We start from the raw sequence: 220,492 nt of genomic DNA, 5'->3' as shown, positions 1-220,492 counted from the left end.
CGGGCCGCTGCTGGCGGCCTCGCCCGCCGCGTCGCGCGTCGGCTTCCGGCTCGACCACCTCTGGCCCGGGTCCGAGTTGCCCGCCGCGCTGGTGCCGCTGGCGCTGAACGCGGCGCTGCTGGGGGCGGAGGGCTTGCCGCGCGGCGGCTCGGTGACGCTCGCCGGATCGCCGGCGGAGGGGCTGGTGGTCGGCCTCGAGGGTCGCGACGCCGCCTGGCCGGCGAGCCTGCTAGCCTTGCTCGGCGGCGGCACGGCCGAGGCCGCGCTGCGCGAAGGGCCGCGCCGGGTGCTGGCGCCGCTGCTGCTGGCCCTGGCGACGGAAGCCGGCTGGGCGGTTTCCCTGGCCCAGGGAACGGACCCGGGTTCGCCGCTCCTGCTGCTGGGTCCCGGCTGAGGCGCCGCGCGCCGCTTTACCGAATCTTCGTCCCCACCCCGGCATCCTGGCGCGACACCCTGCGCCGATCCGGGCGCCCCAGCGGGGAACGAGAATGGACGACCTGCTCGCCGACTTCCTGACCGAGACATCCGAGGGGCTGGTCGCGCTCGACGCCGCATTGGTGCGGCTGGAACGCGTGCCGGAGGATGCCGCGACCCTCTCCGAGGTGTTCCGGATCGTGCATACCATCAAGGGGACCTGCGGGTTCCTCGGCCTGCCGCGGCTGGAGCACGTGGCCCATGCGGCGGAGAACGTGCTCGGCCGCTATCGCGACGGCACCCGCCCGGTTACCCAGCAGGGCATCTCGCTCATCCTCGCCGCGCTCGACCGGATCCGCGCCATCGTCACCGGCCTGGAGACCACCGGCGCCGAGCCGGCGGGCGACGACGCGCCGCTGACCGCGCGACTGGACGCCGAAGCCGAGGGCCACGCCGCGCCGCCGCCCGCCGCTCGACCGCCCGCCGCACCGGCATCCGTCGCACAGGCCCATGCAGCCGTCGCCGAGCCCGAGGCCGAGCTGCCTGTCGGCAGCCCTGGGGGCGAACCGGGCGCCGACCCCGGCGGCGCAGCAACCGGCGGCAACGCGCCGCCACAGACCATCCGTGTCTCGGTCGACGTGCTCGAAGACCTGATGATGCTGGTCTCCGAACTGGTGCTGACTCGCAACCAGCTGCTGCAGCTCGCCCGCAGCCAGGGAGACAATGCCTTCGCCGTGCCGCTGCAGCGGCTGTCGCACATCACCACCGACCTGCAGGAGGGGGTGATGAAGACCCGCATGCAGCCGATCGGCAATGCCTGGGCCAAGCTGCCGCGGCTGGTGCGGGACCTCGGCGTCGAACTGGGCAAGAAGATCACCCTCGAGATGCGCGGCGCAGACACCGAACTCGACCGCCAGGTGCTCGAGCTGATCAAGGACCCGCTGACCCACATGGTCCGCAATTCCGGCGACCATGGGCTGGAACGGCCAGCGGACCGGGTTGCCGCAGGCAAGCCGGAGGCCGGCCGCATCCTGCTGAACGCGCGGCACGAGGGCGGGCATATCCTGATCGAGATCGGTGACGACGGCCGCGGGCTGAGCGTCGAGAAGATCCGCCAGAAGGTCCTGGCGCAGGGCTTGGCGACCGAGGCCGAGCTGGCCGGCATGCCGGAGCGGGACATCCACCGCTTCATCTTCCGCCCGGGCTTCTCCACCGCCGCCGCGGTCACTGCGGTCTCCGGCCGCGGGGTCGGTATGGACGTGGTGAAGACCAATATGGAACGCATCGGCGGGACCATCGACATCCGCTCGCGCGAAGGCCACGGCACGACCTTCATCATCAAGATTCCTCTGACGCTGGCCATCGTCTCTGCTCTGATCGTCGAGGCTGGCGGCGAGCGCTTCGCCATCCCGCAGATCGGCGTGGTCGAGCTGGTGCGCGTCGGCGGCGAGGGCACGGCGCAGATCGAGCGCATCAAGGATGCGGCGGTGCTGCGGCTGCGCGACCGGTTGCTGCCGCTGGTCAACCTGGCCGGGGTGCTGCAGCTGGACAGCAAGGCAGCGGATGGCAGCGGCTTCGTCGTGGTCACCCAGGTCGGCGGCCATATCTTCGGCATCATCGTCGACCGCGTGTTCGACACCGAGGAGATCGTGGTGAAGCCGGTCGCGCCGATCCTGCGCCACGTGACCATGTTCGGCGGCAATACCATCCTCGGCGACGGCAGCGTCATCATGATCCTCGACGCCAACGGCATCGCCCGCGCCTGCGGCCTCGGCGCCGAGGCGGGGGAGGCGGAGCCGGAACGCGATGCCGGCCGGCCGGCGCACCTGCTGCGCTCCGACGCCACCACCGCGCTGCTGCTGTTCCACGCCGGGGAGGGCGCGCCGAAGGCGGTGCCGCTCGGCCTCGTCGCCCGGCTCGAGGACGTCGAGCGCGAGCGCATCGAGGTCGCCGGCGGCCGGCCGCTGGTGCAGTACCGCGGACAGCTGATGCCGCTGGTGCCGCTGTCCGGCCACTGGGACGCCGATTCCATGCCGGCACGGCAGCCGGTGCTGGTGTTCAGCGACGGCGACCGCGCCATGGGCCTGATGGTCGACAGCATCCTCGACGTGGTCGAGGAGCGCCTGGTGGTGGACGGCGCCGGGGAACGGGCGGGCTATCTCGGCAGCATCGTCGTCGCCGGCAAGGTGACCGAGCTGCTCGACACCGCCTGGTGGCTGCGCCAGGCCGGGGAGGACTGGTTCGGCCCGGCCGCCTCGAAGCCGGTCGGCGAGGCACGCCGCGTCCTGCTGGTCGAGGACAGCGCCTTCTTCCGCAACCTGGTCGTCCCGGCGCTGGGCGCCGCCGGTTATGTCGTCACCGCGGTCGCCGATGCCGCCGAGGCGCTGCGGCTGCGCGATGCCGGCGCCGGATTCGATGCGATCCTGTCCGACATCACCATGCCAGGGATGGACGGCTTCGCTTTGGCGCGCGCGCTGCGGGCGGAGGGCTCCTGGCGCGACCTGCCGCTGGTCGCGCTGACCGGCCGGGCGGGTCCGGAGGATGTCGAGCGCGGCCGCGAGGCCGGCTTCACCGACTACGTGCCGAAATTCGACCGCGCCGCGCTGCTCGACAGCCTGGCGCAATGCCTCGGCGTGCCGGTCGGCAGCTGAGCGGGAAGGAGCAGTCCGATGCAGCAGGCCATGACCGCGGCAAAGCAGACGCCGCTGGCGCCCGTCCCCCGCCGCGAGGAGGCGGAGGAGGTATTCCTCACCCTGACCGTCGCCGGCCAGCTTTGCGGCGTGCCGGTGCGTGCCGTGCGTGACGTGCTGGGAGCGCAGGCGATCACCCGCATCCCCCTGGCGCCACAGGAGGTGGCGGGCAGCCTCAACCTGCGCGGCCGGATCGTCACCGCGATCGACCTGCGCCGCCGCCTCGGCCTGCCGCCGCGGGAAGCCGGCGGGGCGATCGGCGCCGGGGCGATGAGCGTGGTGGTCGAGCGCGATGGCGAGCTCTATTCGCTGCTCGCCGATGCGGTGGGGGACGTGCTGCCGCTGCCGCCGGGCGACCGTGCGCCCAACCCGCCGACGCTCGACCTGCTGTGGCGTGACGTCTCGCGCGGCGTCCACCGGCTGGGCGAGCAATTGCTGATCCTGCTCGATGTCGAGCAGGTGCTGGCGATCGGCGCATGAACGGGGGCCGGGAAGGTGCGGCGGATTGCCTGGTGGTCGATGACAGCCGGGTGGTGCGCAAGGCGGCGCGGCGGATCCTCGAGCATCTCAACTTCGCGGTGCGGGAGGCGGCGGACGGCGCCGAGGCGCTGGCCGCCTGCCGCGAGGCGATGCCCAGGGTCGTGCTGCTCGACTGGAACATGCCGGTGATGGACGGCATCAGCTTCCTCCGCGCCGCGCGGGCCGAATTCGGCCCGGACCGGCCCGTGGTGGTGCTCTGCACGACCGAGGCAGCGCTCGAGCGCATCGTCGAGGCGCTGGATGCCGGGGCGCAGGAATACATCATGAAGCCCTTCGACGCGGCGCTGCTGCAGGACAAGTTCGTCCAGGTCGGACTGCTGCCGGATCAGGCCGCATGACGGCGCCGGACAGCACGGTGCGGGTGATGCTGTGCGACGACAGCGCCACGGTGCGCGCCGCCATGGCCCGCGTCCTCGAAGCCGATCCGGGGATCCGCATTGTCGCCCGCGTGGCGAACGGGCAGGAGGCGGTGGCAGCCTTGGAACGGATGCCACCGGCGCTGCGGCCGCAGGTGGTGCTGCTAGACCTCGAGATGCCGGTGATGGACGGCATGACGGCGCTGCCCCTTCTGCTGCGGGAAGCGCCACGGCCGGTGGTGATCGTCGCCAGCGCGCTGACCCAGCGCGGCGCGGCGGCAGCCATGGCGGCGCTGCGGGCGGGTGCTGCCGATTATGTCCCGAAGCCCGGCGCCGCCGGCGGCGGGCTGAACGATCCCGCCTTCCGGGCGGAGGTCCTGGCCAAGGTGAAGGGTTGGGCCCGCATGGGCGCCGGCCCGGCGCCGCGCGCCGCCACCCCGCCGCGGCCGGCGCCGATGCCGCCGCTGCGCGGGCTGAGGGCGATCGGCCTCGGCTGCTCGACCGGCGGGCCACAGGCGCTGGCCGGCTTCGTCCAGGGCTTGGTCCGGCCGCTGCCGGTGCCGCTGCTGGTGGTGCAGCACATGCCGGCCGGCTTCACCGCCATGCTGGCGGACCACCTGCACCGGCTCGGCCGGCTGCCGGTCGCCGAGGCGCGGGACGGCGAGGCGCTGCGGGCCGGCCGGCTCTACCTCGCCCGCGGCGACCGGCATTTGGTGGTGGAAGGCGGGGCGGGGGGGCTGGTGGCGCGGCTGTCGGATGCGCCGCCCGAGAACTTCTGCCGCCCCGCGGTCGATCCGCTGTTCCGCAGCTTGGCGGCCACTTGCGGCGGGGCGGTGCTGGCGCTGATCCTGACCGGCATGGGTCAGGATGGGCTGGCGGGCTGCCGCGCAATCGCCGCCGCCGGCGGCGCGGTGCTGGCGCAGGACGAGGCGAGCTCGGTGGTCTGGGGCATGCCCGGCGCGGTGGCCAAGGCCGGCCTCGCTCGGGCGCTGCTGCCGCCGGCGGGGCTGGCGGAACAGGTACTGGCCGCCTGCGCCGGTCGTGCGGGAGCGGTCGCATGAACCGGGACAGCTTCGCCTTCATCGCCGGGCTGGTGAAGGATCGCTCCGGCCTCGTCCTCACCACGGACCAGGGCTACATGCTGGAGACCCGGCTCGGCCCGCTGCTGAAGCGGGAAGGCTTGGCGGATATCGACGCACTGGCGTTGCGGCTGAAAGACCCGCGCATGGCGGGCCTGGCCGCGGCGGTGACCGAGGCGCTGACCACCAACGAGAGCAGCTTCTTCCGCGACGGCAAGCCCTTCGAGCACCTGCGCCGCGTGCTGCCGGGCCTAGCCGCGACGCGGGCGCCGGGTGTCCCGCTGCGGATCTGGTCGGCCGCCTGCTCAACAGGTCAGGAGGCTTACTCGATCGGCATGATCCTGACGGAATTGCCGCTCGGCGGACGGCGGGCGGAGATTCTCGGCACCGATATCGCACAGGAGGTGCTGGCCCGCGCCCGTCACGGCAGCTTCACCCAATTCGAGGTGCAGCGCGGCCTGCCGGCGCGGCTGCTGGTGAAGCATTTCCGCCAGGAGGAGGGACGCTGGCGCGCGACGCCCGAGTTGCGGGCCATGGCGCGGTTCGAGCATGTCAACCTGCTGTCCGACCTACGCCCGCTGGGCCGCTTCGACGTGATCTTCTGCCGCAACGTGCTGATCTACTTCGACACCCAGACCAAGGCCCGGGTGCTCGACGCCATGGCGGCGCAGCTGGCGCCCGATGGCGTGCTCTATCTCGGCGGCGCGGAGACGGTGCTCGGCCTGACCGGGCGGCTGGTGCCGGTCCCCGGTGAGCGGGGCGTCTATGCGAAAGCCAAGGCCGGCGTCGTCGCGCTGGCCGGTTGACCCCGGCGTGCCGCCCGCGGCTCCCGTTCGGGAGGGCGGGCGGCGGCACCGGGTTCAGGCTGCCTGCGCCGCGAGTTCCGTCGCCAGCGGCGCCCTTGCCGCGGCCGGGTTCGGCTCCCGCAGCACGTAGCCGCGGCCCCAGACGGTGGCGATCAGGTTGTCGGCGCCGGCCTGGGCCAGCTTCTTCCGCAGCTTGCAGATGACGACGTCGATGATCTTCACCTCCGGCTCGTCCATCCCGCCGTAGAGGTGGTTGAGGAAGGCCTCCTTGGTCATCACCACGCCCTTGCGCAGCGTGAGCAGCTCGAGGATCGCGTATTCCTTGCCGGTCAGGTGCACCGAGGTGCCGGCCACCGTCACCTCGCGCGAGCCGAGGTTCAGCACCAGCGGCCCGACCACCAGGCTCTGCTGGGCGAAGCCCTTGGTGCGGCGGACCACCGCCTGGATCCGGGCGATCAGCTCCTCCCGATCGAAGGGCTTGGTAATGAAGTCGTCGGCGCCCATGCCGAAGCCCTTTACCTTGGCCTGCGGCCGGGCCAGGCCCGAGAGGATGAGGATCGGGGTTTCCACCCGCGCGGCACGCAGCCGGCGGACCACCTCGTAGCCCTCCATGTCCGGCAAGACGAGGTCGAGGACGACCACGTCGTAGTCGTAGAGCCGCGCCAACTCGAGCGCTTCCTCGCCGGTGTCGACGGCGTCGACGATCATCGCGGCGGATTTGAGCATCGCCACGATGCCGCGGGATGCAGTCAGGTCGTCTTCAACCAGAAGAGCACGCATTCTGGGGTCCTCCACACGTATTGCGTGCAAAAACTAGCACCTCAGCGCGCTGTGTGAAGAAGAAATTCACGCGTTGCGTGTATCGTTTTCCGAGACCGATCGCTTAGGAAAGATGAACGATCTCACCTCATTCATACGATGCGAGGGAAATCAGGTGGTTGCGCGCTTCCGGACCGCGGCTGCGGCAATGGGCCGCATCCCCAGGATCGAACTGCACGGAAAGGTTGTATCAGCCGCAAGCGTCTCATTCTCCATCGAAGGTCTCGCACCCTGGTTCCGCCTCGGGGCGCGACTGGAACTGCAAGGACCCGGTGATGCGCCGGTGGCGGGGGAGGTCGTGGCGCTGCGGGACGGCCTCGCCACCGCGCTCGCCTTCGCCCCGCTGGAAGGGATCGGCGCCGGCACGGTGGCGCGGCTCGCCCCGCCCGCCGCGCTCGGGGTCGATGCGTCCTGGCTCGGCCGGGTGGTCGACCCGCTGGGCCGGCCGCTGGATGGGCTCGGCCCCCTGCGGCCCGGCGCCGATCCGCGCCCGCTGCGTGCCGCACCGCCGCCGGCCGGTCAAAGGGCGCGGCTCGGGCCGCGGCTCGACCTCGGCGTCCGGGTGCTGGACGCCTTCGCCACCTGCCGGCGCGGCCAGCGGCTCGGCCTGTTTGCCGCCTCGGGCGTCGGCAAGTCCACGCTGCTGGCGATGCTCGCCGCCAATGCGGATTGCGACGTCGTCGTGCTGGGCCTGGTGGGGGAGAGGGGGCGGGAACTGCGCGAATTCCTCGAGGACGACCTTGGCCCCGCGGGTCTGGCGCGCTCGGTGGTCATATGCGCCACCTCGGACAGCCCGGCGCTGCTGCGGCGGGAAGCCGCCTATGCCGCCATGGCGGTCGCCGAGCATTTCGCCGAGACCGGGCAGCGGGTGCTGCTGCTGATGGACAGCGTCACGCGCTTCGCCATGGCGCTGCGCGAGATCGGCCTGGCGGCGGGGGAGCCGCCGGCGACCCGCGGCTATACCCCCGGCGTCTTCGCCGAGCTGCCACGGCTGCTGGAACGTGCCGGGCCGCGGGCGGAGGGCAATCCGGGCAGCATCACCGGCCTTTTCACCGTGCTGGTCGAGGGCGACGACCATGACGAGCCGGTTGCCGACGCGGTGCGCGGCATCCTCGATGGCCATGTCGTGCTGGACCGGCGGATCGGCGAGGCCGGGCGATACCCGGCGGTCGACGTGCTGCGCAGCCTCTCGCGCACCGTGCCGGGCTGCCTCTCGCCCGAGGAACGCGCCTTGATGCTGCGGGCACGGCGCATCCTGTCACTGCATGCCGAGATGGCCGACCTCGTCCGCCTCGGCGCCTATCGCGCCGGCACCGACCCGGCGGTCGACGAGGCGATCCTCCTCGCGCCGCGGATCGAGGCGATGCTGGCCCAGGGCAAGGGCGAGCCCGGGACGGTGGAGGCGGCTTTCGCTGCCCTGGCCGAGGCGCTCGATGGCGCGTGACCCGATCGCCGCCCTGGCGCGGCTGCGCTGGCTGGAGACGGCCGAGGCCAAGCGCCGGCTGGCGGTGCAGGTGGGGCAGGAGACGGCGGCCGCCGAACGTCACGCGGCGGCCGCGGCGGCGCTGCCGGCCGAGCATGCGGTCGGCGATGCCGCCTGGCGGCTCTGGCTGCCGCGCGGCTTGGCGTCGCGGGACCGGGCGGCGCTGGCGCAGGATCAGGCCGCCACCCGCCGGCGGGATGCCCAGGCGGTGGTGGCGGAATGCCGCGCGGCAGAACGCGCCGTCGAACTGTTGCGGGAGCGCCGGGCAGCCGAGGCGCGACGCCGAGCGCTGCGCCAGGCCCAGGCGCTGCTGGACGAGGCGGCGCGGCGCCGCCGCCCGGCCGAATGATGTCATCATGGCACAACCGGCAGGTGTCGCGCGTTATCCTCGGCAGGAGCGAGGAGGCGGCGGCGATGCGCGGCACTGGATGGGCAATCGTGGCGGCGACGCTGCTCGGCCCCGTGGCCTTGGCGCAACGCGCCGAGCCGACGGCGCCGCCGGAGCGCATCGGCCCGGTCTGGGATTACCGCACCCACCAGCCGAACCCGAGCGAGGTCGAGGCACGCGAGCGCGCCCTCGGCATGCCGCAGGCAGGCCAGTCCGGGGAAGCCAAGGAGGTGGACCAGCTCTACCGCGAGCTCACCGGCAGCGACCCGAAAGCGATGCCGCGGCCCAATCCGCGCGACGCCGACCGCCGCTGAAGCGGATCGCGCCAAAGTGCGAAGGCCCGGACGCGTCGATCAACGCCGGAACATGCGGGCTCGGGAGGTTTGCGCTCGCTGTTGAACGCAAGCCCCCGCGGCCCTATTGCGCCGCCAGCACGCCGCGGCGGATCTGGTCGAGTTCGATGCTCTCGAAGAGGGCACGGAAATTGCCCTCGCCGAAGCCCTGGTCGCCCTTCCGCTGGATCAGCTCGAAGAAGATCGGGCCGATGACGGTACCGGTGAAGATCTGCAGCAGCCGGCCGCCTTCCGGCGTCGGCGCGCCATCGGTCAGGATGCGGTTCTTCGCCAGCCGCGCGATCTCTTCGGCGGCGAGGTCCGGCATGCGCTTTGGCAGCAGTTCGTAGTAGGTGTCGGGCGTGTCCATGAACTCAACGCCGGCCGCCCGCATGCCCTCGACGCTGGCGAAGATGTCGGTGGTGCCGAGGGCGATGTGCTGGATGCCCTCGCCGCCATAGGCGCGCAGGTACTCCTCGATCTGCGACTTGTCGTCGCTGCTCTCGTTGATCGGGATGCGGATCTGGCCGCAGGGGGAGGTGAGGGCGCGCGACTTGAGCCCGGTCAGCTTGCCCTCGATGTCGAAATAGCGGATCTCGCGGAAGTTGAAGAGTTTCGCGTAGAAATCCCACCAGACATCCATGCGCCCGCGGTGCACGTTGTGGGTCAGGTGGTCGATGACCGTCAGGCCTTTGCCCTGCGGCCTGGCGTCGATGCCCTCCACCCAGCGGAAATCGACGTCGTAGATGCTGCCTCGCGGGCCGTAGCGGTCGACGAAGTAGAGCAGGCTGCCGCCGATGCCCTCGATGGCTGGGATGTTCAGCTCCATCGGCCCGACCCGGCCGAGCACCGGCTTGGCGCCCAGTTCGATCGCCCGCCTGTAGGCCGCGGCGGCATCCGCCACGCGGAAGGCCATGGCGCAGGCGCAGGGGCCGTGCACGCGCTGGAAAGCCTGGGCGAAGCTCTCGGGCTCGGCGTTCAGGATGAAGTTCACGTCGCCCTGGCGCCAGAGTGTCACCTGCTTGCTGCGGTGATGCGCCACGGCCCGGAAGCCGAGCCGGGTGAACAGCGCCTCCAGCGCCGGCAGGTCGGGGCCGGTGAACTCGACGAACTCGAAGCCGTCGGTGCCCATCGGGTTGGCCTCGGAGATGACGCCGGCCAGCGGTGTGCGATCAGGTGGGATGTCCATGGATGTCTCCTCAGGAACTATGGTGGTCGCCCGGCGCGGCGGCACCCGGCGGGATGGGCTCGGCATCGCGCGCCTCGGCCAGCAGCGCCGGCAGACCGCGCATCGCGCCGAACAGTTCGGCATAGTCGTCGATGACGAAGTAGGTCGGCTGCAGGTGGTCGATGCAGTAGTCGCTGCGCAGCACGCGGCGGGCATCGAAGCGCAGCCGGCGCGCCGCCGTGCCCTCGGTCGCGTGCAGCGTCTCGGCGGAGGAGGAGAGGATGCCGGCGCCATAGGCGCGGATCGCGCCGCCCTCGCGCACCAGGCCGAATTCGACCATGTGCCAGTAGAGTCGCGCCAATGGCTTCAGCGCGCCGATCCGTGCGGCGGTCTCGCCGAGCCGGCCATAGGCTTCGAGGAAGCGGGCGAAATCCGGCTGGGTCAGCAGCGGCACATGGCCGAAGGCGTCGTGGAAGATGTCGGGCTCGACGATGTAGTCCAGCTCCTCCGGCCGGCGGATCCAGCGGGTCGCGGGGAAGCGGCGGGCGGCGAGATGGGCGAAGAAGGCGTCATCGGGCAGCAGCCCGGGCACCGCCACCAGCGACCATCCGGTTGCCGCGCGCAGCCGGGTGGAGGCCGCGGCGAAATCCGGCACGCCGGTGGTGAAGTCCAGCCGCGCCAGCCCCTCGCGGAAGGCCGCCGCGGCATGGCGCGGCAGCAGCGCCGCCTGGCGGGCATAGAGCGTGCGCCAGGTCGCGTGGTCGGCCGACGTGTAGGTGGCCCAGCCCTGCGGCAGGGTGAAGTCCGCCCCGGCGGCGGCATAATCGCCGCGCAGACCGGTCGGCAAGTCGCAGAGGCTTCCTTCCATCGCGGCCGCTCCCATCCTTGCTGCTAGAATGCCCGAGCAGGGGGAGGGGTTTTCGGCGAAGATGCCTCTCCCCTTCGCCACGATTGGCGGATTCCACTGCTTCGGGGTTTCTCCATGGCGAAAGCCACCATCGATCTGGATGCCATCGACCGCCGCATCCTGCGCGCCCTGCAGCGCGACGGCCGGTTGCCGGTGGTGGCGCTGGCCGAGCAGGTCGGGCTTTCCGCCACGCCCTGCCAGCGCCGGGTCAAGCGGCTGGAGGAGGCCGGGGTGATCGCCCGCTATGCCGCGGTGCTGGACCCTGGCCGGCTCGGCCTGCCGCTGCAGGCCTTCGTCATGGTGGCGCTCGAGAGCCATGCCGAGGAGGTGGTGGAACGCTTCCACAAGGCCCTGGCCGCGCGGCCGGAGGTGCTGGCCGCCTATGCGATGAGCGGCGAGATGGATTACCTGCTGCACGTCCTGGCCGCGGATTTCGAGGCCTATGCGGAGTTTGCCCTGAAGGCGCTGCTGCGGATGCCCGGGGTCAAGGAGACGCGGAGTTCCTTCGTGCTCACCGCGCTGAAGCCGCCGGGCGACGTGCCGGTGTGAGGTGGCCCTTGGAGCCCGGCCGGTGCGATCAGAACCCGCCGCCGGTCTTGAACGCCCCGCTGCCCGAGCCGCTGTCCATGCTCCCTCCGGTGCGGAAGCCGCCGCCACCGAAGCCGCCCGAGGGCGCGCCCCAGCCACCGCCGCCAGAGGGAGCCCCCCAGCCGCCGCCCCAGGGCCCGCCGCCACCGCCGCCGCCCGACCAAGGACCGCCGGCGCCGCCGGCGCCCCAGGGGTCCTGGTGCGGCACCCGCTGGCGTTCCAGCCGGTCCCAGAACCCGTCGCGCGACAGCGTGCCGCGCAACAGGTCGCCGATCAGCACGCCGACGAGGGCGCCGTCGTTGAACCCCCAATGGTCGCGGCGGACGCCGCGGCTCCGCATCTCCTCGCGGATCGCCGCGACCTCCTGCGCCCGGCGCCGCGCCTCGGTCGCCTGGGCCTCGGCGCTGGCCAGCGCGCGGTCGAGCCGCGCCGCCCCGGCCGCCGCGGCTTCCAGCCGGGCGACCACCTCGTCGTCGTCCCGCATGGGGGTCCGCAGGGCGGCGGAGCGCAGCGATTGCAGGCTCTCGGCCGCGAGCGCCGCCTCCATCCGCGCGGTCGCCTCGCGCAAGGCCGCGGCCTCCTGCCCGGCCAGCGCCGCACGGGCCTCCTCGGCCCGGTGGGCGGCTGCTTCCAGCGCCGCCTCGGCCATGTCGAGCGCCTCGCGCGGCGCGGCCAGGTCGTCGCCCTCCGGCAGGCCGGCCGAGCTGCGCAGGCGGGCAGCGAGTGCCGCCTCGGTCGCCGCCGCCTGCTCGCGCATCCGCGCCGCGTGGCCGGCGAGGCCGGCTGGCAGCGATTCCAGCAGGGCGTAGTTGCGCCGCGCCGGCTCGTACCGCGCCACCCGGGCGACCCAGCCATCCAGCAGCCGGACCAGCGGCCCGGCGCGATAGGCGGCGGTGCCCCAGCCCCGCCGCCAGAGATAGGCGAAGAGCGGATCGTCGAGATAGGGCTTGCCCTTGGTGGCCAGGTCGTCGCGCGCGAAGGCGGCCTTCTCCGCGGCGTGCTGGGCTATCCGCGCGGCCTCCTCGGCACCCGCGCGCAGCCGCTGGAATTCGGGATCTGCCTCGGCCCGTGCCCGGGCTGCGTCGAGTGCCTGGTGCTGCGCCGCCTCGGCCGCCTGCAGCGCCGCGGCGCGCCGATCGCGCTCGGCCTGGGCGGCGTCCAGTGCGGCGCGGCGTTCGGCCACCACGGCATCCGCCGCAGCCGCCGCCTCGCCGCGCGCCTGCAGCAGGGCGCGCACCTCTTCCTCGGCGGCGTCGAGCTGGCCGAGCGCGGCGCCGCCGTCGCGCAGCGACTGGGCCCGCAGCCGTGCCAGGGTCCGCAGAGCCTCGGCCTGGGCGGCGCGCACCGCCGCCCGCCGCTGCTGCAGGTTGGCCGCCTCGGCCTCGGCCGATTGCGCCTCCTGCTCGGCCCGGCGCAGCCGGTCGTCGACGCTGTCGAGGAGCTGGAAGCCGCTCAGCATGGCCGGGTCACCACTTCAGGATTGCCCCGCCGGTGACGGGGACGGACCAGCGCGGTTCCAACTCTCCGGCGCGTTTCTGGCCGACGACGGGGTCGCCGATCAGGCCGCTGCGCATCTTCTCCTGCCGCACCCGCTCGAACTCTGCTTCCGGCACGTGCAGGCCCCATTTGGCGACGCGTGCCGTGGTGCCGTCCTCCTCCGAGGTCACGGGCACCTCGACGGGGCGGCCGTCGCGGTCCAGCGCCTCGACGATCAGGTAGAAGTTGCGCGCACGGGGATTGGCCTGCGGCACGCGCCAGACTCCGGATTGCTCGCCGGGGCGGGAGACGATGCGGATCTGGTATTCCTGGACGAGGTTGCGCTGCAGTTCCTGCAGCCCGGCCAGCCGCGCGCGGGCATCACCGAGCGCCCCGGCGCCGGCCGCAGCGCGGCCTTCCGCCAGCAGCCGGGCGGCGCGGTCGCGCGGGCCCTGCAGGGTGGTCGCGGCGAGCACGCGGTCGTGTTCCGCCTGCAGTGCGCGTGGCAGCCCTTCCTTCAGCTCCTGCTGCTCGGCGATCCGCGTGCGCTCCGCCGGGACATGCACGCCGAACCACCAGCCGCCGCCGGCCAGCACAAGCGCCGCCAGCGCGAAGCCGACGACGCGGCCCCAGCGCGCCCGCGTCACCCAGAGCGTGGCCAGGCTGCGGCCCAGGGAGGGCGGGCTCGGCGTGTAGGTGAAGCGGTGCTGCTCCAGCGCCGCCACGCCCTGGTCGAGGATCGTCTCCGGCACCGCGATACCCTGGCCGGAATAGATCTCCCGCAGCCGCTGCTTCAACGCGGCGCGGCGGGCATCGCCTTCCAGCTCGCGCTCCACCAGCCGGTCGGCATGGCGGAGCGTGTCCACCACGTCCATCGCCAGCATGGTCTCGTCCAGCGCCGGGGCCGGCGCGGGACGCACCGCCAGGGTCGTGTCAGCCATGCGGCGGCAGGCTGAGCGCTGCGCCCTGCTGCGCAAGGCGCGTCATGCGCTGCTTCGCCTCCTCGACCGAGCGGCGGATCTCCTCGGCATTGCGGGTCGAGGCCTCGCGCATCTCGGCGATGATCTCGCGCGAGCGGTCCTGGTAGTTGACCACGCTGTCGACCAGCTTCTGCACCGCGGCGGCCGAGACGGTCGGGCCGTAGCCGGCGCGCAGCGCTTCCTCCTGCACCCTGCCGCCGATATCGGCCAGCACCTCGAGCGACTGGTCCACGCCCTGCTTCATGGCGTTCAGCGTTTGCGTGCTCTCGTGCAGCCCGTGCAGCCCGGCGAAGGAGGCGGAGAGGGCGGTCAGCACCGCCTCGTTGGTCGAGAAGAAGCTGACGGATTGCTGGTAGACGCGCTCCTTCGCGCTGGTGGTCTGCACCAGCCGGGCCATGATGACCTCGGAGGTGTTGTAGGAGACGACCATGTTGTCGGCCAGATCCTTGCAGATCTGGTAGCGGCCGTCCTCGTCCTGCAGAGCGCGCAGCGCCTCGTCGCGCGTCATCTCGAGCTGGGCGCGCTGCGCCGGCTCGACGCTGCCCGCGGCATCCACCGCGGCGCCAGCCTGCTCGACCGCCGCCTTGGCCGCGGCCAGCTTGCCCTCGGCGGTCTTCAGCAGCTCGAGCGTCAGCACCTCGGCCTGCTTCATGGCGCCGCGGAAGTCGCGATAGGCCTCGAGGATCGCCCGTTCGCGGTCGATGTTCACCTTGGTGTCCCTCGAGACATCCAGGTAGGTGTCGCGGATCTTCTGGAAGCGGGAGGAGATGTCGCCGCGCGTGGCGTTCATCCACATGTTGCGCAGCTTCTCGCAGGTTGAGATGCGGCCGTCCGAGAGCTGGTTCACCATCTCCTTCGCGTCGTCGCGGATGGAGTTGAAGCTGTTGGTGACGACCTCGTAGCGCTGGGCGATCTCCATGGCGCGGATCTGCTCCCGCACCACCTCGTTGAACACCGTCGCCTGGTTCAGGACGCGGGCGATCAGCGTGACGCGGTCCGGGTCGAGGTCGCCGAGCTGCGACAAAAGGCCCGTGATCGGCGTTGCCTCCACCGCCGGCGGGGGCAGCGGCAGGCCGAGGTCGCGCAGCGCACCCATGGCCTTGTCGAGGTAGCGCATGGGCTGCGCGACCATGGTCTGGGGCTGTTCCATCGATCCCTCCGCGTCTCGCGCCCTGGCGATAGCGGCTTGCGTTCGAAGGTGAACGCTGCACCGCTATAGCTCCTTGTTTTCAGGGCAGATTCAGGCGCCCGGGCGTCCACGCCCTCCGGCCATCTGCTCTAGCACGGGGCGCGCATCCGGCCCCTGCGGTGAATCAAGGGATCGCATCGCCCACGTTCAATCCCGCGCCAGGCATCGCCTCAGCCGGCAGCCGGCACGGACCAGCTCTCGCGCCGGTTCAGCGTCTCAGGATCGAAGCCGGCCAGTCGCTTGTAGCCCATGACGGTCGCCTCCAGCTCGGCGCGGGGAACCACTTCCTCCAGCCGCTCGAAGCCCAGCGGTGCCCTGGCGTGGACAATATCCATCACCCGGTCCGGCCCGTCGCCGCGGTTCGCCTCCACCACCGCGGCCGTCGCCGGCCGGCGCGCCGCCTCGTAGGCCGCCAGCGCCGCCTCGGCATTCGGCCGGGTTGCCAGCTGCAGCGCCAGCCAGCGGGCGTCGAGGATGGCCTGGGAGGCGCCGTTCGAGCCGATAGGGTACATCGGATGCGCCGCATCGCCGAGCAGCGTGACGCGCCCGCGGGTCCACCAGGGCAGCGGGTCGCGGTCCACCATGGGGAATTCATAGACCGCATCGGCCGCGCGGATCAGCGCCGGGACGTCCAGCCAGCCGAAATTCCAGTCGGCGAAGATCGGCAGGAAATCTTCGATGCGGCCCGGCCTGTTCCAGTCCTCGCGCGACCAGGGGGTGTCGGTCGGGAAGCGCTGCTCGGCGATCCAGTTGACGATGCTGCGGCCGTCCGGCGCTGACCCTATGGGGTAGCAGACGAATTTCGTGTCGCGGTGCCCGGCCTGCACCATCGAGGCGCCGGTGAGGAAGGGCGGCGCCAGGCTGGTCGCGCGCCAGAGCAGCGCGCCGTTCCATTTCGGCGCGCCCTCGCCGGGAAAGAAGCCGGCGCGCACCGCGGAATGGATGCCGTCGGCGGCGATCAGCACGTCGCCCTGCGCCGACGTGTCATCGGCGAAGCGGGCGGTGACGCCGGCGGCATCCTGCGTGACATCCACCAGCCGCTTGCCCGCCTGCACCCGCGCCGCGCCGAGGCGCGCCTCCGCCGCCCGCCACAGCAGCACCTGCAGCCGGCCGCGATGGATGGAGTATTGCGGCCATCTGTAGCCGGCGGCCAGGCCGCGCGGCTCGGCCCAGATCGTCTGGCCGAAGCGGTTGGCGTAGCGGAATTCCTGCGTCGCCAGGCCGGTCGCCGCCAGCGCCTCGCCGAGCCCGAGTTCGGTCAGTTCCCGCACCGCATGCGGCTGCAGGTTGATCCCGACGCCGAGCGGGCGGACCTCGGCGGCGCTCTCGAAGACTTCGGCCTCGATGCCCGCGGCCTGCAGCGCCAGCGCCGCGGTCAGGCCGCCGATGCCGCCGCCGATGATGATCGCCCGCATCCGCCCGTCTCCCCGCGCCCGCCTCAGGCCAGCGATTGGCGCACGGCGCCGAGGAAGTCCACCACCGCCTGCCGGTGCGCCCGCTCCTGCTCCAGCGGGACATGCGGCGGCTGCGGGAAAGCGCCGAGCGTGACCATCGCCAGCCTTTCGCCGCGCAGGATGTCGATCCGCTGGCCGGCGAAGCCGACCGCCGACATCAGCTCCTCCCCCAGCCACCAGCAATAGCCGTAATGCCCGATGCCGGGCGGACAGGGCTGCGGTACGGCGAAGCGCGGGCTCGCCATGGCCTCCACCCAGCCCTCCGGCAGCACCCGCTGCCCGGCGATGACGCCGTCGTCCAGCACCAGCTGCGCCAGCCGGCCGAAGTCGCGCAGCGCCATGCCGGCGCGGCTGCCGCCGATCTCCTGCCCGCCCTCCGATTCCAGCGTGTAGAAGGCGTCGAATTCCATCCCCGCGGGCTGCCAGATCCGGGCCGAAAGGTAGTCCGCCAGCGGCCGCCCCACTGCCCGGGTGACGCAGGCGCCGAGCAGGAAGGTGTCGCCCGAATTGTAGAGGAAGCCGGCCCCCGGCGCCTGCGCCCGCGGCAGCGCCGCCATCATCCGCAGCACCCCGCCCGGCACCTTGTCCGCGAGCGAGCGGCTGTAGCGGTTCACGTCGCAGTCGGGGTCCGAATAGACCTCGGTCCAGGCGGTGCCGGAGGACATGGTCATCAGGTGTTCCAGCGTCACGCCGTCATAGGCCGTGCCGCGCAGCTCCGGCAGGAAGCCGGTCACCGCCGCCCGCACCCCGTCGATGGCGCCGTCCCGGATCGCCGCGCCGACCAGCACCGCGGTCAGCGACTTCACCGTGGACATGGTGGTCCAGCGGTCCGGCGGCTGCAGACCGAGACCGTAGCGTTCCAGCCGGATGGCGCCGTCCTTGATGACCAGCAGGCCGGCGAGGAAGTTCCGCTCCATGAAGCCGTCCGCGTCGAGGCCTCCGAGCTCCGCCCCGCGCGGCCACGGCCGCGGCGTGCCGCGCGGCACCACCCGGTGGGCAAAGAGTTGGTCGACGATGCGATAGCCCCAGGGCTGGATGGTCGGCGGGTAGAGCAGGAAGTCGCCGGCGCGCGGGAGATGCGCGGCGGGCCGTGCCAAGGCCGGGTCCATGTCGTCCTCCTCCGTCGCTGTCATGAAAGCGCGCATGCGCCCGCCGCGCCATGGGGGCAGGATGGCGGAGAGGGAACCGCAGCCATGGACAGCACCGCCCGCCACGTCCTTGACCTGCACCGCCGCGGCCTGTTGCGCGGAGCGCTCGGCCTGGCCGCGCTGGCCGCGGCGCAGCCCGCCCGGGCCCAGCCGGTCTTCGGCCGCTACCCCTTCCGGCTCGGCGTCGCCAGCGGCGATCCCTGGCCGGATGGCGTGGTGCTCTGGACGCGCCTCGCGCCCGATCCGCTGGCGCCGCGACGACCAGCCCGGCTGGGGCCCGCCGCAGCCGGTCCGCACCCATGCCGGGGAGGAAGTGCAGACGCTGGAGGACTATCGCCGCCGCTATGTGGAGTACCACATGGACCCCGACCTGATGTCGGCGCATGCGGCGCATCCCTTCGTCTGCAGCTTCGACGACCATGAGGTGGACAACAATTGGGCCGGCGCTGCCAGCGAGGGGGACGGCCGCAGCGCCCGGCATCCCGTGCTGGTTCCGCCCGAGGTCTTCGCCCTGCGGAAGGCTGCCGCCTTCCAGGCCTGGTACGAGGCCATGCCGGTGCGCGCCGCGCTGCTGCCGCGCGGGCCGGAGATCATCGCCTTCCGCCGCCTGCGCTTCGGCCGCCTGCTCGACCTGCACGTGCTCGATACCCGCAGCCACCGCGACGACCAGCCCTGCGGCGACGTCACCGGCCCGCCCTGCGCGGCGGTGGCCCGGCTGGAGGCGCAGGTGCTGGGCGCCGCCCAGGAAGGCTGGCTGCTGGAGGGTCTGGGGCAGGCGATCTGGCAGGTCCTGGCGCAGCAGGTGATGCTGATGCGGCGGGAATTTCCCCGCGGCGCCATCTCGATGGGCAAGTGGGACGCCTATCCCGCCGCCCGCACCCGGCTGCTACGGGGCCTTCACGATCGGTGCGCGGCGAATGCGGTGGTGCTCTCGGGTGACGTCCACAATGCCTGGGCCGGCAGCCTGCGGCTCGAGCCGCTCGACGAGCGCAGCCCCGTGGTCGCCACCGAATTCACCGGCACCAGCATCACCAGCGAGGGCGACGGCTCGGAGGTGCTCGCGGGCACGGCCGAGGTGCTGCGCCGCAACCCGCACATCGCCCATTTCAACAGCCGCCGCGGCTATACGCTGCACGAGGCGACGGCGGCGCGGCTGGAGGTGACCTTCCGCGCGGTGCGCTTCGTCACCCGCCCGGATGCGCCGCGCGAGGACCGCGGCCGCTTCGTGGTTGAGGCGGGGAAGCCCGGGGTGACGCCGGGCTGAGGCTTGCCTACCCTGCGGCCGACCAAGGGGAGAGAGACAGATGGCACGCATCGGCTTCGTCGGGCTCGGCAACATGGGCGGGCCGATGGCGCGCAACCTGCTGAAGGCCGGCCACCAGGTTGCCGGCTACGACCTCGTGCCCGCGGCACTCGAGGCCTTCGCCGCCGGTGGCGGCACCGCCGCGGCCAGCGCCGCCGCGGCCGCCGCCGGGGCCGACTTCGTCGTCACCATGCTGCCCGCCGGGAAGCACGTCCGCGACGCCTGGCTCGGCGCCGGCGGCATGGCCGCGGCCGCGGCGCCCGCCGCCATCCTGATCGACTGCTCGACCATCGACGTCGACACCGCCCGTGCGGTGGCCGCCGAAGCGGGTCGGCCGATGCTCGACGCCCCGGTCTCCGGCGGCACCATGGGGGCCGAGGCCGGCACGCTGACCTTCATGGTGGGCGGGCCGGACGGCGCCTTCGCCAGCGCCCAGCCGATCCTCGCCGCCATGGGCCGCACCATCGTCCATTGCGGCACCGCCGGCGCGGGGCAGGCGGCCAAGGTCTGCAACAACATGATGCTGGCCGCCAACATGATCATCGCCTCCGAGGCGCTGGTGCTGGCGGAGAAGCTCGGCTTGTCGCACCGGGCGCTGTTCGACGTGGTCAGCAAGTCCTCCGGCCAGTCCTGGGCGATGACCACCTATTGCCCTGTGCCGGACCTGGTCCCGACCAGCCCCGCCAACCGCGACTACAGGCCGGGATTTGCCGGCGCGCTGATGCTGAAGGACCTGCGGCTGAGCCAGGAGGCGGCGAAGAGCGCGGGCGCGGCGACGCCGCTCGGTGCCGAGGCGCTGGCGCTGTTCGAGCGCTTCGTCGCCGAGGGCGGCGGGGAGACCGACTTCTCCGGTATCATCCGTATGTTGCGGGGCGGCTGAAGCGGGTAGGGCGGGTGACGGCGGGCGACCCAAGTCCCGGGCCAATAGTCGCGTGATACTTGGGCCGCCACGGAGACGAATTATCACACTTTTTTGATGAAACCTTTGGTGCGGTGTCCGGCATCCTGCGCGTGTCTACCGGTCGCCACTCCACTTCCCTGCGTCCTGCCGGGGCCGCCCGGCGTCGCCCGCCTGTTCTTTCCCTCGCCGCCCGGTCCCGCATTGACGCAGTCTTTCCTTCGCCCGTCCCCGAGCGCCGCTGCCGTCGCCGGCATTCTCGACATCATCCCCGTGGCGGCCGTCATCCTGGACCGTCCGGCCCTCGGCGTCCTGGCCGGCAATGCCGAGGCGGCCGGCCTGCTCGGCTGCCGGCCCGAACGCCTGCCGGAGGCCTGGGGCGCGGCGCTGGACGGTCGCGCCGGCCAGGAGCTTCGCCGCCGGCTGGCTGGCGTCACCAGCCGCGACCGGCCTGAGGTCTTCGACGCCCGGCTGCAGCTGCCCGACCGCGCGCCGAAGGCCATGCTGGTCCGCGCCCGATGCGTCGAGCTGGAAGGCTGGCAAGTCGTCTCCGCCGTGCTGGTCGACATCACCCGCCGCACCCGGGCCGAGGCGCGGCTGGCCACCGCGCATCGCCGGCTGGAGGTCGCGCTGGCCGGGGCGGAGCTTGGTGCCTGGCAGCGCGACCTGCGGACCGACCTGCTGGAGGTCACCGCGCGCTGGTGCGAGATGCTCGGCCTGCCGCCGATGAAGACCGTGCCGGTGACCGTCTGGCGGACCCTGGTTCATCCGGAGGATCAGGAGGTCCTGCGCAACCTAGCGCAGGCCCAGGATGCCGGCCTGGACGGCCGCATCGAGGTACTGCTGCGGCTGCGCCATGCCGATGGCCGCTGGATCCCCGTGCTGTCGCGCGGCGAGGTGATCGAGCGCGATGCCGAGGGCCGGGCCGTGGTGCTGAGCGGCACGCATTACGACCTCTCGGCCCGGCATGCCGCCGAGGCGGCACGGCGGCAGAGCGAGGCCGAGGCGCGCCGCCGGCTGGCGGATCTCGAGACGCTCTACCGCTCGGCGCCGCTCGGCTTGGCACAGTTCGACCGCGCCATGCGCTTCGTCCGGGTGAACGAGGCGCTGGCCGAGATCAACGGCTTCCCCGTGGAGGCGCATCTGGGCCGGCTGGCCTGGGACCTCGTGCCGGACCTGCAGGCGGCGGCCGAGCCGCTGTTCCGTCGGGTGCTGGACCAGGGCGAGACCATCACCGGCATCGAGTTCACCGGCCAGACCGCCAGGGCACCCGGCGTGCAGCGCGACTGGGTCGAGCAATTCTACCCGGTCCGCGACCCCGAGACGCAGGAAATCCTGGGTGTCGGCATCGTCTGCGAGGAAGTCACCGAACGGAAGCGGGCGGAGCGGACGCGCGAGCTGCTGCTGCGCGAGCTGGACCACCGGGTGAAGAACCTCTTCGCCATCGTCAGCGGTCTGGTCAGCTACAGCGCCCGCGGCGCGGCCACGCCGCAGGCGATGCGCAACGCGCTGCTCGGCCGCGTCGGTGCCCTGGCGCGGGCGCATGACCTGGTCCGGCCGGCGATCGCCGGCCTGGGGGCCGACCTGCCCGGCACGACGCTGGAGGCGCTGCTGCGCGCGTTGCTGGAGCCCTTCGGCGGTGACGACGGCATGCCGGAGCGGCTTCGCCTGCAGGGGCCGACCTTGCCGCTCGGCCCGACCGCGGCGCCGGCGATCGCGCTGGCGGTGCACGAGATGGCGACCAATGCGGCGAAGTACGGCGCGCTGTCGCGCGAGGGCGGGACGGTCACGGTCGACTGGACGGCCGACGGGGCAGGCCTCCGCCTGCGCTGGACGGAGCAGGGCGGGCCGGCGGTGGCGACGCCGGCGCATCGCGGCTTCGGCCACCGGCTGGTGAACCAGAGCGCCGCCCAGCTCGGCGGCACGGCCGGCTTCGACTGGGCGACGGATGGCCTGGCGGTCGAGCTGCTGCTGCCGCTCGGCCGCGTGGCGGGCTGATCCTATTTCGGCAGGCGGCCGGCGTCGCGCCGTTGTTCATAGGCCTTGGCGTGCAGGTATGCGGCCTCGTGCACCTCGTGCGGCACGCCGGCGGCGCGGGCCTGGTCGAGCAGGAAGCCGAGGATGTGGTCGGCCTCGATCCGCCCGCTGGCCTCGAGGTCGCGCAGCATGGAGGTTGCGTAGCCGCCCTTGGTATCGGCGAAGAGCGCGCGGAACTCCGCCATGAAGCTGTCCGGCATCGGGTGGCCATTGGCGGCGGCGATCGCCGCGTTGCGTTCCAGCACCCGGTGCATGAAGGCAATGCCGCCCGGGCTGCGGGCGATCTCCCCGGTATTGGCTCGCATCAGCACCGTGCCGACCGCGCTGGTGCCGAGATGGGTCAGCTTCTCCCACATCCGTTGCAGGATGTCCGGGACGGCGGTGGCGACCATCCCCTCGGCGCGGCCGGCGAGCGCGGCGAAGGCCTCGACGCGGGGGCTCATGCGCCCGTCCAGCTCGCCGAAGGTCAGCCAGCGCCAGTCGTTGAGCTGCCTCACCACGCCATCGGCGCCCATGGTCGCCTGGATCTTGGCCAAGCCGCCGAGCACCGCACCGGCGCCGAAGGCGTCCTGCAGGGTGGCGACATGCGACAGGCCGTTCAGCACCGGCAGGATGGCGGTGCCGGCATCGACCGCGGGGCGGATCGTGGCGATGGCATCGGCCAGGTCATAGGCCTTGCAGGTCAGCAGGATCAGGTCCCAGCCGGGCTTCGCCTCGGCGGCCGCGATGGTGCGGGCGAGGAGGCGGGCGGCGCCGAAGGGACTCTCGATCACCAGCCCGTCCTGCGCCAGCTGCGCCTGGCGGCGCGGCCGCACGAGGTAGGCGACCTCCGCCCCCGCCTGCTGCAGCCGCCCGCCGAAATAGCCGCCGAGCGCGCCGGCGCCGAGGACGAGGATGCGCATGATTCTTGGTCTCCCTTGGTGAGCCTGGAGGAAGCAAGGCCGGGGAGAAGGTATTCTCCCCGGACCCCTCATCTATTTCCCTGAGTCTGCGCGCGTCGCGTGGAGGGTGCCAGCCTCCCAAGAAGGAAGGCCAAGGGAAACGCGCCTTCCCGCGCTATCGCCAGCGGCGGTGCATCCACAGCCACTGCCCCGGATGCTCGCGCACCCAGCCCTCGACGATGCGGTTCATCAGCGCGGTCGCCGCCGCGACATCGATGCGGCCCTTGGCGTCGCGCGGCAGCTCCACCGCCTCGGTGAGCTCCAGCCGGAATCCGCCGTCGGCCTCGCGGATCGCCCGCGCGCCGTGCACCGGGCAGTCGAAGCGGCGCGCCAGGTGCGCCACCAGCGGGTTGGAAAAGGCCGGCCGGCCGAGGAAGGGCACCTGCGGGCCGCGGCCGAAGCGCTGGTCTATCAGCATGCCCACGTGCAGGCCCTGGTCCAGCGCCTCCATCATGCGGATCGGCGCCTCGATCCCGGCCGGGATCAGCCGGCCCATGCTCTCGGTGCGCAGCGCCATGATGTCGCGCGCCACATGCGGGTTGTTCGGCGTGCGGTAGAGCACCGCGGCCGGCAGCCCGTGCTTCGCCGCGGCGATCGCCGGCAGTTCCCAATTCGCCAGGTGCGCGGCGAAGAACAGCGCCGGCTTGCCGTCGTCGCGCAGCCCCAGGAAGCGCTCGACCACGTCGGGCGCGATGCGAATGCGGCCCTGCCGTGGCGCTTCCGGGTCGAAATCCCAGAGACGGTCGAGGTGGACGTATTCCGACGCGGTGCGGCCGAGATTGTCCCAGGCCTCCCGCGCGATCCGCGCATGCTCGGCGGGGGGAAGCTCCGGGAAGGCATGGCGGATGTTGTCGAGCGTGGTGCGCTGCACCGGCAGCAGCGGCCCGATGCTGCGCGCCAGGAATGCACCCAGCGTCGCCGCCCGGTCCGGCCCGAGCAGCCGCACCATGCCGAACAGCCCGCGCACCAGGGCCGCGACGGCGCGGTCCGCCGCCCGTCGCAGCGGGGCCCGCATGGCTAGAGCGTGACGACCAGCTTGCCGAAGACCTGCCGGCTCTCCAGCCGCTTCAGCGCATCGGCGAAGCCGTCGAGCGGCGTCACCGTGTCCAGCACCGGCGTCAGCCCGCCGGCCATCTTGGCCAGCCCGTCGGCGATGTTCCGCATAGAGGCACCGAAGCTGCCGAAGATGTGGAGCTGGCGCTGGAAGATCATCATCAGGTTGGTCTCGGCCGAGACGCCGGAGGTGGATCCGCAGGTCACCAGCCGCCCGCCCATCCGCAGCGACAGCAGGCTGCCGGCCCAGGTCGCCGCGCCGACATGCTCGAAGACCACGTCGACGCCGCGCTTCTTCGTCACCTTGCGCGCCACGCTCTCGAAGCGGTCGTCGGTGTAGTTGACCACGTGGTCGGCCCCCAGCGCGCGGGCCCGGGCGCATTTCTCGTCCGACCCGGCCGTCGCGATCACCGTGCAGCCCATGGCCTTGGCCATCTTCACCGCGACAGTGCCGATCCCCGACCCTGCGGCCTGGACCAGGATGGTCTCGCCCGGCTGCAGCTTCGCGTTGTCGAACAGCATGTGCTCGACGGTGGAGAAGGTGATGGCGGCGCAGGCGGCGTCGTTGACCGCGACGCCGTCGGGCACCGGCACCAGCAGCCGCGCATCCTGGTTCATCAGCTCCTGCGCGAAGCCGTCGACATGGAAGCCCTTCACCCCCGCGACGTTCTCGCAGAGGTTGTCGCGGCCTTCCCGGCAGGCCCGGCAATGGCCGCAGGTCAGCGCGCCGTAGGGCACCGCGAGCTGGCCGATGCGCCAGCCGGTGACGCCCGCGCCGAGCGCGACGACCTCGCCCACCGCCTCGGCGCCCACCGTCAGCGGCAGGGCGCGCTTGGCGAAGGCCATGCCGCGCCAGCCCCAGACGTCGATGTGGTTGAGTGCGACGGCGCGCATGCGCAGCCGTACCTCGCCGGGGGCGGGCGGCGGCGGTTCGGGGACCTCAACCAGGCGCGTGTCGCGGTCGCCGAAAAGCTGCAGGGCGCGCATCAGGTCTGTGACTCGCCGGAAGAAGAATGGAAGGCTGGGGAGAAGGTATTCTCCCCAGACCCCTCATCGATGTCTGTGGGTCGGCACTCGCCGCGCGGCGCGACCCGACCCACAGACAGGAAGGGAGGAGTCCGGGGAGGGAATGCATTTTCCTCCCCGGCCTTTTTCCCGCTCACGGCGCCGCCCCGATCACCAGGCACACATTCTGCCCGCCAAAGCCGAAGCTGTTCGACAGCACGCGCGACACCTTCGCCGCGCGCGCCACGTTCGGCACCACGTCGAGCCCGACCGCCGGGTCCGGTGTCTCGTGGTTGATGGTCGGCGGCAGCATCCCGTCGCGGATGGTCAGCAGGCTGAACACCGCCTCGATGGCGCCTGCGGCCGAGAGCGTGTGGCCGATCATCGACTTGTTGGAGGAGATCGGCGGCGGGCTCTCGCCGAAGACGGCGCGCATGCCGAGCGTCTCCATCTTGTCGTTCTCCGGCGTGCCGGTGCCGTGGCCGTTGACGTAGTCGATGTCGCCCGGCTCCAGCCCGGCATCGGCGATCGCCGCCCGCATGGCGCCGATGATCGCCGCGCCGTCCGGGTTGGACCGGGTGCGGTGGAAGCTGTCGGCGCGCTCCCCGGCGCCGAGCAGCAGGCCGAGCACCTTGGCGCCGCGCGCTTCTGCGCTTTCGAGGCTCTCCAGCACCAGCGCCGCGGCGCCCTCGCTCATCACGAAACCCTCGCGGGTCTTCTCGAAAGGACGCGAGGCCTTGGCCGGGTCCTCGTTGCGCGTGGACAGGGCCGAGAGCAGGGAGAAGCGGATCAGCGCCTCCGGCTGCACGCTGCCCTCGGCGCCGATGCAAAGGGCAGCGGTGCTCTCGCCGCGCTGGATCGCCTCGATGCCGAGCTGGATGGAGGAGGCGCCGGTGGCGCAGGCGGTGGTCAGCGAGATCGGCGCGCCCTGGGTGCCGAAGCGGTCGGCCAGCCGCTCGCCGACGCCGCCGAACAGCGCGCCCTCGAACAGGTCGACCCGGCCGGTCGCGGCCGCGATCATCTCCGGGTACTTGCCGCTCCCGGCGCCGTTGCCGCGGCGGGCGAGGTCGAGCCGCTGCGGCCATTCCACCTCGACCGGCGGCATGCCCATGAAGAGCGGGCCCGGGAAGTGCCCGTCGGTGCCGAGCCCGGCCGCGGCGATCGCCTCGGCCCCGGCGAGTGCGCCCATGCGCTCGACCCGGGCAGGGGAGGTGAGGGAACTGCCGCCGGCTTCCTCCGGCAGGTCGACCTGGCCGGCGATGGTGGTGCGCAGGTGGTCGGTCGGGAAGCGGGTGATCCGACTGATCCCCGAACGGCCGGCCAGCAGCCCGGCCCAGCTCTCGGCGACGCCGATGCCGAGCGGGGTGACCAGGCCGATGCCGGTGACGGCCACGACATGGCGGCCGAGATGGTCGCGCGTCTTCATCTCAGGGGGCCTCCACCAGGGCCAGCGCCTCGCCGCGCCAGACGCCGAAGCCGGTGACGAGCGCCTGCGGCGCCGCGCCGCCGGCGACGGCCAGGGCGCCGAGGGCGATGTCGGCCGGGAAGGCCGCCTCCACCGGGTGGCCGATCAGGTCGGCGCTCTGCACCACCTTTCCCTGCACCGGGCCGCTGTCGCGCAGCCCTGCCAGGAAGGCGGCCTCGGCCGCGGTCGGGACCGCGGCGCCGGTCGCGCCGGACACCACGGCATAGCCGGGCGCCAGCGGCAGGCCGGCGGCGAGGCGCGTGGCCGCCGCCTCGGCGGTATCGGCGCCACGGCGGCGGGCGGCGGCGCTGCGCACCGCGGTCAGCCGGGCGATGCCGCGTGCGCCGCGGGCCTTCGCGTGGCTCTCGGTCTCCAGCACCAGGAAGGCCGCGGCGGTGCCGGTGACCAGCCCGCCGCCGGCATCCTGGCGCTGCGCCAGCGGCACCCAGTCGCCGCGCCGGAGCTGGCCGGAGGCACTGTAGAGCAGCAGCATGTCCCAGCGCCCGGCGACATAGGCGCCGCCGACCAGGGCGATCCCGCCGCGGCCCTCCCCGAGCCGGGCGGCCGCGATCCGCACGGCATCGGCCGCCGCGCTCTCCTCGCCCATGAAGGTGCGGGAGGAGCCGGTGACCCCATGGACGATGGAGATGTTGCCGGCCAGCAGGTTGGAGAGCTGCGCCAGGAACAGCGTCGGCCGCAGGCCGGAGGCGAGCCGCTCGTTCAGCAGCTTCGCGCCCTCCTCGGGCGGCAACCGGGCGATCTCGGCGCAGACCGCCTCGTCCAGCGCCACGTCGCGTTCGCCGCCGCCGGCGGCGACGATCAGGTGCATGTCGCGCACCAGGTCGCGCGCGCCGGCATGGTCGATGGCAAGGCCCGCGGCATAGGTGCCGAGGCGCTGCCAGGGCTCCATCTGCCGCTGGTCGCCCTTCTTCGGGATCTGCCGGTCGAGATCGAGGGCGGGCAGCGGGTGCACCGGATAGGGCGCGAAGGTGTCCGCATCGACCACCGGCGCGGCGCCGCCCAGCGCGGCCTGGTGGACCTCCGTCCCCTCGCCGAGCGAGGAGACCAGGCCGATGCCGGTGATCCAGATGGTCTCGGTCATGGTGCGTTGGGTCCAGCCAGTGTCGGGCGGGCCGATGGACGGCTAGGGGCCATGCGGCCCTCCACCGGTCGGGCCACCAAGCCCGATCCGCTCCGCCTGAGCGCGCATCGCGGCCTCGAGCTCCGGCGCGGGAAAGGGCAGGGTGCGGAAGACCAGCTCGGCATCGCAGATGCGCTTGCCGGCGACCGCGATGGCGGCCCTGGTGACGGCATAGCCGGAGCCGTCGTGCTCGAGCTTCGCGGTGACCTCCAGCCGCGTCTCCGGCGTGACGAAGCTGCGGAACTTGGCTTCCTTCACCGTCGACAGGAAGGGCATGCGGGCGAAGCCCGAGCGGTGCAGCAGCAGGTAGCCCGAGGCCTGGGCCATGGTCTCGACCAGCAGGACGCCTGGCACCAGCGGATGGCCGGGAAAATGCCCCTCGAAGACCGGGCTCGCGGCCGGGACGATTGCCTCGGCGGCGATGCCCTCGGGATCGACCGCCGTGACGCGGTCGATCATCTGGAAGTACTCGAGGCGCACGGCCTTGCCTTCAGGCCCCGCCGGAGGGTCCTGGAACCTTCGCGGCCACCAGTTCCTCGATCCGCGTCGCTAGGTTCTTCATGACGAAGTACTGCTCGGCCGGGGCCGTGCCGGCATTGACCTCCTGGGTCCAGGCCTCGACCGGGACCTTGATGCCAAAAGCCTTGTCGATGGCGAAGACGATGTCGAGAAAGTCGAGGCTGTCGATGCCGAGATCATTGATCACATGGCTATCGGGCGTGATCTTCTCGCGGGGGACGTCGGACGTCTCCGCGATGATGTCGGCGATGCGGTCGAGCGCCGAAGCCATGGCGAATCTCCGGGTGGTCTGTGAAGGGACCGGTCTTTCGCGCGATCCGGCGCGCTTGTCCAGCGCCGGCGCCAACGCCGCCGTGAAGGATCGTTCCGGTCCGGTCGTGCAGTCCGTGCCGGGCATGGTGCCAAGCTTGGTGCCCCCGGGGAGATTCGAACTCCCACACCCTTTCGGGCGAGCGATTTTGAGTCGCCTGCGTCTACCGTTCCGCCACAGGGGCCGCCGCCCGCCATCTAGCCCGCGGCCCCGCGCCGGTCCAGCGCCAAGCCTTATTCGCCTGAATGGGTCTCGAATTCCGCCGGCGCGGTGATCTCGATCAGTTCGAGGTCGTTGGAATGCTCGATCTCCCGGTGTCGCACCCGCGGCGCCTGGTAGACGCAGTCGCCGGGACGCAGCAGCACCTCCCCGGCATCCTCGTACTCGAACCGCACCCAGCCCTTCAGGATATAGACCATTTGGAAGGTCACCTCGTGCCAGTGCCAATGCGGCGCGGCATGGGTGCCCGGCACCGCGCGGACAACGTTGGCGCCGATGCTGCCGCCCGAGGCCTCCCGCATGCCGAGGTCGCGGTAGGTGAAGAAGGCGCGAAGCCCAGCATCGAATTCGGCGCCCTCGGCGTGGCGGACCAGGGTGCGGCCGCCGGCGGCGGTCCCAGGTGCACCCGCTGGGGCATGGCTCGGGGCAACGTCGGGCATGAGTTCGCTCCCTTTTTCGTGTGCATTCTTCACGGATGCGTGTAGTATTCGCGCGTGGACGCCATTCGGGGCGGCCGCCTCGCCAGCTTGAAGGGAAGCCGCGCATGCGGGAAGCCTCCCGACCGCAGGCGCGCGCCGAGCAGCGCGCCCTGGCCGTCGCCGTCGTCTGGATGCTGGCTGTGCAGCTGGGCTGCGTCGTCCTCTGGGATGCCGGCTGGCTGGCCCGCCAGGCCGCGCTGATCCACTGGCTGATCGTCGGCGTGTTGCCCCCGGCGCTGGCCCTCTGGGGCATGCGCCAGCCCGACCCCGAGGTCGTCCGCCGCCCACGCTAGGACACCGTCGCGGCGTTTTCGGCCTGCCTCGCGGCCTCGCGACGCAACCGCAACGCCGCCCTGGCCTTGTCCAGGCTGATGGCTGGACCTTTCTTCCTGCCGCCGCCACCAGGCGTGCCCGGATTGGGCCCCATCGGACGCGCGGCGCTGCTCCTCGATTTCGATGGCACTCTGGTGGAGATCGCCGCCAGGCCTGATGCCATTCGTGTCCCACCCGAGCTCCCCGGCCTGCTGCGCCGGCTGGCGGAGGAACTGTCCGGCGCGCTGGCCGTGGTCAGCGGCCGGCCGCTGCGCGACCTCGACCACTTCCTGCCGGTGCCGATCGCCATGGCCGGCGACCACGGTGCGACGCTCCGCCCCGATCCGTACCAGCCGCCGATCGGCAACGGGCTGCCGCATGCGCCCGCCGCCTGGCGCGCCCGCGCGGCCGAATGGCTCAGGCGGCATCCCGCGGCGCTGATCGAGGACAAGGAGCACGGCTTCGTCATCCACTACCGCCAGGCCCCCGAGGCCGGGCCGGAAGCGGAGGCGCTGCTCGCCTCCCTGGTCGCCGAGGACCCGGCGGGCTTTACCCTGCTCGAGGCCCGCATGGCCTGGGAGGTTCGCCCGCGCGGCGCCTCCAAGGGCACCGCGGTGAACGCGCTGATGTCCCGCCCGCCCTTCGCCGGCCGCGTCCCGGTCTTCATCGGCGACGACGTGACGGACGAGGAGGGGATGGAGGTCGCCCGCCGCTTCGGCGGTCAGGGCTGGCGGCTGCAGGATGCCTTCGGCAGCCCGGCCGCGCTGCGCGATTGGCTGGCGCTGGCTGCCGCCCCGCCCGGACCGTCCGGCACCTCTCCGTGAACCGCCTGGTGATCGTCGCCAACCGCGTCCCCAACCCCCGGGAACGCGGCGCCACGGCGGGTGGCCTGGCCGTCGCGCTGAAGGATGCGCTGACCCGGCGGGAGGCGCTGTGGTTCGGCTGGTCCGGCCAGATCGCCGAGGCGACCGCCGCGGAACCGACCGAGCTCAGGGTCGGCCGCATCACCTATGCGACGCTCGACCTGGGGCGGGAGGACTACCGCCGCTTCTACCAGGGCTTCGCCAACGGCTCGCTCTGGCCGACGCTGCACTACCGGCTCGGCCTTGCGCATTTCTCGCGCGAGGACCATGCCGGCTACCGCAAGGTGAATGCCGCCTTCGCCGCGGCGCTGGCGCCGATGCTGCGGCCCGACGACACGGTCTGGGCGCACGACTTCCACCTCTTTCCCTTCGCCGCCGAGCTGCGCCGCCTGGGCGGGCGGCAGCGGATCGGCTTCTTCCTGCACGTGCCCTTCCCGCCGGGCGGCCTGTTCTGCGCCCTGCCGCGGGCCGAGGAACTGCTCGCCGACCTCGCCGCCTACGACGTCATCGGAGTGCAGACCGAGGACGATGCCGGCAACCTGCGCGAGGCGCTGGCGGGGGCGGGGCAGGCCGAGGCCGCGGCCCGCGTCCATGCCTTTCCCATCGGGATCGAGGCCGAGCCCTTCACCGCGCTGGCCGAGAAGGCCATGGCCAAGCGGGAAACCGAGCGCTTCCGCCAGTCCCTGGTCGACCGCGCGCTGATCATCGGGGTGGATCGCCTCGACTACACCAAGGGGCTGCCGCAGCGCTTCTGCGGCTACGGCCAGCTGCTGGCGCGCTTCAAGGGCCACCGCTCCAGGGTCACCTACCTGCAGGTCGCCCCGGTCTCCCGCGGCGACGTGGCGCAGTACCGCGCGCTGCGGCGGGAGCTCGACGAATGGGTCGGCCGCATCAACGGCGCCTATGCCGAGCCGGACTGGGCGCCGCTGCGCTACATGACCCGCGCCGTCGCCCGCCCGGTGCTGGCCGGCTTCATGCGCATGGCCCGTGTCGGGCTGGTCACGCCGCTCCGCGACGGCATGAACCTGGTCGCCAAGGAATACGTCGCGGCGCAGGACCCGGACGACCCCGGCGTGCTGGTGCTGTCCCGCTTCGCCGGTGCCGTCGCGCAGCTGCCCGGCGCGCTGCTGGTCAACCCGCTTGACCCCGACGAGATCGCCGAAGCGCTCGACCAGGCGCTGAGCATGAACCGCGCGGAACGCCGGGCCCGCTTCGACGACTGCGCCGTCTCGGTCCGCCAGGACGGCGCCAGGGCCTGGTGCCGGGCCTTCCTCGGCGTGCTCGAGGGCGCCAACGACGCCTGACCCGCCGCCGCGGTCAATGCCGGGCCAGCCCCGCATCCGCGAGGCCGGGATGCGTTCCGCCGCAGCCCGGCCGGCGCGGCCCGGGGGTCAGCACCTGGTCGATCACCCGCGCCAGCTCCTCCTGCCGATAGGGCTTGGTCAGCCGCGGCAGGTCGGCCGGTGCCGAGCCGTTCGCCAGGTCGACGAAGCCGCTCGCCAGCACGACCTGCAGCCCGGGGCGCAGCCGCTGCGCCGCCAGCGCGACCTCGAGCCCGGTCATCCCCGGCATGGCATAGTCGGTCACCAGCAGGTCCACCGTCGCGCCGTCCGCCAGCAGCGCCAGGGCCTTAGCGCCGGACTCCGCTTCCAGCACGGTATGGCCCAGGTCCTCCAGCATGTCGGCGGTGCTGCGGATGATCAGCGGGTCGTCGTCGACCAGCAGGACGCGCGAGGGCGGCGCCGCCGTCGCCGGGCCCGGCACGGCCGCGGCCTCGGCCGCCGCCTCGGCGCCCGGCCCGGCGACCGCGGCGGGCAGCAGCAGCTCGGCCGTGGTGCCCTCGCCGGGGGTGCTGCTCAGCCGCAGGTCGCCGCCGAGCTGCCGCGCCACGCCATGCGCCATCGAGAGCCCGAGGCCGGTGCCCTGGCCGACCGGCTTGGTCGAGAAGAAGGGCTCCACGGCGCGGGCCAGCGTCGCCGCGTCCATCCCGGTCCCGGTATCCGCGACCCGCAGCCGCAGGTAGCAGGCCGCGGTGCCGGCCAGGCTCGGGACCGCATCCGGCGCCACGGCATCGAGCCGGATGGTCAGCCGCCCGCCCTCCGGCATCGCGTCCCGCGCATTGACCGCGAGGTTCAGCAGCGCGAGCTCGAGCTGGTTGGGATCCGCCATCGCCTTGGGCAGCCCCGCCGCGGCCTCGACCGCCAGCTCGACCCGCGGCCCGAGCGAGCGCCGCAGCAGGTCGCCCATCCCCTCGACCAGCGCGGCGAGGTCCACCGGCTCGGGCCGCAGGTCCTGGCGGCGCGCGAAGGCCAGCAGCCGCTGGGTCAGTGCCGCGCCGCGCTGGGCGCCCTGCACCGCGCCCTCGATCAGCCGATGGCTGCGCGCGTCATCCGGCGGCAGCCGCTTGCGCAGCAGCGACAGGTTGCCGAGCACCGCCATCAGCAGGTTGTTGAAGTCGTGCGCGACGCCGCCGGTGAGCTGGCCGATCGCCTCCACCTTCTGCGACTGCCGGAGCTGCGCCTCGACCCGCTCGCGCTCGGCCATCTGCACGGTCAGCAGGTCGTAGGCCTCGCTGAGCGCGCGGGTCCGCTCGGCGACGCGTTCCTCCAGCATGGCATTGGCGCGCTGCAGCGCCTCCTCGCCGCGGCGGACCTCCTCCAGCCGGGCGCGCGCCTCGTATTGCCGGTGGCGGCCGCGCAGCGCGGCGCGGACCACGCTGACCAGCGTGGTCGGGTGGAAGGGCCGCTCGAGGAAGGAGACGTTGCCCAGCACGCCCCAGAGCCGCACCGCCGCCGGATTGCGCTCCGGCCCGCCGCCGCGGCCGGTCAGCAGCACGAAGGGGAAGTCGGACCAGGGCGGCTGCTCCGCGAGCAGCGCCGCCAGCGGGGCGAGGTCGACATCGCGGAAGGCCTCCTCGGCCACCACCGCCAGGCCGGCGCCGCCCTGCATCGCCGCCAGCAGCGCCGACACGCCGCCAACGGGCTCGGCGGCGATCCCAGCCTCCTGCAGCAGCGCCGCGGCGAGCGGCGCGTCGCGGCCGCGCGGCGCCAGGACCAGCGCCCGTTCGGCCTGGGCATCGGCCGGCGCTGCGCCGTTGGCCGGGGGCAGGGCCTGGAAGGGCGTGGGCGCCGTCACGCCGGCAGGTCGTCGAGCAGCGGGCCGCTGGTGCCGATATAGACCGGCACCCCGCGCAGCACGCCCTGGAAGCTGTCGAGCGGCGCGCCGATGGTGATCCCCCGCCCGTCGATGCGGAATTCGCGGATCGTGTCTTCATGCGCGCCGCCGCGCTTCTTGATCACCGAGATGGCGCGGCGCACCCGGCCCACCGCCTCGAAGTAGCGCAGCAGGACGACGGTATCCGCGAGGTAGGTGACGTCGACAGGTGCCTTCATGTCGCCGACCAACCCATGCTGAGCGATCGGCAGGAATGTCGTGGTGCCCTGCCGGTTCAGGTATTGCAGCAATTCGTGGATGTGCAGGATGAGGTCGCGTTCGTCCGGCATGGCGGCCTGGTAGCCGTTCAGGCTGTCGATGACGACCGTGCGGATGCCGGCGGAGTTCACGCTGTGCCGGACCCGGTGGGCGAATTCGCCGGGCGACAGCTCGGCCGCATCCACCTGTTCCAGCAGCAGTCCCCCGGCGTTCCGCATCGCCGCGAGGTCGAGGCCCATCGCCTTCGCCCGGTCGGTCAGCAAGCCGACTTCCTCGTCGAAGACGAAGAGCGCCGCCTTCTCGCCGCGCGCCACGGTGGCGGCGATGAACTGCAGGGTGAGCAGCGACTTGCCCGACCCGGCCGGGCCGAGCAGCAGCGTGCTCGAGCCGCGCTCCACCCCGCCACCGAGGATCTGGTCCAGTTCGACGATGCCGCTGCCCTGCCGGCTGCGGGTGAAGGCGACGCGGTGCTCGGCGGCGACCAGGCGGGGAAAGACCCGCACCCCGCCGGTCTCGATGGCGAAGTCGTGGAAGCCGCCGCGATAGGCCTGGCCGCGGTACTTGATGACCCGCAGCCGCCGGCGCTCGGCGCCGTAGGAGGGCGCCAGCTCCTCCAGCCGGATCACGCCATGCGCCACGCTGTGCACGGTCTTGTCCTGGGCATCGGTGGTGAGGTCGTCGAGCATCAGCACGGTGGCGCCGTGCCGGGCGAAGTAGTGCTTCATCGCCAGGATCTGCCGGCGGTAGCGGAGCGAGCTCTGCGCCAGCAGGCGGATCTCGGAGAGGCTGTCGAGCACGACGCGGGACGGCCGGTTGCGCTCCACCGCCTCGAAGACCAGCCGCGTGGTCTCGCCGAGCTCGAGGTCGGAGGAATAGAGCAGGCTTTGCTGCTGGTCGGCATCGAGCAGGCTCTCGGGCGGCACCAGCTCGAAGACGCTGATCTCCGGCCGCAGCGACCAGCCATGCGAGGCGGCGCCGTCGCGCAGTTCGGCCTCCGATTCGGACAAGGTCACATAGAGCCCGCGCTCGCCGCGCGCGGCACCTTCCTGCAGGAATTGCAGGGCAATGGTGGTCTTGCCGGTGCCGGGATTGCCCTCCAGCAGATAGACCCGGCCCGGTGCCAGGCCGCCGGCCAGGACGTCGTCGAGCCCGGCGACGCCGAAGCGCGCCTTGCTGCGGGGAGGACCGGGGTCGGGGGTCATCGCGGCATCCCTCGGGCAAGCGCCGCATCCGGCGCCATGCGGGAGCAGCAGGTGTTCTGGCGGTACGGCGGCTGGACGCCGATGGCGGCATAACCTTTCCGAAGGATAACTGCAGGCGCCGCCGGATCCTGCCAACCGACTGCCGGGGTAAACTGTTCGCTCCGCGACATCCCGAGCGCGCGGCTGCCGCCGGGGTTGCCGCGGCACCCGGCCGGCACCGCGAGGCCGCCGGCCGGCCCGGGATTCGCGTTTTCGGACAAAGTCCCGCGAGGCATCATGGCGCCGCTGCGGCGGGCCACCCCGCCGAAGGCCGCGGCGCCGCGCTGCATCCCGGGTCCGGCGCGGCGCGGGATCGGCGGTTTCGGACAAAGCCCGAGGCGCGGACGGGCAGGCCGGCGCGGCTGTGCGGGGATGCGGATCCTATCATGCGCCGGCCTCCGAACCACAACGCGGCAGGATAAAAGGAATATAGTCCTCAGAACAAGCTGAAACCGCGGCCCGCGCCGGGGCAAGGCTTCGCCGCTCAGGTCAGCGGCACCGCCACGTGCTTCCGGTAGGCCGGCCGGTCCAGCAGCCGCTCGTACCAGCCGCGCAGCCGCGGCAGCCCGGCCCGCTCGATCGGCAGGGCGTACCAGCGGTGCAGGAAGCCGCCGAGCGCCATGTCGGCGATGCTGAAGTCGCCGGCGATGAAGTCGCGCCCCGCGAGTTGCGCCTCGGCGATCCGCCACAGTCGCTCGGCCGCGTCGCGCGCCCGCGCCACCGCGGCCATGTCGCGCTCGGCCTCCGGGGTGCGGACCAGGGCCCAGAAGACCACCCGCATCGGCTCGTTCATCGAGGCCAGCGTCCAGTCCATCCAGCGCTCGACGTCCGCCCGCGCTTCGGGCGCCTCGCAGTAGAAGGCATTGCCGCCGGGCTGGGTGCGGCAAAGGTAGCGCAGGATCGAATGGCTCTCCCACAGCGAGTAGCCGTGCGGCATCACCAGGGTCGGCACCGTCGCATTGGGGTTCATCGCGGCATAGTCGGGGTCGCGGGTGCGGCCGAAGGCGCCCCCGGCCTCGATCCGGTCGAAGGGGATGGCCAGCTCGTCCAGCAGCCAGAGCACCTTCATGACGTTGACCGAGCTGGCCCGGCCCCAGACGGTGAGCAGCTGCGCCATCTCAGCTCATCTCCACGGCGACGTGCGCGGCGAAGCCCGGATGCTGCGCGCGGAGCCGGGCATAGAGGCCTTCGAGGTTCGGCATCGGCGCCCGCTCGACCGGCAGGGCGAACCAGCGGTGCAGGTAGGGGCCGAGCGCGATCTCGGCCAGCGAGAAGCCGCCCGCGACGTAGTCCCGCCCCTGCAGCTGCCGGTCGACGATGTGCCAGAGCGCCTCGGCCTCGTCGCGCGCCCGGGCGGCGGCGGCCATGTCGCGCTGCGCCTCGGGGGTGCGGACAAAGGTGAAGAAGATCGTGGTCATCGGCCCCGAGAGCGTCGCCAGCTGCCAGTCCATCCAGCGCTCGACCTCGCCGCGGAGCTTGGGCGCGGTCGGGTGGACCGGGTCGCCCGGCTTCCGCGAGGCGACGAGGTAGCGGAGGATCGAGTTGCTCTCCCAGAGCGAATAGCCGTCCGGCTCCTCGATGGTCGGCACCCGGCTGTTCGGGTTCATCGCGAGGTAGAAGGGCTCCGTGGTGCGGCCGAAGGCGCCGCCGGCATCGATCCGCTCGCAGGGGATCGACAGCTCCTCGCAGAGCCAGAGCACCTTCATCACGTTGCTCGAGCTCGCCCGGCCCCAGATCTTCAGCATGGCGCATTCCCCGTCCCTGTTCGCGCCAGCCTAGCATCGGCCGGCGCCGCGTCCCAAGCCGCGCCGGGTTGCGCCGCCGCCGGGGGCAGGGGAGAAAGGCGGCATGCTGCCGATGCTGCTTTTCGCGGGGCTCGCCGCCGCCGCGCCGCTCTTCGCCCGGGCCAGCGAGGGGATCTGGGGCATCGCACCCTGCGAGCTCTGCATGTGGCAGCGCTGGCCCTATTGGGTCGCGGCGGTCCTGGCCCTGGCGGCGGCGGCCGTCCCGCGCGCCCGGCGGCTGCTGGCCGGCGCCGCGATCCTCGCCGTGCTGGCCTCGGGCGCGGTGGCGGCCTTCCATGTCGGCGTCGAGCAGGGCTGGTGGCCCTCGCCCCTGCCGGGCTGCCAGGCGCCGCGGGCGACGCTCGGCGGCAGCGTGGACGACATGCTGAAGTCGCTCTCGGCGGCGCCGTCCAAGCCCTGCGACGCGCCGACCTACCTGGTCGCCGGCCTGCCGGTCTCGATGGCGGCGATGAACCTGCTCTATGCGCTTGGCCTTTCGGGGCTCGGCCTCATCTTCTGGCGGAGAGGAGCCATACCATGACCCGCAAGACCGCCGAGGGCCGCCTGCCCGGCGACCTGACCGCCCGCCAGTATGTCGAGCGGGTGATCCGCGTCGACCATGCCGGCGAGTACGGCGCCAAGCGCATCTACCAGGGCCAGCTGGCGGTGCTGCGCGGCACGAAATGGGAGCCGATCATCCGCCACATGCAGGCGCAGGAGCAGGAGCACCTCGACACCTTCACCGGGCTGATCTCCAGGCGCCGGGTGCGGCCGACCGCGCTGCTGCCGGTCTGGCACGTGGCCGGCTTCGCGCTCGGCGCGGCGACGGCGCTGCTCGGCCACCGCGCGGCGATGGCCTGCACCGTCGCGGTGGAGGAGGCGATCGACGAGCACTACCAGGCACAGGAGGCCGCGCTCGGCGAGGACGAGGCGGAGCTGCGCGGCAAGGTGGAGCAGTTCCGCGCCGAGGAGCTGGAGCACCGCGACACCGGCCTCGAGCACGAGGCCGAGCTGACGCCGGGCTACCGGGTGCTGAGCGCGGCGATCAAGGCCGGCTGCAAGCTGGCGATCAAGGTCAGCGAGCGGGTCTGATGCCGAACCTTCCCCTGCCGGAGGCCGATGCGGCGACGACGGCCGCCATCAAGGACTGGCTCGCCCGTTTCGCCGCCTGCGTGCGGGAGGTGGACTACGCCTCGGCCTATCCCTTCTGGCACGACGCCATCGTCATCTTCGGCACCTTCCAGGAGCTGGTCCGCAGCCGGCAGGCCTGGACCGACACGCAATGGGACAATGTCTGGCCGCGCACCGCGGACTTCGCCTTCGACCTGGCGAATACCGAGGTGCTGGCCTCGCCCGACGGCGCCATGGCGGTGGCGGTCACGCCCTGGACCAGCACCGGCTTCCACCCGGACGGCACGGCCTTCCCGCGGCCGGGCCGGGCGACCATCGTGATGGCGCGGCAGCCGGACGGGCGCTGGGTCGGGGTGCACAGCCACATGTCGCTCGGCAAGGGCGTGCCGCAGGACAGCCACGGGCGCCGGCCGGTCAAGGCGCGGTAGTTGTCGCCCGGCGCTGCCTGCGCCACGCTCCCGCCGAAGCCTTGGGAGAGACGACCATGCCGGTGGACCCGCAGATCCAGGCGCTGCTCGACGCCGGGCGCCACCTGCCGCGCACCGAGACCCTGAGCCCCGAGGCCGCGCGGGCGCAGTACGAGGCGCGCATCGCCGCCATGGCGCCGCCGGCCGAGGTGGCGCGGGTGGAGGAGCGGGAGATCGCCGGGCCGTCGGGCGCGCCCTTGAGGCTGCGGATCTACACGCCGCGGGGGCAGGGGCCCTTCCCGCTGCTCGTCTTCTTCCACGGCAGCGGCTTCGTGCTCTGCAGCCTCGACACCCACGACGGCATCTGCCGCAACCTTTGCACCGGCGCGGGCTGCGTCGTCGCCTCGGTCGACTACCGGCTGGCGCCGGAACACCCTTTCCCCGCGGCGCCGGAGGACTGCCTGGCCGCCACCCGCTGGTGCGCCGGGCATGCCGCCGAACTCGGCGCCGATCCGGCCCGGCTGGTGGTCGGCGGCGACAGCGCCGGGGGCAACCTGGCGGCGGTGGTCGCGCTGCGGCTGCGCGACGAGGGCGGGCCGCGGCCCATCGGCCAGCTGCTGCTCTACCCCGTCACCGACTGGCACACGCCCGGCTGGCCCTCCTATGCCGAGAATGCCGAGGGCTACGGCCTGACGCGCGCCACCATGGAGTGGTTCTGGGGCCACTACCTCGCCGACCCGGCGCGCGACTCCGCCCATCCTCATGCCGCGCCGATCAAGGCGGCGACCCTCGCCGGCCTGCCGCCCGCCCTGGTCACCACCGCCGAGTACGACCCGCTGCGCGACGAGGGCGAGGCCTATGCGGCGAAGCTGGCCGCGGCCGGGGTGACGGTCGCCTGCACCCGCTGGCTCGGGCTGAACCACGGCTTCTATTTCTGGGCCGGCAAGGTGGACCGCTGCACGACGGCGACGGCGGAGGCGGCGGGCTGGCTGCGGGAGGTCTTCGCCGGCCGGGCGCCCGCCTGGTCGGTGGTGCATCGCTGAGGACCCGTCCGGGGAGACGGCATTCTCCTGACGGGAGGCACGCCGCCAACCCCTCGTCCACTTCTTCAGTCCGGCACGCGCCGCGCGGCGAATGCCAAGCCCACAAAAGGGAAGGGAGGGGTTCGGGGAGGGAAAACCCGTTTCCCTCCCCGGCCTTGCCTCAGCTCTCCAGCTCGGAATCCCAGTACAGGTAGTCCCGCCAGCTTTCGTGCAGGTAGTTCGGCGGGAAGGCCCGGCCGTTCTCCTGCAGTTCCCAGCTGGTCGGCTGGCGCGGGGTCTGGCGCGGCAGCATGTTGCACTCGCGCGGCAGCCTGTTGCCCTTGCGCAGGTTGCAGGGGCCGCAGGCGGTGCAGACATTCTCCCAGGTGGTGCGGCCGCCGCGGCTGCGCGGGATCACGTGGTCGAAGGTCAGGTCATGCGTCGGCCGGTGGTCGCCGCAATACTGGCAGGCGAAGTGGTCGCGCAGGAAGACGTTGAACCGGGTGAAGGCCGGCCGCCGTGCTGAGGGGATGTATTCCTTCAGCGCGATCACGCTCGGCAACCGCATCGAAACGGTCGGCGAATGCACCTCCGCCTCGTATTCGTTCAGCACCGAGACGCGGTCGAGGAAGACCGCCTTGACCGCGTCCTGCCAGGACCAGATCGACAGAGGGAAATAGGAGAGCGGGCGGAAATCCGCGTTCAGCACGAGCGCCGGGAAGGACTGGCCACCGATGAAGCTACCGCCGTCAGGCAAGTGCCGCTCCTTTGCAGGGCGGGGTCAGCTACAGATGGGGGCCTGATACTGCGTCTGGGCCCCAAATGCTGTGGCACCGCCGAGTCTCCCGGCATTCTTGCCAGTGCGTGGACGAGTCTGCAAGCCGCCACGCCCCGCCGGCCAGGGCTTTCATGCTTTCGTCACGCCCCGGTTCCGGGTTCAGGCCGGGTGCCGAAGGCGGCCTCAAGCCAGCGCCGGCCGGCCGCCAGCCCGGCCTCATCGATGCCATGCGCGAGGCCCGGGCGGTACAGCGCCTCCACCGGCACCCCCGCCCGGCGCAGCGCCGCCTCGGCCGTGCGGGTCGCCGCGACCGGGACGATGTCGTCCGCCTCGCCATGCACCAGAAGCACCGGCGGGCGGCCGGTGATCTCCGCCGCCAGGGCCTCCGGCGCCAGCAGCGCGCCGGAATAGCCGAGGATCGCGGCCGGCGGCACCGCCCGGCGCAGCCCGGCGTACAATGCCATCATGCAGCCCTGGCTGAACCCGGCCAGCGCCAGGGCCGAGCCCGGCAGGCCAAGCCGCCCCAGCTCGGCATCGAGGAAGCGGTCCAGCGGCAGGCGCGCCGCCATGGCGCCGGCCGCGATCACCGCGGGGCGGCGGTCCTGCGCGCTGAACCATTGCCGGCCATAGGGGGCCATGTCGCAGGCCTCCGGCGCGTCGGGCGCGACGAAGGCGGCCTCGGGCAGGGCCTGGCCCCAACCGGCGGCGAGGTCGATCAGGTCCCGGCCATCGGCACCGAGCCCGTGCAGCAGCACCACCAGCTGCTTCGCCGGGCCGCCCGAGGCGGGACCGATGCGGGGGCCATCGAGTTGGGCCATGGTCTTGCTCCTCTCGCGCATCTCCCGCTACGCGCAAGCGCCGATGCCAGCAACCGCAAGCCTCCGTCATCTGCTGCCCGACCCGCCGCCCGGGGCGGTGACGCGCTTCGCGCCGAGCCCGACCGGCCTCCTGCATCTCGGCCATGCCCATGCGGCCTGCTTCGCCGCGGCGCTGGCCGAGGCGGCCGGCGGTCGCTTCCTGCTGCGGCTCGAGGACATCGACCCGACCCGCTGCCGGCCGGAATTCGCCGCGGCGGCCGAGGCCGACCTCGCCTGGCTCGGCCTGCGCTGGGACGGCCCGGTGCGGGTGCAGTCGCGCCACCTGCCCGACTACCGCGCGGCGCTGGACCGGCTGGCGGCGCGCGGCCTGGTCTATCCCTGCTTCTGCACCCGCGGCGCGATCCAGCGGGAGATCGCCGCCTCGGGCCATGCGCCGCATGGTCCCGATGGCCCGCTCTATCCCGGCACCTGCCGGCGGCTGCCGCCCGCTGAGCGCGCGGCGCGGATCGCCGCCGGGGAGCCGCATGCGCTGCGGCTCGACATGGCGGCCGCGCTGGCCGTCGCGCCGCCCGACCTTTCCTTCCACGAGCTCGGCGAGGGGCGGCTGCGCTGCGACCCCGCGCAGTTTGGCGACGCGGTGCTGGCGCGGAAGGAGGTGCCGGCCAGCTACCACCTCTGCGTCACCCATGACGACGCGCTGCAGGGCGTGACGCTCGTGACGCGCGGGGCGGACCTGAAGCCGGCGACGCACCTGCACCGGCTGTTGCAGGCGCTGCTCGGCTGGCCGGAGCCGGCTTATGCGCATCATGGGCTGCTGCTCGGCCCAAACGGCCGGCGGCTGGCCAAGCGCGACCGCGCGCCGACGCTGCGGGCGCTGCGGGAGGCGGGCCGCAGCCCCGCGGAGGTGCGGGACTTCGCCGGCTGGTAGCGGCGGCCACCGGGGCAGCGACTTCGCCGCGCCGCGCCGGGCCGCGGCGTCAGCGGTTCGCGGTGACCCGCCAGACCGTGTTCGACACGTCGTCGGCGACGATCAGGGCGCCCCGCGGATCGACCGAAACCCCGACCGGCCGTCCCCGCGTCTTGCCGTCGCCGGTCAGGAATCCGGTCACGACGTCGACCGGGTCGCCGGCCGGCTTGCCGTCGCGGAACGGCACGAAGACCACCCGGTAGCCGACCGGCTTGTTGCGGTTCCAGCTGCCATGCTCGCCGACGAAGGCGCCCGAAGCGAAATCCCCGCCCATCGCCGGGGCCGAGAAGGCCAGCCCCAGCGCCGCCACATGCGCGCCGAGCGCATAGTCCGGCGGGATCGCCGCGGCGACCTTCTGCGGGTCCTGCGGCCGCACGCGGTCGTCCACGTGCTGGCCCCAGTAGCTGTAGGGCCAGCCGTAGAAGGCGCCCTCCTTCACCGAGGTCAGGTAGTCCGGCACCAGGTTGGGGCCGATCTCGTCGCGCTCGTTCGCCACCGCCCAGAGCTGGTCGGTGCCCGGCTGGATGGCGAGCGAGGTCGGGTTGCGGATCCCCGTGGCATAGGGCCGGTGCGCGCCGGTCTGCGCGTCGATCTGCCAGACCCGCGCGCGGTCGGCCTCCACCTCCATCCCGCGCTCGGTGATGTTGCTGTTGGAGCCGATGCCGACATAGAGGAAGCGGCCGTCCGGGCTGGCGGCGAGCGACTTCGTCCAATGATGGTTGATGGCCGAGGGCAGCAAGGTGACCAGCGCCGGCGGCCCGCTCGCCGCGGTCTGGCCCTCGCGGTAGTCGAAGCGCACCAGCGAATCCTGGTTGGCGACGTAGATGGCGCCATTGGCGAAGGCGAGGCCATAGGGCCCGTTGAGGTGCTCGGCGAAGACGCTCCGCGCCTCGTAGCTGCCGTCGCCATCGGCGTCGCGCAGCAGCGTCAGCCGGTTGCCGCCGGGCACCGGGGTCTTGCCCTTGGCCTTGATCCAGGTGGCGATGAAGTCCTTCGGGCGGTACGGCTGTTCGTTGCCGCCGGTGCCCTCGGCCACCAGGATGTCGCCGTTGGGCAGCACCAGGGTCTGGCGCGGGATCCGCAGGTCCGTGGCGATGGCGGCGATCCGGTAGCCCTGCGGCACCGTCGGGCGCGCCTCGCCCCAGGCCGCCGGCTTCGGGATGACCATGTCGGGCAGCAGGCCGCGCTGCGGGTCCGGCAGCTGCGGGCTGGACCCGTGCTGCTCGGGGCCGGGGTCGCCGTCGCAGGCGGAGAGGGCCAGCGCCGCGGCGCCGATCAGCAGGGCTGCGCGCTTCATGCCGCCTCTCCTGCCACGGTTGCGGGCCGGACGCCGGAATAGCCCAGCCAGGAAGCGACGAGCGCGAGCAGCGCCACGACCGCCGAGAGGTAGAGCGCTTCCGGCATGATCGCATAGGCATCCTTGCCATGGACGAAGGCGCCGACCAGGCCGAGCACCCACATCGCGGCCAGCGCGGCGAAGTAGAGGCCGGCATGCCCGCGGCGCGCCCGGCCGGCACGGACCAGGTCGATCAGCGCCCAGAGCACGGCGAAGCCGCCGAAGAGCAGGGCGCCGGCATTCAGCCAGGCGGCGAAATTCGCCCACTGCACCTCGAAGCTCTCGGCATAAGCGACGTCGCTGAGCAGCGCGCCGAGGAACAAGGGCAGCGGGAAGGCAAGCAGGATCGCGTGCAACGGGTGCAGCGGCCTGGCAGGCACGGATGTGGCAACCACGGGATGTCCTCTCGTTCCTCGGCCCGGCCGCCCGATCGGCGGAACGCCGGACCCGCGTCCATCGGGGACGCCAGCCGGCAACGGAGCAGGGGTCGGAGGGTTGCTGCCGCCGGGCCGCGCGGCGGCGGGCGTCAGGCCGCGATGTTGTCCAACAGCCGCACGCTGCCGAGCCGCGCCGCGACGATCAGCCGCCCGGGCAGCGCCGCCGTCTCGCGCAGCGTCTCCGGCTCGACCAGCGCCAGGTAGTCCAGCACGAAGCCCTCGGCCGCCAGCCCGGCCCGCGCATCACCGAGCGCCGCGGCGGCCGGGCGGCCGGCCGCCATTCCCTGCGCCGCGTCCCGCAGCGCGGCATGCACCCGCGGCGCCAGCGCGCGCTCCGCCGGCGCCAGGAAGCGGTTGCGCGACGACATCGCCAGCCCGTCCGCCTCCCGCACCGTCGGGCAGCCGATGATGCGGGTGGGGATGTCGAGGTCGGCGACCATCCGCCGCACCACCTGCAGCTGCTGCCAGTCCTTCTCGCCGAACAGCGCGACCCGGGCCCCGGTCTGCAGGAAGAGCTTGGCGCAGACCGTGGCGACGCCGCGGAAATGCCCGGGGCGGGCGGCGCCTTCCCAGCCCGCGGAGGGGCCTTCGACCTCGATCGCGGTGGCGCGGTCGGGCGGGTACATCGCCTCCACCCCCGGCAGCCAGGCCAGGTCGCAGCCCGCCGCCTCCAGCGCCGCCAGGTCGCCGGCCTCGTCGCGGGGGTAGCGCGACAGGTCCTCGTTCGGGCCGAATTGCAGCGGGTTGACGAAGATCGAGGCGGCGACCGCGCCGCGCATCGCCGCCGCCTCCCGCCGCGCCGCGGCGACCAGCGAGATGTGGCCGGCATGCAGCGCCCCCATGGTTGGGACGAGGGCGATCGGGCCGAGCTTCGCGGCCTCGGCGCGCAGGGTGGGCAGGTCACGGGCGATACGCATGCGGGTGCATGTGGACCGGCCGCCGGCGCGGGGCAAGCCTGGGGTCCCGGCCCGCGCATTGCGCCCCGCGGCGCTCCGCCCTATCGCCGCCGCATGACCGAGAGCTCCGCCCCGCACCCGCTCCTCCGCCTGCTGCCGCGCCACGACCAGCGGGTGAAGGCCGGCCATCCCTGGGCCTTCTCGAACGAGATCGCCATGACCGCGGCGGCGAAGGCGCTGCCGCCCGGCACGCCGGTGCGGCTGGAGGGCGACGACGGCTGGCACCACGGCACCTGGAGCTTCAACCCGCACAGCCTGATCGCCGCCCGGCGGCTGGACCGGGACCCCGGCGCCAGGATCGACCTCGACTGGGCCAGGCGCCGGCTCAACGCGGCGCTGGCGCTGCGCCAGAGGCTCTACGACACGCCCTACTACCGCCTGGTCCATGCCGAGGCCGACGGCCTGCCCGGCCTGGTGATCGACCGCTACGGCGACGCCCTGGCGCTGCAGGCCAATACGGCTGCCATGGAGGCGCTGACGCCGCTGCTGGTCCAGGCGCTGCGCGACCTCGTCTCGCCCCGCCTGATCATCGGCCGCAACGACGCCGCGGTGCGGACGCTGGAAGGGCTGGCCGAGAACGTCGCGCCGCTGTTCGGCGAGGAGACCACGGCGCGGGTCGAGGAAGGGGGACTCGGCTTCTCCGTCGACCTGCTGGGCGGGCAGAAGACCGGCTGGTTCTACGACCAGCGGGAGAACCGCGACCGCGTGGCGCGCCTTGCCCGCGGCGCCACGGTGCTGGACGCCTTCTGCCATACCGGCGGCTTCGGCCTGCGCTGCGCCGCGGCGGGGGCGGCGCGGGTGACGCTGCTCGACCGCAGCGCGCATGCCCTCGATCTCGCCATGCAGACGGCGGCGGCGAACAATCTCGCCGAACGCGTCGAGGCGCAGAAGGCCGAGGCGCTGGAGGCGCTGGAGAAAATGGGCGCCGCCGGCACGCGCTTCGACATCGTCGTCGCCGACCCGCCGGCCTTCGCCAAGGCGCGCAAGGACCAGCCGCAGGCGCTGCGCGGCTACGGCAAGCTGGCGCGGCTGGCAGCCGGGCTGGTGGCGCCGGGCGGGTTCCTGTTCATCGCGTCCTGCTCGCACCATGTCGCGCCGGGCGACTTCGCCGATGCGGTGATCTGGGGCCTGGGCCGTGCGCGCCGCGACGCCAAGCTGCTGTTCCAGGGCGGCGCCGGGCCGGACCACCCGGTGCACCCGGCGCTGCCCGAGAGCGCCTACCTCAAGGGATTGCTGTTCCAGTTGGCATGAGCGCGCGGCTGCACGCAGCTTATCACCGCAGCGACTACGAGGCCGCCGGTGCCGTTGCGCGCATTGGCCGGCGCAGCGGCGCGGTGGATGCCTGGCTCGCCCGGCACGGCGTCCGGCAGGGCGGCTTCGTCGGTGCCTGGAACCCCTTCAGCCGGCGCATGCCGCGCGGCTGGAACGACCGCATGCTGGCCCGGCTGCGCGCCGCCGCGCGGCGGCTGCCGCAGGCCGAAGGCAGCGGCGGCGACGGGCCCTGGCGCGAGCGGCATCTGCTGCTGGCCGGCGACCCGCGCCGCCTTGCCGTGCTGGCTCGCCGCTTCCGGCAGGCCGCGATCGTCACGGTCAGCCGCGGCGCGCCCGCCCGGCTGATGCTGCTGCGCCAGCCCTGAACCGCGGCGCGCGCGTCGTGCGCCACCACATACCGGCCGGCATCGCGGCTGCGGCAGTCTTCCGTGCGGTGCGCAGCGCACCGCAGGAGACATTCCATGAACCAGATTTTGAGTGCCTCGCCCATCGCAGCCAGCGCCACGATGCCCGCCGCCGCGGTCGCCGCCTTGGCGGAGGACATGAAGCAGTGGATGTTCGGCGCCGGCCGGTCCGAGCCGATGCGCACCAAGCCGAAATTCGATGGCCAGCCGGAGCGCAACTACAACCTCAAGGGCATGAAGACCGGCAAATTCCTGCAGCACGAGGAGCAGCGCTTCGGCATCAACCTCGGCTGGACCGACGACGCCTCGGCGCAGACCGCGGCCAAGGTCTCCCGGTGGTTCCTGGCGCGCCAGGCGGGCGACGACATGCCGCTCCGCTACGCCGAGATGGTGGCGCTGGCCAATGGCGGCGACCCGTCCTTCGTCCGCTACGAGGAGCGCACCGTCGGCGTCAATCTCGGCTGGTCGAAGACGCCGGTCTTCGAGTGGAAGGTGCTCGGCGGCACGCCCGGCACGCCGGTGCAGACCGGGCAGCGGGTCGCGCTGTTCAACGTGAAGGCCAACGAGTGCCTGATCTACTTCGACCGCAATGCCGGCGGCGATATCGGCTGGCCAACCAGCAAGCGCTGGGAGGACCAGCTGGAGGCGCTGGCGGTCAAGGTGGGCAAGGAAGCGGCGAAGAAGGCGGTGCTCGCGGCGCTTGGCGCCTGATCCCGTCGGCCTGGCCCGCGCAGGGCGTGGGCCAGGCCACCAAGCTGGCGCCCGTCCCGGCGCGGCAAGCCGGAAGGGGCCTGCCCCGCCGCGAGATCCGCCCTACTCTTCCCGTCCGAGGGAAGGGGGAACGCGCCATGCCGAAGCTCGACCGCATTGAGGCCGGCCATTACCGCATCCCGCTGCCGGAGGTGCTGACCGACAGCACCCATGGCGCGATGGCGGATTTCGAACTCATCACCTGCCGCGTCGCCGATGCCGATGGGGCCGAGGGTACCGGCTATACCTATACCGTCGGCCGCAACGGCGGCGCGGTGCATCACATCCTGGCGCGGGAGATCGCCGAGCTCGCCGCCGGGCACGACGCTGACCGGATCGAGGCGCTCTGGCAGCATGTCTGGTGGGGCCTGCACTATGGCGGCCGCGGCGGGCCGGCGGTCCTCGCGCAATCCGCTTTCGACATCGCCCTCTGGGACCTCAAGGCGAGGCGGGCCGGCACCGCGCTGTGGCGGCTGCTCGGCGGGCATGACCCGCGCGTGCCCTGCTATGCCGGGGGCATCGACCTCGAACTCTCGGCGGCCGAGCTCATCGCGCAGACCGAGGGCAACCTCGCCCGCGGCTTCCGCGCCATCAAGATGAAGGTCGGCCGTCCCAGGCTGTCGGAGGACGTCGCCAAGCTCGCCGCCATGCGGGCGCATCTCGGCGACGGCTTCCCGCTGATGGTCGACGCCAACATGCGTTGGACCGCCGATGCCGCGATCCGCGCCGCCCGCGCCTTCGCCCCGCACGACCCCACCTGGCTGGAGGAGCCGGTGCAGCCCGAGGACGTCGCCGGACACGCCCGCGTGCTGCGCGAGGGCGGCGTGCCGGTCGCCTCCGGCGAGAACCTCCGCAGCCTCTGGGATTTCCAGGCGCTGATCGCCGCCGGCGGGGTCTCCTTCCCCGAGCCCGACGTGACCAATTGCGGCGGCGTCACCGCCTTCATGAAGGTCGCCCACCTGGCCGAGGCCTTCCACCTGCCGGTCACCAGCCACGGCGCGCACGACGTGACGGTGCAGCTGCTGGCCGCCTGCCCGAACCGGTCCTACCTCGAGGCGCACGGCTTCGGCCTCGACCGCTACATCGCCGACCCCCTGCGGATCGAGGAGGGGATGGCCGTCGCGCCGGACCGGCCGGGGCATGGCATCGGCTTCGACTGGGCGGGGCTGGAGAAGCACCGCGCCTGACGCATACTGGCGCCTCGCCCGGGGAGCACCGCATGTCCGACGACCTGATCCGCCTGACCGCGACCGAGGCCGTCGCGCGCCTCGCGCGCCGCGAGGTCTCGCCGCTCGAGCTGGTGGAGGCCGCCGCCGCGCGGATCGCCGCGGTCGAGCCGGCGGTGAACGCGCTGCCGACCCTCTGCCTCGACCGCGCGCGCGACCATGCGCGGCGGATCATGGCCGGGGAGGGCGCGGAGCGGGCCGGCGAGCCGGGCTGGCTCGGCGGCCTGCCGGTCTCGATCAAGGACCTGACCGACGTCGCCGGGGTGCGGACCACCTATGGCTCGCCGATCTTCAGGGACCACGTGCCCGATGCCTCGCACCCCGTGGTGCGGCGGATCGAGGCGCTCGGCGGCATCGTCATCGGCAAGTCGAACACCCCGGAATTCGGCGCCGGCGGATCGACTTTCAACGAGGTCTTCGGCCGCACCCGCAATCCCTGGAACACGTCGCTGACCTGCGGCGGCAGCACCGGCGGCGGCGCGGTCAGCCTGGCGACCGGCGAGGCTTGGCTGGCCCAGGGCACCGACCATGCCGGCAGCCTGCGCCGGCCCGGCACCTATTGCAGCGTGGTGGGCATCCGGCCGAGCCCCGGGCGCGTCACGCGGGGGACGGTGAACAACCTCTTCTCGCCGCTTTCGGTGCAGGGGCCGATGGCGCGCAACATCCCCGACCTCGCGCTCTTCCTCGACACCATGGCGGGCTGGGACCCCGCCGACCCGCTGACCTACGACGCGCCGGCGCTGCCCTATGTCGAGGCGGTCCGCGGCATCGGCACCTGGCGCCCGCGCGTCGCCTTCACCCTCGACTATGGCGGCGCGCTGGCAGTGGACCGCGAGATGCGGGCGATCTGCGAGGCCGCCATCCGCCGCTTCGCCGGCCTCGGCTGCGTGGTCGAGGAGGTCTCGCCGGACCTCGGCGAGCTGGCCGAGGCGCTGCTGGTGCTGCGCAGCCAGCATTTCGTCGTCGATCGCGAAATCCAATTGCGCGAGAAACGCGACCTGCTGAAACCCGACATCGTCTGGAACACCGAGCGAGGGCTGAATGCCACGCCGAGCCAGCTCGCCTGGGCCGACCGCGAGCGCGCCCGCTTCTACCGCGAGATGGCGCGGATCTTCGGCCGGTACGACGTCTTTGTCACGCCTTCCGCGCCGACGCCCGCCTTCGACGTCATGCTGCGCGCGCCGGAGAGCATCGCCGGCCGCAAGCTCGACAACTACATGGGCGGGTCGATGCTGAACGCGACGATGACGTTGGCCGGCAGCCCGGCGGTCGCCGTCCCTTGCGGCTTCGACCAGCACGGCCGCCCGGTCGGGCTGCAGGTCGCGGCGCCGCCGCGGCGGGAGGATGTGGCGCTGCGCGCCGCGGCGCTGTTCGAGCAGGCGAGCGGCCTCGACCGGCTGCTGCCGATCGACCCGCGCCCTGGGGCGGTGCCGCCGCCGGAGGCGTGAAGCCGCCCCCCGGTGCAAGCCGGGCCGCCGGCGCCAATATGGGCGGCGCAAGCGGAAGGGACTGCGGCATGACCAGGATCCATTACAGGATCGTCCAGCACGACGGCGGCTGGGCCTACAAGCTCGGCGACGTCTTCTCCGAGGCCTTCGCCACGCGCTCGGCGGCGCTCGCCGCGGCGCACCGCGTGGCGCGGGAACAGCACGTGCCCGGCAATGCGGCCTATATCGAGTTCCAGGACGAGACCGGGGCCTGGCACACCGAATTCTCGGCCGGCGACGACCGGCCGGAGGCGGACGTGGAAAGCTGAGCCGCCGCCCGCCTCACGCCGCCTTCAGGTGCTCCTTCAGCCGCGGCATCAGCTCCACCAGGTTGCAGGGGCGGTGCCGCGCATCGAGCTGGTAGAGCAGGATGTCGTCCCAGGCATCCTTGCAGGCGCCGGTGCTGCCCGGCAGCGCGAACAGGTAGGTGCCGTCAGCGACGCCGCCCAGCGCCCGGCTCTGCATCGTGCTGGTGCCGATCTTCTGGTAGCTCAGCATCCGGAACAGCTCGCCGAAGCCCTCGATCTCCTTCTCCAGCACCCGCTGGAAAGCCTCCGGCGTTACGTCGCGGCCGGTGATGCCGGTCCCGCCCGTGGTGATGCCGCAATCGATCGCCGGATCGGCGATCCAGCGCCGCAGCACCGCCTCGATCGCATCGGCCTCGTCGCGGACGATCTCCCGCGCGACGCAGCGATGCCCGGCCGCCTCGATCCGGTCCTGCAGCGTCTGGCCGGAGCGGTCGGAAGCGAGGTCGCGGGTGTCGGAAACGGTCAGCACGGCGATGTTGACCGGGACGAAGGGCAGGCTCGGATCGATCGGCATCTCGTGGCTCCCGCGGCGAGGTCCCTATGTCGCCCCTCCGGCCGGCGGAATCCACCCCTCCCGGCACCACACCTAAGACTGCCCATCGGACCCATATATCCTCTACAATGGCGTTAGCAGCGCGGGGTGGGGGGTTGATGGTTGACGCGGTGGATCCCGCCCTGGGCGAGGCCTTGCCCGCGACCCCGGTCGAGGCCGCCGGCCCGCCGGGCGTGCTGGAAGGGCATATCCTCACCCTGCGGGAAGCGCTCGCCACCGCCACGGCGGCGACCGCCGAGGCGCGGCGGCTGGCCGAGCAGCGGGGCGAGACGCTGGAGGCGCAGGCGCTGGCCCATGAGGCCGCCCTGGCGGAGCGGGACTCGATGCTGGCCGCGGGCGCCACGGCGCTGCGCGACTCCCGGGCGGCGCTGCTGGCGCTCGCCAACCGGCGGAGCTGGGAGATCGTCGCCCATGCGGCGCAGCTGAGCGAGGCGACCCGGGTGACCCAGGCGGCGCGGGCGGAGCTGGCGGCGGCGAGCCTGCGCTTCCAGACCGCATCCCAGGCGATCGTCGCGGCGACCGAGGCCGAGGCGGCGGCATTGCGCCAGCAGGTCGCGGCGGCCGAGCGGGACCGCGATGCGGCGCGGCAGGCGCTGGCGCATTGGCGGCGCGGCGGCCGGCTGGCCCGCATGCTGCGGGCCTTCATCGGCTGAGGCGGATCGCCGGAGGACCGAGTCAGGCGCGGGACGGCCCGCCAGGGAGGCCTCAGTGCAGCGCGCGGCCCCGCTGGCGCAGCATCGCCACGACATCGGCCGGCTCGCTGAAGCGCGGGAAGCCGCCGGCCGCGAGCTGGTCGAGGCTCGGCGCCGGCAGGCCGAGGCGGGAGGCATAGATCCAGGAATAGGTCAGCACCTGCTGCACGAAGCCCCGCGTCTCGTCGAAGGGGATCGCCTCGACGAAGAGGAAGGGGTCGTCGCGGTGGCCATGCGCCGGCAGCCATTTCAGCAGGTTGCCCGGCCCGGCATTGTAGGCGGCCAGCAGCCGGACCAGGTTGCCGCCGACGCCGTCATGCCGCGCGAGGTAGTGCAGGTAGCGCTGGCCGAGCTCGAGCGAATAGGCCGGGTCATGCAGCCGCTGCGCGCCCTCCGCCTGCAGCGAGGGATCACGCGACAGGTAGCTGGCGGTCGCCGGCATGATCTGCATCAGCCCGCGCGCCCCGGCGGGGGAGACGGCGCCGGCGTCGAAGCGGCTCTCCTGCAGCGCCAGGGCATAGAGCAGCGCCGGGTCGACCCGGTAGCCGCCCTGCGGCACCAGCTTCGGCACGGGGAAGCGGGCGAAGTCGCGCGGCCTGCCGTCCTCGGCCTGGGAGGCGGCGGCGAGCTGCGCCGTCAGTCCCGGGAGGCTGGCCTGGGAGGCGACCACGAGCATGGCCCTGACCAGCCCGGGATTGCGCTTCGCCTTGGCCCAGAGCTGGCGCAGCTCGGCCTCGGCCCGCGCCGGCTGGCCGACCTGCAGCAGGGCCAGCGCCCGCCAGCCGCCGGCGGTCTCGGCGACCGCGGCAGCCTCGGCCTCCCCGGCCAGCTCGCCTTCCCAGGCAAAGCCGGCGCCGAGGCCAAGGCTGCGGCGGGCGACCAGGCCGTAGAAGGTCCGCGGCTCCTGCGCCGCCTGCATCATCCAGGCGACATAGAGCTGCGGCTTGCGCGCCCGGACCGCGGCGCGGGCGGTCCAGAAGGCGGCCGCCGCGCGCAGCGCGGGCGCCGCCTGGTCGTTGCGGGCGGCCCGCTCGAAATAGGGCAGGGCGGCCTCGTACCGGCCAAGCCCCCAGGCCGAGAGGCCGGCGGCGAAGGCGGCGAGGCCGCTCGGCTCGCCGGCCCGGACGGCCTCGGCGGCGATCCGCAGCGCCTCCTCGTCCTGCCCGGCGCGGAAGAGGCCGATGGCGAGGTCGGCGCGCAGCAGCCCGGCATAGGCCGGGCTCAGCCCCTTGGTCCGACCGATGAGCCCAAGGGCGGCGCCGGCATTGCCCTCCCGCGCCCGGTCGCGCACGGCTCGGTCGAGGCCGGGATTGCGGGCGACGCTGGCGAGGCTCGGCGCGCGCTCCTCCGGCGCCAGGGCGGCCTCGGGCGAGAGCGGCTCGGGCGGCGCCGGCGGGGCGGGGAGGGCGGCGCCGCGCGGCAGCAGGCGGCCGAGCAGGTCGTGCAGCCGCATCGCCTCGGGGTGATCGGAATACTGCGCCAGCCAGGACTGCACCTCGGGCGCCGAGGCCGATGCCCCCGCCCGCAGGTAACGGTCGGCCAGGACATGGCCCATGAGCCGGCGATCGTCCAGGCGATCGGCCTCGCGCGCCGCGGCGGCGGGATCGCCGCGCGACTGCAGGTCGAAGACGCGTCTCAGCCGGGTGGCGTCGGACGGGGCCAACACCTGGGGCAGGCCGGGAACCCCGCCGGAGGCGGCGGGCCGGGGGACGCTCATGGCGGTCTGGTCAGTGGCCCTCTGCGCCGTGGCGGGCTTCGGCAGCCCGGTCATCAGCGCCGCTCCCCACAGGACCCCGGCAAGCAGGGGGCGAAGGGAACTGCGGGCCATGGGGCCGACGGCGGGCATGGCCCGCTTCCGTTAGCGGCGATCACGGAGGCGGTGCAACCCGGAAAATCCAGACCGTTGCAGAAAGAACCCGTGTGGTGTTCAATGCCAACAGCTTACGGTTTGTTGATGAACAGAGGAACTGGCCGCCCGCTGGCTATTGCGGGGTCAGGCTCCGCTGCAGCAACAGGAGATCGGCCCAGGCGTCCCGCTTCGCCGCGGGGTTTCGCAACAGGTAGGCTGGATGCAGGGTGGCGAGCGCCGGCAATGACTGGTTGTCATCGATCGTTACTTGATGCCAACGGCCACGCAGGCGGGTGATCCCCTCCTTCGACCGCAGCAGCGCCTTAGCCGCGACGCCGCCCAGCAGCACCAGTTGCCGCGGCTTCGCCAGCACGATGTGGCGCAGCACGAAGGGCAGGAAGAGCGCGATCTCCGCATCGGTCGGCGTGCGGTTCCCCGGCGGGCGGAAGGGCAGGATGTTGGTGATGTAGAAGCCGCTCTCCCGGTGCAGCCCGATCGAGCCCAGCATGCGGTCCAGCAGCTGGCCGGAGACGCCGACGAAGGGCCGGCCGAGGCGGTCCTCGTCGCCGCCCGGCGCCTCGCCGATCAGCATCAGGCCGCTCTCGGGCACACCGTCGGCGAAGACCAGGTTGGTCGCGGTCTCGCGCAGCGGGCTGGTGTCGAACTCGGCCATCGCGGCGCGCAGGGCCGCCAGGCTGTCGGCCTGCGCCGCCAGCGCTGCGGCCCGGGTCGCGCCGGGCGGCGGGGCAAGCCGGGCGGGCAGGGCCCGGGGCTGCGCCTCCCGCCCTCCCTTGGCCGGCATGCCCGGAAGGATCGAGGCGACCGCCTCGGCCGGGGCCGCGACGCGCGGGACCGTGCGATCGATCGGCGCCGCCTCCAGCGCCTCCTCCGCCCCCCAGTCGATCTGCAGCCGGAGGGCCGCCAGCAGCGCCTCCTGCGTCATGGCCTCCGTCATGCTGCCCGCCTTTCCTCACCCCCGTATCGGCTGGGCGCGGGGTTCCGCGCAAGCAGGAGCGACGCTACATGCGGGGCAGACAAGGAGGAGCCAGGCATGTCCGGCGCTGAAGAACGTGAGGCGATGGAATTCGATGTGCTCATCGTCGGGGGCGGCCCGGCCGGGCTCGCCGCCGCGATCCGCCTCAAACAGGTCGCGCCGGATGCCACGGTCTGCCTGGTGGAGAAGGGCAGCGAGATCGGCGCCCATATCCTCTCGGGCGCGGTGCTCGAGCCGCGCGCGCTCGACGAGCTGATCCCCGACTGGCGCGACGACCCGCCGGCGCTGGCGACGCCGGCGACCGACGACAAGTTCATGCTGCTGACGGCGACGCGGGCCATCAAGCTGCCGACGCCGCCGCAGATGAACAACCACGGCAACTACATCGTCAGCCTTGGCAATGTCTGCCGCTGGCTCGGCGCCAAGGCCGAGGCGCTCGGGGTCGAGATCTACCCCGGCTTCGCGGCCTCCGAGACCATCGTCGAGGACGGCCAGGTGAAAGGCGTCGTCGCCGGCGTCGCCGGGATCCTGAAGGACGGCAGCAAGGGCCCGAACTACGAGCCGGGCATGGAGCTGCGTGCCACCTACACGCTCTTTGCCGAGGGTTGCCGCGGCTCGCTGACCAAGAAGCTGCAGGAACGCTACGGGCTGCGCGAGGGCGTCGCGCCGCAGACCTATGCGCTCGGCATGAAGGAGCTCTGGGAGATCCCGAAGGCGAACCACAAGCCCGGCCTGGTCTGGCATTCCACCGGCTGGCCGGTGCCGTCGGACACCTATGGCGGGTCCTGGCTCTACATGCTGGGCGAGAACCTCGTCAGCATAGGCTTCGTCGTCGGCCTCGACTATCCGAACCCCTGGCTCTCGCCCTTCGACGAATTCCAGCGCTTCAAGACCCACCCCGAGGTGGCGAAGATGCTGGAGGGCGGCAAGCGCATCGCCTACGGCGCCCGCGCGCTGAACGAGGGCGGCATCCAGGCGGTCCCGAAGCTGGTCTTCCCGGGCGGCATGCTGATCGGCGACACCGCCGGCTTCCTCAACGTGCCGAAGATCAAGGGCACCCATACCAGCATGAAGTCCGGCATGGTGGCGGCCGATGCCGTTGCCGCCGCGCTGGCCGGGGAGGACCGCCCCGCGGTGCTCGAGAGCTACCCGGCGGCGCTGAAGGCGAGCTGGGTCTGGAGCGAGCTTGCCGCCGTCCGCAACATCCGCCCGGGCTTCGCCAAGTTCGGGCTCTGGGGCGGGCTGATCAATGCCGGCCTCGACACCTTCGTCTTCCGCGGCAAGGCGCCATGGACCTGGGGCCACCACCAGGACCACGAGACGCTGAAGAAGGCCTCGGAGTCGAAGCGCATCGAATACCCGAAGCCCGACGGGAAGCTGAGCTTCGACCGGCTCTCCTCGGTCTTCCTGTCGAACACCAACCATGAGGAGGACCAGCCGGCCCACCTCAAGCTGAAGGATCCGGGTGCCTGGAAGGGCGTGAACTGGGACCAGTTCCGCAGCCCGGAAAGCCGCTACTGCCCGGCCGCGGTCTACGAGGCGGTGGGGCCGGACGCGGAGCGCGAGCTGAAGGGCACGCCGGATGCGGAGGCGACCGAAGGGGCGACCGGCGGGGGCGCCGCGGTCGAGGCCGGCGATGCCGGCGCGCGGCTGGTGATCAACGCGCAGAATTGCGTGCACTGCAAGACCTGCGACATCAAGGATCCCGGCCAGAACATCGACTGGACCACGCCGCAGGGCGGCGGCGGGCCGAACTACATCGGCGGGATGTAATCGCCGGCGTGGCGCACTCCGGGTGCGCCACGCATCGCTCTTTTTTGCTTGAGCAATACAGTCACGCTTGGTTAACGGATTCGTGTTGCTTGATTACCTTTTCGTGGAAGGACTGAACGGACCTTTCTCGTCATTTCTTCCCCGACCGGCGCGCCGCCAGTGCTGCGGCCTGCGCCCCGGGGAGACCAGTCGACGTGAATCTGAACATCCTGCTGCGTGGGCAATCGAACTCCATCATTCTTGGCCAGTTGGCGGGCGCCGACGCGGTCGCGGCCGAAGTGCAGAAGCTGCTCGGCTTCGACGGCGTCAACGACACGGTCACGCTGCTCTTCAAGGAATTCGACGGAAGCGGCAGTTCCACCGCCGCTTCCGGCACGTCGCTGATCGGCGATTGGCTGACGCCAACCTCAGTGAACGGCCAGACGAGCTGGACGCCGAACACGTATGAGCAGGGGCTGATCAACTACGTCAGCGGGCTTTCGACGACGGCGAAGGCGGATCCGACTGTCGTGCTTTGGCTGCACAACGAATACGACAGCGCCGATTCCACGCTGACCGCCGGCACATGGACGAGCGCGGTGCGCTACGACGCCGCCCAGCTGCGGGCTGCCTTCACCGCCCCCGTTTCCTATGTCTTCGTCGAGCCCATCCCGCTCGACGCCGGTAAGGATGCGGGCGCTCAGGCGATCCGGACGGGCATGGAGCAGCTGGTTGCCGAGAGCGGCTTCAATGCCCGCCTGACGGCATCAAGCGACGACCTCGTCATGAATGGCGTCTTTCGCGGGGCCGCCGGCCACATGAGTGACGCGGACGCCGCGCTGATCGCCGATCGCGCGGCGCGCAGCATTGCCGAAGTCTTCGCCGCCTTCGCCAAGCCGGGCTCGGCGCTCGCCTCGGGCAACATCGACGATACCGGGCCGATCGCGGTGCAGGCGCAGCAGACCGGGGCACGCGAGGTGTCCGTGTCCCTCCTGTTCGATGGTGCGACCACCCTGCAGGCGCTCGACACCGATGCCGCCGCCGGCATCGGCTGGAAGGCGATCGCGGGATCGACGGTGCTGGAGGCAACGGGCGTCGCGCTCGGCGCCAACAATACTCTGGTCGTCGGCTTCGGCGTCGACCTGCCGGCCGACGCCCGGCTCTATTACGGATATGGCGACAGCCATCTCCTCGGGGCGACGGGCAGTGCCAGCGGCAACGCGATCTACGATAACCAAGGCATGCCGCTGCGCTCCCCCGCGGTCGGGCTGGTCATCGGCGCCGCGGCGGTGCAGCCCGGCGCGACCCAGGCGGGAACGGACGGCACCGACGTCATGTCGGCCGGGCCGAACGGCGACACGCTGATCGGCGGCAAGGGCGACGATTACATGGTCGGCGGCACTGGCGCCGACACCTTCGCCTTCGGTCTTGGCGACGGGACTGACTGGGTCGATGGCTTCACGCCGGGCAAGGATCACATCAGGTTCGCCGTCGGCATCACCGCTGCGGACGTCCTCGTCACGCCGCTGCAACTCAGCGCCGGCGATGCGGGACCGGTCAGCGGACTGGGCGTGATCTACGGCTCGGGCGGGGATGGCATCTTCCTCGCCGGCGTCACCGCATTGCAGGCCGGCGACATCGTCTATGCCGTGCCGCCGGTGCAGCCGGGCCAGATCATCCTCGGCAGCCAGAACGACGACGGGCTCGGCGCCGGCAATGGCGGCGACACCATCATCGGCGGCCCCGGCAACGACTACATGCGCGGCGGCGCCGGCAAGGACGTCTTCGGCTTCAACCTTGGCGACGGGCCGGACTGGGTGGCCAATTTCGCCTCGGGCACCGACAAGCTGCTGTTCGGCGGCGGGCTGACCCTGGCCAACATCACCATGGCGCCGATGACGCTGGCCGGCGTCAGCGGCCTCGGCGTGCAATACGGCCCGGGCGTGACGGACGTCGTCTTCCTCGAGGCCATCACCGCGCTCGCGGCGGACGACATCACCTTCGGCACGGTGCCGACGGTGAAAGCCGACGCGCCGATGTTCCTGACCGGCACCGCCGGGCCGGATGCGCTCACCGGCGGCGAGGCCAGCGACACGCTGCTCGGCCTCGGCGGCCACGACACGCTGACCGGCGGCGGCGGCGACGACGTGATCTATGCCTATGCCAATGACAGCATCAACGGCGGCGCCGGCCGCGACGTGCTCTACATGGTGGACGACACGCCGGCCTTCCTGGCGATCGACGTCAACAAGATCGAGTTCGTCGCCGCGGGCTTCGGCAACGACACCATCATCGGCGCCGGCCAGACCCGGACGGTCGAGATCTACGCCAGCGCCGGCGATGACAGCGCCTCCGGCGGCAGCGGCGACGACTGGCTCTGGGGCAGCCTCGGCAACGATACGCTGGTCGGCAATGCCGGCGACGACGTCATCGTCGGCGATGTCGGCGCCGACAGCCTCTCGGGCGGCGCCGGCAACGACCGGATGTACATCGACGCCCAGGACAGCTTCGATGGCGGCGACGGCTTCGACGCCGCCTACGTCATCGGCGGCACCGGGATCGCAATCAACCTGGCCGCGACCCACATGGAATGGGTGACCGACTTCGTCGACGGCAACGACACGCTCGATGCCTCCGGCACGACCACCGGCGTCGAGTTCTATGCCGGCGGCGGCAACGACCTGCTGACCGGCGGCAGCGGCGGCGACCTGGTCTTCGCCGGCGAGGGCGCCGACACGCTGATCGGCGGCGCGGGCGACGACGGGCTGATCGGCGAGGGCGGCGCCGACTCGATCAGCGGCGGCGACGGCAACGACCGGATCTACGCCGATGCCAGCGACACGATCGATGGCGGCGACGGCTACGACATCATGTACATGGTGACCGACGCGCCCTATGCGGTCGACCTCGGCGCGATCCATGTGGAATGGCTCTTCGCCGGCGCCGGCAACGACAGCGTCGCCTCCTCCACCGCCACGCCGATTCAGGTCTATGCCAACGCCGGCAACGACACCGTCTCGGGCGGCGGCGGCAACGACACGCTCTGGGGCGGGGATGGCGACGACAACCTCGTCGGCAATGCCGGCAGCGACACGCTGGTTGGCGAGGCCGGCAACGACACGCTGGCCGGCGGCGCCGGGGATGACGGGCTCTATGGCGGCAACGGCGCGGACGTCTTCGTGCTCGGCGCCGGCTGGGGCAACGACACGATCTTCGACTGGCAGGACGGCAGCGACCTGATCGATGCGCGCGCCCTGGCTTCGCTCGGCGTGACCACCATCGGCAGCTTCACCATCGCGGCGAACGGGACCAACGCGCTGGTCGGCTATGCCGGCAACACGCTGACCATCATCGGCGCGGCGGGGAAGATCGACGCGGCGGACTTCCTCTTCGCCTGAGACCGAAACGGCCGGGGAGAGCTGTTCTCCCCGGCTCCCTTTCATCCAAGTCCCCGGGCCGGCGGGCGGCGCGCGGCGACGGCGAGCGCGGGGAGGGAACGCCTTTCCTTCCCCGCGCTCGCTATTCCACCGTGGCGCCGGAGATTCGCACCAGCTCCGCCGTCCGGGTGATCTCCGACTGCTGGAAGGTGGAGAATTCCTCCGCCGTGCTGCCCACCGCGTCGTAGCCCAGCTCCGCCATGCGGTCCCGCATCGACGGGACCCGCATCGCGGCCTGGATCGCCTCCGACAGCCTCGCCACCGCCGGCGCCGGCGTGCCGGCCGGGGCGAAGACGCCGAGCCAGCTGGTGAAGACGAAGCCCGGCACCTGCTCGGTGATCGCCGGGACCTCGGCAAGCTGCGGTGCGCGTTCGCGGCGGGTGATGCCGAGCGGCCGGACCTGGCCGGCGCGGACCTGCTGGATGCTCTCGACCACCGGGGCGAAGATCAGGTCGACGCGGCCGGAGACGAGGTCCGCCATGGCCGGCGCGCCGCCGCGGTAATGCACCTGGGTGAAGCGCACGCCGGTCTCGTGCTCGAACAGCACCGCGGCGAAATGCTGCGAGCTGCCGAGCCCGCCGGTGCCGGCATTGAGCCCGCCCGGCCTCGCCCGGGCGAGCGCGACCAGCTCCGTGACGCTGCGCGCGGGCACCGAGGGATGCACCACCAGCAGGCCGTGGCTCAGCGCCACCAGCGAGACCGCCGAGAAGTCCTTCGCCACGTGGAAGGGCAGCGTCCGGTACAGCGACTGGTTCACCGCATGGGTGCCCATCGAGGCCATGACCAGCGTATAGCCGTCCGGCGCGGCGCGGGCTGCCGCCTCGGTTGCCACGTTGCCGCCGGCGCCGGTGCGGTTCTCCACCAGCACCTGCTGGCCGAGCGCCGGGGTGATCGCCTGCGCCACGATGCGGGCGGTGGTGTCGGTGCTGCCACCGGCAGCGAAGCCGACCAGCATGCGGATAGGCCGGTCGGGGTTCCAGGCCTGGGCGCGGGCGGCGCGCGGCAGCAGCGGCAGTGCGGCCAGGCCGGGAAGCAAGGTTCTGCGGTGCATCTCGTCTCCTCCGGGCGGGGTCTTGCCGCCCCGCCTGCCGCAGCCTAGCCGAGTCCCCGGCGGCATTTCGCCCCTTGTCCTGCGCCGCGCCCGCCCGGATGGTGCGGCCTTGCACGCCAGGGCTGCGGAAGGAACGAGGATGACTGACGAAGCTGCGTTCGAGGCGGCGCTCCGCGCCGACGGGTTCCAGGAGGTGGTGCGCCGCGCCGCGTCGCCGGGCCAGTCGCTGCCCGACCACGACCATGGCTGGGATGTCCGCGGCCTGGTGCTCGCCGGCCGCTTCACCGTCTCGGCCGAGGGCAAGGTGCAGGATTGCGGTCCGGGCGAGGTCTTCACCCTGGCCGCCGGCTGCCGCCACACCGAGGCCGCGGGGCCGGACGGCGCCGAGCTGCTGGTCGGCCGCCGCCACGAGGCGCCCTGAATGACCGAGGCTGCGGCACTGATCGAGGCGGCGCGGGCGCTGGATGCGCTCGGCTTCATGCCGTCGAAGTCCGGCAACCTTTCGGTCCGCACCGCGCGCGGCTTCCTGATCACCCCGGCGGCGCTGCCCTATGCCGAGACCGTCGAGGCCGACCTGGTCGAGCTGGATCCCGCGGGCCGGGTCCTCGCCGGGCATCGCCGCCCCTCCTCGGAATGGCGGCTGCACGCGGCGATCTATGCGGCGCGGCCCGAGGCCGGCGCCGTGGTGCATACCCACAGCCCCTTCGCCACCGCGCTGTCCTGCGCCCGGCAGGGCCTGCCGCCCTTCCACTACATGATCGCGCTTGGCGGCGGCGGCGACATCCGCTGCTCCGGCTACGCCACCTTCGGGACGGAGGAACTTGCCCAGGCCTGCATCGCAGCGCTGGACGGGCGGAAGGCGGCGCTGCTGGCTAACCACGGCGCGGTCGCCTTCGGCCGCACGCTCGCCGGCGCCCGCACCCTGGCGACGGAGGTAGAGAACCTCGCCCGGCAATACTTGGCGTTGCGCGCCGCGGGGCTGGCGCCGGTCCTGCTGGACACGGCGGAGCTCGAGGCGGTCTTCGCGCAATTCAGCGGCTATGGGCGGCTCGGCTGAGGTGCCGGCGCCGATCCGCGACCGGCACGTTGCGTTTTGCCACACTGTGGCGGGAAAGCCCCGCCTGACCGTGGCGCGCCGGCATGGCGGCTGCTAGCCTGCGCCGATGCGATTTCCGGGATCCTCGCCGCGGCTTGCCCTTCTCGCGGCCGCGCTTCTGTCCGCCTGCGCCGCCGGCGGGGCGCCCAGGGAGCGTGGGCCGCACAGCGGCACCGGCATTCCTGTCACCGGGGCCTTCGGCGCCTACCTGACCGGCCGCTTCGCTGCGGCCGAAACGGATACTGCGACCGCCGCCGACGCCATGCTGGCAGCGCTGAAGGCCGATCCCGACCAGCCGGAGGTACTGCACCGGGCTTTCCTCGCCGCCCTGCTGGACGGCCGGCCGGATGCCCAGCGCCTGGCCCGCCGGCTGCCCGACAACCCCGCCGCCAACATGCTGCTGGCCGGCACCGACGTGCAGGCCGGGCGCTGGGACAAGGCGGAGCAGCGGGTCCGCGCGCTCGCCCGAGGCGGCCCGGTGCAGGTGCTGCAGCCGACGCTCCTGGCCTGGGTCCAGCTCGGCCGCGGCCAGCCGGACCAGGCGCTGGCAACCCTGCGGCCGCTGGCCGAGCAGAACCGGCTGCGGGCGCTGAACGCGCTGCATGCCGCGCTGATCGCCGACATCGCCAACCGCCCGCGGGAGGCCGAGCGCTTCGCCCGCATGGCCCTCGCCGACCAGCCGCAGCCCTCCTGGCGGCTGGCGGTGCTCTCGGCCGGCATCCTGCAGCGCGCCGGCAAGCCGCCGGAGGCGCAGCGGCTGCTGGAGCAGATGCTGGAAACCGGCGACGACGCCGCGCTGGCCGCCACCCCGTCGAACCGCCGCACGCTGCTGGCCAGCCGCGGCGTCGCGTCCCCGGCCGATGGCTGGGCGGAAGCCTATATCGCCCTGGCCTCGGCGTTGCGGGCCCAGGGCTCGACCGATTTCGCCCTGGTCCTCGCCCAGCTCTCGCTCCGCCTGCGGCCGGGCTTTGCCCCGGCCCTGGTGCTGACCGCCGACGCGCTGGCCGACCAGGGCCATGACGACGAGGCGCTGGCGATGCTCGGCCGTGTCGGGTCGGACGATCCGCTGGCACCGGTGATCGGCCTGCGCCGCGCCGTGCTGCTCGACAAGCTCGACCGGACGGATGAGGCGGTGGCCCAGCTGCGCCAGCTGGCCGAGGCCTATCCCTCGATGCCGCAGGCCTCCACCCGGCTGGGCGACCTGCTGCGCCGGCGCAACCGTTTCGTCGAGGCCGCCACCGCCTACGACCAGGCGGCGGCCCGGACCGGGACGCCGCCGGGCACGCTCGGTCCGCGCGACTGGCCGCTGCTCTATGCAAGGGGCATCGCCCGCGAACGCTCCGGCGACGGGACACGGGCAGAGGCGGATCTCCTCCGCGCGCTCGAGCTCTCGCCCGAGGAGCCCTATGTGCTGAACTATCTCGGCTATACCTGGGCCGAGCAGGGCAAGAACCTCGACCGCGCCAAGGCCATGCTGTTGCGGGCAACGGAGCTCCGCCCGCAGGACGGCAACATCGCCGACAGCCTCGGCTGGGTGCTGTTCCGCCTGGGCGACCTGCCCGGCGCCGTCACCTGGCTGGAAAAGGCGGTCGAGCTCGAATCGCGCAACAGCGTGGTGAACGACCATCTCGGCGATGCCTATTGGGCGATCGGCCGGCAGCGGGAGGCGCAGTTCCAGTGGCGCCGTGCCGCGACGCTGGAGCCGGAGCCGGCGGAGCTGGTGAAAATCGAGGCCAAGCTGCGGGACGGCCTGCCCGGCTACCCCGCCAGCACCGCCCAGCGCTAGGGAGCCTGTTCGCATGCTCCGCGAGGCGGCGCCCGCCAAGGTCAACCTATACCTGCACGTCACCGGGCGGCGGGCGGATGGCTACCACCTGCTCGACAGTCTGGCGGTCTTCGGCCCGGCCGCCGATGGGCTGGCCCTGGCGCCGGCGGACGACCTCTCCCTGACGCTCGAGGGGCCATTCGGCGCGGCGCTGGATGCCGAGTTGGACAACCTGGTGCTGCGCGCCGCGCGTGCCCTGGCGGAGGCCGCCGGCATGCCGGCGCGGGCGGCGCTGCGCCTCGACAAGCGGCTGCCGGTCGCCTCCGGCATCGGCGGCGGTTCGGCCGATGCCGCCGCCGCGCTGCGCGGGCTGGGCCGGCTTTGGGGACTGGGGCTGGGCGAGGCACGGCTGGCGGCGATCGCCGCGCCGCTCGGGGCCGATATCCCGGTCTGCGTCGCCTCGCGCCCCGCCCGGATGCAGGGCGTGGGGGAGGTGCTCTCGGCCGCCCCGGCGATCCCCGGCTGCGGCCTGCTGCTGGTCAATCCCGGCGTGGCGCTGGCGACCCCGGCGGTCTTCAAGGCCCGCGCCGGCGGTTTCACCCCGCCGGCCGCGCTGCCTGCCGCCTGGCCGGATGCGGCCGCCATGGCGGCCTGTCTGGCAAGTCTTCGCAACGATCTGGAGGCGCCGGCGATCGCGCTCTGCCCCATGGTCGCCGAGGTGCTGGCGGCGCTGCGCGCGCTGCCGGGTTGCCTGCTGGCGCGGATGAGCGGGTCGGGCGCGACCTGCTTCGGCCTCTTCGCCGATGCCGCCGCGGCGCGGGCGGCGGCGATGCGGCTACCCGGAGAATGGTGGCGCGACGCGGGGGGGCTTTACGGCGGGGCCACATGACCCCTATTCACCGGTCCCGCGACGGATGGGGCGTCGCCAAGTGGTAAGGCAGCGGTTTTTGGTACCGCCATTCCCAGGTTCGAATCCTGGCGCCCCAGCCAATCTCTTCCGGACCCGCTCCCGTCAGGCCGGCTTGCCGAGCCGCCGGCGACCGCCGACCCAGGCTTCCTGAGCGCTCGGGAAGGTTTGCTGCGACTGCTGCACCACGATCTGCGTGGTTTCCTCGACGATCATCCACATCCACCTTCCAGGCGGCAGCAGCTGGCGCTGCACCTTGACCTCGTAGCTCCGAGGGTTGCTGGGGGCGATGGCGGGGCCGTTCTTGCCGATGACGCTGGCTGACATTCGTCTGTAGCTTACAGTTCGAGGGGTATTGCGGACCACCACCATCCGGTGTGATCGCAGACGACATTATCACGCATATGCGAGTCTCCGAAGCTCACGAGGCCGATCGTTGCGCGGTCGGCCGACCTACATTGCTTTTCTGTCGCGTCAGGGACGTTTTGGCCAGGGCTGTAACGCCTCTCCCATGCCAGGACACGCATTACTGTGCGGCGACCCATGCACAAGCTGCTGAACGTCGGATCAGGGCGGCACCCCGACGGTCGATATGCGCCTGCCGCTTCGGGTTGACCCGACACATGGCGGCGGAGCAGGCGCGGGACTTGGTGCCCAACACCGGGCGGGCTTCGGCTGATGCGCCCGCAGCGGCAGCGCGGGCAAGCAAAGCCTTGATTTGCCTGAACCTTGGGCTTGGTGCTTGGATGGCGGCATGGGTGACGGAACACCGATGACCACCTTGCTGGCCAAGCCGGGCCGGATCGAGGCGCTCGCCCTGGCCCGCGCGGCGCAGGGACCGGACCTGGTGATCGCCGTGGTCGGCGCGGTTGGCTCCGGGACCTCCTCGGTCGCGCGGGTGTTGGGCCGGCTGCTGGCCCGCAGCGGCGGGGCAAGCCTCGCCATCCGCGCCCGCGACGTCCTGGAACGCGCCGCGCCGCTGGACTGGGCGGCGGCCGGCGCGGAGCCGCCGATCCGTCGCTTCACCGCGCTGCAGGCGATCGGCAGCCGGCTGCGGCACGAGAACGACAACGCCTTCGTCGCCGCCGGGATGATCGCCGGGATCCACGCCGCCCGCGCCGGCCAGCCGGGCCCGGTGATCGCTATCTGCGACGCGCTGCGCCATCCGGCCGAGGTGCAGTTGCTGCGCTCCGTCTATGGGGAGGCCTTCTGGCTGCTCGGCGTGGTCTGCGACGAGCGGACGCGGCATGCCCGCCTCATGCGGAAATACGGCTTCGCGCCGGATGACCCCGACGCCGCGCGGGCGGTGCAGGACTTCATGGGGCGGGACGAGAATTCCGGCATGGAGCACGGCCAGAAGGTGGCCGAGGCCTTTCGCTTCGCCGATTTCCACTGCGACAGCTCGGCCGCCCTGCCGCGGGCCGATGCGCCGGACGCGGTGCTGGATGCCTGGCCCGTGACCGCCGATCTTGCGCGCTTCCTGCGCCTGGTGCGCGGCGAAGGGGTCATGCTGCGGCCGACCGAGGCGGAGCAGGCGATGTACCACGCCTATGCGGCGCGGCTCGGCAGCGCCTGCCTGTCGCGCCAGGTCGGCGCGGTGCTGCTGGGCCATGACGGCCAGCTGCTCGCCACCGGCTGCAACGAGGTGCCGCGCGCCGGCGGCGGCCTCTACGGCGAGGGGCTGGACGACCCGGCCGAGGTCGAGCGCGGCCGCTGCCACGCCTATGGCGGCTTCTGCCGCAATACCGACGAACGCAACAAGCTGGTCGACCACGTGATGGAGCTGCTGGAGGAGCAGGGGGTGGAGCTGGGCGATGCGCCGCGCCGTACCTTGCTGGCCCGGCGGCTCCGGCGCTCACGGCTCGGCCATCTCGTGGAGTTCAGCCGCTCGGTCCACGCCGAGATGGATGCGCTGATCTCGGCGGCGCGCCGCGGCGTCTCGACCAGCGGCACGCGGCTGTTCGTGACGACCTTCCCCTGCCACAACTGCGCCCGCCACATCGTCGCGGCGGGGGTGGACGAGGTGCAGTTCATCGAACCCTACCTGAAGAGCAAGGCGCTGGCGCTGCACGACGACAGCATCACCCTGCCGCGCGAGGGCTGGGTGGCACCGAGCGTCGCGCGGCGGCTCGGCCAAGCGGGCCCGCACCGGGTCTGCTTCCGCCCCTACGTCGGCGCCGCGCCGCGGCTGTTCCGCCGCGCCTTCCTAAAGGACGGGGAGGTGAAGGACGGCATGACCGGAAGGCTGCTGGCGGAGCCCGAGGACGCCTTCGAGAACCGCCGTCCGCTGACCGAGGGCTACCGCGCGCTGGAGGCGCGGATCGCCGCGCGCTTCGCCGGCACCGGCTGAGCCGCGGTTGGCAGGGCACCGCGCCCGGCCTAGGTTTCGCCATCCACAAGGAGGGGGAACGTCCGACCATGATCCACGTACTCGCCATGATCACCGCCAAGCCCGGCATGCGGGAGCAGATCCTGGAGCATTTCCGCGCCAACATGCCCGCCGTCCATGCCGAGCAGGGCTGCATCGAATACGGCCCGGCGATCGACGCCGAGGGCATGGGCAAAATCCAGACGCCGCTCGGCGGCGACACCTTCGTCGTCATCGAGAAGTGGGAGAGCCTGGACGCGCTGAAGGCACATGGCGCGGCGCCGCACATGGCGGCCTATGCGGCGAAGACGCGCGAGATGATCGCCAGCCGGGTAATCCATGTGCTGACGCCGGCGAGCTGAACCAAGAAGGCCGGGGAGAAGGTATTCTCCCCGGACCCCTCATCTATTTTTCTGAGTCGGCACTCGCTTCGCAACGTGTGCCGACTCACAGAAAGCAAAGGTGGGGCTTGGGGAGGAAATGCCTTTTCCTCCCCAACCTTCCTTGCCTACCCCGCGAGATGCTCGCGGATGAACGTCCCCGCCTTGGCGATCGCCCGCCGCCCCGCGGCAAGCTGCGGATGGAACAGGTGCCAGACATGGATCATGTCCGGCCAGACCTCGAGCGTCACCGCGACCTCCGCGGCACCCGCCTTCCCCGCGAAGGCCACGCCCTCGTCCAGCAGCGTCTCGGCCGAGCCCACCTGCACCAGCAGCGGCGGCAGGCCGTGCAGGTCGGCGTATAGCGGCGAGACCAGCGGCGTCCGCGCCGCCGTGCCGCCGCGGTACATCGCCGCGATCTCCAGCAGGTAGGGCTTCTGTACCATCGGGTCGGTCGCCGCCTTGGTTTCCATGCTGGCCGAGGCGCTCTCCAGATCGACCCAGGGGCTGACCAGCCAGGCGCAGCCCGGCATCGGCAGGCCCTGGTCGCGCAGCGCCAGCAGGGTCGCTGCGGTCAGCCCGCCGCCGGCGCTGTCGCCGCCGATGGCAATGCGACCCGGCGCGAAGCCGCTTTCCAGCAGGTGCCGGTAGCCGGTGACGGCATCGTCCAGCGCGGCGGGGAAGGGGTGCTCCGGCGCCAGGCGGTAGTCGAGCGCCAGCGTGCGCAGCCCCGCCTGCCGCCCGGCTTCCGCCACCATCGGCCGGTGGCTGGCGATGGAGCCGGAGACATAGCCGCCGCCATGCAGGAAGAGCAGCGCGCGCGAGGCATCGGCGCCCGGCGCCTCGCTCCATTCGGCGGGCACGCCGCCGGCCCGCGTCGGCTCGACGCGGATATCGGCCGGCAGCGGATAACTCCCGCCGAGCGCGTCCAGCCGGCGCCGGCGCTCGGCGAGTTCGGCCGGCCTGGGGCGCGCGGCGAGCAGGTCGCGGATGGCCTGGATCTCGGGGTCGGTCCGGCGTGCGGTCATGCTGTCCTCCCGTGCCGCGCTGCGGCGCGGTCGGGCGCATCCTCGCCCCGGGTCGCCGGCCGCCGCAAGCGCCGTTAGGATCGCCGCGGCGAGGCGAGGGATACCCTGCATGTACGACGTGATCGTGGTCGGCGCCGGCTCGGCCGGGGCGCCCCTGGCGGCGCGGCTGAGCGAGGATTCCGGGCGCCGCTTGCTGCTGCTGGAAGCCGGCCGCGACTGGCGCGCGGCAGAGGCGCCGCCTGCCTTGCGCAGCGCCAACATCATCCCCTTCATGCACGACCCGGCGCATCAGGCGCAGTGGCAATGGCCGGGACTGATGACCCGCCGGACGGCGGCGCAGGAGCCAAAATTCTACTGGCGCGGGAAAGCGCTCGGCGGCTCCTCCGCGGTCAATGCGCAGATCGCCATCCGCGGCGTGCCGGCCGCCTTCGATGCCTGGGCCGAGGCGGGGTGCGAGGGCTGGTCGGCGCGCGATGTCCTGCCTCTTTTCGACGCCATCGAGGACGATGCGGATACCGGCGTGGCGCCGGGCATCCGCCGCGGCGGCCCGCTGCCGGTGCATCGCGTGCCCATCGGCGACTGGGGCGCCGTGGATCTCGCGCTGCGCGATGCGGCGCTCGCCGCGGGCTATCCCTGGAAGGCCGACCTGAACGCGCCGGAAGGCGAGGGCATCTCCTGCAACCCGATCAACAGCCGGAACGGCCAGCGCATCACCACCAATGACGGCTATCTCGAGCCGGCGCGCGGCCGGGCGAACCTGACCATCCGCGGCGGCGCGCTGGTCGACCGCGTGGTCTTCGAGGGCACCCGCGCCCGCGGCGTGCGGGTGCGGTTCGGCGCGGCATGGGAGGAGATCGCGGCGCGCGAGGTGGTGCTCTGCGCCGGCGCGATCCACAGCCCCTGCATCCTGATGCGCTCCGGCATCGGCCCTGCGGCGGCACTCGCCGCGCTTGGCATCCCGGTGCTGCACGGCCTGCCGGCGGTGGGACAGCATTTCATGGACCACCCGATCCTGCGCGCCACCCTTGCGCTGAAGCCAGCGCATGTGGCGCGGGGCGCCGATGCGCGCCACACCAACTGCTGCCTGACCTACAGCAGCGGCCTCGGCGGCGGCGGCGCGCGCGACATGATCATGATCGCTTACAACCACCGCGGCCTGGCCGGCGACCTGCCCGCGGCCTCGGGCGCGATCGGCGTCGCGCTGTACGATGCCTTCTCGCGCGGCGAGGTGCGGCTTGCGTCGGCCGATCCGGAGGCGCAGCCCATCGTCGAGGAAAACATGCTGGCCGATCCGCGCGACCGCTTGCGGCTGCGCGACGGCGTGCGAAGGCTGGCGGCGCTCTGCGCCCGGCCGGAGGTCGCCGGCCTCGCCGATTCCATCACCTTCGGCGACAGCGCCCTGACCATGACGGAGGCCGCCGACCTGCCGGACGCGGCGCTGGACGCGCTGATGCTGCGGGAGGCTGGCGACATCCAGCACGCCGCCGGGACGTGCCGCATGACCGCCTACGAGGATCCGCGCGGCGTGGTCGACCCGGACCTGACCGTCCGCGGCGTCACCGGCCTGCGCGTCGCCGATGCCTCCATCATGCCGACGGACTGCCGCGCCAACCTGCACTTCACCTGCGTCATGATCGGCGAGAACCTGGCCCGGCGGATGCGCGCTAGCGCCTGAGCAGGAACACGGTGGCGGCGAGATAGGCGACGTACCCCGTGCAGAGCAGCGCGACGAAGCCGGGCCCCATCGCCTGACCGCGCCTGCGGTGGTTGCGGAGGGCGTAGGCCGCCAGCACCGCGACCAGGAAGCCGATGTTCAGCGCATAGATCGCCACGTCGCCGACCGCGGCACCGATCACCGCCAGCGGCAGCAGCGCGACGGTGAGCGAGACGATGCCGTCGCCCATCACCGCGGCAATGGCCACCGTCGGCTTCCCGTCCCGCGTGAAGCGCCAGGCCGACCAGCTTTCCGGCAAGGCGCAGAGCAGGCCGATGACGAAGAGCCCCACCACCATGTCCGGCATGCCGAGCGGCCCGCCGACATGCTGCGCGCCGATGACGCTGGCCAGCGCGCCGAGCCCGATCGCCGGCACGCCGATCGCGGCGCGGCGCGCGACGCCGGCCGGCATTGGCGCGCGTTCCACCCAAGGGCGGCGAAGCAGCGCATGGCCGATATAGGCGGCGAAGGCGGCACAAAGGATCGCGCCGTCCACCGGCTGCAGTCCGGCGAGCGGCGGCGGCAGGGTCAGCGCCGTCAGCAGCAGCACGGTGCCGAGATAGGGCAGCGCCTGCACCTCCACGACCTGCGGCTGCACCGCGGGCGGCGCTTCCGGTTCCGGCCGCAGCCGGCTGGCGAGCCAGGAGAGCAGCACCGCAAGCGGCAGCGCCGGCACGTTGGAGCCGAGCGCCGCGCCGAGGCCGATATCCGGCCAGCCGAAGGCGGCGGAGGAGAGGTTCACCGCCGTCTCCGGGGCCGCGGTGGCGATGCCCATCAGCGCGCCACCGGCAGTGGCCGGCAGGCCCCAGCGGTTGCGCAGCGCCTGCAGCAGCTCCGCCGCCCGCGCCGCGCCCCATTGCATCGCGCCAATGCCGAGCAGCACCAGCCCCAGCCATGGCAACAGCGCGATCATGCCGGCCCGATGGCGAGGGCGATGTCGCCGGCGAAGGGCGGCAGACGGGCGACGAGTATTCCGTTGCCCTGCGAGTTGGCCTCGAGCTCGCCGGCCGGCCGGCCGGCCTGGGTCTCCCACAACGCGGCGCGGTAGCGTCCCGGCGCCAGGCCGGGCAGCCGCAGCGTCGCGGGGCGTGGCGGCATCGCCGCATCCAGCCGGCCATCCGGCAGCAGCGGCCCGCGCCGCAGCAGCCAGACCACGGCCTGCCGCGCGTCGCCGCAGCCGAAGGCCGCAATGTCCGGGTCGATCCCGATCTCCTCGTTCAGGTTGCCGCGGCGGAAGCGCGGCCAGTCCACCAGCGGCAGGAAATCCGCCAGCGCCCGCTGGGCGCGCCGCATCCCGGGTGTCAGCGTATGCGGATGACGGTTCGGCCACCGCATGCCGCCACCCACCGCACCCGAGGCGAGCTGCGCCCATTGCATGTGGCGGAAATACTCGTCGTCGAACGCCTCCGGCAGCGTGCGGTGGCGGTCCTTGAAGGTGTGGATCGGGCCATGTTCCGATTCGTGGAAGGGACGCGCATCGGTGATCTGCGCCAGCGCTTGCCGCACCAGCCGGCCGGTGCTGATCGCGGGCACCACGGTGTCGCGCGGGTCGTCGATGGTGCCTTCCTCGTAGAAATGGCTGCTGGCGAAATCGAGGGCGGGGTGGCGGAAGATCGGCTCGTTCAGCCAGGGCTTCCAGCCGAGCTCAGGCCCGAAGACCGAGACGGTCTGCAGGTGCGCCCGGCCATGCAGTCGCGTTTCGAGCGCGCGGAGGAAGGGTGCCACGTCGTCGATGAACTGCGCGAAACCCGCGGGGTCGCCGCCGGCCTGGGCGGGATGCATCTCGTTCCAAAGGTCCCAGGCGAAGATGACGCCGCTGCCGCCCCAGCGCTCCGTGGCGAAGGCCAGCCGTGCCTTCACCGCCTGCCGCGTCGCCGGGCAGACCAGAAGCTTGCGGCGGGAGGCGCAGGGGCCGCCATTGGCGCGGTTGTAGGGATGGTGCTTCCAGCGGTTCCACAGGAAGAAGGTATCGAAAGGCGTCAGCAGCAGCCGCAGCCCGATCACTTGGCACAAGGCGACCAGGTCGTCCCAGAGCCGCACCAGCGACAGGTTGAAGCGGCCGGGCGCGAGCTCGAAATAACGGTGGTCGCGCTGGCAGTATTCCAGCATCAGCCGCAGGCAGGTGACGCCGCTGTCCTTCAGCCATTGCAGGTGGCGTTCCACGCCGGGCAGGTCGCGCCGGCGATAGAGTCCGGCAAGCTCGGGCCAAGTGATCGCGTCGTTCTGGCCGATCGGGGTCCAGGCGGCGCCTGAGTCATCGTTGAAATAGGGCGCGTCCGTCGCGCGACCGATCCAGGGCAGGCTGGTCAAGGCGGATCCTTGTGGGGACTGGTAAGCAGCAACCCTGGCCGGAGTTCAGGGTTGCGCGTCGTGCCGCAGCCAGAAGATGCTGCCGTCCCACAGCACGAACTCCCGCGTGCCGTTGCGCACCACGCCGAAGCCGCTGGCGGCGGCGATCGCTGGCAGGTCGTGCCGGTCGGCCGTCGCGCCGCGATAGCTGAAATTCAGGATCAGCAGCGTGCCGCCCGGCCGCAGCACACGCGCGGCCTCGGCCATCATGCGGCCGGCGAGGCCGAGGCCGCCCTGGACGAGGTAGGGGAAGACGTCAACCGCCAGAACCAGGTCGCAGCAGGCATCGGCAAGCCCCGCCAGGTCGCCCCCGGAACAGGTCTCGAAGCGCAGGCCGGGATGCCGCGCCCGGGCTTCCGCGATCATCGCGGGCGAGACGTCGAGGCCCAGGACCGATCCCGCCTCCGCCGCCAGCGCCGCTGCCAACCGGCCGATGCCGCAGCCGAGGTCGAGGATGTCCGGCCGACCTGCCAGCAGGTCCTGCGCGCGCAGCCACTCCACAAGTTCGGCGGTCGCCTCGGCCAGCAGCGCCGGGTCTCCGAGGCTATAGGCGGCGACGCTTGCCTCCGGGCTGATCCGCACCAGCCGGTCGAACATGGCGCGGCTCTCGGCGATGGCGGTCGCGGCGTCCGACTGCTCGGCATGAATCGCGCCGGCGCGGAGCATGCGCTCGATCGTCAGCAGCCCGTCCTGCTCGGATTCGGCCAGGGCGAGCAGCGGGGCCAGGGCGGGCTCCGCCTCCGCAGCCGTCGCCAGGCGTGCCACAACCGTGGCGGCCGGCCTGCCCTCCAGCAGCAGGCGCATGAGCGCCACCGGCGCGGAGACGCGCCCGCCGAGGTAGTCGTCGAGCGGCGTCATGCCAGGCAGGACCGCCCATCCGGCCAGGCGACGCGATGGAAGTCCGCAAGCGTCGCAGCGACATCGCCAAAGCCGTCGCGCGTGCCGAGCGGATCCCGGCGCCCGGCATGGCGCAGCAACAGCGGCACCTCCTCTCGCGTATGGTCGGTGCCGGAATGCGTCGGATCGTTGCCATGGTCCGCGGTGACGATCAACAGGTCCCCCGGCGCGCAGGCGGGCAGGAAGCCGCCGAGCCAGGCATCGAATTCCGCCAGCGCGCGCGCATAGCCAGCGGGGTCGCGGCGATGGCCGAACTCCGTGTCGAAATCGACGAGATTGGCGAAGACCAGGCCCTCGCGCGTTGCCGCCCAGGTCTCGGCGATCGCCCGCAGGCCCGCGGTGTTCGAAATGGTCGGGGTGGAACCTGTAAAGCCGCGGCCGGCGAAAAGGTCGGCGGTCTTGCCGATGCCTTGCACCGGAAGCCCCGCCTCGACCAGCGCATCGAGAACGCTGCGCGGCGGGCGCAGGGCGAAGTCGTGCCGGCGCGGCGTGCGGCAGAAGGCGCCCGGGCTGCCTTCGAAGGGACGGGCGATGACGCGTCCGACAGCCCAGGCATCGGCATGGCGGCGCGCGATCTCGCAAATCGCGTAGAGCCGGCTGGGCGGGATCACCGCCTCATGCGCCGCGATCTGCAGCACGGAATCGGCCGAGGTATAGAGGATGGGCAGGCCGGTCCGCAGATGCTCCGGCCCCAGCCGTTCGATGATCTCGGTGCCGCTGGCCGGGATGTTGCCGAGGAAGCCGGTGCCCGCCTCCGCCTCGATCGGCGCCAGCAGCGCGGGGGGGAAGGCGTCGAAGACGGCGAATGGACGCTCCGCGACGATGCCGGCGATCTCCCAATGCCCGGTCGTGCTGTCCTTGCCCGCGGCACGCGGCCGCATGCGGCCCCAACTCGCATGGGGGGTAGGGCCTTCGTGCCCGGTGATGGAGGTGAGGCCGAGCGCGTCCAGGACCGGCAGCCGCAGCCCGGTGCGGGCGATGACATGGCCGAGCGTATCGGCACCCGCATCGCCGTACCGGTGGGCATCCGGTGCTGCGCCGACGCCGACGCTGTCGAGCACGATCAGCAGGCTGCGCATGGCGGCACCAGGCGGCGGCGGAAGGTCGGCTGATCCTCGGCACCCCAGAAATACTTGTAGCGCTCGCGCCCGCGGAGGAAGTCGGCGACGACGCATCCCTCGGCCATCGCCGCTTCCACCGCTTGGCCGACCAACAGCATGCCCGGGCTGAGGCGTTCCAGCGCCGGGTCGAAGCCGCTGAGATAGAAGTAGATCCGCCGCGCCGCGCGCCCGGGTGGATCGACCAGGGCATAGAGCACCGCGACGATCTCGCCGTCGAGCCGCAGGACGTGGAAGCGCAGCAGGCCGGCGCGGTGCAGCGCGGGCAGGGCATCCCGGTGCATGGCCTGAACGGCAGGATCGGCGAGCACGCCGCCCTCGCCGCGCGTCGCCCAGCGTGCGGCATGCAGGCGGAGCAGCGCGTCGAAGGGCGCCTCGATGCCCGCGGCCTCCGTCGTCCAGTCCAGCATCCCGGCCTGCTCCGCCCGGCGGCGAACCGTGCGGAGATCACGCAGCGTCTTGGCGGAGATGCGCGTGGCCAGCGCATCGAGGCGTTCGGGCAGGGCGAGGCAGGGGCAGGGGTCCGCGGCTGCGACCTCCTCTGTCCAGCCTGCCGGCACCGGCAGGGCCAGCAACGCCGAACCGGCGCGCAGCTGCGGCCATTCCCAGGCATCCGCATCGGCGCGCAGTGCCAAGTGGCGGCCCAGGGCGGCCAGTGCGGGTGCCTGGCTCGGCAGCAGCAGCGCATCGAGGTAGTCGGTGGTGGCAATGCCGAGCGGGAACAGCAGCCGCCCGGTGCCCTCCGGCCGGGCGTAGCGGTAGAAGGGGAGAAGCCCGACCAGCCTGCCGCCCTCGCGCAACGCCAACGCCAGCAACGCCCCGTCACCGACATGCCGCCACCACGGGATCAGCCAGGCCGGCGACTGGAAAGGTGTCGCATCAGGCACGGCCTGCCACAACGCGTCCCATTCCGGCTGCAGCCGCTCGAGCGCCGGTAGATCGGTGACCTCCTCGATCGCTGGCCCGGCCGGATCAGGCCGCATGGCTGCTGCCCGGCCGCGCAACCCGATGATAGGCGCCAAGATAGCCGGCGAGCATGGCATCCGCCGAGAACCGTCGCCGCGCGGTGGCGCGGATGGTCGCGGGGCAGAGCCCGTCCGCCGCCCGGATCGCTACGGCCATCTCGGCCACGTCACGGACCAGGAAGCCGGTGACGCCGTGCTCGATGATGTCGGCCAGCGCGCCGGAGGCGAAGGCGACTACCGGCGTGCCGCAGGACATGGCTTCCATCGCCACCAGCGAACTCGTCTCCGGCGCGATGCTGGCCGAGATCAGGCAGCGCGCCGCGCTCAGCAGGCGGCGCTTGCGGGCAAAGCCGAGCGGGCCGAGGAAGCGGTGCGGCAGCGTGAGGCGCGGCAGGACCTTGTCACGCCAATAGGTCTCGTGCGCCGCATAGGGAAAGACCTGGCCACCTAGCAGAACCGGCATTCCCGCCTGGCTGCCGGCTTCGAGCGCCGCATGCTGGTTCTTCTCCGGGCAGACGCGGCCGAGCAGCAGGGCGAAGCGCCGTCGCGTGAGCGGCAGGTGGAGCGCGTCGGTCGCCACCCCGTTGTCGATCGGCGGCAGCAGCGAAGCGCAGGGCGGACAGGCGCGATGCTGGGACGACGAGACCGCGTGCAGCCAGGTGTCCGGGCGCGCGGGGCGGAAGACCTCGGGCGGGTACCAACCCGGCGGCAGGTGCAGCGTCGCCAGCACCGGTACCCCGGGGGACGGCAGGTAGCGATGGAAGTCGATGCCGTGCATATGCACCAGATCGACCGGGTAGCGCCTCAGCGCCGCGGCGATGCGCTCGCGCAGCGCGGCATGCACGGCATCCTGCATGGCATCCGTCACCGGCCCGGGCGGTAGCGGGATCGGCAGAAGCGTGCTGTTCGTGGCGGAGCCCTCGCAGGCGAGCACGATGGCACGGTGACCGAAGCGCGGCAGGCCGCGCTCGATCGTGCTCAGCACCTGCTCCGCCCCGCCGACCGCATCCGGCCCGACCGGCGCGAAGGGAAAGGCGACCTGCAGGATCGTCAGTGCCATGGCACCGCGGCCGCAAGCTGGCGGAAGCGCTCGCCCGACATCCCCCAGGGAAAGCTCTCGTAGAACAACCGTCCTTCATGCGGCGGCCGGGTGAAGTCGTATCCGGGGGCGGTGCGCAGTCGCTCGGTGGCAACCGGGAAGGCCGCGAGCACCGCACGTTGCGTGGCGAAGCAATCGAGCATCCGGCGCTTCAAGGCGCATTGCCCGGGCGAGAGGGAGAGCGTCACCGACGCCGTGCCCGCATGCGGCAGGAAATCGCCGACTGCGATGCCATGCGGTCCGGCGTGATAGCCCGCCATCTCGATGATCGAAGCCGGACAGCGCCGCACCGCCGCATGCACCGCCAGTGCGATGGCATCGTGGTCGGGATGGCCGCCCTCGTAGGCATGGGTCACCACGATCTCGGCGCCGCAGGCCGCAATGGCCGAGGCGATGCCCGCGACGACATCCGGCAGGTGCAGCGCCGCTTCCTGGTCCGGCACGCCGAGCGTCTGCGCCGCGGCGGCCGGCAGTCCGGCCAAGGCGAGCGCCGCCGCCAGTTCCCCGTGCCGCGCGGCGGCATAGGCAGCACAATCGGCGAAACCATGGGCTGCAACGTCCTGCCCGTTGCGCGGCGCGCCATCCGTGACGTGCAGGATCCGCGCCCGCGGTAGGAGTGGTAGCTGGCCGCCGAGCCCGATCACCTCGTCGTCCGGATGCGCCGCGACGATCAGCACGCGCGCCGGCGACAGGTCCTCGCGGCTGGCGAGCCTGCGAAGAAACTCACCGGACGGCATGGATCCGGGCGGCCTCTGTCGCGCGCTGCTGCAGCACGCGGAAGGGGACAGCGCCGGACTCGCGCGGGCCAGGCCTCTGCGCGAGCAGCGAGACCGCCTCGCGATAGCCGTTCAGCGTGCCGACATCGACATAGACCTCGCCGGCACGGACGCCTCTCGCCGCGCCGCCGCGGGCCAGCCAGGCATTGACCAACGTGCCCATGTACTCGTCGCCCCGGCCAGGCTCCTGCCAGAGGGAATGCAACTCGTGCAGCACGGAGCCAGGCAGCTTGAAGGCGCCCCAGATCCAATGACTGCGGGCGTCGCGGCGCTTAACCTCAATGGTCTCGACCCGGCCGGCGGCATCGGTGACAACGGCATCGAAAAACTCCGGCCGTTCGACCGGGAAAAGCAGGAAGCTGAAGACGTCGTCCGGCAAAGGTGCCAGTGCGGCTTCCGGGAACCAGATGGTGTCCGGCAGGCCAACCACCACCGGCTCCTCCGGCCTGATGAGCGGCAGGGCGCAGAACAATGCGTCGCACAGGCCGCTCGGTTCCTGCTGCACCACATAGGCAATGGAGGCACCGCCTATGCGCGAGCCATAGTAGTTGATGATGTCGCTCTTGCCTGGAGCGATGACGAAGCAGATCTTATCGACGCCGGCGGCCAGCATGCGCTCGATTAGGTGCTCGCTGACGGCGCGCGGGCGCTCAACCCCACCTTCCAGCCTGCTGCCGACCGGCAGCAGTTCCTTCGAGAAGGCCAGGGGTTGGATGCGGCTGCCGAGGCCGGCCGCAGGGATGATGCCCCACATACTCAATCTCCGATCATCGCGGAGGTCATCGCCGCCTGCACGGCATCCTCGAGCGCAATGGCCCGGTGGTCCGCGGTGTGCTCGGCCAAGGTGCGGTCCCGAGCCGCCCGGGCAATGCGGCGCATCTCGGCGTCGGTCAGCCCGATGGCGGCAATTGCGTCCTCGCTGGTGTCAGCGACGATGACCTCGCCTCCCGGCGTATAAAAATCCGCGAGGCCGGCCCACGAATCCGTCAGGATCGGCGCGCCGCAAGCCGCTGCCTCGAACAGCCGGCCGGAAGGACACCATCCCATCGCCGCCATGGCCCGCCGGGTGATGTTCAGCGTCAGGCGGGAGGATGCGAAAAAGGCTGCGTGCTCGGCCGGCGGCATGTGGCGGAGGAACCAGATATTCTCGGCCCAGGGGAACTCCGGCGGGTAGAGCGCGCCGCCGATGACGAAGCGATGCGCGGGCAGGGCACGCGCCGGCGCCACGAATAGCCGTTCCAAAGCCGGCTGCCGGTCGGCGGCATAGGTGCCGAGGTAGGAGAGGTCGGCGCGCAGCCGAGGGTCCGGCGGGACCGGCCGATGCGCCTCAAGGTCGACGCTGCCATAGAGCGGTGCGACGCGCCGCGCGCCAAGCTCGGAACGCAGACGCTGCAGCGCCTCTCCGCCAGTATAGCTCAACACCAAGTCGAACCCGCCGAGCCCCTCGGATGGCAGGTAGTCGGGTCGCTCGCCGGCCGCAAGGCGGTCCAGCGTCACTGGGGTATCGAGGTCGTAGAAGGTTCGGAGCCGCACCGCCGAGTTGAGCACCAGTGCCGAGGCGGCGGCGCCGTCCGGGCAATAGGAGGTGACCATGGCAATGTCGGCGCCCCGCAGGATCCGCTCGGCTTGTGGCCTGATGGAGCTCCAATCCGCGTAGAGCACCGTCTTCAGCCCTGGCATCGGCTGCAGGTCGCGCGTGTCGGCATAGTAGGGCACATCGCGCTCGAAGAAGGTGACGTGATGGCCGCGGCGCGCCAGGGCACGGCAGAGCGCGCGCCACAGTGTCGCATGGCCATTGCCCCAGGAGGAGGTAATGGTAAGGCCGAAGACGACGATCCGCATCAGGCGGCCGCCCGTGCCAGGGCGGCGCTGCCGCTGCGTGCCGGACGTAGTTCCTGGCGCGCCAAGCGGCCGATCAGCAGGCCGAGCACCGCCGCTTCCTCCGGTCGCAAGCCGGCCGCAGCCTCGCGCAGCTCGGTCTCCGCTTCCTCCCGCACCTGGTCGGCCAGGCTGCCGTCCAGGTAGCAGTCGAGCACGCCGGGATGCACATAGCACTTGCGGCAGATGGTCGGCGTGTTGCCAAGCCGCTGGGCCACCTGTTCGATCGCGCGCTTGACGTTGCGCTTGGCTGCGGCCTCAGTGTCGAAGCGCTCGAACTCGCGCAACGCCAGGGCGGCGAGCACCGTGCCGGCCCAGGTGCGAAAATCCTTGGCCGTCACGTCGCTGCCGGCGATCTCGCGCAGGTAGTCGTTGACGTCGCCGGAATCGATGCCGTGGCGTTCGCCCGCCTCGTCGAGGTACTGGAACAGCTCCTGGCCCGGCAGGTCCTGGCACTCCCGGAGGATGCGGGCGATGCGGCGGTCGGCAATCTGGAGCTGCCAGGCCTTGCCACTCTTTCCCTTGAAGGCGAAGCGGAGCTTCGCGCCCTCGACCTCGACATGGCGGTTCCGCAGCGTCGTCAAGCCATAGCTGCCATTCTGCTTTGCGTAGTCGTCGTTGCCGACACGAATGAGGGTGGTTTCCAGCAGCCGCACCACGGTCGCCAGCACCTTGCGGCGCGGCAGACCGGACAGCGCCAGATCGCGCTCCACCTGGTCGCGGATATGCGGCAGGGCGCGGGCAAACTCGACCATATGGCCGAATTTCGCGGCGTCCCGCGTCTCCCGCCAACGGGGATGGTAGCGGTACTGCTTGCGTCCCTTCTCGTCGCGGCCGGTCGCCTGGATGTGGCCGTCCTCCCGAGGGCAGATCCAGACCTGTGTCCAAGCCGGTGGGATGGCCAGGGCGCGTATGCGGCGGAGCGTGGCCGGATCCTTCACAGTGCCGCCCTTGGGCTGGCGGTAGCTGAATCCCTTGCCGAAGCGCCTGCGACCGATACCCGGCTCATCATCCGACACGTAGCGCAGCGACGCGGCGCGTGCTGCCTGCCGGGCATCCTGGAGATCGAGGTCAACATTGTCCGCGGCCATGGCACTTCGGCATTCGCAGTGTGAGTGGATGGTCAACCCAGCGCGGCAGCCGGGGTTCCGGGACGGGCGTAGCGTCGAATCATCGCCCCGCAGAACTCGGCGAACTCCGCCGGCACAAGCGGCGGGCTGGTGTGATGCGGCGCCAAGCCGCGGTGCTCCGGCGTGAAGCAGAAGGTGACTGTCACATCGAATTCCTCGAGCGCCGCCATCTGCCGGTCGAACCAGTCGAGCGCATTCGGCCGGAAGCTGTCGGCCCATGAAAGGCCGGTCCGCAGGTGCCGGACTCCGAGCCGCCGCATCCAGGCGACCGCGTCGTCCAGCCGGTGATCCTCGAAATGGAACCACTGGCACAGGCCGAGGGCCGGGGCTCGGCGGGCGAAGGCTTCCAGCGATGGCTTTGGCGATCCGTCCTCGCGCAGCAGCCCCATGTAGAAATGCCGGTAGTAGGACGAGCCCTCCGCCTCGCGATGGCGAGTCGTTGCTTCCCAGGCGCGCGGCAGGTCATAGAGACTGTACCAGTGGATGCGCGGTGCGCGCCCCACCAGCAGTTCCGCGGTACGATCAACGCCCCAGGCCTGGACTTCCTCGGCCCCGAAGGATGAGACTCCAACCTCGGACACCCAGACCGGCAGGTCCGTCACCGCGCGAATCTCGTCGAGCTTCATCGGCCATTCGCCGATCTGCCAGAGGTTCCAGTCGAGCGGGAAACCATGTACCGCGACGACCTCGAGGTGATCCAGGACCCCGCGTTCCGCAAGATTGCCAATGAAAGCGGGATCGATCGGCGAAATGCCTCCGAGTACCCGCGGCAGGGTCGGGTGCGCGGCGCGGATCGCCTGAGCGGCACCGGTCGCCATCTCGGCAAACAACCGCCAGTCGGGGTCGAGCTCGGGGTCCCAATGCGACTTGTTGTTGGGCTCGTTCCAGATCATCGCCGCTTCGATCATGCGCGGTTCTCCCGGGCCGGGTAGACCGCACCGGCTCCTTGCGGTGCGTCGACGCGCCTGCAGACGTAGACCTCCTCCTCCGGATGCGCCTCGATGGCAAAGCCGGCGCTGCGGAGCATGGCTTCCGCGCAAGCACGGTTCGGCACCCACCAGTTGGTCTCGTCCTGGGCGTAGCGGTGCTCGATAAAATGCAGCTTCGGCCAGCCCGCATCGTCGAAGGGCGCGGTATCCCAAAAGTCGAAATTTTCCCGCACAGGCGCAATCTGTGGCTTGCCGCGCTGCATCGACTGAAAGATGAGCATGTCCTCGGCGACATGTTCGTGGATCAGATCGAGGGCGAGAAGTGGATGGCGGAGATGATACAGCACGCCCATGAACAGTACGATATCGAATCGCTCTCCGATCGTGCCAAGATCGTAGACCGACATGGCCCTGAACTCGATGTCCTGGCCGGTGGCCTCGGCGGCGAAGCGGGCCTGCGCCAGGTAGTCTTGGTCGGAATCGATGCCGAGCACCCGCGCGGCGCCCCGACGCTTCATCTCGATTGCATAGAAGCCGCCGTTGCAGCCGATGTCGAGCACGCTGCGGCCGCTGAGGTCCTGCGGCACCGCATGCGCGAAGCGGCGCCACTTCACCGAGGGATAGTCACCGAGGAAATGGTCCGGCGCGGTGCTGACGCCGCCAAGGTCGATGTTGTGGAACCAGTTACCGAGCGCGGCGGCGCGCCGGCGCAACGCCTCGGCTTCGATCCGCGTGTTCATGCGGTCACCCCCTCATTCATCCACATTAGCCTTCCGCCGCCGTCCCACAGCACGAGAGCGCTGGAGGATGCGGGATCGATGTCGAACCGCATATGCGCGTCGAGCGTCAGTCCAATGCACCAGAGCAGGGCCGCCTTGATGATGTCCGCATGGCTGACAGCGACGACCGTGCCGTGCGGATAGGAAGTTTTCATCTGGTGGATGCCAGCGACCACGCGCGACTGCGCCTGTTGCATCGGCTCACCGCCCGGTGGGCAGGACTTGGCCCTCTCGCCATTCCAACGCACCCATCTTGGATCGCCCTCCAGGTCATCGAAGCGGGCACCGGTCCAGTCGCCGAAGTCGATCTCGTCTAGGGCCTCGCAGGGCTGAACAACCAGACCAGAAGCGTCGGCGATGGCCTGTGCGGTATCGCGCGCGCGGCTGAGCGAGCTGGTGAACAGCGCATCCGGCTTGCGCACGGCGATCCGCGTCCCCAGCCGTGCCGCTTGGTCGCGCCCGGCCCCGTCGAGTTCCACGCCGGCCATCCGTCCGCAGAGCACTTTGCCAAGCAAGGGGTGGGCGGCGTGGCGCACCAAAAGGATGGTCGTCGCCATCCGGATCAGCCCTCGCCGGCGATGAAGCGCAGCGTGAGTTCCCGGGCCTCAGCGTCGGTGAATTGCACCGGGGGTGACTTCATGAAGTAGCTGGCCGGTCCCTGCAACACGCCGCCATGGCCACGGTCGAGCGCCAGCTTGGCGCAGCGCACCGCATCGACCACGACACCAGCGGAGTTGGGAGAGTCCCAGACTTCCAGCTTCAACTCCAACTGCAGCGGCACACCGCCGAAGCCGGTTCCCTCCATCCGGATCTGCGCGAATTTCCGGTCACCCAGCCACGGGACGAAATCGCTCGGACCGACATGGATGTCGCCGGGTGCAGGCGGTACATCCATCTGGCTGGTGACCGCCTGCGTCTTCGAGATCTTTTTCGATTGCAGCCTTTCGCGTTCGAGCATGTTCAGGAAATCGGCATTCCCGCCGAAGTTGAGCTGATAGGTCCGATCGAGCGATACACCACGCTCTCGGAACAAGTTTGTCAGGACACGGTGTACGATCGTGGCACCGACTTGGCTTTTGATATCGTCTCCCACCAACGGCAGGCGCCGTTCGGCGAATCGAGCTTGCCAGCCTGCATCCGAGGCGATGAAGACCGGAATGCAGTTGACGAAGGCGCAGCCGGCCTCGAGTGCCTTCTCGGCATACCACTCGGTGGCCTGCTGCGAACCGACCGGCAAGTAGGAAACCAGGACTTCAGTACCGCTGCGACGCAGGATCTCGGCGACATCCGCTTCCGGCGCATCCGACTCCTTCACTTCGTCGCGGAGGTAGCGGCCTATCCCATCGAGCGTGCGGCCACGCGACACGGTCACGCCCAGCGGCCCCACTTCAGCAAACCGATGCGTGTTGTTCGGGTGCGCCAGGATCGCTTCGGCAACATCGCAGCCGACCTTTTCCGTAGCGACGTCGAAAGCTGCGCTGATATCGATATCCGAAATCCGGTAGCCCCCGAGATCCGGCCGGATCAGGCCAGGGACCTGGTCATGGGCCGACCGGTAATAGGTCAGGCCCTGCACGAAGGAGGACGCACAGTTACCGATGCCGATCAGCCCGACCCGCACGCGTCTGGAACCCAAAGCTTGTCTCCCTCGCATCGGTCTATGGCCGCAGCCTGCTCTGGCTGTGATGGTGGGGAACGCGAGGCGCGGCGCTTCGCCCCGCCGGCACGGAATGCGGCACTGACAAATGCAGGTGAGTACCGGTTCCGTCCTGGCGCGGTTTGCGTTCGCACTGAGCCGGGAGCCTTTGTTGCTCGGCGGCCGCAGGCGCGACGCCAAACGCATCGTCGAGCTGTAGGTCCGGGAACCGATCGACGTGGCGCGACCTCTAGACCGGCAGCGCAAACGGCAGGTGGATAGAACGGAGGCGCCCTGGTGTCGGAATTGATTCTTCTTACGGGTGGCGCGGGGTTTATAGGCTGTCATTTGGCAGGTGAATTGCTCCGCCGCGGCTATCGCGTGCGGGTGCTGGACAGCTTGTTGGACCAAGTGCATGGGGCGCAGTCTGGCGTTCTCTCGGTCGGACCTCATGTCGAGTTCCACCGCGGGGATGTGCGAGACATTGCGGCCGTGGCGCGTGCACTGCAAGGAGTGGATGCTGTCGTGCACCTCGCAGCCGAAGTCGGCGTCGGGCAGAGCATGTATGCGGTAGACCGGTATGTGTCTGCCAATGATTCCGGCACTGCAGTGCTTTTTCAATGCCTGATCGAGCGGCCGGTGCGTCGCGTCGTGGTCGCGTCGTCCATGAGCATCTACGGGGAGGGACTGTATCGCAGCGCCTCTGGCCGATTGGTCGAGGATGCCGTCCGTCTGCCGAGGACGAGCTCGACCCAGCCTTGGGACCCGGTTGATGAATCAGGACGCGGTTTGCTGCCGCTGCCGACACCAGAGGAAAAGCGTCCGGCGCTTGCGTCGGTCTATGCCATTACAAAGTACGTGCAGGAGCGCCTGACCCTGACCCTGTCACCAGCCTATGGCATGGAGGGCGTCGCGCTGCGGCTCTGGAACGTCTACGGGCCGGGACAGGCACTGTCAAATCCCTATACCGGTGTGCTGGCGATCTTCGCGTCGCGCCTGCACAACGGCCAGCCTCCGATGATTTTCGAGGACGGCCAGCAGCGCCGCGACTTCGTGCATGTCTCGGATATCGCGCAAGCCTTCATCCTCGCGCTGGAGCGGCCAGAGGCGGTAGGCCGCGTGTTCAACATCGGCAGTGGCGAGCATCGCACCGTATCGGACGTTGCCGCGCTGCTTGCCCGCGCGATGGGACGGCCCGGCATGGCACCGGAGATAACTGGTAAGGCACGGGCCGGCGATATTCGCCATTGTATTCCCGATATCAGCCTGGCCAAGGGCATGCTCGGCTTCGAGCCTCGCACCGATTTCGTTGCGGGACTCGCTGAGCTGGCCGAGTGGGTCGCGCGGCAGAGAGCCGAGGACCGGGTTCACGAGGCGCGCCGTGAACTTGAGGCCAGGGGGCTGGTCGCGTGATGGGCGGCGGTCGTCCTCTCCTCGTCACAGGCGGTGCCGGCTTTATCGGGGCCAATTTGGCTGACCGCTTGGCGACACAAGGACATACGGTGCTGGTCTATGACGCGCTGACCCGCGATGGCGTAGAGGCGAACCTAGACTGGCTTCGGCGGCGCCATGCGGGCCGTGTGGTCCCGATCATTGCCGATATCAACGACACGGTGGAACTCGGACGTGCGATGGCCGAGGCCGATGCGGTGTTCCACCTCGCGGCGCAGGTTGCGGTGACCAGCAGTCTCGACGATCCGGTGCAGGACTTTATTGTGAACCTGCGCGGCACGCTTGGCGTGCTGGAAGCATCACGCCGCCGAGGGCGCGCGGTACCCGTGATCTTCGCTAGCACGAACAAGGTGTACGGTGACCTCGCGGATATCCCGCTCGACCTCGGGGACGAGACCTATGTCCCGCGACCGGACGCGATTCGCCAGCATGGCATCGGCGAGGATCGGCCGCTCGACTTCCATACGCCCTACGGCTGTTCCAAAGGTGCTGCGGACCAGTACGTGCTAGATTACGCGCGCAGCTTTGGCGTGCCCAGCGTGGTATTCCGTATGAGCTGCATCTACGGGCCGCTGCAGCGCGGCACTGAGGATCAGGGCTGGGTCGCGCATTTCGTCTTGCGCGCGCTTGCCCAGCAGCCCATCAGCATCTACGGCGACGGATGCCAAGTGCGGGACATTCTTTTCGTGGATGACGCAGTCGATGCTTACGTTGCGGCTTGGCAGAGGATAGACGCGTCGAATGGAAGGGCCTTCAATCTCGGTGGCGGACCGGCAAATGCCGTGAGCCTGTTGCAGGTGATCGGTGCGATCGAGCAGACTCTCGGTTGCCGGATCGAGGTAAGGCACGGCAACTGGCGGGCGGGCGACCAGCGTTACTATGTTTCAGACACGCGGCATGCGCAGCGGATACTGGGCCTCGCGGCGCCGCGAGCGTGGCGCCAGGGCCTGCAGGCACTTGCTTCGTGGCTAGCCGCTGAGCACGCACCGGCCGAGGCAACGCCATGAAGGTTGCACTGGTCAATCCGTCCTGGAGTTTTGAGGGCAGTATCTACTTCGGTTGCCAAGCGCCGCATCTGCCGCTGGAACTTGGCTATATCCGCGCGCTCCTCGAGGCGGACGGGCATGACGTGCTAATGCTGGACGCACATCTCTGCAGCCTTTCGGCGCCAGATGCTGCGGAGCAGGTTGCGGCTTTCGGGCCGGACATGACGGTCGTCACAACTGCGCCGACCTATTTGTTTTGGCGTTGCGCGCCCCCGGAACTGCGTGTGCCGCGGGAGTTTCTTGTGGCGCTGGGCTTCGCAGGTGGCCGAACGGTCGCGGTAGGGCCGCATGGCTCGGTGACCCCGCAGGCGACCCTGCAGAAGCTGGGCGTCGACGTCGTCGTGCGTGGCGAATGCGAGGAGATCGTCCGACGGCTCGCGCAGTCTGAGGACCTGTCCGGTGTTCCAGCAATCTGTTTCAGGCAGGACCGGGCGATCAACGTGACCGGTGGTGCCCATGCCGGTGCCTTCGTTGACCTGCCGGCACTGCATTGGCCGGATGAATGGATGCAACGTCACCGTCACCATCATCACCGCTTCGATTGCGACCCGACCGTTCCCGGCGCAGAAGTCGAGGCCTCACGAGGCTGTCCCTACCATTGCTCATTCTGTGCCAAGATCGACTTCCGCGATGCCTATCGCCGGCGCACGCTGGCGCCACTGCTGGAGGAGATCGACGGGCTAGCCTCTCAAGGTGTCGGCTATCTCTACTTCATTGATGAGATTTTTCTGCCGCAACGCCCTTTGTTGGAAGCGCTGGTCGGGCGCGGCCTGCAATTCGGCATCCAGACCCGCATCGACCTATGGAAGCCGGAGATGCTGGACCTGCTCGGTCAGGCCGGCTGCGTCTCCATCGAAGCCGGGGTCGAGAGCCTGACGCCGGAAGGGCGGGCGGCGCTCGACAAGAACTGCCGCATGTCGACCGACGACTTGGCGGAGCGGCTGCTCTATGCGAAGCGGCGGGTGCCGTTCGTTCAAGCCAACCTCATCAAGGTCGCTGGCGATGATGCAGGGATGGTCGCAACCTGGCGGGAGCGCCTGCAGCGCGGCGGCGTCTGGGCAAACGACCCGGTGCCACTCTATCCCTATCCCAGTTCCCCGGATTACCGTCGCCTCTGGGGCGCGCCGGACGACATGGCCTGGGAGCGCGCGCATGATTACTACCTCGCGCAATTCGACCGGCTGAGCGACATCCAGGAGAATGGGGTCGCCTCCCTTGAGGTCCTGGAAGCGGGCTGCTGCCGATGACCTCGCCGGCTGGGCTGCGCCTGTTGATGAGCGCTGATACGGTCGGCGGCGTTTGGGGCTATGCGCTGGATCTTGCGGCGGGCATGGCGCAGCGGGGCGTGACGATCGTGCTTGCCGTGCTAGGGCCACCGCCGGATCCGGCACAGCGTGTCGAAGCGGAAGGCATTCCCGGGCTGCGACTGGTGGAACTCGATTGCCCGCTCGAATGGCTTGCCGGATCCGCCGCCGAAGTCGAGGCATCTGGCGCCGCACTCGCCGCGCTGGCACGCGAGGTTTCCGCCGACCTCGTGCACCTTAACTCGCCCGCACCTGCTGCTAATGCAAGCTTTGGCCAACCCTTGGTAATTGCTTGCCATTCCTGCCTTGCGACGTGGTGGCAAACGATGCGGGCAGGGCCGATGCCTGACGACTTCGTCTGGCGGACTGCCTTGGTGGCGCGCGCCTATCGGTCGGCAGATCTCCTGGTCGCGCCGTCAGGCTGGTTCGCCGCGGCGACCCGGGCGGCTTACGATCTTTCGGTAGCCCCGCGTGTGGTGCACAATGCGCGGCGTCGGCTTCCGCTGCGGGAAGCGGCGTCCCTCAAAGCGATTGCCTGTACCGCCGGCCGGCTCTGGGACGAAGGCAAGGATGCGGCTACGCTCGATGCGGCGGCGGCGCTGCTGCCATTTCCGCTGATCGCAGCGGGTCCGACGGAAGGGCCGAACGGCGGCAATGTCGAGTTGCGCCACCTGCGCCGGCTCGGACGACTTCCCGCAACAGCCATGGCCGCGTTGCTTGAGACTCGACCGATCTTCGTAAGCGCGGCGCTCTACGAGCCATTTGGCCTTACCGTGCTGGAAGCGGCTCAGGCTGGTTGTCCCCTGGTGCTGTCCGACACTGCCGGCTTCCGCGAGTTGTGGGACGGTGCGGCTACATTCGTCGCGCCTAGGAATTCGGGCGGCTTCGCCGCAGCAATCGAACGCCTCTCCCGCGATCAGGGAGGGCGAACCAAGCTCGGCATTGCGGCGCAGGAACGTGCCACGCGTTACAGCCTGGACAGGCAGGTCGACGGGATGCTCGCCATCTATGATAAGGTGCTCGGCCGGTCGGGAAGGGATGTTGCTGCGTGAGGCTCGTCTACGTCGCCCATTCCATCGAATCCTGCTGGAATCACGGTAACGCTCACTTTCTGCGTGGCATCCTGGCGGAACTGCAGGCGCGCGGCAACGACGTGACGGCGCTGGCCCCGGCGGAGTCCTGGAGCCTCGACAATCTACTCCGCGACCATGGCGAAGCAGGGCTCGGCGCCTATCGCGCGGCCTATCCCGGGTTGCGTGCACGCAATTACCGGAACGCCGATGACTTGGTATCCGCCATCGACGCGGCCGACCTCGTCATCGTGCATGAATGGACCGATCCCTGGGTCGTCGCGGCGATTGGTCGCGCGCGCCGGGCCGGCGGGCGGTTCCGCCTGCTGTTCCACGACACGCACCACCGCGCGATGAGCGACCCCGAAGCGATCCGCCGCTTCGACCTGCAGGATTTCGACGGGGTGCTTGCCTTCGGCGCGGCCCTGGCGGCGGTCTATCAGCAATGGGGCTGGGATCGCCGGGTCTTCGTCTGGCACGAGGCTGCGGACACCCGCCTGTTTCGCCCGCCTGCGGCGGAGGTGAGCCGTGAGGGCTTGGTCTGGATCGGCAATTGGGGTGATGACGAGCGGAGCGAGGAGCTCGAACACTTCCTGCTGCGGCCGACGCGGGACGCCGGCCTTGCGCTCGACATTCATGGCGTGCGCTACCCCGATGCGGCGCTCGGCAAGCTCGCCGCGCTCGGGGCGCGGTATCGGGGGTGGCTGCCGAATGCCCGGGCGCCCGAAATCTTCGCTCGCCATCTGGCCACGGTCCATGTGCCGCGCCGCTTCTACGTGCAAATGCTGCCGGGCATCCCGACCATCCGCGTCTTCGAGGCACTGGCCTGCGGCATCCCGTTGCTGTCGGCTCCCTGGGAGGATGCGGAGCATCTGTTCCGTCCCGGCCAGGATTACTTGGTCGCGCGCGACGAGGGAGAGATGCTGCGGCACATGCGGGCGATCCGAGCCGATGCCGGCCTGCGCGCGGCACTGGCGGCGAGCGGCCTCGAGACGATCCGCGCCCGCCATACCTGCGCCCATCGCGTGGACGAGTTGCTGGCCATCCTGGCGCAGCTTCGCATGCCCGAGGAGGCCGGCGCATGAGGATTGCCTTCTATGGATCAAGCCTGCTGTCGTCCTACTGGAACGGCGCAGCGACCTACTACCGCGGTATGCTGAGCGCGCTGCACCGCCACGGCTACCACGCGACCTTCTACGAACCCGATGCCTTCGACCGGCAGCAGCACCGTGACATTGCCCCGCCCGATTGGGCGGAGGTAAGGGTCTATCCGGCAACCGAAGCGGCGCTGCGGGACGTGATGGCCGAGGCTGCGCGCGCGGATGTCGTGGTCAAGGCCAGCGGCGTCGGTGTCTTCGACGATGCGCTGCTGCAGGGCGTCATGGCCGCGGCCCGGCCGGGTGCGATCCGCATTTTTTGGGATGTCGATGCTCCGGCTACCTTGGCGGAGCTTGCCGCGGCACCCGACCATCTGCTGCGACGCATGCTGCCGGACCTCGATCTGGTGCTGACCTATGGCGGCGGTCCGCCTGTCGTGGAGGCCTATGAGGGCTTTGGCGCGCGGCGCTGCTTGCCGGTCTACAACGCGCTCGACCCCATGACGCATCACCCGGTGCCGCCCGAACCGCGCTTCGTTGCCGATCTTTCCTTCCTCGGCAACCGGCTGCCGGACCGCGAGGCCCGGGTGGAGGAGTTCTTCCTGCGCCCAGCGGCGCTGCTGCCCGACCACCGCTTCCTGATCGGCGGCAATGGCTGGGGCGACAAGGCGAGGCCGGCGAATGTGCGGTCGATCGGGCACGTCTATACGCATGAGCACAACGCCTTCAACACCTCGCCGCTCGCGGTGCTGAACATCGCCCGAGACAGCATGGCGACCACAGGCTTTTCCCCCGCCACGCGGGTCTTCGAAGCGGCGGGGGCCGGCGCCTGCCTTATCACGGATGCCTGGGTTGGGCTCGAGCTTTTCCTCGACGAGGGCACCGAGGTGCTGGTCGCGCGGGATGGTGCCGAGGTGGCGGCACAGTTGGCCGAACTGACGCCGGAGCGGGCACGACGAATCGGCGAGGCGGCGCGGGTGCGCATCCTGTCGGAGCACACCTATGCGCGGCGCGGCATGCAGGTCGACGCCCTGCTGCGCGAGGTTGCGGCGCGGAAGCGGGCGGCATGAGCGCGGCGCCGATGCGGATCGTCGTACTCGGCCTCAGCCTGTCCTCGGCCTGGGGCAATGGCCATGCCACCACTTATCGCGCCCTGCTGAGAGCCTTTGCCGCACGAGGACACGAGGTGGTCTTCCTTGAGCGCGAGGTTCCCTGGTACGCCGGTCATCGCGACCTCGCCGCGCCGGATTATTGCGCGCTTGAGTTCTACCGCGGGATGGATGACCTGCTTCGCTGGCGCGGGGAGATCGCCTTGGCGGACGCGGTGGTGGTCGGCTCCTTCGTCCCAGAGGGTGTCGCGGTCGGTGACATGGTGCAATGCATGGCGCGCGGCGTCACGGCCTTCTACGACATCGACACGCCGGTGACCCTTGCCAAGCTTGCGCGCGGCGAGGAGGAGTACCTCGCAGGGCGGCAGATCCGCGGCTACGACCTCTATCTTTCCTTCACCGGCGGTCCGACACTGGCCTTGCTGGAAGCGCGCTACGGGTCGCCGGCGGCACGCGTGCTGCATTGCTCGGTCGATCCGGAAGCGTATCCCGTGCTGGATGCGCCACGCCGTTGGGACCTCAGCTATCTCGGCACCTATAGCGATGATCGCCAGCCAGTGCTGGAAGCCCTGCTGCTGGAGCCTGCCCGGCAGGCACCGCAGCTACGCTTCGTTGTCGCCGGGGCGCAGTACCCGGACGACATCGCCTGGCCGCCGAATGTCGAGCGGCTCGAGCATGTGCCCCCCGCCGACCACCCGGCCTTCTACGCCGCCAGCCGCTTCACCCTCAACGTGACTCGGCAGGACATGGTTCGCGCCGGACACAGCCCGAGCGTTCGGCTCTTTGAGGCTGGCGCCTGCGGCACACCGGTCATCTCCGACGCCTGGGACGGGATCGAGGCGCTGTTCCGGCCCGGCGAGGAGATCCTGCTGGCCGACCGGCCCGGGCAGGTGCGGGACATCCTGCTGGGCTGGCCCGATGCGTCCCGCGATGCGGTCGCGCGCGCCTTCCGCGCCCGGGTTCTCGCGGACCATACCGCGGCGCATCGCGCGGCTGAGCTCGAAGCATATCTGCTCGCGGCCCGGCGCCGGGTGCGCCAACCGGCAAGGGTGCGGGCGGCGACGTAGCCGCGAGGCAGCGCAAGGTCGCCATGATTGCCGGCGGCGCACGATTTCGCGGCTAGCATCCCTGCAGCCTGCAACTCGTCGATGGGTGCAGATCACATGCATCGACAGCTCCCGCATCGGACAGTGGTAGACCCTGCCGCACCCGGAACACCCATCCTGCTTCGGCTGGGTTGAAGCCGAAATCATCGAGCCTCGACCGGGCCGCGGCTCGGCACCGCGCGGCGGAACGGCGCCGTGTTCAGCCTGGCCTGCGCCGCGTCCCTGGCGCATAACCAGGCGCGTCCCCAACTTGCGCTGCCCACCGGCGCGCCCGTCGCCCGCAACCGGCGGACAGCATTGCGCCGGCGCCCGTTTCGCGCCGGACAGCCACCGGGCCGCCGCATTGCGCTCGCCGGCATAGAATGCCCATCCGCGTTACGGCAAGAGCCGTCGCCGGCCCGCTGCAAGCCTCGATGGCGCTCGATGCCCAAGCGGAGTAGGCCCCCGGGGGGGATCAATCGTCGGCGGCGCGATGACCGGAGCGCTGTTCGGCCGGCTTTTCCGCCCGCGCCAGATTGCCCGCAGTGCTGACCAGCGCGACATGCGAGAAGGCTTGCGGGAAGTTGCCGACCTGCCGGCCGGCCTTAGGATCGTATTCCTCGGCCAGCAAGCCGACGTCGTTGCGCAGCGTCAGCAGCCGCTCGAACAACGCCCGTGCCTCGTCGCGCCGGCCCAGCATGACGTAATTGTCCGCCAGCCAGAAGCTGCAGGCGAGGAAGGCGCCCTCTCCGGGCGGCAGACCGTCCTGCGCCTTGCTGGTGTCGTAGCGGCGGACGAAGCCGTCCTGCAGCAGCTCCCGCTCGATTGCCGCGACCGTGCCGCCGATGCGGGGATCCTCGGGCGGCAGGAAGCCGACCAGCGGGATCAGCAGCAGGCTGGCATCCAGCTGCGTTGCGCCATAGGACTGCACGAAGCTGTTGCGTGCCGTGTCGAAGCCGCGGCGGCAAACATCGGCATGGATTCGGTCGCGCACCGCGCGCCATTGCGCCAGCGGCCCCTTCATGCCGAATTCCTCGATGCCACGCACCGAGCGGTCCAGCGCCACCCAGGCCATCACCTTGGAATAGGTAAAGTGGCGGCGTGGCCCGCGCACCTCCCAGATCCCCTCGTCCGGCTGGTCCCAGAGATCGATCAGCCGGTTGGTCAACGTGCGTTCCAGTCCCCAGGCATCGTCGTTCGGCGGAATGCCGGCGCGCCGGGCATGGTGCATGGCGTCCAGCAGCTCGCCATATACGTCCAGTTGCAGCTGCCCGGCGGCGGCATTGCCGATTCGGACCGGCTGAGCCCCCTGGTAGCCGGAGAGGAAGGTCAGTTCCCGCTCATCCAGCCGCCGCTCGCCCGCCAGGCCGTACATGATCTGCAGCTTGTCCGGGCTGCCGGCGACGGCGCGCAGCAGCCATTCGCGCCAGGCCGCGGCCTCCTCGACATAGCCGCCGCCCATCAGCGCCAGTAGGGTCAGCGTGGCGTCGCGCAGCCAGCAGTAGCGGTAGTCCCAGTTGCGCATGCCGCGCAGCTGCTCGGGCAGCGAGGTCGTGGCGGCGGCGACGATGCCGCCGGTCTCGCGATGCGCCAGCGCCCGCAGGGTGATCAGCGATCGGCTCACCGCCTCGGCCCATTCGCCCTCCGTCCTTCCACGCGCCGACCAGGCCTGCCATTCGGCTGTTTCCTCGGCCAGCACGGCCGTCGCCGAGGGCCGGGCCGGCAGCGGGTGGAAGGACGGCGTCCAGGTCAGCACGAAGGGCACCGTCTCGCCGGCCACGACCTCGAACTCGGCCACCGTCGTCATGCGCTGGCCATGCAACGGCACGCTGGTGTCGAGCAGCAGCCGGTCGGGCCCGGCGATGGCGCGCAGCCGGCCGTCCTCGAGCCGGGAGACCCAGGGGATGTCGCGGCCGTAGTCGAACCGCATGGCGAGGTCCATCCGCATCGCCAGCCGGCCCCGCTCGCCGCGGACCAGGCGGACAATGTCGGTCGCGCCGTCGCGCCGCTGCATGCAGTCGACCAGCGTCACCGCGCCGTCCGGGCTTTCGAACCGCGTCTCCAGCACCAGGGTGCCCGGGCGGTAGCGGCGGGTCACGCGCGCCGCCGGGTGGCAGGGTGCAATCCGCCAGCGGCCGTTCTCGGCGGTGCCGAGCAAGGCGGCGAAGCAGGCCGGGCTGTCGAAGCGCGGCAGGCAGAGCCAGTCGATGCTGCCGTCCCGGCCGACCAGCGCCATGGTCTCGCGGTTGCCGATGACGGCATAGTCCTCAATGCGGAGCGCCATGTCAGAGCGTGAAATCGATGACGGTCTTGATGTCGTCCGGCCGGCGCGTCACCGCATCGCGCCAGTCATCGAGCCTCTCACGCCGCGTCACCAGCCGGCCGAGCCAGGCGCGATCGGCCTTGGCCAGCGCCTCTGCCGCCGCGCGGTAGTGGCGGAGGTTGGCGTTGACGATGCCGAACAGGACGGTATTGCCCAGCACCATCTGCCGCTCCAGCGTGCCGGCATTGGTCTCGATCCGCTTCGCCCCGGCGGAGACGCCGGCCAGGCAACAGATGCCGGCCGGCGCCAGCTGCACCGCGGCATCCATCACCAGCTCCGGGACGCCGGTGCATTCCAGCACCACGTCGGGGTGGAAGGGCAGGTCGGCGATGCGGCCGATGTGGTAGGCGGCGCCAAGGTCGCGGGCCAGCGCCGCCTGCGCGCCTTCCCGCCGCGCCAGCACATGCACTTCAAGCCCGCGCTGCACGCCCATTAGCGCCGCCAGCAACCCGATCGGGCCCGCCCCCGTCACCAGCACGCTGCGCGGCGCCCAGCGGGCGCGCAGGCCGATGCGCTCAATATGTTCCCAGGCCTTCGCAAGGATGCTGGCCGGCTCCATCAGCACGCCGAGCGGCCCGAGCCCGCGGTCGACCGGCACCAGGAATTCCGGCTCGATGCGGAAGCGCTCGGCGGCGAAGCCGTGCCGCTGCTTGATGCCGCGCTCGGTGTAGCGGCCGTTGCGGCACATGTCCCATTCGCCGGCACCGCAGGCGAGGCAGGGCACCGGGTCGGGTCGCCGCACCACGCCGGCGACCAGGTCGCCGCGCCGGAAGCCGCTGCCGTCCGGGGCTTCCAGCACCTCTCCCAGCGATTCATGGCCGAGGATCAGCCGTTCTTCGCCCGCCGGGGCCCAGCCGTAGTCGCCGGCCAGGATCTCGGCATCGGTGCCGCAGAAGCCAACCGCCAGGGTGCGGACCAGGACGGGGCCGTCGGTCTCGGGCGGCTCCGGCATTTCGACCACCGCGCCCGAATCCGCCCGCCCGGGGACCACCGTGAGTGCCCGCATGCTACGCTCCCATGCCGCGAAGCAGGGACAACGCAGCGCAACCGTCATACGTTCGCCTGGCTGAACCAGCCTTCACATCCGGGTCAGGCAGGCCGCTCCCGAACACGCCTGCGCGGAATGACGTCGCTTTGGGGTTCCCCTGCCGGCGGCGCTTCCGTACCACCCTTTGGATGCGACGCCGGACCCTGCTCCTCGCGGCCCCTGCCGTGCTCCCGCTGCCCGCGCTGGCCGCACCCCGACGGCCAGCTCCCGGCCTGCGCCGCCTGGCGATCCGCCATGCCGCGACCGGTGCCCGCTTCGCCGGCTCCTGGCATGACGGCCGCACCGCGGACCCGGCCGCTATGGCCGAGCTGTCCGAGGTCCTGGCCGATACCCGGACCGGCGCGGTGCTGCCCTTCGATCCGGCGGCGATCGAGGTGCTGTGGGAGGTCGCGCGGCGGGCCGGGCTCGCCGGGGACATCACCATCCTCTCGGGGTATCGCACGCCGCAGACCAACTATGCCGTGCATGGCGCGGGAGACAGCCAGCACCTGCGGGCCGGGGCGGTCGACGTCATGCTGGCGCCGGAACGGCTGCCTGGCTTCGCCGAGCAGGCGATCCTGCTCGGCCGCGGCGGGGTCGGAATCTATACCGCGCGCAACTTCGTGCATGTGGACAGCGGCCCGGTGCGGCGCTGGGGCGACGTGCCGGGCGAGCTGGCCTCGCTGCCCGTGGCCGGCGGCAAGCCGCGCAGCCGGCTCGACCTGACCTTCGACCCGCTGGCGAGCATGGCCGAGGCCTGGGGCAAGACCCGCATCAAGTAGGCTGCTCGCTGGTCCATTCCTGCCAGAGCAGCGCCAGCGCCGCCATGATGGCGGGGCCGAGGAAGAGTCCCAGCAGCCCCCAGGTCTCGACCCCGCCGAGGATGCCGAGCAGCACTAGCAGGAAGGGCAGCCGGGTGGCGCCGCCGATCAGCGCCGGGCGGAAGACGTGGTCGGCGACGAAGACCACCAGCAGGCCGAAGCCAAAAACCGCCGCCCCTGCCGTGACCGCGCCCTGCGCCACCTGCACCAGGGCGGCGATGCCGAAGACCAGCGGCGCGGCAAAGGGGATCATCGCCGCCAGCGCGGTGACCGCGCCCAGCAAGGTCGGGTGCGGCACGCCGGCCACCGCATAGGCGATGCCGAGCAGTAGCCCCTCCGCCAGCCCGACCAGCACCAGCCCGTCCACCGTGCCGTGCACGGAGGCCACCATCTGCCGCGCCACCCGCTCCCCAGCCGGGCCGAGCAGCCGGGCGCTGGCGCGCAGCGCCTGCGCCACCAGCGCCTCGCCGTCCCGGAACAGGAAAAACAGGGTCAGGATGGTGAAGCCGAACAGCACCGCCCGGTGCGCCAGGTTGGCGCCGAGCTGGCGGCCGGCATCGATCAGCTCGGCATTGTTGAGCCGCGCCAGCACCTCCTTCGCGCCGCCGGGATCGGCCAGGTTCTCCTGCCACCAGGCGGTGGCCTGGGCGCCGAAGAAGGGCAGGGTGGCTAGCCACTCAGGCAACGGCAGCCCGTTGCGCTCGGCCTCCGCCGCCCAGTGCAGCAGGGCGCCGGCCTCCCGCGCTGCCTGGATCGCCAACAGGCCGAGCGGCAGCAGGAAGAGCAGGGCGATCGCGGTGGCGAAGAGCGCCGGCAGCAGGATGCCATGGCCATGCACCGGGATGCGGCGCCTGACGCGGCGATAGAGCGGCCACATGGCGATCGCCAGGATCACCGCCCAGGCCAGCGCCGGCAGGAAGCCGTGCAGGGTCCAGAGCCCCAGCAGCACGAGGCCGAGCGCCACCGCGACGCGCGCCGCGCGCGGGCCGCGGCCGACCAGGGAGGGGTGACGCGGCGGGGCCGGCAGGTCGGCGGAATCGGGACTCATGCGAGCTCCTGTCAGGCGGGTGCGGGTGGCAACGCGGGAAACTCCGCCGCCCGCACCGGATACACCCAGGCGTGGATCGCCGGCCGCCGGGGCGGGGCCCGCCCCGAGTCGCGGCAAGGGTGGGCGGATTCGCCGGCCCCGGCGCTTGCCGCGCGACAGCCCGCCGCCGCCCGGCTTGGCTGACGAGGCCAGGAAAATCCGCGAGTCGCATGCCGGCCAGCGTGGCTGGCCCACATTCCTGGCCTCGGGATGCAACGAGACGACTGACGCCGCGCAATCTTCTCGCTATGAGGCGAGGACTCGCAGGGAGTCATGCCTATGTCGAAGAAGTTCCTCACCGACGTCATCGTTCAGTCCACCGAGATGCCGGCGATCGCCGCCAATCGCCTGGCCGCCGACCTGATCGCGGCGATCAAGTCCGAGATCACCGGGACCGGTCGCTTTACCCTGCCGGATTTCGGTTCCTTTGTCGTCAAGGAGACGCCGAAGCGCACCGCCATGAACCCGCGCACCGGCGAGAAGGTGGCGGTGAAGGCCGGCGCGACCGTGCGTTTCAAGGCCAGCCCCTCACTCAAGGACGCCGCGCTGGCCGGCATGAAGAAGGCGAAGAAGAAGGCCAAGGCCTGAGCCATCTCGCGGCCCCCCGCGCCGCCTGGCGCGCGGGGGCTCGGTCGTCCTGGCGGGCGGGCTGCCTGCCGGGGTCAGAGGCGGTAGGCTTGGCGCGCCAGCAGCCGCCAGCTGCCGCCATCCTTGGTCCAGACCTGCAGCACGCCGATCCGCACGGGCGTGACCTTCCCGGCCGGGTCCACCGTCTCGCCGGTGAAGAGGTGCCGGACGATCGCCTCGTCCGAGGTGAGGCCGATGGTCTGCTCGCTCAGCTCGATCCGGCGGAAAGCGCTGGCGCGGCTTTCGAGATAGGCGATGAACTGCGCCTTGTTCTCGATCCGCCCGGCGGAATGCCCGTAGCTGAGCGCGGGCGAGGTCAGCGCCTCGAGCTTCGGCCGGTCGACCGCGATCATCGCTTGGCTGAGGGCCTCGACCGCGGCGGCGACCTGGGCCTGGTCGCCCGCCTGTGCCCGGGCAAGGTTCGGTGCGAGCAGCAGCGCAGCGGCACCCGCCAGGGCGGCCCGGCGGCTTGCGAGGGTCATGGCATTCACTCCCTATGCTTGTCGGTTTCTTGCAGCGGGCGAAGCCTAGGGCGCCGGACCGTGCCGCGTCCATGGCGCGCCATCGGCCGGACGGGCTTCCACCGGCCGCCGTCGCGCGGCATGGTCTTGCCGTGGCATCCAACCCTCCCCTCGAAGCGCTGTCCGACCGGCAATCGGCGATCCTCGCCCTGGCGCGCGGCGCCGGGCGCGTCGGGGTGGAGGACTTGGCCGCCCGCTTCGGGGTCAGCCCGCAGACCATCCGCAAGGACCTGAACACGCTCTGCGATCGCCGGCTGCTGGCACGGCAGCATGGCGGGGCGATGCTGGCCTCGGGGGTCGAGAACCTTGGCTATGCCGCCCGCCGCGCGCTGGCGCATGCCGAGAAGCGCCGCATTGCCGCCTGCTGCGCGGCGCTGATCCCGGACGGGTCCAGCCTCTTCATCAACATCGGCACGACGACCGAGGAGGTGGCGCGCGCCCTGGTGCATCACCGCAACCTGCTGGTGGTGACCAACAACATTCACGTCGTCTCCATCCTGCTGCCCTGCGATGGCGTCGAGGTGGTGGTGGCCGGCGGGCCGGTGCGGCGGTCGGATGGCGGCATCGTCGGCGAGGCGACGGTCGATCTCGTCTCCCAATTCAAGCTGGACTTCGCGGTCATCGGCGCCTCGGCGCTGGATGAGGAGGGCGGGCTGCTCGACTACGATTACCGCGAGGTCCGGGTGGCGCGCGCCATCCTCGGCAACGCGCGGCAGGCTATCCTGGTGGCGGATACCGGGAAATTCGAGCGCTCGGCCCCGGTGCGGATCGGCCATGTCTCCCAGCTGCATTGCGTGGTGATGGACCGTGCCCCGCCGCTGGGCTTCGCCGCCGCCTGCCAGGCCGCGGGGACGCAACTCGAGCTCGCCGGGCCGGAAGAATGTGAAATGCTAACCGAAACCGGATCCCTCGAAACCGAAACCCACTGACGCGCGATTAGGCTTCGAAGTTTTCACTTGAGCTTGCGTTTCGCTCTCGGGCAGGATGCGGGCGGCGTCCGGGGAATGAAGCGTGTCGGCAACGGGTAATGGCCAAGTTCAGGATCTCCTCGTCATCGGCGGCGGGGTGAATGGCTGCGGGATCGCCCGGGACGCGACCGGCCGCGGGCTTTCGGTCACCCTCGTCGAGAAGGGGGACCTCGCCGGCGCTACCTCCTCCTCCTCGACCAAGCTGATCCACGGCGGGCTGCGCTACCTGGAGTACCGCGAGTTCCGCCTGGTGCGGGAAGCGCTGATCGAGCGCGAGGTGCTGCTGCGCGTCGCACCGCATATCGTCTGGCCGCTGCGTTTCGTGCTGCCGCACCACAAGGGGCTGCGGCCCTGGCCGGTGCTGCGGCTGGGTCTGTTTCTCTACGACCACCTGGGCGGCCGCCGCATCCTGCCGCCGACCCGCGGGCTCGATCTCCGCCGCGACCCGGCCGGGGCGTCGCTGAAGCCCGAATACCACCGCGCCTTCGAATATTCCGACTGCTGGGTCGAGGATGCGCGGCTGGTCGTGCTGAACGCCCGGGACGCGGCCGATCGCGGCGCCGCGGTGCTGACCCGGACGCGCTGCGTTTCCGCCCGGCGGGAAGGCGGGCTCTGGCAGGCGACCCTGCGCGACGAGGCGACCGGCGCGGTGACCGAGGTCGCGGCGCGCGCCCTGGTCAATGCCGGCGGCCCCTGGGTGACGGATGTGCTGGGCGGCGTCGCCGGCCTGAACACGCCGGCCAAGGTGCGACTGGTCAAGGGCAGCCACATCGTCACCCGCAGGCTGTATGACCACGACCGCTGCTACATCTTCCAGAATGCCGATGGGCGGATCTGCTTCGCCATCCCCTATGAGGAGGACTTCACCCTCATCGGCACCACCGACGAGGAGTTCACCGGGGACCCCGCGACCGCAGCGATCTCCGAGGCGGAGACCGACTATCTCTGCCGCGCCGTCAGCGACTATTTCCGTCGCCCCGTCACCCCGGCCGACGTGGTCTGGAGCTATGCGGGCGTGCGCCCGCTGTATGATGATGGCGCCAGCCGGGCGCAGGAAGCGACCCGGGACTATGTCCTGACGTTGGATGCGCGGGACGGGGAGGCGCCTTTGCTCTCGGTCTTCGGCGGTAAGATCACCACCGCCCGGCGGCTGGCTGAGGCCGCGCTGGCGAAGCTGGGCCCGCATTTCCCGGCAATGGGCGGCGCCTGGACCAACGCGGCCGCACTGCCCGGCGGCGACTTCCCCTGGGACGGCGCGCCGGCGCTGGTCACCGCGCTGCGGCAGCGCTTTCCCTTCCTGGGCGCTGCCCTGGCGCGCCGGCTGGTGCGGCAATACGGCACCCGCGCCGCGGCGGTGCTGGGCGATGCCGGCAGCATGGCCGATCTCGGCCAGGATTTCGGCGCCGGGCTGACCGCGCGCGAGGTGGACTGGCAGATGCGCGAGGAATGGGCGCGGGCGCCGGCCGACATCCTCTGGCGCCGCAGCAAGCTTGGCCTGCGGATCGATGCCGAGGGCCAAGCCGCGCTGGCCGCGCACATGGCTGCGGTGCCGGCGCGGAGGGCAGCGGAATGAGCGTTGCGCTCGAGGGCCTCGGCTTGTCGGCGGCGGGGCAGGTGGTGCTGCATCCCGTCACGCTGGAGCTGGCCGGCGGCCTGCCGAACGTGCTGCTCGGCCCGACCGGCGCCGGCAAGACCACGCTGCTGCGGCTGCTGGCCGGGCTCGACCGGCCGAGCGAGGGACGGCTGCTGGCCGAGGGGCGCGACGTGACCGGGCTCGACGTGCGCAAGCGCAGCGTCGCCATGGTGTACCAGCAGTTCATCAACTACCCCGCTTTCACCGTCTTCGAGAATATCGCGGCCCCATTGCGTGTCGCTCGCCTGGGGCGCGCCGAGATCGAGGCGCGGGTGCAGGACGCCGCGCGGCTGCTGCGGCTGACGCCCTACCTCGCGCGCAAGCCACTGGAGCTGTCCGGCGGGCAGCAGCAGCGCACCGCGATCGCCCGCGCCCTGGTCAAGCGCGCCCCCCTTGTGCTGATGGACGAGCCGCTGGCCAATCTCGATTACAAGCTGCGCGAGGAGCTGCGCGAGGAACTGCCCAAGCTGTTTGCCGAGAGCGGCAGCGTCTTCGTCTATGCGACGACCGAACCGGCCGAGGCGTTGCTGCTCGGCGGCCGCGTCGCCACGCTGTCGGAGGGACGGGTCACCCAATCCGGCCGGGCCGGGGAGGTCTTCCGCCGCCCGGCCGACCTCGCCACCGCCCGTGTCTTCTCAGATCCGCCGCTGAACGAGGCGCCGGCGCGCATCGAGGCCGGGCGGCTGGCGCTGGCGACCGGCGAGGCGCTGCCGGTGCCGGTCGGCGGCCTGCAGGACGGGCCCTGCACCGTCGGCATCCGCGCGCACCAGCTCTCGCTCGAGCCACTGCCCGGGGCTGTCGCGCTGCCGGCGGTGGTGCGGGTTTCCGAGGTCACGGGGTCGGAGAGCTACGTCCACCTCGATGTCGGCCCGCTACCCTGGGTCGTGCTGGCGCCCGGCGTGCGGCGGCCGGAACCGGGCGAGGCGGCGACCGTCTGGCTCGACCCGCAGCGCTGCCTGGTTTTCGGCGCGGATGGCCGCCTCGCCGCCGTCTCCGCCCTGGCGGAGGCGGCCTGATGGCGCGGATCGGCTTCGAGCGGCTGGCGCAGCGCTACCCCGGCAGCCCGCACTACGCCCTGCGGCCGATGGACATGGTCTGGGAGGATGCCGGCGCCTATGCGCTGCTCGGCCCCTCCGGCTGCGGCAAGACGACGCTGCTCAACATCGTTTCCGGCCTGCTGCGGCCGACCGAAGGGCGGGTGCACTTCGACGGGCAGGACGTGACCGCCCTGCCGACCGAGCGGCGCAACGTGGCGCAGGTGTTCCAATTCCCGGTGGTCTACGACACCATGACGGTGCGGGAGAACCTGGCCTTTCCCTTGCGCAACCGCGGGTCCTCGGCGCGCGAGGCGAATACGCGGGTGGAGCATGTCGCCGGGCTGCTCGGGCTCGGCGCGATGCTCGACCGGCGCGCCCGCAATCTCGGCGCCGACGAGAAGCAGAAGATCTCGCTGGGGCGCGGGCTCGTCCGCGGCGACGTCGCCGCCATCCTCTTCGACGAGCCGCTGACCGTCATCGACCCCCACCTGAAATGGGAGCTCCGCTCCCGGCTGAAGGAGCTGCACCGCCAAGTGCCGGTGACGATGATCTACGTCACCCACGACCAGACCGAGGCGCTGACCTTTGCCGACCGGGTCGTGGTCATGTCGGAGGGCGAGGTGGTGCAGGTCGGCACGCCGGAGGCGCTGTTCGACCGCCCGGCGCATAGCTTCGTCGGCCATTTCATCGGCTCGCCCGGCATGAACTTCCTGGCCTGCGCGGTGCATGGGCGGGAAGCAATGCTGCCGGGCGGCCAGCGCATCGCCCTGCCGCGCGCTTATGCACCGCTGCCGGGCCGCGTCGAGCTCGGCATCCGGCCGGAATTCGCCACCCTGGCGCGGGAGGGCCTGCCGGTCGCACTGACGCGCGTCGAGGATCTCGGCCGCCGACGCATCGCGCGCGTGGAGCTGGACGGCCAGCCCTTCGCCGCGACCCTGCCAGAGGGGATGGCGGTGCCGGCAGAGCCTTGCCTCGCGCTCGATGCCGCGGGGATGCTGGTCTACGCCGATGGCCGGCTGGCGGAAGGGGAGGCCTGAGCATGGCCAAGCCGCACAACGATCGCGCTTGGTTCCTGGTGCTGCCGGTGGTGGCGCTGGTCGCCTTCTCCGCCCTCATCCCAGTGATGACGGTGGTCAACTACTCCGTGCAGGACACCTTCGGGAACAACCAGTTCTTCTGGAACGGCACCGCCTGGTTCCAGGAGCTGCTGGATCCCTCGACCGATCTCGGCGGGCGGTTCTTCGACGCGCTGTGGCGGACGCTGCTGTTCAGCGGCTTGTGCCTGCTGATCGAGATCCCGCTCGGCATCGCCGTGGCGCTGACCCTGCCGCGGCAGGGCTGGGGCGTCGCCGTCTCGCTCGTCGTGCTGGCCCTGCCGCTGCTGATCCCCTGGAATGTCGTGGGCACCATCTGGCAGGTCTTCGGCCGCGGCGATATCGGCCTGCTCGGCGCCGGGCTGCAGGCGCTCGGGATCAACTACAACTACGCGCAGAACGCCTTCGACGCCTGGGCCACGGTGGTGGCGATGGATGTCTGGCACTGGACCTCGCTGGTCGTGCTGCTGTGCTATGCCGGGCTGCGCGCCATCCCCGATGCCTACTACCAGGCGGCGAAGATCGACGGCGCCGGCGCCTGGGCAATCTTCCGCGCGATCCAGCTGCCGAAGATGCAGCGGGTGCTGACCATCGCGGTGCTGCTGCGCTTCATGGACAGCTTCATGATCTATACCGAGCCCTTCGTGGTGACGGGCGGCGGCCCCGGCAATGCCACCACCTTCCTGTCGATCGACCTGGTGAAGATCGCGCTCGGCCAGTTCGACCTCGGCAAGGCCGCGGCCATGTCGATCGTCTACAACCTGATCATCCTGACGGTCTGCTGGATTTTCTTCGCCACCACCACCCGCGGCCAGAGCGAGGCGGCACAATGAGCACGACCGTCGCTGCCCCTGCCGCCCTGCCAGCGGCGCAGGCACCGGCGCGGACGGGCGCGCTGCGCGCCATGGCGCCGCGCCTCGTTCTCGGTCTCTATGTCCTGTTCCTGCTGGTGCCGATCTACTGGCTAGTCAACATGAGCTTCAAGACCAACCTCGAGATCGCCTCGGGCATGACGCTCTGGCCGCAGCAGCCGACGATGGAGAACTACCGCCGCATCTTCACCGACCGTTCCTGGTACAGCGGCTACATCAACAGCCTGAAATTCGTCGGCCTCAACATGGCGATCTCGCTGAGCGTCGCTCTGCCGGCCGCCTATGCCTTCAGCCGCTACCGCTTCCTCGGCGACAAGCATCTGTTCTTCTGGCTGCTGTCGAACCGCATGGCGCCGCCGGCGGTCTTCGCGCTGCCCTTCTTCCAGCTCTACTCCGCGGTCGGGCTGTTCGACACGCCCTGGGCGGTGGCGCTGGCGCATTGCGTCTTCAACATCCCCCTCGCGGTCTGGATCCTGGAAGGTTTCATGTCCGGCGTGCCGCGCGAGATCGACGAGATGGCGGCGATCGACGGCTGGTCCTTCCCCGCCTTCTTCGTCCGCGTCTTCATGCCGCTGGTGGCGGGGGGCATCGGCGTCGCCGCCTTTTTCTGCTTCATGTTCTCCTGGGTGGAGCTGCTGCTGGCGCGGACGCTCACCACGGTGGATGCCAAGCCGATCGTCGCCACCATGACCCGCACGGTCTCGGCCGCCGGGATGGACTGGGGCCTCCTGGCCGCGGCCGGGGTGCTGACCATCATCCCCGGCGCCATCGTCATCTGGTTCGTCCGCAACCACATCGCGCGCGGCTTCGCGCTGGGGCGGGTGTAGATGGCGGGGAAGGCAGGGTTGGGGGAGACGGTACTCTCCCCCGTTGGACGCATGCGTCCAGCCCCTCATCTGTTTTTCCGGGTTGGCATCCGTCGCGCGGCGAGGGTTGGCTTGGCGGAGGCGGTCTGATGGCGCTCGATTGGATGGCCTGGACCTGGCAGACCGGCCTGCTCTTCGCCGTCCTCTTCGCCACGCTGGCGGTGATGACGGTACTGGCGGCGCGGCGGCCGGAGGTCGACCGCATCGGCATCCTCGGCCTGCCGACCACGCGCGGCGACCGGCTGTTCCTGACCCTGCTCGGCGCCGCCTTCATCCATCTCGGCTGGCTGGCGCTGGCAGGGGAGGCCCCGCTCTGGGGCGCCAGCATCCTGTCCCTGATCTTTGGCGCGGCGATGTTCCGCTGGGCTTGACCAAAGGCGACCATGACGGGCGCCGATACCGAAGGAGGGAATGCCAATGAATGACATGACGGTCGGCCGCCGCCGGCTGCTGATGGGCAGCGCCGCCGCGCTCGCCGCCCCCGCCGTCATCTTCGCCCCGCGCCAAACCGTGGCGCAGGGGGTGGACGCCGCCCGCCGCTGGGTCGACGGCGAGTTCCAGCCCAGCACGCTGACCAAGGATCAGCAGATGGCCGAGATGGAATGGTTCGCCCGCGCGGCGCAGCCCTTCCGCGGCCAGGAGATCAACGTGGTGTCGGAGACGATCACCACGCACGAGTACGAGGCGCGGACCCTCGCCAAGGCCTTCTCCGAGATCACCGGCATCAATCTGCGGCACGACCTGCTGCAGGAAGGCGATGTGGTCGAGAAGATCCAGACCCAGATGCAGTCGGGCCGCAACGTCTACGACGCCTGGGTCAACGACAGCGACCTGATCGGTACGCATTTCCGCTACCAGCAGGCGGTGCCGCTGACCGACTGGATGAAGGCCGAGGGCCGCGACCAGACCTCGCCCACCCTCGACATCGAGGATTTCATCGGACGCAGCTTCTGCATCGGCCCGGACGGCAAGCTTTACCAGCTGCCCGACCAGCAATTCGCCAACCTCTACTGGTTCCGCTACGACTGGTTCGCCCGCCCGGCCATCAAGGACGCCTTCAAGAAGAAGTACGGCTACGACCTCGGCGTCCCGGTGAACTGGTCGGCCTATGAGGACATCGCCGAATTCTTCACCAACGACGTGAAGGAGGTCGACGGCGTCAAGGTCTATGGCCATATGGACTACGGCAAGAAGGACCCCTCGCTCGGCTGGCGCTTCACCGATGCCTGGCTCTCCATGGCCGGCAACGGCGACCGTGGCATCCCGAACGGCAAGCCGGTCGACGAGTGGGGCATCCGCATGGAGGGCTGCCGCCCGACTGGCTCGTCGATCGAGCGCGGCGGCGACACTAATGGCCCGGCCGCGGTCTATTCGATCACCAAGTATGTCGAGTGGCTGAAGAAGTACGCGCCGCCCGAGGCCGCGGGCATGACCTTCTCGGAATCCGGCCCGGTGCCGGCGCAGGGCAACATCGCCCAACAGATGTTCTGGTACACCGCCTTCACCGCCGACATGGTGAAGCCCGGCCTGCCGGTGGTGGATGCCAGCGGCCTGCCGAAATGGCGCATGGCGCCGTCCCCGAAAGGCGCCTATTGGAAGGAGGGGATGAAGCTCGGCTACCAGGATGCGGGGTCCTGGACCTTGCTGAAGTCGACTCCGGTCGATCGCCGCCGCGCCGCCTGGCTCTACGCGCAGTTCTGCGTCTCGAAGACCACCAGCCTGAAGAAAAGCCATGTCGGGCTCACCTTCATCCGCGAGAGCGACATCTGGCACCAGAGCTTTACCGAACGCGCGCCGAAGCTCGGCGGGCTGGTCGAGTTCTACCGTTCGCCGGCGCGGACGCAGTGGACGCCGACCGGGGTGAACATCCCCGACTACCCCAAGCTGGCGCAGCTCTGGTGGCAGAACATCGGCGATGCCTCGTCCGGTGCGAAGACCCCACAGGCGGCGATGGACTCGCTGGCGGCGGCGCAGGACAGCGTGCTCGAGCGGCTGCAGCGCGCCAACGTGCAGGGCGATTGCGGGCCGAAGCTCAACCCGAAGACCAGTGCCGAGCACTGGTACGAGCAGGCCAAGAAGGACGGCAACATCGCGCCGCAAAGGAAGCTCGCTAACGAGAAGCCGAAGGGTGAGACGGTGGACTACGACACGCTGATCCGCTCCTGGCCGGCGACGCCGCCGAAGCGCGCCTAACCGGAACGGCGGGGGCATCGGCCCCCGCCATCCTCCCCTGGGATCCCGCCCATGCCCGCAGGCCATATCCTCGCCCTCGACCAGGGCACCACCTCCACCCGCGCCATCCTGTTCCGCGCGCCGGACCTGGTGCCGGTCGCCGTCGCGCAGCAGGAATTCCAGCAGCACTACCCCGCCTCCGGCTGGGTGGAGCATGAGGCGGAGGACCTGTGGGAGACATCGCTCGCGGTGATGCGAGAGGCGATGGCCAAGGCGGGGCTCGGGCCACAGGACATCGCCGGCATCGGCATCGCCAACCAGCGGGAGACGACGCTGGTCTGGGACCGCCGCAGCGGCCGCCCCATTCACCGCGCCATCGTCTGGCAGGACCGCCGGACGGCCGCCGCCTGCGCCGCGCTGCGCGAGGCCGGCCATGCCGAGGCGGTGGCTGCCGCCACCGGCCTGCTGATCGACCCTTATTTCTCCGCGACCAAGGTCACCTGGCTGCTGGACAACGTCGCTGGCGCGCGCGAGGCCGCCGACCGCGGCGAGCTCGCTTTCGGCACCGTCGACAGCTTCCTGCTCTGGCGCCTGACCGGCGGCCGCGTGCATGCGACGGACGCGACCAATGCCGCCCGCACCATGCTGTTCGACATCAGGGTGGGCGCCTGGTGTCCCTCGATGTGCGCGCTGCATCGGGTGCCGATGTCGATGCTGCCGGAGGTGCGCGACTGCGCCGCCGAGTTCGGCACCACGGACGTGCTGGGCGGCGCCATACCCGTCCGCGGCATCGCCGGCGACCAGCAGGCAGCGACGGTCGGGCAGGCCTGCTTCCGGCCGGGCATGCTGAAATCCACCTACGGCACCGGCTGCTTCGCCCTGCTGAACACCGGGGACGCACCGGTCGCCTCCAGGCACCGGCTGCTGACCACCATCGCCTACCAGCTGGCCGGCAAACGCACCTATGCGCTGGAGGGCGCGATCTTCGTCGCCGGCGCCGCGGTGCAATGGCTACGGGACGGGCTCGGGCTGATCAAGGATGCCGCCGAGAGCGGCGCGCTGGCCGCCGCGGCCGATCCGGCGCAACGCTGCTACCTCGTGCCGGCTTTCGTGGGCTTAGGCGTGCCGCATTGGGATGCCGAGGCGCGCGGCGCCATCCATGGCCTGACCCGCGCCACCGGCCCGGCCGACTTCGCCCGTGCCGCGCTCGAAAGCGTCGGCTACCAGACCCGCGACCTGCTGGCGGCCATGCAGGCCGACCTGGGAGCAGGGGAGGGAGCCGTGTTACGGGTGGATGGCGGCATGGTCGCCTCCGACTGGACCATGCAATTTCTCGCCGACATCCTCGGTGCCCCGGTCGACCGGCCGGTGGTGCGGGAGACGACGGCGCTGGGTGCGGCCTACCTCGCGGGGCTGCAGGCGGGGCTCTGTCCGGGGCCGGAGCAGTTCGCCGCGGCCTGGCAGCTCGACCGCCGCTTCACCCCGGCGATGCCGGCGGCCGAGCGCGACGCCGCCTATGCCGGCTGGCAGCGCTCGGTACGGCGGACGCTGTCCGGGGTGGTTTAGCGCAGCCGGCGCGGGGGGGGGTGAACGCCTGGATCTGTTCCGCAAGCAAGGACCGGCCGCGGCCCGCCTTCCGCTGAACGCGAACCGCTGCAGGCGCAAAAAAAGGCGGGCCCTCGCGGACCCGCCCCCCGCCGCGCGCGGGCGCGGTGTCTACTTCATCGCCTTCTGCAGGTTCTCGTCGAGCTTAGCCAGGAAGGCCTGGGTGGTCAGGAAGGGCTGGTCCTTGCTGATCAGGATGGCCAGGTCCTTGGTCATGAAGCCGCTCTCGACGGTGTCGACGCAGACCTTCTCCAGCGCCTCGGCGAAGCCGGTGACGTCGGGCGTGCCGTCGAACCTGCCGCGATAGGCGAGGCCGCGGGTCCAGGCGAAGATCGAGGCGATCGGGTTGGTCGAGGTCTCGCGGCCCTTCTGGTGCTCACGGTAGTGCCGCGTCACCGTGCCGTGCGCGGCTTCCGACTCGACGGTGTTGCCGTCGGGGCTGAGCAGCACCGACGTCATCAGGCCGAGCGAGCCGAAGCCCTGCGCCACGATGTCCGACTGCACGTCGCCGTCGTAGTTCTTGCAGGCCCAGACATAGCCGCCTTCCCACTTCAGCGCCGAGGCTACCATGTCGTCGATCAGCCGATCCTCGTAGGTCAGCCCGGCCGCCTTGAACTTGTCGGCGAAGTCGGTGTCGTAGATGCGGCGGAAGATGTCCTTGAACTCGCCGTCATAGGCCTTGAGGATGGTATTCTTGTGCGAGAAGTACACCGAGTAGCCGCGCGCCAGGCCGTAGTTGAAGGAGGCGCGGGCGAAGCCCTCGATGCTGGCGCGGGTATTGTGCATTCCCATCAGCACGCCGCCGCCGGCCGGGAAATTGGTGACGTCGAGCTCGACCGGGGCGCCCCCATCGGCCGGCGTCCAGGTCAGCGTGGCCTTGCCGGCGCCGGGGATCTTGGTTTCGGCCGCGCGGTAGATGTCGCCATAGGCATGGCGGCCGATGACGATCGGCTTCGACCAGTGCGGCACCAGGCGCGGCACGTTGGAGCAGATGATCGGCTCGCGGAAGATGGTGCCGTCGAGGATGTTGCGGATGGTGCCGTTCGGGCTCCGCCACATCTTCTTCAGGCCAAACTCCTTCACCCGCGCCTCGTCCGGGGTGATGGTCGCGCACTTCACGCCCACGCCGTACTGCTTGGTCGCGTTGGCGGCGTCGATCGTCACCTGGTCGTCGGTCTGGTCGCGGTACTCGATGCCGAGGTCATAGTATTTCAGGTCGATATCGAGATAGGGAAGGATCAGCTTCTCTTTGATGAACCCCCAGATGATCCGGGTCATCTCGTCGCCGTCCATCTCGACGACCGGGGTCTTCACCTTGATCTTCGCCATACCGCGTCCTCGTCGCTTCCCGGCGCGACCAATCAGCGACTGCGGCCGGGTCCATGGATAACGGGCCGGACAATCGCACCGGGGCCTGCGGCGGGCAAGGGCCGGACGGGCCGCGGGGTACCACCGGCCGCCGTCGCCGTTGCGCTCGGTCCATGTGAAATGGTAGTTCACGAACAGTGAAACATCGCGTCCTGCGTGCTACGTCCGGGGTCGATCGCCGATGGAACTGGATCCTGACCGGCCGCTTCGCACCGCCATGCTACTGGGGGGCGCGGCGGCCTTCGGTGCCCTGGCCTGGGCGGTGACGCTGCATGTCCTGGCGCTGGGTCCCCTGCCGTCCTCGATCCTGGACCTTGGCATCCGGCTCATTCCCACCGTGCTATGCAGCATGGTCCTGGCCTTCGGCGCGGGGCTCTGGTTCGGCCGCCGTCGCCTGGCCGTGGTCGAAGCCGCGCTCGGTGCGGCGAGCCAGGCGCGCTTCGCCGCAGTGCAGGACGAGTTGCAGCACGCCGCTGTTCGGGCCGAGGCGGAGACGCGTCGCATCGCCCTGTTGCTGGACAGCGCCGCCCCCGGTGCCGCGCTGTTCGACGGGCAGCACTGCCTGTCGGCCTGGAGCCAGGGCTTCGCCGCCTTGGCCGAGGTGCCGGAGGCGGCGCTGCAGGCCGGCCTGCCGCTTGCCGACCTGGTGCGGCTGCAGCCCGCCAGCCCAACCGGGAAGCTGTCCCGGCACGGCATCGAGTCGGGAATCGCCGGGGCTGCCCGGCGGCAGCGCCGCGACGGCAGCCATGTCGAGGACCGCTGGGAACCCGAAGCCGGGGGCGGCATGCTGCTGACTTGCCGCCCGGCTGCGCCGCCGCGCCAGGCCACGCCGTTTTCCGCCGCCGACCTGGCGGCGCTCTGCAAGGAGGAGGTGCGGACCCGCATGCCACGGCTGCAAGCGGCGATCGCCGCCGGCGATGCCCCCGCGGCGCGGCTGGAAGCACATGCGATCCGCGGCGTCGCCGCCAGCTTCGGGCTGGACGACCTTGCGGAGACGCTGCTGGTTGTGGAAACCGCCGCCCGGGCCGGCGACCTGGCGAAGCTGGCGACCGCCAGCCCCGGCCTGCCGCAATGCGCCGAGGCCGGGCTGCGCCGCCTGCTGCACCAGCCGGCCTGACCCCGCGTCGTCGGGGCCGGCTGCGGGCGACCTGCACCGACGACGCGGCCCGGGGCCTGGGCCGGCCGCTTCAGCACCGCGCCGTCAGGCAGCCCGGCTACCGGGCCGCCTCAGTCGCGCACCAGGATCGGCGTCAGGCCGTGCCGCGCGGCCGCGGCGGCCAGGCTGCCATCCGCCTTTGCGGCGGCGACGAAGGCATCGACCTCGGCTAGCCAGGCTGCCTCGCCCTTAGGCACGGCATAGGCATAGGCGGTTTCGCCGAAACGGCCGGGCGGCTCGATGATCCGCGCCCAGTCATGCATCAGCAGCATGCGGCGGGTATAGGGGAAGTCGCTCATGAACAGGTCGGCGCGGCCGGCCTGCACCTCGGCCTCCCGCGTATTGGGCGGGCTGACCACCACCAACTCGGCCCGCTGCAGCGTCTGCCGCATCAGCGGCTCCATCAGCGTGCCCGCGGCGACCGCGACCGCGATGCCGGGCTGGTCGATATCCTCCCACCGGGTGATGCGGGGGCCGTCCTTGCTGGTCACCCCATAGACCGGGCTGGCCATGGTTGGGCGCGAGAAGTCGACCCGCGCCTGCCGCGCCGGCAGCACGCCGACCGCCATCATGGCGACGTCGCAGTCACCGCGTTCCAACCGGTCCATGAACTCGGCGAAGTTGGTCTCGACGAAGTGGAGCGGCAGGCCAAGCCGGGCGGCGAGCGCCCGGGCCATGTCGATGTCGATCCCCTCGAGCGCGCCGTTCCGGGGGTTGCGGTAGCTGATGGCGAAGTATTCCGGCCACATGCAGACCTGCAGGCGGCCGCGGGCGCGGACGGCCGCCAGGCGCTCGCCGGCAATGGGCGCGGCAGCCTGCGGGGTGGAGGCGGCAGGTGTCGCCGGGCCCGGCACGGGCTGCGACAATGCCGGCAACGAAATGGCCTCTAAAAAAACGACAATCCATGCAATAAGCGACGCTATCATGCGTCCACCTCCAGGCTTCCATGCCATCCTGCGCCGCTCCCTCCGCCTCGTACCACCCACAGCTGCCGAGCCGCGGCCACGCCTGTTGTTCGGCGCGGCAGTCGGGCTGGTCCTCGCCTGTCTCGTTTCGGTTGTCTACTACGTTGTTTTCGAACGCGGACAGCGCGACGCCCTGGTCGATGCCGAAAAGCTGACCCGCAGCGTCGCCGGCTCGCTGGCCGACCAGCTCACCCGCGCATCGCAGACCGTCGACCTGGTGCTGAACGACCTGGCAGCACAGCCGGCTGACCGGCTGCCGGCCGGCCTCGATGCCCAGCTTGCGGCGCGCATGCGCGACGTCGCGCCGCTGCGGGCGCTGCTGCTGGCCGATGCGGCGGGCTTCGTGGTCGCCGCGACCCAGCCTGCCCTGGTCGGCCGCTCGATCGCCGATCGCGACTGGTTCCGCGCCCTGGCGGCGGGAGAGGCGGTGACCAAGGTCGGCGCGCCCGAGGCCGGCCGATTCCTGGCACCCGGCGGATCCGGGCGCAGCATCGCCGAGACGCGGCTCTGGTCGATCCCGCTGGCCCGCGCCGTTAGCGGCGGGGGCGGATTCGCCGGGGCTGCGGTCGCGCTGTTCAACCCGGACTACCTGGTCAGCGTCAGCCGCCGCTATGCCGAGGCCTTCGACGTCGAGATTCGGCTGCATTCCTTCTCCGGCCAACTGCTCGCCCGTTCGGACGGCAGCGCGGCGGGGATCGGTGGCAGCAATCCCGGAGCCTGGCTGTTCCGCGACTTCCTGCCGCAGCGGGAAAGCGGGACCTTCCGCGGCACGGACGAGTCGGGGAGGGTGGTGGTCGGCAGCTTCGCCGTCACCCGCGCCGGCACCTTCGTGGTCGAGGTGACGCGCGACCGGCAGGCGGCGCTGGCGCCGGTCTACCGGCTCGGCTGGCTGCTGACGGGCGGCATCGGCATTGCCGCCGCGGTCACCTTCCTGGCGCTCTGGTTGCTGGTGCGGCAGGCCGAGACGCTGCGGCTGCAGGGCGCCCGGCTGGCGGTGAGCGAGGCCGAGGCGGTGGCCGCCGGCCGCGCCAAGGACGAATTCCTCGCCGCCATGAGCCACGAGATCCGCACCCCGCTGCACGGGGTGATCGGCATGGCCGGCGTGCTGATGGACACCCCGCTCGACCCGCTGCAGCGCCGCTATGCCGAGACCATCGAGAAATCCGCCGAGCACCTGACCATGGTGCTGTCCGACATCCTCGACTTCTCCAAGCTTGAGATCGGCGGGATGGACCATGAGGAGGTCCCCTTCGACATCGAGGCCGAGCTCGGCACCATCGTCGAGCTCTTCGCGCCGCGCGTCGCCAATCGCGGGGTCCAACTGGCTTGCGCGCTGGCGCCCGACGTCCCGGCCAGGGTGGTCGGTGATCCCGGCCGGTTCCGTCAGCTGCTGTTCAACCTGGTCGGCAACGCGGTGAAGTTCACCGAGTCGGGCTGGATCGAGGTCGCGGTCTCGACCGAACGCGAGGGCTCAGGCTGGCGGCTGACCTGCCGGGTCAGCGACACCGGCATCGGGCTCGACCCGCAGCAGGTACCGATGCTGTTCGAGCGCTTCACCCAGGCCGATGTCTCCATCCGCCGGCGCTACGGCGGCACCGGGCTAGGCCTGGCGATCTGCCGCCGGCTGGCCGAGAGCATGGGCGGGACGATCGGCGCCGCGGCGCGGCCGGGCGGCGGCAGCATCTTCCGCTTCGACATCCTGCTCGGCGCCGTCGAGACGCCCGATGCGGGCGATCCCTTTCTGCTGCGCGGCCGGCAGGTGCTGGTGGTGGATGACCTGGCGCTGAACCGCGAGATCATGGCCCGCCAGCTGATCGCCTGCGGCGCCGAGCCGACGGTCGCGGCGGATGCCGCCGAGGCAATGACCGCGCTGCGCGCTGCGCGCCTGGCCGGCCGGCCCTTCGATGCCGTGGTGCTGGACGGCCAGATGTCGGACGGCGACGGCGAGGCGTTGGCCCGGCGGGTCCATGCTGAACCGGGCGGCCCCCGGCCGGCGCTGGTTCTGTGTTCGTCCGGCACCGGGCTGATCCGTGGCGCGCCGGCGGCGGCGCTGTTCGACGCGGTGCTGCTGAAGCCGGCCTTGCCCTCGCGGCTGCGAGAGGCGCTGCTGCATGCCCTGCGGCTGCAGACGTTGGGCCCGGGCGGCGGGGCGGCGGTGCGCCCCGTCGCCCCGCCGCCCGGGGAGGCGCCGCGGACCCGGGTGCTGTTGGTGGAGGACAATGCCACCAACCAGCTGGTCATGCGGAGCATCCTGCAGCGGGCCGGCTGCCACGTGGATGTTGCGGCGGATGGCTCCGAGGGCGTCTCGGCGGCCCGCCGGCACGCCTATGGGCTGATCCTGATGGACCTGCAGATGCCGGTGATGGACGGGCTGGAGGCGACGCGGCAGATCCGCGCCGCCCCCGGGCCGAACCGGGCGGCGCGGATCATCGGCCTGACCGCCGCAGTGGGCGAGAACTTCCGCGCGCAATGCCTGGCAGCGGGGATGGATGCCTATCTGCCGAAGCCGGTGCAGCGCGGGGTGCTGCTGGCCGAGCTGGGGCTGACGGAGCCGGCGCGGCCGGCATGACAAGGGAAGCGTGTTCCCTCCTCAAGCCCCGCACTTTCTTTTCTGCGGCAAGTGTCAGACTCGGGACGGTCGATCAGGGCGCCTTGGGAAGGATCCTGTCTCCCCGAGACATGCCCTAGCCGCGCCGCGGCTTGACCAGCCTCTGCTCGTGCAGCGCTTCGGCGATCTGCACCGCGTTCAGCGCCGCGCCCTTGCGGAGGTTGTCCGACACGCACCAGAACGCCAGGCCATGCGGCACGGTCGGGTCGCGCCTGAGGCGGCTGACATAGACCGCATCCTCGCCGACGGATTCGAGCGGCGTGACGTAGCCGCCATCCTCCCGCTTGTCGACGAGCTGGATGCCCGGTGCCTCGCGCAGCGCCTCCACCGCCTGCTCCTCGGTGATCGGGCCCTCGAATTCCACGTGCACCGCCTCGGCATGGCCGATGAAGACGGGGACGCGGACGCAGGTGGCGATGACGGCGATGTCGGGGTCGAGGATCTTCCGCGTCTCGGCCGCCATCTTCCATTCCTCCTTGGTCGCGCCCTCGTCCAGGAAGGCATCGATATGCGGGATGACGTTGAAGGCGATCGGCTTGGTGAACTGCTCGGGCACAGCCGCGTCGTTCACGAACATAGCGCGGGTCTGGTTGAACAGCTCGTCCATCGCCTCCCGCCCCGCGCCGGAGACCGACTGGTAGGTGCTGACCACCACGCGCCTGATCCTGGCGATGTCATGCAGCGGCTTCAGCGCGACCACCATCTGGATGGTCGAGCAGTTCGGGTTGGAGATGATGTTGCGCCGGGCGAAGTTCTTGAGGTGGCGGGCATTCACCTCGGGCACCACCAGCGGCACGTCGTGCTCCATCCGGAAATGGCTGGTGTTGTCGATGACGACGCAGCCCGCCGCCGCGGCGCGCGGCGCATGCACCGCCGAGACCGCGGCGCCGGGGGAGAAGAAGGCGAGCTCCGTCGCCTTGAAGTCGAAGCGTTCCAGCGCCTGGACCTTGAGGACCGATTTCTCGCCGAAGGAGACCTCCTGCCCGACCGAGCGGCCGGAGGCGAGGGCGACGACCTCGCTGACGGGGAAGTCCCGCTCGGCGAGGGTCTTCAGCATCTCCCGCCCCACCGCGCCGGTGGCGCCGACGACCGCGACCCGGTAGCCCATGACATGCTCCTGCAACAACGTGCCGCCCCGAAGCCCCGGGACTGCGCCCCAGTAGGGCCCGCCGCCGCCCGGTACAAGAAGACCGGCCGCCCGGCGGAGCAGGGCCAATGGGCCAAAGGGGGCCGGCCGGCTGCCGCCAGCGCGCAACCATCGGCTTGATCCCTTCCGGCGCAAACCCCACTATGTCCCTCGGCGATACCGCCGCGATGGAGGATCCTATGGCCTGGAAGAAGCCGCGCGTGACCGAAGTGTCGCTCGCCCTCGAGATCAACAGCTACGCCTGCGCCGAGATCGGCTGATCGGCCGCGGCCGGCTGCAGGGCCGGCCATCGATTCCAGGAGGGCCCCGCACCCCAGGGCGCGGGGCCCTTTCTTGTCCGGGCGCCGCCCTCGACCGAGGCTCATCGTTCCGGCCTGGTCCTCGCAAGCACGTCGGCGCCTTTGCGCTACGGTCCGGGCCTGCCTTGCCCCGAACTCCAGCGGCAGCGGCCCTGGGGGCACGGGAGGACTCGTACTGCCAACAATGGCGATGCTGCTCGGCGCCGGCTGCTTGCTGGCGGTGGCCGGGGTTGGGCAATGGACCCTGGCCCAGGACCGCAAGGCCCGTCCGAGGCGAACCGCGATGAATGCCGGCCGTGCCACCCCTGGCGAGGCCGGGCCTGGCATCCGCCCACCGGGCCGCCGTCCCAGGCCAGCACAGGCGACCTAGGCCGGCCGCAGCAGTTGGGCACCTTGACGCGAATGGAGGCGGTAGCGCAGGACGTCCGACGTGCCGATGCGCTGCGCCCGAGCCTCGAGCGTATCCGGCTGCCGGAAGGCGTCCGGGTCGAGTTCTCCGCCCTGGCGCCGGATGCCCGCCGCATTGCCGTCGACCGCTCCTCCGGCGTGGTCTGCTCGGCGATCTGCAGGAACTGGGCCTGAGTGGTGATGGACCGCGACCGGGTCGCGGACGAGGTCACGGTCTTCGCCCTGTCCATCGTTCGGCCTGCCGAGCGGGCCATGCTTCACGCCGCACGGCGTCCTGCAGGTGGCGCAGCCGGGGCAGCTAGTCCCGCCTGCGGCGGCCTGTCGGGTTGTCCGACCCCGCACGGGGTTGGCCGGCCCCAAGCCGGTGCCTACATTCGGAGAGGGACGGCCCGCAGCGGCCGCCGGAGGAAATCCCGCCATGGTCCGCCCAACCGACGCATTCGCCTCGGCTTCCTGAGCCCCTGGCCATGCCCAGCCCCCCTTGTCCTTCCGCGTCCCGGCTCCGGGCCATCGTCCTCGGCGCGGCCGCCGGCGGTGGCTTTCCGCAATGGAACTCCGCCGGTCCCGGCTGCCGCCGCGCGCTGGCCGGCGACCCGGCGGCGCCGGCGCGCAGTCAGGCCTCGCTCGCGGTCTCCGCGGATGGCGATCGCTGGGTGCTGCTGAACGCCTCGCCCGATCTCCGCCAGCAGGTCATCGCCACCCCGGCGCTGCACCCGCGCCCGGCGCCGGGCGAGATCCGCCATTCCCCGATCGCCGCGGTGGTGCTGACCGGGGCCGAGGTCGATACCATCGCCGGGCTGCTGACGCTGCGGGAACGCCATCCCTTTGCGCTCTACGGCGCCGACCGGGCGCTGGCGGTCCTCGCCGCCAATCCGGTCTTCGGCGCGGTGAACCCCGCCATCGTCCCGCGCCGGACGCTGCCGCTCGACCGGACGCTGGCGCTCGCGGATGCCGCCGGCGCGCCGCTCGGCCTCATGGTCGAGGCTTTCGCCGTGCCCGGCAAGGTGCCGCTCTTCCTGGAGGAAGCCTCCGGCGCCGATCCCGGCCGGGCGGAGGAGGGGGAGACCATCGGCCTGCGGGTCAGCGCCGGCGACCAGTCGCTGTTTTTCATCCCCGGCTGCGCCGCGCTGCCGCCCGGGCTCGCCGCTCGGCTCGAAGGTGCCGACTGCGTCTTCTTCGATGGCACGCTCTGGCGGGACGACGAGATGCTGCGGGCGGGCGCCGGGCCGAAGACCGGGGCGCGGATGGGCCACATGAGCATCGACGGGCCGGGCGGCACCATCGCCGCCTTCGCCGGGCTCGGGGTGCGGCGGCGCATCCTCATCCACATCAACAACACCAATCCCGTCCTGCTGGCGGATAGCCCGGAACGCGCGGCAGCCGAGGCCGCGGGCTGGGAGGTTGCGCAGGACGGCATGGAGGTGACGCTGTGAGCGAGACGGAATTGCTTGCCCCGGACGAGCTGGAACGCCGACTCCGCGCCATCGGCGACGAGCGCTACCACATCCACCATCCCTTCCATCACCTGCTGCATGGCGGCAGGCTGACCAAGCCGCAGGTCCAGGCCTGGGCGCTGAACCGCTACTACTACCAGGCCAGCATCCCGGCGAAGGACGCGGCGGTGCTCGGCCGGCTGCCGACGCCGGAGCTGCGGCGGGAATGGCGACGGCGGATCGTCGACCATGACGGCGACGGCACCAAGCCGGGCGGCGTCGAGCGCTGGCTGAAGCTGACCGACGGGCTCGGCCTCGACCGCGACTACGTCGTCTCGCTGCGCGGCCTGCTGCCGGGGACGCGCCACGCCGTCGATGCCTATGTCAACTTCGTCAAGTACAGGTCGGTGCTGGAAGCCGTGGCGTCCTCGCTGACCGAGATGTTCTCCCCCGACATCATCTCCCAGCGCGTCTCCGGCATGCTACGCGGCTACGATTTCGTCAGCGCGGAGACGCTGGCCTATTTCACCCCGCGCCTGACCCAGGCGCCGCAGGACGTGGAATTCGCCCTTGGCTACGTGAAGCGGGAGGCGCGGACGCGGGAGGAGCAGGAGCAGGTGATGGACGCGCTCCGCTTCAAGTGCGACCTGCTCTGGGCCCAGCTCGACGCGCTGCACTATGCCTATGTCGAGCCTGGCAACATCCCGCCGGGAGCCTGGAGGCCCTGATGGACGGCACCGCCATCCCTCGCCTCGGCCGCGGCATGAAGCTGCGGGAGGACAAGACGCGGAACCAATGGGTGGTGATGGGGCCGGAACGCATGTTCGTCCCGGACGAGATCGCGCTGGAGGTGTTGCGTCTGGTGGATGGCGCCCGCAGCGTCGACGCCATGGTGGACGACCTCGCCGCCCGCTTCGCCGCGCCGCGGGGCGAGATCATGACCGATGTCGTCGCCATGCTGGACGACCTGACTGCCAAGGGCGTGGTGACGGCATGATCCCGCCCACATACCCATATGGTGCGGCATGACGACCATCCCGGCTCGCGCCAAGACCGCCGCCCCCGCCGCCCCGCTGGCGCTGCTCGCGGAACTTACCCATCGCTGCCCGCTGCGCTGCCCCTATTGCTCCAACCCGACCGAGCTGGCCCGGGTGGCGCAGGAACTCGACACCGCGACCTGGGCCCGCGTCTTCCAGGAAGCCGCGGCGCTCGGCTGCCTGCAGGTGCACCTTTCCGGCGGCGAGCCGACCGCACGGCGCGACATCCGCGAGATCGTCCGCGCTGCCAGCGAGGCCGGGCTCTACACCAACCTCATCACCTCGGGCGTGTTGACCGGGGAGACGAAGCTGCAGGCGCTGGTCGAGGCCGGGCTCGACCATGTCCAGCTCTCGGTGCAGGACGCCGAGCCGGGCTCGGCCGACCGCATCGGCGGATATCGCGGCGGGCATGCGCGGAAGCTGGAATTCGCGAACCGCGTGCATGAGGCCGGGTTGCCGCTGACGCTCAACGCCGTGGTGCACCGGCAGAACCTGGACCGGCTGCCGCAACTCATCGATCTCGCGCTCGAGCTCGGCGCCGGGCGGCTGGAAGTGGCGCACGTGCAGTATTACGGCTGGGCCCTGGCCAACCGCGACGCCCTGCTGCCGACCCGCGACCAGCTCGAGGCCGCGACCGCGACGGTCGAGGCGGCGCGGCGCGACCTGCGGGGGCGGCTGGTGATCGACTATGTCGTGCCGGACTACTACGCGAAGCGCCCGAAGGCCTGCATGGGCGGCTGGGGACGCCAGTTCCTGGCGGTCTCGCCGGCCGGCCGGGTGCTGCCCTGCCACGCGGCGGAAAGCTTGCCGGGCTTCGACTTCCCCAATGTCCGGGAGGTCTCGCTGCGGGAGGCCTGGGAGCATTCCGAGGCCTTTAACCGCTTCCGCGGCACGGCCTGGATGCCGGCACCCTGTCAGGGCTGCGAGCGGGCGGAACTCGACTGGGGCGGCTGCCGCTGCCAAGCCTTCGCCCTGCTCGGCGATGCCGCCGCCACCGACCCGGCCTGCGTCCTCTCGCCCCACCATGCCGTGCTGTCGCTGGCGGTCGGCGCGGCGGCCGGGGCGGGGGAGGGGTTCACCTACCGCGAACCGCGGAAGGATCCGAGGCATGGCGGCCCGATGGCCGAAGCGTCGGAAGGCGCGCAGGGCTGAATCGGCCCGCCCAGAATATCGAGTGGCCCGATGGCCGAAGCGCCGGAAGGCGCGCAGGGCTGAACCGGGCCGCCCACGATACCCGGCGCGGCCTTGTGGTTGCCGCCCGAGGCGCCACTATCCTGGCCAGCCTTCAGGGGATGATTCGAATGTTCCTGCCGCGTTGCAATCCGCTCGGCCTTCCTGGCCCCATGACCATGGCCGGCACCGCTATGGGCGGCATGGCCATGCTGGCCGGGATCGGTCCCTTCCTGGCCGGCATCGGCGTCGGTGCCGGGATCGTCGGCGGCGCCATGCTGGCGCGGAAGGCCATGGACCGCCGCTCCGGCTGGCGCGACGAGCCCTCCGACACCCTGTCCGACCTGCCGGACGAGGGCGAGGCGACGATCCCGGCCAACCCGATCTAACGCCTCAGGCCGGGGCGTCCGCGCCCCGGCCGGAGATGGCGGTGCCACTGGCATGGCCGGTCCGCAGCGCTTCCCGCGCCCAGCGGGGGGCGGTCGGCAGCCAGCGCGGCAGCGGGTCGCCTGCCAGGCCGAGCCGCACGCCATGGGTGTAGCAGACGCCCGACAGCGCCTCGTCGAAGACCCGGCCACGGCGGTTCTCCAGCGCCGCCCGCAACGGCGCGTCGTTCATCCTGCGGGCCGACGGCCGCGGCTCCTCAGCCGCCGCGCTGCCCATGGCGTCCCCGTCCATGCTGTCCTCCACCCCTTGGGGGCAATCCTCGCGTCCAGAATTCCCTTATCCGTTGCGAAGGTCCAATCACGGGGTTTCGGCATTGGTGGAATGTGATGCGGCGGCAACCAACTCCCGCGTCGCGGCATCCCGCGCTACCCTGACCCCCGATGACTTCGGGGGAGAGACTGCTATGGCCGGCGAAATCCAGGTCGAGATCCGCGAGGCGCCGGCAACCGGCCGCGTCGCCTTCGTCACCATCGCGCACGAGGCGAAGCTGAATACGCTGAACCCGGCGCTGATGCTGGAATTCGCCGCCGCCATGGCCCGGCTCTCGGCGGACGAGGCGCTGCACGCCGCGGTGCTGACCGGCGCCGGGCCGAAGAGCTTCGTCGGCGGCGCCGACATCACCGTCATGGCCGGGCTCGGCGACGGCGAGGCGGCGCGGGCCTTCATCACCCTCGTGCATGGCTGCTGCCGCGCGGTGCGCGACTGCCCGGTGCCGGTGATCGGCCGGATCAACGGCTGGACGCTCGGCGCCGGGCTCGAGCTCGCCGCTGCCTGCGACCTGCGGATCGCCGCCGACCACGCGCAGTTCGGCATGCCGGAGGTCCGGGTCGGCATCCCCTCGGTGGTCGAGGCCGCGTTGCTGCCCGGGCTGATCGGCTGGGGCCGCACCCGCCGCCTGCTGCTGCTGGGCGAGACCATCGGCGCGGCCGAGGCGCTGGACTGGGGCTTCCTCGAACGGGTGGTGCCGGCCGATGGACTGGACCAAGCGGTGGCGGAGTGGCTCGGCCATCTCGGCGCCGCCGGGCGGCAGGCGCTGCGGCTGCAGAAGCGGCTGATCCGGCAATGGGAGGACCTGCCGATCGGCGAGGCCGTCGCCGCCGGCATCCCCGCCTTCTCCGCCGCCTGGGACACCAACGAGCCGCGCCGGATGCTCGGCGGCTTCGCCAATCGGCACCGCGGCTAACGAATAGGACGACTCTCGCGGAACAGTTTCCACTGGACTTATTCGCCCTTACCTCGAACGGGCAAGGCCATGAACCATTCAGAGGTGGAGGGCCGGCCGCACCCGACGGCCGGCCCCGTCGTGGTCGGGCGGCCGGCATGATCTTCGCCTCCTTCGAATTCCTCTTCTGTTCCTGCCAATCTTCTTCGCCGCCTATGTCCTGACTCCGGCACGGCTGCGGAACTGGCCGATCCTCCTCGTCTCCTGGGCCTTCTATGCTTGGTGGCGTGTGAATTTCCTGGCGCTGCTGGCCGGCGTCACCGTCTTCACCTTCCTGGTCGCCCGGGCGATGGACGCGCTCGGCCCGCGCAGCCCGGCGGGCAGGCGCCTGTTGCTGCTGGGCCTCGCCGGCAATCTCGGCGTCCTCGCCTGGTTCAAGTACGCCAATTTCGGCGTCGAGACGCTGAACGCGCTGCGCGCCGGCTGGTGCCTGCCGCCGCTGGGCTGGGCGGAGCTCCTGCTGCCGATCGGCCTGTCCTTCTACGTGCTGCAATCCGTCAGCTACCTGGCGGACCTGCATCGCGGGGACGTGCCGGTCAGCCGCCGCTTCGTCGACTATGTCGCCTACAAGGCGATCTTCAGCCAGCTCACCGCCGGGCCGATCGTCCGCTATGCCGAGATCGAGCGGGACCTGACGTCTCGCCGCCATAGCCTCGCGCTCTTCGGCCTTGGCGCGCGGCGCTTCATGCTGGGCTTCGCCGCCAAAGTGCTGGTCGCCGACACGCTGGCGCCGATGGTCGAGGCCGCCTTCGCGCTGCCGGCGCCGACCCTGGCCGAGGCTGGGCCGGGGCGGTGGCCTATGCGCTGCAGCTCTTCTTCGACTTCGCCGGCTATTCCGCCATGACGATCGGCCTCGCCCTGATGTGCGGCTTCCGCTTCCCGGAGAATTTCGACCACCCCTACCTAGCGGGCTCGATCCAGGAGTTCTGGCAGCGCTGGCACCGGCGCGGGCCGCTGCGGACCTACCTCAACCTGCTGGCCACCATGGTGATCGGCGGCTTCTGGCACGGCGCCAACTGGACCTTCCTGCTATGGGGCGCCTGGCATGGCGGGCTGCTGGCGCTGCACCGCGGCTGGGCCGGGCGGCTGCCCTGGAACCTCGGCAACCCGCTGCTGATGCTGGGCGTGGTGATCGGCTGGGTGACCTTCCGGGCGCCGAGCATCGCCGGCACCTGGGCGATGTATCGCGGCATGCTCGGGCTGAACGGCGCCGGCTTCTCCGACGCGCTGCTCTGGCAGGTGACGCCGGACCAATGGTGGTGCCTCGGCCTGGCGGGCGGGCTGGTCTATGCGCCGGCGCTGCGGTGCGGCCGGGTGCCGGACGGGGGTGGCGCGGGCTGCCGCCGCCACCGGGCCCCTGCTCGGCTTCGTCATCGGCATCGTCGCGCTCTACAGCCGCGCCGCGGTGCCCTTCCTGTACTTCCAGTTCTGAGGCGGCGATGGACGAACCCCGGCCCCGTACCGCCCGCGCCTATGCCCTGGCGATGCTCGCCCTGCTCGGCTGGGGCGCCTGGCAGGGGAGCGCGGCGCTCCGCGCGCGGGCGACCCGGGCGCGGGTCGCCGAGACTCTGACGCTCGAGGCCTTGGCGCACCGACACGCACTGGAACCAGGCCGGCGCGGCCGCCGCAGCCGCGGCCATCGCCGAGGCTACCGCCGCCCTGCCGCTGCGCCGTGCCGAGCCCTTCCGCACCATTGCCGCGCCCGAGCAGGCCGATGACCCCGGCGACCTGCTGCGGCTGATGAGTCTCGATGCGGCGCCCGATGCGCTGCGCCCGGCGCCGGACCGGCAATACCCCGAACGCACGGAAGCCGCCGGCGAGGCCGCGGGCCTGCTGGACGAGACGCCGCCGGCCGAGGTGGTGCTGCTCAGCTCCTCCCATTCGGTGAATGCCAATTTTAATGGCTGGCTGCAGCAGGCGCTGGCATCCACGGTCGCCAGTTATGTCAGGGCCGGCGGCGGCTTCGCCCGCGCGGCGCGGGCGTATTTCACGGGTGCGGCATGGCACGAGGCGAGGCCGAAGCTGGTGGTCTGGGAAATTCCCGAACGCGTGGTCGGGCAGCCGGTCGGGACGGAGGAGCGGGAATTCCTGACGAGGTGGTGAAGCAGGCCGGAGTCGGCGCGCGCCGCGCGACGACCGCCAGAAACAGGGAAGGGGCCGGGGAGGATATCTCCACCCCGGACTTTGCCTTCAGGCCGCGGCCAGCGCCGCCCGCTTCTCCCGCCGCCGGATCAGCCAACGGCCGAGTGCGATCCCCGGCTGCTCCACCAGCCGGTAGCCGAGCGCCGCGGCGAGGCAGAGCGGCGGCAGGGTGATGGCGAGACAGGCGAGATAGGCCGCCCCGCCCTGGCCCAGCGCCTCCACGATCCGCGCATAGACCGGGCGCAGCGCCATGATCAGCGCGAAATGCGCGAGGTAGACGCTGTAGCTCCGTTCCCCCAGCCAGAGCGCGGGCCGGGCGCGCATCAACCAGGAGGGCCGCAGGGACTGCCAGAGGCAGAGTGCGGCGAAGCCGGGGCCGAAGAGCAGCAGGTCGATGTTGCCCGGCCCGGCCAGCGGCGCGGCCAGCGGCGAGAGCAGGAAGCCGAGCAGCCCGAGACCAAGCCCCGCGGCAGCGGCGGCTGTCGCGCCCTCCCGCGGCGTGCCGCGGACCCGCTCGAAGATCCGGAAGGCCAGCAGGGCGACGACGAAGACCCAGGCATTGCTGGCCAGCGCCACCTGCGGGTAGTCGCTGCCGGGCATCGCCGCCTCCAGCCAGACCCGGGTGGCCCAGGACAGCGCCGTCGCCAGGACCGAGGCCAGTGCCATTCCGGCGATCCCGCGGATCCGCAGCAGCAGCGGCAGCAGCAGATAGAAGGGCATCTCGACGCCGACAGTCCAGCCGGCCGGCACCAGCCCGCCATGCCAGCCGGGGACGAAGTTGAAGGCGAAGCCGTATTCCGCCAGCACCCGCCCGGTCCCCGGCCAGCGCGCGACCAGCATGATCAGCGTCGTCAGCAGCCAATAGAGCGGCGCGATGCGGAAGAAGCGCTTGACCAGATAGGGCCCCGGCCGGCTCGCCGCCTGCGGGTTGGCCCAGGCGAGGGAGAAGGCCGAGAGCGCGAAGAACAGGTGCACGCCAAGCCCGAAATGGGTGGCGATCCAGGGCAGCAGGCCGGGAACCGCGAGCTGCGGGATGGCATGCAGGTGGAACAGCAGCACCATCAGCGCGGCCGTTGCCCGCAGCCCATGCAGCCCGGGCAGCAGCCCGCCCCGTGCCTCCGCCATGCCCGGTCCCCTTCCCGGACCGGCGTAGACCGCCGCGGCCAGGTCGGGGAAGCGTTTGCGGCATCACGTCACGGCGGGGTCAGTTCCAGAGCAGCCGGCGGATCTGCGGCTCCAGCGCCGCCGAGGGGATGCCGTAGCCCAGCCAGGTCAGGTGCAGGTAGTCGTAGGCGATCTGGTCCGAGAGCCGCCCCGCCCGGTCCACCACCGTTCAGCCCGGCGCGGTGTAGAACACCGTCTGCCCATCGACGCAGCCGGCGACCAGGGCATTGAACCGCTCGTTCGCTGCCCGCATCGGCTACGCCGGCACGCCGGCACGCCGGCACGCCGGCACGCGGCGGCAGCCCGACCAGCAGCACCCGGGTCTGCGGCGAGCGGCGGCGGATGGTCCGCACCACCTAGGCGATGCCGAGCGCGGTATTCTCCGGCCGGCTGCCGGCGGCGGTGTTGTTGGTGCCGACCAGCAGCACCGCCAGCCGCGGCCGCAGCGTGGCGCCGAGCGGCAGCCGCGCCAGCCGCCAGAGCAGGCTTTGGGTCGTATCGCCGCCGGCGCCGAGATTCAGCGCGCCGCGGTCGCCGTAGAAATGCTCGAAGATCAGCGGCGCCCAGCCCTGCACCGGTGGATCGCCGAGGAAAAGCAGCTGCGCCGGATTGGCCTCCGGCCCCAGGACCTGGCGTTCCAGCTCGCCGACCCGCGAGAGCCAGCCCTGGTCGGTCAGCGGTTCCGGCTTCACCTCGCGCGGGGCAAGCTGGCGGGCGGGCAGGCCGGCGCAGAGCTCTGCCGCTTGGCCGGCGGCGGGGCCGAGGACCAGCAGGAGGGCCAGCAGGAGCGCGCGCATCACCGTACCGGCCGTGCCGCCCCGCCATTGAGCTGCACCGGCTCCGGCGCGCCGTTCGACAGCATGGCCGGCATCGGCCAGCTGCCCGCGGGGTAGCGGGTCGGCATGCCGGCCAACAGCGGCGCCACGTCCTCGGGCGGCTTGTCCAGCCGCCAGCGCAGGTAGAGCAGCCCGGCCGCGTCGCTGTAGTTGCCGGTATGGCTGAAGCGGCCGATGGCGCCGAGGCGGAGCACCGGGCTGACGGCATGTTCCAGGTTGGCACTGAGCCCACCGATTGGCCCGCCGACCGAGCGCGCGCTGCTGCCGGCCGTGCCGAGCGTCGGCTCGGCTTCCAGCTGCGACTGCAGCGCCCGGTCGGTCGGGAAGACCGGCGCGCCGTGTTCGTGGAAGCGCTGCCAGCCCACGGTTGCCTGCACCCGGGCAGTGAGGTCGCCCCATTGCCGCCGCCAGTCGGCGCCGAGCGCCCCCACCACCTGCCATTGCGGGCTGAAGTAGCCGCCCTGGCCGTAGCTGACATTGCCCAGGTTCCAGTTGAAGTGGAAGTAGCGGGAGTCCGGGTCGATGTTCAGCGACTCCTCCGGCGTGCGGATGGCGGCGTGGTAGAGCCCGCCGCCGGCCTCGACCATCTCGTTGGCCGCGACATTCTCGCCGCGCAGGCTCTGCCAGCCGCCGCCGCCATACATCCCGAGGCCGTTGATGCGCCGCCAGCAGCGGCAGGATTCCGCATTTCGGCCGGGCGAAGCTGTTGCCGACCACCACGACATCGGCGCCGTCATCGGTGCCGGGCACGACGTCGGCGGATTGCGGCTCGCGGATCTGGTAGATCTCGGCGGGGTCCTTGCCCCGCAGGTCGGCGGGGGGGGAAGCGCACCAGGTCGCTGGGCGGGTTGGTCAGGTTGGCCGGCGCGCCGAGCTTCGCCGCAGGCCGGGCGGCAGGCGCAGGCCATCCCGCATCCGCTTCGCCGGCTCCGCCGTCGCGACCTCGGCCCCGGCCCAAGGTCCGGTGGGTGTCGGTGGCGAAGTAGACCGGCAGATTGGGCTGGCTGGCACGGACCGCGCGGAAGGGTACGTCGAGGTCGATGGCCAGTGCGCCCGGGCTGCGAAGGTGGCGAGGATGGCGGGATAGTGCTTGTCGATGTCAGCCGGTAGCTGGGCATCATCCGGCAGGAACTGGCGACAGAGCCGCGACTTGGCGGGGACGACACGGCCTGCACCACCTCGATCCCGGCGGCCTTCAGCAGCGCCACCGCCTCGTTCATCACCGGGGTCGCGGCATGCAGCGCGCCGGCGCCGAAGCGGGAGGTCGCGTCCCAGAGCAGGAAGCGCCCGCCCTCCTTGCCGATGATGACCAGGCCGGAGATGCCGGCCGGCGCCGGGCGGGGCAGAAGGCGCCGAGCGCCAGGGCGGCCGTGGCTTGGTCCAGCTGGCTTCGGTCCGGGGCGCCGGCGGCAGGGAAAGCGCGGCGGGACATGGGCGGCCTGCTGATGCGGAAACGGTATGCCCGCTATCGATCGCAAATCATGCGATATTGAAAATAACGCCGGAGCCGAAAGGCGCATATTCTATTTCGCATCAAAGTATAGAAATTGGGCGGAACCTCGCCGCGCCGGCACACCGGCAGGTGCAGCATGAGGCTTACCTGGGCTAGGACAGGGGGATGCGACTCTATCTGGCCGGACCCGAGGTCTTCCTTGCCGATGCGGCGGGTATCGCTGCCGCCAAGCGGGACGTCTGCGCCGCGCAGGGGCTGGTCGGGGTCTTCCCACTCGACCTGCCGCCGCTGGAGCCCGACCCCGCCCTGCCGGAATGGCGGCGGATCTACCAGTCGAACGAAGCGCATATCCGCAGCTGCGACGCGCTCATTGCCAACCTGACCCCGTTCCGCGGCGCCTCGGCGGATGTCGGCACGGTCTACGAGCTCGGCTTCATGCGGGCCCTGGGACGGCCGGTCTTCGGCTACAGCAACGTGGCGCAGCGCTTCGGCGGGCGGGTCCTGGCGGGGCTCGGCGGCGCGGCGCGGCGGCGGGCCGACGGCGCTTGGGAGGATGCCGAGGGCATGGCGGTCGAGGAGTTCGACCGGCACGACAACCTGATGCTGGAAGGCGGCATCGCCGAGGCCGGCGGGACCTTCGAGACGGAGGCCGTGCCGGCCGGCCGCCGCTGGCACGACCTGGCCGCCTTCGCCCGCTGCGTCGCCGCGGCCGCGCGCCTGCGGCCGGTCGCCGGAGGGCGGCCGGGCGCGTCGGCGTGACCCGGCCGGGCGGCCGGGGCGCGCCCAGGGTTCAGCCGGGCTCGACGTCCAGCGCGTAGCCGGCGGAACGGACGGTCCGGATCACGTCCTCCTCGCCGGGCCCGTTGATCGCCTTCCGCAGCCGCCGGACATGCACGTCGACGGTGCGCGGCTCGACATGGATGTCGCGGCCCCAGACGGCATCGAGCAGCTGCTCGCGGGAGAAGACCCGGCCGGGGTGCTGCATCAGGAATTCCAGCAGCCGGTACTCGGTCGGGCCGAGATGCAGCGCACGGCCGTTGCGGGAGACGCGGTGCGCGTCCTGGTCCATGGTCAGGTCGCGGAAGGCCAGCGTGCCGCGGGTGGCGACGCTGCCCGAGCGCCGCAGCAGGGCGCGGATGCGGGCCAGCAGCCCGTCCATGGCGAAAGGCTTGGTGACGTAGTCGTCGGCGCCGATGTCGAGGGCGCGGACGCTGTCCTGCTGCTCGACCCGCGCGGTGACCATGATGATCGGCAGGTCGCGGGTGGCGGGCCGGCGGCGCAGCTGGCGGCACACCTCGAGGCCCGAGAGCTGCGGCAGCATCCAGTCCAGCAGCACCAGGTCGGGCCGGGTCTCGGCGACGCGCAGCAGCGCTTCCTCGCCGTCGGAGGCCTCCTCGACCCGGAAACCCTGCTTCTCCAGGTTGTAGCGCAGCAGCGTAAGCAGCGGCACCTCGTCCTCGACCACGAGGATCGTTGGCCGGGCGCCCCCCGGGACCATGTCCGGCATGACCGCGGCCCCCCCTCAGTCCTGCTGCCGGACGACGGCATAGGTCGAGTTGTCGCCTTTCGGCCGTTCCTCGGTCAGCGCCTGGCCCTGCACGGCATAATGCACGGTCTCGGCGATATTGGTGGCGTGGTCGCCGATGCGCTCCAGGTTCTTTGCCACGAACAGCAGGTGGGTCGCCGCGGTGATGTTGCGCGGGTCCTCCATCATGAAGGTCAGCATCTCGCGGAAGATGCCGTTGTAGACCTCGTCGACCGGCTTGTCGGCGGCCCAGACCTCGTCGGCGCGGGCGGCGTCCTCGTTCACCAGCGCGTCCATGGCGCCCTTCAGGTTCTCCTGCACCAGCCGGGCCATGCGCTGGAAGCCGTTCAGGCTGCCGAGCCGCGGCTGCTGGGCGAGCACGATGCTGCGCTTGGCGGCGTTCCGGGCATAGTCGCCGATCCGCTCGATCGCGTGGATGATCTTCAGCGCCGCGACCACCAGGCGCAGGTCGGCGCCGGCCGGCTGGCGCAGCGCCAGCAGCCGGATGCAGAAATCCTCGATCTCCCGCTCCAGCGCGTCGATCTCGGCATCGCGGCCGATCACCTCGGTGGCCAGCTCGGCATCCTGGCGGACCAGGGCGGTGACGGAATCGGCCACCTGGCGCTCGGCCAGGCCGCCCATCCGGGCGACCAGCTCGCGCAGCCGGCGGAGCTCCCCGGCATAGGCGCGGACGGTGTGTTCCTGCATCGACATCGCTCCCGCGCCTCAGCCGAACCGGCCGGTGATGTATTCCTGCGTGCGCTGGTGGCGCGGCGCGGTGAAGAGCTGCCCGGCCGGCGCGATCTCGATCAGCTCGCCGAGGTAGAAGAACGCCACCTGGTCGGCGCAGCGGGCGGCCTGCTGCATGTTGTGGGTGACGATGGCGATGGTGAAGTCGCGCTTCAGCTCGTCGATCAGCTCCTCGATCTTCAGGGTGCTGATCGGGTCGAGCGCCGAGGTCGGCTCGTCGAACAGGATCACCTCCGGCCGCACCGCGATGGTGCGGGCGATGCAGAGCCGCTGCTGCTGGCCGCCGGACATGCCCATGGCGCTGCTGGTCAGCCGGTCCTTCGCCTCGCCCCAGAGCGCGGCGCGGGTCAGCGCCCATTCCACCCGCTCGTCCATCTGTGCCTTCGACAGCTGCTCGTGCAGCCGCACGCCGAAGGCGATGTTGTCGTAGATGGTCATGGGGAAGGGGGTCGGCTTCTGGAACACCATGCCGACCTTGGCGCGCAACGCGTTGATGTCGACATCGGCATCGAGGATGTTCTGCCCGTCCATCAGCACCTCCCCGGTGGCGCGCTGGCCGGGATAGAGGCTGTACATCCGGTTCAGCACCCGCAGCAGCGTGGACTTGCCACAGCCGGAGGGGCCGATCATGCCGGTGACCTGGCGCTCCGGCAGGTCGAAGCTGATCTCCTTCAGCGCGCGGTTGTCGCCGTAGAAGAAGTCGAGGTTGCGCACTGCGATGCGGGCGGTCTGGTTCAGCGCGGCGGCGGAGCGCGCCTGCATGCCGCCGAAGGAGGCGGGCTGGGAGGCGGCCGCGGCATCGCGCGTGGCGGAGTCGCTCGGGGGGCTCATGCGGACGGGTCCTCCTTCACGGGCCGCGGCGCAGCAGGCTGCGGGCGAGGATGTTCAACAACAGGACGGCGAGGGTGATCAGCAGCGCGCCGGCCCAGGCCAGCTCGATCCAGTCCTGGAAGGGCGAGCCGGCATAGGAATAGATGGTGATCGGCAGGCTCGGCATCGGCCCGGAGAGGTCGGTGGACCAGGCATTGTTGCCGAGGCTGGTGAAGAGCAGCGGCGCCGTCTCGCCGGCGATGCGGGCGATGCCCAGCAGCACGCCGGTGATGATGCCGGAGACCGCCGACTTCCAGCAGACCAGCACGATCATCTTCCATTTCGGCGCGCCGAGGCCGATCACGGCTTCCCGCAGGGTGTTCGGGATCAGGCTCAGCATGTCCTCGGTCGTGCGGACGACGATCGGGATGATGATGATCGAGAGCGCGGCGACGCCCGCCCAGCCGGAGAAGCCGCCGAAGGGCAGCACCAGAAGCTGGTAGACGAAGAGGCCGATCAGGATCGATGGCGCCGAGAGCAGGATGTCGGAGACGAAGCGGACCACATTTCCGAAGGCCGAGCCGCGGGCATATTCCGCCAGGAAAGTGCCGACCAGCATGCCGATCGGCGTGCCGATGACGGTCGCCAGGGCGACCTGGAGGAGGCTGCCGGTGATGGCGTTGAGCAGCCCGCCATTCGACCCCGGCGGGCGGGTGACCTCGGTGAAGACCGAGAGGTTCAGTGCGCCGAAGCCCTTGACGAAGAGCGTCGCCAGGATCGAGGCGAGGAAGACGAGGCCGATGCCGGTGGCGGCCAGCGACAGGCCGCGGGCCAGGGCATCCGCCCGCTTGCGGCGGCGGCCGAGCCGGGCGGCGGCCGCGCGGTCCTTGACCGGAGTCAGCGCGGGGTTGGCGGTCATGCTCATCGGGTCAGGCCTTCAGCCGGGAGCGCAGCAGCCAGCGCGAGCAGGCCAGCACCACGAAGGACAGCACGAACAGGATGAAGCCGAGCGCCAGCAGCGCGGAAAGCTTCAGGCTGCCCATCTCGCTCTCGCCGAACTCGAGCGCCACGACCGAGGCGATGGTATTGCCCGGCCCGAACAGCGTGGTGGTGATGCGGTTGGCATTGCCGATGACGAAGGTGACCGCCATCGTCTCCCCGAGCGCCCGGCCGAGGCCGAGCATGATGCCGCCGGCGACCGAGATGCGGGTATAGGGCAGCACGACGCCCTTCATCACCTCCCAGGTCGTGCATCCCAGGCCATAGGCGCTCTCCTTGAAGACCGCTGGCACCTGCTCGAAGACGTCGCGCATGGTGGCGGCGATGAAGGGCAGGATCATGATCGCCAGGATGAGCGCCGCGGTCAGGATGCCGGTGCCGAAGGGCGGGCCCTGGAACAGGAAGCCGATCAGCGGCAGCTCGCCGATGCTGTCGATCAGCGCGGGCTGGACGTATTGCGCCATGATCGGCGCGATCACGAAGAAGCCCCACATGCCGTAGATGATCGACGGCACCGCGGCGAGCAGCTCGACCGCCGTGCCGACCGGGCGGCGCATCCAGGGCGGGGCCAGCTCGGTCAGGAAGAAGGCGACGCCGAAGGCGACCGGCACCGCGAGCAGGATCGCCAGCACCGCGGTGACCACGGTGCCGTAGACCGAGACGCCGGCGCCGAAGACCTCCGTCACCGGGTCCCATTCGGTGGACCAGAGGAAAGGCAGGCCGAAGGCGCGGAAGGCCGGCAGCCCGCCGAGGAAGAGCTCGACGATGATGCCGCCGAGCAGCAGCAGCACCAGCCCGCCGGCGGCATGGCAGGCGCCGGCGAAAAGCGTGTCGCCGAGGTTGGACCGGCGGGCGGTCCGTGGCCTCGACGCGGCGGGGAGGGAGGCGGCCTGCGACACGCGACCTGCTCCGGCGGCGCGGCTCAGCCGTGCCAGACCGGCTGGCCGTTGGCCTTCACCTCGGCCGCCCAGGCCGCCCGGATGGCATCCTGCACCTTGGCCGGCAGCGGGATGTATTCCATCTCCTGCGCCAGGCCGGCGCCGTTCCTGAAGGCCCAGTCGAAGAACTTCATCACGTTGCGGCTGCGCTCGGCATCCGCCGGGTTCTTCGGCAGCAGGATGAAAGTGGGGGAGACGATCGGCCAGGAGGTCGCGCCCTGCTGGTCGATCAGGCTGGCCGCCATGCCGGGGACGCTCCAGTCGGCATTCGCCGCCGCCGCGATGAAGGCCTCCTGCGTCGGCTTGACGAACTCGCCCGCCTTGTTGCGCAGCTGGGTGGTCACCAGCTTGTTGGTGATGGCGTAGGCGTTCTCGACATAGCCGATGGCGCCACGGATGTTCTTCACCGTGCCGGCCACGCCCTCGTTGCCGCGGGCGCCGGTGCCGGCGGGGAAGCGGACTGAGGTGCCGACGCCGACCTTTTCCTTCCACTCCGGCGAAACGGCGGCGAGGTAGGAGACCCAGACGAAGGTGGTGCCCGAGCCGTCCGCCCGGTAGGCCGGGGCGATCGCCAGGTTCGGCAGCGCGACCCCAGGGTTCAGCGCGGTGATCTTCGCGTCGTTCCATTTGGTGATCTTGCCGAGGTAGATCTCGGCCAGCAGCGCGCCGGTCAGCTTCAGCTGCTCATTCTCGATGCCCGGGATGTTCACGATCGGCACCAGGCTGCCCATCACCGCGGGGAACTGCAGCAGGCTCGCCTCAGCCAGCTGGGCGACCGTCAGCGGCGCGTCGGAGGCGCCGAAATCGACCGTGCGATTCTTGATCTGGTTGATGCCGGCGCCCGAGCCGACGGACTGGTAGTTCACCGTGATGCCGGTGGCGGCTTTCCCGGCCTCGGCCCATTTCTGGTAGACCGGGTTGGGGAAGGTGGCCCCGGCGCCGGTGATCTGGGCGCCCTGGGCGAGGGCTTGGCGGCCGAGCAGCGGGGCGGCGACCGTGAGGCCGGTGGCGATCAGCAGGGAGCGTCGGTTCACGCGTCTCTCTCCGGAAGGAGTGGGCCCAGGGCCGGGTGCCCCGGGCGGTCGCCGCCTGACTACTGCGGCCGGAAGTCGGCCCTGTTGCAGATTTATGAAGCTTCGGTGACAGGATACCCGACAACCGCCGCGGTTATCTATTCGTCAATCCTTCGGGTACCAGGCGGGGCGCCGCTTTTCCCGGAAGGCCGCCAGCCCCTCGCGCCCCTCGGCCGAGGCGCGCTGCATCCAGCCCTCATGCGCCAGCAGCGCCATCTGCCGGTCGTCGAGCTTGAGGCCGTTGGCGCCGAGGAAGCTGTCCTTGGTCACCGCGACGGCGCCGGGGGCAGAGAGCAGCGTCTCGTCGAGGATCGCCGCCAGCCGCGCTTCCATCGCCTCCGCTGCCAGGACCTCGTGCACCAGGCCCATCCGCAGCGCCTCCTCGGCGCCGAAGCGCTCGCCGGTCAGGGCGTAGCGGCGGGTCTGCCGCAGGCCCATGGCATGAACCATATGGGTCGAGATCGGGGTCGGGGAAACGCCGACCCGCACCTCGGTCAGGCCGAAGAGCGCGGCCGGCGTTGCCAGCGCGACGTCGACGCAGCAGGCGATCCCGGCGCCGCCGCCGAAGCAGGCACCCTGGATGACGGCGAAGGTCGGCCGGGGAAACTCGTTCAGCTTCTGCATGGCGAGGGTGGTGGCGAGCGAGCATTGGTAGGCCCGCTCCGGCCCGTAGCCCGCGACCTCGGCCAGCCAGTTGATGTCGGCCCCGGCGGCGAAATGCCTGCCCGCGCCGCGGATGACCAGGGCGCGGACGCCCTCATCGGCGCGCAGCGCGTCCAGCCCCGCGATCAGTGCGCGCAGCAGCGGCTCGTTGTAGGCATTGCCGACCTGCGGCCGGTTCAGGGTGACGGTGACGACGCCGCGGGCGTCGCGGGAGAGCAGGACGGGGGTTTCCTCGGGCATGGCGGCTTCCTCCTGGTGCCGCGGGCTTGTCCCCTCGGCGCCGAATTGACAAGCCCGGCCGCCGGGGCGGAGGCTTTCCCCAACCCGGAGGCAGATGCCCATGTACGCCACCCGCCCCACCCTCTACGGCACGCGCCACGCCGTCTCGGCCGGCCACTACCTGGCCGCCGCGGCCGGGTTCTCCGTGCTGGAGGCGGGCGGCAACGCGATCGATGCCGGCTGCGCCGCCGGGATCGCCCTCGGCGTGCTGCTGCCGGACCTGGTCAACGTCGCCGGCGTCGCGCCGATCCTGATCCGCAAGGCGGATGGCACGGTCGAGACCATCGCCGGCCTCGGCACATGGCCGCGATCCATCCCCGCCGACCTCTTCATGCGGGAGCACGGCGGCAGGATCCCGAACGGCGTGCTGCGGACCGTGGTGCCGGCCGCCCCGGATGCCTGGATCACCGCGCTCGAGCGGCACGGCACCATGGGCTTCGGCGAGATCGCCCGGCACGCCATCCGCTACGCCCGCGACGGCTTCGCGGTCTATCCGCTGCTGGCGCAGAACATCCGCGACCACCAGGCCGAATACGCCGCCTGGCCCGGCAATGCGGCGATCTTCCTGCCCGGCGGCAACCCGCCCGCGGTCGCCGACAAGTTCGTCCAGTCCGACCTTGCGCGCACGCTGCAATACATGGCGGACGAGGAGAGAGCGGCGGCGGGGAAAGGGCGGCTCGCCGGCCTCGCCGCCGCGCATGCCGCCTTCTACCGCGGCGACATCGCCCGCGAGATCGCCGCCTTCATGGCGCGGGAGGGCGGCTACCTCACCATGGAGGACATGGCCGCCTATCGCTCGAAGCTCGAGCCCGCGGTGCGGCGGACCTGGCGCGGGCATGAGGTGCTGACCTGCGGCCCCTGGTGCCAGGGTCCGGCGCTGCTCGAGGCCCTGCTGCTGATGGAGCGGGGCGGCATCGGCGGCATGGCGCACAACAGCGCCGACTACATCCACCTCTTCACCGAATGCATCAAGGCGGCGATGGCCGACCGGGAATACCATTTCGGCGACCCGGCCTTCGTCGACGTGCCGCTCGAGAGGCTGCTGGGGGAGGCGCATCTCGGTGCCCGCCTGGCGCAGATCGACCCCAGGCAGGCGCTGGTGGGCATGCCCGGGCCGATGCTGAACACCGGCACCACCCTGCCGGGTGCGGCCGACCGCGCGGTGCCGCTGGTCGAGGCCGATACATCCTACTGCGCGGTGGTGGACCGCTGGGGCAACGCCTTCAGCGCGACCCCCTCGGACGGGTCCTGGAACTCGCCGGTGGTCCCCGGCCTCGGCATCATCCCGAGCAACCGCGGCAGCCAGAGCCGGCCCGACCCGGCGCATCCCTGCGGCGTCGCCCCGGGCAAGCGGCCGCGCCTCACCCCGAATCCCGCGATGATCGTGACCGAGGGCGGCGGCGTCATGCCCTTCGGCACGCCGGGCGGCGACGTGCAGATCCAGGCCATGCTGCAGGTGGTGCTCAACGTGCTGCAGCACGGGATGGAGGTGCAGGAGGCGATCGAGGCGCCGCGCTTCGCCAGCTATTCCTTCCCGTCGAGCTTCGCGCCCTTCGACTTCTTCCCCGGCCGCCTCGCGGTGGAATCCGCCATCCCGCAGGCGACGCGGGACGCGCTGGCCGCCCGGGGGCACGAGATCCGCGACTGGCCGGAGAAGACCTGGCTGGCCGGGACGGTGGAGGTGGTGAAGTCCGACCCGGCCACGGGCATGCTGGCTGCCGGCGCCGATCCGCGCCGGCCGGCCTATGCGGTGGTCGGCTGACCCCTCAGCCCCCCGCGGGCTGCAGGCCGAGCCGGGCGGCGAGCGGCGGCCGCCGGCGATGCACCAGCTCCCCGCTCGCGAGATAGGCGTCCTCCTCGGCCGTCGAGGCCCGGCCGAGGGTGGCGTTGCGATGGGGGTAGCGGCCGAAGCGGGCGATCACCGCCCGGTGGCCCCGCGCCTGGTCGGCCGAGAAGCGGTAGAGCGGCCGCAGGTCCTCCCGCGCCGAACAGGCCAGCACCTCCGCCATGGCGGAAACTCGTATGAGCCGCTCGCGCAGGTCAGGGCCTTCGGCATGGGCGAGGGGGAGGAAGAAAAAGGTCTTCTCCCAGGGATGGTCGAGCGCGTCGTAGTGCCCGTTGCGCAGGCCCTCCTCGGCGAGCTGCAGCGCGTCCGGGTCGCCGGCATAGGCCTGCGGCGTGCCGGCGAAGCGGCCGCGCGGCGCCTGGTCGAGCAGCAGGATCAGCGCCAGCCGGCCCTCGGCCGTGGCGCCCCAGGCATCCAGGTGCCCGGCCAAAGCCGCCGCGGCGAGGTCGGCCGGCAGCGCGGGGGAGGCGCCGCCGAACCAGGCCTCGAAGGCCCGGTGATGCGTCGCGGTATCGGCCTGGTCCAGCCCGGGCGGGAACCAGGCATCGAGCACCTGGCGGATCGGGTCACGCGCCTGCATCGTTAAATTCCCAAGGGGTGGCTTCATCCGGTGAGGCTGGCGGCGGATTTCCGGAACGTCTGTGATCCAGCGCACATTCCGCTTTTCGTGAACCGGCGCGGTCGGCATTGCGGGACGCCGCCGCCCCCGGCACACTCGGTCGTCCGACCAAGGAAGCAGGAGAACCGGCTATGCATGACGTCGTGATCCGCGGGGGCACCATCGTCGATGGCACCGGCGCGCCCGCCTTCCAGGGCGATGTGGCGATCGACGGTGACCGCATCGCGGCCGTCGGCGGCAAGGCCGGGCCGGCGAGGCGGGACGTCAAGGCCGATGGCCGCCTCGTCACCCCCGGCTGGGTCGACGTCCACACGCATTACGACGGCCAGGCGACCTGGGACCCGGTGCTCGCGCCGTCGTCGTGGCACGGCGCCACCACCATCCTGTTCGGCAATTGCGGCGTCGGCTTCGCCCCCGTCCGGAAGGCGCACCACCAGGCGCTGATCGACCTGATGGAGGGCGTCGAGGACATCCCCGGCATCGCCCTCGCCGAGGGGCTGAAATGGGATTGGGAGAGCTTCCCCGAGTACCTCGACGCGCTGTCGCGCCTGCCGCGCACCATCGACGTCGCCGCCCAGCTCGCCCACCATCCCCTGCGCGTCTTCGCCATGGGCGAGCGCGCCATCAACCGCGAGATGGCGACCGCCGAGGATATCGACCTCATGGCGCGGCTCACCGAGGAGGCGCTGCGGGCCGGCGCCTTCGGCTTCACCACCTCCCGCACCGACCAGCACAAGACCCCGGCCGGCGACCTCGTCCCCGGCCGCTATGCCGAGCACGAGGAGCTGATCGCCATCGGCCGCGCCATGGGCCGGGCCGGGCGCGGCACCTTCGGCATGCTGTCCGACTTCGAGGACGAGGCCGCCGAATTCGGCTGGATGAACCAGGTCGCCCGCGACAGCGGCCGCCCCGTCTGGTTCCTGCTGACCGACCGCAGCTACGACCCGCAGCGCTGGCGCCGGCTGATGGACGGCGTCCGCGCCGCCCGGGCCGAAGGGCTGCCGATGTCGGCCCAGGTGGCCGGGCGGCCGGTCGGGCTGATCCTCGGCCTCACCACCTCCCTCAACCCCTTCGCGTTGCGGGAAAGCTTCGCCGAGCTCGCCCGCCTTTCGCCGGCCGAGCAGCTGGCGCGGCTGCGCGACCCGGCGGTGCGGGCGCGGATCCTGTCGGAGGAAGCCTCGCCCCGGCTGCTGGAGGTGCTGCCGCCGCTCTCGCGGCAGATCGCGACGCGCTGGGACCGCATGTACGACCTCGGCGGCAAGCCGGACTACGAGCCGCCGCCGGAGCGCAGCATCGCGGCGCTGGCGGCCAAGGCCGGGCAGAGCCCGCAGGACTACTGCTACGACTTCCTGACCGGCGGCGACGGCGGGCGGATGCTCTACTTCCCCGTCACCAACTACGTCGCCGGCGACCTGGAGGTGGTGCGGGAGATGATCCAGGACCCGCATACCGTGCTGGGGCTTTCCGATGGCGGGGCGCATTGCGGGGTGATCTGCGATGCCTCGCTCAACACCACGATGCTGACGCACTGGGTGCGCGACCGCTCCCGCGGGCCGCGCCTGCCGCTGGAATTCGTCATCAAGCGGCAGACCTCCGAGACCGCCGACTTCTTCGGCTTCCACGACCGCGGAAGGCTGGCCCCGGGCAAGAAGGCCGACGTCAACGTCATCGACTTCGAGGCCCTGGCGCCGCACCACCCGGAGATGATCTTCGACCTGCCGGCCGGCGGCCGGCGCCTGGTGCAGCGGGTGGATGGCTACGACATGACGCTCTGCGCGGGCGTGCCGATCTTCGAGAAGGGCGTCGAGACGGGCGCCCGGCCGGGCCGGCTGGTGCGGGCGGCCTGACCCTCAGCGCGCCGCCTGGGTCGCGGCGCGGGCGAGCCAGTCCGCCAGGCTGAGCCCGGCGCGGCTGGCAGCCGCCTGCGCCGCCGCCAGCGCCGCGGGCGGCAGGGCCGTGGTGACCAGCACCGGGGCGTTCGCCGGCATGGCTGGCATTGCCCGCATCAGGTTGCCGCGGAACTGGTCCAGGCGCTGCCGCTTCGCCGCCGCGTCGAGCGACGGGTCGTTGGCGATCGCCGGGCAATAGGCCGCCAGCAGGCTGTCCGTCAGCATCGCGTCGCCGATGCCGGGATTGGCCCGACGCATGTCCTGCAGCAGCACCGCCGTGCGGTTGGCGAGGTCGCCGCGCTCCGCCGCGCGCATCAGCGCCGTGGCGGCGGCGACCGGCGCCGCCATCCCGTCGGCCGCGCCGACCGGGCTGATCGCCGGGCAGAGCGCCCGTGCCGCCTCGGTCCCCGCCGCGGCCAGCGCATCCGCCTGGCGGAGCTGGGCGACCAGCGCCGGCGTCGCCGCCACCGGGGCCTGGTTGCCCCAGGCGCCGCGGACGTAGTTGGCGATGGCGGCGACCTGCGCATCGTCCAGCGCGGCGGCGAAGCTCGGCATGGCGCCGTAGCCGCCCTGGGCGGGAATGCCGTGCAGCATGGCCTGCACCACGTTGTTCGGCTGGTCCGCCGCCACCGCCTGGTTGCCCGCCAGCGGCGGGATGGCACCGGGGATGCCGCGCCCCAGCGGCTGGTGGCAGGGGCCGCAATTCTCGAGGTAGAGCGCCGCCGCGCGCGGGTCGGCCCGCACCGCCGCGACGCGCGGCGTGGCCTGCCGCGGCGGGCTGTCCTTCAGGTAGGTGGCGATCGCCAGCAGGTCCGCCCGGGTCAGCCTGGCCAGGCTGTCATGCACCACCTCCTGCATCGGGCCGAAGGAGGTGCCCTTGCTGGCATCGGCGCCGGTCCGCAGCCAGTCGGCGATCCGCTCCAGCGGCCAGCCGCCGACCCCGTCGCGCAGGTCGCCGCTGATGTTCGGCGCGAACCAGCCATCCACCACCGCCCCGGCGAGCGAGCGGGAGGGCTCCGTCGCGCCGAGCAGGTTGCGCGGCGTGTGGCACTCGCCGCAATGACCGAGCGCGGTCACCAGGTAGGCGCCGCGGTTCCACTCCGCCGGGCGCGCCGGGTCGGCCTGGAACTCGGCGGGGCGGAAATAGAGCTCCCGCCAGAAGCCGAGCGTCGCGCGGATGTTGAAGGGGAAGCCGAGCTGGTTGGGCTGCCGCGGCGCATCCACCGGCGCGACCGTCGCCAGGTAGGCGCGAATGGCCCGCAGGTCCTCCGGCGCCATGCGCGTGTAGGATGTGTAGGGCATGACGGGATAAAGGTCTTCCCCGTCGCGGCCGACCCCATCATGCAGCGCGCGCCGGAATTGCGCGTCGGTCCAGGCGCCGATGCCGGTGGCGACATCCGGCGTGATGTTGGGCGAGAGCACGGCGCCGAAGGGCGTGTTGAGCGCGAGGCCGCCGGCGAAGGGCTTGCCGCCCGGCGCGGTGTGGCAAGGCATGCAGTCCGCGGCCTCGGCGAGGTAGCGGCCCCGCGCCACCGGGTCGTCACCCGGCGCGCCGGTCTGGGCGGCGGCGGAGGCCGCGAGGACCAGGCCGAGGATCGCGGCGAGGCGCGTGCGAAAGCCCGTCTGCATGTGGCGGCACCCTGCCTGGAGAACCGGAAGGCTAGCGCCAGCGGCTGCGACGGTGGGCCTTTCCCGGTCCCTGGTCGCGCCGATGTGCATGGCGGGGGCGCTCGTGGCCTCGGGGCGCCGCGGTGGACAGCGCCGCGGCGGCCTCGTTACGCTCGCTTTCTCCCGTTGCGGCGGGCAAGGCCGAGAGGAGGGAAACGCGCCCATGATCCCAATCCTGACCCGCCGCCGCGTGGCAGCGGCCGCCGCGCTGTGCGGCCTGGCTGCGCCGGCCCGCGCGCAGGCCTGGCCGGCGCGGCCGGTGCGGCTCGTCGTCGGCTTCACCGCGGGGTCGTCGACCGACATCACCGCCCGGATCTTCGCCCAGGCTTTCTCCCAGGCCTGGGGCCAGCCGGTGGTGGTGGAGAACATCCCCGGCCAGGGCGGCGCCATCGGCGTCGACCGCGTAGCGAAGTCCGCGCCCGACGGCTACAGCCTGATGTGGGCGGGCAACGGCGCCATCACCATCGTCCCCACGCTGCAGCAGGTCGGCTTCGACCCGCTGAAGGACCTGGTCTCGGTCTGCGCGACGCTCGGCATGGCCTCGGTCTTCATCGTGGCCAGGGACTCACCCTTCCGGACCCTGGCCGATGTCGTCGCCGCGGCGAAGGCAAGGCCAGGCGGCCTGGCCTACGGCACGCCCGGCGTCGGCACGCCGCAGCACATCGCGGTCGAGATGCTGTCGCGCCAGGCCGGCATCCGCATGGAGCACGTGCCCTATCGCGGCGCCAACCTGTCGGACGTGATGAACGGCGTGCTGCCGCTCGGCGTGCAGAATGCCGGTGCCGCCATCCCCTTCGTCCGGGAGGGCCAGTTGCGCGGCATCGCGGTCAGTTCCCTCGCGCGCGCCGCCGCGCTGCCGGAGCTGCCGACGGTGGCCGAGCAGGGCTTCCCGGGCTTCGAGGCGCTGTCCTGGTTTGGCCTGATGGCGCCCGCCGGCACGCCGCGCGCCATCGTCGACAAGGTGCAGGCCGAGGCGATGCGGGTGCTGGCCGATGGCGACCAGCAGATGCGCTTCGCCCAGATGGGTCTCGAGCCCATGGGCACGACGCCGGAGGCGATGCACGCGATGATCGCCCGCGACCTGCCGAAATGGGCGAAGGTGATCGCCGAGGCGGGGATCGCCCCCGGCCGGTAGCGAACCCGCTACTCCGTCCCGCTGGCCAGCGCCCCCACCGCCTCGCGCAGCGGCGCCCAGATCCGCTGGCGCTGCTCGGGCGTCATGCCCGCGGACAAGCCGCCATCGATGGTCAGCGCCACGCCGGTGACGAAGCCGGCGCGGTCATCGGCGAGGTAGAGCACGCCCTCAGCGATGTCGTCCGGCCGACCGGTGCGCGGCAGCGGCTGGAAGCCGGCCATGTTCGCCGCCGCGGTCTCCGCCACCCGCGCGTCGAGCTGGCTCGGCACCCCCGCCGAGCGGCCGAAGATCGGCGTGGCGATGACGCCGGGGCAGATGCAGTTCACCCGGATGCCGTATTGCGCCACGTCCAGCGCGGCGCATTTGGTCAGCTGGATGACGGCGCTCTTGGCGACGGAATAGGCGGTCGCGGTCGAGCCGGGCACCAGCCCGGCGATGCTGGCGGTGTTGACGACGGCGCCGCCGCCCTGGCGCTTCATGATGGGCGTCGCATGCTTGATGCCGAGCATGACGGAGCGGACGAGGATGGCGAAGGTGGCGTCCCAGCCCTCGACCGGCATGGTCTCGACCGGGTTGGGGTTGCCGGGGCGGCCGGCATTGTTGAACATCAGGTCGAGCCGGCCCCAGGTGCTGTCCGCCAGCGCGACGGCGGCTTCGATGTCGGCTTCCTGCGTCACGTCGCAACGGATGTAGCGCGCGGCCTGGCCCAGCTCCTCGGCCAGGCGCAGCCCGGCGGCGTCCTGGATGTCGGCGATGACGGCGCGGCCGCCTTCCTCGAGGAAGCGCTCCACCGTCCGCTTGCCGAGGCCCGAGGCGCCGCCGGTGATGACGGCGACCTTGTCCTGCATGCGCATCGTCGTTTTCTCCCGCTTATGCGGGCAATCTGCCGCCGGCAGCGTTGGGGCGCCAGGGCCCCGGCGGGAGAAGGCCCGGGGAGGACGATGCCTTCAGCAGCAGCGGAACCCGCGCGTGCCGCCGCCGTACCGCGCCGCCTCGCGGTCGCGGAAGAACTCCGCGCGGCTCATCGGCGGCCGGTCGGGGTGCAGCCGGCTGACGTGCTCGACATAGGCCTCGTAGCTCGGCTGGCCGACCATCAGCCGTGCGGTGTCGCAGAGGCAGCGCAGCCAGGCGGGACGCGGCGCGGTCATTCGGCGGCGACCCGGCCGCCGTCGCCGACCTCCTGCGCGGTCCAGCGCCGGTCGCGCCAGGCTTCCAGGCAGGAGCGGATGCCGAAGACCAGGATGGCGACCACGACGCCGACGAAGAGCGCCGCCAGCGCCGCGTCGACCCGGTCGTTGAAGATAATCTGGCGCATCTGCTCCATGGTCTTCGCCGGCGCCAGCAGCTCGCCGCGGTCGGCGGCCTCGGCATAGCGGCTGGCATGGGTCAGGAAGCCGACGCGCGGATCGGCCGAGAGGATCTTCTGCAGCCCCGCGGTCAGCGTGCAGGCGACCAGCCAGAGGGTCGGCAGGATGGTCACCCAGGCGTAGCGCTCCCGCTTCATCCGGAAGATGACGACGGTGCAGAGCGTCAGCGCGACGGCCGCCAGCATCTGGTTGGCGACGCCGAAGAGCGGCCAGAGCGTGTTCACCCCGCCGAGCGGGTCGGTCACGCCCTGGTAGAGGAAGAAGCCCCAGGCGGCGACGCAGAGCGCGGTGGCGACCACGCCGGAGGCCCAGTTGGCGGTGTCCTTCATCGCGGGCACGAAGACGCCGAGCAGGTCCTGCAGCATGAAGCGCCCGGCCCGCGTCCCGGCATCGACCGCGGTCAGGATGAACAGCGCCTCGAACAGGATGGCGAAGTGGTACCAGAAGGCCATCATCGCCTTGCCGCCGATCACCTGGTGGAAGATGTGGGCCATGCCGACCGCGAGCGTCGGCGCCCCGCCGGCGCGGGAGATGATGGAGGTCTCGCCGACATCGGCCGCGGCCTGGGAGATCTCCGCGGCGCCGACGGGGAAGCCCATGGCGGTGACGGCGGTGGCGGCGCTCTCGGCCGTGCTGCCGATCACCGCGCCCGGGCTGTTCATGGTGAAGTAGATTCCCGGCTCGATCACGCTGGCGGCGATCAGCGCCATGATGGCGACGAAGCTTTCCATCAGCATGCCGCCATAGCCGATCAGCGGCACGTTCCGCTCGTTGTCGATCAGCTTCGGCGTGGTGCCCGAGGAGATCAGCGCGTGGAAGCCGGACACCGCGCCGCAGGCGATGGTGATGAAGAGGAAGGGGAAGAGCGAGCCCGACCAGACCGGCCCGCTGCCGTCGACGAAGCGCGTCACCGCCGGCATGCGCAGCTCCGGCAGCACCACCAGGATGCCGAGCGCGAGCCCCATGATCGTGCCGATCTTGAGGAAGGTCGAGAGATAGTCGCGCGGCGCCAGCAGCAGCCAGACCGGCAGGATGGAGGCGACGAAGCCGTAGCCGATCAGCAGCCAGCACAACTGGGTGCCGGTGAAGGTGAAGGCCGCGGCCCAGGCCGGGTCCTCGGCCACCCATTGCCCGCCGAGGATCGCCAGCATCAGCAGCACGAAGCCGAGGACGGAGACCTCGCCGATCGCGCCCGGCCGGATGAAGCGGAGATAGACGCCCATCAGCAGCGCGATCGGGATGGTGGCGGCTACGGTGAAGCTGCCCCAGGGGCTCTCGGCCAGCGCCTTCACCACGATCAGCGACAGGACGGCCAGGATGATCACCATGATCATGAAGGTGCCGAACAGCGCGATGACGCCGGGGACCGGGCCCATCTCGGCGCGGATCAGCTCGCCCAGGCTGCGGCCGTCCCGCCGCATGGACACGAACAGCACCATGCTGTCCTGCACCGCGCCGGCCAGCACCACGCCGGCAAGGATCCAGAGCATCCCCGGCAGATAGCCCATCTGCGCCGCCAGCACCGGCCCGACCAGCGGCCCGGCGCCGGCGATGGCGGCGAAGTGGTGGCCGAACAGCACGGTGCGGTCGGTCGGCACGTAGTCCAGCCCGTCGTTGCGCCGCACCGCCGGCGTCGGCCGCCGCGGGTCCAGCCGCATGACGCGGTCGGCGATGAAGCGGGCGTAATAGCGATAGGCGATCAGGTAGACCGAGACGGCGGCGGCGACGACCCACATGGCGCCGACCGGCTCGCCGCGGGCCGTGGCGATGATGGCGAGCGCGGCGGCGCCGATCAGGCCGATCAGCACCCAGGGCAGGTGCCGCCCGAGGGTTCCTTGCATGCGCCCGCCTCCCCGCCGTTTCCACTCCGGCCGGAAAGCGCGCCGCGGGGCGCCGGGTTGCTGGATCGGCGTGCCGAACTTCCGGTCCGGCGCGCCGCTCCGGCCTGGTGCCCGGGACGCGGCATCATGCCGCCGGGCACCGCCGCCCCGCGGCGATCCGCCTCAGCGCCAGCTATGCCGCGGATGGTAGCCCAGCACGCGCTTCGCCTTCTCGATGCTCAGCAGCGTGCCGTGCTCGGCCAGCTCGCCGCGGATCGGCACGCCGGGGAAATGCTCGGCCATCAGGTCGCGGCTCGGCCGGCGCATGATCGTGTCGGCGGCGGCGATGGTGAAGGCCTCGCAGCCCGCAACCTCCGCCTCGAGCGCCAGCCGCGCCGCCTGCGCCACGTCGCGCGCATCCACCCAGGACCACATGTTCCAGCGTCGCAGCGTCGCGTCGTCCTGGTAGCCGGGGATCAGCGCATAGTCCGCCGGCTCGAGGATGTTGGAGATGCGCAAGGCGGTGAAGCGGGTGCCGGGGTTCCAGCGGTGCATCTCCTCCGCCATCCGCTCGCACAGCACCTTGGCCAGGGCATAGCCGCTTTCGGGAACCAGCGGATGCTCCTCCGTCACCGGGGCGAAGAGCGGCGGGCTGCGGGTCAGCGGCAGGCCATAGGCGGTTTCCGACGAGGCCCAGACCACGCGTTCCACCCCCGCCAGCGTGGCGGCGGAGAAGATGTTCCAGGTGGTCATGACATTGTTCCGCACGGTGACCGCATCCGGCGCGAGGCCCGGCGCCGGGATGCCGGCCATGTGCACCACGGCGAAGGGCCTCGCCAGCGGGTCGCGCCGACGGTCCAGCGTGCCGGCCATCCGCTGCACGCATTCCACCGCCTCCCCGAAGGAGTTCAGGTCGGCCTTCATGAAGTGGCACAGCGGCTCGGGCGGCGGGGCGGCGTCCACGTTCATCACGGCATGGCCATGCGCCAGCAGCTCGCGGATGATCGCCCGGCCGGCCTTGCCGCTGCCGCCGGTGACGAGGACGCTGCCCGGCATCAGTGCCGCTCCAGGAAAGCCAGCACCGCGGCGTCGAAGGCGGCCGGGTTGTCCTGGCTCATCGCATGCGCGGCGTCCGGGATCATCACCCGCTCGCAGCCCTTGACGTGCCGCTCCAGCGCATCCGCGTTCGCCACGAAATTCGGCAGGGTCTGGCCGCCGACCACCAGCAGCGTCGGCGCCGTGATCCGCTCCGCCGCCGCGCGGGAATAGGGGCTGCGCCGCTCGTGCCGCTGGCCGAGCAGGGTGCGGGCATTGTCGCGGTTCATCTGCTTGCGGTCGGAGCCGCGCTTTTCCCAGGCACCGGGCCCGCCGGTATGCTCGGCGATCCGCCGCAGCCCGCCCTCGGTGTCGCCCGCCTCGATCAGCGCCGCCCCTTCGGCGAAGGCGCCGGCCTGGCCGGCCGCGGCGGGCTTGCCGCCAAGGCTCTCGTCCAGCTCGCCGCCCGGCTCGGCCAGCACCAGGGCGCGGACCAGCTCCGGGTGCCGTTCCGCCACCCGGAAGGCGATATGCCCGCCGCGCGAATGCCCGACCAGCCGCACCGGCCCGGCGCCGAGGCCGCGGATGAAGCCGGCGACATCGGCCACGTGCCGGTCGATGGTGAAGTCGCCGCCCTGGTCGGGCCAATCCCCCGGCCAGCAATGCCGCATCGACAGCGCCAGCACCCGGTAGTGCCGCCCGAGCGTCGCCATCTGCGGCGCCCAGTAGCGCTGGTCGCCCAGCGTCCCGTGCACCAGCACCAGCGGCTCGCCAACGCCGCTCTCGGCATAGTTCAGCTCGTAGCCGTCGATGGTCATGCCTGGCATCGTGTCTTCCCCTGGCGTTCCGTGCCGACGATGCCCCGCCCGCCGCGCCCCGCCAAGCCTTGCGCGGATGTCGGAAATCCCATCTGCTTTGCAACGACAGCCGGGGGCCTCCATGCATCGCCGCAGCCTTCTCGCCCTGCCCGGGGCCCTTGCCGCCGCCCCCGCGCCCGCCCAGACGCCCGAGGTCGATACCCTGCTCGTGCTCGCGGTCGATGCCTCCGGCTCGATCGACGCCGACGAGTTCCGCCTGCAGCGGGAAGGCTATGCCGAGGCGCTTTCGCATCCCGGCGTGCTCTCGGTCATCGCCAGCCGGCCGCGGGGCGCCATCGCGGTCGCCATGGTCGAATGGGGCTCGCCCGGGGGCGCGGCGACGGTGGTCGACTTCATGCGCGTCGAGGATGCCACCAGCGCCCGGGCGCTGGCTGAGGCGGTGATGGCGGCGCCCCGCAGCCCGCAGAGCTGGAACGCGATCGGCGACGCGCTCGACCATTGCGCCCGGCTGCTGCTGGCCGCGCCCTTCCGCGCGGCGGAGCGGGTGATCGACCTTTCGGGCGACGGGCCCGACCTCCGCTCCCTCCGCGCCGCCGCGGCGGCGCGCGACGATGCGGTCGCGGCCGGCATCCGGGTGAACGCGCTCGCCGTCGCCGCGGCGTGGCAGGTGACCCGCCTCGGCGAGCCGCTGGCAGAAACCTACCGGCGGGAGGTGATCGGCGGTCCCGGTGCCTTCGTCGTCAATGCCGAGGACCGCCGCGACATCGCGCGGGCGCTGCGGGCGAAGCTGGTCCGGGAGATCGCGTAGGGCCGGGGAGTCGGCACCTTCCCGCGCGGCGAGTGCCAGCCCACAAGCAGGAAGGGCGGGGCCTGGGGAGGGAATGCATCTCCCTCCCCAGCAGCCTTGCCTTGTCTTACCGCCCGTCCAGCAGCCCCAGGATCTCCCCCGGCGCGTCGAATACCCGTGCCGGGCGGCGCGCCAGCAACGCCTCGGCCGCCGCATAGCCCCAGGTGACGGCGCCGAAAGCGACCCCGACCGCCGCCGCCGCCTCGGCATCCCGGGTCTCGTCGCCGACATAGATCGCCGCCGCGGCCGGCACCCCCGCCGCCCGCAGCACCTGGCGCAGCCGGGCCGGCTTGCCGAACAAGGAGGCACCGCCCGCCACCCGGCCGACCGCCGCCGCCTCCGCGCCCAGGGTCCGGCGGATGCTGGCCTCCGAGTCCGAACTGGCGATCGCCAGCCCGACCCCGCCCGCCGCCAGGCCGCGCAGCATCGCCGGCACCCCGGGGAAGAGCGGGATGCTCCCCGCCGCCGCGGCCTTCAGTGCCCGCAGGTCGCGGGTCAGGGCCGGGAGCCGCCAGGGGGATACCCGCAGCTCCCGCAGGATCTCCCGCGTGCCGAGCCGGCGCAGCGCCTCGACCTCCTCCGGCGCGACCGGCCGCAGGCCATGCCGGCGGCCGACCGCGTTCAGCGCGCCGCGGAACCAGGGAAAGGAATCCGCGAGCGTTCCGTCGAAGTCGAAGATGACCAGGCGCGGGGGCATGCACGGCGCATAGGCCATGCCGGCGGCCGCGGGAACGGGGGAGTGCGATCGGGCTTGCCGCAATGACAATATTCCTATATCCTGACCCGGCTTGGCGGACGGAGCGGCGATGCGCGGCATGGCAGGGCTTTGCGGTGGCGATGGGGAGGGGGGCGGCCCGCCCGCCGCCGCCGCGACCTCGTCCGAAACCCGCCGCCCCTTCACCGCCGCCCCGGCCTTTGTCCGAAAACGCCCTTTCCGCCCCGCCCGGGGTATTTGTCCGAAACCCGCAACACCGCATCATTCCCGGCCCTTGCGCCGTCCCGCCCCCCCTGCCACACCCGGCCCGTCATGACCGACGATGCGCCCGACGACCTGCCGCCCGCTGGCCTGCTGCCGGCAGGGCTGATGGACCTGCTGCCGCCCGAGGCCGAGCGCGAGGCCGCGCTGGTCGAGACGCTGATGGCCGCCTTCGCCGCGCATGGCTATGAACGCGTCAAGCCGCCGCTGCTGGAGTTCGAGACCAGCCTGCTGGCCGGCTCCGGCGCCGCGGTCGCCGAGCAGACCTTCCGCCTGATGGACCCGGTCAGCCAGCGCATGATGGGGCTGCGCGCCGATACCACGCCGCAGGTCGCCCGCATCGCCGCGACCCGGCTCGGCGGCCAGGCCCGGCCGCTGCGCCTGTGCTATGCCGGGCAGGTGCTGCGGGTGCGCGGCACCCAGATCGCCCCGGAACGCCAGCTTCCCCAGGTCGGCGTCGAGCTGATCGGCAGCGAGGCCGCGGCGGCCGATGCGGAAGTGGCGGTGGTCGCGGCCGAGGCGCTGGGCCGCGCCGGCGTCGCCGGCATCTCGCTCGACATCAGCCTGCCGACCATGGCCGCGACCCTGCTGGACGCCGCCGGCATGACTCTCGAGGCGCTGGCCGCGCGCGGGCTCGACCGCCGGCTGCGGCGGCAGATGGAGGAGGGGATCGACCGCAAGGATCCGGTCCGCGTGCTGACCATCGCCGCCCGTGCGGCGCCGCTCGCCGCCGACCTTGCGGCGCTGCTGCCGCGGCTGCTGGAAGCCGCCGGACCGGCCGATGCCGGGCTCGCGGCGGTGGCCGCGCTCGAGCTGCCGCCGGCGGCCCGCGCCATCGCCGACAATGCCGCCGCGGTGATCGCCGCGATCCGGGCACGCGCGCCCGACCTCCGCATCACCCTCGACCCCGTCGAGTTCCGCGGCCTGCGCTACCATGTCGGCGTCGCCTTCACACTTTATGGCCCGGGCGCGACCGGGGAGCTGGCCCGCGGCGGCCGCTACCGCTCCGGCAACGACGAGCCGGCGACGGGGATGAGCCTCTACCCCGATGCGGTGCAGCGCGCCGCGCCGGCGCCGGCGCCGATGCCGCGCGCCTTCGTCCCGCTCGGCACCCCGGAAGCCGCCTTGGCGCCGCTGCGCGCCCAGGGCTTCGCCACCGTCTGCGCGCTCTCGCCGGCCGATGCGCCGCGGGCGCTGCGCTGCACCCATGTTTTCCGGGACGGCCGACCCGTCCCCCTGAGCCAAGAGGAATAGGCCCATGGCCAATGTCGCCGTGATCGGCGCCCAGTGGGGCGACGAGGGCAAGGGCAAGGTGGTGGACTGGCTGGCCAGCCGCGCCGACCTCGTCGTGCGCTTCCAGGGCGGGCACAATGCCGGCCACACGCTGGTGGTGGGAAACGAGACCTACAAGCTGTCCCTGCTGCCCTCCGGCGTGGTGCGCGGCAAGATCGGCCTGATCGGCAACGGCGTGGTGCTCGACCCCGAGGCGCTGCTCTCGGAGATCGCCAAGGTCACCGCGCAGGGGCTGAAGGTCGGGCCGGAGAACCTGCGGATCGCCGAGAACGTGCCGCTGATCCTGCCGCTGCACCCGGCGCTGGACAAGGCGCGCGAGGCCGCGCGCGGCGGCGACAAGATCGGCACCACGGGGCGCGGCATCGGCCCGGCCTATGAGGACAAGGTCGGCCGCCGCTCGATCCGGCTGTGCGACCTGGCCGAGCCGGGAACGCTGTCGAGGAAGCTCGACGAGCTGCTGCTGCACCACAACTCGCTGCTGCGCGGCCTCGGCGCGCCCGAGTTCGAGAAGCAGGGGCTGCTGGACGGGCTGCTGGCCCTCGCGCCGAAGCTGCTGCCCTATGCCGAGGCGGTCTGGGAGCGGCTGGACGAGGCGCGGCATTCCGGCAAGCGGGTGCTGTTCGAGGGCGCCCAGGCGGTGATGCTGGATGTCGACCACGGCACCTATCCCTACGTGACCTCGTCCAACACCGTGGCCGGCAATGCCGCGGCGGGGTCGGGCGTCGGGCCGGATGCGGTCGGCATGGTGCTCGGCATCGCCAAGGCCTACTCGACGCGGGTCGGCAGCGGGCCTTTCCCGACCGAGCTGCACGACGCAGTCGGCAAGGGGCTCGGCGAGCGCGGGCGGGAATTCGGCACGGTGACGGGACGGCCGCGGCGCTGCGGCTGGTTCGATGCCTGCATGGTCCGCCAGGCCGTGAAGATCGGCGGCATCCAGGGCTTGGCGCTGACCAAGCTCGACGTGCTCGACGGATTGAGCGAGCTGAAGATCTGCACCGGCTACCGGGTGAGGGGGGAGGTGATGAAGCGCCTGCCCTTCGCCATGGAGGCGCAGGCCGCGGCCGAGCCGATCTACGAGGTGCTCGAGGGCTGGTCCGGCTCCACCCAGGGCGCCCGCAGCTATGCCCAGCTGCCGGCGGCCGCGGTGAAATACGTCCGCCGGATCGAGGAGCTGGTCGAGGCGCCGGTGGTGCTGCTCAGCACCAGCCCGGACCGCGACGACACCATCACGCTCCGCGACCCCTTCGCAGGCTGAGGGAGGCCGGGATGCGGAGCCTTGTCGCCGTCATGCTGCTGCTGGCCGGGGCGGCGCGGGCCGAGCAGGCCTGCTTCCTCGGCTATGCCGGCTTCGAGGAGAAGGTGCCGCATCTCGACCTCGAGGCCTGCCCGGGCGGCGCGGTGAAGCCGGAGGAGGGCTTCTGCCGCATCGCCCTCTCGGGCGCCGACGTGCTGGTCTACCAGTTCCGCCACGGCGAGCCCGAGCCCTGCCTGGCGAGGCTCGATCGCTACGCCTTCAACGACTTCGTGGCGCGCTTCGGCATCACCTACGTGAAGCCCTGAGGCTGGCGGCCTCAGGTCAGCTGCAGGTCGTTGCCGATGTCGCCCAGGGTGTCGCGGACGTCGTTGAAGGTGCCGTTGGCGTCGTCGACCAGGCCGCCGGTGACGTTGTTGCCGAAGTTCCGCAGCAGTTGGTCGGTGACGCTCCGCGACGCCGCCGGGTCCTGGTGCGAGCCGTCGTAGATCGCCTGCAGCAGGCGCAACTCGGGGTCGGTGCTCGCCGCCTCGGGGATGATGACCGAGTGGCTCGGGGTATAGGCCTGCGCGACCTCGGTGACGTAGAGGTTGACGTCGTGGCGTGCGGCATCGAGCCGCGACAGGTTGGCCAGGTCGGCGCCGCTGTCGAGCCGGCCATCCTGCCCGGGCAGCAGGACAATCTGGCCCTGGTTGTCGTAGTTCGCGGTGAGGTTCGGCAGCGAGGCCAGCGCCTGCGCCTTGGTCAGGCCGGGGAACTGCTCCGCCACTTCCGTCGCCACCACATCGGCCAGCGTCGGGTTGGCCCGCAGCGCATCGCCGATCTCGGCGCGGTGGGCGCCGATGAAGACCGCGGGGTCGTCGGCGATGACGTAGTTCAGGATCCGTTCATCCGTGCCAGCCGGCAGGATCGCGCCGCCCGAGCCGAAGGTCACCGCGGCATGGCCAGGCATGCCGGGCTGGTTCGGGTGGCTTTCCATGTAGAGCTGCGCCAGCGAGCCGCCGAGGCTGTGGCCGGTGACCACCACCGGAATGCCCCAGGCCGCCGAGGCCTGGTCGACCGTCGTGACCAACGTCCCGAAGGAGTTGTAGGCGGCGTTGATGTTGTTCAGGTCCTGCTGGCTGTCGGTCGAATCGTCGCTGCCGCGGAAGGAGACGATGATCGCCGCTTGGCCTTCGAGGAAGCCGACGCCGAGCAGCGCGGCGCCGTTGCCGCTCTTGAAGATGCCGCTGGAGAAGGTCTCGCCCGGCTGCAGTGGCATGTTGAAGTTGGAGGGGTCGAGCGCGGTGAAGCCGGCGGGCAGCGTGACCGGGACATCGGAATAGGCGGCAGCGGCAAGCTGCGACAGCAGGGCGTCGGCGGTGGGCGTCAAGGCGGGATCTCCTGCAGGGCCGCGCGGGCCGGGGTAGGCCGCGGCAGCGGGCATGGGTGACGGCGGGCGTAATGGCCGGGCCGCGTTGCGTATCTCGAACACTCGGCACCTCCGGCGGTTTCCGCGGTCCTGCCATGCAGCCCCGGCCGCGGCGCGACGTTGTCGCGGCTCGACCAGCCGGAAGGAGCCAAACCGGGTGAACCGAACCGCGGCCGCGCGCGCGGCCGTGTCGCTGTTGCCGGGCGTGGTCCGTGACGGGCCGCGGGATCACGGCAGCATCATCGCCCGCGACCGTCAGTCTGCGCGCTCGACCTCGGGGCTGGAGCGCACCGGGGTCATGGAGAACCTGCGCGTCCCCGACACGCTCACCGTGTTCGTGGTCACTGATCAGGGAATCGCCCGGCAGCCGGAGAACCTGGCGCAGATGCCCTTCCCGATTGCCGGCGGCTGGCTCGGCGGGCCGCGCATGGACCCGGTGCTCGCGCCCACCGTGGTCAACGCGCATATGGTCGACCGCCGGATCGGCTCCGGCCAGCTGCGGCCCGGCATGTCGTTGCGCAGCCGCGGCTCCATTTAAGTGGTGGAGGAGGGCAGGCGGCCGGCGTTGCGCCACGGGCCGGGCACATTCAACATCAGCTCGCGGCCGGCGGATGCGCACATCGTGCAGCCCGATACCGGTTGCAGCAACGGCGTGGTGCACAAGATCGACCACGTGCTGGTACGCTGAGCGCAACAGGGGAAGCCGAATATGTGGGACATGGCCGTCATGGCGCCGCGGATGCGCGCGGTGCTGCGGATCGTAGCGGCGCTAATCTTCCTTGAGCACGGGACGCAGAAGCTGTTCGGCTTCCCGGCGCCGCCGGCGGCCGGGCTGCCGGCGATGTTCGGCCTGCTCTGGTTCGCCGCGGTGCTGGAGGTCGCGGGCGGCCTGCTGCTGATGGTCGGGCTGTTCACCCGGCCGGTGGCTTTCGTCCTCGCGGGCGAGATGGCTTTCGCCTACTGGATGGCGCATGCGCCGCGCAGCTTCTTCCCGGCGCTGAACGGCGGGGACGCGGCGATTCTCTACTGCTTCGTTTTCCTTTATTTCGTCGCGGCCGGGCCGGGTGCCTGGGCGATCGACATCGGGCGGGGAAGGGAGGCCGAGCCGCGCGTGGTGCCGGCGGAGCGCGACGCGGCGGTGCTGCGCCGCTGACGGGCGCTTGGGCAGCTTGCGTCCAGAGGTGAACGCGGCGCCACCGCAGGCCTTGTCTCCGAGCGGAGACAGGCGTCCAAGCCTTGGTTCAGCTGCCATCCGTCCTAGGTTTTGCGGAGAGGTACCGCAACCTGAGGGCGGTTGAACCTGAGGGCGGTTGCGGCGGGTGTGACGATGGCGAGGTCGTTCCGCGCGGTCTTCTCGGGGCGGGCGGCGACGCGGCGGAACTGCCTGGGCCGGGAAACGCAGCACCCGACCAGGGGCCGCTCCTCGGAGAGCGTCCTGTCGGGTTGATGCTTGGTGGCGCGCGACGGGTTGTCGGGGATGGCGGCGACCGCACCCGCCTCGGCGGTGGCATCGCGGAAGGCGTTGGGGTCGGAAGCAGCATCGGCCAGGACCGCCGCTGGCCGGTCGGTGCCGAGCAGCGCCGGCGCCTGCGGGACGTCGCCGCGCTGGCCTGAGGTCAGGATGATGCGGACGGGACAGCCGAGGCCACGGACAACAAGGCGGATCCTGGTGCCCGGGCCGACGCGGGAGCGGCCGATGGCCTGATCCTCGGGCCCTTCCTGGCGCCTGCCGCTTGCCGGTGCGCCCGCAGGATGGCGCTGTCGATGACCAGGTACCCGAAGTCGCTTGCAAGCTCAGTGCCCCAAGACTTGCGGCCCAAATGGGCCAGTTTCGAGGGTCAGGACCACGCGCCTGCCGCCAGGTTTGCAGCAGCGGCCTTAGTGACTGTTTGAGAACGGCTTGGCGCGACGCGGCTGGGGTGATTCAAGCTCGGGATGTGGACCCGAGAGACCCGAGACCGGATGGCCGAGCTTGGCCGAAAGACGAAGCGCTACCCATCCGACCTGACGGACGAGGAATGGGTGCGGATCGAACCGCTACTGCCGAAGCCGTCGCGGCGGGGGCGCAAACCAGCGGCCGATCTGCGCGAGGTGCTGAACGCGATCCGCTCTATGGCGCGCAGCGCAGGCGGATGGCGGATGCTGCCGGTGCACTTTGGCCCTTGGAAGACGGTCTACTGGTGGTTCAGGCGCTTTGTCCGGCGCCTGCTGTTCCGCACCATCCATGACGTGGCGTTGATGCTCGACCGCGAGGCGGCTGGCCGGGAGGCAAGCCCGACAGGCGGCGTGCTCGACAGCCAGACGGTGAAGGCACCATTCGCCGAGGCGCGCGGCTGCGACGGCGGCAAGCGGATCGTCGGGCGCAAGCGCCACGTCGCCGTGGACACGGATGGGCGGCTGCCGATGGTGAACCTCACCCCCGCCGGCGTGTCGGACAGCGTGGGCGGGCAGACGATCCTCGGCGCCATCCGCAAGCGCTGGCCGTGGCTGAAGCACCTGTTCGCCGACGCGGGCTACCACCGCACAAAGCTCATGGACAAAGCCGCCTCCCTCGACTTCGTGGTCGAGATTGTCCGCCGTTCCGACAAGGCAGTCGGCTTCGAGGTGATCCCTCGCGGATGGGTCGTCGAGCGTACCTTCGGCTGGATGATCCGCTGGCGGCGGCTTGTCCGGGACTACGAGAAGCGCCTCGACGTGTCCGAGGCCATGATCCACGTCGCCATGGGCGCGCTGCTACTCCACCGCGTCGCCCATCGCTGATTCTCAAACGGACTCTAAAAGGGTCGGTGCACTGCTGCCGAGAAGCGCGCGGTGATCCAGTGTCGGTGAGCAACAGAGAGGAGCTTCGCTTGGCTGTCCGACCGAGCAGGCACGTGCACAATCGCGGAGGGCTGTCCGAAACAGGGAAGTCGAGATCGACATTGCGACGTCTCACAGCGCGCTCCAGCGCCTAATGTGCTTTCCACATTTTCAGGCAAATGCGTATAATCTAAAAAAGTATATAACTGGAGCGGGGCAATGCAACCAAAAATAGATTTGCCGGTTCGTAAGCATTACTCGGACCATCTTGGGCTTTCATTTTTTGATCTATCGAATGTCCATTACCGCGCGCTCGTCTCAGGCATGACGGATGAGAACAGGTGGCATTTCGAGCACAACAACATAGAGTCCCATTTATCGTTCCTGCAGGGCTGGGCGCCGCAAGTCGTGCAATGGAGTGCGAGCTTGCCTTTCCCTCCGGGAAGTGTGCACCTCGATCTCGGGGCAGGTGAAGGGAACCTTTGCTATATACTGGCCAAAAGGGGATATAATTCCATTGCCGTCGAACTTTCCGCTACCATTTTGCATAGCGCAACACTATACCAGGAAAGCATCCGGCGCTCCGCGCCGAACAATTCACATTTGAATCTGTGGGTGGCGGATATATACGATCTTCCATTGGACGACAGCAGTGTTGATTTTGTTACTATCAAAGAGGTTCTCCATCATCTGGAGAATTTGGACGGACTGTTTCAGGAAATCTCACGCGTTCTGAAGCCTAACGGGGTTGTTTACATCTGGGAGCCTTTCTATCCAAGCTTTGGGCCGCTGCGATGGCACCTTTCGACATACGTGAAACCTCGAGAGATCGAGCTGGGAATTCACCATATCTATCATTCCTACGATGATTATAACCGGTTGTTCGATAAGTGGATGAGCAATTTTTCAATCGAGCGACGGTATCATCGTACTAAAATTCAGCACTATCTCACCAGAAGTCGCTTCTTTCAAGGTAGTATATTTACTTCCGGACAAATCAAACCATATGACCATTCCCGCTTTGGAGAGCCTCAAGGCCGGCATAGCGACCGAGTACAGATCAAACCTGCTGATTTCCTCCATGAAGAATTGTTGCCAAAAGGGTTGGCCATGACCCGCCGCCGCAGGGAGTATCTGGACAGTCTCTTTGTGGCATCCTCCTGAGCACGGACTGGTGCTTGCGTCATTATGTCCTGATTGACCGAGGATTGGGTTTACTCGGTCAGGGATGCGAGGCAGCTGGGTCTGGCAACCAAGCGGCTCGAAATGCCGCGGCGGCCATTGGTAGGGCTCCAGCCTGGCCGCCCACCCGGCCGTCGCCATGTCGCCGTTCCACCTGGCGCAGCGTGCTCGTCGAGGCCAAGCATTGCCTCCGTTCATCCGCGGCAGCAGCGAGAATATGGACATTCACAAGAGCGCGCCATTACAGGCAGAGGCGACGACATCCCTGCCTGCGTCGGCCTCGGCATTTCCGGGCAGCATTGCCCGCAGGATCGCCAGTACGGCGGGCTGAACTGAATGCCATGCTTCCGTGCGGCCTTCACGCTGCTTCCGTCAGGGCCGAGACGCGTTCCGCAAGGCCGATTTGCCGCCAGCGCGCACTCAAGACTTCTCCCCTATGCGCACCGCACCAAGCCCAACCAGCAGCATACCGGTCAGCCGGTTTCTCACGTCCCGGCTGCCCGGCTTGCGCGGGCGGTCGAATGACCTAGGATCGCACCCAAGAACCGAGTTGGGGGGAAGGTCCGATGCTCCGGCTACCCGCCGCGCCACCATGCCGCGTGCCCTGCCTCCCGCCCCTCGGGCTCTGAAGCAGCAGAGGAACGACCATGGCAGCCCCGCCTTCGGTCCGACGGGACCGTATAAAGCCGCATTTCCAGAAGCTCGTGGAAATGACCAACACCTATGTCTACGACGACCTGTGGGAGCGCCCGCAGCTCTCGAAGCGCGACCGCAGCCTGGTCACCATCGCGGCGCTGGTCGCGCTCGGCTGGGAGGACCAGCTTAAGAGCCATATTGGCCGCGGCCTGGGCAATGGCCTCACGCGCGACGAGGTTGCCGAAATCATTACGCATCTTTCCATGTACGCCGGCTGGCCGGCGGCAATGACGGCATCGCATGTCGCGGTCGACGTCTTCGACGAGCAGGACAAGGCGAAGGGCTGAGCGCATGAAGATCGGATTCATAGGCCTTGGCACCATGGGTGCCTTCATGGCCGCCAGCCTGCAGAAGTCCCAGTACAAGCTGGTGGTGCTGGATGTCCGCCGCGACGCGGCAGCAAGGCACCTTGAGGCGGGCGCCGAATGGGGCGCGACGCCGAAGGCGGTCGCCGAGCAATGCGACGTGGTCTTCACCAGCCTGCCGGGCCCGCCGGACGTGGAGGCGGTGGTCTTCGGGCCAGACGGAATTCTCGCCGGTGCGCATTCCGGCATGGCCTATTTCGACCTCTCCACGAATAGTCAGGCGCTCATGCGTCGGGTTCACGCCGCCCTGGCCGAGAAAAGCGCGCATGGGTTCGACGCGCCGGTCTCCGGCGGGCCGAAGGGCGCCGAGACCGGCAAGCTGGCGATCTGGGTCGGCGGCGATGAGGCGGTCTACAACCAGCACAAGAAGGTGCTGGACGCGATCGGCGACCAGGCCGCCTATATCGGCCCGATCGGCACCGCGACGGTCGCCAAGCTGGTGCACAACATGGCCGGCTACGCGGTGCAGACGGCGATGGCCGAGGTCTTCACAATGGGCGTCAAGGCGGGGATGGATCCGCTTGACCTTTGGAAGGCGGTGCGGCAAGGCGCGCTGGGCCGGCGCCGTACCTTCGACCGCGTCGCCGACCAGTTCCTGATTGGCAAGTACGACCCGCCGGCCTTCGCGCTGAAGCTCGCGCATAAGGACGTTACCCTGGCGACCAGCCTGGGCCGCGAGCTCGGCGTGCCGATGCGCTTCTGCCAGCTGACGCTGGAGGAAATGAATGAGGCGCTGGCGCGCGGCTGGGGTCATCGCGACAGCCGCGTGCCAATGCTGCTGCAGGTCGAGCGTGCCGGCGTCGAGATGCAGGCAGACCCGGCGGGCGTGCAGGCGGTGCTCGACGCCGACAAGGACTGATCGTGTGTTGGGGAGCCTGACCGCCCAGTCCGGCACCAGCGGCACGCTGCGGCCGCGGGGCCGTGACGCGCTCAAGGCGTCCGGCCGGCTGCTCACCGTCATCGGCGCTGCCACGCATTCCAGCGCCGCTTTCTCCGTTCTCCGCGCCGCGCTTGTGACCGGCCTCCCGATCGAAAGCCTGCCCGCATGATCCACGACCTCTACGCCCTGCGCTACGCCCGCCGCGATGCCAGGCGGGCGGAGCATTTCATCGGTGGCGACCCGCATGATGCGCCGATGCCGATGGACTACTTCATCTGGGCGGCGGTAGGCGGCGGAAAGGCCTGGATCATCGATACCGGCTTCACCGCTGAGGTCGCGGCGCGGCGCAAGCGCGAGTACCTGCGCTGCCCGGTCGACAGCCTGCGGCTGCTCGGCATCGATCCGGATGCGGTCGAGGACGTCATCATCAGCCACATGCACTACGACCATGTCGGCAGCTTCCACAAATTCCGGCAGGCGCGCTTCCACCTGCAGGAGGAGGAAATCCGCTACGCCACCGGCCGCTACATGTGTCACCACAGGCTGCGCCATTCCTTCGAGGTGGAAGACGTCGCCGGCATCATCCGCATGACCTTCGCCGACCGCGTGGTCTTCCACGATGGCGACCAGGAGCTTGCGCCTGGCATCAAGCTGCATGCCTGCGGTGGGCATTCGATGGGCCTGCAATGCGTGACCGTAGCGACGGCGCGCGGCCCGGTCGTGCTCGCCTCCGACGTCACCCATTTCTACGAGAACCTGGAGTCCAGGCGCCCCTTCACCACCGCTTTCCATGTCGGTGACATGCTGGAGGGCTTCGATCAGCTGAAGCGCCTGGCGCCGACCCCGCAACATATCATCCCTGGCCACGACCCGCTGGTGATGCAGCGCTACCCGGCGGTGCCCGGGTTGGAGGGCATCGCCGTGCGGCTGGATGCGGAACCCGGCGCATGATGCGCCACGGGCTGTCGCTTGGCGTCTTCGCGCCTCGGCCGAGGCGCGTCCGGTGACGATCGTCGCGCCCGTCCCGCCATCGCCGAGGACCGCCCGGTCGCGCTGACCGGCTTCACTCCAACGATAGGGTCCGCTGAGATCTTGTTGCATCGTCCGGCGTCAGGCTGGACCAAGTCGAGGAAATCGTCATGGCGGACGCACCGCGTACCCTTTTCGAGAAGATCTGGTCGCGCCATCGGGTGATGGAGCGGGAGGATGGCCAGACGCTGCTCTATGTCGGGCGGCACCTATTGCATGACGGCGGTGCCACCGCCTTCGACGTGCTGCGCAAACGCGGCCTCAAGCCTCGCGCGCCGGACCGCATCTTCGCCACGCCGGACCACTATGTCTCCACCTCCTCCCGCACGGTCGCCGAGATCGAGGACCCGCGCCACCGCGAGATGGTGGAGAAGCTGGCGCGCAATACCGCCGAGCACGGCATCCGCGAATTCGGGCTCGGCGATCCGAACCAGGGTATCGTCCATGTCATGGGGCCGGAGACGGGGCTTTCGCAGCCCGGCCTGCTGCTGGTCTGCGGCGACAGCCATACCTCGACCCATGGCGCGCTCGGCGCCCTGGCCTTCGGCATCGGCAGCACCGAGGTCGCGCATGTGCTGGCCAACCAGACGCTGTGGCAGCGCAAGCCGAAGACCATGCGGATCACGGTGGACGGTAGGCTCGGGCCGCAGGTGACGGGCAAGGACGTGATCCTGGCGATCATCGCCCAGATCGGCGCGGCCGGTGCCACCGGGCATGTCATCGAGTATGCCGGCAGTGCCATCCGCGGCCTGTCCATGGAAGGGCGGCTGACGCTCTGCAACATGTCGATCGAGGCCGGCGGCCGCGCCGGCATGGTGGCGCCGGACGAGACCACCTTCGAGTACCTGCGCGGTCGGCTCTACGCGCCGAAGGGTGCCGAGTGGGACCAGGCCGTTTCGCGCTGGCGCGCGCTGCCGAGCGATCCCGGTGCCGTCTTCGACACCGAGGTCTTGGTGGACGGCAACGCCATCCAGCCCATGGTCACCTGGGGCAACAGCCCGGAGGACGCGCTGCCGATCGGCAGCAGCATCCCCGACCCCGAAGCCGCCCCGGATACCGAGCGCCGCGGCCAGATGGAGCGCATGCTGGCCTATATGGGCCTCGCCCCCGGCACGCCGCTGACCGACATTCCGGTCGACCGCGTCTTCATCGGCAGTTGCACCAATTCCCGCATCGAGGACCTGCGCGCCGCGGCTGCCGTGGCCAAGGGCCGTAAGGTGGCCGCGGGCGTGACCGCCTGGGTCGTCCCTGGCAGCGAGCCGGTGAAGCGCCAGGCGGAGGCCGAGGGGTTGCACCACGTCTTCACCGCGGCCGGCTTCGACTGGCGGCAGCCCGGCTGCTCCATGTGCCTCGGCACCAATGGGGATATTGCGCGGCCGGGGGAGCGCGTCGCCTCGACCTCCAATCGCAACTTCATGGGCCGACAGGGGCCGGGTGCGCGGACCCACCTGCTGAGCCCGGCCATGGCGGCGGCCGCCGCCGTCACCGGTCGCTTCGCCGATGTCCGCGCCCTGATGGAGGCCTGAGCCATGGAAGCCTTCCGTCGCCTCGAAGCTGTGGCTGTGCCGCTGCCGCAGCCGAACATCGACACCGACCGCATCATCCCCGCCCGCTTCCTGTCCCGCCCGCGGGAGGTGGACCACGGCCAGTTCCTGTTCCACGACGCGCGCCTCTCGCCGGACGGCACGTCGGACCCTGACTTCCCGCTGAACCGGCCGGAGTGGCGGCCAGCCAGGATCGTCGTCGCCGGCCGTAACTTTGCCTGTGGCAGTTCGCGTGAAAGCGCGGTCTGGGCGCTGTTCGATGCGGGCTTTCGCTGCGCCATCGCCCCCAGCTTCGGCGACATCTTCCGCAATAACGGCACCAAGAACGGGCTGCTGCCCGTCGTCCTTCCGGCCGAGGCGGTCGAGAGCATCATCGCGCAGCTGGAGGCCGCGCCGGGTGCGCGCCTCGCGGTCGACCTGCCGCTGCAGACGGTGACCGCCCCTGATGGCACGGTCCATCCCTTCGAGATCGATCCTTTCGCCAAGCATTGCCTGCTGCAGGGCCTCGACGATTTCGGCCTGACGGCGACCTACGAGGACGAGATCGCCGCCTTCGAGCGCCGCTACGGGCGGGAGAACACGCTGTGAGGATCACCCGCCGGGCCGTGCTCGCATCGGCGGTCCCGGCCCTGGCCCTGGCACAGGGGGTAGGGGACTGGCCGAACCGTCCCGTCCGGCTGATCGTCGCCTTTGCCGCCGGCGGTGCGGCGGATACCGCGGCCCGGACCGTCGGGCAGAAGCTCGGCGACATCCTCGGCCAATCCGTGGTGATCGAAAACCGCACCGGCGGCAATGCCGTCATCGCCGCCAACGCCACGCTGCAGTCGCCGCGGGATGGCTACACCTTCCTGGTTGACGCGGCGAATCAACTGACCAACCCGCCGCTGATGAAGGACCTCGGCTTCGACTACCGCACCGCCTTCATCCCCGTGTCGCAGTTCTGCCAGTTCCCGCAGGTGATCGCGGTGAAGCGGGACTTCCCGGCGCGGACGATCGAGGAGTTCATCGCCGTCGCGCGCGACCGTCCGAACACCATCAGCTACGGCACGCCGCCGGCCGCCGGCATGGCTCACCTGGCTGGGGAGGTCTTCCAGCGCCGCGCCGGCATCAGGCTGATCCACACCCCCTATCGTGGCGGCGCCGACGCCGCGCGCGACATCGCCGCCGGCGTGCTGGATGCGGTGCTGATCACCACCTCCTCGATCCGGCCGCCGGTGCAGGCCGGCCAGGCGCGGGTGCTGGCGGTGACCAGCCCGCAGCGGGTGCCGACCCTGCCGGATGTCCCGACCCTGGCCGAGAGCGGCTTCCCCGGCTACGACATGAACGACTGGAACGGCGTCTTCGCCGCCGCCGGCACGCCGCAGCCGATTATCGACCGCCTTGGCGCCGCGATCGCCCAGGCGACGGCAGATGCCTCGGTGCGGCAGCGGATGGATGCGGCCGGCGCCATCATGGTCGGCAATACTCCGGCCGAATTCGCCACCTGGCTCGCGGCCCAGCGGATCCTGTGCGAGCAGGTGATCCGGGAGGCGGGGATCAAGCTGGGCTGACGGGGCAGGGGGCCGCCGCCCTGTCCCGCCTTGGCGCGATGGGGCCGCAGCGGCTATGAGGGGCGCCGAACCCCCCGCCCGACAGGTTACCGCCCCATGGCCTCCTACCAGTACGCCTACGTGATGAAAGACCTCACCAAGTCCTATCCGGGCGGCCGTGAGGTCTTCAAAGGCATCACCCTCTCCTTCCTGCCGGATGTGAAGATCGGCGTGCTCGGCCCGAACGGTGCGGGCAAGTCGACCCTGATGCGCATCATGGCCGGACAGGACAAGGAATTTGGCGGCGAGGCCTGGGCTGCGGAAGGCGTCCGCGTCGGCTACCTGTCGCAGGAGCCGCATCTCGAGCCCGACCTGACCGTCGGCGAGAACGTCATGCTCGCCTTCAAGGACATGAAGGGATACCTCGACCGCTTCAACGAGATCTCGATGAAGTTCGGCGAGGAGATGACCGACGACGAGATGAACGCCCTGCTGTCGGAGCAGGCCGACCTGCAGGAGAAGATCGACGCCGGCAATGGCTGGGAGATCGACCGCACGGTCGAGATCGCGTTGGATGCGCTGCGCTGCCCGCCGGCGGACAGCCCGGTGACCACGCTTTCGGGCGGCGAGCGCCGGCGCGTCGCGCTGTGCAGGCTGCTGCTTGAGAAGCCGGAGATGCTGCTGCTCGACGAGCCGACCAACCACCTGGATGCCGAGAGCGTCTCCTGGCTCGAGACCACGCTGCGCGACTATGTCGGCGCGGTGCTGATCGTGACCCACGACCGCTACTTCCTCGACAACGTCACCAACTGGATCCTGGAGGTCGATCGCGGCCGGGGCATTCCCTATCAGGGCAACTATTCCGCCTACCTTGAACAGAAGCGCAAGCGCCTTGCGCAGGAGGAGAAGGAGGAAAGCTCCCGCCAGCGGCAACTGGCGGAGGAGCAGGAATGGATCGGCCGCAGCCCGGCCGCCCGCCAGGCCAAGTCGAAGGCACGTATCTCGAAGTACGAGGACCTGCTGGCGAAAAGCCTGGAAAAGGCGCCCGACCCGACCGAGATCCAGATTCCGCCGGCGCCGCGGCTCGGCAACACCGTCATCGTCGCCGACCAGCTCCGCAAGGGCTTCGGCAACCGCATGCTGATCGACGACCTGTCGTTCAAGCTGCCGCCGGGCGGAATCGTCGGCGTCATCGGCCCGAACGGCGCCGGCAAGACCACGCTGTTCAAGATGATTACCGGCGTCGACAAGCCGGACAGCGGCACGCTGGTCGTCGGCGAGAGCGTCGAACTCGGCTATGTCGACCAGAGCCGCGACAGCCTCGACGACAAGAAGACCGTCTGGCAGGAAATCTCGGACGGCATGGACCAGATCACCATGGGCAAGCGCAGCGTGCCCAGCCGCGCCTATTGCGCCGCCTTCAACTTCAAGGGCGGCGACCAGCAGAAGCCGGTCGGCGTGCTTTCGGGCGGCGAGCGCAACCGCGTCCATCTGGCGAAGATGCTGAAGCGTCCGCACAACGTGCTGCTGCTCGACGAGCCGACCAACGACCTCGACGTCGACACGCTCCGCGCGCTGGAAGAGGCGCTGCAGGACTTCGCCGGCTGCGCGGTGATCATCAGCCACGATCGCTGGTTCCTCGACCGGCTGGCGACGCATATCCTGGCCTTCGAAGGCGACAGCCATGTCGAGTGGTTCGAGGGCAACTTCCAGGCCTATGAAGCCGACAAGCGCCGCCGCCTGGGCGCCGCGGCCGACCAGCCGCACCGCATCAAGTACCGGCCGCTGACCCGATAGGCGAAGCATGCGGCTCGCGCCGACCGTCCCGCTGCCCGGGCGGCTGGTCCGCACCGAGCGTCTGACGCTGGTGCCGCCGGGCCGGGAGAACCTGCCAGACCTGATCCGGCTGAAGTCGGATCCAAGGGTCTTCGAGCTGATGCTGCACGGTGTCCGCTCGGAGGACCGCGTGCGCGACGAACTTGAGGACGATATCGAGTTCTGGCAGGTGAGGGGCTACGGCACCTGGTGCGTCTGGCTGACCGCGACCGGGGAGTTCCTCGGCATCGCCGGGCTGATGGAACGGCCGGATGGCCGTGGCGTGGCGATGCGCTTCGCACTCTGGCCGGAATGCCGCGGCAAGGGCTATGCGCGGGAAGCGGCGAAGGCCGGCCTCGATTTCGGCCATCGCGCCGGGCTGAAGCGCATCATCGCCGTCGCCTGGGTGGAGAACCTGGCATCCCGCACCGTCTTGCAGGATATCGGCATGGTCGAATGCGATGCCTTCCTTTATCGGGATCGCCGGATGATCGTCTACGAGAGCCGCCGCACGGCTTGATCCTTTCGGTCAGGGCTGCAGGCGAACGCCGGTCTGCTCGACGATCTTCCGGTACGTCTCGTATTCCCGCATCATGAAGGCGCGCGCCGCGGCCAGATCGTTCGGCCCTTCCGGCGGCTCGTGCCCCGCGGTCAGCATCCGGTCGCGCACGATCGGCTCCATCAAGGTCTGCTGCAGTGCCCGATTCAGCGTCTCCGCCACCCGCAATGGCAGGCCAGCCGGGGCGATGAGCAGGAAGTAGCCGCCATTGTCGAAGCCGGGCACGCCGAGCTCCCCGAGCGTCGGGATATCCGGGTAGAGCGGGAAACGCCGGTCGCCGACCATAGCGATGCCGCGGATCTTGCCGTCGCGCATCAGCGGCGTGGCGGAGGCGAGGGCGGCGATGCCGAATTGCGATTCCCCCGTCATGATCGACTGCACCATCTGCGCGCCGCTGCGATAGGGCACGTGGACGTAGCGCGTGCCGAAGGCCTGTGCGAGCATCTCTGCACGCAGGTGCAGTACGCCGCCGACGCCGGAGCTCGCATAGGTCAGCTGGTCCGGCGCGGCACGGCGCAGCGTCTCCAGCACCTCCGCCGGCGTGCGGCCGGGCAGGCTCTCGGTCACCACCAGCACGCCGGGCGGCGTGCTGACGATGCCGATATGGGTGAAGTCGGTCACCGGATCGTAGCGCGTGCCGCCGATCATCGCCGCCGGCGCGGCAGCCGAGGCACCGGTCTCCGTCACCATGATGGTATAGCCGTCCGCCGGCTGGCGTTTCAGCCATTCGGTGGCGATGACCCCGGCCGCGCCCGGCCGGTTGTCCACCAGCATCCGCGCCTCCGGCCCCAGATAAGACGGCATTCGGTCGGCGAGGATACGGGCGGCGATGTCGGTGCTGCCGCCGGGCGCGTAACCGGTTACCAGCGTGATCGGGCGGTCGGGAAAGGCACCCGCAGCAGCCGGCAATAGGGCGGCGAGCAGGGTGAGGGCGAGGCTCCGTCGGCGCATGGCGATTCTCCTCCCGGTGATCGTGCTTGGCCTCAGCAGAGCATCCCGGCGTCGCGGCTGGAAGCTTTTCGACGCGGTACGGTGCCATCCGCATTGTCCTTGCCGCCAGCTGCGGCGGGACCGCGGCGGCCGGCCAAAGCTGGAAGTGGCGCAGTCGCGGGCAGCGGCACCTGTCTCGCGGTCTCGCGGCTGCGGTGGCGCGTGGCTTACCGGAGTGTTGCATGTGCCGAGCCGGTCGGTGGCGCTAAACCCCCTCGACCGCTGAAGGAGTCTTCATGCCGATCTCGACGCCCCCCGCGCCGCCACGTACCGCCAGCTACGACAAGAAGGTGTCCCTGGTCCTGCAGGGCGGCGGCGCGCTCGGCAGCTACCAGGCCGGGGTCTACGAAGCATTGTCCGGGTCCGATTATCTGCCCGACTGGGTGGCCGGCATCTCTATCGGCGCCATCAATGCCGCGATCATCGCCGGCAACCCACCTGGCGAGCGCGTGGCTAAACTACGGCAGTTCTGGGAAGGCATCACCGCGCCGGCGAGTACCCTGGCGGGATGCTGGCAGGGCGCGCTCGCAGCCGGCTGGGTGGATTACCGCCAACTCGGCGCCGCCAGTGCCCTGCTGCTCGGCCAGCCCGGCTTCTTCGCGCCGCGGCAGGCGATGGACTGGCTGCTCGGGCCCGAGCCGGTCAGCTACTACGACACCGCCGCGCTGAAGGGGACGCTGGAGGCCCTTGTGGATTTCGACCGGATCAATGCGAAGCAGATGCGCTTCAGCGTCGGCGCGGTGAATGTGCGCACCGGCAACTTTGCCTATTTCGACAATGCCGAGATCACCATCCGGCCGGAGCACGTCATGGCCAGCGGCGCCCTGCCGCCGGGCTTCCCGGCCATCGAGATCGACGGCGAGCACTACTGGGACGGCGGACTGGTCTCCAACACGCCGCTGCAATACGTGCTGGAATACATCCCCCGCCGCAGCCGCCTGACCTTCCAAGTGGATGTCTTCCCCTCCCGCGGGGCGCTGCCGACCACCTTGGCGGAGGTCGCCGAGCGCGACAAGGACATCCGCTATTCCAGCCGCACCCGCGCCGTGACCGACATGCTGCGCAACGCGCATGACGTCCGGCACAACATCAACGCGCTGTTCGAGATGCTGCCGGACGCGCTGCGAGCAACCCCGGAAGCGCAATTCCTCTATGCCTATGGCTGCGTCACCACCATGGACATCGTCCAGCTGATCTACCGGCCGGACCAGCCGCAGGGCCAGGCCAAGGACTACGAGTTCAGCCGCCGTACCATGGAGGAGCGCTGGGCCGCCGGGCGAGCCGATGCTGCCGCCGCGCTGGTTGCCTCACCCTGGCTGGCGCCGATGCCGGCCGAGATCGGCGCCCGCACCTTCGACCTCCATGCGCCGGCGGCAGCGCCCGCGTCGCGTATCGGGCAGGTGCCGCGCGACGCGGCGTGAGGCGGCCGGCAGCCGACCCTTAACGCGCGCCCTGTTCCCGGGCCGCGAGCTGCTGGATCTGGCGCTTCATCGCCGCCAGCAGTGCGGCGACTGAGCCATTGTTCTGCTGGATGACCGAGGAATACTCGCTGCGCTGGGTGAGCCGCAGCGAGGTGCCCTCGGCGATCACGTCCACCACCTTGGGCTGACCGCCGACCTCGCCAACCCGCCAGTCGAGGGCGAAGGGCGCGCTGTTCGGCCGCTCGATGATGGTGTTGACCAGTACGTCGTCTTCGGTCCGCTGCTGGCTGCGGCCGAGCGAGAAGCGCACGCCCTGGTATTCGCCGAAACGGGCCGAAAGGTTGCGGATCAGCGTCTCCTCGAACAGCTTCACGTATTCCGCCTGCTCCTGCGGCGTTGCCTGGCGCCACCAGCGGCCGAGGATGAAGCGGCCGACGCCCTCGATGTCCACCGCTTTCCGCAGCACCGCGGCGACCTTCAGCCGGCGCGCGGCGACATCGGCGCGCGTGTCGTTGATGGCGGCCACCAGGTCCTGGCCGGTGGTCTGGATGAAGCTGGCGGCGCGGCCGATATCCTGCTGCGCCAGGGCGCGGCCGGCAAAGGGCAGGCCGAGGCCGGCGCCCAGCAGCATGCGGCGGGGAAATGCGGTCATTCTGGTCTCTCCAGGTCGGTCAGCGCGGCAGCGGGGTGCCCGGCGGCGGCGGCTTGATACCGGTACCGACACCAAAGCCGGTGCCGCCGGCTGCGGACGGCGCCGTGTTGTCGTTGGCGTTGCGGATCTCGGCGTTGCGGCGCTGGCGATAAGCGCTCCGCAACGTCGCGTAGGGATCGAGCGACTCGCTGTTGACGATGTCGATCACCTCGATGAGCGATTCGCGGGTATCGACCACGCTCATGCCGGCGCGGGTGCCGGTCAGCACGTCGACCGTGACACCCTGGCCGACCCAGGTCAGCGGGTCGCTGGCAATGCCCAGGCCAAACCCGGTCAGGTCGCGTGGATTGGATGGACCGAGGACCGGGATGAACAGATAGGCCCCCTCGCCGACACCCCAGACCGCCAGGGTCTGTCCGTAATCCTCGCTATGGCCCTTGACCCCGAATTGATTGCCGGCAACGTCGAAGATGCCTCCAAGACCTAACGTGGTGTTGATCAGGAATCGGCCGAGCGTGTCGCCAGCGCGACGGGGCTCGCCCTGCAGCATGTCGTTCGCCAGGATGACCGGCGTTCTGAGATTGCCGAGCACGTTGCGGATCCCGGTGCGGATCGGCGGCGGCACGACATCGCGATAGGCAACCGCAACGGGACGCAGGACCAATCGGTCAATTCCCTGGTGCACCGCGAACATGCTCCGGTTGAAGGGCTCGATCGGGTCGTTGGTTTGCTTAAACTCGGCGACCTCTTCGGGATCGTTCGGATCGGGACGAGTGGCGCAGCCAGCCAGAATCGCCAGCGCCATCAGCGCGACGGTGCAGCGGGACACGCTGGTACGAGACCGGGATCTGATGGTCAGGCGCATTGGCGGCGGAGCCCTTTTGCGTTAATATAACGCAATCAATTGCCACGGTGAACCGCGGAAGGTTGGTCAACCTCCCGCCATTCGCCGTGATCACGACGGCCATTATGGCGGTTGGTGTTTTGCTGCAACGCCACAAACTGTATCGGGTGCCCCGCTTGCGAAGACGTTGATTGGTGGCTTAGGGAAAATCATGGACCAGACCTTCACCGAGCCGGCCGACCGGCGCCGTCCCGAGGCCACGCGCGGCACGCTGCAGCGCTGGCTGACCGGCCCGCGCGTCGACGGCCTGCCGCAACTCGCGGCCCTGCCGGCACCGGCGCTGTCCTTCGAGTTCTTCCCGCCGAAGACCGATGCGCTGGAATCCCAGCTCTGGTCCTGCATCCGGCGGCTGGAGCCCCTGGCGCCGCGTTTCGTCTCGGTCACCTATGGCGCCGGCGGGACCACCCAGGCGCGGACGCATGCGACCCTCTCGAGGATCGTGCAGGAGACCTCGCTGACCCCGGCGGCGCACCTGACCTGCGTCGGTGCCTCCCGCGGGGAGGTCGACGACGTGGCCCGGGCCTATTGGACGGCCGGCGTGCGGCACATCGTGGCGCTGCGCGGCGACCCGCCGGCCGGGGCCGAGCGCTACGAGGCGCATCCGGAGGGCTATGCCTATGCCGCCGACCTGGTTGCCGGCCTGACCCGCGTCGCGCCCTTCGAGATCAGCGTCGCCGCCTACCCCGAGGTCCACCCGACCGCGCTGTCGGCCGACCATGACCTCGACAACCTGAAGCGGAAGATCGATGCCGGGGCGACTCGGGCGATTACCCAGTACTTCTTCGACAGCGACGTCTTTCTCCGCTTCCTCGACCGTTGCTTGGCGGCCGGCATTACCATGCCGATCGTACCCGGCATCATGCCGGTCTCGAATTTCACCCAGATGAAGAAATTTTCCGCCATGTGCGGCGCCGGGGTGCCGGATTGGATGGGCCGGCTGTTCGAGGGCCTGGAGGACGACGTCGAGACCCGCCGCATGGTGGCGGCCGTGGTCGCGGCCGAGCAGGTGCGGCTGCTGCAGGCCAATGGCGTGGACGAGTTCCACTTCTACACGCTGAACCGGCCCGACCTGGTCTTTGCCATCGCCCATATCCTGGGTGCACGGCCGCGGGCCGCGGCTAGTCCGGCCTGAGGCCCTCGATCCGGTAAAGCTCAGCGACGGCGGCGGTATGCGCGGCCGTGGCGGCGCCGAGTTCGGCCGGCATGCTGCCCACCGGTTTCATTCCCAGCGTCTCCAGCCGGCTCCGCACCTCGGGATCGGCCAGGGCGGCCACCACCGCGTCGCGCAGCCGGGCGATGGCCTCGGTCGGGGTGCCTGCGGGGGCCCATAGGTTGGCGGTCTCCATCTTTTGGAAGCCCGGGAAGCCCTGCTCGGCAATGGTCGGAATCTCGGGCAATGTCGGCATCCGCTCGAGCGAGGAGACGCCAAGCGCGCGAAGCCGCCCCTCCCGCACCAGAGGCACCGCCTGCGGCAGGGTGGAGAAGCCGAAATCGGTGTCTCCCCCCATCACCCCGGCGATCGACTGGCTGCCGCCGCGATAGGGGACATGGGCGGCAGTGGCCCCGGCCCGGCGCAGTAGCGCCAAGCCGGTGGTATGCGGCCCGCCCATGATGCCGGAGGAAAAGTAGGTCAGCTTGCCCGGATTCTCCCGCGCCATGTCCAGCAGCTGCGCCAGACTGCGCGCGGGGTGGTCGGCCCGCGCCACCAGCAGCATCGGTGCCGAGACCATCTGCGAGATCGGCGCGAAGGCGGTCAGCGGGTTGTAGCTCAGGCCGAGCATCGTCAGCGCATTGGTGGTCAAGCTGAGCCCGTCGGCCAGGATGGTGTAGCCGTCCGGCGCGGCGCGCGATGCCTCAGCCGCGCCGATCGAGCCGGTGGCGCCGCCGCGGTTGTCGAGCACCAGCGGCTGGCCGAGGACGCGCCCCATGACAACCGAGACGAGGCGAGTCGGCGTATCGACGCCGCCACCGGCCGGCCAGGCGACCACCACGCGGATCGGCCGGGTCGGGTAGCCGGCCTCGGCACCGGCGCCGCGGGGCAGGGCGGCGACGCCGAGCAGCGCCAGGGTGCCGCGGCGGGTCATTCGACCTTGATTCCCTCGGCCAGGATCAGCGCTCCCATGCGGGCTCGCTGGTCGTTAAAGAAGGCGATGAACTCGGCCGGGCTGCTGCCGACCGGGATCATGCCGATCTCGCCCAGGCGCTTCACTGCATTCGGGTCGCGCATGCCTGCCTGCGCCGCCTCCGCCAACCGGGCGATGATCGGTGCCGGTGTCCCGGCCGGAGCGTAGAAGCCGAGCCAGTCCGCGACGTCGAAATCCGGGAAACCCTGTTCCTGTACCGTCGGGATGCCCGGCAGGTTGGGCAGGCGTTGGGCGATGCTGACGGCCAGGCCGCGCAATCGGCCCTCATGGATCAGCGGCGTCGCCGAGGGCAGGGTGGAAAAGACGAATTCGGCGTCCCCTGCCAGGATGCCTGCGATCGAGGCGGCGCCGCCGCGATAGGAGACATGGTTGGCGGTCACCCCGGCCCGCCGCAGCAGCAGCGCCGGCGCCAGATGCGTCGCCGTGCCGACGCCGGAGGAAGCATAGGGGATCTGCCCCGGCGCCGCCCGCAGCCGCTCGATGAGCGCCGGCAGGGTTTGGGAGGGGTGGTCTGCCCGCACCACGCAGACCAGCGGCGAGCGGACCATCTGGCTGATCGGCGTCAACTGCTTAGCGAAGTCGTAGGGCAGGCTCGGGATCAGCAGGTGGTTGACCGAACCGCCGGCGGTATCGGCCAGCGTGGTGTAGCCGTCGGGGGCCGCCTGGGCGACGACCCCGGCGCCGACCGAACCGCTGGCGCCGGCGCGGTTCTCCAGCACCAGTGGCTGGCCGAGCACCTGCTGCATCGCCGGCGCGGCCAGCCGCATCGGGATATCGGCGCCGCCGCCGGGCGGCCAGGAGATCACCACTCGAACCGGGCGGCTGGGCCAATCGGGTTGCGCCCGCGCGGAAAAAGGTGCGGCGAGGGCGGCAGCGACGAGGGGGCGTCGGCCGAACCGTTGGGTCATGCGTTCCTCCGTGGTCTTTGTCGCATCCTGCCCCGCCCTGTCAGCTGCGGGAAAGCCTTTGGTCCGCCGCCGCCGCGGCCTAGGATGCGGCAAACGTCCAGGAAGGGAGAAGGACGATGCGCCTGTCAGACGACCAGGTTCGCCAATTCCAGGAAGAAGGCTGGCTGTTCCTGCCGGAGACCTTCTCGGCCGAGGAAGTCGCCGCGCTGCGCGAGGAGGCCGAGGCGATCTACGCCGCCAACCGCCCGGAGATCTGGCGCGAGAAATCCGGTGCGCCGCGCACTGCCTTCGCTGCGCATACCTACAACGAGGCCTTCCGCCTGCTCGGCGCGCATCCGCGGCTGATCGAGCCGATCGAGCAGCTCTTCGGCGAGCAGCTCTACATGCATCAGTTCAAGATCAACGCGAAGGCGGCCTTCACCGGCGATGTCTGGCAGTGGCACCAGGATTACGGCACCTGGCTGCGCGACGACGGGATGCCGGAGCCGCGCGCCATGAACATCGCGGTCTTCCTCGACGAGGTGATGCCGATCAATGGCCCGCTGATGCTGATCCCGCGCAGCCAGGCGCATGGCAACCTGCAGGCGGGGCACGACCTCAGCACCACGTCCTATCCGCTGTGGACATTGGACGACGCGGTGGTGACGGAGCTGGTGCAGGAGGGCGGGATCGTCGCGCCGACCGGCAAGCCGGGCGGTGTGCTGATGTTCCATGGCAACCTGGTGCATGGCTCGGCGCCGAACATCACGCCCTATCCGCGGAAGATCGTATACCTGACGCTGAATGCGGTCTCCAACCACATCCGCAAGCCGACCAGGCCCGACTGGATCGCGCATCAGGATTTCACGCCTATTCTGCCGGTGCCGGACGATGCACTCACCCAGTATGCCCGGCGCTACAGGCAGGCGGCGGAATAGGCGCTGCCGCGGCGGGCCGAACCTTCGGGGCCGCCCGCCGCGATCCCGTGTCCTGTCGCGCCTGCAGGCGTTTCCGCGCTTCGGCGATCTGCTTCAACGCCGGCGCTCGACGGCGGCGGGGATGCTGGCGAGGCGTGCCATTTCTCCGCCATCGAAAAGGCCGGGACAGGCGAGATAGGCCTCGGCCATGGGCATGGCGTCGGAGCCCCAGAAAATCTCTCCGCCGATCCGCAGCGTCGGCACGCCGAAGATGCCGGCCGCCGTCGCCGCCTCGGTCGTGGCGCGCAGCGCCGTCCTGGCGTCCTGCGCCGCGACCAGCTCTTCATAGTCGGCCACGCCCAGCCGCTCGCAGAGTGCGGCGAATTCCTGCGGCTCGCCGGGATCGCGCCCTTCCTGCCAGATGAAGGCGAAGGCCGTCCGCACCGCGGCGGGCGTGGCGCCGAGCGCGGTCAGCAGCCGCTGCACCTCCAGCGAGCGGAAGGGATGGCGCGGCGGGTAGCGCAGCGGCAGGCCGGCCCGGTCGGCGCAGAACTGGCTGAGCCGATAGGTGTGCAGCCGCTTCGGCGGCAGTTCCGCCGGGCCGACGCTGCCCCAATGTGCCAGCACCGCGCCGAGCACCACCGGCGCCAGGATAACCGGCTGCCGCGCCGACATAGCCTCGATCGCCGGCAGGGCGATCCAGGCGAAGGGGGAGATCGTGTCGAAATACCAGGTGATGGTGGCCCTGCCGGTCATGCGCCGCCTCCTTCGTCCAGCAGCCGGGCATAGACCGGCCGCAGCAGCAAGAGCGAGAGGAACATGGGCACCTCGCCGAGCGCGAGGAACAGCGGCACGCCGGGATCCGCCGCAGCCGGCAGCACCGCCAGAAACAGCGCCCGGCTGTGGTTGCCCGCCAGCATCCCGGCCGCGAGCGCGAGATTGCGCCTCAGCCGCCGCAGCGCCAGCGCATTGAGACGAAATTGCCTGCCATGGCCAGAGCCACGCAGCCCGGCACGCAGAGCGGATCGGCGATCAGGCGGACCTGAACGCCGTCTATTCCGCCGAAGGCGGAGACAACCAGGATCAGCACCATGCTTCCGTCCAGCACCGTCCGGGCCCGACCGCGCCGGTCCCAATACCGCGCGCAGCCCTCAGGGCCAGGAGCGCCGGCAGTCCGACGATCGCCAGCAGCCGCAGCATCAGGCCGGGAAGGACAATGGTCAGCTCGAGCCCGAGCAGCCCGAGCGCCAACGATGGCGCGGTGAAGGGCATCGGCAGCATGGTCAGCACCGAGACGACCAGGCGGATCTCCGCATCCAGTCCGACCAGCCGGGCGGAGGCAGGGGCGGATACCGGCGCACAGGCCGCCGCCCCGAGCACCATCCCGGCGCCGAGCGGCCCGTCCAGCCCGACCGCCCCGGTGGCCACGAAGGCGACCAGCACCCAGGTGGCCAGGCCCAGCACCAGCAGCGGCCGCCGGAACCAGGCGAACACCGACGCCGGGTCGATGCGCAGCACCACCAGAATTATCAGCAGGGCGACGGCAGGCGTGACCAGCGGCCGCTGGCCGCGGCCAGCGGCGCGCAGGCGATGCCGGCGAATATGCTCGCCGCCAGCAATGCAATGCCATGCCGCGCGGACCAGGCGAGGGCGCGAAGAAGGTGGGGCAGGGGACCGCCGGGACGGTTGGAGGAGTTCGCTTCCCGTTCTATATCGGCCGGTGTGCGCACACCATTCCTGCTCCTCCCCCTGCTGCTCCTGCATCTTGCCCCGGTCCAGGCGGCGCAATGCGCCGCGCAGCCGGCGCCCGGCATCGACTGGCGGCGCTGCCTGCTGGAGGCGCGCGACCTGCGGAATGTTGACCTGACCGGGGCGGTGCTGCGGGACGCCTCGCTGTCGAACAGCGACCTGCGCGGCGCCACGCTGCGCGGCGTGGTGGGCTACACGGCCCGCTTCGTCGCGGCCGACCTCCGCGGCGCCGACCTGACTGAGGCGGAGCTGCTACGGGCCGACATGACGCGCGCCAACCTGTCCGGGGCCCGGCTGGTCGGGGCCGATCTGCGCCGCATTCGCTTCTTCCGCGCCGACCTGCGCGGCGCCGACCTCACCGCCGCGCGGCTCGAGGGTGCTGACCTGCTGCATGCCCAACTCGAGGGCGCGCGCTGGATCGATGGGACCCGGCTCTGCGCCGCCGGCTCGGTAGGGGCCTGCCGATGAGCGGCGGGATGGAGGCATCGCCCGCCGGCGGTGCCGCGCCCGACTATCTCGCCCGGCTGAATGCGGAGCAGCGAGAGGCGGTCGAGTCGCTGGATGGCCCGCTGCTGGTCCTGGCCGGCGCCGGCACCGGCAAGACCCGGGTGCTGACCACCCGTTTTGCGCATCTGCTGATGACGCAGCGCGCCTTCCCCGGCCAGGTGCTCTCGGTCACCTTCACCAACAAGGCGGCGCGGGAGATGCGGGAACGCGTCTCGGCGATCCTCGGCCGCCCGGCTGAGGGGCTCTGGCTCGGCACCTTCCACGCGCTCTGCGCCCGCATGCTCCGTCGGCATGCCGAGCTGGTCGGGCTGACCAGCGGCTTCACCATCCTCGACACCGACGACCAGATGCGCCTGCTGAAGCAGGTCATGGACGCGGCGGGGATCGACCTGAAGCGCTGGCCAGCGCAGGGGTTGATGGCGCAGGTGCAGCGCTGGAAGGATCGCGGCATCGCGCCGGACCGCGTGACGCCGGCCGAGGACACCGACTATGCCGGCGGCCGCGCGCGGGCGCTCTATGCTGCCTACCAATCCCGGCTGCGCGACCTGAACTGCGCCGATTTCGGCGACCTGATGCTGCACATGGTGGAGATTCTGCGCGGCCATCCGGAGGTGCTGGCCGACTGGCACCGCCGCTTCCGCTACATTCTGGTGGACGAATACCAGGACACCAACCTGGTGCAGTATCTCTGGCTGCGGCTGCTGGCCCAAGGCCACAGGAACATCTGCTGCGTCGGCGACGACGACCAGTCGATCTATTCCTGGCGCGGCGCCGAGATCGAGAACATCCTGCGCTTCGAAAAGGACTTCCCGAATGCCCGGGTGGTGCGGCTCGAGAGCAATTATCGCTCCACCAAGCCGATCCTCGGCGCCGCCAGCGGGCTGATCGCGCACAATAGCGGGCGGCTCGGCAAGACCCTGCGGACCGGCCGCAACGATGCCGACGGCGACAAGGTGCGGGTCGTCTCGCTCTGGGACTCCGAGGAGGAGGCCCGCATGGTCGGCGAGCGGATCGAGGCGGCGCAGCGCAGCGGCCATAAGCTGGCCGAGATCGCCATCCTGGTTCGCGCCGGCTTCCAGACCCGCGCCTTCGAGGAGCGGCTGATCACCCTCGGCGTGCCCTACCGCGTCGTCGGCGGGCTGAAATTCTACGAGCGCGCCGAGATCCGCGACGCCATGGCCTACCTGCGCGTGCTGGCCCAGCCGGCCGACGACCTGGCCTTCGAGCGCATCGTCAATACGCCGAAGCGCGGCCTCGGCGACACCGCGATGCGGAAGATGCACGAGATCGCCCGGGCCGAGCGCATCCCGCTGACCATGGCTGCGGCCAAGCTCGTGCAGGGCGGCGGCTTGGCGGGGAAGGCCAAGATGGCTTTGTCCGAGCTGCTGCACGGCTTCGCCCGCTGGCGCGAGGGCCTGCCGCGCGAGGGCCATGTGGTGGTCGCCGCGACGCTGCTCGACGAGAGCGGCTATACCGACATGTGGAAGCACGACAAGTCGCCCGAGGCGCCTGGCCGGCTCGACAACCTGAAGGAGTTCATCCGTGCCCTCGGCGAGTTCGAGACCCTGGCCGGCTTCCTGGAACACGTCGCCCTGGTGATGGAGACTGACGAGAATTCCAACGGCGACCGGCTGTCGCTGATGACGCTGCATGCCGCCAAGGGCCTGGAGTTCGACATGGTTTTCCTGCCGGGCTGGGAGGAAGGCCTCTTCCCGCATAGCCGGGCGATGGAGGAGGGCGGCGAGAAGGGGCTCGAGGAGGAGCGGCGTCTTGCCTATGTGGGCCTGACCCGCGCCCGCAAGCAGGCCATCGTCAGCGCTGCCGCCAATCGGCGCATCTACGGCAATTGGTCGAGTTCCATCCCCTCCCGCTTCCTCGACGAGTTGCCGGCCGAGCATGTCCAGCGCGAGGGCAGCACCGGCATGGCGCGCAACCGCGTGGTGGACATGCCCTCCGTTTTCACCGGCGCAGGCGGGCTGATGGCCCGCAAGCCCCGCACCATCGAGGCCGGGGCCTGGGAAGTGCAGGCACGACCGGCGCATGCCGAGCCGCTGCAGGTCGGTGACCGCGTGTTCCACAAGAAATTCGGCTATGGCACGGTCACCTCCGTCGACGATAACCGGGTCGACGTGGATTTCGAGAAGTCCGACCCCAAGCGGGTGATGGACAGCTTCCTGGAGCGTGCCTGATGCAGCCGTCCGAGGAGCGCGGCGCCAGAGGCAGTGAGGCTCCGGATCGGCCATCCAGCGCCGGCCACGAATGGCCGACCTCGCTGTCCCGCCGCCGGGCGGAGCCGCTGGAACTGCTTTCCGTCGATGGCCTGCCGGAGGAAGCAGTCCCGAGCTTCGAGGCGGCACTGCAGACCGTCTGCGTCACCGTCGCTTACTTCCGCGACGAGCCAACTGATACCTGGCGGGTCGAGGGTGTGCGCGAGGCCGGCTGGGGCGACGACCAGCTGGCCGGCGCCCTCGCGCTCGCCGCTGCGGTCGGCGGGATCGAGCCACCGGCGCTGCAGGTCGGCCGGATCGAGGCCGAGGGCTGGCTGGCCCGCACCATCGAGAGCTTTGCGGAGTTCCCGATCGGGCGCTTCCTGATCCGGCCGACCCACGTGCCGAACCCGGTGGCCTATGGCCGCACCGTACTGCGGCTCGATGCTGGACTGGCCTTCGGCAGCGGCGAGCATGCCTCGACGCAGGGGTGCCTGATGGCCTTCGAGGCGATTGCCCATCGCAAGCCACGGCGGGTGCTCGATCTCGGCACCGGCTCGGCTATCCTGGCGCTGGCCGCGGCGAAGCGGTTGCACTGCCCGGTGCTGGCGACCGATATCGAGCCATGGTCGGTCCGCGTCGCCACTGAGAATGCCGCGCTGAACGGCATGCGGCGCTTCGTCGCGGCGCGGCTGGCGGATGGCTGGCGGCACCGGGCGGTGAGGGGCGGGTGCTACGATCTTGTCTTCGCCAATATCCTGGCGCGGCCGCTCTGTGCCATGGCGCGTGACCTCGCTGCGCATCTGACGCCACGCGGCACGGCGATCCTGGCGGGGCTGCTCGGCACCCAGGCGCGTATGGTGTTGGCGGCGCATCTGCGGCAGGGGCTCTGGCTTGAACGCCGGATCAATGTCGGCCCCTGGACCACGCTGGTGCTGCGGCGCGCCTAAGCGGCGGCGACCCGCGGCGCACGCACCATCCAGTTCATCACGCTGGCCGCGATCCCGACCGCGATCATCACCGGCCAGAAGGCCTGGTAGTTGCCCGCCGTCTCCAGCAGCACCGCCCCGGCCGCGGCGCCGAGGAAGCCGCCGACCTGGTGGCTGAGGAAGCAGACACCGTAGAGCGCGCCGAGGTCCGCCACGCCGAAGCGCCGCGAGATCGCCGCGCTGGTCAGCGGAATGCTGCCCAGCCAGACGAAGCCCATCACCGCGGCGAAGACGATCGTGCCGGCATAGCTCGGCGTGGTGAAGGCGAAGCAGGCGATCGCCACCGTGCGCACCGCATAGATGATGGCCAGCGCGCGCTCCGGCTGCATGAAGTTGCTGACCCGGCCGCAAAGCCAGCTTCCCGGGATGTTGAACAGCCCGACCGTCATCAGCGCCATCGCCCCCAGCCCCGCCGGCAGGCCGCAAATGGTCAGGTGGCTTGGCAGGTGCATGGTCAGGAAGGCGAGCTGGAAGCCGCAGGCGAAGAAGCCGGCGGTCAGCAGCGCGAAGCCGCGGTCGGCCAGCGCCTGCTGCGCGAGCGCGGGCAGGCCGGCCAGGCCGGTCGCCTGCCGGCCCGGTGACTGCTTCGGTGCTTGCCATTCGACCGCGCGCGAGATCGGCAGGATGACCAGCAGGCTGATCCCCAGCATGCCGAGGGTGGCTATGGCGCCGACCCCGCCGATCAGGCTCTGCGCGAGCGGCACCATCGCCGCCTGGCCGAGCGAGCCGCCGGCCGAGGCCAAGCCGATCATCTCGCCGCGACGCTCCGGCGGCACTGCCCGGCCGACCGCCGCGAGCGCCGCACCTGTGCCGCAGCAGGAGACGCCCATGCCGGTCAGCATTCCGATGCCGATGAGGATTGCCGGAGCCGTGGTCCAGAGCGCCGGAAGGCCGACACCTGCGGCCAGCAGCAGCGCACCCGTCGCCATCACCCGGCCGGCACCGTAGCGGTCGGCCAATGAGCCGGTGACCGGCTGGGAAAGACCCCAGACCAAGTTATGAATGGCGACCGCGGTGCCGAGCACGGCGGGCGAGATGCCAGCCTCGGCCGAGAGCGGCAGCAGGAAGAGGCCAAAGGTCTGCCGCATCCCCAACGCCAGGCTGATGGACGCGGCAGCGGCGGCGACGGTGGTCCAGATGGCGGGGCGCATCCCGGCATGAGACGGGAGCGCCACCGGTGCAACAAGCGCGCATGACGCCGACCCTGCCATGCTGAACGGCGATGCCTCGGACCCCGGGGCCTGCATCGCCCCCGTATCGTCATCGAAGCTTGGAGCTGGCGTCGCCGCCGGCCCCCTTGCGGTGTCAGGCCGCCTGCTGCGCCCCGATGCGAGCAGGGCGCCGCGTTGGCGCCGTCTCCGCCACAGGTTCGGACGCGTCGACTACGCGGCCGATATCGCCGCGGGACAGGCCGATATCGGCCAGTTCGCGGTCGGTGAGGGAGCCGAGCTCGGCGCGGAGGCGGGCGCGCTCGACCCAGCCGAACAGCGCATCGCCGAGACGGGCGAGCAACTGGGTGGCGCCGCGCAGCAGGCCGGCGCGATAGGCCTCGCTGGCCGCCAGGCGCAGCGCCATGGCGCGTTCCCGCTCCGCGGAGAAGGTGGCGGAGACGAGGTAGGCGGATTCCGCCTGAGTAAGACGGGCGTCCATTCTTTGGGTGTCCTAAAGCTGTCCTGCCGGGGAGGCCCGGCGCCGTGGGCGGCCGATCGCCGCCTTCGCAGGTGCAACATAGGTACGGAAACGCAGCGGAACGCGCGCGAAAGCGGCAGCGGAGCCATGTGTGGAGAACATGGATCGCTGTGAATACGCGCATTTTTGGTTCATCTTCGCCGACCTTCCACCCGCCGCCGAATCCGGCAAGACTCGCCGTACCCGGGAAGGAGCCCCTGATGACACCCGCCGAACGCCTTGCCGCGCTGCGCGCCGCACTCCGCCAGGCCGGCGTGGAAGGTTTCCTCATTCCCCGCGCCGACGAGCATCTCGGCGAATACGTCCCTCCCTCCGGCGAGCGGCTGGCCTGGCTGACCGGCTTCACCGGCAGCGCCGGGCTGGCCGTGGTGCTGAACGACCGCGCCGCGCTCTTCACCGATGGCCGCTACACAACGCAGGCACAGCAGCAGCTCGACCCCGCGCTCTGGGAACTGCGGCACATCACCGAACAGCCCGCGGCCGATTGGCTGAAGGAACACGCCGCCGGCCGCCGCATCGGCTACGATCCCTGGCTGCACCCGGAAGCCGCGTTGAAGCGACTGGAGCCGGCCGGGGTCACCCTGGTGCCGCTGCCGACGAACCCGTTGGATTCGATCTGGACCGAGCGTCCCGCGCCGCCCATGGCTGCCGCCATGCCGCATCCCCTGGAGCAGGCCGGCATCGGCGCGGCGGACAAGCGCGCCGCAGCTGCGAAGGCGCTGCGGGATGCAGGCGAGGATGCCGCCGTGCTGGCCGACAGTCACTCGCTCGCCTGGCTGTTCAACATCCGTGGCGGCGACCTGGCGCATACGCCACTCGCCCTCGGCTTCGGCCTGCTGCGGGCGGATGCTTCGGCCGAACTCTTCATGGATCCCGGCAAGGTCCCGGCCGGGACCCGCGCGCATCTCGGCAACCAGGTCACGGTGCAGCCGCGGGGCGCCCTGCCGGCGGCGCTGCAGACGCTGGCCGGCAAGACCGTGCGGGTGGACCCGGAGGCGACCCCGGCCTGGTTTGCCGAAACGCTGCGTGCCGCTGGCGCCCACGTCATGGCCGGCGACGACCCTGTCCGCCTGCCGCGCGCCTGCAAGAATCCGGTGGAGCAGGAGGGCGCGCGGGCCGCGCACCGGCGCGACGCGGTGGCGCTGGCCCGTTTCCTCGCTTGGTTCGCCACCGCCGCGCCGGCCGGCCGGCAGACCGAGATGAGCGCCGCCGAGCGGCTGCTGGCCTTCCGGCGCGAGGTGCCGCTGTTCCGGGCCGAAAGCTTCCCCGCCATCAGCGGCGCCGGCGAGCATGGCGCCGTCATCCACTACCGCGCGACGGATGAAAGCGACCGGCCAATCGGCGCCGAGGAATGCTACCTGATCGACAGCGGCGGCCAGTTCCTCGACGGTACCACCGACGTCACCCGCACCCTCTGGACCGGGCCCGGGCCGGCCCCGAGGGGCCTGCGGGACCGCTATACGCGGGTGCTGCAGGGCCACATCGCGCTGGCAACGCTGCGCTTCCCGAAGGGTGTCGCCGGGCCGCACCTCGACGCCTTCGCCCGGCGCGCGCTGTGGGAGGTCGGGCTCGACTACGACCATGGTACCGGCCATGGCGTCGGCAGCTTCCTTTCCGTGCACGAAGGGCCGGCAGCCTTCAGCCGGGCCGCCAAGCCGGTGCCGCTGGCGCCGGGCATGATCCTCTCGGACGAGCCGGGCTACTACCTGCCCGGGCATTACGGCATCCGAATCGAGAACCTGCTGCTGGTACGGGATGCGGAAGCGCGCCCGGACCAGGTAAAGCCCTTCCTGGAATTCGAGACGTTGACCCTCGCGCCCTATGACCGGGCGCTGGTGGAGGCCGGCCTGCTCACCCCGGCGGAGCGCGCCTGGATCGATGCCTACCAGGCCCGGGTCCTGGCCGAGGTTGCGCCGCATTGCGACCCGGCGACGGCGGCCTGGCTGCGGGCGGCCTGCGCGCCGCTCAGCTGACCTGCCCTAGCTGAAGGCCCAGCGGATCGTCCGCGCCACGCCGAGCGTGCCGGCGCGCAGCAGTGGCCGGGCAGGGGGTGGTGGCAGCCCGTGCATCCGTCGCGCCCAGTCCGGCAGCAGGTCGAGCCCGGCCTGCTGGGTGAGCTGCTGCAGCGGCTCCTGCCAGGTGGTCTCCGCCCGGCGGGTCAGCAGGATGCGGGCGACCTCCCGCGTGCGGTCATCCACCCGCAGCTTTGGCCGCATGGCGCGCAGGATCGCCCGCGCCTCCGCCCGGCTGCGCGGCAGCGGGTCGGCGCCGAGCGCCGCGCCGACCATAGCCATCTCGGCGAAGTAGCGGTCGCGGTCGGGCCCCGGCATGTCCGGCTCGGCATAGCGGATCCAGGCCTCGAGGAAGGTGGTCGCCTCCGTCACATGCACCCAGGACAGCAATTCGGGATCGTTGGCCGCATAGGGCGTGCCGTCCGGCAGGGTGCCGCGGACATGACCATGGATGCGGCGTACCCGGTCGATCACCGCCTCCGCTTCCGCGCGGCTGCCGTAGGTGGTCAGGGCGATGAAGCGGGCGGTACGGCGCAGCCTGCCGGCCAGGTCGTTGCGGAATTGGGAATGGTCCCAGACCCCGGCCAGCACTGCGGGATAGAGCATCTGCAGCATCAGCCCGGCGATGCCGCCCACCATCATGGAGGCGACATCGCCATGCACCCGCCAGGCAACCGAGTTCGGGCCGAAGAGCCCGTCCGGGCGGCGCGCGACCGGACGCTCGCCACGGGCCTGGTCGTTGAAGAGGGAGACGATCCGGCCGGCGATCGCCCGCTTCAAGGGGCGGGCGAGGGCGGCTGCGGGAGTCGTCGGGAAGGCGGGGGCGGGATAGGCCATCAGCCTGGCCCGCCCGTCGAATGCATATATGTCGTCACCCGACAGAGGTGGCGTCACTTGCGCCTGGGTCAACGTCAGGTCGACGCGACGGCCAGGCCGGCGCGGGGCCGGATCAGGCCTTGATCTTCAGCACCTTTGCCGCCGTCCGGCCGAGTATGTCGAGCTTCTGCTCATCGCTCAGCGTCTTGGTGGCGAAGATGTGGTCGACCGGGTTCAGCTCCCACGGGTAGGGGTAGTCGCTGCCCAGCATGACCTGGCTGGCCCCCACCACTGCCGTCAGGTGGCGCAGCGCCTCCGGGGTGAAGACCAGGCTGTCGAAGTACATCTGCTTCAGGTAGTCGGACGGCTTCTTCTTCAGCTTGATGTTCGGGTCGCAGCCGCCCGGATTGACTAGGCAGGCATGGTCCTGCCGGTCGGCATAGTGCGGCAGCCAGCCGCCGCCATGCGCACTGATGATCTTCAGGTTGGGGAATCTGTCGAGCGTGCCTTCGAAGATCAGCTTCGAGAGGGTGATGGTGGTCTCGGTCGGATAGGCCACAGCATTGGTGAGCCAGCCATTGCCGGCGAGCTGCTTGCTGAGTTCAGGCACGCCTTGCGGGTGGAAGAACAGCGCCGCCCCCAGCTCCTCGGCCTTGGCCCAGACCGGGTGGAAGCGCGGGTCGGCAAAGGGCGTGCCGTTGAAGTTGGTGCCGACCGCCGCACCCTTCAGCCCTTGTTGCTTCACCGCCGTCTCGAGTTCCTGCACCGCGAGCTGCGGGTCCTGCAGGGTCAGCGAGCAGAAGCCGGCAAAGCGATCGGGATGGGCGGCACAAAGCTCGGCCATCTTGGTGTTGTTGATCTTGACGATCTGCGCGGCGACGTCGCGCTCGCGCCCGTACCAGAACGGGTTCACCGAGAGGACTTCCATGTCCACCTTCTGGGCGTCCATGGCGGCGAAGCGGGTAGCGACGTCGATCGGCGCCTCGGTCCCGCCGCGCACGGTGTTCACCAGGATCGAGCGGTTGTTGTCGATCAGTGGCAGGACGTCGAGGAAGACGCAATGCGCGTGCACGTCGATGGTCTTGACCTTCTTGCCGTTCACGGCGACGGCCTGGCGCCTGGTGGCGCCCGCGGCATGCGCGGACTCGAGCAGCCCGCAGCTGCAAAAGGCGACGCCGGTCGCGGCCGCAGCGCCCAGGAATCCCCTGCGTGACGTCATCGGATGTTTCCCCCTCGGATCTTCGTTTGCAGCAAGCCTCGCGCGAAAGGCACAGCCGCGCAAACCGGAAAACATGCTGCGACGCGGTGCTGCACCGGCGGCGGATGACATCACCACAGCCCGGGCCAGCGCCGCGTCCGGTGCGCCTCCTGCTCGGCGGTCAGCGCCGCGCGGCCATCGGCGACGCCAACGGGCAACGGCAAGGCGAGAGGTGGTGCGCGCCAGCAATCCACTCGCCCGAGCGAGCGGGTGCAGTAGGCCGGCGGGGTCGGCGGCGGCTCCGGCACCCGGCAATAGGCTTGCCCCTGGTCCAGCCGCACGGCGGAGCAGTCCCGCCCAGAAATCGCCGAGACCACGGCATCCGGCACGGTGCGCCCGATCACCATGACGCTCCCGAGATTGGCTGCGGCCAGCCCGCCGGTCACCGAGGCATCGCAGCCCAACAGGAGGGCCGGCAAGAGGCAAAGGCCCAGCAGGGGCCCGGGGCGGGAAAGGCAGCGGGAGGGCATCCGCCCATCCTGGGCGCTGCGGGCTTAACGCCCCGCCAAGGGACTGCTATGCAGCGCGGCCCCGTTGCCGGTCTGCAGCGAGGCTTCGCCACCACGATGCAGCGCGGCCCTGCCGCAAGGATCACCGCGTGCCCGATATCTTCGACGAGGTCGAGGAGGACCTCCGCGCCGAGCGGATGAAACGCCTGCTCGCGCGTTACGGCGGGCTGCTGACCGGCGCCGCGCTGCTGGTCGTCGCCGGGGTCGCCGGCCTGCAGGGCTGGCGCTGGTACGAGGCGCAGGGCGCCGGCAAGGCAGCGGATTCCTACCTGGCCGCCGGGCGCGCCGCGACCGAGCCGAATGCCGACCTGAGATCCGTCGCCAGCCGCTACGAAGCCGTGGCGGCCGAGGCCCCGGGCGGCTATCGTACGCTTTCCCGGCTGCGCGCCGCGGCCTTGAAGGCCGAAGCCGGCGACACGGCCGGCGCTCTCGCCGACTGGGATGCAATCGCCCGCGACAGCGGCACCGACCCGCTTTACCGCGACCTGGCAAACCTGCTCTGGGGGCTGCACTCCGTCGATTCCGGCGATCCAGCGGCGGTCGAGGCGCGGGTGGCGCCGCTGCTGCAGGGGCCATGGCGGGCATCGGCAGAGGAAGTCCGGGCGCTGGCCGCAATGAAGCGCAACGACACCGATGCCGCGAAGCGGATCCTCACGGCGCTCTCGACCGATCCGCTGGCGCCGCAGGGCGTGCGCGACCGGGCCGGGCGGCTGCTGGCGGGCCTGGGCGGCTGATGCGAGGAGATTCCATGCGGCGCTTCACCCGTCGGGCCACCCTCCTGGGCGGCGCCGGCCTGCTCGCCGGCTGCGAGTCGATCACCGACACCTTCGACAATTGGTTCGGTGAGCGGAAGGTCCCGCTCAAGGGCGACCGCAAGCCTGTCCTGACCGCCGACCGCGCGCTCGGCGTGGACCCGAACGAGACCCGCCCGGTGGCCCTGCCGCCGGCCACGGCCGTGGCGGAATGGCCGCAGGCCGGCGGGGTGCCCAGCCATGCGGCCGGCCATCCGGCGCTCGGCAGCGGGCTGCGGCAGGTCTGGAGCACCTCGATCGGCACCGGCGCGGGCTACCGTCGCCGCCTGGTCTCGCCGCCGCTCGTGGCCAACGGGCTGGTCTTCGCTGCCGATGCCTATGGCGAGGTCACCGCACTGGATGCCGCGACCGGGCGCGAGCGCTGGTCCTTCGACACGCGACCCAAGAAGGAACGCGACGGTGCGCTCGGCGCCGGCTTGGCCTTCGACGCGGGCATCCTCTACGTCGTGACCGGCCTGGCCGAGGCGATGGCCTTCGATGCCGCGACCGGCAAGCTCGGCTGGCGGGCGCCTTTGCCGGCCCCGGCCCGTGGCGCGCCGACCGTGGCCGGCGGGCGGATTTTTGTACTGACCACCGAAAATCACCTGTTGTCGCTCTCCATCACCGATGGCGCGCGGCAATGGACCTATCGGGGCCAACCGACTACCACCATGGTGCTCGGCCTGCCGGCGCCGGCGGTCGAAGGCGAGACGGTGGTGGCCGGTTTCGCGTCCGGAGAACTGGCCGCGCTGCGCACCCAGGACGGCAGGCTGATCTGGAGCGAGACACTTTCCTCCGCCCGCGGCGGCGGGCTGGCGGATATTGCCGCCATCACAGCCATGCCGGTGATCGACCGCAACCGGGTCATCGCCGCGGGGCTGGGCGGGCTGGCGATCGCCATCGACCTCCGCTCCGGCCGCCGACTTTGGGAGCGCGACGTCGCGGTGGGCGAGACGCCCTGGGCGGCGGGGGAATGGATCTTCCTGGTGACCACCGGCGGCGACCTGGCCTGCCTCGGCCGGGAGGACGGGCGGGTCCGCTGGATCACCCCGCTCGGCCGCTACCAGAACCCGGAGAAGCGCCGCGACCCTTATATTTGGGGGCCGCCGACGCTGGCTGGCGGCCGGCTGCTGGTCGCCAACAGCCTCGGCCGGATGGTCGAGGTCGACCCGCTGACCGGCGAGAAGGCCAGCGAAATCAAGCTGCCGGCCAGCACGACGCTGGCGCCGGCGCTGGCAGGCGGGATGCTCTACCTGTTGACCGACGGTGGCGACGTGGTGGCGATGCGCGGCAACACGCCGGGGACCTGATCCCCAGGCGAGCCTGCTTCCAATGGCCCTGGCCGACGGTTTGGGCTATCGGGTGCCGCATGCTCCCCACCATCGCCGTCATCGGCCGGCCGAATGTCGGCAAGTCCACCCTGTTCAACCGGCTTGTCGGGCGGAAGATCGCCATCGTCGACGACCAGCCGGGCGTCACCCGCGACCGCAAGGAAGCTGAAGCGCGGATCGGCGGCCGGGATGTCCGCATCCTGGATACGGCGGGGCTTGAGGAAGCGCCGCCCGAGACCATTCAGGGCCGCATGCGCGCCAGCTCCGAGGCCGCGGTGCGCGAGAGCGACCTGGTGGTCTTCGTGGTCGATGCCAGGGCAGGGCTCACTCCCTCCGACCGCGCCTTCGGCGAATGGCTGCGGCGGCAGACCGTGCCGGTGGTGCTGGTGGCGAACAAGACCGAGGGGAGGCAAGGCGGTTATGCCGCCATGGAGGCCTATGAGCTCGGCCTCGGCGATCCCATCGCGGTATCCGCCGAGCATGGCGACGGCATCGGCGAACTGCATGACGCGATTCGCGAGAACCTGCCGGAAGAGCCGGAGGAGGATGAGCGGGAGGACCCGGACCGGCCGCTCCGCCTCGCCATCATCGGCCGGCCGAATGCGGGCAAATCCACCCTGCTGAACGCCCTGCTGGGCGAGGAGCGGATGATCACCGGGCCGGAGCCCGGGTTGACGCGCGATTCCGTCTCGGTCGAGTGGACCGACCCCAGCGGAGGCAAGGTCCGGCTGGTGGACACCGCCGGCCTGCGCAAGAAGGCGCGGATCGAGAAGGCGCTCGAGAAGATGTCGACCGCCGCCTCGATCGCCGCGTTGAAGGAGTGCGAGGTGGCGATCCTGGTGGTGGATGCGCTGCTGGGGATGGACGAGCAGGACCTGCGCCTCGCCCGGCTGGCCGAGCGGGAGGGCAGGGGCATCGTCCTCGCGTTCAATAAATGGGACGCGGTCGAGGACCGGATAGCGGCGCGGCGCAAGCTGGACGACGTGCTGATGGCCAGCCTGGCGCAGCTGCGCGGCATCACCGTGGTGGCGCTGTCGGCCCAGACCGGGCGCGGCGTCGACAAGCTGATGCCGGCGGTGCGGCAAGCCTATGCACTGTGGAATCGCCGAATCCCGACCGGGGAGCTGAACCGCTGGTTCGAGGCGATGATCGCCAAGCATCCGCCACCACTGGCCGAGGGCCGGCGGATCAAACTGCGCTACGCCACCATGCCGAAGGCCCGCCCGCCGACGGTCGCCGTCTTTGGCACGCGGGCGGAGCAGCTGCCGGAGGACTACCGGCGCTACCTGATGAACGGCTTCCGCGAGGCCTTCGACATGCCCGGCGTGCCGGTGCGGCTGAACCTGCGCGGCACCAGCAACCCCTATGCCGAGGCGGAGGGGTAGCGGCCGCCCACCGGCTATTCGGCCGCCGCTGCCCGCGGCTGCAGGTCGGTGCTGAACTGCAGGCTGACCGGCGTCTCCGCCTCGAAGGGGCTGTTGAGGTCGAGCGCCTTCGCCGTCTCGCGCAGCGCCGGCAGCACTTCCTGGCCCATCAGCCGGATGCAGGTCAGGCTGTCCTGCTGGGACATGAACCCATCATTGGCCCAGAGCGACATGATGCCCGGCCTTGTCTGTTCCATCACCTGGCGCAGCTTGGCAATCACCGTCTCCGGCTTGCCGGCGATGATCATGTTGTTCTGGATCTGCTCCTCGAAGCTCGGCCGGCGGCGCGGGCTGGTGCCGCGGCCGGTCGAGAATTCGACGAAGCCGCGGCGGTTCTCGGGCGAGGAATAGCCGGAGGGCGTCGACCAGACGGGGTGGGCGAGGCCGGTGAACTCGCCCTGCATCCAGGTGAATTGCCGAGCATTCTCGATCGCCCGCTCGTCGGTCTCGGCGACATGCACCTGCTTGAGGTAGCCGTGGTATTCCGGCCCGCCCTTGAAGCCGACTTCCTCGGCGACGCTGTCGTAGAGCTTCCAGATATTGTTGGTCTGCTCGACCGTCGTGTTCAGCGCGATGTAGGGGTAGCGGTGCCGCGCCGCCCAGATCACCGTTTCCTTGCTGATGACGCCCGGGATCCAGATGCGTGGATGCGGCTTCTGCAGCGGCACCGCCCAGGGGTTCACCACGCGGTTGTGGTAGTGATTGCCCTCGAAGCGGAAGGGGCCGGGCAGGGTCCAGGTCTTGACGATGAGGTCGTGCGCCTCCTCGAACCGCTCGCGGTTGTAGGCGGGGTTCACCCCGGTCGCCAATTGCTCCTGCCCGCCGCCGCGGACGAAGCCGGAGACGAGGCGGCCCTTCGAGATCATGTCGATCATCGCCAGCTCCTCGGCGATGCGGACGGGGTTCTCGGACAGGGGCAGCGGGTTGCCGAGGATGACGATCTTCACCCGCTCGGTGATGGCGGCCAGGATGCTGGCGAAGACATTCGCCTTGGCCTGCATGCAGAAGGGCGCGTTGTGGTGCTCGTTCAGCATGATGCCGTCGAAGCCGACCGCCTCGGCCAGCTTGTACTGCTCGATGAACTCGTTGTAGAGGCGCGACCCCGCCACCGGGTCGAAATGGGTGTTCGGGAACATCAGCGCCGTGGCGCCGAATTCGAGCCCCTTGTCGGCGGGGTAGGCGGACATCGGCTGCTCGGTGAAGTACATGATGTGCATGGCGTCGCTCCGGCTCAGCCGCGTTGGGCGAAGGTGGTGACGAGGCGGACCAGCTCCGCCGGCTTCTCCATTTCGACGCAGTGGCCGCAGCCCGCGACCAACTCGATGCGCGCCTTCGGCATGGCCTGCCGCCAGCGTTCCGCGGTGCTCGATGGCACCACGCGGTCCTCGGCGCCCCAGGCGATCAGCGTCGGCGAGCGCACGCCGCCCAGCAGGTGTTGCAGGGTCAGGCTGTGCATGTAGGGCTTCCAGGCGATGCGGAAGTTCATCTCCCGGCAGAGGTCCCATTCGACCAGCTGGTCGGTGCTGGGCTCGGCGCCGTACAGCGCATCGAAGGCCGCCTGGTCATGGAAGCCGGCTCGGGCATAGTCGATATGGCTGACCAGGGCCTGGTCGAGGATGTCGCCCCCTGTCTCCCCTGCGGGCGGCTTGATCCCCATCGGCCCGACCAGCATCACCTGCGCCGGGTCCTCCGGCGCCATGCCCGCCATCTCGGCGGCGATCCAGCCGCCGAAGCCGAGGCCCAGCAACGCCGCGCGCGACAGGCCAAGCTCCGCCAGCAGCCAGCGATAGGTTATCGCCAGGTCGCGCACCGAGCGCATCCAGGCCGGGCGCTCCGACTGGCCGTAGCCGGGATGCTCCGGCAGCAGCAGCTCGAAATGCCGGGCGAGGGCGGCATAGGCTGGCAGCTGGTCCAGCGTGCCGGTATCGTGGTGCAGGATCAGCAACGGCGGGCCCTTGCCGGCGCGGCGCAGGCGAAGCTGCACCCCGGCAATGGGATGCAGGCTTTCCTGCCAGGCGACATGATCCGCCGTTTGGTCTGCCATCGGCCGTTTCCCTCTGGTTTTCCGGAACGCAAGCAGCCCGCCGATACAGGTGTCAATCGGCTGCCGATTGCCTTCCCCGGCGACCCGGGCGAATCTGGCCGGAGGCGCGGCCTCCGGACCCGCCGGGGGAGGCTGACCGATGAGCACGACCGAAGCGCCCGCCTCGGACCTCGACCCTTTCTCGATCGCCTTCTTCGACGACCCCTTCCCCGAGCATGCGCGGCTGCGCGAGGCCGGTCCGGTGGTGCGGCTGCGGCACCTCGGCTGCTGGGGCGTGGCGCGGTGGCAGGAGGTCACGGCGGTCTTCAATGACTGGCCGACCTACGTCTCTTCCCGCGGTGTCGGGCTGCAGGACTTCGCCAGGGAAACGCCCTGGCGCTCCCCCAGCCTCGTGCTGGAACGCGACCCGCCGGAGCATACCCGCGCCCGCGCCGTGCTCGGCCGCGTGCTCTCGCCCGCCGCCATGAAGGGGCTGCGGGAGGATTTCGCCGCCGCGGCCGAGCGGAAGGTCGCGGAACTGCTGGACCGCGGGACCTTCGACGCCATTCCCGACCTGGCCGAGGCCTTCCCGCTCTCGGTCTTCCCCGATGCGCTGGGTGTCCGGCCGGACGGCAGGGAACACCTGCTGCCCTTCGCCGCGGTCACCTTCAACGCCTTCGGCCCGGACAACGACCTGCGCCGGCAGGCCCTGGCCGGGGTCGCCCCGCACCTCGCCTGGGTGATGGAGCAGTGCCGGCGGGAGAACCTGGCGCCCGGCAGCTTCGGCGCGGCGATCCACGCGGCGGCCGACACCGGGGAGCTGACGCCCGAGGAGGCGCCGGTGCTGGTGCGGTCGCTGTTCTCGGCCGGGCTGGACACCACCATCAACGGCATCGGCGCCGCGCTCTGGTGCTTGGCCCGCTTCCCCGGCGAATACGCCAGGCTGCACGCCGACCCGTCGCTGGCCCGCGCGGCCTTCGAGGAGGCGATCCGCTTCGAGAGCCCGGTGCAGACCTTCTTCCGCACCACCTCGCGTCCGACGGAACTCGGCGGCGTGCCGCTGGGGGAGGGCGAGAAGGTGCTGATGTTCCTTGCCGCCGCCAACCGCGACCCGCGCCGCTGGGACCGGCCGGACGCCTACGACATAGCCCGCCGCACCTCTGGCCATGTCGGCTTCGGCGCCGGCATCCATATGTGCGTCGGGCAGTTGCTGGCGCGGCTGGAGGGGGAGGTGCTGCTGGCGGCGCTCGCCCGCCGGGTGCGCGGAATCGAGATCGCCGGCACGCCGGTGCGCCGCTACAACAACACGCTGCGCGGCCTGGCCAGCCTGCCGCTGACCCTGCACGCCGCCTGATGATGACGCATGCCGAGCATCACCTTCATCCACCCCGACGGACGCCGCCAGGAGATCGAAGCCGACGACGGCAGCAGCGTCATGCAGGCAGCGATTGCGGAGGGGCTGGAGGAGATCCTCGCGGAGTGCGGTGGCAACTGCATGTGCGCCACCTGCCATGTCTATGTCATCGAGGACTCCGCCGGCGCGCTGCCGCCGCCGACCCAGGACGAGGATGCCCTGCTGGACGGGACCGCGGCGGAGCGGCGGCCGAACAGCCGGCTAAGCTGCCAGCTGCCGGCAAGCGAGGGCCTGGTGCTGGAACTGCCGGAGCGGCAGACCTGACGTCCGCGAACCGGTTTATTCCACCACGCAGTTCGCCTAGGCTTCCCGCCGATGCCGCGCCGAAGCGGTCCGGGAGGGTAGTCCAACATGCAGATCACGAGGCGGGCGGCGCTGGGCGCGGCCATGGCGACGGCAACCGGCATCGGCGGCGCACGCGCCCAAGGGAGTCCGGCCGTGCAGACCATCCGCATCGGTGTGCTGAGCGACATGTCCGGCCCCTATCGCGACATCAGCGGCCCGAACTGCGTCGTCACCGCCCGCCAAGCCGTGCAGGATTTCGGCGCCGCGGCCCGCGGCATCGCGGTCGAGATTATCCAGGCCGACCACCAGAACAAGGCGGATGTCGGGGTCAACATCGCCCGCCAGTGGTTCGACCAGGGAATCGATGCCATCCTCGAGGTGAACAATAGCGCCATTGCCCTGGCCGTCACCAAGCTGGCGCAGGAGAAGAACAAGGTCCACCTGAACAGCGGCGGCGCCTCCTCCGACCTCACCGGCCCCGGCTGCGGGCCGAACATGGTGCACTGGACCACCGATGCCTGGGCCAATGCGCAGAGCACCGCCGGGGCGCTGTCGAAGGCCGGGGCGAAGCGCTGGTACTGCATCACCGCCGATTATGCCTTCGGTCATTCGGTGCAGCGGGAGGTGACGCGTGTGGTCCAGGCGGCCGGTGGCCAGGTGGTCGGCAGCAGCGTCTATCCCTTCCCGCAGACCACCGATTTCTCCTCCTTCCTGGTCACCGCCGCCTCGCTGAAGCCGGACGTCATTGCGCTCTGCAATGCCGGCACGGACATGATCAACTGCGTGAAGCAGGGGCAGGAATTTGGGCTTGCCGGGCGGAAGATCCGGGTTGCGGCGATGGTCGGCTTCCTCAGCGACGTCTATGCGATGGGCCTGCCCACGGCACAGGGCCTGGCCCTGACAGAGAGCTACTATTGGGACTTGAACGACCGCAGCCGCGCCTTCGCCGACCGGCTGAAAGGCAAGATGATCGGCAACCGCATGGTCACGAGCGTGCAGGGGCAGGCCTATTCCTGCACACTGCATTACCTGAAGGCGGTGGAGGCCGTGGGGGTTGCTCGCGCCAAAACCTCGGGGCTCGAGGTGGTGCAGACCATGAAGCGGCTGCCGACCGATGACGACGTGCACGGCGCCGGCGTGGTGCGAGAGGACGGGAGGAAGATCCATCCGACCTACCTTATGGAAGCGAAGCGGCCCAGCGAGAGCCGCGGCGAGTGGGACCTGCTGAAGCTGGTTGCCACCACGCCGGCGGACCAGGCCTTCCGCCCCGTCGCCGATGGCGGGTGCCCCTTCCTGAAAACCTGAATGCGAGCCGGGAGGACGCCGCCCGGCCCGGAATTCCGCGGCTCAACGCGCCTCAAGCACAGTCCGGCAAGCGACGGGAAGCGGAGGCGGCGGCCCTGGAGCGCGCTGCGCCGGGTGGCGGGCCTCGGCGGTAAGCCACCAGTCGAGTGAGCTGTCGCAACCATCGCCGGCTGGCGGCGGCGGCTGGTCGTGGCAGTCGGGCTGATCAGTGGGGCAACGCAGGCGAATATGCATGTGGCTATCGTGGCCGCGCCAGGGCCGGACGTGGCGCAGCCAGGCGGCGCCGGCATCGGTCCGGCACAACTGCCGCTTGATGGCATGATGAACGAAGATCCGGTCAACGCCTGGCAGTTCCGCCGCCAGCCGGATCAATGCCGCGTGGCGCGGAGTCCAGCGCGCTGGAGCGACGTCACTTTCGTCCGGCAGAACCAGGGATGGAACGACAACCTCCTCCCGTGCTGCGACGGTTAGGGACGGCTTCGGTGAAAGCTCCAGCCAGACGTCGGCATCCAGCCCTACCTGGTGGCTGGAATGGCCATAAGGCATCGGTCCGCCGCGCGGCTGCCCGAGATCACCGATCCACAGCGCCGGGAAGCCCTGTGCTTTGGCCCGTGCGGCAAGATCCCGCAGTGTGCCAACCAGCATCGGGTGTCCCCAGTTGCGGTTGCGGGAGAGCCGCACCGCCTGCCAGCCCGGCCCGTCGGGCGGCAGCGCAACCGCCCCGGCAATGCAGCCGAGGCCCGTCCGGCCGAAAACTCGCGCCGGGCCGGCGGTGGGTTTCGCCACCGTGGCCCAGGCCGCCCACTCCGCTCTCGTGCCACTCGCCGGAGCGAAAGCCAAGAGGACGGCGAGGGCGACCGCGCGGCTCAGAAGCGCCGCTCGAAGATGGTGACGACGTCGCCTGGCTGCACGAGCGCTTCGCGCCCCGCACGGTATTCCACCGGACGGCCTTCGGGGCCAATGCGGGTGACCGAGACATAATCGCGGATGGCGCGATAGTTGAAGCCGCCGGCGACGGCCACGGCAGTGAGCGTCGTCATGCCGGGTTGGTAAGGGAACTGACCCGGCCGTTCTGCCATGCCGAGCACAAAGATCGGCCGGTAGCCGGTGACCTGCACAGCGACGCTCGGGTCGCGGAACAGGCTCTTCGACTTCATTTCCTGCTCGATCGCCCGCTCGACCTCACCAGTCGTGCGACCCGCGGCCTGCACGGCACCGACCAGCGGGAGTGCGATCGAGCCGGCATCGGAAACCCGGAAATCACCCGTGAGTCGCGGGTCATTGAACACAGTAACGCGCACTTGATCATCGGGGCCGAGTCGATAGGCAGCTGCGGTTGCATCGGGCAAGGGCGGCAGGCTGCTCCCAGGCCCACTGCAAGCAGCGGCGGCGAATACGGGGAGCGTCCACAACAGGCGGCGTCCAATCATCGTAAGGCTTTCCTTCCCAGCTCTCGCAGATCGCGCGGACTCGACACCGCATGCACCGGTATCGCGCGATCTTCCCACGCGACCTCTCTGCCAGAGCGCAAGCCGGGAGCACATTCGCGTTTCCTTGCGCAGGTGGTTCATCACGCCGTTGTTTGCGCCGCACCACGATGTTCGCCAGCCCGTTGATTGACCCACTGAGTAGCCGACGCGTATTGCCATTCGCCTGTACAGTGCTGGCGCAAAGGGAAGACGCAACCCTCATGCTTGACAGACCGGTTGAGTCCAGGCCACCCGCCGACAAGCGGCCTACACTTCGCACCCCCGTCCCCGTCGCCGCACCGATCGAGCCCGAGGGCATGACGGTCACGGCGCTGATCGCGGCGCTACGCCGGCGGCGTTGGGTCTTGATTCTCTGTGCCTTGCTATTCCCGATCGCGGCCTGGGTCGCGGCGAAGCAGCTGACGCCGCGGTACACCGCGAGCACGACAGTGATGTTCGAGCCGACGGATTACGCCGCGCGCGAGCTGCAGAGCATCCTGCGCGACGAGACCACCACGGACGCGGTGCTCGCCAGCCAGGTGGAGGTCATCCGAAGCCTCTCCGTGGCGCGGCGGATCGTCCGGCAGTTCGACCTGACGAACAATGACGAATTCTTCTGGTGGGCAGGCGAGGCGAAGCGGGTCGAAACCCCGCTGTATCGCTGGAGTGATGCGCTCGCACGAAGGCTGAACAGCATCTCGCCGAGCCTCGCCGTGCTGGTTGCGCCCGAGCCGCCGGCCGCGCGCCCGCCCGAGGAGCGTGCCGAGATCGCCGCGGCGGAAGCGGTCCGTGATCGGTTGCAGGTGGCGGTGGTGCGCAACTCGCGCGTGCTGACCGTCAGCTTCACCTCGGAGAATCCGCGCCTGGCGATGGAGGCGGCGAACCTCGCCTCCGAGCTTTATATTTCCGACCAGCTTGAGACCAAGTTCAACGCCGTCCGCCGCGCGAACGACTGGCTCGACGGCCGTGTCGGCCAGCTGCGGCAGGAGCTGGGCCAGACCGAGGCGCGCATTGCCGAGCTTCGCACCAGCTCCGGCCTAACCCGCGGCGTGAGCGCGGCGCTGTCGACCGAGCAGGTCAGCAAGATCAACTCCGATCTGGTCGATTCGCGGAATATCCTCGCGATGGCCGAGGCGCGGCTGGCCGCGGCACGAAGCGGCGGCGGCGGGGCCGACATGACGGCGCTCGGCGCCTCCAACCTCGTGCAGCAACGCGCTCAACGCGACACTGCGCGGGCAGACCTGGAGCGGCTTTCGGCAACTCTCGGTGCCAACCATCCGGATGTCCGCGCGGCCCGTTCGCGGCTGCAGGACATCGACCGTGCCGTTGGCTCTGAGACCGGCCGCGTGGTCCAGGCGCTCGATGCCGCGGTACGCGAGGCAAGGGCCCGGGTGCGGAGCCTTGAGGACTCGCTGCGCTCGCAGGAAGCCCGAGTGAACCAGAGCCAGACCGCCGAGATCCAGGTAGCGGCGCTGGAGCGTGAAGCGGAGGCAAGCCGCACCTTGCTGCGGGCCGTCCTTGAACGTTCGCAGCAGACCGTATCGCAAACCGCGATCGAGAAGCCGGATGCCCGCATCCTCTCGCCCGCGACCATGCCCGGCACGCCGAGCTTCCCGAAGACCATGCTGATGGTGATCGCGGCAACGGTACTGGGCGTGGTCTTTGGCCTGCTCGTGATCTGGTTCCTCGAACAGTCGGACAGCACGCTGCGCTCCGGCGAGGAAATCCGCGCCGGGCTCGGCCTGCCTTGCCTGGCGCTGGTGCCGATGCTGCGCCGGGGCCTACTGGGCCGGCACCGGGTGGAGGACTACGTGGTCCGCAAGCCCCTGAGCCCATTCGCCGAGAGCATGCGCACGCTTCGCGCCGCACTCTGGCTCGGCTCTGAGCCGCCGCGCGTGGTCGTCATCACCGCGGCGCGGCCGGGCGAGGGCAAGACCACCACCTCGGTCGCACTCGCCCGCTCGGCCGCGATGAACGGGGAACGCGTGCTGCTGATCGACTGCGACGTGCGGCAACCCTCGCTCGGCCGGGTTTTCCGTTGCGAAGGCGCGCCGGGTGTCACGGACCTGCTGCTCGGTCAGGCGGTGCTGGAGCGGATCATCCGCCGCGACCACCTCTCCAGCCTCGACTACATCCCTGCCGGCGCGGCGGAAATCCACTCGCTGGGTCTCTTCATGTCGGAAGCCATGGCAGGGCTGCTTGATCGGGTTAGGCGTGATTATGACTTGATCGTATTGGATGCGCCGCCGGCGCTTGCCATGGCGGATGCGCGGGTTGTGGCGCGACTGGCGGATGCAACCTTGCTTTGTGTCCGCTGGCGCGATACCCCGCGTTCAGTCGTGCGCAACTCTCTCGGGCTACTCGAAGAAGCGCATGCCCGAGTGGTTGGCGCGGCGCTCACGCAGGTGGATGCCAAGGTGCATGGCCGGTCCGGCTATGCGGATGCCGAGGTCTATCACCCGCGCTATGGTGGCTATTTCAGGGAATAGGGGTTCGCATGGACGGACGGCGTTTCCTCGTCACTGGCGGGGCCGGCTATGTCGGTAGCCATCTCGTTCGAACCCTGGCGCAGCGTGGTGCGGAGGTCGTCGTAGTCGACGACCTCCGTCAGGGTCATCGGGCCGCTGTCCCGGACGGCGTCGAGCTGGTCCGCGCCGAGGTCGGCGACCGCCGGCGCATGGCGGAGGTATTTGCTGCCTGGAAGTTCGAAGCCGTTTTCCACTTTGCCGCGCTGTCGCTGGTCGGCGATAGCATGCGCGATCCGCTGCGCTACTGCACCGATAACCTGTCGAATAGCCTGATCGTAGCAGATGCCGCGGTGAAGGCAGGCTGCCTTAAGTTCATCCTTTCCTCTACCGCGGCGCTATTCGGGTTTCCAAAGCGAATTCCGATCGATGAGGAGGCGGAGGTCGCCCCGGTGTCCGCCTATGGCGAGAGCAAGCTGATGGTCGAGCGCGGCTTGGCTTGGGCCGACCAGGTGCATGGTCTCCGCAACGCCAGCCTGCGTTACTTCAATGCCGCCGGCGCGGATCCGAGCGGCACAATCGGTGAGGACCACGACCCGGAGACGCATGTGGTGCCGCTGGCGATCTGCGCCGCGCTCGGGACCCGGCCGCCGCTGACCGTCTTTGGTACCGATTACCCGACGCCGGACGGCACTTGCATCCGCGACTACGTGCATGTGCTGGACCTAGCAGATGCCCATATCCGGGTACTGGAACGGCTGACGCAGGCAAGCTGCCGCTACAATATCGGCAACGGCACCGGCTATTCGGTGCGAGAGGTCATTGATGCCGTGGAGCGGATCGGCGGCCGGCCCGTCCCGCACATCCTCGGGCCCCGGCGACCGGGCGATCCGGCGGTGCTGGTCGCCTCCTCTGCCAAGTTGCGTGAGGAAACCGGCTGGACCCCGCGCTACGGCGCGCTGGACGACATTGTCCGCACCGCCTGGAACTGGCATGCGAACCACCCGAAGGGCTTCGACGACCGCAGCTGAGGCCTCGGGGCAGATTGCCCGATGTTCGCCAGGGCGTTCAATCGGTCAGGCGGTCCAGCAGGGGCGCCCGGCGTAGCACCAGCTGCTTGACCAGCAGCGGCAGGAACACCCCTGCCACCATGGCCGTGGCCAGATGTAGCGGGAAATTCGCTGCCGTGTAGGCGATCCCAAGACGGATCAGTCCCGCCTTTGCCGCTCCGATCGCCAAGGTATTGAACAGGTAGATCACCATTGCATAGCGCCCGAGCGTCACCGGCCAGCCCAGCCGTGAGAGCGGTGGTCGGCGGATCAGACCGTGCAGCGCCGGGATGCAGAGCAGGCCACAAAGCACCAGCGACCAGCGATCGTTGATGTACCAGGGCAGATCGACCCAGACCGACATCGACGCGACCAGAGCAAGGCCGAACAGCAGCCACCACAGACCTTGCCGGCGGTCCATCAACGGCAAGAGCCTATTCTGCCGTTCCGCTACCCAGGCGCCCGCGGCGAAGAACAGAAAGAAACGCGCGAAGCGGTCCAGATAGGCCACTGGCGGCACGTCGACGAATTGCAGGGCCAAGCCCAGCAGCACCAGCCCGGTTGTGCCGATGCCTGAGCGCAACAATACCATCGCCGCCAGCGTGCAGAGGAACAGGACAAGCAGGTACCAGACCGAGGTCGCGGGACTATGTGACGTGTCCCACAGCAGGTCCACCAGCCCGCCCCAAAGGCCGTCGGGTGGATTGTCGACCACCAGCGCCTGCATCGCCACCAACTTGGCGCCGAGGATCAGCAGGCCGATCCCGAAGAAGGGCAGGAGCAGCCGCTCCGCCCGCCGCAGCACCAGGCGGGGCCAAGCGGCGCTTTGCGCCCTCAGCACGCCGCTGAGCACCGCGACGGTGCCGCTCAGGTACAAAAAGAAAGGCATGTGGAAGCGATACAGCGCGTAGCGCAGTGGTTCGTACCAGCCGCTGCCCTCAGGCGGGGTATTTGCCACCAAGTGCCCGGCGACGACCAACAGGATCGCGTAGCCCTTGGCCCGGTCCAGGTCGAGCCGGCGTTCCCGAGGCGGCCGTGCGGCGCCCGCCGCCGGCACTGCATCCGGCATTCAGCCGAGGCCCCTGGCCTGGCGGGCGAGGGCGGCGGACATCGCGCCTTCCTCAGCCCCAGCCTCCTGCCGGCCATGGCGGGACCGGCGCGGCGCCATCTCCCGCGCATCGACCTTGGCGCGCGCCATGGCGGCGTAGAAGAAGCTGAACTGCATCAGGGCCGTGCTGGCGATTAGCGTATTGTCGAACCCGCTGTGTAGCAGTGCAGCCAGCAACCCGGCCCGCAGCACCAGCCGGTCCGCCGGCGGCGCCTTCTTCGCACCGGACCAGATCCAGAGAATGATCGACAGGAAGATCGCCGCGCAGCCGATGATCCCGGCATCGACCGAGAGCCGCAAGTACTCGTTATGGGCGGCATTGCTGCCGAGCAGACGGATGGTCGGATCCTCGGGGTTGACGATCAGCTTGCCGGCGCCGAGGCCGAAGCCAAAGAGCGGCCGCGCCTCGATCGCCTCGATGAAGTAGGGCCAGATGATGTCGCGGCCCGACATGTTGTCGGACATGCCGGCGATGCGGTCGAAGGCGAAGTATATCGCGGGGCCGAGTGCGAGCAGGCCGGGGATCATGCCGCCCATCGCCAGGTCGACCTTGCGCTGCAACGGGAAGATCTGTCGGTTGGAGAACAGAAAGACGATGCCGAGGAAGACACCCACCGCGATGAGCGGGGCGCGCGCCTGCGTCAGCAGCAGGATGGCGAGGTCGAGCCCGCCGATAATCAGCCATTGAAGCTTGAAGCCGCGCAGATATTCCAGCGTTGCGGCGAAGATGGCCGTGACGCAGAATCCGCCGAGGAAGGGCGGCGTATGGAGCCCCTGGAACCGGCCGCCGATATCGAACCAGGGCCAAATTCCGGCGACCGTGGTCAGCACGCTGGCCAGGGCGCTGATGATCGGCACCACCGCCGCGCCGCGGATCACCATCGTCCAGACCCGCCGCGGCGCCAGCGCGAACCCGAGCGCGAAGGGCGCAGTCGAGCCAATGAAGCTCCGGACCATGTCGGCGTTGGTGGCGATCCTGCCCATCGGCAGGATTGCGATGCTGAGCCCGGCAATGGCGATGAAGGTGAGGAACGGCCAGTTGATGTCGGTGGCCGGCCCATATCGCAGCAACAAGGCGCCGGCGAGCGCGAAGGGCACCGTCTTTACCAGTGCGGCGCCGAGCGAGCCGCCGACCCCAGCCGCCATCGAGGTCTGGATGTCGAGACCGAGGCCGCAACAGAGCACCAGCACCAGGACCAGCGCACGAGGAAATTGGTAGAAGGCCAGGGCCGCGAGCCCTAGCACCATCAGCGGGACGAGCTGGAGCATGCGCTCCGGCATCGCGACAGCGCCGATCAGGATGAAGGCGGCGCCGAGCAGGGCCATGAGGCGCTGCGTCGCGGGCGAGAGGGCGATGTTCATGCAACGGTGTTGTCCCATGCGGTCGGGGGACAGGCCAAATCAGGGTTGTGTCAGGTGAGGAACCTCGGGGTGATGCAGGCGACGGGTTCGGGGCAGCGGCATGCGGGGCTCACGCGGCTGCGCTTTTTCCTGATTGGCTGGGTGATCGTGTATCACCTCAACCTGCCGCTGCATGTGACCGATACCTGGACCTGGCTCGCGCCGGTGGTCTGGCGCGGCTACCTGGGCGTCGACGGCTTTTTCCTGCTCTCGGGTTTCGCGCTTTGGCTTGGCTACGGCACGCGCCCGCCGAGCGGGGTCGCCGGTATAAGCCGTTTCCTGCTGCGCCGGGTGGCGAAGATCTGGCCACTGCATGCGTTGGCGCTGCTGGCGCTTGCGCTCTTGGTCGGGTTGGCCATGACGTTCGGTGTAGCAATCCGCGCGCCGGAACGATTTGGCCTGCGCGACTTCGTCCTTCAATTCTTCCTTGTGCATGGTTGGGAAACGACAGACCGGTTCACCTGGAACTACCCGTCCTGGGCACTCTCGGTCGAGTGGGCGGGCTACCTGGCTTTCCCGTTGCTTTTGGTGGCCCTGCTGCGGCTGCCGCGGGCGGTGGTGCCGCTGGTCCCGGTGCTGGGCTTGGCCGGCCTTACCTGGCTGAGCCTGTTCGGTCCGATCGGCGGGTTGAATTACACGCTGACCTACGGGCTGGTGCGCTTCGGCCTCGAGTTCCTGCTTGGCCTCGGGCTCGGGCGGCTAGCGACGGAGGGCCGGCTTCCGCGAGCCTTGCCCTGGCTGGCCATGGCCGGCCTGCCGCTGGGCCTCTGGCTGCGGGAAGATGCGCTGACGGTCCTCGGCTTGGCCGGTGCAATGATTGGTATCTGGCAGTCGGAGCTGAGCGAGCCACGGCCTGACAGCCTCCCGCCGGCCCGGCCGGACCTGTTGCTCCGGCTTGGGGAAGCATCCTTCGGCATCTACCTAAGCTGGGTCTTCGTCGAGGCTGCCGTGGTCGGCCTGCTGCGCCTGGCCGACCCCGGCTTCGGCGGTCGGGTGGCCCTGATGGCAGCCGGCTTCGCCGCGACGCTCGCGGTCGGCTGGTGCGCCTGGCGATGGGTGGAGGTACCGGCGCATCGCTGGATCCTGGCTTGGGCCAATCGGCGGCAGCCGGCGGCGCTCGTTGCGCCTCAGCCCAGCAGTGCCCGCACCTCGGGGTAGGGGGATGGCCCGTCGCCCTGTTGCATGCGGTACCAGCTGCCGTGGCTATAGGACCACAGCGTCACGGGCAGGCCGAGGCTGCGGAGTGCCGGCAGACCTTCCTGCAGGTCCTGTGTCCAAGCGGCGCGGTTGGTCTGGTTTCGGCCTGAGCCATTGTATTCGGTGACCACCACGGGGATCCCGTGCCGGTCCCGCCAGGTTGCTGCGGCGGCGAAGCGCTTCCGGACCTCGGCGCTCCGACCGCCTGCATAATCGTGCACCTCCGCAATGGTCCAGGGATCGGCCGGCGGTGCGATCTCGAGCAGGGAGCGCAGACTGTTCCATTCCCGCCCGCCCCATACGAGCAGGTGGCGCGGCGCGGCATCGCGCAGGGTAGCCAGCATCCGGTTACGGATCGGCAGCCATGCGGCCGTGGTCTCGAAGGCCGGCTCGTTCAGCGGAGCCAGGGCCACCATATCCGGGTCGGTGCGGCTGCCGAAAAAGCGAGCGCGGGACGCCAGCCGGTCCCATTCCTGGACCGCCGGCGTGTCCTGCTGGATGATGTCGTTGAGGCCGAAGAGCACCGGCAGCCCGGCTGCATTGGCATCTTCGATCGCCTGTCGGAACAGCTCCATCAGCTCGCTGCCACCGCCGCCGCCAGGGACAAACATCCGCACATGGTCGAAGCCGACGGCGCGGAAATCCCGCCACCAGTCGCGGCCGAGCCGGCGGGGATGGTTGTCGCGGGCAACCGGAAACCAGCGCTCAAGATTGGCACCGCAACGCAGGCGCGACAGCCGGGTGCGGAGATCGCCTGGCTGTGCTGCGGCCGGCCCGGCAGCCAGCAGGGATGCCGCTAGGAAGTAGCGGCGGGGAAAGTGCGGCGCGACGTCCAGCGCCACGGCCTCACCGTCAGCCGAAGCGGAAGGCGCTGGCCGGCGCCGCAGCGCCGGCAGGGGCTTCGGCGGCGGGCTGCTGGGCCTGCTGCTCCCGCATCCGGGTCTCTACCTGCTTGAGCAAGCCGGCGAGCCCATTGACCAGGCCTGGCAGCTGCACGAGCGGGACGATGAGCTGCCCGGCGGCGATCGGCTTCCCATCCGCCCCGGTCTGAGCAAGAGTCAGCCGGGCTACGCCGAAGGTGACGCTGCCGTCGAGGATGCCGTCGCAGAAAAGCGTGGGACCATTGGTCATGTTATCGGCTCCGGAGCGCGCATCGCGCTACTGATGGTGCATCGTATCGCGTTGTGCAAGGCGTCGCGCCGGGCGGCGAGGTAGCACCGCCCGGCCTGGTCCGGCTACTGTTCGCGGAAGGCGCGGCCGAAGCTGTCCCGCAACGGCTGGGTGATATAGCGCCAGAAGGTCCGCTGGCCGATCTGGATATGGGCTTCCACCGGCATGCCGGGGGTCAGGAACACGTTCGGCAGGTGCGCGAGCTGGTCCGGATCGATGAGGACATAGGCGCGATAGTATTGTTGCCGCGACTGCTCGTTGATGGTGACGTCGGCGGCGACCCAGGTCACGTGTCCGTGCAGGAACGGCACCAGCCGCTGCTTGAAGGCCGGCAGCCGCACCTCCGCCTTCAGACCGGGATAGACCACGTCGATATCCATCGGCTGGACGTTCACCTCGGCCACCAAGCGGTCTTTCGCCGGCACAAGATCAAAGATCGTGTCGCCCGGCTTGACCACGGCCCCGACGGTGAAGATCTTCTGGTTGACCAGCGTGCCGTCCTCCGGCGCGACGATGTCGCGCCGCGCGGACACGTCAACGGCGGCCCGCAGCTTCTCCTCCACGTCCGTCAGCTTGGCGCGGACGTCGCGGCGGTCGGTGGCCGCCTCGGCGAGACGCTGGTCAATGGTAGTTTGGATCTGCTTGCGGGACTCGTCGATCGAAGCATTGGCCCGGACGATCTGGCCGTTCAGGTCATCCATCGTGCCTTCGAGCGAGGCGGTCGCGCGCTGCAGCGCCAGCAGCTCCGGCAGGCGCCCGAGTCCCTGGGCGACTAGGCTGCGGCGCATCTGCTCTTCCTGCTTGGCGAAGACCAGCTGCTGCCGCGTGGCATTAAGCTGGCCCTTCGCGCCGGAGATGAAGCCCAGCTGCTGGTCGACGCGGGCCTGCAGAACCTGGACCTGGCTGTTCAGGTTTGCCTGCCGCGCCTCGAACAGGGCGCGCTGGCCGGTCACCGCCTCCATGGCGCGCGGGTCGGCGCTGGTCCGCAGGTCCTCGGGGAAGGTGATCTGGGTGGCGCGCCCGATCTCGGCCTCCAGCCGGGCATCCTGTGCCAGCAGCGCCCAGCGCTGCGCCCGCTGCATCTCGAGCACGCTGTCCGATTGGGCCGGGTCGAGCCGCATGATGACGTCGCCGGCCTTCACCTTGGCGCCGTCGCGGGCGAGGAGCTCCCGCACCAAGCCGCCTTCCAGGTGCTGGATGGTCCGGCGGGTGCCCTCGACCTTGATGGTGCCAGGCGCGACCGAAGCTTCCGCCAGCGGCGCCCAGCCGGCCCAGACGCCGAAACCGACAACGAAGACCAGGAAGACCCCAAGGCCGAAGAGCAGCGGCATGCTGGTCCGCGGCGCCGTCGCGTCCAGCAGCGGATGGGCCGGGAAGGGCGGCAGGTTGGTGCCCAAATCATGTTTCGGCAGCGGTGCCAGGGTGCGCGGTGCTGCCGGGGCGAGCGCGGTCTGGGTTTCCGTGGTCACGCTCATCAGGCGGCACTCCCCTCAAGGCGCTGGCTGGGTTGCGGCGGGGCCACTTCCGTCGGGCGCGGGCCCATCAGGCGTTTCAGGACTTCGGCGCGCGGACCGAACATCTCGAGCGCGCCGTCCTTCAGCAGCAGCACCTTGTCGACTCCCTGCACCAGGGTCGGCCGGTGGGAGACCAGGATCACCGTGGTGCCCTGTCCCTTCAGCCGCTCCAGCGCCGCGGTCAGCGCCGCTTCGGAATCACCGTCGAGGTTGCTGTTCGGCTCGTCGAGCACGATCAGCTTGGGCCGCCCAAACATGGCCCGGGCGAGACCGACCAGCTGGCGCTGGCCGCCCGACAGGTGCTGGCCGCCATCGCCGATCTGGGTGTCGTAGCCATTCTGCAGGCGTAGGATCATGTCGTGGCAGCCCGCGAGCTTGGCGGCCTCGTATACGGCTCCGGGCTCGGCTTCCGCCATGCGGGCGATGTTGTTGAAGACCGTGCCGTCGAACAGCTCGACATCCTGCGGCAGGTAGCCGACGTGGCGGCCGAAATCCTCCCGCATCCATTGATAGACGTCGGCCCCGTCGAGGCGGACCGTGCCCGCGGAGGCCGGCAGCGTGCCGATGAGCAGGCGGATAAGCGTGGTCTTACCGGCGGCGGACGGGCCGATGATCGCCAGGCTCTCGCCCGGCTCGAGGGAGAAGTTCACGCCCTTGATCAGGGCCTGGCTCTGGCCAGGGAAGGCATAGGAGACGCGCTCGACGCTGACCCGGCCGGTCGGCTCCGGAAGCGGCATGCCGGCGGGGCGGAGCCGCGGCTGGGTCAGGAAGGCCTGCAGCCGGCGGAAGGACTGCCGCGCCTGCACCAGCTGCTTCCAGCCGCCGATCAGCTGCTCCACCGGGGCAAGCGCCCGCCCCATGATGATCGAGCCGGCGATCGAGGCGCCCGAGGTCAGTTCCTGTTGCAGGACCAGGTAGGCGCCGACGCCGAGGATGGCGATCTGCACCGCCAAGCGAAAGAATTTGGTCGCGGCGACCAGCATTGCGGCGCGGTCCGCGGCGCGCTGCTGTGGCACGGTCATGGCCGCGACGGAGTCCCGCCACTGGCCAATCACCGCCGGCAACATGCCCATGCTGTCGATCACCTCGGCATTGCGGGTGATGCTTTCCGCCCGGCGCTGCGAGCTCATCGCGGCGGTATTGGCTTCCCGCAGCAGCTTAGAAGTCGAGAGCTCACTGGTCAGGGTCAGGCCGAAAAGGATCACCGCGCCGGCCAGGGCAATGCAGCCCATAATAGGGTGAAGCATGAAGATGAAACCGAGATAGATCGGCACCCAGGGCACGTCATAGAGCGACAGCGCGCCCGCAGAGCCGAGGAAGCTGCGGCAGACCGCGAGGTCGCGCAGCGCCTCCATCCGATAGGGGCGGCCGCGCAGGGTGCTTTCGATGGCGCGGACGAAACCTTCGGGGGCGACCCGCTGCTCGATCCAGGCGGCCACCCGCTGCATGACCTGTCCGCGCACCGCTTCCAGCAGGGCGAGCACCAAGGTGGCGACAACGGCGATAAGCGAGAGGAAGTACAGCGTGTCCAGGATGCGGCTGGCCAGCACCCGGTCGAACACCTGCATCATGTAGATGGAAGTGGTGAGCTGCAGCAGGTTGACCACGCCGCTGAAGATGCCGACCAGGACGAACTGCTTGCGGCAGGCGCGCAGCGCGCGCTGCAGCGGCGTGGCGGTGGCATTCTCGAAGCCGGCGGAAGCTCCGGCAATCCGTGCATAGGACATGCGTCAGCCTGCGAGGAGGCCGGCGAGGCCGGCCAGGGTTGCGGGGTGAAGCGCCAGCCAGGCGGCCAGCCCGCCGGCGATCGCCAGCGCGACGAGATTGGCCAGCAGGATGGCGCCGAAGCCGGGCGGCCGGGGCAGCTTGGCAAGCTGCTCGGCCGCCGCCTCGCGGCGGATCTGGTCGATGGTGTTGTGCAGGTAGCGGAAAGCGTGGTCGCTGAGCGCCGACCCCGCGGCTTGGCGGGACTGCTCGATCCCTTCGGGTGTCAGCGGATGGCCGGCTTCCGTGGCGATGGCGAAGGCTAGGAGATTCAGGACGCGATCCTCGGGAGGGCGCCCCGCGGTATAAATGCCGACATCGCGAGCGGATGGCTCTTGAGTGTGAAGTATCTCTGTCGGTCCGGACATTTCCGGCCGCAATGCAGTGGTCGTGGCCATCTCAAGGCTCCGAATCGGGCTGCCAATGCGGGCAGCGCCATGCTTCGCTGCCGCCAAGTGCCTTCGCGACACCCTTTGGCGCGAACAGGGGCTGCTCCGTGCGACCAAGGCGCGGGGCGGCGACGGGCCGAATACGCACGTGCGGCGACCCGAATTGCAAGCCTTAACCCACAAACCATGATGGACTGTAACCTAAGCGGAAGGCCATGGGCGTCCCCCGCACGTCAATGCGCGTCTTAGTGACCCAATATGTGGTCTTCCAGGACACATGCCGAGTTGCTTATCGCCGCGCGACCGAACGTGATCGTTGCGGTTTGTCCTCCGCCGCCGCCGCATGGTAGCAAACCGGTCGTGGGATTTGGGGGGTGCATGGTGAGCAGGATTCCAGCCTGGGTCGCTGGCGCAGTCTTTCTTGGGGCGCTGCCGCTTTCAGACGCGGCAGCCCAGGCAGATAGCGGCATCTCGCGCCAAGATGTCGAACGTGGGGTGACCGTCACGTCCCGGCAGCGGCGGGACTACAACCCGCTCGGTGTCCGCCTCGGCGCTTTCACCCTTACTGGCCAGATCGATGGCGGGCCAGGGTACGACAGCAACCTCGAAGGTACCAAGACCAACAAGAAGTCTGACGGCTTCATGGATGAGGCTGCGGCCGCAAGTCTTGACAGCAACTGGACGCGGCACGGTGTCGGCGTCTCCGGGAATATGGACAGCAGGCAATATTTTAACAACAGCGGCTATGACTGGATTGATTGGGACGTGGGTGGCTACGGTCGCTACGATTTCAATTCAGTGACTAATGCCGAGGCACGTTACCGGCATTATCGCGACCACCTCGACGTCAACAGCATCGACGTGCAGTCGGCCGGGATTACTCGGCCCGTGCCCTATGATTCGGACGAATTCCAGGCCACCGGCACCACCCAGTTTGGCCGCATTGGGCTGGTGGGCACCGGCCTGCACCGGACCTACCGCTACCAAGACGTAGTGATCGGCGGGGTGCCAAATCGCATCTCACAGAACGACTTCGACACCACGATCGGCGCGCTCGGCACCAGTTACGCCTTCTCCCAGGGCCGCTTTGCCAATGTGATCTTCCGGATCCAGGACATCAGCTACCAGAACCAAATCTCCCAGGGGCGGAACAGCTTTACCTGGGAGGTGCTGGGGGGCTTCACCTACGATTTCGACGGAGTTTGGCAGGGCCGCGTTGCCTTCGGCTGGCGGGAGAGAAGCTATAAGGATCCCAACCTGAAGAACTTCGCCGGACCGGCCATCGAAGGACAGCTGACCTGGGCGCCGACCCTCCTGACAACGGTGCGTTTCAACGTCGCCAGGACCATTGAGGAATCGATCCGTGCCGACGCGGTCAGCTTCAATCGCACCCAGGGCGGCATCGGCGTTGACCACGAGTTGCTGCGCAACGTGATCCTCAGCGGTGACTTCCGTGCCGACTACCGTGAGTACCAAAGTCCGAACCAGACCGCCTTTGACGGTATCTTCACCGCAACCGCGCGGTACCTGGTTAATCGGAACCTGACGGTGATCGGAACCTACGCCTATTCTCGTCGTTTCGAAGCGAGCAATGGCATCCCTGAATTCGATCGCAACCTCTTCCAGGTCCGTCTCCGCGTTGCCCTTTGATCAGGTACAATCGGAAGTTCCGACCGTCTCGCTTCTAGGGCTCGACTTCGCCGACCTGTCGCTCGGCGCGGTACTCGGGTGGCTGGCGGCACGCCCGGTGAATGCGCCGTTCGGCTATGTCGTGACCCCTAATGCCGATCACCTCGTTCGGATCCAGCGGCAGCCTGGGTTACGGCCCCTCTATGCCGATGCCATGCTGCGGCTGCTGGACAGCCGGGTGGTGGCTCGGGCCGCCAAGGCGACGGGTTTGCCGGCGCCGGCCGTGGTGCCGGGCAGCGATCTGACATCGTACCTCGTTCGCCAGGTCATCGAACCAGCCGAACCGGTGACCATTCTTGGGATGGCGTCCGAAGCTGTCGACGCCCTGGCACAGCGTTGGGGCCTGCAACGGGTGGCACATTACAACCCGCCGATGGGGTTTGAACGTGATTCCGGATCGATGGAGCAAGCGATCCGCTTCATCGAGGATAATCCTGCGCGCTTCAGCTTCCTGGCGGTCGGCTCGCCACGACAATGCATGGTGGCGCATGCGGTTGCCCTGCGGGGCCGGGCACGTGGGACCGGGCTCTGTATCGGCGCAAGCCTGCTCTTCCTGTCTGGGCATGAGCTACGGGCGCCGCGGCCGGTGCAGCGTGCTGGACTGGAATGGGCTTGGCGCTTGGCACAAGACCCGCGGCGCTTGGCGCGGCGCTACTTGGTGGACAGCCCGGCGGTGCTCCGCCTGCTGCGCCATGAGGCCCGCGCTAAGCGCCAGTTGCAGTGAACGGCAGGCGAGTCCAGCTGCTGGCATCGACTGCCTGCGGCCCTGGTGAATTGCAGTAAAGTCCACTGAACGGCGCCACAGTGATCCACCTCGAGAAGTAAGTGCTCAATCGCGGTGGCCCGCTGCTTCAGCGCAGATCCAGGCGCTCCAGCCCTCTGGCGAGCAATGCTAACGTGCCGCGGCCTTGGGCAAGGCGGCTAGCAGTTCCGCCCTGACCCGACGCGGCAGCCCACCGCGATGGGCGGTATCGTTCTTCGCCAGATAGTTCCGCGCTGCTTGGCTGAGCCGGTAGAGTGGCGCCTCCTCGGGCGTCGGCCGAAAGGCGCGAGCCAACTGCAACGCCGCTGGCCCGGCCCGTAGCCCCTGGGATAGCACGCCGTTAATGGCGCCTTTCACCTGATAAGCGAAGAAGCGAGGCAGAAGAGAGGGTAAACCGGCGCCGTACTTCAGCCCGATATAGATGCGATTTCGAACGAAATGGTACCACCGTGTGCCGTTCCAGGCGAAGCGACGCTCGCCGCTCACCTTGTGGCGGACCGCGATGTCGCCCCGATAGCGGATGCGGCGACCCATGTTGATCGCGCGCAGGGCGAAGTCGAACTCTTCCCAGCAGAAGAACAGAGCGTCGTCATAGCCTCCTGCAGCCTCAAAGTCGGACCGCCGAATGGCATGGCCGGCACCGACGAAGGTCACTGCATCGAAGCATTCGGCAGATCGAGGCAGCAGCCCAGGTGGATAGCCCCAGGAGGAGAGGTCATCCGCCCCGCTCGAAAAGATCAGGATGCGACAGGCGATGGCGGCCAAGTCCGGCTCAGCCTCGAGCGCCCGCACGGCCTGGGCCAGGGTGTCCGGCCCGGCAAATTCGGCATCGTTGTCGAGCGCGAAGATGCAGCGGCCCATGCCGAGCGCGGTTGCCCGGTTGCGGCCGCCCGCGACGCCCCAGTTCCGGTCGAGCTGCACCAGTGTGGCGTCGCCCGCCCCCTCGACCGCCGCGGCGAGCAGGGCCAAGTTCTCCGGCCGACTGCCCTGGTCGGCCACCCAAACATGCCGATCGATTCCGACCTGCGCCCGCGCCGAGGCGATCGCCGCCACGGTGTCCTCCGCCCGGTCGAGCGCCAGGATAATGACATCGGCATCGTAATCCGGCCCCGGAGGACCAGCGGCGCCGGCGATGTGCCGCGGCTGCGGATAGGCGGGCAGGCTCATCCTGGTCGGACTCCTTCGAAATCCGGCGCCGGGATCGCCAGGTAGGCGGTCCGCTTCGCCTCCATCCGGCCGCGGGTGACGGTGTCGAGGATCATCCCGCAGGCGAAGGACAGGAAGGACAGCAGCACCAGCCCCATGGCGAGCACCGCCGTCGGCAAACGCGGCACCAAGCCGGTGGCCAGGAATTCCCAGACGACCGGCGTACCGAAGCCAAGCCCGACCAGCAGCAGGGCCGCGGCGATCCAGGAAAAGAAAGGCAGTGGCTTCTCCCGCTTCACCAGGGCGATGATGGCCTTGAGGATGCGCCAGCCGTCCGAAAAGGTCCGCAGCTTCGAGGTGCTGCCAGCCGGGCGGTCCTTGTAGGCGGTCTCGACCTCGCCGACCGGCAGCATCAACTCGAGCGCATGGACGGTGAACTCGGTCTCCGTCTCGAAGCCGGCGGCCAGAGCGGGGAAGCTTTTGACGAAGCGGCGGGAGAACACCCGATAGCCCGAAAGCATGTCGGTAATGCGGTTGCCGAAGATGGTCCGCACCATCCCCGTCAGCATCAGGTTGCCGAAGCGATGGCCGGGCCGATAGGCTTCCTGGATCTCGCTGATCCGGATGCCGGTAACCATGTCCAGCTTCTCGTCGGCCAGTTTGGCGATCATGCGTGGGGCGGCCGCGGCCTCGTAGGTGTCGTCGCCGTCGACGAGGACATAAATGTCGGCCTCAATGTCGGCGAACATCCGGCGGACCACATGGCCCTTACCTTGCAGCGACTCGGTTCGGACGATTGCTCCGGCGGCGCGTGCCGTCTCAATCGTCCGGTCCTTCGAGTTGTTGTCGTAAACGTAAATTGCGGCATCCGGCAGGGTGGCCCGGAAGGCCTCCACCACGCGGGGGATCGCCACCTCCTCGTTGTAGCAGGGTACCAGCACGGCAACGCGGGGCGCGGCACGGCGCTGGTCCGGACCAAGGCCCGGGGCGGTCTGGGGCAGGGTATCGGGCAAGCGAAATCTCCGGCGGGACGATGGCTCAACAGGCATTGCGCATGCGCGCAACGGCCAGCAGGGTCCGCACCAGGATCACGAGATCAAGCCAGGGCGACCAGGTCTCGATATACTCCAGATCGCTCTCGACGCGTCGGATAAGCTTATCCTCGGTTTCGGTTGGCCCACGCCAGCCGCGCACCTGGGCCAAGCCGGTCAGGCCCGGCTTCACCCGGTGCCGCGCCGCGTAACGAGCCATCACCTCCTCGAAGGGACGGCCACCGGCGCGGGTGCCGGGGGCATGCGGCCGAGGGCCAATGAAGGACATCTCGCCGCGCAGAACGTTGAAGATCTGCGGCAATTCGTCGAGTGACGTGCGCCTAAGGAGGGAGCCGACCCGGGTAACCCGCGGGTCGCCAGCCATGACCTGCTGCTTGACGGCATGGTCGGCGGCATCGTGGTACATGGTGCGGAATTTCAGCACATAGAAGTCGCGGTTGTTGAAGCCGGTGCGCCTCTGCCGGAACAGCGCCGGGCCCGGGCTGTCCAGCCGCACGGCAAGCGCGATCAGCGCCATGGGCACCGCGGCGATCGCCAGGGCACCGATCGCCAGGGCATAATCCTCGACCACCTTCACCACCGCGGCCCAGCCACGAATCGGCCGGTCCGCAAGCCGCAGCAGGCGAGGCGCCTCGGCCGCATCGTGCCGATAGGCCAGCAAGTCGGGCGCCAAACAGACATCCACCGGATAATCGGCCAGCATGGCCTGCATGTCGCGGACCCGGCGTTCCTCGGCCCATGGCATGCAGAGGATGACCTGATCGACTTCCCCCCGACGGATCATGCCGTCGAGGGCCGTCACCGGGCCGAGATAGGCTAGGCTGCCGCTGCCGACTGCCGCCGACGCGTCGTTGTCCACGAGGCCGAGCAGTGTAACCCCTTGGTCGCGCCGGCCGGCGATGCTGGCAGCAAACCGGGCCGCCTGGGGGCCATTGCCGACCAGCACAGCGCGTTGCCGGCTGAGCTGCGGCATCGCGCGGAAGGCGGCGGCCGTCCCGAGCCGCCCGGCCAGCAGCATCGGCGTGGCGAGGCCGAGCCACAGCATTGCGGCGCCGGGGCGGAATGTGACGGGGGCGCCGAGCACCAGCGCGGCCGCAGCCAACCCGCTGCCTCCCATCACGAGCGCACCAAGCGCGGCGGACAGCGCCCGTCTGCCGCCGAACAGCGCGGCGTGCGCGTAGCCGCCGCCGAATCCGGCCAAGCTGATGGTCAGCGCGGCGAAAAAGGCGATCAGCTGGGGCGAGGGCGAGCCGCGTTCCAGCGGGACATATTGCAGGACGACGCCCGAGAGGATGACGGCGAGCGCATCCAGCCCGGCGACCAGGGTCGCCAACAACGTTGGCGAGACCGGCCGCGGCAGACGGTGCGGCCGGCGCATCGGCTCCGGCTGGCGGACGCCGGCAAAGCCTGGCCATGTCGCCTCAGCCACCGCTGGAAGCAGGGGGGCGTCTTTGGTGCCGTGTTCGGATTGGCTCATGCCATGCATGCGCGCAGTCCCGGTTGGGGGGCAGGCCAGTGGAATGGGCAGACCGGTTGATCCTGATACATGGGCCTTGCCGTCCTTCAGTTGCGGGACGGACGGCCGTTGCCGCCCTGGCCAAAGACGAAGCGCCGCGAGAGAATGAAGTTCCCCACGAGTCCTGCCAGTGATCCGGCAGCGACACCGAGCACCGGGGTTGCCGCTACCATCGGGATGAAAGCGATGAGCGCGGCATAGGTGCCGTAGTTGAAGGCGAAGCCCACCAAATTGACCGCGAGGAACAGCGCCCATTGCTGGACGGGTCTCGCGCGTGCCGCTTCGCGGAAAGTCCAGGCGCGGTTGAGCGCGAAGGTCGTCGTCGCCGCCGCCAAATAGGATAACACACGGCCCAACCAGGGCCCGAGCCCGAGCGCGATCGCCGCCGTGAGGACACCGGCATCGACCACGAAACCGGCGACCCCGACCACGCCAAAGCGCAGCAGTTCAACTGCAACGCGGGCGCGTCCAGGGCCCAGTCGCGCGGCCCAGACCGGGATATCAGTGCTCTCGGTAAGGGGTGCGGCGGCCATGTCATGCATCTCGGGTGCCAAGGATCTACCTGTCCGGGAGCGGCCAAACAAACCACGCCGTGGTGACGAACGGGCTGTCGTGACTTTCTTCCGCCCGTGGGCCGTCACGTTCCGCGGCGCAATATCCATCGGTGCCACGGGGCAGGACGGCAGGTGAGAAGGGCGGCACGATAGTTTCCACGATGAAGCATACTGGACGGGAAATCCGACCAAAAAAGGGAGGGGCGCCGGAACAGCTATGGTCCAGCGGAGGGGCAGCACCCCCTTGCGCAACTGGAAAGGATCAGGCTTGCCTTGCAACGGCTTCACCACGTGGGAATCAAATCATGGATCGTCGCAGCTTCCTCCTCGGAACGGTGGGGGCAGGAACCCTGCCGCTCGGCGCCCCTGTCCTGGCGCAGCCAGCCGGTAGCCGGGTTCTAAAGTTCATTCCGCAGGCCGACCTCGCGGTGATCGACCCCATCCTGACCACGGCCTATGTCACCCGGCACCATGGCTTCCTGATCTACGACACGCTTTACGGGATTGATTCGCAGTTCAAGCCCCAACCTCAGATGGCTGAGGGCCATGTGGTCGAGGGTGGCGGCAGGCGGGTCACCATCACCTTGCGCCAGGGGCTGAAGTTCCATGACGGGGCGCCGGTCCTGGCCAAGGACGCGGTCGCCAGCATCAAGCGCTGGTGGCAGCGCGACGCCATGGGCCAGGCCCTGGCGCTGGCCACCGATGAACTCGCGGCCACCGACGACCTTACCTTGACCTTCCGCCTGAAGAAGCCCTTCGCGCTGCTCTTCGACGCGTTGGCCAAGCCGGGCAGCCCGGTCTGCTTCATCATGCCGGAGCGCGTCGCGGTCACCGACGCCAATACCGCCATCAAGGACATGGTCGGCTCCGGCCCCTTCCGCTTCAAGACGGATGAGCGGATCGCCGGCAGTAAGCTGGTCTATGAGCGGAATCCCGACTACCTGCCGCGCCAGGGCGGGGCGCCGGAATGGACCGCCGGGCCCAAGGTGGTGAATTTCGATCGGGTCGAGTGGAACGTCATCCCCGACGCCTCGACCGCGGCCAATGCACTGCAGTCCGGCGAGATGGATTGGTGGGAGCAGCCAACCGCCGACCTGTTGCCGCTGCTGAAGCGCGCCCGCGGCGTCAAGGTCGAGACCTACGACCCTACCGGCCTGCTCGGCCTCTGCCGTTTCAACCACCTGCACCCGCCCTTCAACAACCCGGCCATCCGCCGCGCCCTGCTCGGCGCCACGAGCCAGGCCGACTACATGACCGCGGTGATCGGCACCGACAAAGCCATGTGGAAGGAGAATGTCGGCTTCTTCCCGCCCGGCACCCCTTTCGCCTCGGATGCCGGAATCAGCCCGCTCACCGGGCCGCGCGACTATGCCAAGGTCAAAGCCGACCTCGCCGCCGCCGGCTACAAGGGGGAGAAGGTGGTGCTGATGGGAGCCACCGACTTCCCCTCGCTGAACGCGCTGGCGCAGGTCTGCCTCGACATGCTGCAGAAGTCGGGGATGAACGTCGACTATGTCTCGACCGATTGGGGCAGCGTCGTCACCCGCCGCGCCAACCGCAACCCGCCGGACCAGGGCGGCTGGAGCATCTTTCTGACCTTCTTCACCGGACTCGACTTCTTCAGCCCGGCTGGCCATCTCGGGCTACGCGGCAACGGCCTCGCGGCCTGGCCGGGCTGGCCGACCATGCCGAAGGTCGAGGCGTTGCGCGGCGAATGGCTCGACGCGCCGAACCTGGCCGAACAGCAGCGCATCGCCCGCGAGATCCAGGTCGAGGCCTTCCAAGAGGTGCCTTACATCCCGGTCGGTTCGTACCTGCAACCCTGGGCCTACCGTACCAACATCAGCGGCGTGCTGAACGGCATGCCGTTGTTCTGGAACGTCAAGAAGGCCTGAGCGCCGGCTCCGGACCGGCCGATGCGTGACGCTTGGAAAGGCGGCCTGTGCCGTGGTCTACTCCGCCGCAACAAAGACGGGGTCCGGGCAATGCTTCGACGCGACGTTTTCCTTGGCGGCGCCGGTCTGACGTCGGGCGCCGCCCTTGGTTTTCCGGCGCTGGCCCAGCTCGCCGGCAGCCGGGTGCTGAAGTTTATCCCGCAGTCGGATCTCGGCATCCTCGATCCGCATATCACCACTGCCTATGTCACCCGCCACCACGGCTTCATGGTCTTCGACACCCTCTACGGCATGGATGCGCAGTTCCGCATCACGCCGCAGATGGCCGAGGGGCATGTGGTCGAGGAAGAGGGCAGGCGCTGGACCATCACGCTCCGCAGCGGCCTCAGGTTCCACGACGGCGCGCCGGTGCGGGCGCAGGACTGCGTCGCCTCGATCCGCCGCTGGGCGGCACGCCACCCGCTGGGGCAGGAGCTGCTCGCACGGCTCGAGGAAATGGCCGCCGACGGCGACCGCCGTATCGTCTTCCGCCTGAAGCGGCCCTATCCGCTGCTCGCCGAGGCTTTGGGCAGCCTTGTGACGCCTTGCTGCTTCATCATGCCGGAACGCTTGGCGCAAACCGACGCGTCGAAGCAGGTGACGGACATGGTTGGCAGCGGCCCTTTCCGCTTCAAGGCGGACGAGCGCGTGCAGGGCAGCCGCTTCGTCTACGAGCGTTTCGCCGACTACGTGCCGCGCGAACAAGGCGAGTCGAGCTGGACCGCCGGGCCGAAGCGGGTGAACCTCGACCGCGTCGAATGGATTGTGACGCCCGATGCCTCGACTGCCGCGGCGGCGCTACAGAACGGCGAGATGGACTGGTGGGAGGTGCCGACCTCCGACCTGCTGCCGCTGCTCAAGCGCAACCGCAACGTCGTGATCGACATGCCGAACCCGACCGGCCTCATCGGCTGGGGCCGGTTCAACCACCTGCACCCGCCCTTCGACAATCCGGCGATCCGCCGCGCGCTGATGGGGGCGGTGAGCCAGGAGGACTACATGACGGCGGTGACCGGCACCGACCGCAGCCTCTGGCGCGACAATGTCGGCTTCTTCCCGCCGGAGACGCCGCTGGCCAGCGAGGCCGGGCTCGAGGTACTGAAGGGACAGCGTGACTTCGACAAGGTGAAGCGCGACCTCGCCGCGGCCGGCTACAAGGGCGAGAAGGTCGTGTTACTGGCGGCGACCGACTTCCCGACGCTGAACGCGCTCGGCCAGGTCGGCAACGACATGCTGCGGCGGGCCGGGATGAATGTCGAGTTCGTCGCCACCGACTGGGGCAGCGTGGTGGCCCGGCGGTCGAGCCGGGAGACGCCGGAGAAGGGCGGCTGGAGCATCTTCTTCACTTTCTGGACCGGGCTCGACGTGATCAACCCCGGCGTCAACCAGCCGCTGCGCGGCAATGGCAAGGACGGCTGGTGGGGCTGGTCGACCTCCCCGGGCATGGAGGCGTTGCGGCAGCGCTGGTTCGACGCGCCGGACCTGACGACGCAGAAGGCGGTGGCACGGGAGATGCAGGTGCTGGCCTTCGAGGAGGCGCCGACCTTGCCGCTCGGCCAGTATTTCCAGGCCACGGCGTTCCGGCGCAGCCTCAGCGAGGTGCCCAAGGGCATGCCGCTGTTCTGGAGCCTGAAGAAGTCCGCCTGAAGCCGGGAGAAGGCGATGTATCGACGGAGTTTGCTGGCCGGCGCCGCTGCGGGCGCCGTACTACCCCGCTTTGCCGTTGGGCAGAGCGCGGGCAGCCGCATACTGAGATTCGTGCCACAGGCGAACCTGACCAGCCTGGACCCGATCTGGACCACGGCGAACGTCACCCGAAATCATGCTTGGTTGGTCTACGACGTACTCTACGGCATGGACGCGCAGTTCCGGCCGCAGCCGCAGATGGCGGCAGGTCATACGGTCGAAGATGACGGCCGTCTCTACATCATAACCTTACGTAGCGGCCTGAGGTTTCATGACGGCGAACCGGTGCGGGCACGGGACTGCGTCGCCAGCCTGAAGCGCTGGATGAAACGCAACTCGAACGGCCAGAAGCTGGAGCCGCTCGTGGCCGAGCTCAGCGCGCTCGACGACCAGCGGCTGCGGTTTCGGCTGACGCGGGCCTTCCCGCGGCTGATCCCTTCGCTCGCCAGCCCGTCCAACCCGGCCGCCTTCATCATGCCGGAGCGGATCGCGCAGACCGACGCCTTCCAGCAGATCAGGGAGACGGTCGGCAGCGGCCCCTTCCGCTTCCGCGCCGCCGAGTACAACTCCGGCAGCTTCGTCGCCTATGAGCGCAACGCGGCCTATGAGCCGGTCGCTTCCGGCACGCCGAGCCTGACGGCCGGGCCGAAGGTCGCGCATTTCGACCGGGTCGAGTGGCACATCATCACCGATGCGGCGACCGCCTCCTCGGCGCTGCAGACCGGCGAGGTCGACTGGTACGAGCAGCCGCCGCCGGAAATCCAGGCCCTGTTCCGCCGCAACCGGCAGATCGCGGTGGAGCCGATCGACAGCCTGCAGAATCCAGCCATCCTGCGCTTCAATCACCTGCATCCGCCCTTCAACGACAAGCGGATGCGCCAAGCGCTGCTGCCCGCGGTGTCGCAGGCCGACTACATGACGGCGATCGTCGGGCCCGACCCGGCGCTGTTCTCCGCCGAGATGGGTGCCTTCACCCCCGGTACGCCGCTGGCGACCGATGCGGGCATGGAGGTGCTGACAGGGCCGCGCAGCATCGAACGATCCAAGGCGATGCTGAAGGAGGCCGGCTACACCGACCAGCTGATCCGGCTGATCGGCCCGACCGATATCCTGGCGCCGGCGGCGATGACCCAGGTGGCGGGCGACATGTTCCGCCGGCTCGGCGTCAACCTCGACTTCGTGCTGACCGATTGGGGCAGCGTCGTACAGCGCCGCGCCAGCCGGGAACCGCTGGACAAGGGCGGCTGGAGCGTCTTCCTGACCGCCTTCGCCAGCTTCGAATTCGCCGACCCCTCCGGCAACTTCCCGCTGCGCGGCCATGGCAATGGCGCCTGGTTCGGCTGGCCGACGATCCCCCGCCTCGAGGAACTGCGCGATGCCTGGTTCGACGCACCGGACCTCGAGGCGCAGCGGCGGCTGGCGCGGGAGATCCAGCTGACCATGCTGGACGAGGTGCCCTATATCCCGGTCGGCTCCTATACCTCGATGACATCTTTCCGGCGCGACCTGACCGGACGCGTGCCGGGCTTTGCACTGTTCTGGAACATGCGGCGCACATGATCGCCCGGCGGGGGCTGCTGGCGGTAGGGGGCGCGCTGCTGGCGGCGCCAGCCTTTTCCCAGGCGCAGTCGCGGGTGCTGCGCTTCGTGCCGCAGGCCGATCTCGGCGGGCTGGACCCGATAGCGATCTCCTCCAACGTCATCCGCAATCATGGCTACATGGTCTGGGACACGCTCTATGGCGTGGACCATGCCTTCCGCACCCATCCGCAGATGGCCGCAGGGCACCTGCTCGAGGACGACGGCCGCACTTGCACCATTGCCCTGCGCGACGGGCTGCGCTTCCACGACGGGGAGCCGGTGCGGGCGGAGGACTGCGTCGTCTCGCTCCGCCGCTGGATGCGCCGCAGCCCGACGGGTCAGGTCCTGGCCGCGCGCACCGAGGAACTGGCGGCCCTCGACGACCTGCGCTTCCGCTTCCGGCTGAAGTCGCGCTTCCCGCTGCTGATCGACGCGCTGGCTGTGCCGTCCAACCCGCAGCCCTTCATCATGCCGGCGCGGCTGGCCGCGACCGATCCCTTCCAGCAGATCCGCGAGGCGATCGGCAGCGGGCCCTTCCGCTTCGTGAAGAGCGAGTTCCGCCAGGGCGCCCGCGCGGTCTGGGAGCGCAACCCGGACTACGTGCCTAGCCCGGGCGGCGGCAGCGGCCTGACCGCCGGACCCAAGGTGGTGCATGTCGACCGCGTCGAATGGACCATTATTCCCGACGCCGGCACCGCCGCTGCGGCGCTGACCGCCGGCGAGATCGACTGGCTGGAGCAGATGCCGGCCGAAATCCAGATGCTGCTCGGCCGCAACCGGAACCTGCTGCTCGAGCCCATCGACCCCATGCCGCTGCCGGGGCAGTTCCGCTTCAACCACCGCCAGCCGCCCTTCGACAACCCGGCGATCCGCCGCGCCTTCCTGCCGGGGATCAGCCAGGAGGATTTCATGACCGCCATCGTCGGGCCCGATCCGGCGAAATACGTCAAGGACATGGGGTTCTTCACCCCGGGCAGCCCCTTTGCCAGTGACGAGGCGCTCGAGCCGCTGAAAGGGCCTCGCAGCATCGAGCGGGCGAAGCAGGCGCTGAAGGCGGCCGGCTATAAGGGCGAGCTGGTGCGGCTGATCGGCACCACCGACATCGTCTCCACCACCGCCCAGGCGCAGGTGGCGGCCGACCTGCTGCGGCGGTTGGACGTCAACGCCGATGTGGTGCTGACGGATTGGGGCACTGTGGCGCAGCGGCGGATGAACAAGGGACCGCTCGACCAAGGTGGCTGGTCGATTGCCTGCTTTGCCACCTCGGGAATGGATTTCGTCAACCCGGTAACGCATCTGCAACTGCGTTCGGACGGCGCCAATGCGGCGCCCGGCTGGCCCGATCTGCCGGAGATCGAGGCATTGCGCGCCGCATGGCTGGAAGCGCCGGACCTGCCGGCGCAGCAGGCGATCGCACGACGTATCCAGGCGGCAGCGATGCAAGGCCTGCCGTATATTCCGACCGGGGCCTACTACTCGATCACTGCGCATCGGCGGAACCTGGTGGACCGGGTCCGGGGCTTTGCCATTTTTTGGGGTATCCGGAAAACCTGACGAAGGAAGATCAGGGAGGGGGAAGTCTGTCCTCCCCGCACCCCATCCATCCTCTCCAGGAGTCGGGACCCGACACATAAAACAGATGGAGAGTCCGGGGGAATGCCTTCTCCCCGACATTGCCACCTCGAAGCCGAATGGGAATCGCCGATGCACCGCCGCACCCTGCTCCAAGCCAGTCTCGCCGCACTGCCTGCTCCGGCCTTCGCGCAAGGTGCGGCCGCGCGCACGCTCCGCGTCATCCCGCAGGCCAACCTCACCAGCCTCGACCCGGTCTGGACCACGGCGGTTGTCACCCGAAACCACGCTTTCCTGGTCTACGATCAGCTCTGCGCCCAGGACGCCAAGGGTGAGATCCGGCCGCAGATGGCCGAGGGCTGGGTGATGGAGCAAGACGGGCTGGCCTGGACCTTCACCCTCCGCGACGGCCTTCGCTTCCACGATGGCGAGAAGGTGCTGGCCAAGGACTGCGTTGCCAGCATCAAGCGGTGGGCGCGGCGCGATCCCTTCGCCCAGGTGCTCTGGCCCGCGGTCGCCGAGGTCGAGGCGCTGGACGACCGGCGCTTCCGCTTCCGCCTGAACCGGCCCCTGCCGCTGCTGCTGATGGCGCTGGGCCAGACGCAATTCCCCTGCTTCATCATGCCGGAGCGCATCGCCAGCACCGATGCCTTCCAGCAGATCCGCGAGGCGGTGGGCAGCGGCCCCTTCCGCTTCGTCGCCAATGAATGGAATCCCGGCCAGCGGGCCGTCTGGGCCAAATTCGATGGCTACATCCCCCGGCAGGAGCCGGTGGATGGCTTGGCCGGCGGCCGCACGCCGCGCCTCAATCGGGTGGAGTGGACCATCATCTCCGATCCCGCCACTGCGGCCAATGCGATGACGACGGGCGAGCAGGACTACTGGGAATACCCGTTGCACGACCTGCT

General features: G+C 70.6%; 214 protein-coding genes, 2 tRNA genes and 3 pseudogenes (2 of these 219 cut by a window edge). 115 read left to right on the top strand and 104 right to left on the bottom strand.

Going from position 1 to position 220,492, the window contains the following annotated elements:
• The 6 genes from E2C06_RS01585 to E2C06_RS01560 form a co-directional block, all read left to right on the top strand.
• On the top strand, positions 1–394 hold the 3' portion of the coding sequence (locus E2C06_RS01585; RefSeq protein WP_165982145.1) for a histidine phosphotransferase family protein. 233 nt of this gene lie to the left of the window's left edge; only the last 394 of its 627 coding nucleotides appear in the window; its start codon lies off the left edge, out of view; its stop codon occupies positions 392–394.
• A gap of 94 nt (positions 395–488) precedes the next feature.
• Complete coding sequence (locus E2C06_RS01580; RefSeq protein WP_133286812.1) at positions 489–3,065, top strand: hybrid sensor histidine kinase/response regulator; 2,577 nt, start codon at positions 489–491, stop codon at positions 3,063–3,065.
• 18 nt (positions 3,066–3,083) lie between these two features.
• Positions 3,084–3,584, top strand: coding sequence for a chemotaxis protein CheW (locus E2C06_RS01575; protein ID WP_370451392.1), 501 nt, complete (start codon positions 3,084–3,086; stop codon positions 3,582–3,584).
• Positions 3,581–3,982, top strand: a complete 402-nt coding sequence (locus tag E2C06_RS01570) for a response regulator (protein WP_133286811.1) — start codon at positions 3,581–3,583, stop codon at positions 3,980–3,982. The genes E2C06_RS01575 and E2C06_RS01570 overlap by 4 nt, the downstream gene beginning before the upstream one ends.
• Positions 3,979–5,061 (top strand): chemotaxis-specific protein-glutamate methyltransferase CheB, encoded by a 1,083-nt coding sequence (gene cheB, locus E2C06_RS01565; RefSeq protein WP_241671063.1) that lies wholly within the window; start codon positions 3,979–3,981, stop codon positions 5,059–5,061. The genes E2C06_RS01570 and cheB overlap by 4 nt, the downstream gene beginning before the upstream one ends.
• Positions 5,058–5,885 carry a CheR family methyltransferase gene (locus tag E2C06_RS01560; protein WP_133286810.1) on the top strand — a complete coding sequence of 276 codons (828 nt, stop codon included), beginning with the start codon at positions 5,058–5,060 and terminating at the stop codon, positions 5,883–5,885. The genes cheB and E2C06_RS01560 overlap by 4 nt, the downstream gene beginning before the upstream one ends.
• A 54-nt stretch (positions 5,886–5,939) precedes the next feature.
• Here E2C06_RS01560 and ctrA read toward each other — a convergent pair whose 3' ends face one another.
• Entirely contained in the window at positions 5,940–6,665 is a 726-nt protein-coding gene (ctrA, locus tag E2C06_RS01555) for a response regulator transcription factor CtrA (protein ID WP_133286809.1), read from the bottom strand.
• Between the two features lie 112 nt (positions 6,666–6,777).
• Here ctrA and E2C06_RS01550 point away from each other — a divergent pair, with 112 nt between their 5' ends.
• From E2C06_RS01550 to E2C06_RS01540, 3 genes are read left to right on the top strand one after another with little or no spacing between them, the layout of a single operon-like run.
• The gene (locus E2C06_RS01550; RefSeq protein ID WP_133286808.1) at positions 6,778–8,148 is read left to right on the top strand and encodes a FliI/YscN family ATPase; all 1,371 of its coding nucleotides are present in this window, start codon (positions 6,778–6,780) and stop codon (positions 8,146–8,148) included.
• Positions 8,138–8,536: a hypothetical protein gene (locus tag E2C06_RS01545; RefSeq protein WP_133286807.1), complete on the top strand. Its 399-nt coding sequence runs from the start codon at positions 8,138–8,140 to the stop codon at positions 8,534–8,536. The genes E2C06_RS01550 and E2C06_RS01545 overlap by 11 nt, the downstream gene beginning before the upstream one ends.
• Positions 8,537–8,559: 23 nt before the next feature.
• Positions 8,560–8,889: a hypothetical protein gene (locus tag E2C06_RS01540; RefSeq protein ID WP_133286806.1), complete on the top strand. Its 330-nt coding sequence runs from the start codon at positions 8,560–8,562 to the stop codon at positions 8,887–8,889.
• A 103-nt stretch (positions 8,890–8,992) separates the two neighbouring features.
• Here the strand turns inward: E2C06_RS01540 and hppD are convergent, their stop codons facing one another.
• Positions 8,993–10,096: a 4-hydroxyphenylpyruvate dioxygenase gene (gene hppD / locus E2C06_RS01535; protein ID WP_133286805.1), complete on the bottom strand. Its 1,104-nt coding sequence runs from the start codon at positions 10,094–10,096 to the stop codon at positions 8,993–8,995.
• Between the two features lie 10 nt (positions 10,097–10,106).
• Positions 10,107–10,943: a phenylalanine 4-monooxygenase gene (phhA, locus tag E2C06_RS01530; protein WP_133286804.1), complete on the bottom strand. Its 837-nt coding sequence runs from the start codon at positions 10,941–10,943 to the stop codon at positions 10,107–10,109.
• A gap of 114 nt (positions 10,944–11,057) precedes the next feature.
• On the opposite strand from phhA, the gene E2C06_RS01525 reads away from it, so the two are divergent.
• Positions 11,058–11,531, top strand: coding sequence for an Lrp/AsnC family transcriptional regulator (locus tag E2C06_RS01525; RefSeq protein ID WP_206664392.1), 474 nt, complete (start codon positions 11,058–11,060; stop codon positions 11,529–11,531).
• Positions 11,532–11,559: 28 nt separating this feature from the next.
• On the opposite strand, the gene E2C06_RS01520 is transcribed toward E2C06_RS01525, so the two are convergent.
• From E2C06_RS01520 to E2C06_RS01500, 5 genes are all read right to left on the bottom strand, one after another.
• Positions 11,560–13,029, bottom strand: a complete 1,470-nt coding sequence (locus E2C06_RS01520; RefSeq protein ID WP_133286803.1) for a hypothetical protein — start codon at positions 13,027–13,029, stop codon at positions 11,560–11,562.
• Between the two features lie 7 nt (positions 13,030–13,036).
• Positions 13,037–13,987, bottom strand: a complete 951-nt coding sequence (locus tag E2C06_RS01515) for a DUF6384 family protein (protein WP_133286802.1) — start codon at positions 13,985–13,987, stop codon at positions 13,037–13,039.
• Entirely contained in the window at positions 13,980–15,176 is a 1,197-nt protein-coding gene (locus E2C06_RS01510) for a hypothetical protein (protein ID WP_206664391.1), read from the bottom strand. Before E2C06_RS01510 ends, E2C06_RS01515 begins: the two co-directional genes overlap by 8 nt.
• 209 nt (positions 15,177–15,385) lie before the next feature.
• Complete coding sequence (locus E2C06_RS01505) at positions 15,386–16,630, bottom strand: flavin-dependent oxidoreductase (protein ID WP_133286801.1); 1,245 nt, start codon at positions 16,628–16,630, stop codon at positions 15,386–15,388.
• A gap of 23 nt (positions 16,631–16,653) precedes the next feature.
• Positions 16,654–17,802, bottom strand: a complete 1,149-nt coding sequence (locus E2C06_RS01500; protein WP_133286800.1) for a serine hydrolase domain-containing protein — start codon at positions 17,800–17,802, stop codon at positions 16,654–16,656.
• On the opposite strand from E2C06_RS01500, the pseudogene E2C06_RS41195 reads away from it, so the two are divergent.
• The 4 genes and pseudogenes from E2C06_RS41195 to E2C06_RS01485 form a co-directional block, all read left to right on the top strand.
• A pseudogene (locus E2C06_RS41195) lies at positions 17,746–18,045 on the top strand (hypothetical protein); the annotation flags it as partial. The gene E2C06_RS01500 and the pseudogene E2C06_RS41195 sit on opposite strands and share 57 nt — an antisense overlap.
• Positions 18,026–19,081, top strand: coding sequence for an alkaline phosphatase D family protein (locus E2C06_RS01495; RefSeq protein WP_241671062.1), 1,056 nt, complete (start codon positions 18,026–18,028; stop codon positions 19,079–19,081). The pseudogene E2C06_RS41195 and the gene E2C06_RS01495, both read left to right, overlap by 20 nt.
• A gap of 40 nt (positions 19,082–19,121) precedes the next feature.
• Positions 19,122–20,000 (top strand): 3-hydroxyisobutyrate dehydrogenase, encoded by an 879-nt coding sequence (gene mmsB, locus E2C06_RS01490; protein WP_133286799.1) that lies wholly within the window; start codon positions 19,122–19,124, stop codon positions 19,998–20,000.
• A gap of 291 nt (positions 20,001–20,291) precedes the next feature.
• Positions 20,292–22,016 carry a sensor histidine kinase gene (locus E2C06_RS01485; protein WP_165982143.1) on the top strand — a complete coding sequence of 575 codons (1,725 nt, stop codon included), beginning with the start codon at positions 20,292–20,294 and terminating at the stop codon, positions 22,014–22,016.
• 2 nt (positions 22,017–22,018) lie between these two features.
• Here the strand turns inward: E2C06_RS01485 and E2C06_RS01480 are convergent, their stop codons facing one another.
• From E2C06_RS01480 to E2C06_RS01440, 9 genes are all read right to left on the bottom strand, one after another.
• Positions 22,019–22,957 carry a ketopantoate reductase family protein gene (locus E2C06_RS01480; RefSeq protein WP_133286797.1) on the bottom strand — a complete coding sequence of 313 codons (939 nt, stop codon included), beginning with the start codon at positions 22,955–22,957 and terminating at the stop codon, positions 22,019–22,021.
• Between the two features lie 154 nt (positions 22,958–23,111).
• Positions 23,112–24,011, bottom strand: coding sequence for a lipid A biosynthesis lauroyl acyltransferase (locus E2C06_RS01475; RefSeq protein WP_133286796.1), 900 nt, complete (start codon positions 24,009–24,011; stop codon positions 23,112–23,114).
• A 2-nt stretch (positions 24,012–24,013) separates the two neighbouring features.
• A complete protein-coding gene (locus E2C06_RS01470) occupies positions 24,014–25,036 on the bottom strand; it encodes a zinc-binding dehydrogenase (protein ID WP_133286795.1) in 1,023 nt (340 codons plus the stop codon).
• Positions 25,037–25,208: 172 nt separating this feature from the next.
• Positions 25,209–26,480 carry a beta-ketoacyl-ACP synthase gene (locus E2C06_RS01465; RefSeq protein ID WP_133286794.1) on the bottom strand — a complete coding sequence of 424 codons (1,272 nt, stop codon included), beginning with the start codon at positions 26,478–26,480 and terminating at the stop codon, positions 25,209–25,211.
• A gap of 1 nt (position 26,481) precedes the next feature.
• On the bottom strand, positions 26,482–27,621 hold the full coding sequence (locus E2C06_RS01460; protein WP_133286793.1) for a beta-ketoacyl-ACP synthase: 1,140 nt from the start codon (positions 27,619–27,621) through the stop codon (positions 26,482–26,484).
• 42 nt (positions 27,622–27,663) lie between these two features.
• On the bottom strand, positions 27,664–28,140 hold the full coding sequence (locus E2C06_RS01455; protein WP_133286792.1) for a 3-hydroxyacyl-ACP dehydratase FabZ family protein: 477 nt from the start codon (positions 28,138–28,140) through the stop codon (positions 27,664–27,666).
• Between the two features lie 10 nt (positions 28,141–28,150).
• Complete coding sequence (locus tag E2C06_RS01450; RefSeq protein WP_133286791.1) at positions 28,151–28,450, bottom strand: acyl carrier protein; 300 nt, start codon at positions 28,448–28,450, stop codon at positions 28,151–28,153.
• Positions 28,451–28,587: 137 nt separating this feature from the next.
• Positions 28,588–28,673: transfer RNA gene (locus E2C06_RS01445), tRNA-Leu, on the bottom strand.
• Between the two features lie 49 nt (positions 28,674–28,722).
• A complete protein-coding gene (locus E2C06_RS01440; RefSeq protein ID WP_133286790.1) occupies positions 28,723–29,148 on the bottom strand; it encodes a cupin domain-containing protein in 426 nt (141 codons plus the stop codon).
• A 104-nt stretch (positions 29,149–29,252) separates the two neighbouring features.
• Here E2C06_RS01440 and E2C06_RS01435 point away from each other — a divergent pair, with 104 nt between their 5' ends.
• The 3 genes from E2C06_RS01435 (at position 29,253) to E2C06_RS01425 (ending at position 31,666) form a co-directional block, all read left to right on the top strand.
• Positions 29,253–29,480: a hypothetical protein gene (locus tag E2C06_RS01435; protein ID WP_133286789.1), complete on the top strand. Its 228-nt coding sequence runs from the start codon at positions 29,253–29,255 to the stop codon at positions 29,478–29,480.
• Positions 29,481–29,594: 114 nt separating this feature from the next.
• Positions 29,595–30,323: a trehalose-phosphatase gene (gene otsB / locus E2C06_RS01430; protein WP_370451394.1), complete on the top strand. Its 729-nt coding sequence runs from the start codon at positions 29,595–29,597 to the stop codon at positions 30,321–30,323.
• Positions 30,320–31,666, top strand: a complete 1,347-nt coding sequence (locus tag E2C06_RS01425) for an alpha,alpha-trehalose-phosphate synthase (UDP-forming) (protein WP_133286787.1) — start codon at positions 30,320–30,322, stop codon at positions 31,664–31,666. Before otsB ends, E2C06_RS01425 begins: the two co-directional genes overlap by 4 nt.
• A 13-nt stretch (positions 31,667–31,679) precedes the next feature.
• Here the strand turns inward: E2C06_RS01425 and E2C06_RS01420 are convergent, their stop codons facing one another.
• From E2C06_RS01420 to E2C06_RS01405, 4 genes are all read right to left on the bottom strand, one after another.
• A complete protein-coding gene (locus E2C06_RS01420; protein WP_241671056.1) occupies positions 31,680–33,497 on the bottom strand; it encodes an ATP-binding protein in 1,818 nt (605 codons plus the stop codon).
• Positions 33,494–34,996: an ATPase domain-containing protein gene (locus E2C06_RS01415; RefSeq protein ID WP_133286786.1), complete on the bottom strand. Its 1,503-nt coding sequence runs from the start codon at positions 34,994–34,996 to the stop codon at positions 33,494–33,496. The genes E2C06_RS01420 and E2C06_RS01415 overlap by 4 nt, the downstream gene beginning before the upstream one ends.
• A 523-nt stretch (positions 34,997–35,519) precedes the next feature.
• Positions 35,520–36,152 carry a glutathione S-transferase family protein gene (locus E2C06_RS01410; RefSeq protein WP_133286785.1) on the bottom strand — a complete coding sequence of 211 codons (633 nt, stop codon included), beginning with the start codon at positions 36,150–36,152 and terminating at the stop codon, positions 35,520–35,522.
• A gap of 1 nt (position 36,153) precedes the next feature.
• Positions 36,154–36,780, bottom strand: a complete 627-nt coding sequence (locus E2C06_RS01405; RefSeq protein ID WP_133286784.1) for a glutathione S-transferase family protein — start codon at positions 36,778–36,780, stop codon at positions 36,154–36,156.
• A gap of 103 nt (positions 36,781–36,883) precedes the next feature.
• On the opposite strand from E2C06_RS01405, the gene E2C06_RS01400 reads away from it, so the two are divergent.
• From E2C06_RS01400 to E2C06_RS01385, 4 genes are read left to right on the top strand one after another with little or no spacing between them, the layout of a single operon-like run.
• Entirely contained in the window at positions 36,884–37,360 is a 477-nt protein-coding gene (locus E2C06_RS01400) for a disulfide bond formation protein B (protein ID WP_133286783.1), read from the top strand.
• Positions 37,357–37,911, top strand: a complete 555-nt coding sequence (locus tag E2C06_RS01395; RefSeq protein ID WP_133286782.1) for a demethoxyubiquinone hydroxylase family protein — start codon at positions 37,357–37,359, stop codon at positions 37,909–37,911. The genes E2C06_RS01400 and E2C06_RS01395 overlap by 4 nt, the downstream gene beginning before the upstream one ends.
• Positions 37,911–38,378, top strand: coding sequence for a YybH family protein (locus E2C06_RS01390; protein WP_133286781.1), 468 nt, complete (start codon positions 37,911–37,913; stop codon positions 38,376–38,378). The genes E2C06_RS01395 and E2C06_RS01390 overlap by 1 nt, the downstream gene beginning before the upstream one ends.
• 56 nt (positions 38,379–38,434) lie before the next feature.
• The gene (locus tag E2C06_RS01385) at positions 38,435–39,400 is read left to right on the top strand and encodes an alpha/beta hydrolase (RefSeq protein WP_133286780.1); all 966 of its coding nucleotides are present in this window, start codon (positions 38,435–38,437) and stop codon (positions 39,398–39,400) included.
• 160 nt (positions 39,401–39,560) lie between these two features.
• Here the strand turns inward: E2C06_RS01385 and E2C06_RS01380 are convergent, their stop codons facing one another.
• Positions 39,561–40,136 (bottom strand): HNH endonuclease, encoded by a 576-nt coding sequence (locus E2C06_RS01380; protein WP_193560405.1) that lies wholly within the window; start codon positions 40,134–40,136, stop codon positions 39,561–39,563.
• Positions 40,137–40,297: 161 nt separating this feature from the next.
• Positions 40,298–40,975, bottom strand: coding sequence for an alpha/beta hydrolase (locus E2C06_RS01375; RefSeq protein WP_133286779.1), 678 nt, complete (start codon positions 40,973–40,975; stop codon positions 40,298–40,300).
• A gap of 43 nt (positions 40,976–41,018) precedes the next feature.
• On the opposite strand from E2C06_RS01375, the gene gluQRS reads away from it, so the two are divergent.
• Positions 41,019–41,903, top strand: coding sequence for a tRNA glutamyl-Q(34) synthetase GluQRS (gluQRS, locus tag E2C06_RS01370; RefSeq protein WP_133286778.1), 885 nt, complete (start codon positions 41,019–41,021; stop codon positions 41,901–41,903).
• A 49-nt stretch (positions 41,904–41,952) separates the two neighbouring features.
• On the opposite strand, the gene E2C06_RS01365 is transcribed toward gluQRS, so the two are convergent.
• From E2C06_RS01365 to panC, 3 genes are all read right to left on the bottom strand, one after another.
• Entirely contained in the window at positions 41,953–43,239 is a 1,287-nt protein-coding gene (locus E2C06_RS01365) for a PQQ-dependent sugar dehydrogenase (protein ID WP_133286777.1), read from the bottom strand.
• Positions 43,236–43,673 (bottom strand): DUF2231 domain-containing protein, encoded by a 438-nt coding sequence (locus E2C06_RS01360; protein WP_133286776.1) that lies wholly within the window; start codon positions 43,671–43,673, stop codon positions 43,236–43,238. Before E2C06_RS01360 ends, E2C06_RS01365 begins: the two co-directional genes overlap by 4 nt.
• A gap of 131 nt (positions 43,674–43,804) precedes the next feature.
• A complete protein-coding gene (panC, locus tag E2C06_RS01355; protein WP_133286775.1) occupies positions 43,805–44,632 on the bottom strand; it encodes a pantoate--beta-alanine ligase in 828 nt (275 codons plus the stop codon).
• 93 nt (positions 44,633–44,725) lie between these two features.
• Here panC and E2C06_RS01350 point away from each other — a divergent pair, with 93 nt between their 5' ends.
• The 6 genes from E2C06_RS01350 to E2C06_RS01325 all read left to right on the top strand — a co-directional run bounded on the left by E2C06_RS01350 (position 44,726) and on the right by E2C06_RS01325 (position 50,079).
• Positions 44,726–45,922 carry a class I SAM-dependent rRNA methyltransferase gene (locus E2C06_RS01350; RefSeq protein WP_133286774.1) on the top strand — a complete coding sequence of 399 codons (1,197 nt, stop codon included), beginning with the start codon at positions 44,726–44,728 and terminating at the stop codon, positions 45,920–45,922.
• Positions 45,919–46,308 (top strand): DUF3293 domain-containing protein, encoded by a 390-nt coding sequence (locus tag E2C06_RS01345; protein WP_133286773.1) that lies wholly within the window; start codon positions 45,919–45,921, stop codon positions 46,306–46,308. Before E2C06_RS01350 ends, E2C06_RS01345 begins: the two co-directional genes overlap by 4 nt.
• Positions 46,309–46,404: 96 nt before the next feature.
• Positions 46,405–47,058, top strand: a complete 654-nt coding sequence (locus E2C06_RS01340) for a hypothetical protein (RefSeq protein WP_133286772.1) — start codon at positions 46,405–46,407, stop codon at positions 47,056–47,058.
• 137 nt (positions 47,059–47,195) lie between these two features.
• Positions 47,196–48,284, top strand: a complete 1,089-nt coding sequence (locus E2C06_RS01335) for a mandelate racemase/muconate lactonizing enzyme family protein (RefSeq protein ID WP_133286771.1) — start codon at positions 47,196–47,198, stop codon at positions 48,282–48,284.
• A gap of 32 nt (positions 48,285–48,316) precedes the next feature.
• The gene (locus tag E2C06_RS01330; RefSeq protein ID WP_133286770.1) at positions 48,317–49,771 is read left to right on the top strand and encodes an amidase; all 1,455 of its coding nucleotides are present in this window, start codon (positions 48,317–48,319) and stop codon (positions 49,769–49,771) included.
• A 68-nt stretch (positions 49,772–49,839) separates the two neighbouring features.
• Positions 49,840–50,079, top strand: coding sequence for a DUF2188 domain-containing protein (locus tag E2C06_RS01325; protein ID WP_133286769.1), 240 nt, complete (start codon positions 49,840–49,842; stop codon positions 50,077–50,079).
• Positions 50,080–50,092: 13 nt separating this feature from the next.
• On the opposite strand, the gene moaB is transcribed toward E2C06_RS01325, so the two are convergent.
• Entirely contained in the window at positions 50,093–50,632 is a 540-nt protein-coding gene (gene moaB, locus E2C06_RS01320; RefSeq protein ID WP_133286768.1) for a molybdenum cofactor biosynthesis protein B, read from the bottom strand.
• Between the two features lie 137 nt (positions 50,633–50,769).
• Between moaB and E2C06_RS01315 the strand changes: the two genes are divergently transcribed.
• On the top strand, positions 50,770–51,324 hold the full coding sequence (locus E2C06_RS01315) for a hypothetical protein (protein WP_133286767.1): 555 nt from the start codon (positions 50,770–50,772) through the stop codon (positions 51,322–51,324).
• A 52-nt stretch (positions 51,325–51,376) separates the two neighbouring features.
• Here E2C06_RS01315 and E2C06_RS01310 read toward each other — a convergent pair whose 3' ends face one another.
• Positions 51,377–53,209, bottom strand: coding sequence for a lytic transglycosylase domain-containing protein (locus E2C06_RS01310; protein WP_133286766.1), 1,833 nt, complete (start codon positions 53,207–53,209; stop codon positions 51,377–51,379).
• 136 nt (positions 53,210–53,345) lie between these two features.
• Positions 53,346–54,167, bottom strand: a complete 822-nt coding sequence (locus tag E2C06_RS01305; RefSeq protein WP_133286765.1) for a uracil-DNA glycosylase — start codon at positions 54,165–54,167, stop codon at positions 53,346–53,348.
• A 96-nt stretch (positions 54,168–54,263) separates the two neighbouring features.
• On the opposite strand from E2C06_RS01305, the gene E2C06_RS01300 reads away from it, so the two are divergent.
• A complete protein-coding gene (locus E2C06_RS01300) occupies positions 54,264–55,979 on the top strand; it encodes an electron transfer flavoprotein-ubiquinone oxidoreductase (protein WP_133286764.1) in 1,716 nt (571 codons plus the stop codon).
• A 194-nt stretch (positions 55,980–56,173) separates the two neighbouring features.
• A complete protein-coding gene (locus E2C06_RS01295; RefSeq protein ID WP_133286763.1) occupies positions 56,174–59,356 on the top strand; it encodes a calcium-binding protein in 3,183 nt (1,060 codons plus the stop codon).
• A gap of 121 nt (positions 59,357–59,477) precedes the next feature.
• Here E2C06_RS01295 and E2C06_RS01290 read toward each other — a convergent pair whose 3' ends face one another.
• Positions 59,478–60,446 (bottom strand): Bug family tripartite tricarboxylate transporter substrate binding protein, encoded by a 969-nt coding sequence (locus tag E2C06_RS01290; RefSeq protein WP_165982142.1) that lies wholly within the window; start codon positions 60,444–60,446, stop codon positions 59,478–59,480.
• 139 nt (positions 60,447–60,585) lie between these two features.
• Between E2C06_RS01290 and E2C06_RS37280 the strand changes: the two genes are divergently transcribed.
• The 5 genes from E2C06_RS37280 to E2C06_RS01265 all read left to right on the top strand — a co-directional run bounded on the left by E2C06_RS37280 (position 60,586) and on the right by E2C06_RS01265 (position 64,297).
• On the top strand, positions 60,586–60,867 hold the full coding sequence (locus E2C06_RS37280) for a cupin domain-containing protein (protein ID WP_165982141.1): 282 nt from the start codon (positions 60,586–60,588) through the stop codon (positions 60,865–60,867).
• Complete coding sequence (locus E2C06_RS01280; RefSeq protein WP_133286760.1) at positions 60,868–61,503, top strand: class II aldolase/adducin family protein; 636 nt, start codon at positions 60,868–60,870, stop codon at positions 61,501–61,503.
• 106 nt (positions 61,504–61,609) lie between these two features.
• Complete coding sequence (locus E2C06_RS01275) at positions 61,610–63,328, top strand: tetratricopeptide repeat protein (protein ID WP_133286759.1); 1,719 nt, start codon at positions 61,610–61,612, stop codon at positions 63,326–63,328.
• 13 nt (positions 63,329–63,341) lie between these two features.
• Positions 63,342–64,196 (top strand): 4-(cytidine 5'-diphospho)-2-C-methyl-D-erythritol kinase, encoded by an 855-nt coding sequence (locus tag E2C06_RS01270; RefSeq protein ID WP_133286758.1) that lies wholly within the window; start codon positions 63,342–63,344, stop codon positions 64,194–64,196.
• A 26-nt stretch (positions 64,197–64,222) separates the two neighbouring features.
• Positions 64,223–64,297, top strand: a tRNA-Gln gene (locus tag E2C06_RS01265).
• Positions 64,298–64,319: 22 nt separating this feature from the next.
• Here the strand turns inward: E2C06_RS01265 and E2C06_RS01260 are convergent.
• Positions 64,320–64,541 carry a hypothetical protein gene (locus tag E2C06_RS01260; RefSeq protein WP_133286757.1) on the bottom strand — a complete coding sequence of 74 codons (222 nt, stop codon included), beginning with the start codon at positions 64,539–64,541 and terminating at the stop codon, positions 64,320–64,322.
• 427 nt (positions 64,542–64,968) lie between these two features.
• Between E2C06_RS01260 and E2C06_RS01255 the strand changes: the two genes are divergently transcribed.
• Positions 64,969–66,564 carry a deaminase gene (locus tag E2C06_RS01255; protein WP_133286756.1) on the top strand — a complete coding sequence of 532 codons (1,596 nt, stop codon included), beginning with the start codon at positions 64,969–64,971 and terminating at the stop codon, positions 66,562–66,564.
• A 68-nt stretch (positions 66,565–66,632) separates the two neighbouring features.
• A complete protein-coding gene (locus tag E2C06_RS01250) occupies positions 66,633–66,944 on the top strand; it encodes a putative quinol monooxygenase (RefSeq protein ID WP_133286755.1) in 312 nt (103 codons plus the stop codon).
• A gap of 146 nt (positions 66,945–67,090) precedes the next feature.
• Here E2C06_RS01250 and E2C06_RS01245 read toward each other — a convergent pair whose 3' ends face one another.
• Positions 67,091–67,990, bottom strand: coding sequence for an alpha/beta hydrolase (locus E2C06_RS01245; RefSeq protein WP_133286754.1), 900 nt, complete (start codon positions 67,988–67,990; stop codon positions 67,091–67,093).
• 109 nt (positions 67,991–68,099) lie between these two features.
• On the opposite strand from E2C06_RS01245, the gene E2C06_RS01240 reads away from it, so the two are divergent.
• Entirely contained in the window at positions 68,100–69,665 is a 1,566-nt protein-coding gene (locus tag E2C06_RS01240; RefSeq protein ID WP_133286753.1) for a GMC family oxidoreductase, read from the top strand.
• Here the strand turns inward: E2C06_RS01240 and E2C06_RS01235 are convergent.
• From E2C06_RS01235 to E2C06_RS01170, 14 genes are read right to left on the bottom strand one after another with little or no spacing between them, the layout of a single operon-like run.
• Positions 69,655–70,617 (bottom strand): sodium:calcium antiporter, encoded by a 963-nt coding sequence (locus tag E2C06_RS01235; RefSeq protein ID WP_133286752.1) that lies wholly within the window; start codon positions 70,615–70,617, stop codon positions 69,655–69,657. The two genes, E2C06_RS01240 and E2C06_RS01235, sit on opposite strands and share 11 nt — an antisense overlap.
• Positions 70,614–72,014 (bottom strand): glycoside hydrolase 5 family protein, encoded by a 1,401-nt coding sequence (locus E2C06_RS01230; protein WP_133286751.1) that lies wholly within the window; start codon positions 72,012–72,014, stop codon positions 70,614–70,616. The genes E2C06_RS01235 and E2C06_RS01230 overlap by 4 nt, the downstream gene beginning before the upstream one ends.
• Positions 72,015–72,059: 45 nt before the next feature.
• Positions 72,060–72,911, bottom strand: coding sequence for a class I SAM-dependent methyltransferase (locus tag E2C06_RS01225; RefSeq protein WP_133286750.1), 852 nt, complete (start codon positions 72,909–72,911; stop codon positions 72,060–72,062).
• Entirely contained in the window at positions 72,908–74,029 is a 1,122-nt protein-coding gene (locus E2C06_RS01220) for a phosphopentomutase (protein ID WP_133286749.1), read from the bottom strand. Before E2C06_RS01220 ends, E2C06_RS01225 begins: the two co-directional genes overlap by 4 nt.
• Complete coding sequence (locus E2C06_RS01215; protein WP_206664388.1) at positions 74,014–75,051, bottom strand: GNAT family N-acetyltransferase; 1,038 nt, start codon at positions 75,049–75,051, stop codon at positions 74,014–74,016. Before E2C06_RS01215 ends, E2C06_RS01220 begins: the two co-directional genes overlap by 16 nt.
• The gene (locus E2C06_RS01210) at positions 75,041–76,093 is read right to left on the bottom strand and encodes a glycosyltransferase (protein WP_133286748.1); all 1,053 of its coding nucleotides are present in this window, start codon (positions 76,091–76,093) and stop codon (positions 75,041–75,043) included. The genes E2C06_RS01215 and E2C06_RS01210 overlap by 11 nt, the downstream gene beginning before the upstream one ends.
• Complete coding sequence (locus E2C06_RS01205; protein ID WP_133286747.1) at positions 76,084–76,869, bottom strand: PIG-L deacetylase family protein; 786 nt, start codon at positions 76,867–76,869, stop codon at positions 76,084–76,086. The genes E2C06_RS01210 and E2C06_RS01205 overlap by 10 nt, the downstream gene beginning before the upstream one ends.
• Positions 76,856–77,662: a nucleotidyltransferase family protein gene (locus tag E2C06_RS01200; protein ID WP_133286746.1), complete on the bottom strand. Its 807-nt coding sequence runs from the start codon at positions 77,660–77,662 to the stop codon at positions 76,856–76,858. Before E2C06_RS01200 ends, E2C06_RS01205 begins: the two co-directional genes overlap by 14 nt.
• A gap of 2 nt (positions 77,663–77,664) precedes the next feature.
• Positions 77,665–78,750 carry a CgeB family protein gene (locus E2C06_RS01195; protein WP_133286745.1) on the bottom strand — a complete coding sequence of 362 codons (1,086 nt, stop codon included), beginning with the start codon at positions 78,748–78,750 and terminating at the stop codon, positions 77,665–77,667.
• Positions 78,750–79,877: a DNA topoisomerase IB gene (locus E2C06_RS01190; protein ID WP_133286744.1), complete on the bottom strand. Its 1,128-nt coding sequence runs from the start codon at positions 79,875–79,877 to the stop codon at positions 78,750–78,752. Before E2C06_RS01190 ends, E2C06_RS01195 begins: the two co-directional genes overlap by 1 nt.
• Positions 79,878–79,909: 32 nt before the next feature.
• Positions 79,910–80,824 (bottom strand): glycoside hydrolase 5 family protein, encoded by a 915-nt coding sequence (locus E2C06_RS01185; protein ID WP_133286743.1) that lies wholly within the window; start codon positions 80,822–80,824, stop codon positions 79,910–79,912.
• The gene (locus E2C06_RS01180) at positions 80,821–81,558 is read right to left on the bottom strand and encodes a TIGR04290 family methyltransferase (RefSeq protein ID WP_241671054.1); all 738 of its coding nucleotides are present in this window, start codon (positions 81,556–81,558) and stop codon (positions 80,821–80,823) included. Before E2C06_RS01180 ends, E2C06_RS01185 begins: the two co-directional genes overlap by 4 nt.
• Before the next feature lie 23 nt (positions 81,559–81,581).
• The gene (locus E2C06_RS01175; protein WP_241671053.1) at positions 81,582–82,181 is read right to left on the bottom strand and encodes a histidine phosphatase family protein; all 600 of its coding nucleotides are present in this window, start codon (positions 82,179–82,181) and stop codon (positions 81,582–81,584) included.
• 5 nt (positions 82,182–82,186) lie between these two features.
• Positions 82,187–83,245, bottom strand: coding sequence for an inositol-3-phosphate synthase (locus E2C06_RS01170; protein WP_241671052.1), 1,059 nt, complete (start codon positions 83,243–83,245; stop codon positions 82,187–82,189).
• A gap of 312 nt (positions 83,246–83,557) precedes the next feature.
• Between E2C06_RS01170 and E2C06_RS01165 the strand changes: the two genes are divergently transcribed.
• The 7 genes from E2C06_RS01165 to E2C06_RS01135 are packed head-to-tail and all read left to right on the top strand — an operon-like array spanning position 83,558 to position 91,405.
• A complete protein-coding gene (locus E2C06_RS01165) occupies positions 83,558–84,673 on the top strand; it encodes an NAD-dependent epimerase/dehydratase family protein (protein ID WP_133286739.1) in 1,116 nt (371 codons plus the stop codon).
• Positions 84,673–85,719 carry an NAD-dependent epimerase/dehydratase family protein gene (locus E2C06_RS01160; RefSeq protein ID WP_133286850.1) on the top strand — a complete coding sequence of 349 codons (1,047 nt, stop codon included), beginning with the start codon at positions 84,673–84,675 and terminating at the stop codon, positions 85,717–85,719. The genes E2C06_RS01165 and E2C06_RS01160 overlap by 1 nt, the downstream gene beginning before the upstream one ends.
• Entirely contained in the window at positions 85,716–87,005 is a 1,290-nt protein-coding gene (locus E2C06_RS01155) for a TIGR04295 family B12-binding domain-containing radical SAM protein (RefSeq protein WP_133286738.1), read from the top strand. Before E2C06_RS01160 ends, E2C06_RS01155 begins: the two co-directional genes overlap by 4 nt.
• 26 nt (positions 87,006–87,031) lie before the next feature.
• Complete coding sequence (locus tag E2C06_RS01150; protein WP_133286737.1) at positions 87,032–88,114, top strand: glycosyltransferase family 4 protein; 1,083 nt, start codon at positions 87,032–87,034, stop codon at positions 88,112–88,114.
• Positions 88,111–89,217: a CgeB family protein gene (locus E2C06_RS01145; protein ID WP_133286736.1), complete on the top strand. Its 1,107-nt coding sequence runs from the start codon at positions 88,111–88,113 to the stop codon at positions 89,215–89,217. Before E2C06_RS01150 ends, E2C06_RS01145 begins: the two co-directional genes overlap by 4 nt.
• Positions 89,214–90,299 (top strand): CgeB family protein, encoded by a 1,086-nt coding sequence (locus E2C06_RS01140; RefSeq protein WP_133286735.1) that lies wholly within the window; start codon positions 89,214–89,216, stop codon positions 90,297–90,299. The genes E2C06_RS01145 and E2C06_RS01140 overlap by 4 nt, the downstream gene beginning before the upstream one ends.
• On the top strand, positions 90,296–91,405 hold the full coding sequence (locus tag E2C06_RS01135; RefSeq protein WP_133286734.1) for a CgeB family protein: 1,110 nt from the start codon (positions 90,296–90,298) through the stop codon (positions 91,403–91,405). Before E2C06_RS01140 ends, E2C06_RS01135 begins: the two co-directional genes overlap by 4 nt.
• A gap of 493 nt (positions 91,406–91,898) precedes the next feature.
• Here the strand turns inward: E2C06_RS01135 and E2C06_RS01130 are convergent, their stop codons facing one another.
• Entirely contained in the window at positions 91,899–93,707 is a 1,809-nt protein-coding gene (locus tag E2C06_RS01130) for a glycoside hydrolase family 15 protein (RefSeq protein WP_133286733.1), read from the bottom strand.
• Position 93,708: 1 nt separating this feature from the next.
• Entirely contained in the window at positions 93,709–94,752 is a 1,044-nt protein-coding gene (locus E2C06_RS01125; RefSeq protein ID WP_133286732.1) for a glucose 1-dehydrogenase, read from the bottom strand.
• 206 nt (positions 94,753–94,958) lie between these two features.
• Here E2C06_RS01125 and E2C06_RS01120 point away from each other — a divergent pair, with 206 nt between their 5' ends.
• Positions 94,959–95,555, top strand: a complete 597-nt coding sequence (locus E2C06_RS01120; protein ID WP_165982140.1) for a YcbK family protein — start codon at positions 94,959–94,961, stop codon at positions 95,553–95,555.
• Here E2C06_RS01120 and E2C06_RS01115 read toward each other — a convergent pair.
• On the bottom strand, positions 95,548–96,642 hold the full coding sequence (locus E2C06_RS01115; RefSeq protein WP_133286730.1) for an AI-2E family transporter: 1,095 nt from the start codon (positions 96,640–96,642) through the stop codon (positions 95,548–95,550). The genes E2C06_RS01120 and E2C06_RS01115 overlap by 8 nt on opposite strands.
• A gap of 318 nt (positions 96,643–96,960) precedes the next feature.
• Between E2C06_RS01115 and E2C06_RS01110 the strand changes: the two genes are divergently transcribed.
• The gene (locus tag E2C06_RS01110; RefSeq protein ID WP_133286729.1) at positions 96,961–97,269 is read left to right on the top strand and encodes an HU family DNA-binding protein; all 309 of its coding nucleotides are present in this window, start codon (positions 96,961–96,963) and stop codon (positions 97,267–97,269) included.
• Between the two features lie 74 nt (positions 97,270–97,343).
• Here E2C06_RS01110 and E2C06_RS01105 read toward each other — a convergent pair whose 3' ends face one another.
• Complete coding sequence (locus E2C06_RS01105) at positions 97,344–97,790, bottom strand: nuclear transport factor 2 family protein (RefSeq protein WP_133286728.1); 447 nt, start codon at positions 97,788–97,790, stop codon at positions 97,344–97,346.
• Positions 97,791–97,921: 131 nt separating this feature from the next.
• On the opposite strand from E2C06_RS01105, the gene E2C06_RS01100 reads away from it, so the two are divergent.
• From E2C06_RS01100 to glpK, 9 genes are all read left to right on the top strand, one after another.
• Positions 97,922–98,758, top strand: coding sequence for a DeoR/GlpR family DNA-binding transcription regulator (locus E2C06_RS01100; protein WP_241671051.1), 837 nt, complete (start codon positions 97,922–97,924; stop codon positions 98,756–98,758).
• 82 nt (positions 98,759–98,840) lie between these two features.
• The gene (glpD, locus tag E2C06_RS01095; RefSeq protein WP_133286726.1) at positions 98,841–100,370 is read left to right on the top strand and encodes a glycerol-3-phosphate dehydrogenase; all 1,530 of its coding nucleotides are present in this window, start codon (positions 98,841–98,843) and stop codon (positions 100,368–100,370) included.
• Positions 100,367–101,446 carry an ABC transporter ATP-binding protein gene (locus E2C06_RS01090; protein ID WP_133286725.1) on the top strand — a complete coding sequence of 360 codons (1,080 nt, stop codon included), beginning with the start codon at positions 100,367–100,369 and terminating at the stop codon, positions 101,444–101,446. The genes glpD and E2C06_RS01090 overlap by 4 nt, the downstream gene beginning before the upstream one ends.
• A complete protein-coding gene (locus E2C06_RS01085; protein ID WP_133286724.1) occupies positions 101,446–102,504 on the top strand; it encodes an ABC transporter ATP-binding protein in 1,059 nt (352 codons plus the stop codon). Before E2C06_RS01090 ends, E2C06_RS01085 begins: the two co-directional genes overlap by 1 nt.
• Positions 102,505–102,506: 2 nt before the next feature.
• Positions 102,507–103,394, top strand: a complete 888-nt coding sequence (locus E2C06_RS01080) for a carbohydrate ABC transporter permease (RefSeq protein WP_133286723.1) — start codon at positions 102,507–102,509, stop codon at positions 103,392–103,394.
• Complete coding sequence (locus tag E2C06_RS01075) at positions 103,391–104,260, top strand: carbohydrate ABC transporter permease (RefSeq protein WP_133286722.1); 870 nt, start codon at positions 103,391–103,393, stop codon at positions 104,258–104,260. The genes E2C06_RS01080 and E2C06_RS01075 overlap by 4 nt, the downstream gene beginning before the upstream one ends.
• A gap of 128 nt (positions 104,261–104,388) precedes the next feature.
• On the top strand, positions 104,389–104,670 hold the full coding sequence (locus E2C06_RS01070; protein ID WP_133286721.1) for a DUF2160 domain-containing protein: 282 nt from the start codon (positions 104,389–104,391) through the stop codon (positions 104,668–104,670).
• 46 nt (positions 104,671–104,716) lie between these two features.
• Complete coding sequence (locus E2C06_RS01065) at positions 104,717–106,492, top strand: ABC transporter substrate-binding protein (RefSeq protein WP_133286720.1); 1,776 nt, start codon at positions 104,717–104,719, stop codon at positions 106,490–106,492.
• Positions 106,493–106,543: 51 nt separating this feature from the next.
• Positions 106,544–108,037, top strand: coding sequence for a glycerol kinase GlpK (gene glpK / locus E2C06_RS01060; protein WP_133286719.1), 1,494 nt, complete (start codon positions 106,544–106,546; stop codon positions 108,035–108,037).
• Between the two features lie 150 nt (positions 108,038–108,187).
• Here the strand turns inward: glpK and E2C06_RS01055 are convergent, their stop codons facing one another.
• Positions 108,188–109,405 (bottom strand): NADP-dependent isocitrate dehydrogenase, encoded by a 1,218-nt coding sequence (locus E2C06_RS01055; RefSeq protein ID WP_133286718.1) that lies wholly within the window; start codon positions 109,403–109,405, stop codon positions 108,188–108,190.
• Between the two features lie 220 nt (positions 109,406–109,625).
• On the opposite strand from E2C06_RS01055, the gene E2C06_RS01050 reads away from it, so the two are divergent.
• Positions 109,626–110,561, top strand: coding sequence for an Hpt domain-containing protein (locus tag E2C06_RS01050; RefSeq protein ID WP_133286717.1), 936 nt, complete (start codon positions 109,626–109,628; stop codon positions 110,559–110,561).
• Positions 110,562–110,671: 110 nt separating this feature from the next.
• On the opposite strand, the gene E2C06_RS01045 is transcribed toward E2C06_RS01050, so the two are convergent.
• Positions 110,672–111,475, bottom strand: a complete 804-nt coding sequence (locus tag E2C06_RS01045) for a substrate-binding periplasmic protein (protein WP_241671050.1) — start codon at positions 111,473–111,475, stop codon at positions 110,672–110,674.
• Between the two features lie 49 nt (positions 111,476–111,524).
• On the opposite strand from E2C06_RS01045, the gene E2C06_RS40185 reads away from it, so the two are divergent.
• Positions 111,525–114,134: a hybrid sensor histidine kinase/response regulator gene (locus tag E2C06_RS40185; RefSeq protein WP_165982139.1), complete on the top strand. Its 2,610-nt coding sequence runs from the start codon at positions 111,525–111,527 to the stop codon at positions 114,132–114,134.
• A gap of 115 nt (positions 114,135–114,249) precedes the next feature.
• On the opposite strand, the gene E2C06_RS01035 is transcribed toward E2C06_RS40185, so the two are convergent.
• On the bottom strand, positions 114,250–115,281 hold the full coding sequence (locus tag E2C06_RS01035; protein WP_133286714.1) for an aspartate-semialdehyde dehydrogenase: 1,032 nt from the start codon (positions 115,279–115,281) through the stop codon (positions 114,250–114,252).
• A 182-nt stretch (positions 115,282–115,463) separates the two neighbouring features.
• Here E2C06_RS01035 and pqqA point away from each other — a divergent pair, with 182 nt between their 5' ends.
• The 7 genes from pqqA (at position 115,464) to E2C06_RS01000 (ending at position 120,056) form a co-directional block, all read left to right on the top strand.
• Entirely contained in the window at positions 115,464–115,580 is a 117-nt protein-coding gene (pqqA, locus tag E2C06_RS01030) for a pyrroloquinoline quinone precursor peptide PqqA (RefSeq protein WP_193560404.1), read from the top strand.
• Positions 115,581–116,012: 432 nt separating this feature from the next.
• Positions 116,013–116,201: a hypothetical protein gene (locus tag E2C06_RS01025; RefSeq protein WP_133286713.1), complete on the top strand. Its 189-nt coding sequence runs from the start codon at positions 116,013–116,015 to the stop codon at positions 116,199–116,201.
• A 293-nt stretch (positions 116,202–116,494) separates the two neighbouring features.
• The gene (pqqB, locus tag E2C06_RS01020; RefSeq protein ID WP_133286712.1) at positions 116,495–117,460 is read left to right on the top strand and encodes a pyrroloquinoline quinone biosynthesis protein PqqB; all 966 of its coding nucleotides are present in this window, start codon (positions 116,495–116,497) and stop codon (positions 117,458–117,460) included.
• Positions 117,457–118,188 (top strand): pyrroloquinoline-quinone synthase PqqC, encoded by a 732-nt coding sequence (pqqC, locus tag E2C06_RS01015; RefSeq protein WP_133286711.1) that lies wholly within the window; start codon positions 117,457–117,459, stop codon positions 118,186–118,188. The genes pqqB and pqqC overlap by 4 nt, the downstream gene beginning before the upstream one ends.
• Positions 118,188–118,457 (top strand): pyrroloquinoline quinone biosynthesis peptide chaperone PqqD, encoded by a 270-nt coding sequence (pqqD, locus tag E2C06_RS01010; protein ID WP_133286710.1) that lies wholly within the window; start codon positions 118,188–118,190, stop codon positions 118,455–118,457. Before pqqC ends, pqqD begins: the two co-directional genes overlap by 1 nt.
• A 28-nt stretch (positions 118,458–118,485) precedes the next feature.
• Positions 118,486–119,649 (top strand): pyrroloquinoline quinone biosynthesis protein PqqE, encoded by a 1,164-nt coding sequence (gene pqqE / locus E2C06_RS01005; protein WP_133286709.1) that lies wholly within the window; start codon positions 118,486–118,488, stop codon positions 119,647–119,649.
• A 149-nt stretch (positions 119,650–119,798) separates the two neighbouring features.
• Positions 119,799–120,056 carry a hypothetical protein gene (locus E2C06_RS01000; protein WP_133286708.1) on the top strand — a complete coding sequence of 86 codons (258 nt, stop codon included), beginning with the start codon at positions 119,799–119,801 and terminating at the stop codon, positions 120,054–120,056.
• 4 nt (positions 120,057–120,060) lie between these two features.
• Here E2C06_RS01000 and E2C06_RS00995 read toward each other — a convergent pair whose 3' ends face one another.
• Positions 120,061–120,345 (bottom strand): hypothetical protein, encoded by a 285-nt coding sequence (locus tag E2C06_RS00995; protein ID WP_133286707.1) that lies wholly within the window; start codon positions 120,343–120,345, stop codon positions 120,061–120,063.
• Between the two features lie 172 nt (positions 120,346–120,517).
• Between E2C06_RS00995 and E2C06_RS00990 the strand changes: the two genes are divergently transcribed.
• From E2C06_RS00990 to E2C06_RS00980, 4 genes and pseudogenes are all read left to right on the top strand, one after another.
• Complete coding sequence (locus E2C06_RS00990; protein WP_133286706.1) at positions 120,518–121,297, top strand: enoyl-CoA hydratase; 780 nt, start codon at positions 120,518–120,520, stop codon at positions 121,295–121,297.
• Positions 121,298–121,565: 268 nt separating this feature from the next.
• Positions 121,566–122,180: an MBOAT family O-acyltransferase gene (locus E2C06_RS38580; protein WP_206664386.1), complete on the top strand. Its 615-nt coding sequence runs from the start codon at positions 121,566–121,568 to the stop codon at positions 122,178–122,180.
• The gene (locus E2C06_RS38575) at positions 122,129–122,908 is read left to right on the top strand and encodes an MBOAT family protein (RefSeq protein ID WP_206664385.1); all 780 of its coding nucleotides are present in this window, start codon (positions 122,129–122,131) and stop codon (positions 122,906–122,908) included. The genes E2C06_RS38580 and E2C06_RS38575 overlap by 52 nt, the downstream gene beginning before the upstream one ends.
• 27 nt (positions 122,909–122,935) lie before the next feature.
• A pseudogene (locus E2C06_RS00980) lies at positions 122,936–123,439 on the top strand (alginate O-acetyltransferase AlgX-related protein); the annotation flags it as partial.
• Between the two features lie 87 nt (positions 123,440–123,526).
• On the opposite strand, the gene E2C06_RS00975 reads toward E2C06_RS00980, so the two are convergent.
• The 4 genes from E2C06_RS00975 to E2C06_RS37275 form a co-directional block, all read right to left on the bottom strand.
• Positions 123,527–124,603: an acyltransferase family protein gene (locus E2C06_RS00975; protein WP_133286704.1), complete on the bottom strand. Its 1,077-nt coding sequence runs from the start codon at positions 124,601–124,603 to the stop codon at positions 123,527–123,529.
• Between the two features lie 79 nt (positions 124,604–124,682).
• Positions 124,683–124,805 (bottom strand): hypothetical protein, encoded by a 123-nt coding sequence (locus tag E2C06_RS40180; RefSeq protein WP_277751772.1) that lies wholly within the window; start codon positions 124,803–124,805, stop codon positions 124,683–124,685.
• Between the two features lie 193 nt (positions 124,806–124,998).
• Positions 124,999–125,439 (bottom strand): SGNH/GDSL hydrolase family protein, encoded by a 441-nt coding sequence (locus E2C06_RS00970; protein WP_133286703.1) that lies wholly within the window; start codon positions 125,437–125,439, stop codon positions 124,999–125,001.
• A complete protein-coding gene (locus tag E2C06_RS37275; protein ID WP_165982138.1) occupies positions 125,439–126,203 on the bottom strand; it encodes a cellulose synthase subunit BcsC-related outer membrane protein in 765 nt (254 codons plus the stop codon). The genes E2C06_RS00970 and E2C06_RS37275 overlap by 1 nt, the downstream gene beginning before the upstream one ends.
• 893 nt (positions 126,204–127,096) lie before the next feature.
• Here E2C06_RS37275 and E2C06_RS00960 point away from each other — a divergent pair.
• Positions 127,097–127,690, top strand: a complete 594-nt coding sequence (locus tag E2C06_RS00960) for a nucleoside 2-deoxyribosyltransferase (protein WP_133286701.1) — start codon at positions 127,097–127,099, stop codon at positions 127,688–127,690.
• Positions 127,691–127,721: 31 nt separating this feature from the next.
• On the opposite strand, the gene phoB is transcribed toward E2C06_RS00960, so the two are convergent.
• From phoB to E2C06_RS00925, 7 genes are all read right to left on the bottom strand, one after another.
• Entirely contained in the window at positions 127,722–128,438 is a 717-nt protein-coding gene (phoB, locus tag E2C06_RS00955) for a phosphate regulon transcriptional regulator PhoB (protein WP_241671049.1), read from the bottom strand.
• 15 nt (positions 128,439–128,453) lie between these two features.
• Positions 128,454–129,164, bottom strand: a complete 711-nt coding sequence (gene phoU / locus E2C06_RS00950; RefSeq protein WP_133286700.1) for a phosphate signaling complex protein PhoU — start codon at positions 129,162–129,164, stop codon at positions 128,454–128,456.
• A gap of 18 nt (positions 129,165–129,182) precedes the next feature.
• On the bottom strand, positions 129,183–129,968 hold the full coding sequence (gene pstB / locus E2C06_RS00945; RefSeq protein WP_133286848.1) for a phosphate ABC transporter ATP-binding protein PstB: 786 nt from the start codon (positions 129,966–129,968) through the stop codon (positions 129,183–129,185).
• An 85-nt stretch (positions 129,969–130,053) separates the two neighbouring features.
• Entirely contained in the window at positions 130,054–130,941 is an 888-nt protein-coding gene (gene pstA / locus E2C06_RS00940) for a phosphate ABC transporter permease PstA (protein WP_133286699.1), read from the bottom strand.
• Between the two features lie 4 nt (positions 130,942–130,945).
• Entirely contained in the window at positions 130,946–131,914 is a 969-nt protein-coding gene (gene pstC, locus E2C06_RS00935; protein ID WP_133286698.1) for a phosphate ABC transporter permease subunit PstC, read from the bottom strand.
• A gap of 23 nt (positions 131,915–131,937) precedes the next feature.
• Positions 131,938–132,987: a phosphate ABC transporter substrate-binding protein PstS gene (gene pstS / locus E2C06_RS00930; RefSeq protein WP_133286697.1), complete on the bottom strand. Its 1,050-nt coding sequence runs from the start codon at positions 132,985–132,987 to the stop codon at positions 131,938–131,940.
• A 144-nt stretch (positions 132,988–133,131) separates the two neighbouring features.
• Positions 133,132–133,929 (bottom strand): enoyl-CoA hydratase-related protein, encoded by a 798-nt coding sequence (locus E2C06_RS00925; RefSeq protein WP_165982137.1) that lies wholly within the window; start codon positions 133,927–133,929, stop codon positions 133,132–133,134.
• Between the two features lie 100 nt (positions 133,930–134,029).
• On the opposite strand from E2C06_RS00925, the gene E2C06_RS00920 reads away from it, so the two are divergent.
• Positions 134,030–135,730, top strand: a complete 1,701-nt coding sequence (locus tag E2C06_RS00920; protein ID WP_133286695.1) for a gamma-glutamyltransferase family protein — start codon at positions 134,030–134,032, stop codon at positions 135,728–135,730.
• Positions 135,731–135,734: 4 nt separating this feature from the next.
• Here the strand turns inward: E2C06_RS00920 and E2C06_RS00915 are convergent, their stop codons facing one another.
• Positions 135,735–136,394 (bottom strand): DUF924 family protein, encoded by a 660-nt coding sequence (locus tag E2C06_RS00915; RefSeq protein ID WP_133286694.1) that lies wholly within the window; start codon positions 136,392–136,394, stop codon positions 135,735–135,737.
• A gap of 170 nt (positions 136,395–136,564) precedes the next feature.
• Between E2C06_RS00915 and E2C06_RS00910 the strand changes: the two genes are divergently transcribed.
• Positions 136,565–138,280 carry an N-acyl-D-amino-acid deacylase family protein gene (locus E2C06_RS00910; protein ID WP_133286693.1) on the top strand — a complete coding sequence of 572 codons (1,716 nt, stop codon included), beginning with the start codon at positions 136,565–136,567 and terminating at the stop codon, positions 138,278–138,280.
• Between the two features lie 3 nt (positions 138,281–138,283).
• Here the strand turns inward: E2C06_RS00910 and E2C06_RS00905 are convergent, their stop codons facing one another.
• Positions 138,284–139,951, bottom strand: coding sequence for a c-type cytochrome (locus E2C06_RS00905; RefSeq protein ID WP_165982136.1), 1,668 nt, complete (start codon positions 139,949–139,951; stop codon positions 138,284–138,286).
• A 202-nt stretch (positions 139,952–140,153) separates the two neighbouring features.
• On the opposite strand from E2C06_RS00905, the gene E2C06_RS00900 reads away from it, so the two are divergent.
• Positions 140,154–141,125 (top strand): Bug family tripartite tricarboxylate transporter substrate binding protein, encoded by a 972-nt coding sequence (locus tag E2C06_RS00900; RefSeq protein ID WP_165982135.1) that lies wholly within the window; start codon positions 140,154–140,156, stop codon positions 141,123–141,125.
• Between the two features lie 8 nt (positions 141,126–141,133).
• Here the strand turns inward: E2C06_RS00900 and E2C06_RS00895 are convergent, their stop codons facing one another.
• The 5 genes from E2C06_RS00895 to E2C06_RS00875 all read right to left on the bottom strand — a co-directional run bounded on the left by E2C06_RS00895 (position 141,134) and on the right by E2C06_RS00875 (position 146,174).
• Entirely contained in the window at positions 141,134–141,979 is an 846-nt protein-coding gene (locus E2C06_RS00895) for an SDR family NAD(P)-dependent oxidoreductase (RefSeq protein WP_133286690.1), read from the bottom strand.
• A gap of 93 nt (positions 141,980–142,072) precedes the next feature.
• On the bottom strand, positions 142,073–142,273 hold the full coding sequence (locus E2C06_RS00890) for a YbdD/YjiX family protein (RefSeq protein WP_133286689.1): 201 nt from the start codon (positions 142,271–142,273) through the stop codon (positions 142,073–142,075).
• Entirely contained in the window at positions 142,270–144,333 is a 2,064-nt protein-coding gene (locus E2C06_RS00885; protein WP_133286688.1) for a carbon starvation CstA family protein, read from the bottom strand. Before E2C06_RS00885 ends, E2C06_RS00890 begins: the two co-directional genes overlap by 4 nt.
• 162 nt (positions 144,334–144,495) lie before the next feature.
• Complete coding sequence (locus E2C06_RS00880) at positions 144,496–145,368, bottom strand: NAD-dependent epimerase/dehydratase family protein (protein ID WP_133286687.1); 873 nt, start codon at positions 145,366–145,368, stop codon at positions 144,496–144,498.
• On the bottom strand, positions 145,368–146,174 hold the full coding sequence (locus E2C06_RS00875) for an alpha/beta fold hydrolase (protein ID WP_165982134.1): 807 nt from the start codon (positions 146,172–146,174) through the stop codon (positions 145,368–145,370). The genes E2C06_RS00880 and E2C06_RS00875 overlap by 1 nt, the downstream gene beginning before the upstream one ends.
• Before the next feature lie 112 nt (positions 146,175–146,286).
• On the opposite strand from E2C06_RS00875, the gene E2C06_RS00870 reads away from it, so the two are divergent.
• Complete coding sequence (locus E2C06_RS00870) at positions 146,287–146,973, top strand: DUF1194 domain-containing protein (RefSeq protein WP_133286685.1); 687 nt, start codon at positions 146,287–146,289, stop codon at positions 146,971–146,973.
• Between the two features lie 106 nt (positions 146,974–147,079).
• Here E2C06_RS00870 and E2C06_RS00865 read toward each other — a convergent pair whose 3' ends face one another.
• A complete protein-coding gene (locus E2C06_RS00865; protein ID WP_133286684.1) occupies positions 147,080–147,709 on the bottom strand; it encodes an HAD hydrolase-like protein in 630 nt (209 codons plus the stop codon).
• 330 nt (positions 147,710–148,039) lie between these two features.
• Between E2C06_RS00865 and E2C06_RS00860 the strand changes: the two genes are divergently transcribed.
• From E2C06_RS00860 to E2C06_RS00850, 3 genes are read left to right on the top strand one after another with little or no spacing between them, the layout of a single operon-like run.
• Positions 148,040–149,242 carry an ATP phosphoribosyltransferase regulatory subunit gene (locus tag E2C06_RS00860; RefSeq protein WP_133286683.1) on the top strand — a complete coding sequence of 401 codons (1,203 nt, stop codon included), beginning with the start codon at positions 148,040–148,042 and terminating at the stop codon, positions 149,240–149,242.
• A gap of 4 nt (positions 149,243–149,246) precedes the next feature.
• Positions 149,247–150,536 (top strand): adenylosuccinate synthase, encoded by a 1,290-nt coding sequence (locus tag E2C06_RS00855; protein WP_133286682.1) that lies wholly within the window; start codon positions 149,247–149,249, stop codon positions 150,534–150,536.
• Between the two features lie 11 nt (positions 150,537–150,547).
• Positions 150,548–150,841, top strand: a complete 294-nt coding sequence (locus tag E2C06_RS00850; RefSeq protein ID WP_133286681.1) for a hypothetical protein — start codon at positions 150,548–150,550, stop codon at positions 150,839–150,841.
• Positions 150,842–150,852: 11 nt separating this feature from the next.
• Here E2C06_RS00850 and E2C06_RS00845 read toward each other — a convergent pair whose 3' ends face one another.
• Positions 150,853–151,905, bottom strand: a complete 1,053-nt coding sequence (locus E2C06_RS00845) for an alpha/beta hydrolase family protein (RefSeq protein ID WP_133286680.1) — start codon at positions 151,903–151,905, stop codon at positions 150,853–150,855.
• A gap of 196 nt (positions 151,906–152,101) precedes the next feature.
• Between E2C06_RS00845 and E2C06_RS00840 the strand changes: the two genes are divergently transcribed.
• Genes E2C06_RS00840 through E2C06_RS00830 form a run of 3 tightly spaced genes read left to right on the top strand, consistent with a single transcriptional unit; the run spans position 152,102 to position 153,097 of the window.
• Positions 152,102–152,482 carry a hypothetical protein gene (locus tag E2C06_RS00840; RefSeq protein ID WP_133286679.1) on the top strand — a complete coding sequence of 127 codons (381 nt, stop codon included), beginning with the start codon at positions 152,102–152,104 and terminating at the stop codon, positions 152,480–152,482.
• Positions 152,483–152,632, top strand: a complete 150-nt coding sequence (locus tag E2C06_RS00835) for a fasciclin domain-containing protein (protein WP_133286678.1) — start codon at positions 152,483–152,485, stop codon at positions 152,630–152,632.
• Positions 152,633–152,653: 21 nt separating this feature from the next.
• The gene (locus E2C06_RS00830; RefSeq protein ID WP_133286677.1) at positions 152,654–153,097 is read left to right on the top strand and encodes a DoxX family protein; all 444 of its coding nucleotides are present in this window, start codon (positions 152,654–152,656) and stop codon (positions 153,095–153,097) included.
• Positions 153,098–153,201: 104 nt separating this feature from the next.
• Here E2C06_RS00830 and E2C06_RS39120 read toward each other — a convergent pair.
• Positions 153,202–153,728: pseudogene (locus E2C06_RS39120) on the bottom strand (transposase); the annotation flags it as partial.
• A gap of 151 nt (positions 153,729–153,879) precedes the next feature.
• Between E2C06_RS39120 and E2C06_RS00820 the strand changes: the two are divergent.
• From E2C06_RS00820 to E2C06_RS00770, 11 genes are all read left to right on the top strand, one after another.
• Entirely contained in the window at positions 153,880–154,704 is an 825-nt protein-coding gene (locus tag E2C06_RS00820) for an IS5 family transposase (protein WP_133286675.1), read from the top strand.
• Between the two features lie 258 nt (positions 154,705–154,962).
• Positions 154,963–155,907, top strand: coding sequence for a class I SAM-dependent methyltransferase (locus E2C06_RS00815; RefSeq protein WP_133286674.1), 945 nt, complete (start codon positions 154,963–154,965; stop codon positions 155,905–155,907).
• Between the two features lie 665 nt (positions 155,908–156,572).
• Positions 156,573–156,908 (top strand): carboxymuconolactone decarboxylase family protein, encoded by a 336-nt coding sequence (locus tag E2C06_RS00810; RefSeq protein ID WP_133286673.1) that lies wholly within the window; start codon positions 156,573–156,575, stop codon positions 156,906–156,908.
• 4 nt (positions 156,909–156,912) lie between these two features.
• Positions 156,913–157,845, top strand: a complete 933-nt coding sequence (locus E2C06_RS00805) for an NAD(P)-dependent oxidoreductase (protein WP_133286672.1) — start codon at positions 156,913–156,915, stop codon at positions 157,843–157,845.
• A gap of 7 nt (positions 157,846–157,852) precedes the next feature.
• Complete coding sequence (locus tag E2C06_RS00800) at positions 157,853–158,035, top strand: hypothetical protein (RefSeq protein ID WP_133286671.1); 183 nt, start codon at positions 157,853–157,855, stop codon at positions 158,033–158,035.
• Complete coding sequence (locus E2C06_RS00795) at positions 158,032–158,817, top strand: N-acyl homoserine lactonase family protein (RefSeq protein WP_133286670.1); 786 nt, start codon at positions 158,032–158,034, stop codon at positions 158,815–158,817. The genes E2C06_RS00800 and E2C06_RS00795 overlap by 4 nt, the downstream gene beginning before the upstream one ends.
• Before the next feature lie 188 nt (positions 158,818–159,005).
• Positions 159,006–160,421, top strand: coding sequence for a 3-isopropylmalate dehydratase large subunit (leuC, locus tag E2C06_RS00790; protein ID WP_133286669.1), 1,416 nt, complete (start codon positions 159,006–159,008; stop codon positions 160,419–160,421).
• 3 nt (positions 160,422–160,424) lie between these two features.
• Positions 160,425–161,027, top strand: a complete 603-nt coding sequence (leuD, locus tag E2C06_RS00785) for a 3-isopropylmalate dehydratase small subunit (RefSeq protein WP_133286668.1) — start codon at positions 160,425–160,427, stop codon at positions 161,025–161,027.
• On the top strand, positions 161,024–161,989 hold the full coding sequence (locus E2C06_RS00780; RefSeq protein WP_133286667.1) for a Bug family tripartite tricarboxylate transporter substrate binding protein: 966 nt from the start codon (positions 161,024–161,026) through the stop codon (positions 161,987–161,989). Before leuD ends, E2C06_RS00780 begins: the two co-directional genes overlap by 4 nt.
• A 96-nt stretch (positions 161,990–162,085) precedes the next feature.
• On the top strand, positions 162,086–163,765 hold the full coding sequence (ettA, locus tag E2C06_RS00775; RefSeq protein WP_133286666.1) for an energy-dependent translational throttle protein EttA: 1,680 nt from the start codon (positions 162,086–162,088) through the stop codon (positions 163,763–163,765).
• Between the two features lie 7 nt (positions 163,766–163,772).
• Complete coding sequence (locus E2C06_RS00770) at positions 163,773–164,303, top strand: GNAT family N-acetyltransferase (RefSeq protein WP_133286665.1); 531 nt, start codon at positions 163,773–163,775, stop codon at positions 164,301–164,303.
• A 9-nt stretch (positions 164,304–164,312) separates the two neighbouring features.
• Here E2C06_RS00770 and E2C06_RS00765 read toward each other — a convergent pair whose 3' ends face one another.
• Entirely contained in the window at positions 164,313–165,293 is a 981-nt protein-coding gene (locus E2C06_RS00765; RefSeq protein WP_133286664.1) for a Bug family tripartite tricarboxylate transporter substrate binding protein, read from the bottom strand.
• Positions 165,294–165,568: 275 nt separating this feature from the next.
• On the opposite strand from E2C06_RS00765, the gene E2C06_RS00760 reads away from it, so the two are divergent.
• A complete protein-coding gene (locus tag E2C06_RS00760) occupies positions 165,569–166,753 on the top strand; it encodes a DUF3734 domain-containing protein (protein WP_241671048.1) in 1,185 nt (394 codons plus the stop codon).
• A gap of 19 nt (positions 166,754–166,772) precedes the next feature.
• On the opposite strand, the gene E2C06_RS00755 is transcribed toward E2C06_RS00760, so the two are convergent.
• Together E2C06_RS00755 and E2C06_RS00750 are read right to left on the bottom strand one after the other, a co-directional pair.
• Complete coding sequence (locus E2C06_RS00755) at positions 166,773–167,405, bottom strand: MlaC/ttg2D family ABC transporter substrate-binding protein (RefSeq protein ID WP_133286663.1); 633 nt, start codon at positions 167,403–167,405, stop codon at positions 166,773–166,775.
• 19 nt (positions 167,406–167,424) lie between these two features.
• A complete protein-coding gene (locus tag E2C06_RS00750) occupies positions 167,425–168,270 on the bottom strand; it encodes an MlaA family lipoprotein (RefSeq protein ID WP_133286662.1) in 846 nt (281 codons plus the stop codon).
• A 190-nt stretch (positions 168,271–168,460) separates the two neighbouring features.
• Here E2C06_RS00750 and metF point away from each other — a divergent pair, with 190 nt between their 5' ends.
• Positions 168,461–169,441 carry a methylenetetrahydrofolate reductase [NAD(P)H] gene (gene metF / locus E2C06_RS00745; RefSeq protein ID WP_133286661.1) on the top strand — a complete coding sequence of 327 codons (981 nt, stop codon included), beginning with the start codon at positions 168,461–168,463 and terminating at the stop codon, positions 169,439–169,441.
• On the opposite strand, the gene E2C06_RS00740 is transcribed toward metF, so the two are convergent.
• Both E2C06_RS00740 and E2C06_RS00735 read right to left on the bottom strand, forming a co-directional pair.
• Positions 169,428–170,393: a Bug family tripartite tricarboxylate transporter substrate binding protein gene (locus E2C06_RS00740; protein WP_133286660.1), complete on the bottom strand. Its 966-nt coding sequence runs from the start codon at positions 170,391–170,393 to the stop codon at positions 169,428–169,430. The genes metF and E2C06_RS00740 overlap by 14 nt on opposite strands.
• Positions 170,390–171,361: a Bug family tripartite tricarboxylate transporter substrate binding protein gene (locus E2C06_RS00735; RefSeq protein ID WP_133286659.1), complete on the bottom strand. Its 972-nt coding sequence runs from the start codon at positions 171,359–171,361 to the stop codon at positions 170,390–170,392. Before E2C06_RS00735 ends, E2C06_RS00740 begins: the two co-directional genes overlap by 4 nt.
• Positions 171,362–171,477: 116 nt before the next feature.
• Between E2C06_RS00735 and E2C06_RS00730 the strand changes: the two genes are divergently transcribed.
• Entirely contained in the window at positions 171,478–172,278 is an 801-nt protein-coding gene (locus E2C06_RS00730; protein ID WP_133286658.1) for a phytanoyl-CoA dioxygenase family protein, read from the top strand.
• Between the two features lie 93 nt (positions 172,279–172,371).
• Here E2C06_RS00730 and E2C06_RS00725 read toward each other — a convergent pair whose 3' ends face one another.
• Genes E2C06_RS00725 through E2C06_RS00720 form a run of 4 tightly spaced genes read right to left on the bottom strand, consistent with a single transcriptional unit; the run spans position 172,372 to position 173,778 of the window.
• On the bottom strand, positions 172,372–173,013 hold the full coding sequence (locus E2C06_RS00725; protein ID WP_133286657.1) for a 2-hydroxychromene-2-carboxylate isomerase: 642 nt from the start codon (positions 173,011–173,013) through the stop codon (positions 172,372–172,374).
• Complete coding sequence (locus tag E2C06_RS37270) at positions 173,010–173,177, bottom strand: hypothetical protein (protein WP_165982133.1); 168 nt, start codon at positions 173,175–173,177, stop codon at positions 173,010–173,012. The genes E2C06_RS00725 and E2C06_RS37270 overlap by 4 nt, the downstream gene beginning before the upstream one ends.
• A 26-nt stretch (positions 173,178–173,203) precedes the next feature.
• The gene (locus E2C06_RS37265) at positions 173,204–173,350 is read right to left on the bottom strand and encodes a hypothetical protein (protein WP_165982132.1); all 147 of its coding nucleotides are present in this window, start codon (positions 173,348–173,350) and stop codon (positions 173,204–173,206) included.
• A complete protein-coding gene (locus E2C06_RS00720) occupies positions 173,341–173,778 on the bottom strand; it encodes a hypothetical protein (protein ID WP_133286656.1) in 438 nt (145 codons plus the stop codon). The genes E2C06_RS37265 and E2C06_RS00720 overlap by 10 nt, the downstream gene beginning before the upstream one ends.
• A gap of 201 nt (positions 173,779–173,979) precedes the next feature.
• Between E2C06_RS00720 and E2C06_RS00715 the strand changes: the two genes are divergently transcribed.
• The 3 genes from E2C06_RS00715 to E2C06_RS00705 are packed head-to-tail and all read left to right on the top strand — an operon-like array spanning position 173,980 to position 177,670.
• Positions 173,980–174,474: a pentapeptide repeat-containing protein gene (locus tag E2C06_RS00715; RefSeq protein ID WP_241671047.1), complete on the top strand. Its 495-nt coding sequence runs from the start codon at positions 173,980–173,982 to the stop codon at positions 174,472–174,474.
• 8 nt (positions 174,475–174,482) lie between these two features.
• Entirely contained in the window at positions 174,483–176,702 is a 2,220-nt protein-coding gene (locus E2C06_RS00710) for an ATP-dependent helicase (RefSeq protein WP_370451393.1), read from the top strand.
• Positions 176,702–177,670 carry a 50S ribosomal protein L11 methyltransferase gene (locus E2C06_RS00705; protein WP_133286654.1) on the top strand — a complete coding sequence of 323 codons (969 nt, stop codon included), beginning with the start codon at positions 176,702–176,704 and terminating at the stop codon, positions 177,668–177,670. Before E2C06_RS00710 ends, E2C06_RS00705 begins: the two co-directional genes overlap by 1 nt.
• Here E2C06_RS00705 and E2C06_RS00700 read toward each other — a convergent pair.
• Together E2C06_RS00700 and E2C06_RS00695 are read right to left on the bottom strand one after the other, a co-directional pair.
• Complete coding sequence (locus E2C06_RS00700) at positions 177,667–178,860, bottom strand: MFS transporter (protein WP_165982131.1); 1,194 nt, start codon at positions 178,858–178,860, stop codon at positions 177,667–177,669. The two genes, E2C06_RS00705 and E2C06_RS00700, sit on opposite strands and share 4 nt — an antisense overlap.
• A gap of 154 nt (positions 178,861–179,014) precedes the next feature.
• The gene (locus E2C06_RS00695) at positions 179,015–179,359 is read right to left on the bottom strand and encodes a DUF1127 domain-containing protein (RefSeq protein WP_133286652.1); all 345 of its coding nucleotides are present in this window, start codon (positions 179,357–179,359) and stop codon (positions 179,015–179,017) included.
• A 239-nt stretch (positions 179,360–179,598) separates the two neighbouring features.
• Here E2C06_RS00695 and E2C06_RS00690 point away from each other — a divergent pair, with 239 nt between their 5' ends.
• Positions 179,599–181,371 carry an aminopeptidase P family protein gene (locus E2C06_RS00690; protein ID WP_133286651.1) on the top strand — a complete coding sequence of 591 codons (1,773 nt, stop codon included), beginning with the start codon at positions 179,599–179,601 and terminating at the stop codon, positions 181,369–181,371.
• A gap of 6 nt (positions 181,372–181,377) precedes the next feature.
• Here the strand turns inward: E2C06_RS00690 and E2C06_RS00685 are convergent, their stop codons facing one another.
• The 3 genes from E2C06_RS00685 to E2C06_RS37260 all read right to left on the bottom strand — a co-directional run bounded on the left by E2C06_RS00685 (position 181,378) and on the right by E2C06_RS37260 (position 183,954).
• Positions 181,378–182,247, bottom strand: a complete 870-nt coding sequence (locus E2C06_RS00685; RefSeq protein ID WP_133286650.1) for an oxygenase MpaB family protein — start codon at positions 182,245–182,247, stop codon at positions 181,378–181,380.
• A gap of 112 nt (positions 182,248–182,359) precedes the next feature.
• Positions 182,360–183,445, bottom strand: coding sequence for an amidohydrolase family protein (locus E2C06_RS00680; protein ID WP_133286649.1), 1,086 nt, complete (start codon positions 183,443–183,445; stop codon positions 182,360–182,362).
• Between the two features lie 110 nt (positions 183,446–183,555).
• Positions 183,556–183,954 carry a hypothetical protein gene (locus E2C06_RS37260; RefSeq protein ID WP_165982130.1) on the bottom strand — a complete coding sequence of 133 codons (399 nt, stop codon included), beginning with the start codon at positions 183,952–183,954 and terminating at the stop codon, positions 183,556–183,558.
• A 128-nt stretch (positions 183,955–184,082) separates the two neighbouring features.
• Between E2C06_RS37260 and E2C06_RS00670 the strand changes: the two genes are divergently transcribed.
• From E2C06_RS00670 to der, 3 genes are read left to right on the top strand one after another with little or no spacing between them, the layout of a single operon-like run.
• Entirely contained in the window at positions 184,083–184,727 is a 645-nt protein-coding gene (locus E2C06_RS00670; RefSeq protein ID WP_133286648.1) for a tetratricopeptide repeat protein, read from the top strand.
• A 14-nt stretch (positions 184,728–184,741) separates the two neighbouring features.
• Positions 184,742–186,094, top strand: coding sequence for an outer membrane protein assembly factor BamB family protein (locus E2C06_RS00665; RefSeq protein ID WP_241671046.1), 1,353 nt, complete (start codon positions 184,742–184,744; stop codon positions 186,092–186,094).
• 59 nt (positions 186,095–186,153) lie between these two features.
• Positions 186,154–187,500, top strand: a complete 1,347-nt coding sequence (gene der, locus E2C06_RS00660; RefSeq protein WP_133286646.1) for a ribosome biogenesis GTPase Der — start codon at positions 186,154–186,156, stop codon at positions 187,498–187,500.
• Between the two features lie 14 nt (positions 187,501–187,514).
• Here the strand turns inward: der and E2C06_RS00655 are convergent, their stop codons facing one another.
• Positions 187,515–188,756 carry an LLM class flavin-dependent oxidoreductase gene (locus tag E2C06_RS00655; protein WP_133286645.1) on the bottom strand — a complete coding sequence of 414 codons (1,242 nt, stop codon included), beginning with the start codon at positions 188,754–188,756 and terminating at the stop codon, positions 187,515–187,517.
• A gap of 14 nt (positions 188,757–188,770) precedes the next feature.
• Positions 188,771–189,583, bottom strand: coding sequence for an alpha/beta fold hydrolase (locus E2C06_RS00650; protein WP_133286644.1), 813 nt, complete (start codon positions 189,581–189,583; stop codon positions 188,771–188,773).
• A 139-nt stretch (positions 189,584–189,722) separates the two neighbouring features.
• On the opposite strand from E2C06_RS00650, the gene E2C06_RS00645 reads away from it, so the two are divergent.
• From E2C06_RS00645 to E2C06_RS00635, 3 genes are all read left to right on the top strand, one after another.
• Positions 189,723–190,916 (top strand): cytochrome P450, encoded by a 1,194-nt coding sequence (locus tag E2C06_RS00645; protein ID WP_133286643.1) that lies wholly within the window; start codon positions 189,723–189,725, stop codon positions 190,914–190,916.
• Positions 190,917–190,925: 9 nt separating this feature from the next.
• The gene (locus tag E2C06_RS00640) at positions 190,926–191,240 is read left to right on the top strand and encodes a 2Fe-2S iron-sulfur cluster-binding protein (protein WP_133286642.1); all 315 of its coding nucleotides are present in this window, start codon (positions 190,926–190,928) and stop codon (positions 191,238–191,240) included.
• Between the two features lie 87 nt (positions 191,241–191,327).
• Positions 191,328–192,566, top strand: a complete 1,239-nt coding sequence (locus E2C06_RS00635; RefSeq protein ID WP_133286641.1) for an ABC transporter substrate-binding protein — start codon at positions 191,328–191,330, stop codon at positions 192,564–192,566.
• 42 nt (positions 192,567–192,608) lie between these two features.
• Here the strand turns inward: E2C06_RS00635 and mepA are convergent, their stop codons facing one another.
• Positions 192,609–193,352 (bottom strand): penicillin-insensitive murein endopeptidase, encoded by a 744-nt coding sequence (mepA, locus tag E2C06_RS00630; RefSeq protein ID WP_241671045.1) that lies wholly within the window; start codon positions 193,350–193,352, stop codon positions 192,609–192,611.
• Positions 193,353–193,432: 80 nt separating this feature from the next.
• Positions 193,433–193,915 carry a polysaccharide biosynthesis/export family protein gene (locus E2C06_RS00625; protein WP_241671044.1) on the bottom strand — a complete coding sequence of 161 codons (483 nt, stop codon included), beginning with the start codon at positions 193,913–193,915 and terminating at the stop codon, positions 193,433–193,435.
• A 233-nt stretch (positions 193,916–194,148) separates the two neighbouring features.
• Between E2C06_RS00625 and E2C06_RS00620 the strand changes: the two genes are divergently transcribed.
• Positions 194,149–196,524, top strand: coding sequence for a GumC family protein (locus tag E2C06_RS00620; protein ID WP_165982129.1), 2,376 nt, complete (start codon positions 194,149–194,151; stop codon positions 196,522–196,524).
• 8 nt (positions 196,525–196,532) lie between these two features.
• Positions 196,533–197,531, top strand: coding sequence for a UDP-glucose 4-epimerase GalE (gene galE, locus E2C06_RS00615; protein ID WP_133286637.1), 999 nt, complete (start codon positions 196,533–196,535; stop codon positions 197,529–197,531).
• A 37-nt stretch (positions 197,532–197,568) separates the two neighbouring features.
• Here the strand turns inward: galE and E2C06_RS00610 are convergent, their stop codons facing one another.
• Positions 197,569–198,618 (bottom strand): acyltransferase family protein, encoded by a 1,050-nt coding sequence (locus tag E2C06_RS00610; RefSeq protein ID WP_133286636.1) that lies wholly within the window; start codon positions 198,616–198,618, stop codon positions 197,569–197,571.
• Positions 198,619–200,019 (bottom strand): O-antigen ligase family protein, encoded by a 1,401-nt coding sequence (locus tag E2C06_RS00605; RefSeq protein ID WP_165982128.1) that lies wholly within the window; start codon positions 200,017–200,019, stop codon positions 198,619–198,621.
• Between the two features lie 72 nt (positions 200,020–200,091).
• Between E2C06_RS00605 and E2C06_RS00600 the strand changes: the two genes are divergently transcribed.
• Complete coding sequence (locus E2C06_RS00600) at positions 200,092–201,216, top strand: acyltransferase family protein (RefSeq protein ID WP_133286634.1); 1,125 nt, start codon at positions 200,092–200,094, stop codon at positions 201,214–201,216.
• On the opposite strand, the gene E2C06_RS00595 is transcribed toward E2C06_RS00600, so the two are convergent.
• The 5 genes from E2C06_RS00595 to E2C06_RS00575 form a co-directional block, all read right to left on the bottom strand.
• Positions 201,186–202,097 (bottom strand): glycoside hydrolase family 5 protein, encoded by a 912-nt coding sequence (locus tag E2C06_RS00595; RefSeq protein WP_133286633.1) that lies wholly within the window; start codon positions 202,095–202,097, stop codon positions 201,186–201,188. The two genes, E2C06_RS00600 and E2C06_RS00595, sit on opposite strands and share 31 nt — an antisense overlap.
• A 10-nt stretch (positions 202,098–202,107) precedes the next feature.
• Entirely contained in the window at positions 202,108–202,386 is a 279-nt protein-coding gene (locus E2C06_RS00590; RefSeq protein WP_133286632.1) for a hypothetical protein, read from the bottom strand.
• 104 nt (positions 202,387–202,490) lie between these two features.
• Entirely contained in the window at positions 202,491–203,900 is a 1,410-nt protein-coding gene (locus E2C06_RS00585) for an HlyD family type I secretion periplasmic adaptor subunit (protein ID WP_133286631.1), read from the bottom strand.
• Positions 203,900–205,666 (bottom strand): type I secretion system permease/ATPase, encoded by a 1,767-nt coding sequence (locus tag E2C06_RS00580; protein ID WP_133286630.1) that lies wholly within the window; start codon positions 205,664–205,666, stop codon positions 203,900–203,902. Before E2C06_RS00580 ends, E2C06_RS00585 begins: the two co-directional genes overlap by 1 nt.
• Before the next feature lie 3 nt (positions 205,667–205,669).
• Positions 205,670–206,101, bottom strand: coding sequence for a hypothetical protein (locus tag E2C06_RS00575; protein WP_133286629.1), 432 nt, complete (start codon positions 206,099–206,101; stop codon positions 205,670–205,672).
• 276 nt (positions 206,102–206,377) lie between these two features.
• Between E2C06_RS00575 and E2C06_RS00570 the strand changes: the two genes are divergently transcribed.
• A complete protein-coding gene (locus E2C06_RS00570) occupies positions 206,378–207,742 on the top strand; it encodes an outer membrane beta-barrel protein (RefSeq protein ID WP_165982127.1) in 1,365 nt (454 codons plus the stop codon).
• Entirely contained in the window at positions 207,732–208,505 is a 774-nt protein-coding gene (locus E2C06_RS00565; RefSeq protein ID WP_241671043.1) for a WecB/TagA/CpsF family glycosyltransferase, read from the top strand. The genes E2C06_RS00570 and E2C06_RS00565 overlap by 11 nt, the downstream gene beginning before the upstream one ends.
• A 168-nt stretch (positions 208,506–208,673) precedes the next feature.
• On the opposite strand, the gene E2C06_RS00560 is transcribed toward E2C06_RS00565, so the two are convergent.
• From E2C06_RS00560 to E2C06_RS00545, 4 genes are all read right to left on the bottom strand, one after another.
• Positions 208,674–209,711: a glycosyltransferase family 2 protein gene (locus E2C06_RS00560; RefSeq protein WP_133286626.1), complete on the bottom strand. Its 1,038-nt coding sequence runs from the start codon at positions 209,709–209,711 to the stop codon at positions 208,674–208,676.
• The gene (locus tag E2C06_RS00555) at positions 209,708–210,703 is read right to left on the bottom strand and encodes a glycosyltransferase family 2 protein (protein WP_241671042.1); all 996 of its coding nucleotides are present in this window, start codon (positions 210,701–210,703) and stop codon (positions 209,708–209,710) included. Before E2C06_RS00555 ends, E2C06_RS00560 begins: the two co-directional genes overlap by 4 nt.
• Before the next feature lie 25 nt (positions 210,704–210,728).
• A complete protein-coding gene (locus E2C06_RS00550) occupies positions 210,729–212,219 on the bottom strand; it encodes an exopolysaccharide biosynthesis polyprenyl glycosylphosphotransferase (RefSeq protein ID WP_165982126.1) in 1,491 nt (496 codons plus the stop codon).
• An 86-nt stretch (positions 212,220–212,305) separates the two neighbouring features.
• Positions 212,306–212,791 (bottom strand): GtrA family protein, encoded by a 486-nt coding sequence (locus E2C06_RS00545; protein ID WP_241671041.1) that lies wholly within the window; start codon positions 212,789–212,791, stop codon positions 212,306–212,308.
• A gap of 326 nt (positions 212,792–213,117) precedes the next feature.
• Here E2C06_RS00545 and E2C06_RS00540 point away from each other — a divergent pair, with 326 nt between their 5' ends.
• The 5 genes from E2C06_RS00540 to E2C06_RS00520 form a co-directional block, all read left to right on the top strand.
• Complete coding sequence (locus E2C06_RS00540) at positions 213,118–214,707, top strand: ABC transporter substrate-binding protein (RefSeq protein ID WP_133286623.1); 1,590 nt, start codon at positions 213,118–213,120, stop codon at positions 214,705–214,707.
• A 90-nt stretch (positions 214,708–214,797) separates the two neighbouring features.
• Positions 214,798–216,393: an ABC transporter substrate-binding protein gene (locus E2C06_RS00535; RefSeq protein WP_133286622.1), complete on the top strand. Its 1,596-nt coding sequence runs from the start codon at positions 214,798–214,800 to the stop codon at positions 216,391–216,393.
• 15 nt (positions 216,394–216,408) lie between these two features.
• Positions 216,409–217,992: an ABC transporter substrate-binding protein gene (locus E2C06_RS00530; protein WP_133286621.1), complete on the top strand. Its 1,584-nt coding sequence runs from the start codon at positions 216,409–216,411 to the stop codon at positions 217,990–217,992.
• Positions 217,989–219,566: an ABC transporter substrate-binding protein gene (locus E2C06_RS00525; protein WP_133286620.1), complete on the top strand. Its 1,578-nt coding sequence runs from the start codon at positions 217,989–217,991 to the stop codon at positions 219,564–219,566. Before E2C06_RS00530 ends, E2C06_RS00525 begins: the two co-directional genes overlap by 4 nt.
• Positions 219,567–219,716: 150 nt before the next feature.
• Positions 219,717–220,492: the beginning of an ABC transporter substrate-binding protein gene (locus E2C06_RS00520; RefSeq protein ID WP_133286619.1), read on the top strand. Its footprint extends 796 nt past the window's final position; 776 of the gene's 1,572 nt are visible here — the first part of the coding sequence; its start codon is at positions 219,717–219,719; its stop codon lies off the right edge, out of view.

The organism is Dankookia rubra (assembly GCF_004355005.1).
Lineage (GTDB): Bacteria > Pseudomonadota > Alphaproteobacteria > Acetobacterales > Acetobacteraceae > Paracraurococcus > Paracraurococcus ruber_A.
Note: the sequence above shows the minus strand (reverse complement) of the source record. Positions and strands in the feature narration are given on the sequence as shown.

What these genes read in the sequence shown, in the direction of transcription:
- E2C06_RS01580 (WP_133286812.1), top strand. Translation starts at nt 489, where the DNA reads ATGGACGACCTGCTCGCCGACTTCCTGACCGAGACATCCGAGGGGCTG.
- E2C06_RS01575 (WP_370451392.1), top strand. Translation starts at nt 3,084, where the DNA reads ATGCAGCAGGCCATGACCGCGGCAAAGCAGACGCCGCTGGCGCCCGTC.
- E2C06_RS01570 (WP_133286811.1), top strand. Translation starts at nt 3,581, where the DNA reads ATGAACGGGGGCCGGGAAGGTGCGGCGGATTGCCTGGTGGTCGATGAC.
- cheB (WP_241671063.1), top strand. Translation starts at nt 3,979, where the DNA reads ATGACGGCGCCGGACAGCACGGTGCGGGTGATGCTGTGCGACGACAGC.
- E2C06_RS01560 (WP_133286810.1), top strand. Translation starts at nt 5,058, where the DNA reads ATGAACCGGGACAGCTTCGCCTTCATCGCCGGGCTGGTGAAGGATCGC.
- ctrA (WP_133286809.1), bottom strand. Translation starts at nt 6,665, where the DNA reads ATGCGTGCTCTTCTGGTTGAAGACGACCTGACTGCATCCCGCGGCATC.
- E2C06_RS01550 (WP_133286808.1), top strand. Translation starts at nt 6,778, where the DNA reads ATGAACGATCTCACCTCATTCATACGATGCGAGGGAAATCAGGTGGTT.
- E2C06_RS01545 (WP_133286807.1), top strand. Translation starts at nt 8,138, where the DNA reads ATGGCGCGTGACCCGATCGCCGCCCTGGCGCGGCTGCGCTGGCTGGAG.
- hppD (WP_133286805.1), bottom strand. Translation starts at nt 10,096, where the DNA reads ATGGACATCCCACCTGATCGCACACCGCTGGCCGGCGTCATCTCCGAG.
- phhA (WP_133286804.1), bottom strand. Translation starts at nt 10,943, where the DNA reads ATGGAAGGAAGCCTCTGCGACTTGCCGACCGGTCTGCGCGGCGATTAT.
- E2C06_RS01525 (WP_206664392.1), top strand. Translation starts at nt 11,058, where the DNA reads ATGGCGAAAGCCACCATCGATCTGGATGCCATCGACCGCCGCATCCTG.
- E2C06_RS01520 (WP_133286803.1), bottom strand. Translation starts at nt 13,029, where the DNA reads ATGCTGAGCGGCTTCCAGCTCCTCGACAGCGTCGACGACCGGCTGCGC.
- E2C06_RS01515 (WP_133286802.1), bottom strand. Translation starts at nt 13,987, where the DNA reads ATGGCTGACACGACCCTGGCGGTGCGTCCCGCGCCGGCCCCGGCGCTG.
- E2C06_RS01510 (WP_206664391.1), bottom strand. Translation starts at nt 15,176, where the DNA reads ATGGAACAGCCCCAGACCATGGTCGCGCAGCCCATGCGCTACCTCGAC.
- E2C06_RS01505 (WP_133286801.1), bottom strand. Translation starts at nt 16,630, where the DNA reads ATGCGGGCGATCATCATCGGCGGCGGCATCGGCGGCCTGACCGCGGCG.
- E2C06_RS01500 (WP_133286800.1), bottom strand. Translation starts at nt 17,802, where the DNA reads ATGACAGCGACGGAGGAGGACGACATGGACCCGGCCTTGGCACGGCCC.
- E2C06_RS01495 (WP_241671062.1), top strand. Translation starts at nt 18,026, where the DNA reads ATGGCGTGGTGCTCTGGACGCGCCTCGCGCCCGATCCGCTGGCGCCGC.
- mmsB (WP_133286799.1), top strand. Translation starts at nt 19,122, where the DNA reads ATGGCACGCATCGGCTTCGTCGGGCTCGGCAACATGGGCGGGCCGATG.
- E2C06_RS01480 (WP_133286797.1), bottom strand. Translation starts at nt 22,957, where the DNA reads ATGCGCATCCTCGTCCTCGGCGCCGGCGCGCTCGGCGGCTATTTCGGC.
- E2C06_RS01475 (WP_133286796.1), bottom strand. Translation starts at nt 24,011, where the DNA reads ATGCGGGCCCCGCTGCGACGGGCGGCGGACCGCGCCGTCGCGGCCCTG.
- E2C06_RS01470 (WP_133286795.1), bottom strand. Translation starts at nt 25,036, where the DNA reads ATGCGCGCCCTGCAGCTTTTCGGCGACCGCGACACGCGCCTGGTTGAG.
- E2C06_RS01465 (WP_133286794.1), bottom strand. Translation starts at nt 26,480, where the DNA reads ATGAAGACGCGCGACCATCTCGGCCGCCATGTCGTGGCCGTCACCGGC.
- E2C06_RS01460 (WP_133286793.1), bottom strand. Translation starts at nt 27,621, where the DNA reads ATGACCGAGACCATCTGGATCACCGGCATCGGCCTGGTCTCCTCGCTC.
- E2C06_RS01450 (WP_133286791.1), bottom strand. Translation starts at nt 28,450, where the DNA reads ATGGCTTCGGCGCTCGACCGCATCGCCGACATCATCGCGGAGACGTCC.
- E2C06_RS01440 (WP_133286790.1), bottom strand. Translation starts at nt 29,148, where the DNA reads ATGCCCGACGTTGCCCCGAGCCATGCCCCAGCGGGTGCACCTGGGACC.
- E2C06_RS01435 (WP_133286789.1), top strand. Translation starts at nt 29,253, where the DNA reads ATGCGGGAAGCCTCCCGACCGCAGGCGCGCGCCGAGCAGCGCGCCCTG.
- E2C06_RS01415 (WP_133286786.1), bottom strand. Translation starts at nt 34,996, where the DNA reads ATGACCCCCGACCCCGGTCCTCCCCGCAGCAAGGCGCGCTTCGGCGTC.
- E2C06_RS01410 (WP_133286785.1), bottom strand. Translation starts at nt 36,152, where the DNA reads ATGGCGCAGCTGCTCACCGTCTGGGGCCGGGCCAGCTCGGTCAACGTC.
- E2C06_RS01405 (WP_133286784.1), bottom strand. Translation starts at nt 36,780, where the DNA reads ATGCTGAAGATCTGGGGCCGGGCGAGCTCGAGCAACGTGATGAAGGTG.
- E2C06_RS01400 (WP_133286783.1), top strand. Translation starts at nt 36,884, where the DNA reads ATGCTGCCGATGCTGCTTTTCGCGGGGCTCGCCGCCGCCGCGCCGCTC.
- E2C06_RS01395 (WP_133286782.1), top strand. Translation starts at nt 37,357, where the DNA reads ATGACCCGCAAGACCGCCGAGGGCCGCCTGCCCGGCGACCTGACCGCC.
- E2C06_RS01390 (WP_133286781.1), top strand. Translation starts at nt 37,911, where the DNA reads ATGCCGAACCTTCCCCTGCCGGAGGCCGATGCGGCGACGACGGCCGCC.
- E2C06_RS01385 (WP_133286780.1), top strand. Translation starts at nt 38,435, where the DNA reads ATGCCGGTGGACCCGCAGATCCAGGCGCTGCTCGACGCCGGGCGCCAC.
- E2C06_RS01375 (WP_133286779.1), bottom strand. Translation starts at nt 40,975, where the DNA reads ATGGCCCAACTCGATGGCCCCCGCATCGGTCCCGCCTCGGGCGGCCCG.
- gluQRS (WP_133286778.1), top strand. Translation starts at nt 41,019, where the DNA reads ATGCCAGCAACCGCAAGCCTCCGTCATCTGCTGCCCGACCCGCCGCCC.
- E2C06_RS01365 (WP_133286777.1), bottom strand. Translation starts at nt 43,239, where the DNA reads ATGAAGCGCGCAGCCCTGCTGATCGGCGCCGCGGCGCTGGCCCTCTCC.
- panC (WP_133286775.1), bottom strand. Translation starts at nt 44,632, where the DNA reads ATGCGTATCGCCCGTGACCTGCCCACCCTGCGCGCCGAGGCCGCGAAG.
- E2C06_RS01350 (WP_133286774.1), top strand. Translation starts at nt 44,726, where the DNA reads ATGACCGAGAGCTCCGCCCCGCACCCGCTCCTCCGCCTGCTGCCGCGC.
- E2C06_RS01345 (WP_133286773.1), top strand. Translation starts at nt 45,919, where the DNA reads ATGAGCGCGCGGCTGCACGCAGCTTATCACCGCAGCGACTACGAGGCC.
- E2C06_RS01340 (WP_133286772.1), top strand. Translation starts at nt 46,405, where the DNA reads ATGAACCAGATTTTGAGTGCCTCGCCCATCGCAGCCAGCGCCACGATG.
- E2C06_RS01335 (WP_133286771.1), top strand. Translation starts at nt 47,196, where the DNA reads ATGCCGAAGCTCGACCGCATTGAGGCCGGCCATTACCGCATCCCGCTG.
- E2C06_RS01330 (WP_133286770.1), top strand. Translation starts at nt 48,317, where the DNA reads ATGTCCGACGACCTGATCCGCCTGACCGCGACCGAGGCCGTCGCGCGC.
- E2C06_RS01325 (WP_133286769.1), top strand. Translation starts at nt 49,840, where the DNA reads ATGACCAGGATCCATTACAGGATCGTCCAGCACGACGGCGGCTGGGCC.
- moaB (WP_133286768.1), bottom strand. Translation starts at nt 50,632, where the DNA reads ATGCCGATCGATCCGAGCCTGCCCTTCGTCCCGGTCAACATCGCCGTG.
- E2C06_RS01315 (WP_133286767.1), top strand. Translation starts at nt 50,770, where the DNA reads ATGGTTGACGCGGTGGATCCCGCCCTGGGCGAGGCCTTGCCCGCGACC.
- E2C06_RS01310 (WP_133286766.1), bottom strand. Translation starts at nt 53,209, where the DNA reads ATGCCCGCCGTCGGCCCCATGGCCCGCAGTTCCCTTCGCCCCCTGCTT.
- E2C06_RS01305 (WP_133286765.1), bottom strand. Translation starts at nt 54,167, where the DNA reads ATGACGGAGGCCATGACGCAGGAGGCGCTGCTGGCGGCCCTCCGGCTG.
- E2C06_RS01300 (WP_133286764.1), top strand. Translation starts at nt 54,264, where the DNA reads ATGTCCGGCGCTGAAGAACGTGAGGCGATGGAATTCGATGTGCTCATC.
- E2C06_RS01290 (WP_165982142.1), bottom strand. Translation starts at nt 60,446, where the DNA reads ATGCACCGCAGAACCTTGCTTCCCGGCCTGGCCGCACTGCCGCTGCTG.
- E2C06_RS37280 (WP_165982141.1), top strand. Translation starts at nt 60,586, where the DNA reads ATGACTGACGAAGCTGCGTTCGAGGCGGCGCTCCGCGCCGACGGGTTC.
- E2C06_RS01280 (WP_133286760.1), top strand. Translation starts at nt 60,868, where the DNA reads ATGACCGAGGCTGCGGCACTGATCGAGGCGGCGCGGGCGCTGGATGCG.
- E2C06_RS01275 (WP_133286759.1), top strand. Translation starts at nt 61,610, where the DNA reads ATGCGATTTCCGGGATCCTCGCCGCGGCTTGCCCTTCTCGCGGCCGCG.
- E2C06_RS01270 (WP_133286758.1), top strand. Translation starts at nt 63,342, where the DNA reads ATGCTCCGCGAGGCGGCGCCCGCCAAGGTCAACCTATACCTGCACGTC.
- E2C06_RS01260 (WP_133286757.1), bottom strand. Translation starts at nt 64,541, where the DNA reads ATGTCAGCCAGCGTCATCGGCAAGAACGGCCCCGCCATCGCCCCCAGC.
- E2C06_RS01255 (WP_133286756.1), top strand. Translation starts at nt 64,969, where the DNA reads ATGGGTGACGGAACACCGATGACCACCTTGCTGGCCAAGCCGGGCCGG.
- E2C06_RS01250 (WP_133286755.1), top strand. Translation starts at nt 66,633, where the DNA reads ATGATCCACGTACTCGCCATGATCACCGCCAAGCCCGGCATGCGGGAG.
- E2C06_RS01245 (WP_133286754.1), bottom strand. Translation starts at nt 67,990, where the DNA reads ATGACCGCACGCCGGACCGACCCCGAGATCCAGGCCATCCGCGACCTG.
- E2C06_RS01240 (WP_133286753.1), top strand. Translation starts at nt 68,100, where the DNA reads ATGTACGACGTGATCGTGGTCGGCGCCGGCTCGGCCGGGGCGCCCCTG.
- E2C06_RS01235 (WP_133286752.1), bottom strand. Translation starts at nt 70,617, where the DNA reads ATGATCGCGCTGTTGCCATGGCTGGGGCTGGTGCTGCTCGGCATTGGC.
- E2C06_RS01225 (WP_133286750.1), bottom strand. Translation starts at nt 72,911, where the DNA reads ATGACGCCGCTCGACGACTACCTCGGCGGGCGCGTCTCCGCGCCGGTG.
- E2C06_RS01220 (WP_133286749.1), bottom strand. Translation starts at nt 74,029, where the DNA reads ATGCGCAGCCTGCTGATCGTGCTCGACAGCGTCGGCGTCGGCGCAGCA.
- E2C06_RS01215 (WP_206664388.1), bottom strand. Translation starts at nt 75,051, where the DNA reads ATGCGGCCTGATCCGGCCGGGCCAGCGATCGAGGAGGTCACCGATCTA.
- E2C06_RS01210 (WP_133286748.1), bottom strand. Translation starts at nt 76,093, where the DNA reads ATGGCACTGACGATCCTGCAGGTCGCCTTTCCCTTCGCGCCGGTCGGG.
- E2C06_RS01205 (WP_133286747.1), bottom strand. Translation starts at nt 76,869, where the DNA reads ATGCCGTCCGGTGAGTTTCTTCGCAGGCTCGCCAGCCGCGAGGACCTG.
- E2C06_RS01200 (WP_133286746.1), bottom strand. Translation starts at nt 77,662, where the DNA reads ATGTGGGGCATCATCCCTGCGGCCGGCCTCGGCAGCCGCATCCAACCC.
- E2C06_RS01195 (WP_133286745.1), bottom strand. Translation starts at nt 78,750, where the DNA reads ATGCGGATCGTCGTCTTCGGCCTTACCATTACCTCCTCCTGGGGCAAT.
- E2C06_RS01190 (WP_133286744.1), bottom strand. Translation starts at nt 79,877, where the DNA reads ATGGCCGCGGACAATGTTGACCTCGATCTCCAGGATGCCCGGCAGGCA.
- E2C06_RS01185 (WP_133286743.1), bottom strand. Translation starts at nt 80,824, where the DNA reads ATGATCGAAGCGGCGATGATCTGGAACGAGCCCAACAACAAGTCGCAT.
- E2C06_RS01175 (WP_241671053.1), bottom strand. Translation starts at nt 82,181, where the DNA reads ATGGCGACGACCATCCTTTTGGTGCGCCACGCCGCCCACCCCTTGCTT.
- E2C06_RS01160 (WP_133286850.1), top strand. Translation starts at nt 84,673, where the DNA reads ATGGGCGGCGGTCGTCCTCTCCTCGTCACAGGCGGTGCCGGCTTTATC.
- E2C06_RS01155 (WP_133286738.1), top strand. Translation starts at nt 85,716, where the DNA reads ATGAAGGTTGCACTGGTCAATCCGTCCTGGAGTTTTGAGGGCAGTATC.
- E2C06_RS01150 (WP_133286737.1), top strand. Translation starts at nt 87,032, where the DNA reads ATGAGCGCTGATACGGTCGGCGGCGTTTGGGGCTATGCGCTGGATCTT.
- E2C06_RS01140 (WP_133286735.1), top strand. Translation starts at nt 89,214, where the DNA reads ATGAGGATTGCCTTCTATGGATCAAGCCTGCTGTCGTCCTACTGGAAC.
- E2C06_RS01135 (WP_133286734.1), top strand. Translation starts at nt 90,296, where the DNA reads ATGAGCGCGGCGCCGATGCGGATCGTCGTACTCGGCCTCAGCCTGTCC.
- E2C06_RS01130 (WP_133286733.1), bottom strand. Translation starts at nt 93,707, where the DNA reads ATGGCGCTCCGCATTGAGGACTATGCCGTCATCGGCAACCGCGAGACC.
- E2C06_RS01125 (WP_133286732.1), bottom strand. Translation starts at nt 94,752, where the DNA reads ATGCGGGCACTCACGGTGGTCCCCGGGCGGGCGGATTCGGGCGCGGTG.
- E2C06_RS01115 (WP_133286730.1), bottom strand. Translation starts at nt 96,642, where the DNA reads ATGAGTCCCGATTCCGCCGACCTGCCGGCCCCGCCGCGTCACCCCTCC.
- E2C06_RS01110 (WP_133286729.1), top strand. Translation starts at nt 96,961, where the DNA reads ATGTCGAAGAAGTTCCTCACCGACGTCATCGTTCAGTCCACCGAGATG.
- E2C06_RS01105 (WP_133286728.1), bottom strand. Translation starts at nt 97,790, where the DNA reads ATGACCCTCGCAAGCCGCCGGGCCGCCCTGGCGGGTGCCGCTGCGCTG.
- E2C06_RS01090 (WP_133286725.1), top strand. Translation starts at nt 100,367, where the DNA reads ATGAGCGTTGCGCTCGAGGGCCTCGGCTTGTCGGCGGCGGGGCAGGTG.
- E2C06_RS01085 (WP_133286724.1), top strand. Translation starts at nt 101,446, where the DNA reads ATGGCGCGGATCGGCTTCGAGCGGCTGGCGCAGCGCTACCCCGGCAGC.
- E2C06_RS01080 (WP_133286723.1), top strand. Translation starts at nt 102,507, where the DNA reads ATGGCCAAGCCGCACAACGATCGCGCTTGGTTCCTGGTGCTGCCGGTG.
- E2C06_RS01075 (WP_133286722.1), top strand. Translation starts at nt 103,391, where the DNA reads ATGAGCACGACCGTCGCTGCCCCTGCCGCCCTGCCAGCGGCGCAGGCA.
- E2C06_RS01070 (WP_133286721.1), top strand. Translation starts at nt 104,389, where the DNA reads ATGGCGCTCGATTGGATGGCCTGGACCTGGCAGACCGGCCTGCTCTTC.
- E2C06_RS01065 (WP_133286720.1), top strand. Translation starts at nt 104,717, where the DNA reads ATGAATGACATGACGGTCGGCCGCCGCCGGCTGCTGATGGGCAGCGCC.
- glpK (WP_133286719.1), top strand. Translation starts at nt 106,544, where the DNA reads ATGCCCGCAGGCCATATCCTCGCCCTCGACCAGGGCACCACCTCCACC.
- E2C06_RS01055 (WP_133286718.1), bottom strand. Translation starts at nt 109,405, where the DNA reads ATGGCGAAGATCAAGGTGAAGACCCCGGTCGTCGAGATGGACGGCGAC.
- E2C06_RS01050 (WP_133286717.1), top strand. Translation starts at nt 109,626, where the DNA reads ATGGAACTGGATCCTGACCGGCCGCTTCGCACCGCCATGCTACTGGGG.
- E2C06_RS40185 (WP_165982139.1), top strand. Translation starts at nt 111,525, where the DNA reads ATGCGTCCACCTCCAGGCTTCCATGCCATCCTGCGCCGCTCCCTCCGC.
- E2C06_RS01035 (WP_133286714.1), bottom strand. Translation starts at nt 115,281, where the DNA reads ATGGGCTACCGGGTCGCGGTCGTCGGCGCCACCGGCGCGGTGGGGCGG.
- pqqA (WP_193560404.1), top strand. Translation starts at nt 115,464, where the DNA reads ATGTCCCTCGGCGATACCGCCGCGATGGAGGATCCTATGGCCTGGAAG.
- pqqB (WP_133286712.1), top strand. Translation starts at nt 116,495, where the DNA reads ATGCCCAGCCCCCCTTGTCCTTCCGCGTCCCGGCTCCGGGCCATCGTC.
- pqqD (WP_133286710.1), top strand. Translation starts at nt 118,188, where the DNA reads ATGGACGGCACCGCCATCCCTCGCCTCGGCCGCGGCATGAAGCTGCGG.
- pqqE (WP_133286709.1), top strand. Translation starts at nt 118,486, where the DNA reads ATGACGACCATCCCGGCTCGCGCCAAGACCGCCGCCCCCGCCGCCCCG.
- E2C06_RS01000 (WP_133286708.1), top strand. Translation starts at nt 119,799, where the DNA reads ATGTTCCTGCCGCGTTGCAATCCGCTCGGCCTTCCTGGCCCCATGACC.
- E2C06_RS00995 (WP_133286707.1), bottom strand. Translation starts at nt 120,345, where the DNA reads ATGGACGGGGACGCCATGGGCAGCGCGGCGGCTGAGGAGCCGCGGCCG.
- E2C06_RS00990 (WP_133286706.1), top strand. Translation starts at nt 120,518, where the DNA reads ATGGCCGGCGAAATCCAGGTCGAGATCCGCGAGGCGCCGGCAACCGGC.
- E2C06_RS00975 (WP_133286704.1), bottom strand. Translation starts at nt 124,603, where the DNA reads ATGGCGGAGGCACGGGGCGGGCTGCTGCCCGGGCTGCATGGGCTGCGG.
- E2C06_RS00970 (WP_133286703.1), bottom strand. Translation starts at nt 125,439, where the DNA reads ATGCGCGCGCTCCTGCTGGCCCTCCTGCTGGTCCTCGGCCCCGCCGCC.
- E2C06_RS37275 (WP_165982138.1), bottom strand. Translation starts at nt 126,203, where the DNA reads ATGTCGTGGTGGTCGGCAACAGCTTCGCCCGGCCGAAATGCGGAATCC.
- E2C06_RS00960 (WP_133286701.1), top strand. Translation starts at nt 127,097, where the DNA reads ATGCGACTCTATCTGGCCGGACCCGAGGTCTTCCTTGCCGATGCGGCG.
- phoB (WP_241671049.1), bottom strand. Translation starts at nt 128,438, where the DNA reads ATGCCGGACATGGTCCCGGGGGGCGCCCGGCCAACGATCCTCGTGGTC.
- phoU (WP_133286700.1), bottom strand. Translation starts at nt 129,164, where the DNA reads ATGCAGGAACACACCGTCCGCGCCTATGCCGGGGAGCTCCGCCGGCTG.
- pstB (WP_133286848.1), bottom strand. Translation starts at nt 129,968, where the DNA reads ATGCAGGCGCGCTCCGCCGCCGCGCTGAACCAGACCGCCCGCATCGCA.
- pstA (WP_133286699.1), bottom strand. Translation starts at nt 130,941, where the DNA reads ATGAGCATGACCGCCAACCCCGCGCTGACTCCGGTCAAGGACCGCGCG.
- E2C06_RS00925 (WP_165982137.1), bottom strand. Translation starts at nt 133,929, where the DNA reads ATGCCCGAGGAAACCCCCGTCCTGCTCTCCCGCGACGCCCGCGGCGTC.
- E2C06_RS00920 (WP_133286695.1), top strand. Translation starts at nt 134,030, where the DNA reads ATGTACGCCACCCGCCCCACCCTCTACGGCACGCGCCACGCCGTCTCG.
- E2C06_RS00915 (WP_133286694.1), bottom strand. Translation starts at nt 136,394, where the DNA reads ATGCAGGCGCGTGACCCGATCCGCCAGGTGCTCGATGCCTGGTTCCCG.
- E2C06_RS00910 (WP_133286693.1), top strand. Translation starts at nt 136,565, where the DNA reads ATGCATGACGTCGTGATCCGCGGGGGCACCATCGTCGATGGCACCGGC.
- E2C06_RS00905 (WP_165982136.1), bottom strand. Translation starts at nt 139,951, where the DNA reads ATGCAGACGGGCTTTCGCACGCGCCTCGCCGCGATCCTCGGCCTGGTC.
- E2C06_RS00900 (WP_165982135.1), top strand. Translation starts at nt 140,154, where the DNA reads ATGATCCCAATCCTGACCCGCCGCCGCGTGGCAGCGGCCGCCGCGCTG.
- E2C06_RS00895 (WP_133286690.1), bottom strand. Translation starts at nt 141,979, where the DNA reads ATGCGCATGCAGGACAAGGTCGCCGTCATCACCGGCGGCGCCTCGGGC.
- E2C06_RS00890 (WP_133286689.1), bottom strand. Translation starts at nt 142,273, where the DNA reads ATGACCGCGCCGCGTCCCGCCTGGCTGCGCTGCCTCTGCGACACCGCA.
- E2C06_RS00885 (WP_133286688.1), bottom strand. Translation starts at nt 144,333, where the DNA reads ATGCAAGGAACCCTCGGGCGGCACCTGCCCTGGGTGCTGATCGGCCTG.
- E2C06_RS00880 (WP_133286687.1), bottom strand. Translation starts at nt 145,368, where the DNA reads ATGCCGGGCAGCGTCCTCGTCACCGGCGGCAGCGGCAAGGCCGGCCGG.
- E2C06_RS00875 (WP_165982134.1), bottom strand. Translation starts at nt 146,174, where the DNA reads ATGCCAGGCATGACCATCGACGGCTACGAGCTGAACTATGCCGAGAGC.
- E2C06_RS00870 (WP_133286685.1), top strand. Translation starts at nt 146,287, where the DNA reads ATGCATCGCCGCAGCCTTCTCGCCCTGCCCGGGGCCCTTGCCGCCGCC.
- E2C06_RS00865 (WP_133286684.1), bottom strand. Translation starts at nt 147,709, where the DNA reads ATGCCCCCGCGCCTGGTCATCTTCGACTTCGACGGAACGCTCGCGGAT.
- E2C06_RS00860 (WP_133286683.1), top strand. Translation starts at nt 148,040, where the DNA reads ATGACCGACGATGCGCCCGACGACCTGCCGCCCGCTGGCCTGCTGCCG.
- E2C06_RS00855 (WP_133286682.1), top strand. Translation starts at nt 149,247, where the DNA reads ATGGCCAATGTCGCCGTGATCGGCGCCCAGTGGGGCGACGAGGGCAAG.
- E2C06_RS00850 (WP_133286681.1), top strand. Translation starts at nt 150,548, where the DNA reads ATGCGGAGCCTTGTCGCCGTCATGCTGCTGCTGGCCGGGGCGGCGCGG.
- E2C06_RS00830 (WP_133286677.1), top strand. Translation starts at nt 152,654, where the DNA reads ATGTGGGACATGGCCGTCATGGCGCCGCGGATGCGCGCGGTGCTGCGG.
- E2C06_RS00820 (WP_133286675.1), top strand. Translation starts at nt 153,880, where the DNA reads ATGTGGACCCGAGAGACCCGAGACCGGATGGCCGAGCTTGGCCGAAAG.
- E2C06_RS00815 (WP_133286674.1), top strand. Translation starts at nt 154,963, where the DNA reads ATGCAACCAAAAATAGATTTGCCGGTTCGTAAGCATTACTCGGACCAT.
- E2C06_RS00810 (WP_133286673.1), top strand. Translation starts at nt 156,573, where the DNA reads ATGGCAGCCCCGCCTTCGGTCCGACGGGACCGTATAAAGCCGCATTTC.
- E2C06_RS00805 (WP_133286672.1), top strand. Translation starts at nt 156,913, where the DNA reads ATGAAGATCGGATTCATAGGCCTTGGCACCATGGGTGCCTTCATGGCC.
- E2C06_RS00795 (WP_133286670.1), top strand. Translation starts at nt 158,032, where the DNA reads ATGATCCACGACCTCTACGCCCTGCGCTACGCCCGCCGCGATGCCAGG.
- leuC (WP_133286669.1), top strand. Translation starts at nt 159,006, where the DNA reads ATGGCGGACGCACCGCGTACCCTTTTCGAGAAGATCTGGTCGCGCCAT.
- leuD (WP_133286668.1), top strand. Translation starts at nt 160,425, where the DNA reads ATGGAAGCCTTCCGTCGCCTCGAAGCTGTGGCTGTGCCGCTGCCGCAG.
- ettA (WP_133286666.1), top strand. Translation starts at nt 162,086, where the DNA reads ATGGCCTCCTACCAGTACGCCTACGTGATGAAAGACCTCACCAAGTCC.
- E2C06_RS00770 (WP_133286665.1), top strand. Translation starts at nt 163,773, where the DNA reads ATGCGGCTCGCGCCGACCGTCCCGCTGCCCGGGCGGCTGGTCCGCACC.
- E2C06_RS00765 (WP_133286664.1), bottom strand. Translation starts at nt 165,293, where the DNA reads ATGCGCCGACGGAGCCTCGCCCTCACCCTGCTCGCCGCCCTATTGCCG.
- E2C06_RS00760 (WP_241671048.1), top strand. Translation starts at nt 165,569, where the DNA reads ATGCCGATCTCGACGCCCCCCGCGCCGCCACGTACCGCCAGCTACGAC.
- E2C06_RS00755 (WP_133286663.1), bottom strand. Translation starts at nt 167,405, where the DNA reads ATGACCGCATTTCCCCGCCGCATGCTGCTGGGCGCCGGCCTCGGCCTG.
- E2C06_RS00750 (WP_133286662.1), bottom strand. Translation starts at nt 168,270, where the DNA reads ATGCGCCTGACCATCAGATCCCGGTCTCGTACCAGCGTGTCCCGCTGC.
- metF (WP_133286661.1), top strand. Translation starts at nt 168,461, where the DNA reads ATGGACCAGACCTTCACCGAGCCGGCCGACCGGCGCCGTCCCGAGGCC.
- E2C06_RS00740 (WP_133286660.1), bottom strand. Translation starts at nt 170,393, where the DNA reads ATGACCCGCCGCGGCACCCTGGCGCTGCTCGGCGTCGCCGCCCTGCCC.
- E2C06_RS00735 (WP_133286659.1), bottom strand. Translation starts at nt 171,361, where the DNA reads ATGACCCAACGGTTCGGCCGACGCCCCCTCGTCGCTGCCGCCCTCGCC.
- E2C06_RS00730 (WP_133286658.1), top strand. Translation starts at nt 171,478, where the DNA reads ATGCGCCTGTCAGACGACCAGGTTCGCCAATTCCAGGAAGAAGGCTGG.
- E2C06_RS00725 (WP_133286657.1), bottom strand. Translation starts at nt 173,013, where the DNA reads ATGACCGGCAGGGCCACCATCACCTGGTATTTCGACACGATCTCCCCC.
- E2C06_RS37270 (WP_165982133.1), bottom strand. Translation starts at nt 173,177, where the DNA reads ATGCTGGCGGGCAACCACAGCCGGGCGCTGTTTCTGGCGGTGCTGCCG.
- E2C06_RS37265 (WP_165982132.1), bottom strand. Translation starts at nt 173,350, where the DNA reads ATGGTGCTGATCCTGGTTGTCTCCGCCTTCGGCGGAATAGACGGCGTT.
- E2C06_RS00710 (WP_370451393.1), top strand. Translation starts at nt 174,483, where the DNA reads ATGGAGGCATCGCCCGCCGGCGGTGCCGCGCCCGACTATCTCGCCCGG.
- E2C06_RS00705 (WP_133286654.1), top strand. Translation starts at nt 176,702, where the DNA reads ATGCAGCCGTCCGAGGAGCGCGGCGCCAGAGGCAGTGAGGCTCCGGAT.
- E2C06_RS00700 (WP_165982131.1), bottom strand. Translation starts at nt 178,860, where the DNA reads ATGCGCCCCGCCATCTGGACCACCGTCGCCGCCGCTGCCGCGTCCATC.
- E2C06_RS00695 (WP_133286652.1), bottom strand. Translation starts at nt 179,359, where the DNA reads ATGGACGCCCGTCTTACTCAGGCGGAATCCGCCTACCTCGTCTCCGCC.
- E2C06_RS00690 (WP_133286651.1), top strand. Translation starts at nt 179,599, where the DNA reads ATGACACCCGCCGAACGCCTTGCCGCGCTGCGCGCCGCACTCCGCCAG.
- E2C06_RS00685 (WP_133286650.1), bottom strand. Translation starts at nt 182,247, where the DNA reads ATGGCCTATCCCGCCCCCGCCTTCCCGACGACTCCCGCAGCCGCCCTC.
- E2C06_RS00680 (WP_133286649.1), bottom strand. Translation starts at nt 183,445, where the DNA reads ATGACGTCACGCAGGGGATTCCTGGGCGCTGCGGCCGCGACCGGCGTC.
- E2C06_RS37260 (WP_165982130.1), bottom strand. Translation starts at nt 183,954, where the DNA reads ATGCCCTCCCGCTGCCTTTCCCGCCCCGGGCCCCTGCTGGGCCTTTGC.
- E2C06_RS00665 (WP_241671046.1), top strand. Translation starts at nt 184,742, where the DNA reads ATGCGGCGCTTCACCCGTCGGGCCACCCTCCTGGGCGGCGCCGGCCTG.
- der (WP_133286646.1), top strand. Translation starts at nt 186,154, where the DNA reads ATGCTCCCCACCATCGCCGTCATCGGCCGGCCGAATGTCGGCAAGTCC.
- E2C06_RS00655 (WP_133286645.1), bottom strand. Translation starts at nt 188,756, where the DNA reads ATGCACATCATGTACTTCACCGAGCAGCCGATGTCCGCCTACCCCGCC.
- E2C06_RS00650 (WP_133286644.1), bottom strand. Translation starts at nt 189,583, where the DNA reads ATGGCAGACCAAACGGCGGATCATGTCGCCTGGCAGGAAAGCCTGCAT.
- E2C06_RS00645 (WP_133286643.1), top strand. Translation starts at nt 189,723, where the DNA reads ATGAGCACGACCGAAGCGCCCGCCTCGGACCTCGACCCTTTCTCGATC.
- E2C06_RS00640 (WP_133286642.1), top strand. Translation starts at nt 190,926, where the DNA reads ATGCCGAGCATCACCTTCATCCACCCCGACGGACGCCGCCAGGAGATC.
- E2C06_RS00635 (WP_133286641.1), top strand. Translation starts at nt 191,328, where the DNA reads ATGCAGATCACGAGGCGGGCGGCGCTGGGCGCGGCCATGGCGACGGCA.
- galE (WP_133286637.1), top strand. Translation starts at nt 196,533, where the DNA reads ATGGACGGACGGCGTTTCCTCGTCACTGGCGGGGCCGGCTATGTCGGT.
- E2C06_RS00610 (WP_133286636.1), bottom strand. Translation starts at nt 198,618, where the DNA reads ATGCCGGATGCAGTGCCGGCGGCGGGCGCCGCACGGCCGCCTCGGGAA.
- E2C06_RS00605 (WP_165982128.1), bottom strand. Translation starts at nt 200,019, where the DNA reads ATGAACATCGCCCTCTCGCCCGCGACGCAGCGCCTCATGGCCCTGCTC.
- E2C06_RS00600 (WP_133286634.1), top strand. Translation starts at nt 200,092, where the DNA reads ATGCAGGCGACGGGTTCGGGGCAGCGGCATGCGGGGCTCACGCGGCTG.
- E2C06_RS00590 (WP_133286632.1), bottom strand. Translation starts at nt 202,386, where the DNA reads ATGACCAATGGTCCCACGCTTTTCTGCGACGGCATCCTCGACGGCAGC.
- E2C06_RS00585 (WP_133286631.1), bottom strand. Translation starts at nt 203,900, where the DNA reads ATGAGCGTGACCACGGAAACCCAGACCGCGCTCGCCCCGGCAGCACCG.
- E2C06_RS00580 (WP_133286630.1), bottom strand. Translation starts at nt 205,666, where the DNA reads ATGTCCTATGCACGGATTGCCGGAGCTTCCGCCGGCTTCGAGAATGCC.
- E2C06_RS00575 (WP_133286629.1), bottom strand. Translation starts at nt 206,101, where the DNA reads ATGGCCACGACCACTGCATTGCGGCCGGAAATGTCCGGACCGACAGAG.
- E2C06_RS00560 (WP_133286626.1), bottom strand. Translation starts at nt 209,711, where the DNA reads ATGAGCCTGCCCGCCTATCCGCAGCCGCGGCACATCGCCGGCGCCGCT.
- E2C06_RS00550 (WP_165982126.1), bottom strand. Translation starts at nt 212,219, where the DNA reads ATGAGCCAATCCGAACACGGCACCAAAGACGCCCCCCTGCTTCCAGCG.
- E2C06_RS00545 (WP_241671041.1), bottom strand. Translation starts at nt 212,791, where the DNA reads ATGGCCGCCGCACCCCTTACCGAGAGCACTGATATCCCGGTCTGGGCC.
- E2C06_RS00540 (WP_133286623.1), top strand. Translation starts at nt 213,118, where the DNA reads ATGGATCGTCGCAGCTTCCTCCTCGGAACGGTGGGGGCAGGAACCCTG.
- E2C06_RS00535 (WP_133286622.1), top strand. Translation starts at nt 214,798, where the DNA reads ATGCTTCGACGCGACGTTTTCCTTGGCGGCGCCGGTCTGACGTCGGGC.
- E2C06_RS00530 (WP_133286621.1), top strand. Translation starts at nt 216,409, where the DNA reads ATGTATCGACGGAGTTTGCTGGCCGGCGCCGCTGCGGGCGCCGTACTA.
- E2C06_RS00525 (WP_133286620.1), top strand. Translation starts at nt 217,989, where the DNA reads ATGATCGCCCGGCGGGGGCTGCTGGCGGTAGGGGGCGCGCTGCTGGCG.